The organism is Caproicibacter sp. BJN0012 (assembly GCF_035986805.1).
Classification (GTDB): domain Bacteria; phylum Bacillota; class Clostridia; order Oscillospirales; family Acutalibacteraceae; genus Caproicibacter.
In genome coordinates, this window is record NZ_CP142518.1 from 337,981 (window position 1) to 568,666 (window position 230,686).

The 230,686-nt window shown below is 53.2% G+C and carries 201 protein-coding genes, 10 tRNA genes, 3 rRNA genes, 2 pseudogenes, 1 riboswitch and 1 other annotated feature (1 of these 218 cut by a window edge); of the genes and pseudogenes, 128 read left to right on the forward strand and 88 right to left on the reverse strand.

What is annotated here, in order from left to right:
* Window positions 1–60: 60 nt before the first annotated feature.
* Window positions 61–675: a hypothetical protein gene (locus tag VA597_RS01735; protein ID WP_326975000.1), complete on the reverse strand. Its 615-nt coding sequence runs from the start codon at window positions 673–675 to the stop codon at window positions 61–63.
* Window positions 676–1,157: 482 nt separating this feature from the next.
* Here VA597_RS01735 and VA597_RS01740 point away from each other — a divergent pair, with 482 nt between their 5' ends.
* The 6 genes from VA597_RS01740 to VA597_RS01765 are packed head-to-tail and all read left to right on the forward strand — an operon-like array spanning window position 1,158 to window position 6,421.
* Complete coding sequence (locus VA597_RS01740; RefSeq protein WP_326975001.1) at window positions 1,158–2,087, forward strand: ABC-three component system protein; 930 nt, start codon at window positions 1,158–1,160, stop codon at window positions 2,085–2,087.
* Window positions 2,063–2,548 (forward strand): ABC-three component system middle component 2, encoded by a 486-nt coding sequence (locus VA597_RS01745; RefSeq protein ID WP_326975002.1) that lies wholly within the window; start codon window positions 2,063–2,065, stop codon window positions 2,546–2,548. The genes VA597_RS01740 and VA597_RS01745 overlap by 25 nt, the downstream gene beginning before the upstream one ends.
* Window positions 2,541–4,382: an AAA family ATPase gene (locus VA597_RS01750; protein ID WP_326975003.1), complete on the forward strand. Its 1,842-nt coding sequence runs from the start codon at window positions 2,541–2,543 to the stop codon at window positions 4,380–4,382. Before VA597_RS01745 ends, VA597_RS01750 begins: the two co-directional genes overlap by 8 nt.
* A 44-nt stretch (window positions 4,383–4,426) precedes the next feature.
* On the forward strand, window positions 4,427–4,630 hold the full coding sequence (locus tag VA597_RS01755) for a helix-turn-helix domain-containing protein (protein WP_326975004.1): 204 nt from the start codon (window positions 4,427–4,429) through the stop codon (window positions 4,628–4,630).
* A gap of 15 nt (window positions 4,631–4,645) precedes the next feature.
* Window positions 4,646–5,296 (forward strand): DNA-3-methyladenine glycosylase family protein, encoded by a 651-nt coding sequence (locus VA597_RS01760; protein WP_326975005.1) that lies wholly within the window; start codon window positions 4,646–4,648, stop codon window positions 5,294–5,296.
* 15 nt (window positions 5,297–5,311) lie between these two features.
* Complete coding sequence (locus VA597_RS01765; protein WP_326975006.1) at window positions 5,312–6,421, forward strand: hypothetical protein; 1,110 nt, start codon at window positions 5,312–5,314, stop codon at window positions 6,419–6,421.
* Window positions 6,422–6,492: 71 nt separating this feature from the next.
* On the opposite strand, the gene VA597_RS01770 is transcribed toward VA597_RS01765, so the two are convergent.
* Together VA597_RS01770 and VA597_RS01775 are read right to left on the reverse strand one after the other, a co-directional pair.
* A complete protein-coding gene (locus VA597_RS01770) occupies window positions 6,493–7,569 on the reverse strand; it encodes a DNA cytosine methyltransferase (protein ID WP_326975007.1) in 1,077 nt (358 codons plus the stop codon).
* Window positions 7,559–7,759, reverse strand: a complete 201-nt coding sequence (locus VA597_RS01775; protein WP_326975008.1) for an AbrB/MazE/SpoVT family DNA-binding domain-containing protein — start codon at window positions 7,757–7,759, stop codon at window positions 7,559–7,561. The genes VA597_RS01770 and VA597_RS01775 overlap by 11 nt, the downstream gene beginning before the upstream one ends.
* A gap of 363 nt (window positions 7,760–8,122) precedes the next feature.
* Between VA597_RS01775 and VA597_RS01780 the strand changes: the two genes are divergently transcribed.
* On the forward strand, window positions 8,123–8,404 hold the full coding sequence (locus VA597_RS01780; RefSeq protein ID WP_326975009.1) for a hypothetical protein: 282 nt from the start codon (window positions 8,123–8,125) through the stop codon (window positions 8,402–8,404).
* Between the two features lie 145 nt (window positions 8,405–8,549).
* On the opposite strand, the gene VA597_RS01785 is transcribed toward VA597_RS01780, so the two are convergent.
* The 5 genes from VA597_RS01785 to VA597_RS01805 form a co-directional block, all read right to left on the reverse strand.
* On the reverse strand, window positions 8,550–8,930 hold the full coding sequence (locus tag VA597_RS01785; protein WP_326975010.1) for a hypothetical protein: 381 nt from the start codon (window positions 8,928–8,930) through the stop codon (window positions 8,550–8,552).
* A 41-nt stretch (window positions 8,931–8,971) separates the two neighbouring features.
* Window positions 8,972–9,163, reverse strand: coding sequence for a hypothetical protein (locus VA597_RS01790; RefSeq protein ID WP_128741362.1), 192 nt, complete (start codon window positions 9,161–9,163; stop codon window positions 8,972–8,974).
* A gap of 207 nt (window positions 9,164–9,370) precedes the next feature.
* Window positions 9,371–9,649 (reverse strand): transposase, encoded by a 279-nt coding sequence (locus VA597_RS01795; protein WP_243112582.1) that lies wholly within the window; start codon window positions 9,647–9,649, stop codon window positions 9,371–9,373.
* On the reverse strand, window positions 9,643–10,347 hold the full coding sequence (locus VA597_RS01800; protein ID WP_326975011.1) for a hypothetical protein: 705 nt from the start codon (window positions 10,345–10,347) through the stop codon (window positions 9,643–9,645). The genes VA597_RS01795 and VA597_RS01800 overlap by 7 nt, the downstream gene beginning before the upstream one ends.
* Complete coding sequence (locus VA597_RS01805) at window positions 10,311–10,742, reverse strand: transposase (RefSeq protein WP_243112504.1); 432 nt, start codon at window positions 10,740–10,742, stop codon at window positions 10,311–10,313. Before VA597_RS01805 ends, VA597_RS01800 begins: the two co-directional genes overlap by 37 nt.
* A 59-nt stretch (window positions 10,743–10,801) precedes the next feature.
* Here VA597_RS01805 and VA597_RS01810 point away from each other — a divergent pair, with 59 nt between their 5' ends.
* From VA597_RS01810 to VA597_RS01835, 6 genes are all read left to right on the forward strand, one after another.
* The gene (locus VA597_RS01810) at window positions 10,802–12,040 is read left to right on the forward strand and encodes a carbohydrate binding domain-containing protein (RefSeq protein ID WP_326975646.1); all 1,239 of its coding nucleotides are present in this window, start codon (window positions 10,802–10,804) and stop codon (window positions 12,038–12,040) included.
* A gap of 14 nt (window positions 12,041–12,054) precedes the next feature.
* Complete coding sequence (locus VA597_RS01815) at window positions 12,055–14,244, forward strand: RHS repeat-associated core domain-containing protein (RefSeq protein ID WP_326975012.1); 2,190 nt, start codon at window positions 12,055–12,057, stop codon at window positions 14,242–14,244.
* Window positions 14,245–14,259: 15 nt separating this feature from the next.
* On the forward strand, window positions 14,260–14,919 hold the full coding sequence (locus tag VA597_RS01820) for a hypothetical protein (protein ID WP_128741365.1): 660 nt from the start codon (window positions 14,260–14,262) through the stop codon (window positions 14,917–14,919).
* Between the two features lie 149 nt (window positions 14,920–15,068).
* Window positions 15,069–15,764, forward strand: a complete 696-nt coding sequence (locus VA597_RS01825) for an RHS repeat-associated core domain-containing protein (protein ID WP_243112730.1) — start codon at window positions 15,069–15,071, stop codon at window positions 15,762–15,764.
* 16 nt (window positions 15,765–15,780) lie between these two features.
* Complete coding sequence (locus tag VA597_RS01830) at window positions 15,781–16,443, forward strand: hypothetical protein (RefSeq protein WP_128741367.1); 663 nt, start codon at window positions 15,781–15,783, stop codon at window positions 16,441–16,443.
* A 766-nt stretch (window positions 16,444–17,209) separates the two neighbouring features.
* Window positions 17,210–19,270, forward strand: coding sequence for a HelD family protein (locus VA597_RS01835; RefSeq protein WP_128741368.1), 2,061 nt, complete (start codon window positions 17,210–17,212; stop codon window positions 19,268–19,270).
* A gap of 318 nt (window positions 19,271–19,588) precedes the next feature.
* Here VA597_RS01835 and VA597_RS01840 read toward each other — a convergent pair whose 3' ends face one another.
* The 3 genes from VA597_RS01840 to VA597_RS01850 all read right to left on the reverse strand — a co-directional run bounded on the left by VA597_RS01840 (window position 19,589) and on the right by VA597_RS01850 (window position 22,914).
* On the reverse strand, window positions 19,589–19,861 hold the full coding sequence (locus VA597_RS01840; protein ID WP_128741369.1) for a zinc-ribbon domain containing protein: 273 nt from the start codon (window positions 19,859–19,861) through the stop codon (window positions 19,589–19,591).
* Window positions 19,862–20,035: 174 nt separating this feature from the next.
* Entirely contained in the window at window positions 20,036–21,226 is a 1,191-nt protein-coding gene (locus tag VA597_RS01845) for a YibE/F family protein (protein ID WP_164918917.1), read from the reverse strand.
* Window positions 21,227–21,333: 107 nt separating this feature from the next.
* The gene (locus VA597_RS01850; RefSeq protein WP_326975013.1) at window positions 21,334–22,914 is read right to left on the reverse strand and encodes a purple acid phosphatase family protein; all 1,581 of its coding nucleotides are present in this window, start codon (window positions 22,912–22,914) and stop codon (window positions 21,334–21,336) included.
* Between the two features lie 264 nt (window positions 22,915–23,178).
* On the opposite strand from VA597_RS01850, the gene VA597_RS01855 reads away from it, so the two are divergent.
* The 6 genes from VA597_RS01855 to VA597_RS01880 all read left to right on the forward strand — a co-directional run bounded on the left by VA597_RS01855 (window position 23,179) and on the right by VA597_RS01880 (window position 29,035).
* Window positions 23,179–24,207, forward strand: a complete 1,029-nt coding sequence (locus tag VA597_RS01855) for a class B sortase (RefSeq protein WP_128741372.1) — start codon at window positions 23,179–23,181, stop codon at window positions 24,205–24,207.
* A 146-nt stretch (window positions 24,208–24,353) separates the two neighbouring features.
* A riboswitch (purine riboswitch) is annotated at window positions 24,354–24,456 on the forward strand.
* Between the two features lie 111 nt (window positions 24,457–24,567).
* Window positions 24,568–25,122 carry a phosphoribosyltransferase family protein gene (locus tag VA597_RS01860; RefSeq protein WP_128741373.1) on the forward strand — a complete coding sequence of 185 codons (555 nt, stop codon included), beginning with the start codon at window positions 24,568–24,570 and terminating at the stop codon, window positions 25,120–25,122.
* 35 nt (window positions 25,123–25,157) lie between these two features.
* Window positions 25,158–26,846: an ABC transporter ATP-binding protein gene (locus VA597_RS01865; RefSeq protein WP_128741374.1), complete on the forward strand. Its 1,689-nt coding sequence runs from the start codon at window positions 25,158–25,160 to the stop codon at window positions 26,844–26,846.
* Window positions 26,843–27,658, forward strand: a complete 816-nt coding sequence (locus VA597_RS01870; protein ID WP_128741375.1) for an energy-coupling factor transporter transmembrane component T family protein — start codon at window positions 26,843–26,845, stop codon at window positions 27,656–27,658. The genes VA597_RS01865 and VA597_RS01870 overlap by 4 nt, the downstream gene beginning before the upstream one ends.
* A gap of 19 nt (window positions 27,659–27,677) precedes the next feature.
* Window positions 27,678–28,457 (forward strand): creatininase family protein, encoded by a 780-nt coding sequence (locus tag VA597_RS01875; RefSeq protein ID WP_128741376.1) that lies wholly within the window; start codon window positions 27,678–27,680, stop codon window positions 28,455–28,457.
* An 11-nt stretch (window positions 28,458–28,468) separates the two neighbouring features.
* Window positions 28,469–29,035 carry an aminotriazole resistance protein gene (locus VA597_RS01880; protein ID WP_128741377.1) on the forward strand — a complete coding sequence of 189 codons (567 nt, stop codon included), beginning with the start codon at window positions 28,469–28,471 and terminating at the stop codon, window positions 29,033–29,035.
* A gap of 203 nt (window positions 29,036–29,238) precedes the next feature.
* Here VA597_RS01880 and VA597_RS01885 read toward each other — a convergent pair whose 3' ends face one another.
* Both VA597_RS01885 and VA597_RS01890 read right to left on the reverse strand, forming a co-directional pair.
* Window positions 29,239–29,688 (reverse strand): hypothetical protein, encoded by a 450-nt coding sequence (locus VA597_RS01885; protein WP_128741378.1) that lies wholly within the window; start codon window positions 29,686–29,688, stop codon window positions 29,239–29,241.
* Window positions 29,689–29,712: 24 nt separating this feature from the next.
* The gene (locus tag VA597_RS01890) at window positions 29,713–30,978 is read right to left on the reverse strand and encodes an ArsB/NhaD family transporter (protein WP_128741379.1); all 1,266 of its coding nucleotides are present in this window, start codon (window positions 30,976–30,978) and stop codon (window positions 29,713–29,715) included.
* A gap of 831 nt (window positions 30,979–31,809) precedes the next feature.
* Here VA597_RS01890 and VA597_RS01895 point away from each other — a divergent pair.
* A complete protein-coding gene (locus tag VA597_RS01895; protein WP_128741380.1) occupies window positions 31,810–32,916 on the forward strand; it encodes a DUF362 domain-containing protein in 1,107 nt (368 codons plus the stop codon).
* Between the two features lie 101 nt (window positions 32,917–33,017).
* On the opposite strand, the gene VA597_RS01900 is transcribed toward VA597_RS01895, so the two are convergent.
* The gene (locus VA597_RS01900) at window positions 33,018–33,143 is read right to left on the reverse strand and encodes a hypothetical protein (protein WP_256372435.1); all 126 of its coding nucleotides are present in this window, start codon (window positions 33,141–33,143) and stop codon (window positions 33,018–33,020) included.
* A 209-nt stretch (window positions 33,144–33,352) separates the two neighbouring features.
* Between VA597_RS01900 and VA597_RS01905 the strand changes: the two genes are divergently transcribed.
* Both VA597_RS01905 and VA597_RS01910 read left to right on the forward strand, forming a co-directional pair.
* Window positions 33,353–33,428 (forward strand) — tRNA-Thr (locus VA597_RS01905).
* Between the two features lie 40 nt (window positions 33,429–33,468).
* A tRNA-Tyr gene (locus VA597_RS01910) sits at window positions 33,469–33,554 on the forward strand.
* Between the two features lie 4 nt (window positions 33,555–33,558).
* On the opposite strand, the gene VA597_RS01915 is transcribed toward VA597_RS01910, so the two are convergent.
* The 3 genes from VA597_RS01915 to VA597_RS01925 all read right to left on the reverse strand — a co-directional run bounded on the left by VA597_RS01915 (window position 33,559) and on the right by VA597_RS01925 (window position 34,919).
* The gene (locus tag VA597_RS01915) at window positions 33,559–33,723 is read right to left on the reverse strand and encodes a hypothetical protein (RefSeq protein WP_164918918.1); all 165 of its coding nucleotides are present in this window, start codon (window positions 33,721–33,723) and stop codon (window positions 33,559–33,561) included.
* Window positions 33,724–33,931: 208 nt separating this feature from the next.
* Window positions 33,932–34,096: a hypothetical protein gene (locus tag VA597_RS01920; protein ID WP_164918919.1), complete on the reverse strand. Its 165-nt coding sequence runs from the start codon at window positions 34,094–34,096 to the stop codon at window positions 33,932–33,934.
* Between the two features lie 124 nt (window positions 34,097–34,220).
* Window positions 34,221–34,919, reverse strand: a complete 699-nt coding sequence (locus VA597_RS01925) for a GntR family transcriptional regulator (RefSeq protein ID WP_128741381.1) — start codon at window positions 34,917–34,919, stop codon at window positions 34,221–34,223.
* 482 nt (window positions 34,920–35,401) lie between these two features.
* On the opposite strand from VA597_RS01925, the gene VA597_RS01930 reads away from it, so the two are divergent.
* The 20 genes from VA597_RS01930 (at window position 35,402) to VA597_RS02025 (ending at window position 57,854) form a co-directional block, all read left to right on the forward strand.
* Window positions 35,402–36,187: an acyl-CoA dehydratase activase gene (locus tag VA597_RS01930; protein ID WP_128741382.1), complete on the forward strand. Its 786-nt coding sequence runs from the start codon at window positions 35,402–35,404 to the stop codon at window positions 36,185–36,187.
* 15 nt (window positions 36,188–36,202) lie between these two features.
* The gene (locus VA597_RS01935) at window positions 36,203–37,453 is read left to right on the forward strand and encodes a 2-hydroxyacyl-CoA dehydratase subunit D (RefSeq protein WP_128741383.1); all 1,251 of its coding nucleotides are present in this window, start codon (window positions 36,203–36,205) and stop codon (window positions 37,451–37,453) included.
* Window positions 37,440–38,552, forward strand: coding sequence for a 2-hydroxyacyl-CoA dehydratase subunit D (locus VA597_RS01940; RefSeq protein ID WP_128741384.1), 1,113 nt, complete (start codon window positions 37,440–37,442; stop codon window positions 38,550–38,552). The genes VA597_RS01935 and VA597_RS01940 overlap by 14 nt, the downstream gene beginning before the upstream one ends.
* A gap of 75 nt (window positions 38,553–38,627) precedes the next feature.
* Window positions 38,628–39,794: a YkvI family membrane protein gene (locus VA597_RS01945; protein ID WP_128741385.1), complete on the forward strand. Its 1,167-nt coding sequence runs from the start codon at window positions 38,628–38,630 to the stop codon at window positions 39,792–39,794.
* Window positions 39,795–39,832: 38 nt separating this feature from the next.
* Window positions 39,833–41,074, forward strand: a complete 1,242-nt coding sequence (locus VA597_RS01950) for a CaiB/BaiF CoA transferase family protein (RefSeq protein WP_128741386.1) — start codon at window positions 39,833–39,835, stop codon at window positions 41,072–41,074.
* Between the two features lie 97 nt (window positions 41,075–41,171).
* Entirely contained in the window at window positions 41,172–42,791 is a 1,620-nt protein-coding gene (locus tag VA597_RS01955; RefSeq protein ID WP_128741387.1) for a class I adenylate-forming enzyme family protein, read from the forward strand.
* Between the two features lie 42 nt (window positions 42,792–42,833).
* Window positions 42,834–43,982: an acyl-CoA dehydrogenase family protein gene (locus VA597_RS01960; protein ID WP_128741388.1), complete on the forward strand. Its 1,149-nt coding sequence runs from the start codon at window positions 42,834–42,836 to the stop codon at window positions 43,980–43,982.
* Window positions 43,983–43,999: 17 nt separating this feature from the next.
* The gene (gene etfB, locus VA597_RS01965; RefSeq protein ID WP_128741389.1) at window positions 44,000–44,785 is read left to right on the forward strand and encodes an electron transfer flavoprotein subunit beta; all 786 of its coding nucleotides are present in this window, start codon (window positions 44,000–44,002) and stop codon (window positions 44,783–44,785) included.
* 20 nt (window positions 44,786–44,805) lie between these two features.
* Entirely contained in the window at window positions 44,806–45,996 is a 1,191-nt protein-coding gene (locus VA597_RS01970) for an electron transfer flavoprotein subunit alpha (protein WP_128741390.1), read from the forward strand.
* A gap of 95 nt (window positions 45,997–46,091) precedes the next feature.
* Window positions 46,092–47,234 carry an acyl-CoA dehydrogenase family protein gene (locus VA597_RS01975; protein ID WP_128741391.1) on the forward strand — a complete coding sequence of 381 codons (1,143 nt, stop codon included), beginning with the start codon at window positions 46,092–46,094 and terminating at the stop codon, window positions 47,232–47,234.
* A gap of 52 nt (window positions 47,235–47,286) precedes the next feature.
* Window positions 47,287–48,525 carry an MFS transporter gene (locus VA597_RS01980; protein WP_128741392.1) on the forward strand — a complete coding sequence of 413 codons (1,239 nt, stop codon included), beginning with the start codon at window positions 47,287–47,289 and terminating at the stop codon, window positions 48,523–48,525.
* Window positions 48,526–48,825: 300 nt separating this feature from the next.
* On the forward strand, window positions 48,826–50,181 hold the full coding sequence (locus VA597_RS01985; RefSeq protein ID WP_128741393.1) for an MATE family efflux transporter: 1,356 nt from the start codon (window positions 48,826–48,828) through the stop codon (window positions 50,179–50,181).
* Between the two features lie 89 nt (window positions 50,182–50,270).
* Window positions 50,271–50,762 carry a GNAT family N-acetyltransferase gene (locus VA597_RS01990; protein WP_128741394.1) on the forward strand — a complete coding sequence of 164 codons (492 nt, stop codon included), beginning with the start codon at window positions 50,271–50,273 and terminating at the stop codon, window positions 50,760–50,762.
* Between the two features lie 231 nt (window positions 50,763–50,993).
* Entirely contained in the window at window positions 50,994–51,443 is a 450-nt protein-coding gene (locus tag VA597_RS01995) for a MarR family winged helix-turn-helix transcriptional regulator (protein WP_128741395.1), read from the forward strand.
* Window positions 51,444–51,455: 12 nt separating this feature from the next.
* Window positions 51,456–53,207: an ABC transporter ATP-binding protein gene (locus VA597_RS02000; protein ID WP_128741396.1), complete on the forward strand. Its 1,752-nt coding sequence runs from the start codon at window positions 51,456–51,458 to the stop codon at window positions 53,205–53,207.
* A 1-nt stretch (window position 53,208) separates the two neighbouring features.
* Window positions 53,209–55,134, forward strand: a complete 1,926-nt coding sequence (locus tag VA597_RS02005; RefSeq protein ID WP_442861485.1) for an ABC transporter ATP-binding protein — start codon at window positions 53,209–53,211, stop codon at window positions 55,132–55,134.
* A gap of 145 nt (window positions 55,135–55,279) precedes the next feature.
* Window positions 55,280–55,783, forward strand: coding sequence for a GNAT family N-acetyltransferase (locus VA597_RS02010; RefSeq protein WP_164918920.1), 504 nt, complete (start codon window positions 55,280–55,282; stop codon window positions 55,781–55,783).
* Window positions 55,784–55,807: 24 nt separating this feature from the next.
* Complete coding sequence (locus VA597_RS02015) at window positions 55,808–56,737, forward strand: DMT family transporter (RefSeq protein ID WP_128741399.1); 930 nt, start codon at window positions 55,808–55,810, stop codon at window positions 56,735–56,737.
* Window positions 56,738–56,764: 27 nt separating this feature from the next.
* Window positions 56,765–57,313, forward strand: coding sequence for a prolyl-tRNA synthetase associated domain-containing protein (locus VA597_RS02020; protein ID WP_128741400.1), 549 nt, complete (start codon window positions 56,765–56,767; stop codon window positions 57,311–57,313).
* A gap of 82 nt (window positions 57,314–57,395) precedes the next feature.
* Complete coding sequence (locus tag VA597_RS02025) at window positions 57,396–57,854, forward strand: GNAT family N-acetyltransferase (protein WP_205703188.1); 459 nt, start codon at window positions 57,396–57,398, stop codon at window positions 57,852–57,854.
* A 131-nt stretch (window positions 57,855–57,985) separates the two neighbouring features.
* On the opposite strand, the gene VA597_RS02030 is transcribed toward VA597_RS02025, so the two are convergent.
* Window positions 57,986–59,101 (reverse strand): iron-containing alcohol dehydrogenase family protein, encoded by a 1,116-nt coding sequence (locus tag VA597_RS02030; protein WP_128741401.1) that lies wholly within the window; start codon window positions 59,099–59,101, stop codon window positions 57,986–57,988.
* A 60-nt stretch (window positions 59,102–59,161) separates the two neighbouring features.
* Window positions 59,162–59,424 (reverse strand) — a binding site (T-box leader).
* 355 nt (window positions 59,425–59,779) lie between these two features.
* On the opposite strand from VA597_RS02030, the gene VA597_RS02035 reads away from it, so the two are divergent.
* The 7 genes and pseudogenes from VA597_RS02035 to tnpA all read left to right on the forward strand — a co-directional run bounded on the left by VA597_RS02035 (window position 59,780) and on the right by tnpA (window position 66,988).
* Window positions 59,780–61,021 carry an ammonium transporter gene (locus tag VA597_RS02035; protein ID WP_128741402.1) on the forward strand — a complete coding sequence of 414 codons (1,242 nt, stop codon included), beginning with the start codon at window positions 59,780–59,782 and terminating at the stop codon, window positions 61,019–61,021.
* An 18-nt stretch (window positions 61,022–61,039) separates the two neighbouring features.
* Window positions 61,040–61,381: a P-II family nitrogen regulator gene (locus VA597_RS02040; RefSeq protein ID WP_128741403.1), complete on the forward strand. Its 342-nt coding sequence runs from the start codon at window positions 61,040–61,042 to the stop codon at window positions 61,379–61,381.
* A 236-nt stretch (window positions 61,382–61,617) separates the two neighbouring features.
* Window positions 61,618–62,088, forward strand: a complete 471-nt coding sequence (locus tag VA597_RS02045) for a hypothetical protein (RefSeq protein WP_128741404.1) — start codon at window positions 61,618–61,620, stop codon at window positions 62,086–62,088.
* 88 nt (window positions 62,089–62,176) lie between these two features.
* Window positions 62,177–63,247 carry a DUF362 domain-containing protein gene (locus VA597_RS02050; RefSeq protein ID WP_326975014.1) on the forward strand — a complete coding sequence of 357 codons (1,071 nt, stop codon included), beginning with the start codon at window positions 62,177–62,179 and terminating at the stop codon, window positions 63,245–63,247.
* 102 nt (window positions 63,248–63,349) lie between these two features.
* Window positions 63,350–64,369: a LacI family DNA-binding transcriptional regulator gene (locus VA597_RS02055; protein WP_326975015.1), complete on the forward strand. Its 1,020-nt coding sequence runs from the start codon at window positions 63,350–63,352 to the stop codon at window positions 64,367–64,369.
* A 230-nt stretch (window positions 64,370–64,599) separates the two neighbouring features.
* On the forward strand, window positions 64,600–66,033 hold the full coding sequence (locus VA597_RS02060; RefSeq protein WP_326975016.1) for a sulfatase-like hydrolase/transferase: 1,434 nt from the start codon (window positions 64,600–64,602) through the stop codon (window positions 66,031–66,033).
* 489 nt (window positions 66,034–66,522) lie between these two features.
* Window positions 66,523–66,988, forward strand: a pseudogene (gene tnpA, locus VA597_RS02065) (IS200/IS605 family transposase).
* Window positions 66,989–67,112: 124 nt separating this feature from the next.
* Here the strand turns inward: tnpA and VA597_RS02070 are convergent.
* From VA597_RS02070 to VA597_RS02080, 3 genes are all read right to left on the reverse strand, one after another.
* Window positions 67,113–67,286 (reverse strand): hypothetical protein, encoded by a 174-nt coding sequence (locus VA597_RS02070; RefSeq protein WP_326975017.1) that lies wholly within the window; start codon window positions 67,284–67,286, stop codon window positions 67,113–67,115.
* Window positions 67,283–67,510: a hypothetical protein gene (locus VA597_RS02075; protein WP_326975018.1), complete on the reverse strand. Its 228-nt coding sequence runs from the start codon at window positions 67,508–67,510 to the stop codon at window positions 67,283–67,285. The genes VA597_RS02070 and VA597_RS02075 overlap by 4 nt, the downstream gene beginning before the upstream one ends.
* A gap of 394 nt (window positions 67,511–67,904) precedes the next feature.
* Window positions 67,905–67,980: transfer RNA gene (locus tag VA597_RS02080), tRNA-Pro, on the reverse strand.
* A gap of 177 nt (window positions 67,981–68,157) precedes the next feature.
* Between VA597_RS02080 and VA597_RS02085 the strand changes: the two genes are divergently transcribed.
* The 9 genes from VA597_RS02085 to VA597_RS02125 all read left to right on the forward strand — a co-directional run bounded on the left by VA597_RS02085 (window position 68,158) and on the right by VA597_RS02125 (window position 76,064).
* A complete protein-coding gene (locus tag VA597_RS02085) occupies window positions 68,158–69,624 on the forward strand; it encodes a transglutaminase domain-containing protein (protein WP_326975019.1) in 1,467 nt (488 codons plus the stop codon).
* Window positions 69,625–69,952: 328 nt separating this feature from the next.
* Window positions 69,953–71,471: ribosomal RNA gene (locus VA597_RS02090) — 16S ribosomal RNA — on the forward strand.
* A gap of 246 nt (window positions 71,472–71,717) precedes the next feature.
* A tRNA-Ala gene (locus VA597_RS02095) sits at window positions 71,718–71,793 on the forward strand.
* 177 nt (window positions 71,794–71,970) lie between these two features.
* Window positions 71,971–72,047, forward strand: a tRNA-Ile gene (locus VA597_RS02100).
* Between the two features lie 320 nt (window positions 72,048–72,367).
* Window positions 72,368–75,307 (forward strand): 23S ribosomal RNA (locus tag VA597_RS02105).
* Between the two features lie 149 nt (window positions 75,308–75,456).
* Window positions 75,457–75,532, forward strand: a tRNA-Lys gene (locus VA597_RS02110).
* Between the two features lie 68 nt (window positions 75,533–75,600).
* Window positions 75,601–75,675: transfer RNA gene (locus tag VA597_RS02115), tRNA-Glu, on the forward strand.
* 188 nt (window positions 75,676–75,863) lie between these two features.
* A 5S ribosomal RNA gene (rrf, locus tag VA597_RS02120) occupies window positions 75,864–75,979 on the forward strand.
* Together the 16S, 23S and 5S rRNA genes with 5 tRNA genes alongside form the textbook arrangement of a ribosomal RNA operon.
* A 9-nt stretch (window positions 75,980–75,988) precedes the next feature.
* Window positions 75,989–76,064, forward strand: a tRNA-Asn gene (locus VA597_RS02125).
* Window positions 76,065–76,346: 282 nt separating this feature from the next.
* Here the strand turns inward: VA597_RS02125 and VA597_RS02130 are convergent.
* The 6 genes from VA597_RS02130 to VA597_RS02155 form a co-directional block, all read right to left on the reverse strand.
* Window positions 76,347–76,796 (reverse strand): Lrp/AsnC family transcriptional regulator, encoded by a 450-nt coding sequence (locus tag VA597_RS02130; protein ID WP_128741417.1) that lies wholly within the window; start codon window positions 76,794–76,796, stop codon window positions 76,347–76,349.
* Between the two features lie 322 nt (window positions 76,797–77,118).
* Window positions 77,119–78,231 (reverse strand): alanine dehydrogenase, encoded by a 1,113-nt coding sequence (gene ald / locus VA597_RS02135; protein WP_128741418.1) that lies wholly within the window; start codon window positions 78,229–78,231, stop codon window positions 77,119–77,121.
* Window positions 78,232–78,349: 118 nt separating this feature from the next.
* Complete coding sequence (locus VA597_RS02140; protein WP_326975020.1) at window positions 78,350–79,747, reverse strand: alanine/glycine:cation symporter family protein; 1,398 nt, start codon at window positions 79,745–79,747, stop codon at window positions 78,350–78,352.
* Window positions 79,748–80,272: 525 nt separating this feature from the next.
* Window positions 80,273–81,622 carry a sodium-dependent transporter gene (locus VA597_RS02145; RefSeq protein WP_326975021.1) on the reverse strand — a complete coding sequence of 450 codons (1,350 nt, stop codon included), beginning with the start codon at window positions 81,620–81,622 and terminating at the stop codon, window positions 80,273–80,275.
* Window positions 81,623–81,799: 177 nt separating this feature from the next.
* Complete coding sequence (locus tag VA597_RS02150) at window positions 81,800–83,431, reverse strand: tryptophanase (RefSeq protein WP_326975022.1); 1,632 nt, start codon at window positions 83,429–83,431, stop codon at window positions 81,800–81,802.
* A 159-nt stretch (window positions 83,432–83,590) separates the two neighbouring features.
* Window positions 83,591–83,965, reverse strand: coding sequence for a RidA family protein (locus tag VA597_RS02155; protein WP_326975023.1), 375 nt, complete (start codon window positions 83,963–83,965; stop codon window positions 83,591–83,593).
* 262 nt (window positions 83,966–84,227) lie between these two features.
* Between VA597_RS02155 and VA597_RS02160 the strand changes: the two genes are divergently transcribed.
* Window positions 84,228–84,923, forward strand: a complete 696-nt coding sequence (locus tag VA597_RS02160; RefSeq protein ID WP_128741423.1) for a helix-turn-helix transcriptional regulator — start codon at window positions 84,228–84,230, stop codon at window positions 84,921–84,923.
* A 240-nt stretch (window positions 84,924–85,163) separates the two neighbouring features.
* Here VA597_RS02160 and sdaAA read toward each other — a convergent pair whose 3' ends face one another.
* Genes sdaAA through VA597_RS02175 form a run of 3 tightly spaced genes read right to left on the reverse strand, consistent with a single transcriptional unit; the run spans window position 85,164 to window position 87,990 of the window.
* Window positions 85,164–86,054, reverse strand: a complete 891-nt coding sequence (gene sdaAA, locus VA597_RS02165) for an L-serine ammonia-lyase, iron-sulfur-dependent, subunit alpha (RefSeq protein WP_128741424.1) — start codon at window positions 86,052–86,054, stop codon at window positions 85,164–85,166.
* Between the two features lie 33 nt (window positions 86,055–86,087).
* Window positions 86,088–86,756 (reverse strand): L-serine ammonia-lyase, iron-sulfur-dependent subunit beta, encoded by a 669-nt coding sequence (sdaAB, locus tag VA597_RS02170; RefSeq protein ID WP_128741425.1) that lies wholly within the window; start codon window positions 86,754–86,756, stop codon window positions 86,088–86,090.
* 37 nt (window positions 86,757–86,793) lie between these two features.
* Window positions 86,794–87,990: a dicarboxylate/amino acid:cation symporter gene (locus VA597_RS02175; protein ID WP_205703190.1), complete on the reverse strand. Its 1,197-nt coding sequence runs from the start codon at window positions 87,988–87,990 to the stop codon at window positions 86,794–86,796.
* Window positions 87,991–88,171: 181 nt separating this feature from the next.
* Between VA597_RS02175 and VA597_RS02180 the strand changes: the two genes are divergently transcribed.
* On the forward strand, window positions 88,172–89,056 hold the full coding sequence (locus tag VA597_RS02180) for a LysR family transcriptional regulator (RefSeq protein WP_128741427.1): 885 nt from the start codon (window positions 88,172–88,174) through the stop codon (window positions 89,054–89,056).
* Window positions 89,057–89,187: 131 nt separating this feature from the next.
* Here the strand turns inward: VA597_RS02180 and VA597_RS02185 are convergent, their stop codons facing one another.
* From VA597_RS02185 to VA597_RS02215, 7 genes are read right to left on the reverse strand one after another with little or no spacing between them, the layout of a single operon-like run.
* A complete protein-coding gene (locus VA597_RS02185) occupies window positions 89,188–90,162 on the reverse strand; it encodes an NAD(P)H-dependent flavin oxidoreductase (RefSeq protein WP_326975024.1) in 975 nt (324 codons plus the stop codon).
* A gap of 36 nt (window positions 90,163–90,198) precedes the next feature.
* Entirely contained in the window at window positions 90,199–91,662 is a 1,464-nt protein-coding gene (locus VA597_RS02190; RefSeq protein WP_128741428.1) for an SLC13 family permease, read from the reverse strand.
* Between the two features lie 54 nt (window positions 91,663–91,716).
* Window positions 91,717–93,192, reverse strand: coding sequence for an SLC13 family permease (locus tag VA597_RS02195; RefSeq protein ID WP_128741429.1), 1,476 nt, complete (start codon window positions 93,190–93,192; stop codon window positions 91,717–91,719).
* A gap of 33 nt (window positions 93,193–93,225) precedes the next feature.
* Window positions 93,226–94,449: a CaiB/BaiF CoA transferase family protein gene (locus VA597_RS02200; protein ID WP_326975025.1), complete on the reverse strand. Its 1,224-nt coding sequence runs from the start codon at window positions 94,447–94,449 to the stop codon at window positions 93,226–93,228.
* 18 nt (window positions 94,450–94,467) lie between these two features.
* On the reverse strand, window positions 94,468–95,613 hold the full coding sequence (locus tag VA597_RS02205; RefSeq protein ID WP_243112588.1) for an acyl-CoA dehydrogenase family protein: 1,146 nt from the start codon (window positions 95,611–95,613) through the stop codon (window positions 94,468–94,470).
* Window positions 95,614–95,637: 24 nt separating this feature from the next.
* A complete protein-coding gene (locus VA597_RS02210) occupies window positions 95,638–96,849 on the reverse strand; it encodes a CaiB/BaiF CoA transferase family protein (protein WP_326975026.1) in 1,212 nt (403 codons plus the stop codon).
* Window positions 96,850–96,892: 43 nt separating this feature from the next.
* Window positions 96,893–97,663, reverse strand: a complete 771-nt coding sequence (locus tag VA597_RS02215; RefSeq protein WP_326975027.1) for an enoyl-CoA hydratase/isomerase family protein — start codon at window positions 97,661–97,663, stop codon at window positions 96,893–96,895.
* Between the two features lie 532 nt (window positions 97,664–98,195).
* On the opposite strand from VA597_RS02215, the gene VA597_RS02220 reads away from it, so the two are divergent.
* Together VA597_RS02220 and VA597_RS02225 are read left to right on the forward strand one after the other, a co-directional pair.
* Entirely contained in the window at window positions 98,196–99,656 is a 1,461-nt protein-coding gene (locus tag VA597_RS02220; protein ID WP_326975028.1) for a two-component system sensor histidine kinase NtrB, read from the forward strand.
* A gap of 60 nt (window positions 99,657–99,716) precedes the next feature.
* The gene (locus VA597_RS02225; RefSeq protein ID WP_128741434.1) at window positions 99,717–101,054 is read left to right on the forward strand and encodes a sigma-54-dependent transcriptional regulator; all 1,338 of its coding nucleotides are present in this window, start codon (window positions 99,717–99,719) and stop codon (window positions 101,052–101,054) included.
* Window positions 101,055–101,177: 123 nt separating this feature from the next.
* Here the strand turns inward: VA597_RS02225 and VA597_RS02230 are convergent, their stop codons facing one another.
* Complete coding sequence (locus VA597_RS02230; protein WP_326975029.1) at window positions 101,178–102,197, reverse strand: LacI family DNA-binding transcriptional regulator; 1,020 nt, start codon at window positions 102,195–102,197, stop codon at window positions 101,178–101,180.
* A 172-nt stretch (window positions 102,198–102,369) separates the two neighbouring features.
* Between VA597_RS02230 and VA597_RS02235 the strand changes: the two genes are divergently transcribed.
* The 8 genes from VA597_RS02235 to VA597_RS02270 all read left to right on the forward strand — a co-directional run bounded on the left by VA597_RS02235 (window position 102,370) and on the right by VA597_RS02270 (window position 110,696).
* Entirely contained in the window at window positions 102,370–103,737 is a 1,368-nt protein-coding gene (locus VA597_RS02235; protein ID WP_243112589.1) for an acyclic terpene utilization AtuA family protein, read from the forward strand.
* Window positions 103,738–103,739: 2 nt separating this feature from the next.
* Window positions 103,740–104,069 carry an AtuA-related protein gene (locus VA597_RS02240; protein ID WP_128741437.1) on the forward strand — a complete coding sequence of 110 codons (330 nt, stop codon included), beginning with the start codon at window positions 103,740–103,742 and terminating at the stop codon, window positions 104,067–104,069.
* 2 nt (window positions 104,070–104,071) lie between these two features.
* Window positions 104,072–105,274 carry a CaiB/BaiF CoA transferase family protein gene (locus VA597_RS02245; protein WP_128741438.1) on the forward strand — a complete coding sequence of 401 codons (1,203 nt, stop codon included), beginning with the start codon at window positions 104,072–104,074 and terminating at the stop codon, window positions 105,272–105,274.
* Between the two features lie 37 nt (window positions 105,275–105,311).
* Window positions 105,312–106,628 carry a CitMHS family transporter gene (locus VA597_RS02250; RefSeq protein ID WP_128741439.1) on the forward strand — a complete coding sequence of 439 codons (1,317 nt, stop codon included), beginning with the start codon at window positions 105,312–105,314 and terminating at the stop codon, window positions 106,626–106,628.
* Window positions 106,629–106,952: 324 nt separating this feature from the next.
* On the forward strand, window positions 106,953–107,732 hold the full coding sequence (gene larE, locus VA597_RS02255) for an ATP-dependent sacrificial sulfur transferase LarE (protein ID WP_326975030.1): 780 nt from the start codon (window positions 106,953–106,955) through the stop codon (window positions 107,730–107,732).
* Window positions 107,711–108,472 (forward strand): nickel pincer cofactor biosynthesis protein LarB, encoded by a 762-nt coding sequence (larB, locus tag VA597_RS02260; RefSeq protein ID WP_326975031.1) that lies wholly within the window; start codon window positions 107,711–107,713, stop codon window positions 108,470–108,472. The genes larE and larB overlap by 22 nt, the downstream gene beginning before the upstream one ends.
* Entirely contained in the window at window positions 108,469–109,746 is a 1,278-nt protein-coding gene (gene larC, locus VA597_RS02265; RefSeq protein WP_326975032.1) for a nickel pincer cofactor biosynthesis protein LarC, read from the forward strand. The genes larB and larC overlap by 4 nt, the downstream gene beginning before the upstream one ends.
* Window positions 109,743–110,696, forward strand: coding sequence for a GNAT family N-acetyltransferase (locus tag VA597_RS02270; RefSeq protein WP_326975033.1), 954 nt, complete (start codon window positions 109,743–109,745; stop codon window positions 110,694–110,696). The genes larC and VA597_RS02270 overlap by 4 nt, the downstream gene beginning before the upstream one ends.
* Before the next feature lie 98 nt (window positions 110,697–110,794).
* Here VA597_RS02270 and VA597_RS02275 read toward each other — a convergent pair whose 3' ends face one another.
* A complete protein-coding gene (locus tag VA597_RS02275; RefSeq protein WP_326975034.1) occupies window positions 110,795–112,300 on the reverse strand; it encodes an IMP dehydrogenase in 1,506 nt (501 codons plus the stop codon).
* Between the two features lie 419 nt (window positions 112,301–112,719).
* On the opposite strand from VA597_RS02275, the gene VA597_RS02280 reads away from it, so the two are divergent.
* The 10 genes from VA597_RS02280 to VA597_RS02325 all read left to right on the forward strand — a co-directional run bounded on the left by VA597_RS02280 (window position 112,720) and on the right by VA597_RS02325 (window position 121,671).
* Complete coding sequence (locus VA597_RS02280; protein ID WP_128741445.1) at window positions 112,720–113,196, forward strand: pyridoxamine 5'-phosphate oxidase family protein; 477 nt, start codon at window positions 112,720–112,722, stop codon at window positions 113,194–113,196.
* 100 nt (window positions 113,197–113,296) lie between these two features.
* Window positions 113,297–114,331 carry a threonine aldolase family protein gene (locus VA597_RS02285; protein ID WP_128741446.1) on the forward strand — a complete coding sequence of 345 codons (1,035 nt, stop codon included), beginning with the start codon at window positions 113,297–113,299 and terminating at the stop codon, window positions 114,329–114,331.
* 75 nt (window positions 114,332–114,406) lie between these two features.
* Complete coding sequence (dapF, locus tag VA597_RS02290; RefSeq protein ID WP_128741447.1) at window positions 114,407–115,270, forward strand: diaminopimelate epimerase; 864 nt, start codon at window positions 114,407–114,409, stop codon at window positions 115,268–115,270.
* Window positions 115,271–115,318: 48 nt separating this feature from the next.
* Complete coding sequence (locus VA597_RS02295) at window positions 115,319–116,299, forward strand: D-isomer specific 2-hydroxyacid dehydrogenase family protein (RefSeq protein WP_128741448.1); 981 nt, start codon at window positions 115,319–115,321, stop codon at window positions 116,297–116,299.
* Between the two features lie 150 nt (window positions 116,300–116,449).
* Window positions 116,450–117,952: a sodium-dependent transporter gene (locus VA597_RS02300; RefSeq protein ID WP_128741449.1), complete on the forward strand. Its 1,503-nt coding sequence runs from the start codon at window positions 116,450–116,452 to the stop codon at window positions 117,950–117,952.
* Window positions 117,949–118,044 (forward strand): methionine/alanine import family NSS transporter small subunit, encoded by a 96-nt coding sequence (locus VA597_RS02305; protein ID WP_326975035.1) that lies wholly within the window; start codon window positions 117,949–117,951, stop codon window positions 118,042–118,044. The genes VA597_RS02300 and VA597_RS02305 overlap by 4 nt, the downstream gene beginning before the upstream one ends.
* 39 nt (window positions 118,045–118,083) lie before the next feature.
* Entirely contained in the window at window positions 118,084–119,157 is a 1,074-nt protein-coding gene (locus VA597_RS02310) for a mechanosensitive ion channel family protein (RefSeq protein WP_128741451.1), read from the forward strand.
* A gap of 216 nt (window positions 119,158–119,373) precedes the next feature.
* A complete protein-coding gene (locus VA597_RS02315) occupies window positions 119,374–120,327 on the forward strand; it encodes an AEC family transporter (protein WP_326975036.1) in 954 nt (317 codons plus the stop codon).
* Between the two features lie 135 nt (window positions 120,328–120,462).
* Entirely contained in the window at window positions 120,463–121,227 is a 765-nt protein-coding gene (locus VA597_RS02320; protein WP_128741453.1) for a threonine/serine exporter family protein, read from the forward strand.
* Between the two features lie 3 nt (window positions 121,228–121,230).
* Window positions 121,231–121,671, forward strand: coding sequence for a threonine/serine exporter family protein (locus VA597_RS02325; RefSeq protein WP_128741454.1), 441 nt, complete (start codon window positions 121,231–121,233; stop codon window positions 121,669–121,671).
* 63 nt (window positions 121,672–121,734) lie between these two features.
* On the opposite strand, the gene VA597_RS02330 is transcribed toward VA597_RS02325, so the two are convergent.
* The 8 genes from VA597_RS02330 to VA597_RS02365 form a co-directional block, all read right to left on the reverse strand.
* Window positions 121,735–123,078: an ammonium transporter gene (locus tag VA597_RS02330; protein ID WP_326975037.1), complete on the reverse strand. Its 1,344-nt coding sequence runs from the start codon at window positions 123,076–123,078 to the stop codon at window positions 121,735–121,737.
* A 428-nt stretch (window positions 123,079–123,506) separates the two neighbouring features.
* The gene (locus tag VA597_RS02335) at window positions 123,507–124,580 is read right to left on the reverse strand and encodes an HD-GYP domain-containing protein (protein ID WP_326975038.1); all 1,074 of its coding nucleotides are present in this window, start codon (window positions 124,578–124,580) and stop codon (window positions 123,507–123,509) included.
* Between the two features lie 206 nt (window positions 124,581–124,786).
* Window positions 124,787–125,293, reverse strand: a complete 507-nt coding sequence (locus VA597_RS02340) for a GNAT family N-acetyltransferase (protein ID WP_326975039.1) — start codon at window positions 125,291–125,293, stop codon at window positions 124,787–124,789.
* Window positions 125,294–125,384: 91 nt separating this feature from the next.
* Entirely contained in the window at window positions 125,385–125,666 is a 282-nt protein-coding gene (locus tag VA597_RS02345; RefSeq protein WP_326975040.1) for a DUF503 domain-containing protein, read from the reverse strand.
* Window positions 125,667–125,705: 39 nt separating this feature from the next.
* Window positions 125,706–125,939, reverse strand: coding sequence for an HPr family phosphocarrier protein (locus tag VA597_RS02350; protein ID WP_128741458.1), 234 nt, complete (start codon window positions 125,937–125,939; stop codon window positions 125,706–125,708).
* 19 nt (window positions 125,940–125,958) lie between these two features.
* On the reverse strand, window positions 125,959–126,441 hold the full coding sequence (locus tag VA597_RS02355; protein WP_128741459.1) for a methylglyoxal synthase: 483 nt from the start codon (window positions 126,439–126,441) through the stop codon (window positions 125,959–125,961).
* A gap of 387 nt (window positions 126,442–126,828) precedes the next feature.
* On the reverse strand, window positions 126,829–127,854 hold the full coding sequence (gene add, locus VA597_RS02360) for an adenosine deaminase (protein ID WP_326975041.1): 1,026 nt from the start codon (window positions 127,852–127,854) through the stop codon (window positions 126,829–126,831).
* A 47-nt stretch (window positions 127,855–127,901) separates the two neighbouring features.
* Window positions 127,902–128,105, reverse strand: coding sequence for a hypothetical protein (locus VA597_RS02365; protein ID WP_326975042.1), 204 nt, complete (start codon window positions 128,103–128,105; stop codon window positions 127,902–127,904).
* Between the two features lie 286 nt (window positions 128,106–128,391).
* Here VA597_RS02365 and VA597_RS02370 point away from each other — a divergent pair, with 286 nt between their 5' ends.
* From VA597_RS02370 to VA597_RS17705, 10 genes are all read left to right on the forward strand, one after another.
* Complete coding sequence (locus tag VA597_RS02370) at window positions 128,392–128,823, forward strand: phage tail tube protein (RefSeq protein WP_128741462.1); 432 nt, start codon at window positions 128,392–128,394, stop codon at window positions 128,821–128,823.
* A gap of 74 nt (window positions 128,824–128,897) precedes the next feature.
* A complete protein-coding gene (locus VA597_RS02375; RefSeq protein WP_128741463.1) occupies window positions 128,898–129,266 on the forward strand; it encodes a hypothetical protein in 369 nt (122 codons plus the stop codon).
* Window positions 129,238–129,588: a Gp15 family bacteriophage protein gene (locus VA597_RS02380; protein WP_128741464.1), complete on the forward strand. Its 351-nt coding sequence runs from the start codon at window positions 129,238–129,240 to the stop codon at window positions 129,586–129,588. The genes VA597_RS02375 and VA597_RS02380 overlap by 29 nt, the downstream gene beginning before the upstream one ends.
* A 2-nt stretch (window positions 129,589–129,590) precedes the next feature.
* Window positions 129,591–131,381, forward strand: coding sequence for a phage tail protein (locus VA597_RS02385; protein WP_128741465.1), 1,791 nt, complete (start codon window positions 129,591–129,593; stop codon window positions 131,379–131,381).
* Window positions 131,382–132,920, forward strand: a complete 1,539-nt coding sequence (locus VA597_RS02390; RefSeq protein WP_326975043.1) for a phage tail domain-containing protein — start codon at window positions 131,382–131,384, stop codon at window positions 132,918–132,920.
* 2 nt (window positions 132,921–132,922) lie between these two features.
* Window positions 132,923–134,170, forward strand: coding sequence for a siphovirus ReqiPepy6 Gp37-like family protein (locus tag VA597_RS02395; RefSeq protein WP_326975044.1), 1,248 nt, complete (start codon window positions 132,923–132,925; stop codon window positions 134,168–134,170).
* The gene (locus VA597_RS02400; RefSeq protein WP_326975045.1) at window positions 134,171–136,336 is read left to right on the forward strand and encodes a hypothetical protein; all 2,166 of its coding nucleotides are present in this window, start codon (window positions 134,171–134,173) and stop codon (window positions 136,334–136,336) included.
* A gap of 11 nt (window positions 136,337–136,347) precedes the next feature.
* Window positions 136,348–136,659: a hypothetical protein gene (locus VA597_RS02405; protein WP_326975046.1), complete on the forward strand. Its 312-nt coding sequence runs from the start codon at window positions 136,348–136,350 to the stop codon at window positions 136,657–136,659.
* Between the two features lie 3 nt (window positions 136,660–136,662).
* Complete coding sequence (locus tag VA597_RS02410) at window positions 136,663–136,854, forward strand: XkdX family protein (RefSeq protein WP_128741469.1); 192 nt, start codon at window positions 136,663–136,665, stop codon at window positions 136,852–136,854.
* A gap of 261 nt (window positions 136,855–137,115) precedes the next feature.
* On the forward strand, window positions 137,116–137,643 hold the full coding sequence (locus tag VA597_RS17705) for a dTDP-4-dehydrorhamnose 3,5-epimerase family protein (protein ID WP_442872796.1): 528 nt from the start codon (window positions 137,116–137,118) through the stop codon (window positions 137,641–137,643).
* 50 nt (window positions 137,644–137,693) lie between these two features.
* On the opposite strand, the gene VA597_RS02425 is transcribed toward VA597_RS17705, so the two are convergent.
* The 6 genes from VA597_RS02425 to VA597_RS02450 all read right to left on the reverse strand — a co-directional run bounded on the left by VA597_RS02425 (window position 137,694) and on the right by VA597_RS02450 (window position 145,498).
* Window positions 137,694–138,641, reverse strand: a complete 948-nt coding sequence (locus VA597_RS02425) for a ketopantoate reductase family protein (protein WP_164918927.1) — start codon at window positions 138,639–138,641, stop codon at window positions 137,694–137,696.
* A gap of 90 nt (window positions 138,642–138,731) precedes the next feature.
* Window positions 138,732–139,976: a glycosyltransferase gene (locus tag VA597_RS02430; RefSeq protein ID WP_326975047.1), complete on the reverse strand. Its 1,245-nt coding sequence runs from the start codon at window positions 139,974–139,976 to the stop codon at window positions 138,732–138,734.
* Between the two features lie 188 nt (window positions 139,977–140,164).
* Window positions 140,165–142,561, reverse strand: coding sequence for a heavy metal translocating P-type ATPase (locus VA597_RS02435; RefSeq protein ID WP_128741473.1), 2,397 nt, complete (start codon window positions 142,559–142,561; stop codon window positions 140,165–140,167).
* Window positions 142,562–142,583: 22 nt separating this feature from the next.
* Window positions 142,584–142,814, reverse strand: a complete 231-nt coding sequence (locus VA597_RS02440) for a heavy-metal-associated domain-containing protein (protein WP_164918929.1) — start codon at window positions 142,812–142,814, stop codon at window positions 142,584–142,586.
* Window positions 142,815–142,842: 28 nt separating this feature from the next.
* Complete coding sequence (locus tag VA597_RS02445; RefSeq protein ID WP_128741475.1) at window positions 142,843–143,211, reverse strand: ArsR/SmtB family transcription factor; 369 nt, start codon at window positions 143,209–143,211, stop codon at window positions 142,843–142,845.
* 385 nt (window positions 143,212–143,596) lie between these two features.
* Window positions 143,597–145,498 (reverse strand): sigma 54-interacting transcriptional regulator, encoded by a 1,902-nt coding sequence (locus VA597_RS02450; protein WP_128741476.1) that lies wholly within the window; start codon window positions 145,496–145,498, stop codon window positions 143,597–143,599.
* Window positions 145,499–145,776: 278 nt separating this feature from the next.
* Between VA597_RS02450 and VA597_RS02455 the strand changes: the two genes are divergently transcribed.
* The 8 genes from VA597_RS02455 to rhaM all read left to right on the forward strand — a co-directional run bounded on the left by VA597_RS02455 (window position 145,777) and on the right by rhaM (window position 153,769).
* Window positions 145,777–146,787: a mannonate dehydratase gene (locus tag VA597_RS02455; RefSeq protein ID WP_128741477.1), complete on the forward strand. Its 1,011-nt coding sequence runs from the start codon at window positions 145,777–145,779 to the stop codon at window positions 146,785–146,787.
* Between the two features lie 46 nt (window positions 146,788–146,833).
* Window positions 146,834–147,844: a tripartite tricarboxylate transporter substrate binding protein gene (locus VA597_RS02460; RefSeq protein ID WP_128741478.1), complete on the forward strand. Its 1,011-nt coding sequence runs from the start codon at window positions 146,834–146,836 to the stop codon at window positions 147,842–147,844.
* A gap of 15 nt (window positions 147,845–147,859) precedes the next feature.
* Window positions 147,860–148,312, forward strand: a complete 453-nt coding sequence (locus VA597_RS02465) for a tripartite tricarboxylate transporter TctB family protein (RefSeq protein ID WP_128741479.1) — start codon at window positions 147,860–147,862, stop codon at window positions 148,310–148,312.
* A 12-nt stretch (window positions 148,313–148,324) separates the two neighbouring features.
* A complete protein-coding gene (locus VA597_RS02470) occupies window positions 148,325–149,830 on the forward strand; it encodes a tripartite tricarboxylate transporter permease (RefSeq protein ID WP_128741480.1) in 1,506 nt (501 codons plus the stop codon).
* Window positions 149,831–149,924: 94 nt separating this feature from the next.
* On the forward strand, window positions 149,925–151,355 hold the full coding sequence (gene rhaB / locus VA597_RS02475; RefSeq protein ID WP_128741481.1) for a rhamnulokinase: 1,431 nt from the start codon (window positions 149,925–149,927) through the stop codon (window positions 151,353–151,355).
* A 3-nt stretch (window positions 151,356–151,358) separates the two neighbouring features.
* Window positions 151,359–152,633 (forward strand): L-rhamnose isomerase, encoded by a 1,275-nt coding sequence (locus VA597_RS02480; protein ID WP_326975048.1) that lies wholly within the window; start codon window positions 151,359–151,361, stop codon window positions 152,631–152,633.
* Window positions 152,614–153,441, forward strand: coding sequence for a rhamnulose-1-phosphate aldolase (rhaD, locus tag VA597_RS02485; RefSeq protein WP_326975049.1), 828 nt, complete (start codon window positions 152,614–152,616; stop codon window positions 153,439–153,441). Before VA597_RS02480 ends, rhaD begins: the two co-directional genes overlap by 20 nt.
* A 10-nt stretch (window positions 153,442–153,451) precedes the next feature.
* Window positions 153,452–153,769 (forward strand): L-rhamnose mutarotase, encoded by a 318-nt coding sequence (gene rhaM / locus VA597_RS02490; protein ID WP_326975050.1) that lies wholly within the window; start codon window positions 153,452–153,454, stop codon window positions 153,767–153,769.
* 360 nt (window positions 153,770–154,129) lie between these two features.
* Here rhaM and VA597_RS02495 read toward each other — a convergent pair whose 3' ends face one another.
* Together VA597_RS02495 and VA597_RS02500 are read right to left on the reverse strand one after the other, a co-directional pair.
* Complete coding sequence (locus VA597_RS02495) at window positions 154,130–154,984, reverse strand: LysR family transcriptional regulator (protein WP_164918930.1); 855 nt, start codon at window positions 154,982–154,984, stop codon at window positions 154,130–154,132.
* A complete protein-coding gene (locus VA597_RS02500) occupies window positions 154,977–155,981 on the reverse strand; it encodes a LysR family transcriptional regulator (protein ID WP_442861466.1) in 1,005 nt (334 codons plus the stop codon). The genes VA597_RS02495 and VA597_RS02500 overlap by 8 nt, the downstream gene beginning before the upstream one ends.
* Window positions 155,982–156,268: 287 nt before the next feature.
* On the opposite strand from VA597_RS02500, the gene VA597_RS02505 reads away from it, so the two are divergent.
* The 5 genes from VA597_RS02505 to VA597_RS02525 all read left to right on the forward strand — a co-directional run bounded on the left by VA597_RS02505 (window position 156,269) and on the right by VA597_RS02525 (window position 161,762).
* The gene (locus VA597_RS02505; protein ID WP_164918931.1) at window positions 156,269–157,297 is read left to right on the forward strand and encodes a Bug family tripartite tricarboxylate transporter substrate binding protein; all 1,029 of its coding nucleotides are present in this window, start codon (window positions 156,269–156,271) and stop codon (window positions 157,295–157,297) included.
* 24 nt (window positions 157,298–157,321) lie between these two features.
* On the forward strand, window positions 157,322–157,801 hold the full coding sequence (locus tag VA597_RS02510; RefSeq protein WP_326975051.1) for a tripartite tricarboxylate transporter TctB family protein: 480 nt from the start codon (window positions 157,322–157,324) through the stop codon (window positions 157,799–157,801).
* 73 nt (window positions 157,802–157,874) lie between these two features.
* Window positions 157,875–159,359 (forward strand): tripartite tricarboxylate transporter permease, encoded by a 1,485-nt coding sequence (locus VA597_RS02515; RefSeq protein WP_243112592.1) that lies wholly within the window; start codon window positions 157,875–157,877, stop codon window positions 159,357–159,359.
* A gap of 180 nt (window positions 159,360–159,539) precedes the next feature.
* Entirely contained in the window at window positions 159,540–160,346 is an 807-nt protein-coding gene (locus tag VA597_RS02520; RefSeq protein ID WP_326975052.1) for an MBL fold metallo-hydrolase, read from the forward strand.
* Window positions 160,347–160,409: 63 nt separating this feature from the next.
* The gene (locus VA597_RS02525) at window positions 160,410–161,762 is read left to right on the forward strand and encodes an enolase C-terminal domain-like protein (protein ID WP_128741490.1); all 1,353 of its coding nucleotides are present in this window, start codon (window positions 160,410–160,412) and stop codon (window positions 161,760–161,762) included.
* 404 nt (window positions 161,763–162,166) lie between these two features.
* On the opposite strand, the gene VA597_RS02530 is transcribed toward VA597_RS02525, so the two are convergent.
* The gene (locus VA597_RS02530; protein WP_326975053.1) at window positions 162,167–162,853 is read right to left on the reverse strand and encodes a response regulator transcription factor; all 687 of its coding nucleotides are present in this window, start codon (window positions 162,851–162,853) and stop codon (window positions 162,167–162,169) included.
* A 205-nt stretch (window positions 162,854–163,058) separates the two neighbouring features.
* Between VA597_RS02530 and VA597_RS02535 the strand changes: the two genes are divergently transcribed.
* The 9 genes from VA597_RS02535 to citX all read left to right on the forward strand — a co-directional run bounded on the left by VA597_RS02535 (window position 163,059) and on the right by citX (window position 173,742).
* Entirely contained in the window at window positions 163,059–165,293 is a 2,235-nt protein-coding gene (locus tag VA597_RS02535; RefSeq protein WP_326975054.1) for an ATP-binding protein, read from the forward strand.
* 60 nt (window positions 165,294–165,353) lie between these two features.
* Window positions 165,354–166,430 (forward strand): tripartite tricarboxylate transporter substrate binding protein, encoded by a 1,077-nt coding sequence (locus tag VA597_RS02540; protein WP_128741492.1) that lies wholly within the window; start codon window positions 165,354–165,356, stop codon window positions 166,428–166,430.
* 38 nt (window positions 166,431–166,468) lie between these two features.
* Window positions 166,469–167,029: a tripartite tricarboxylate transporter TctB family protein gene (locus tag VA597_RS02545; RefSeq protein ID WP_326975055.1), complete on the forward strand. Its 561-nt coding sequence runs from the start codon at window positions 166,469–166,471 to the stop codon at window positions 167,027–167,029.
* Between the two features lie 12 nt (window positions 167,030–167,041).
* Complete coding sequence (locus VA597_RS02550; RefSeq protein WP_243112594.1) at window positions 167,042–168,553, forward strand: tripartite tricarboxylate transporter permease; 1,512 nt, start codon at window positions 167,042–167,044, stop codon at window positions 168,551–168,553.
* Between the two features lie 21 nt (window positions 168,554–168,574).
* Window positions 168,575–168,874, forward strand: coding sequence for a citrate lyase acyl carrier protein (gene citD / locus VA597_RS02555; protein ID WP_128741494.1), 300 nt, complete (start codon window positions 168,575–168,577; stop codon window positions 168,872–168,874).
* Window positions 168,871–169,773, forward strand: a complete 903-nt coding sequence (citE, locus tag VA597_RS02560) for a citrate (pro-3S)-lyase subunit beta (protein WP_326975056.1) — start codon at window positions 168,871–168,873, stop codon at window positions 169,771–169,773. The genes citD and citE overlap by 4 nt, the downstream gene beginning before the upstream one ends.
* Entirely contained in the window at window positions 169,757–171,298 is a 1,542-nt protein-coding gene (gene citF / locus VA597_RS02565; protein ID WP_326975057.1) for a citrate lyase subunit alpha, read from the forward strand. Before citE ends, citF begins: the two co-directional genes overlap by 17 nt.
* A 64-nt stretch (window positions 171,299–171,362) precedes the next feature.
* On the forward strand, window positions 171,363–172,370 hold the full coding sequence (gene citC, locus VA597_RS02570) for a [citrate (pro-3S)-lyase] ligase (protein WP_326975058.1): 1,008 nt from the start codon (window positions 171,363–171,365) through the stop codon (window positions 172,368–172,370).
* Entirely contained in the window at window positions 172,354–173,742 is a 1,389-nt protein-coding gene (citX, locus tag VA597_RS02575) for a citrate lyase holo-[acyl-carrier protein] synthase (RefSeq protein WP_326975059.1), read from the forward strand. Before citC ends, citX begins: the two co-directional genes overlap by 17 nt.
* A gap of 165 nt (window positions 173,743–173,907) precedes the next feature.
* Here citX and VA597_RS02580 read toward each other — a convergent pair whose 3' ends face one another.
* Together VA597_RS02580 and VA597_RS02585 are read right to left on the reverse strand one after the other, a co-directional pair.
* Window positions 173,908–175,374, reverse strand: coding sequence for a UxaA family hydrolase (locus VA597_RS02580; protein WP_326975060.1), 1,467 nt, complete (start codon window positions 175,372–175,374; stop codon window positions 173,908–173,910).
* A 9-nt stretch (window positions 175,375–175,383) separates the two neighbouring features.
* Window positions 175,384–176,815, reverse strand: a pseudogene (locus tag VA597_RS02585) (tagaturonate reductase).
* Between the two features lie 443 nt (window positions 176,816–177,258).
* On the opposite strand from VA597_RS02585, the gene VA597_RS02590 reads away from it, so the two are divergent.
* Window positions 177,259–177,933 carry a GntR family transcriptional regulator gene (locus VA597_RS02590; RefSeq protein WP_164918933.1) on the forward strand — a complete coding sequence of 225 codons (675 nt, stop codon included), beginning with the start codon at window positions 177,259–177,261 and terminating at the stop codon, window positions 177,931–177,933.
* A 355-nt stretch (window positions 177,934–178,288) separates the two neighbouring features.
* On the opposite strand, the gene VA597_RS02600 is transcribed toward VA597_RS02590, so the two are convergent.
* From VA597_RS02600 to VA597_RS02655, 12 genes are all read right to left on the reverse strand, one after another.
* Complete coding sequence (locus tag VA597_RS02600) at window positions 178,289–178,711, reverse strand: arsenate reductase ArsC (protein WP_326975061.1); 423 nt, start codon at window positions 178,709–178,711, stop codon at window positions 178,289–178,291.
* 12 nt (window positions 178,712–178,723) lie between these two features.
* Window positions 178,724–180,460: an arsenical pump-driving ATPase gene (gene arsA, locus VA597_RS02605; RefSeq protein ID WP_326975062.1), complete on the reverse strand. Its 1,737-nt coding sequence runs from the start codon at window positions 180,458–180,460 to the stop codon at window positions 178,724–178,726.
* On the reverse strand, window positions 180,460–180,855 hold the full coding sequence (gene arsD / locus VA597_RS02610) for an arsenite efflux transporter metallochaperone ArsD (RefSeq protein ID WP_326975063.1): 396 nt from the start codon (window positions 180,853–180,855) through the stop codon (window positions 180,460–180,462). The genes arsA and arsD overlap by 1 nt, the downstream gene beginning before the upstream one ends.
* Before the next feature lie 24 nt (window positions 180,856–180,879).
* The gene (arsB, locus tag VA597_RS02615) at window positions 180,880–181,944 is read right to left on the reverse strand and encodes an ACR3 family arsenite efflux transporter (RefSeq protein ID WP_326975064.1); all 1,065 of its coding nucleotides are present in this window, start codon (window positions 181,942–181,944) and stop codon (window positions 180,880–180,882) included.
* Window positions 181,945–182,153: 209 nt separating this feature from the next.
* A complete protein-coding gene (locus VA597_RS17710) occupies window positions 182,154–182,453 on the reverse strand; it encodes a DUF2703 domain-containing protein (RefSeq protein WP_442872785.1) in 300 nt (99 codons plus the stop codon).
* A 26-nt stretch (window positions 182,454–182,479) separates the two neighbouring features.
* A complete protein-coding gene (locus VA597_RS02620) occupies window positions 182,480–182,815 on the reverse strand; it encodes an ArsR/SmtB family transcription factor (RefSeq protein ID WP_128741512.1) in 336 nt (111 codons plus the stop codon).
* A gap of 189 nt (window positions 182,816–183,004) precedes the next feature.
* Entirely contained in the window at window positions 183,005–184,378 is a 1,374-nt protein-coding gene (locus tag VA597_RS02625) for an IS1182 family transposase (protein WP_326975065.1), read from the reverse strand.
* Window positions 184,379–185,035: 657 nt separating this feature from the next.
* A complete protein-coding gene (locus VA597_RS02635) occupies window positions 185,036–185,821 on the reverse strand; it encodes a histidinol-phosphatase HisJ family protein (protein ID WP_326975066.1) in 786 nt (261 codons plus the stop codon).
* Between the two features lie 193 nt (window positions 185,822–186,014).
* Window positions 186,015–187,457 carry a glycoside hydrolase family 1 protein gene (locus VA597_RS02640; protein WP_326975067.1) on the reverse strand — a complete coding sequence of 481 codons (1,443 nt, stop codon included), beginning with the start codon at window positions 187,455–187,457 and terminating at the stop codon, window positions 186,015–186,017.
* A 42-nt stretch (window positions 187,458–187,499) separates the two neighbouring features.
* Window positions 187,500–188,795, reverse strand: a complete 1,296-nt coding sequence (locus VA597_RS02645) for a PTS sugar transporter subunit IIC (protein ID WP_326975068.1) — start codon at window positions 188,793–188,795, stop codon at window positions 187,500–187,502.
* A 55-nt stretch (window positions 188,796–188,850) separates the two neighbouring features.
* On the reverse strand, window positions 188,851–189,150 hold the full coding sequence (locus tag VA597_RS02650) for a PTS sugar transporter subunit IIB (RefSeq protein ID WP_326975069.1): 300 nt from the start codon (window positions 189,148–189,150) through the stop codon (window positions 188,851–188,853).
* A complete protein-coding gene (locus VA597_RS02655) occupies window positions 189,147–189,473 on the reverse strand; it encodes a PTS lactose/cellobiose transporter subunit IIA (protein WP_326975070.1) in 327 nt (108 codons plus the stop codon). Before VA597_RS02655 ends, VA597_RS02650 begins: the two co-directional genes overlap by 4 nt.
* Before the next feature lie 278 nt (window positions 189,474–189,751).
* On the opposite strand from VA597_RS02655, the gene VA597_RS02660 reads away from it, so the two are divergent.
* The 5 genes from VA597_RS02660 to VA597_RS02680 all read left to right on the forward strand — a co-directional run bounded on the left by VA597_RS02660 (window position 189,752) and on the right by VA597_RS02680 (window position 196,908).
* Entirely contained in the window at window positions 189,752–192,436 is a 2,685-nt protein-coding gene (locus VA597_RS02660; RefSeq protein WP_326975071.1) for a sigma 54-interacting transcriptional regulator, read from the forward strand.
* Between the two features lie 38 nt (window positions 192,437–192,474).
* Window positions 192,475–192,741, forward strand: coding sequence for an HPr family phosphocarrier protein (locus tag VA597_RS02665; protein ID WP_326975072.1), 267 nt, complete (start codon window positions 192,475–192,477; stop codon window positions 192,739–192,741).
* Between the two features lie 22 nt (window positions 192,742–192,763).
* On the forward strand, window positions 192,764–194,395 hold the full coding sequence (ptsP, locus tag VA597_RS02670; RefSeq protein WP_326975073.1) for a phosphoenolpyruvate--protein phosphotransferase: 1,632 nt from the start codon (window positions 192,764–192,766) through the stop codon (window positions 194,393–194,395).
* A gap of 33 nt (window positions 194,396–194,428) precedes the next feature.
* Window positions 194,429–195,826 (forward strand): RNA polymerase factor sigma-54, encoded by a 1,398-nt coding sequence (gene rpoN, locus VA597_RS02675; RefSeq protein WP_326975074.1) that lies wholly within the window; start codon window positions 194,429–194,431, stop codon window positions 195,824–195,826.
* A 266-nt stretch (window positions 195,827–196,092) separates the two neighbouring features.
* Entirely contained in the window at window positions 196,093–196,908 is an 816-nt protein-coding gene (locus VA597_RS02680; RefSeq protein WP_326975075.1) for a Cof-type HAD-IIB family hydrolase, read from the forward strand.
* Window positions 196,909–198,009: 1,101 nt separating this feature from the next.
* On the opposite strand, the gene VA597_RS02685 is transcribed toward VA597_RS02680, so the two are convergent.
* From VA597_RS02685 to VA597_RS02695, 3 genes are all read right to left on the reverse strand, one after another.
* A tRNA-Pro gene (locus VA597_RS02685) sits at window positions 198,010–198,086 on the reverse strand.
* Between the two features lie 29 nt (window positions 198,087–198,115).
* Window positions 198,116–198,189: transfer RNA gene (locus VA597_RS02690), tRNA-Gln, on the reverse strand.
* A 145-nt stretch (window positions 198,190–198,334) separates the two neighbouring features.
* Window positions 198,335–199,330, reverse strand: a complete 996-nt coding sequence (locus VA597_RS02695) for an SPL family radical SAM protein (RefSeq protein WP_326975076.1) — start codon at window positions 199,328–199,330, stop codon at window positions 198,335–198,337.
* A gap of 128 nt (window positions 199,331–199,458) precedes the next feature.
* Here VA597_RS02695 and VA597_RS02700 point away from each other — a divergent pair, with 128 nt between their 5' ends.
* Entirely contained in the window at window positions 199,459–200,106 is a 648-nt protein-coding gene (locus VA597_RS02700) for a pentapeptide repeat-containing protein (protein ID WP_128741534.1), read from the forward strand.
* 35 nt (window positions 200,107–200,141) lie between these two features.
* Here VA597_RS02700 and VA597_RS02705 read toward each other — a convergent pair whose 3' ends face one another.
* The 3 genes from VA597_RS02705 to VA597_RS02715 all read right to left on the reverse strand — a co-directional run bounded on the left by VA597_RS02705 (window position 200,142) and on the right by VA597_RS02715 (window position 204,600).
* Window positions 200,142–200,918 (reverse strand): TatD family hydrolase, encoded by a 777-nt coding sequence (locus VA597_RS02705; protein ID WP_128741535.1) that lies wholly within the window; start codon window positions 200,916–200,918, stop codon window positions 200,142–200,144.
* Window positions 200,919–201,091: 173 nt separating this feature from the next.
* Entirely contained in the window at window positions 201,092–203,041 is a 1,950-nt protein-coding gene (metG, locus tag VA597_RS02710; protein WP_326975077.1) for a methionine--tRNA ligase, read from the reverse strand.
* Between the two features lie 365 nt (window positions 203,042–203,406).
* Complete coding sequence (locus VA597_RS02715; protein WP_326975078.1) at window positions 203,407–204,600, reverse strand: LCP family protein; 1,194 nt, start codon at window positions 204,598–204,600, stop codon at window positions 203,407–203,409.
* Between the two features lie 467 nt (window positions 204,601–205,067).
* On the opposite strand from VA597_RS02715, the gene VA597_RS02720 reads away from it, so the two are divergent.
* Genes VA597_RS02720 through VA597_RS02740 form a run of 5 tightly spaced genes read left to right on the forward strand, consistent with a single transcriptional unit; the run spans window position 205,068 to window position 209,582 of the window.
* Entirely contained in the window at window positions 205,068–205,559 is a 492-nt protein-coding gene (locus tag VA597_RS02720; RefSeq protein WP_128741538.1) for a COG2426 family protein, read from the forward strand.
* A gap of 17 nt (window positions 205,560–205,576) precedes the next feature.
* Window positions 205,577–206,809: an NAD(P)/FAD-dependent oxidoreductase gene (locus VA597_RS02725; RefSeq protein ID WP_326975079.1), complete on the forward strand. Its 1,233-nt coding sequence runs from the start codon at window positions 205,577–205,579 to the stop codon at window positions 206,807–206,809.
* A 6-nt stretch (window positions 206,810–206,815) separates the two neighbouring features.
* Entirely contained in the window at window positions 206,816–207,217 is a 402-nt protein-coding gene (locus tag VA597_RS02730) for an SdpI family protein (protein WP_128741540.1), read from the forward strand.
* Window positions 207,214–207,996 carry a PhzF family phenazine biosynthesis protein gene (locus tag VA597_RS02735; protein ID WP_326975080.1) on the forward strand — a complete coding sequence of 261 codons (783 nt, stop codon included), beginning with the start codon at window positions 207,214–207,216 and terminating at the stop codon, window positions 207,994–207,996. The genes VA597_RS02730 and VA597_RS02735 overlap by 4 nt, the downstream gene beginning before the upstream one ends.
* A complete protein-coding gene (locus tag VA597_RS02740; RefSeq protein ID WP_442872797.1) occupies window positions 207,996–209,582 on the forward strand; it encodes an NAD(P)/FAD-dependent oxidoreductase in 1,587 nt (528 codons plus the stop codon). Before VA597_RS02735 ends, VA597_RS02740 begins: the two co-directional genes overlap by 1 nt.
* A gap of 174 nt (window positions 209,583–209,756) precedes the next feature.
* Here VA597_RS02740 and VA597_RS02745 read toward each other — a convergent pair whose 3' ends face one another.
* On the reverse strand, window positions 209,757–211,064 hold the full coding sequence (locus tag VA597_RS02745) for an amidohydrolase (protein WP_128741542.1): 1,308 nt from the start codon (window positions 211,062–211,064) through the stop codon (window positions 209,757–209,759).
* A 76-nt stretch (window positions 211,065–211,140) separates the two neighbouring features.
* The gene (locus VA597_RS02750; RefSeq protein WP_164918938.1) at window positions 211,141–212,436 is read right to left on the reverse strand and encodes an SLC13 family permease; all 1,296 of its coding nucleotides are present in this window, start codon (window positions 212,434–212,436) and stop codon (window positions 211,141–211,143) included.
* A 157-nt stretch (window positions 212,437–212,593) separates the two neighbouring features.
* Between VA597_RS02750 and VA597_RS02755 the strand changes: the two genes are divergently transcribed.
* Window positions 212,594–213,499 (forward strand): LysR family transcriptional regulator, encoded by a 906-nt coding sequence (locus VA597_RS02755; RefSeq protein WP_164918939.1) that lies wholly within the window; start codon window positions 212,594–212,596, stop codon window positions 213,497–213,499.
* Window positions 213,500–213,606: 107 nt separating this feature from the next.
* On the opposite strand, the gene VA597_RS02760 is transcribed toward VA597_RS02755, so the two are convergent.
* Together VA597_RS02760 and VA597_RS02765 are read right to left on the reverse strand one after the other, a co-directional pair.
* Window positions 213,607–214,128, reverse strand: coding sequence for a GNAT family N-acetyltransferase (locus VA597_RS02760; RefSeq protein ID WP_128741545.1), 522 nt, complete (start codon window positions 214,126–214,128; stop codon window positions 213,607–213,609).
* A 29-nt stretch (window positions 214,129–214,157) separates the two neighbouring features.
* Window positions 214,158–214,769 carry a TetR/AcrR family transcriptional regulator gene (locus VA597_RS02765; protein ID WP_128741546.1) on the reverse strand — a complete coding sequence of 204 codons (612 nt, stop codon included), beginning with the start codon at window positions 214,767–214,769 and terminating at the stop codon, window positions 214,158–214,160.
* Window positions 214,770–214,946: 177 nt separating this feature from the next.
* Between VA597_RS02765 and VA597_RS02770 the strand changes: the two genes are divergently transcribed.
* Window positions 214,947–216,116 carry an aminotransferase class I/II-fold pyridoxal phosphate-dependent enzyme gene (locus VA597_RS02770; protein WP_326975082.1) on the forward strand — a complete coding sequence of 390 codons (1,170 nt, stop codon included), beginning with the start codon at window positions 214,947–214,949 and terminating at the stop codon, window positions 216,114–216,116.
* A 103-nt stretch (window positions 216,117–216,219) separates the two neighbouring features.
* Here VA597_RS02770 and VA597_RS02775 read toward each other — a convergent pair whose 3' ends face one another.
* The 5 genes from VA597_RS02775 to VA597_RS02795 all read right to left on the reverse strand — a co-directional run bounded on the left by VA597_RS02775 (window position 216,220) and on the right by VA597_RS02795 (window position 223,633).
* Window positions 216,220–217,494, reverse strand: a complete 1,275-nt coding sequence (locus tag VA597_RS02775; RefSeq protein ID WP_326975083.1) for an ABC transporter permease — start codon at window positions 217,492–217,494, stop codon at window positions 216,220–216,222.
* A gap of 1 nt (window position 217,495) precedes the next feature.
* Window positions 217,496–218,206, reverse strand: coding sequence for an ABC transporter ATP-binding protein (locus tag VA597_RS02780; protein WP_128741549.1), 711 nt, complete (start codon window positions 218,204–218,206; stop codon window positions 217,496–217,498).
* Entirely contained in the window at window positions 218,203–219,510 is a 1,308-nt protein-coding gene (locus VA597_RS02785) for an efflux RND transporter periplasmic adaptor subunit (RefSeq protein WP_326975084.1), read from the reverse strand. Before VA597_RS02785 ends, VA597_RS02780 begins: the two co-directional genes overlap by 4 nt.
* A 4-nt stretch (window positions 219,511–219,514) precedes the next feature.
* Window positions 219,515–220,573 carry a hypothetical protein gene (locus VA597_RS02790; protein ID WP_128741551.1) on the reverse strand — a complete coding sequence of 353 codons (1,059 nt, stop codon included), beginning with the start codon at window positions 220,571–220,573 and terminating at the stop codon, window positions 219,515–219,517.
* A 735-nt stretch (window positions 220,574–221,308) separates the two neighbouring features.
* Complete coding sequence (locus tag VA597_RS02795) at window positions 221,309–223,633, reverse strand: SpoIIE family protein phosphatase (RefSeq protein WP_128741552.1); 2,325 nt, start codon at window positions 223,631–223,633, stop codon at window positions 221,309–221,311.
* Window positions 223,634–223,853: 220 nt separating this feature from the next.
* On the opposite strand from VA597_RS02795, the gene VA597_RS02800 reads away from it, so the two are divergent.
* Window positions 223,854–225,044 (forward strand): aminotransferase-like domain-containing protein, encoded by a 1,191-nt coding sequence (locus VA597_RS02800; protein WP_128741553.1) that lies wholly within the window; start codon window positions 223,854–223,856, stop codon window positions 225,042–225,044.
* A 30-nt stretch (window positions 225,045–225,074) separates the two neighbouring features.
* Window positions 225,075–226,085, forward strand: a complete 1,011-nt coding sequence (trpS, locus tag VA597_RS02805; RefSeq protein ID WP_128741554.1) for a tryptophan--tRNA ligase — start codon at window positions 225,075–225,077, stop codon at window positions 226,083–226,085.
* Between the two features lie 58 nt (window positions 226,086–226,143).
* On the opposite strand, the gene VA597_RS02810 is transcribed toward trpS, so the two are convergent.
* The 3 genes in view from VA597_RS02810 to VA597_RS02820 are tightly spaced (at most 30 nt apart) and all read right to left on the reverse strand, a layout consistent with a single transcriptional unit that may run on beyond the window.
* A complete protein-coding gene (locus VA597_RS02810; protein WP_326975085.1) occupies window positions 226,144–226,320 on the reverse strand; it encodes a hypothetical protein in 177 nt (58 codons plus the stop codon).
* A gap of 30 nt (window positions 226,321–226,350) precedes the next feature.
* Window positions 226,351–227,541: an alanine racemase gene (gene alr / locus VA597_RS02815; RefSeq protein WP_326975086.1), complete on the reverse strand. Its 1,191-nt coding sequence runs from the start codon at window positions 227,539–227,541 to the stop codon at window positions 226,351–226,353.
* 27 nt (window positions 227,542–227,568) lie between these two features.
* On the reverse strand, window positions 227,569–230,686 hold the 3' portion of the coding sequence (locus VA597_RS02820; protein ID WP_326975649.1) for a phosphoribosylformylglycinamidine synthase. It continues 650 nt past the right edge of the window; the window shows 3,118 of its 3,768 coding nt (coding positions 651–3,768); the start codon falls outside the window, past its right edge; it ends in the stop codon at window positions 227,569–227,571.

Here is a 230,686-nt window from a genome sequence, read left to right on the forward strand (position 1 = left end):
CCCTTAAGAGGGGGGCGGCCGGGGAGGACTCCGACCGCCGTATCTGCCGCCGTTCACGGCTCAGTCCTTTTTCGGGTAAGCATGGCGTTTCACACGCTCCACACCGAAGGATTTGGCGACCTTATCAATAATTTTGTTTTTGCGGTTGGTCATTGCCGCCGAGGACGGCAGCTTGCCTGTCTGCTCGGCTTCAGCCTGGCGCATCTCCTCAAGCTGCGTACCCTTGCCGAAATGCTCGAAGAAGAAATCCTGCTGGGATTCGGTGCATTCCTCGTCAATGATGTGGCGCACTTGTTCTGTCTGAGGATTCTCCGGCTCCGGCTCGGCGAACAGAACATCTTCCGGGCTGCCGCTCGTATCGGCAAGCGTGTCCCAGGGATCGACCGCATCCTCGTTATTTGGATCCGTTATGTAGCTGCTGACCTTGGCATCAAACAGGGGATCGCACAGCTCGTCCTGGTAACGGTCATTCAAATCCATGTCATGGTCTGCCGAATCGAGGATAAGCGTCAATTCCAGCGACAGGTTTTTGCCAACCTCCAGCTTTTGCGTAACCATGCGTTTAGCGTCTGGATCCCAAGCCTCGTAACAGTAATATTTTCCGTCCGAGGACAGGTAACAGGTACGGTTGCGGTTGTAGTTGCTTTTGCGTTTTTTTGAATCGTTGCTCTTCATTGCAGTGTCCTTTCCGTCCGAGCGGTACGGAGGGACACAAAAAGAGCCTGCGGCCGAAGATGACCACAGGCTCCGTTAGCCGAAAAAAAGGCGCACGAAACTACGGTGGGAGCATCTTCGTTCCAAACACAGCCGTTATCGCTGCGTTCCGAACTCTTATGCATCCCTCCGTCCTTATAGCGCTATTCGGACTAAGAGAATTTATAGATGTAAGAGAAAGCTGTTTTTTACTTTCGCAGAATTTCATATGCGTTCGCATCATAAAATTTTTTGAAAATGTAGAAATCCGTTTTCTAATGTGATATAATATTTTGTATACTATATCCACATCGAAATTCATGTGCCGAAGTTTTCCGTGATTCCTACCGCTCTGCCTTACATACATCAGTTTAGCAAAACCGCCTTTTTGAAAAGCGGACTGGATGGACGCTCTCGGACACTCTCGGACAGAGGCAACTTTTCAGACAGGAGGTAAATAGGGCATGACGTTTTCGGAATATGCTTTAGGCCTTTCGCCATTCATTTCATTTGGCAAATCCGAGTATGATTACTTCACAGAACTTGTAGGAAATTTTGTGACGGATGCCGCTATGGACTCCTGTAAAATACTGAAGCGAAAATCCGACACGAAATACCGCTACATAAAAGGTGACCGCACGATTCAACCAAAGGACGCACAGTACCTTTACGACCACCGTGACAAAAGCAAGTTCTCAAATTGGATATGGGAGCGGATGGATGAGTCTGACTCTTATGATAATGTTGTGTCCTGGTTGAACAACCTCGGCTTTGCAAGTGATGATCCGTCCACTGCTTGTACCGATTTGTTAGAGAGCACAATACTGGATATCATTAGAAATTCCCCCACATCCCAAGCCAAACAAGAGTCAGAGATTGATTTGAAATTGATTGATGATATCGAGGAAAAAATAAAATCGCTACCCCGTCCGGCGAATGTGCCGGTTCCAAGGATAGCGACTCAAGATGAGCAAACATATATTAGTGAGTTATGTCAGGCATACGGTGATGCTGAAGGTATAAGTGATTTTTCTTTGGACAACCTTTCTTCTTATCCTGATTACTCAGATGATTTAGATGACCGTCGTATTGATTTTTATGCTGCCGAAAGTATCCGTCGTGGTGTGTTAGAACTGGGAAACGGCAAACTAACAGGTCAATTTGATGTACTAAAGGATGAAACTTTTGCTGGGGTAAAAGATACTGCAAGGCGCATACACCCGAATGGTTATGAGTGTATGCTTGCCGTAATGGAACAGGCGATTATTGTCCCTGTTACTAACTACATACTCAGTACTTCGCCATACTGGATAAGTGGAAAAATCAAAAAAGGCGTCTGCCACCATCTTGTAAATGACGGAAAACTGAAATGGATAAGGAGAAGAAAGAAATAATGAATGAATCGGCTCTTGGATCTACCTTTGAAATATCTCTCCGTATCCTTCTGATGTTGAACGAGCTACCTTCTTTGAAGTTAGATGAGCAACAGATCGGAGCGATTGATTTTATTTCTGTCTATGCAGCAGATTTCGGACTGCTTGACGAAAATCTGCATGGATACAGTAATTACAGATTCAGCGAATATCCTGCAAGAAGGTACATAGTTTCTTCTGCCCTAAAAAATCTTGTGCTGGATGGATATATCCATTTGCAACTTGCTTCAACTGGATACAGGTATTCTATTACTGAATCCGGAAGAAATCTCTGTGATACGCTGACCAACGATTATGCGGAAGAATACATTATTGCTGTTCAGGCCGTAGTTAACAGGTTTGATAATGCAAACGCCGAATCAATGTTGCAAGAAATCAACAGGCTCACTATCCAGTCTCTAAAGGAGGTCGGACATGAATAGATTCCATATTGAAAAACTCATTGTGTCCGGCGGAGGACACCATGCAACGGTCATTGATTTTAAACCCGGTTTAAATTTTATTTTGGGGCCATCCAATACTGGGAAAAGTCTGGTTATGGATTGTCTGGATTATATGTTTGGTTTTACTCCGAGGAAAAATCGCCCGTCCAAAATTGTTGATAACAACTATGGTTATGAACGAATCGCTCTCCATTTAAAAACAAACGAGGGCATAGTTGTTTTTGAACGTAAGATTGGTGATACAAAAATTGCCGTTAGCGGTACGGATCCGACTGTTGATCATGGCCAATACAGCGTAGGACATACTGCAAAAAAGAATATCAATTCCGTTTACCTTCAATTGCTTGGCATTACTGAGCCACATTCTGTACGGTCTGCAGAAGATGGTTCTAAAACCCAGGAATTGACTTGGCGGAGTATGCTTCACCTGTTCTTTATCCGGCAGAACGATGTTGCCAGAGAAAGTTCTGCGTTATTGGCTCCGGGTAGTATGGGGCATACGGCATCCGCTGCAGTTTTGCTGTATCTCTTAACCGGGAAGGATGCAAACGGACTATCAGCCGTAGAGGATCCTAAAATCAGCGAGGCCAAGAAAAAGGCCCTCATTGGGTATATTCGGGAGAAGATATACGAGCTATCAGCACAACGAGAAAAGCTGGAAGAAACGCTCTCTTTCTCAAATAAAATAAGCCCTTACACAAGTGTCGAACACGCCAAAAAAGAAATTGCTGAACTTCAGGCACAGATCGACGCCGCCACGCAGGAAAGCCAGCAACTCATGTCGCAGATATATGAGTGGAACAGTAAACTCTCTGAGTCAAAAACCGTAGAACATAATTTTGCTATTTTGCGTCAACAGTACCAATCTGATATAAGACGGATTGGCTTTATCGTTGATGGCGCGGCAAGTATTACACCTATACGCCAAAAGGTTAAATGCCCTATCTGTGGCGAAGAAACTGAGCGAATACAGGACATCAGTTTTATCGATGCTTCTGCTGCCGAACTCGAAAAAATCAAACAGCATCTGTCAGAACTGAGTGATGCACAACAAAGCGTGCAACACCAGCAGAAAGCCATTATGGAAACAATTCGTACATTAGAAAAAAAGAAGGATGCTATCGACATTTTGATTACCGAAGAATTGCAGCCAAAATTATCTGCATTCAAAGAAAACCTTGAGCAGCATCTAAAGACTATACGTCTTTCAGGCGAGTTAGATGTTATTCGACAGAGTGAATCCCAATATAGAAGTGAATTATTCAACAGGGAAACCGAGGAAACACCAGAGCCTTCGAAATACAATGTATTTGAGGACTACGATTATGATATTGTCCACGGTTTTGAAGAAAAACTAAGGGAGATTTTACAAGCTTCTAAAATTGGCGGAGCGGATACAGCAAGGCTCAGCATGGAGAACTTTGATATTGAATTGGGCGGATATAAAAAATCAGTTTCAATGGGTGGCGGCTTTTGTGGAATATTGAACACGATTACTACACTTGCGATGAGTTCCTATCTCATTGAGCGAGGCCGTCCTGCTCCCGGATTCTATGCTGTTGATTCTTCCTTAACGCAGTTATCTGAAGCAGAACATAAAGAGCAAAGCGATACCATTAAGCATAATTTTATTAAATACCTTATCGCTCATGCTCATGAACGTCAGGTAATTATTATTGAACAGACAAAACGGATGCCTTTTGTTCCTTCCGAAAAAGAGGTGGAAAATGTCCACGTTATTCGGTTTACCAGAAACAAAGAAGAAGGGAGATATGGCTTTTTAAACGAAGTCTATAACCCCGAGGATCAATAACCTCTCTCAAAGTTGTTTTTACACTTAATAGCAGGAGGCAAACAATGCGTATAAGTTACAATAAGTTATGGAAAATGTTAATTGACCAAAATATGAATAAACGTGATCTTGCAGAGAAGACCGGTGTGAGTTCAGCATCCATCGCCAAGCTGAGTAAAGGTGCAAACATCACCACGGATGTTTTGCTGAAAATCTGCGAGGCTATGGACTGTACTCTGGAGGATATTATGGAGACGGTGAGGGATTGACGAGGAGGTGAAATCGTGTCAAATGTGGTTACGCTCGATATGAACACCCCTTCCGTTCAATATCTGTGCAGGAAGGATAAGCGTCTGGCAAAGGTTATAAGCATGGTTGGCCCCATCAGCTATGTCCCTCATGAAGAAGATACATACCCTTTTCTTATTCATGAGATTATTGAACAGATGTTATCTGTAAAAGCAGGGCAAAAAATATATGGTCGTTTAGAAAACTTGTGCAATGGAGACATCACACCAGAGCGAATTAGGACACTTAGCGATGATGAGATTCGTGTGATTGGAACCTCTAACGCCAAGGTTGAATACATAAGGAATATTACAGATGCTATTACTGACAAGACACTTGATTTTGCGAAACTGCGAAATCTGCCAGATGAGGAAGTCATAAAAGCCCTAACAAAAATTAGAGGTATTGGTAGTTGGACTGCCAAAATGTATCTGATGTTCGTCCTTAATCGACAAGATATTCTGCCTTTTGAAGACGGTGCGTTTCTTCAAGTGTACCGTTGGATGTATAAGACACATGACTGCGATGCAAAAGCAATTGAAATAAAATGCAAAAAATGGAAACCGTATTCTTCAATCGCATCTCGATTTTGTTACAGAGCGTTAGATGCGGAGATAACAAACGAAGAATTTCACCTCTTCAAATAAAAGGAGCAAGACAAAATGAGTGCAAAAGATGCAAGAAATGAACGTGTACGAAAAATCCTTGATTCGCTTTATGAAAGAGCAACAGATGCCAGTGTTGAAATTGATGAGTCAAAATATAAGAAATCTTTGGAAAAACTGTTTTCTACCACAGCTTGGGGTTTTAGAGAAATCCTTCTTGTGGTAATTATCGGAATGCGCCTTGACCCCACTTATAAAGCCTCTACCAGTCTATACAACTGCAATCCACGAGCAATTTATGAGGGACCTATTAAAGAATTTTTTATTGATAAGGAAATCCCTCACCGAAAATCTGGACCATTAAATGTCGCAAAAGCTACCGTGGGTTTGGACATGACATGGGCAGCTCAACGCAGACCCTCAGATGTTGCAACGGAAGTTGTCAAACTTGTAAATTACATGGAGACCGATGGCCCAGACAAAGAAATTCGTATCAATGACGTGGGAACATCACTTCTCCGTAGACTTGTTGCTTATTCCAATAGTATTGAGACCTTGGCGGTAACTATTAATCCCACATCTGACCCTGAGTTTCTTTATCGTTTATGCTATGAATTAATCACAAAAACCCCGGACGCGGGAAACACTCCTCAAAAGATAGCGGCGTACTTACTCAAAAATTACCACACATTTCTGCATACTGGCGTTATAGTTACTGGTGAGGACGATCGTGCGTCTGTAACAAGCACAACAAGCAAAAAACCTGGTGACATTAACGAGGAAATACCTGAAGGAGTAATCCGGAAAGTATATGAAATCACAGTTAAGCGCTTTGATTTAGCAAGAATCAGGGATTCTTACGATTGCGTTTCTATTTATAATAAGACAAATGAGACAGATATTCATGAGGTAATTGTTATTTGCCGCAAAGAAGATTGTCCGATTGGGATGAAGCCAAGTGGACTTTATGGCTACCTTGGAAGCTATGCATATCAAGATATGATATATTATTATTGGGACATTTATGAGTGGATCGCCAACGAACTTCAAAGAATGACAAAAGAAGGCAGAATTGGATTCTATTCAAATCTAAACTCTTATATTAACGACGTTAACACTTCAGAAAAAGTTAAAAAACTTTGGAAGAAACTTCATGCAGTAAAATAAACGATACCATCAGCCCACTTATAACTAATGGTATCGTTCGTTATAGAATTTCTATAAAAATCCTGCGCAAATTAGTCTGTGGGTATTTCTTGTTCCAGATAAGCCATAACAGCTTTCGCTACTGCTTCTGCCAATTTGCAGGGAACAGCATTGCCGATTTGCGTATAAACAGTACTATTATTTCCGCAAAATATGTAATCATCTGGGAAAGATTGTATCCTTGCAGCTTCTTTAATTGTGATTCTTCTTAACCGTTTTGGCGCTTCCTTAAATTCTGGCATAATGGTACCCTTGATTAGTCCCATATGGTAATCAACGACCCAATCGCTTGGTGCATTACCATAGAGATATTCTTCATCCAAAAATGGAGTTTTGTTCCCACCCATTGAAGCAGGCAGGGTGTTAGCATAATCATCAACATTTATGGGCCTACCTTGTCCATTAAAATACATACCAGCATATGGTGATTTTCGCATCACTGGATTTGTGGCAAAGGTGATTTTAGCTGTGCAGGTATTGGGATTTTGCTGCGTCCCTGCACGGCCTAACGATTGTAATAATGTACGCACTGTCTGAGCATGACTTCTTTGTTGTAAAAGAAGATTATCCATACTGTATTCGAAGGCTGGATCGTTATTGTCTCTTATCCCAATAAAAAATACTCTTTCTCGCTTTTGTGAAACCCCATATTCAATGGCATTAAGTATAAATGGTGCACAGTTATATCCTAACGCATGGACTCGCTTCATGTATTTTATACGCATCGGTTCCCACTTTTTTAATGCACCAAGTGCTTTAACATTTTCCATAACAAAGGCTTTAGGGCGAACTTTTTCAACAACGTCAAGGAATGTAAAAATTAACTTGCTGCGATCATCATCAGGATTCATTTTACCCGCCACTGAGAAACCTTGGCAAGGAGGACCACCAAAGACAATATCAGCGCCCTGAAACTGCCCCATTGAATCAAGCATATTATTTATGTCATCATTAACCATGATGCCAGCTAAATGGTTTGCGTTATATGTCGCGGCTGCTTCACGCATTAATTCATTTGCAAATACCACTTTAATGCCTGATCTTTCAAATCCTATGTCCATTCCCCCTGCTCCAGTGAATAAGGATACTGCCGTCAACTTATCTACCATTTTGGGTTGCTCCCTTATTGTTATCGCTATGTATACGGAAAACCAAGGTATTTTCTCTTGAATCAAAATAAATATCAAACTTGGTTTTCCCTTTTTCTACGCCCATATTTGACAAAATCGCTTTCGGCATTCGTACCCGCATATCTTGTTGCAGCAAATACGTATCAAGGTAAATATATGAATCTGTCATAATGACTTGGCACTCCAATCTATTTAAGTTTAGACTAATTATAAACTATTATTAGTCTAAAGTCAAGACTTTAAAGTCAGTTGATAATTTTGTGCTTGGCCATATTGGGAAATTTGGAGGATGGTATGTATCGTTATGACAACGGACAACTCAGCCTGTCGGACTTTCAGTAGCCGGTGGGCATGCATCTGAAGGAAGACAACCGCTGGGCGCCTGCATGATCCGTCCGACGGCAAGAAGCACCTACCGCAAACGCGCCACAAGCCATGTACGACCGCTGCTGTCACTCGGTCCTGGGATCGCATCGTCAGCGTCAGCCAACCGTTTGTGCGGCCGATTGTTCGGGGCAAGGCGGGAAAACCGGTGGAATTCTGGACAAAGCTGGACATCAGCGTCGTGGATGGATGGACCCGGCTGGACTACTTTCCCTTTGATGCCTACAACGAGGTCGGTAATCTGCCGGCGATAGCGGAGCGGTTCCGGGAACGGGATGGGCATTACCCCAGCCGGATTCTGTCGGATAAAATCTACCGGAACCAGGAGAATTTGCGGTTTTGCAGGGAGTGCGGCCTGGGGCTGGTGACCGCCAAGCTACGGGAGATTGCCGCCCACGTACTTGCCATGTCCGTTCTGGTGCTGAACTAAGGAAGATTTAGCGTACCCCGCTGCGGCTGCTTGCTCTTCTGGTGCGATGGTTGGGTGCCCCGGAAAAATCAGCCTTTATTCAGTGGACATTATTTAATACAATTCACAACATGCACACCCTCATAACGAACCGTATTATAAATCGTTACGGGACGGTTTTATCGTTATAAGGGTGTGCAAAATTCAATAGTTGTACACCCCTTTGACTGCCCTCGAAACTGTAGACCGTAAATTCGTAGGCAAAAAATAAGACCTTTGCACACCCCTCGGTGTGAGAAAGTCTGTAAATCAAAAGGTTTTTACATTCTTTAACGAAATCCCGGAAACGAAGCCGTATCATATAGGGAACTATTATTTCAACGAAAAACTGAATATCCTCGTACCCTTTTTCCTTCGCCACTTTTTTCAGAATGGCTTTCTGGTTCGTGATGCTGTTGGATTCGCAATCAAGATTATCGTCGCGGCTCAAACGGCAGTACAGAGCGGCGGTATCCATGTTGTGCTTCTTATTGTTTGACTGTTTCAAGACAGCCTCCTTTCCGGCAGTCAAACAAGCAGTATTTACACTTATAGTATACCGCTTCCGTCCGCCCGTGTTAAGGATGTCGCCGCCGCACAAACCCGTTCTGTATCAGCTTCCATGAGCTTTAACAGAATCGCCGCGATTGTTTCGCCTCGGTCTTTATATACCGGAGTCACAACAAAGTTGATTTTGTCGACCTGATAGGTATATTGCTCTGCTTCTGATCCTTCCGGCATACTGTCTCCTTCCCATAGCTATGTAAATATTTTTAAGCCTCCCCGTGTCCCGTGGGGAAACACCAAAGGGCAGCACCATAGCCGGTGCTGCCCTCTAATCTTGCTCCACACTTCGGGCCAAGTTCGAGGTGTTGACAAACCCCATCATTCGGGACGAAGCCATGAGAAATCCAGGGGGAACAGGCAAAAAAAGAAGCGCCTTGGGACTTATCCCAGGCACTTAACCATGCGCTTTAGGTTTAAGGCGGTTGCCGACAAGAGGCAGTGATCTTCCGCCGCCTCGATTCCCCGTCTGAACAGACGTCTTAAGTTGTGCATCCATTTCTGGGCCGCAAAGCTGCCCTCACACCAAATCTGGCGCAGACTCAGGATATGTTTGTGGGTGAATGTACCATCCGTGTCCCGCTGCTTTTTTACGGATTCCTCAAAAATATTCTTTCGGATCGCGCGGCTTTGATGGCTGCCACTTACACACTTGCTTAGCATCGGGAGGCCCGGCAGTTTTTCTTTTCGGCTCTGTATACCCGGCAGACGTTGTAGTGCTCCCTCTCAAGATTCCGCAGGGTCAGTTGTTTTCCAGCAGGGCAAATAAAGCAGTCCTTTTCCGCATCATACTGAAAATTCTCGCGCCTGAACTCCACCTTGTAGGTTGCCCCGCCCGTTGCTGCGGGCGTGTACAGCCAGATGCCCATATCGTCCATCGCCCGGTAAATCATGCTGGTGCCATAGGCGCTATCCGCGCCGGCTGCTTGAATATCCAGTCCCAAATGCTTCCGCATGTATTCAATGCGTCCCAGGTATGGCTCCGAATCGTTCACATTTCCCGGTGTCACTGCCACATCCACCACAATTCCGTGAGCGGCATCCACGCTTTGATGATCCAGGTAATGCATTCCTTCCGGTTTTCCGGGCCGCTGCAGCATTTCAGCGTCCGGATCGGTGGTGCTGACCGTCTTTTGCACCTTTTCGCTTTCCTTTTTCTCACGCCCCGCGCGCTGCGGCTTGATGGCGCCGGATGACTCCAGCCGCGCACGTTCCTCCACTTCATACTGATCCAGCCGTTCCATATAGTCCGTTGTCTCGCGCTGGGCCAGTACTTTTGTATTCGCCTTAAATGAGGCATTCGCTTTTACATGCGTGGAATCCGTCAGAATGATCTTTCCATCCACCAATCCCTTTTCCATGCATAGATGCAAAATATGTTCAAACAGGTGACGGTCACCTCTTTTCCATGAAACCGTCTGCGCCGATTCTGGGAAATTGTAGAATGATCGGGCACCCGATCATCCAAATCCAACCCCAGGAACCACCGGTAGGCCATATTCACCTGAATCTCCTGCTCAATGCGACGCTCCGATTCGATACCGTACAGATATCCCACCAGTAGATATTTTACCAGCACTACCGGATCGATTCCGGGCCTGCCGTTATCCGGGCAGTACAAATCCCGAACCTCGTCGTAGATGAAGCTGAAATCCACGGCGTTTTCCAGCTTGCGCAAAAAGTGCTCCTGCGGCACCAGGTCCTCAAGGGTGACACAATGCATTTTTATCTGTATCCCGTCTCGCTCCGTCAGCATTCCCAAACACATCCCACTGCTTTTTCTTTGCCTACATTATACCATTTTTGCCTCTCCTTTTGGAACTTTGTCAACACCTCGAACTTGGCACGAAGTCGCTGAAAATATCTCAGAATGTGACAAACCCAACGCGCAGCGGCGCCATGCAGAAGCTGACCAACTTGACGCCGGGTACGGTTTATACGCTGTCCTCATACGTAAAGGCTACAGACACAAGCGGAGGCAACGGAGCCTGCCTATATGTTGCTTTTTTCGATAGCAATGGTAACGGTGCCGGACCTGTAGCCGAGAGTAAGGGAATTTCCAAATCGACAGGAAACGAATGGCAAAGGCTTTCTGTGACCTTTACGGTTCCGACAAACGCAACCCGGGTAGAGGTATACGGCGGTTTGAGCTATGCGAACGGGACCGCCTGGTTTGACTGTCTCCAACTGGAAATTGGAAGTGCTGCCAACACCTACAACATGCTGGAAAACGGGGATTTCAATTATTACAATGAAAGCTACCAGCCCACAAGCTGGGGAACAACAAATTTTGCTTCGGGTGACGGCGTGTCCAACGGTTGGCTTCAGATTAACGGAGGAACAGCGATTGCCAAAAATATTTATCAGGATGTTTCCATCAATAAGCCCGCCAGCCAGGTAACATTTTCCGTATCCGGCGAATCTGAGGCTGATTCTGTCCCCTTAGGTGACAGCTCAACTTCCGGACGCTATTATGCGATTGATCTCGGACTCTTTTATTCGGACGGGACCCACGAATGGCAGTATATCAACTTTAATCCGGATACCAGCGGGATACAATATAACAGTGGGCCAATTTCTGCGTCCAGCCAACATCAGGGAAAGACCATTACCAAAGTAACCTATGACATCATTTATTACAATAACTCAAATACCGCATTATTTAAAAGATTGACCCTGAATTTTGATCTGTCGAAAACGACCAACGAATACAACAGCAATGGGAACCTGACAAAGACCACTCAAGTCAATCAGGGTTCCGCTACCTATACATATCAGAATAACGAGGTAACGACTGCCATCCAGCCGGACGATACCGGAGGCGTTTACACTTATGGCGGGAACGGGCATCCGGACGCTCCTCCCAAACCTCGCTGGGCAGCGTCTACTCGCATGATGACTATGGGAATGTCACAGATACGAAAACCGGAACCGTCAGCGGCGGAGCATTGGCCGGCGGGTCTTTCCTTGAAACCTCTCAAGCCTATGATTCGACCGGAAACTATGTGGCTTCCAGCACGGACGAGCGCGGAAAAGCAACCGCATATAACGTAAATTCGACAACCGGATTGCTCACATCGGTTGAAGGTCCCCAAAAAGAAGACGGCACCGATGGGACCCAAATCACTTATTCTTATGATTCCCTTAAACAGCTGACCGGCGTCTCCGCTGCGAATGGGAGCCAGACGGTCCAAAATCGATACGGATACGATGCTGCGGGCCGTCTGACGCAGATCACGCATAACGGATTCAATTATACCATCGATCATGACGGTTACGGAAACGCGACAATATTTAATGCAGGCTCAAGAAACCTTCTCACCAAAATCTTTGCTTCCGGAAACGGGAATCTTCTTTCGTTAAAGTATAAGAATAACTCCGGCGATTTTGTATGGGGATACAATTACGACTCGCAGGACCGCGTGACCTCCGTTACGAAAAACGGCGCGACCGCTTATCTTTATCTCTACGACGCCCGTGGAAATCTCGCCAAGGTAACGGATCAAACGGTCTACGGAGGATTGACCACCACCTATTCCTATGACCCCAGCAATTACCTGATCAAAAGGGAATCTTCCAGCGGCGACACAATCGAATACAGCTATGACGATAAGAACCGCCCGAACGGCGAATCGTATGTGTTTGACGATCAGAATGTTTCGACCGGCTACACCTACGGCAACGATAACCTGAAAGGCGTTACGAATCTGTCGACGGGCGACGTCGTTTCGCACGCTTACGATTCGCTGAACCGTGAAATAGAAACCTCCATTCATTCCCCCGCGCCGCTTATGCCTTATCTTACAGCTCAGCGCACTTATGTCAGCGTCCCGGACAGCTCCAATAACAGGACGTCTTCCCTCATCGCCGATTATACAAATGCCACAGCCCCTTCGGATGGCGGCACGGCAACCGAACTTTCCCAATATAATTATACCTATGACAACAATGAAAATATTAGGACGGTAACGGATCAGGACGGGAACGAAACCCGGTATACCTACGACCAGTTGAACCAGCTCGTCCGCGTGGACGACCAGAAGAACAGCGTCAGCACGACTTACAGCTATGACGGAGGTGGAAACATCACCGGGACAAGCTCCCACGCTTACACCACGGGGACCCTTGGGGCTTCCACCGGGAGCACCTCCTATGCCTATGGGGACTCCGACTGGAAGGACCTGCTGACCGGCTACAACGGTCAGGGAATCACCTATGACGGCATCGGAAACCCACTGACCTATCGGAACGGGATGTCCTTTACCTGGGAAGGTCGGGAGTTGGTTTCAGCCGTTGCAAATAATCATCATGCGAGCTATACTTATGACGACAGCGGAATCCGCACTCAAAAGGTCGTCGACGGAACGATCACCGATTACTTTACGGAGAACGGCAGGATTCTGGCCCAGCGCAGCGGCGACGACGTCATGTGGTTCCAGTACGACAGCGACGGGACGCCGGTCGGCTTCACCTCCGGGGACGACGCCTACTACTATACCAAAAACGCGCAGGGCGACATCACCGGAATCGCCGGAGTCGACAACGGCGAATACAGGCTGCTGGTGGAGTATGACTATGATGTTTGGGGCAAGCTGCTCAGCACCACCGGAGAAAAGGCGGACACGCTTGGGGTGCAAAACCCGTTCCGTTATCGCAGTTACTACTACGACAACGAGACGGGACTCTACTACCTCAACAGCCGCTACTATGACCCACAGACCGGGAGATTCATCAGCGCGGATGATGCCGAAACTTTGCAGTCATCCCAGGGTGATGTACTTGGAACAAACTTATTTGCATATTGCGAGAATAATCCTGTGATGAATAGTGATCCGGATGGATATCTTTCTATTCCAGCTTGGATTGTTGGTACGTCATTGGACGTATTGTTTCTTGCTCTAAACTCCGCGATGATGGCGGGATATCTTTCTTTTAGTGGAACGATCTATGCCCTTGCAAGAAACCCATTTACAAAGAAACTTGCAATAAATCTAATTACGGATAAAGTAATTCCCGTGTTTGTCAGGGGCTTTTATAATCCAGCATTAACACTGATGCGAAAGGTAATGTGGAGGATTGCCGGGGTGACATTTCAACTGGGTAAAGGTAAGGGAATTGATTTCCTAGTAAATTCATTGAAAAACGGCGCGATGAATCATTTAGCTTCATTTGTTACAAGTATGTTATCTTGGGGTGGGATAATATCAATGGCTTTTGATATGGCAGATGGAAATTGGGATGGATACGTTACGGTTTAAACGAGGTAAGGTATTATGGGTAATATGAAAATTGAATGTTATCATAAAATAGGAATTACTATTTTGCTAAAAATTGATGATGATATGGTCGAATTTAAGGATGATAAAAAGAGCAAATCATTTATTAACTTAATTTTAGAAAATGGAAATCATGAAATAACATTTACCAAAGATTCATTTCTGAATCATTGGTATTGGTGGTTAAACATCTTTAATCCAATTTATGTGCTTTTGTTTCTGAAAAATGTAACAAAAGGAAATTTGGGGTATGACGATGATTTCGCCTCTTGTACAGTTCATTTCACTGTCACCAATAACAAGGATATGAGTTTAAAAGCTGAACTAATTTCTCAAGAACACAACAAAAATGGAAAACAGGGGGACTATTTTAAATTTAGTAATATAAAAGGCAAAAATGTTAATATTAAGTCTATAAAGACTAATAGGATGGAAAAAATCTTAATAAAAAGATGGCGCATTTCAAAAGGATTTCCTATTCCTTTTTACTGTATCTTAACTTATATAGCTTTAGCCATCAAGATGGTTAACAGTGAATTAGCATCCAACATTCCAATTTTTATTTATATTCTGTTTTCTGCTATTTATTCTGTATACGCTTTAATTTCGGTATTCAAGAAAAGGAGTGTTGAAGAAAATTTGAAAGGTGCTAAATAGAACACAAAAATACTACAGTACTATCATCCTGATGGTGCAGTACCCTTTTTATTAAAAGCAAGGACTGGTTTCACTTATACAAAACATCTAATACTGTTATCTCTATCACCGGAATCGCCGGAGTCGAAAACGGCGAATACAAATTGCTGGTGGAGTACGAGTATGACGCCTGGGGCAAGCTGCTCAGTGTTACAGGGGATGAAGCGGACACCATCGGCGTGCAAAACCCCTTCCGGTATCGCGGTTACTACTATGATTCCGAAACCGGGCTTTATTACCTCAACAGCCGCTACTATGACCCGGAAACAGGAAGGTTCATCAACGCGGATGATGTCAGCGTCTTAGGGGCAACACAGGGAGATGTGCTTGGGGCAAACCTGTTCGCGTATTGCGGAAATAACCCCGTTGTGAATAGTGACCCAAATGGAAATTTAAGAATCCCTGCATGGTTTGTGGGTACAGCATTAGATGTCGCGTTCGCTGCTTTGAATGCCGCAATGATGGCTGGGTATCTTTCGTTTAGTGGTACTATTTATGCACTTGCACGAAATCCTTTCATTAAAAAACTTGCAATAAATTTAATCACAAGCAAGGTGATTCCTGTGTTCGTTAGGGGATTTTATAATCCAGCATTAACGTTGATGCGAAAGGTAATGTGGAATTTTGCTAAAGTCTCCGTCCAATTTGGGAAAAGCATGGGTGAAGATGCTCTGATCAATAAATTAGCGAGAGATGCAGTCAACAATTTGATTTCATTTACTTCAAGTATGACTTCTTGGGGTGGAATAATATCAATGGCATTCGACATGGCTGATGGCAACTGGGATGGGTATATCACAGTGTGAACGAGGTAAAGCCTTTATGTGCAATCTTGATATTGAATGTTTCCACAACGCAAAGACTCCAATTTTACTAAAGGTTGATGGCGTTCCCATCAACCTTCAAACCAATAACACGAAGTCCGCTACCTGTTTGATGCTGGAGAATGGCGATCATAAAATAACGATCACAAAGGATTCTTTTATCCTTCATTGGTATTGGTGGCTTAATATATTAAATTTAGTTTACATTTTTATACATCTAAAGAATATGACAAAGGGAAATTTGGGATATGATGATGATTTTGCTTCTTGCACAATCAACTTCGTCGTAAACAATGATAAGGGCGCGAGTTTGAAAGCCGAGCTATTCCTGTGCGAATATGATAAAGGTGGAAAAAAAGGAAATTATTACGAATGGGGAAACATTAAAGGTCATAACATCAAAATCAAAAATGTTTGTGTCAACGAGATGAAAAAAGCACTGATCAGTCGATGGCGCATAGCGAAAGGGTTTCCATTTATCTTTTACTGCATCTTAGTTTATGTCATCTTTGCAATCAAGATTGCAAACAAAGAACTGACCTTTGACGTGCAAACTCTTATCTTTCTTCTGGCTTCTGCTGCCTATTCAATTTTCACTGTTATTTCGGTCTTTAGGAAAAAGAGTGTAGGAACTAATTTGAAAAATTCCCATCATCGTTAATGCCTATATGGATAATAGGCAATATGGAAAGGGCGGTTGAAATTAAAGTCTCAGTCGCCTGTGATCGTACTGTTATTTAAACAGTCCTGTCTGGACCTTGGGGTTTATTTGGGGTTTATGCCTGCAAAAACCGGCCTTTGACTACCAAAGCTGGCGAAATAAAAATTGCAAAAAACTGCATAACACCGCCATTTGTTAACGTTCACCACATTGTACTGAAATAGAATTTTCGGTTTCAAGTGTCCTGTCACCCACACCATGCGTAATGATCCTCGAGTGGTCATAACGACAAAAGCAGGCTGATGATATGTCAGTCTGCTTTTGCGTTGTAGCTTTAGCGAATAACAACTGCCAGCTATGCTGTGAGCATAAAAAATCTTTAGATGCAAGAAAATCTCCTTTTGTTAGAATAGATGCAGGTCTGCCAACCGCATGAAAGAACAAAAGGAGGTTTTGTGGGACGCTTGCCTGTAATATGCCTTTTCAGGGGCTTGTGCATACCGCGCGTTCAACGCGTGGTTTTGATTAAGCACAATAATCCACCAGTAAAAGAAATTTAGATTACATTATCATGATCTGAGTTTTTATATGATTTGAATCACGGTCCCTCGTTGTGCATTCGCGACATAAATCAAAGGAGGAATTAGGCGAATGTCACAACCAACCTCTGGGGTATACCATTAAAATAATATACCTTGTCACGAAGAAAAAGTCTATACTTTCTTGAAAAAATCTCTATAATTTAAGTTGCGAAGGGGGCTATTGAATGTTCAATCAAAGTGAAGCCGAAGAGCAGCGTTATCTTGAAATGATACTAATTAAGCTTAGAAAAGCGTTTCAAGATATAGATGATAAGATTACAAACCAGGCTCACGAAATCCGTGAAAAGAAAAAATATATCTGGGAAAATCTTTCCCAGCTTGACTCAGTGGAAAAAGCGGACAACCGGATTGCTGTGAATAACGCGATCACTTTCGGTGAAAACGCGATTCTACAAAGGCAAAAACTCTCCAAGCTGATCGACTCGCCCTACTTCGGAAGGGTCGATTTTATCAGGGATGGAAAAAACAATGAAAACACTTTTTATATCGGGATTCATAACTTTGCGGAAGAAAGCGGAAATAAAATATTGATTTATGATTGGCGGGCCCCAGTTTCCAGCTTGTTCTACGACTTTGAGGCCGGACCCGCCTATTATATAGCGCCGGCAGGGAAAATGGAGGGGAGAATCACTCTAAAACGGCAGTATAAAGTCAAAGGCGGCCAGATGGAATACATGATCGAAAGTTCCCTCAATATCGACGACGAGGTTCTGCAAAAAGAATTGAGCCAGACCTCCAGCGAACATATGAAAAATATCGTTGCAACCATTCAAAGGGAGCAAAACGCCATTATCCGGAATGAACAGTCGAGGGTATTGATCATACAGGGTGTGGCGGGCTCCGGCAAAACCTCCATCGCCCTGCATCGGGTGGCCTTCCTGCTTTATCGCTTTAAAGACACGCTGACTTCAAAAGACATACTGATTATTTCTCCGAACAAAGTTTTCGGTGATTATATCTCCAATGTCCTGCCGGAACTTGGAGAGGAAGAAATCGCCGATATCGGATTCGAAGAAATCGCGGGTAAGGAGATCACAGGCAGGATAAAATTTCAGACTTTTGAAGAGCAAGTATCCGACTTAGTTGATAACCCTGACAAAGAACTGATTGGTCGCATCCAGTATAAAGCGTCGGCAGATTTCGTGAATTCGCTCAAATCCTTTTTGGGACATGCGGATACAGAATACTTCCGTCCAACCGACCTCAATATCGGCTCGATTGCCGTCGGTAAAGAAGAGCTGCAAAAAGGCTATGAAGCGATGAAGAGGCTGCCGGTCAGGCAGCGCCTCGAAAAAATGGCTGCTAATATTATCACCAGAAGCAAAAATGAGATGGGAAAGAAAATCAAAGCGGCAACCACGATACAGGTGAAAGCGGCTATCATGAAAATGTTTGAATTTCAGGATACTCTGTCTCTCTATTGTCATTTCTTCCATACGATCGAAAAGCCGGGGCTTTTTCAGTTTAAGCGAAAAAACACTTTGGAATTTGCCGACGTCTTTCCTTATGTTTATGTAAAAATATTCTTTGAGGGGGCCGAAGGGGATTACCGGCGAATCAAGCATGTATTGATTGATGAAATGCAGGATTATACGCCAATACAATACGAAGTCCTGGCGAAACTGTACCACTGCAAAATGACGATTTTGGGTGATGCCAGCCAGTCGGTCAATCCTTATAGTTCGTCGACGATGGAAGCAATCAGGAGCATTTACCAAGATGCCGATTGTGTGGAGCTCTGTAAGAGCTACCGCTCCACGACCGAGATCATGAATTTTGCTCAAAAGCTGAAGCGGAACGATCAATTGATCTCTATCGAGCGGCACGGGGAAGAACCGACTGTCGGGAAATGTTCCTCCGCGGATACCCAATTTCGCCAGCTTAAAAAGAAAATTTCACAATTTGCCGGGTCCAATTACCAGTCCCTGGGGATCATCTGCAAGACGCAAAAACAGGCGGCTGAGCTATACGGACAGATTAAGGATCAATTTCCCAAAGTCAGTTTATTGAGTTTCAGCAGCACGGAGTTTCAGGACGGTGTGACAGTGACAACGGCCCACATGGCGAAAGGATTGGAATTCGATCAGGTAATCGTCCCATTCGCAGATGCTTTCACCTATCGGACGGAAATGGATCGGAGCATGCTGTATATTGCCTGCACCCGGGCAATGCATAAGCTGGACCTGACATATTTTGGCGACCTTTCGCCGTATTTAAAAGGGTAAGGCTTTTGCTTTTAATAGGGCTTCAAGCTCAGAGTCCGCTCTGAACTTCGTATTGGGCCGCAAACTGTATCCGGAAGGGGAGAATGAATTTCGCGTGCAGTCTAAGCGCAAACTGCACGGTGTGTATTCGAGGGGACCGCCAGCCGCCGCGTAACATTGATGTGATACCAAACCGCGATTTGCTCTGCCGCAGTCAAGAGGTGGCAGGCCGTCATCGGCAATTAGATGCCGGAAAATAGCAAGGAGGTCCGGCCAAAATGCTGGCCGAACCTCCGAACTGCGTGAAAAAATACGGCTCCGAAGAGCGTATTTGGGGCTTTACCGCCGCTTTGAGAAGCAGTCGCTGCAATAAACCGGACGGCCTGAAGACGGCTGAAACGGTACTTTGCAGGGCTTTCCGCAAGAAGCGCAGACCGCGTCATACATTTCGCGCCGGGAATGCCCGGAATTTTTACGGGCATCGCGGCAGGATTTACACCTTTGCGGTTCGTTCGTGAATCCCTTTTCTTCGAAGAAGTCCTGCTCGCTTGCAGTGAATACAAATTCTTGGCCGCAGTCTTTACAGATTAGCGTTTTGTCCTGATGATTCAATTGGCATTCCTCGTTTTAAAAAAATATGCCCGACTACACTGGTCAGGCACTTACACTCAGTATAGATGAAGCAAAGATAATTGTCAAATGTTTTTTATGAGGTCTTTGAATTTCCGCGCAGCGCGACCGCAGGGAATGATTGCTGCCGGATCACATGGAAGAATCGTAATATCTTCATAACCCGTCCGGCTCCCCGCGGTCCCGGCCTTTTCCGAGAAGAGGGAGCAGCTTTGCAGAGAGCAGGGAGACGAGCGGCGCCGTCAGGACCACGGCGGTGCTTCCGGTCAGCGCCTGCAAAATCTCCGCTGTGATCGAATTGGAATTCATCACCTGAAAATACGGCATGTTGTAGGTGTAGATCTGGACCAGCATAACCAGGGAGGAGCCCGTGAACGCGAGGATCAGCGTGTTGGCCATGGTGCCCAGCATGTCCCGGCCCACATTCATGCCGGAGGCGAAAAGGGCCTTTCCGTCGGCCTGAGGGTCCCTCGCATGGATTTCGTTGACGGCGGCGGCCACCGAGATCGCGATGTCCATCACCGCCCCGAGCGATGAGATCAGCACGGCGGCGAAGAACAGGCTGCCCACCTTCAGCCCGCTGTGGGAGGAGATTGCCAGAAGCGAGTCCGTGTCCGCGAACGTGTATCCGGAAGTCCGCGTCAGCATGCCGAACAGGGCTTCGATCCCGGAAGCGGCGGCCACGCCGCCCACCGTGCCGAGGATGGCGACCAGGCTTTTCCACTCGAAGCCTCCCACCAGAAAGAGTGTGACGCAGGCCGTGACGGCGGCGAAGATCAGCGCCGCGGCCGCGGGCGCCACGCCGATATAAAGCAGCGGAATAAAAACAAAGACCGTGCTTGTTACCGTAAACCCGATGGCGAGGACGGACTTGAACCCGCTTCTGCCGCCCGCCCAGCACAGAAGCAGGACGAAAATGCCCGCCAGGAGATAGAGGAAAGGCGTCCTGTCCGGAGAATTGACATTGACGTTGATGGTTTTTCCGTCGCCGGTTTCACTGACGGATACAATGACGGTCTGGCCGGGTTTCACGTAATAGTTCGTGTCGTAATTCAGATTGTTGATGACTGGAAAAGTGCTGCCTTTGCGGCCGCCGGTCAGAAGCCGCACTGTGATGTTCTGCGAACCGATCAGCAGACCGGGATGCTTCTCATCCTTTTTGGCTTCTTCGGACTCCACGGAGACCACTTTCGCTTTCTCGAACGAGATCTTGTCGTTGCCGGACAGGCTGTAAGGGTCGTAATAGGCCTGGTGCCGGCTCGCGGCGTATGCGACGAAAAGATAGGCGCACAGCAGAAGCAGTGAGGCCCCCGCTTTCCAAAAATTTTTGATCGGAATGTTCGGCACGCCGGTTTTCCCCCCTTGCTTTAATAAAGAGGACAACCCCATTGCACGGATTGGTGTAATGAGGCTGTCCGAAAAGATGCCCGCCTCGTTTTACGGGCCTTGAAGCGTCAGCCGCGGGCCGCTTTTTTCCGGAGAATCATGACGGCGCTGAGGAGCGCGGCCAGCAGGGCGACGGCGGCAATTGCGAAGACGGCGCTGTCGCTGCCTTTCCTGTCGCCGGTTTTCGGATTGGAAGCTGTTCCGGCCGGCTTGACGGAGGCCGCCGCCGGAGCCGCCGCTGATTTCGTGATCGTGTAGGTGTCGATCGGCGTATCGGAGCTTGTGGCGTAGGTCGAAAGTGAGATCGCGCCGTCCGTCACGCTGACGTAAGTGTAGGTCGGCACGTTGTTCTGCCAGCCGAACGCGCTGAAGGAGTGGTCGGCGGTCGTGTTGTATTTATAGTATTTGCTGCCGCTGCCGGAGTCGAGGGTGAAGTAGACGGTGCCTTTGGGATTGGTCACCTTGTTGGTCTTGACCGTATTCACGGGGGAACCGCCGTACATCTGGAACGAGCGGGTATAGTAGTGGTCGTGGCCGTTCAGCACGACGTCGACCGCGTATTTGTCCATCAGCTTTGTCCAGTTGTTGCGCATGAACATGACGTCGTCGTCGGAGCTGGTCGCCCCGTCGTGGTTTGCCTCGCTGTAGGGGGCCTGATGGAACGAGACGATCTTCCATTTCGCGTTCTGGTTGGCGCTGATCGCCTGCTTCATAAACGCATCGTGCGCGGAGACATCATAGAAATTGTTGCCTTCCAGAACCATGAACAGGGTGCTGCCGTACCGGAACCAGTAGTCGCCGTTGTTGTCCGGGACATTGTTGGTCTGGGTCTGCCCGAGCGTCGAAAGGTTGGGCTGGTTGTAATGGAAGCTGTAATACCTGCCCATCTGGAAATCATGGTTTCCGGAATACGCCGCGAGAAGGTGCGTCTGAAGGTAATTGGCAGACGATTCCGGGTTGAAAAACGCTTTATACTCCTGCTGCTGGGTATAAAGATGGTCGTAGTCGTTCACCTGGTCGCCCATGGAGAACAGGAAGTTGACGTTCGGGAATTTCGAATAGACTTTATTCAGCGTGTTTGCCCATCCGGCCTGGTCGTTGGCGAGATTTCCGCTCGCGCCGACCTGTGGGTCGCCGAACGCCGCGAAGGAAAATCCCTTTGCCGTGCTCTTTGTTTGGAATGTATAAACGGGGCTCCATGTCGTCCCGTCCCCCACGCGGTACGAATAGGAGGTGTCCGGCGCAAGGCTCCCGACCGTCACTTGGCTGGAATATTCATCAGTCAGGGCGGCGCCGCCGGCGTCTGTAAAGGAACTGACCGGATGGTCGGTGTTGCCGGGATTGTCCAGAACGCCTTCGGTGGCTGTCACCAGTTTCGTCGACGCCTGTTTGGCGGCATTGGCTGGAAAGCTGCCGCCCTTTACATCTCCGGTTTTGGCGATCTGAAGCTCGCCGGCGGCGGAACTGCCGCTGATCCAGCAGAAACGGGCTTCCGAATCGCTGCTGCCGACCCCGACGGTGATGTTGTAGGGCGAACCGCCCGCCTCTGCGGCGTGCGCCGCGGTGCCCTGCGCGGCGGTGCCGCACAGGACCGCCAAAGAGCACAGGGCCGCCGCCATGGCCCGAATCGTTTTTTTGTTCGTAGGCATGGAAATTTACCTCCTCATATTTCAGACATTTTTATTGTCGATAAAATTGTACCGTATCTTCATTCTTGGAAAGTTATGCCGGTGTTAAAGCCGGTTTAATATTTGAGGAAGGAGCGTTTTTCCGCTTTTTCAGTAAAAAGAAGTCTGCCCCCGGATGTTTTTCGGAATCCGCCGGTCCGGTCATTTAACCGGATTTTAAACAAACAGCGTTTGATCGCCGCGCCATGCCGTGCTACGATAAAGATTACGGAAGGGTGGGAGTCGATGAAAATAAGATCACCAAAGTTTTCCCGGCGCTTCCGGCGCATCGGAAGCGCCGTCCGGCGGGGAGCGGACCGGCTGAAAAGAGAGGCGTTCCGGAGAACTGCCCTGTTAAAGGAAGCGGCTTTTCGGAAAACCGTCCTTCTGAAAGAGGCGTCTTTCCGGCAAAATGCTTGGCATGCCGTCTTTTTCCTCAGCCTGTGCGCGTTTGCCGTTTGCTGCGGCATTCTGTTCCACCGCCTGTACACCCTGCCGAAACAGTCGGACGAGGGGCTGGCAAAGGCCCGGTCGCTCTATCGCGGCGCTTCCTCGTCGGTGCCGCAGAGTTCCTCCTCTGCTTCCTTTTCTTCCGCGCCGGAGGAGAAAAAGCTTTCTTTTTCCGAGCTTCAGGCGGCGAACCGGGATGTGAAAGGTTGGATCACGATCCCCGGCACGGCTATTGACGACCCGGTGCTTTGCCCTCCGAAGGACCGGCCGGATTATTACCTGACGCACGACTGGGAGGGCAATGAGACGAAATACGGAAGCATTTTTCTGTATTCAGGTTCTACAAGTCAAAAGAACATCATCCTTTACGGGCACAGCATGAAAGACGGAAGAATGTTCGCGCCTCTGCTGGATTACCAGGAACCTCGCTTTTATGACCTGCATCCCGTGATTCAGTTCCGCCTTGGGAACGATACGGCCGCATGGAAGATCTTCGCGGTCATCAAGGTCAATACGGACCCTTCGCAGGGAGAGCCGTTCGATTACCAAAAAACCAAATTTGCTTCCCCGAAAGATTTTTCGGACTTTCTCGGCCGGGTGCGGATCCGCTCCGTGCTCAACATCCCCGTTGATCTGAAAACATCGGACACCCTTTTGACCCTTTCCACCTGCTCGTATGAGTTCGACGGATTTCGCACCGTGATTTTTGCAAGGCGGCTCCGGCGGGGGGAGAATGCGTCCGTGGACACGCCGAAGGTTTCCGAAAACGCCGGCGCGCTCTATCCGGATTGCTGGTACGCAAAATTCGGCGGAAAAAGGCCGTAAACATTTTGCCGCTGATACCGGCGTTTATTCCCGAAAAGGGAAGGTTTCTCTTTTCAGATAAAATCAGGAAAAATAAATATTGCAATTAATGATTGATAACGCGGGAGCGGCATGCTATAATCGTTACGTTGCAAAGTTCAGGCTCATAATTGAATATTGAAATACTCCATATAAGTCCACAGATACGGTGTGGACGTTTCTATGTGGCAACCGTAAATTGCCTACGCTATGGTGTTCTTATTTGTCGTCGGACAGGGCAGCCGAAGAAAGGTCGCTCTGTCGGCTTTTGTCATTTTGTCTGCAGGCAGGCTGGGAACACCGTTCCCGGTCTGCTTTTTTATTTTTACAGGGGGCTGGAAGATGAACGAAACATATGAACTTCACGTCGCGGGCCTGACGAGGAAGCTGCCGGTGATCAGAATCACCGATTCCCTGTCGATCGCGAGCTTCGTCATTCTCGGGGACGCGGAGCTGGTGATCCGGGCGGCGCAGGAACTCAGCGGGAAAATTCCGGAAGTGGATTACCTGATCACCGCGGAGGCAAAGGGAATCCCTTTGGTGCAGGAGCTTGCGCGTCTTCTCGGCATGAGCCGGTATTTCGTGGCGAGAAAGAGCATCAAGCCTTACATGACGGATCCCGTCGTCACGGAAGTCTACTCGATCACGACGCAGGCAAAGCAGATCCTGTGCCTTGAAAAGGAGGAAAGCGAGCTGATCCGGGGAAAGCGGATCCTGATCGTCGACGACGTGATCAGCACGGGGGATTCCGTCAAGGCCATGGAGGCGCTGGTGAAAAAAGCCGGAGGCAAAATCGCAGGAAAAGCCGCAATCCTCGCGGAAGGGGATTCGGCGAACCGCAGCGATATCATTTTTTTGGAAAAGCTGCCCGTGTTCCCGGTCAGGCCGTCCCGGTGAGCCTTAGGCACGAATTACGATAGGAGATAAAAAATTTGGGTTTCTCGATTAAAAATATCAGCTATCAATACAAACCGAATGCGGAGGCGGTCCTGAAGGACGTCAGCTTTGAAATCCGCGAAGCGCAGGTGACCGCGATCGTGGGGCCGAGCGGATGCGGCAAGACAACTCTGGTGAATATCCTGAGCGGCGTCATCCCCGAACTGATGCCGATGGGCGTTTATGAGGGCAGCTTCGACGTGGGAAAGGACATCAGCATTTCCGTTGTCAGCCAGTCCCCTGAAAACCAGCTGTTCGGCTACGGCGTGGAGGATGCGATCTCGTTCGGAATCGAAAATATGGGGCTGGAGAGCGGGAAAATCGCGGAGCGCGTGGAATACGTTCTGGACCTTCTCAACATTCAGCACCTGAGGCGGCGCTCGGTCGCCACATTGTCCGGCGGTCAGCGCCAGGCTGTCTGCATTGCCTCCGTGCTGGCGATGCGCCCCGACATTCTCATTATGGACGAGCCCGTCAGCTCCCTGGACCCGGAGGGGAAGAGAATGATCCAGTCGATCCTGAACCAGCTGAGGGAAACCGGGCAGACCACCGTGATCGTGGACAACAATCTCGACTGGTTTTCCGGAATTGTCGACCATGTCATCGGGCTTTCCGAGGGGCGCGTTGTGTTTAACGGGACGAAAGACGAATTTTTCAGGGATTTCGCGATTCAGGAAACGCTTGGGGTGACGGTTCCCCAGGAAGTCGAAATCTACCGAAGGCTCTCGGAAAAGATAGAGGGACTGGAGCTGTTCGACACCGTGGACGGAGCGAAGCGGGTTCTGGGCCGCTATCTTCCGTCGGGGAAACCGCGGCCGATTCCGGCCGCATCGTCGGATGACGGGGATGAAATTCTCAGGGCGGAGGGAATCAGCAAGACCTTTCAGGACGGTTTCCACGCGCTGATTGACGTGAGCGCCGGATTCGGGCCCGGAAAGGTGATTTCGATCATCGGCCAGAACGGTTCCGGAAAAACCACTTTTGTCAAACATCTGAACGGCCTGTACCGGCCCACCGAGGGGACGGTCCGGTACAAGGGGGTCGGGACCGCCGGCAAATCGGTCGCGCAGATCAGCCGCGACATCATCCTGGTGTTTCAGAACCCGGAGCACATGCTGTTTGAGGAATCGGTGATGAAGGAGCTGACGTTCTGCGCGCGTGCCCAGGGCGTCGAGTTTTCCGAGGCCGAAGCTCTGGACGTGCTGGAGCGGTACGGGCTGCTCGAGGTGAAGGACGAGCTTCCGCTCAATCTTTCCATGGGCAAAAAGCATCTGCTGACCATTCTGTCCGTCCTTTTTTCCAGTGCGGAGGTCGTGATCCTCGATGAGCCGACGCTCGGAATGGACCTGCACATCAAAAGTCAGCTGGAGAACATCATCCGGAACTTGGCACAAAGAGGCAAAACGGTCATCATCATCAGCCACGAGATCCCGCTGGTCTTCCAGGTGTCCGACCGGATCCTCGTGCTCAACAACGGCGTGAAGCTGGCGTATGCTTCCAGGGCCTCCATGGCGGAACGGGATGAACTTTTTGAAAAAATCAACATCTCGCTACCGCCCGTTGTGCTGCTGTCGAAATACTTCGGTTTTTCCGAGGTTTGCTGCGATGTCGGCTCCTTTGTCGGAGAGGCCGCCGGCAGGATTTCCGCCTGCCGTTCTGATGCGGCATGGAGGGATCAAGAATGAATGATTTTTTACAATATGTGGAGATGGATTCCTTTCTGCACCGGCTGGACCCCAGAACTAAATTCTTCTTTTTTATCGTTATTTCCGTATTGACTTCTTTTGTGAAAAGCGGCGTATCGCTTCTTTTTCTGTTCCTCGTTTTTTTGGTCATCTGGGGGACCAGCCATATCGGAAAATACATTGCCGTTCTGGCCGCGAAGGTAAAAGTCCTTCTTTTGTTTATCTTCCTTCTCTGGCTTGTTCTGGGCGCCTTTACGGTGAACATCGGTCCCGTATTGTCCCGCCGGGCATTCTCCCTGTTCGGCAGGGACTGCATATTCAGCCTGGAATGGTTCGACCTTTACAAAGGCGCCGTCTTTGACATGCGGGTCTTTCTGATGATCTCCGTATTTTATACGGTGATCCTGTCGACGAATTTCAGCCAGATCATCTCAGGCCTCCGTTTGTGGAAGGTGCCTTATTCGGTTGCTTTCGGGGTCGGGCTTGTCTTTCAGATCATCCCCATGATCATCAAGGAATTCGACACGATCATGGAAGCGCAGAGTTCCCGGGGACTGGAAGTGGAAAAGTGCGGCGCGTTTGCGAAAATGAAAAATTATGTGATCGTTTCTCTCCCGCTTCTGTTCCGCGTGTTGGGAAAGGGACACAGTATTTCGCTTGCCATGCATTATTACAAGCTCGACTTTAAGGTCAGGCGCTCCTCCTATAAGGTGATCCGGCCCACCTGGAGGGATACGGCCTTTGTTGCCGTCACGGTTGTCTCCACCGCCGCGGCGGTTGTTCTGCAAATCATGTTCTACATCAAACTGTAAGAAAAAGAGGAGAGCAATTATGATTGCCAAATGGGAAAATCTGACCCGGGACGAAATCGCGCAGCTTGACAAATCCAGGACGATTGTACTGCTGCCGACAGGCGCGACGGAGCAGCACGGCCCCCACCTTCCCGTGGGAACGGATTCGATCATCCTTTCCGCGCTGATCGACCTTATCGTAGAGAAGCAGGACTTCGACGAGGGAAATCTCATTTTTGCCCCGCAGCTCTGCGTGGGAAAAAGCAATGAGCATATGGGCTTTCCGGGCACCATCACCTTTGGAACGCAGACCTATTACTCGCTGCTGCACGATATCGCGGCAGCCGTTTCAAAGAGCGGGTTTCAAAAGCTCGTGCTGTTCAACAGCCACGGCGGGAACACGGACATGCTGAATCTGATCAGCCGGGACATGAGGATCGACTTCGGGCTGGACGTCTTTGTTTTTGACTGGTGGTTTACGCCGTTCTGGAACAAGGGGCTGAAGGGCCTGAAACAGTCGGGGACCTACGGCGTTTTTCACGCGTGCGAGCTTGAAACGTCTCTGATGCTTGCCATCAGGCCGGAAACGGTGCATATGGAGCTTGCGGTGGACGAGGACCCTGTGGAGAGCCTGAGGGACAACGATTATGTTACCATTCTGGGTCCGTACACGGCTGGCTGGAAGACAAGCGATGTGACGAAAAGCGGCGTGATCGGGGCGCCGACCTATGCGACGGCGGAAAAGGGCAAAAAGCTGCTCGACTATGCGGTCGGGGAGCTTCACAATATTTTTGCGGCATTTTTAAAAACAATTTATTAAGGAGAGTAGTTATGGCTACAAAAAGGAAATTCTCGTTCGTCAACATCATCTTTTTCGCAATTTTCGGAGTTTTTACAGGGGTTCTGTGGGCATACGGCAGCCCGATCCCCCTGATTCCGGGCGCGGTCCATTTCAGAACGTTCGCATTTGTCATCGTGACCATCGGGTTTCTTTTCGGGCCCGTCACCGGCTTCTTCTCCGGCTATATCGGCACGCTGGTCTGGTCGCTTCTGGGCGGGTACTTCATCGCGCCCCACACGCTGCTGGCGGACGGAATCACGGTTGGGCTGAGCGCGGCGCTTCCCGCGCTGATTATGCTGAAGAATAAGACCCTTGACGAGTACATGGAAAACAAGAAGGGGTTTATCGGGAAATCGATGTTCTGGTCTCTTCTGTTCGGCTGCCTGATGATTCTCACAACGAGCTTTTCTCTCTCTTTCTTTTCCGGGCTGGGTTACTGGTACTGCGTTGTCTGGATCGGCATTGCGGATGTTGTGCCGATTGCGCTCACCCCGTTCGTCGTCGTTCTCCTGGCGCCAAGACTGCAAAAAATACAGACGATTATTCCAAGGATCTGAGTTCCTTCGCTCTTTCATGGCAAAGTGCAAAAAAGTTTCCCGCCTTTTTAAAGCGGAAATTTACAACAGAGGTCCCCTGCAGCCATTCCTGCTGCAGGGGACCTCTGTTGTAAGCAATGTGCCGAAAAGAACCGGTCGCCGGAGGGCAATCCGATGCGGCAAATTCTCCTGACGTATGGACCGGAGATTTTCCTTAAGGACAGTCAAAGGGGAGAACTGGTGCTTTGGATCTCGTTAAGCAGGTCTGAAATCTCCTTGATTTTCTCTTTGACTTCCAGCATCCTGTCCTTCGGAATATTGTGGGTCATAAAGACGTCCTTGATCTTTTGGGCGGAATCGTAAAGACTCTGGTTGACGGCGACAAATTCACCGAACACATTGCTGTTGCTTGCGTTTTTGAATTGTTTGATGTCGTTTTTAATGTACTGTACAATCTCCTGCGGTTTTGAAAAGACGCCGGAAGCCGCAGGGTAAGGCTTTACCATCTGAAGAAAATACTTGTTTTTCGCGTTGATGTTATATACATAGAGCAGTTCCGTTTGATCAAAGCTGAAACGGATAAAACTGATGATTCCGTGCAGGCTGGTCACGTTGGCCCCCATCTGTGTCAGCTTTATATCGATTTCTTCCTGATCGGCAGACAAATTATTCATAGACTGCATCCCCCTCACCTCCTATTATAGCAAATAAAACAAAATAAGATAGAGGGTTGACAAAATAATTGACACGATCATCAAAGGCATGCCGTATTTCGTGAAGCGTGCAAAGGTCAGCTTGTAGCCGTGCTTTTCCGCGAGCCCGGCCACGACCACGTTGGCCGAGGCGCCGATGAGCGTGCCGTTTCCGCCGAGGCAGGCGCCGAGGGAAATCGCCCACCAGAGAGGCGAGATGTTCATGCCCTGGGCTCCCATCGCCTTGATAAGCGGGATCAGCGTTGCCACGAGAGGAATATTGTCCAGAACGGAGGATGCCAGCGCGGAAAACCAAATGATGATGATTCCGGTCAGCAGCAGATTATTCTTTGTCAATTGCACGATGACGGTCGCCAGGCTGTTGATCAGGCCGACCTTTTCCAGGGAACCCACGAGGATGAAAAGGCCTCCGAAAAAGAACAGCGTCGGCCATTCGATGTTTAAGAAGACTTCATCGACGCTTTCGCGGCTCAGCAGCAGGAGAAGAGCCGCGCCGCTCAAAGCGACCAAAGCGGAAGGGTAATTGAGCTGCTCGTGGAAAAAGAAGCCGAGGATCACAAGTACCAGCACGGCCAGGGACTTTTTCAGCAGGGAAACATCCTTGATCGATTTTTTTTCGTCGAAGCTGAGAATTTCCAGCTTCTTTTCCTCGCTGACCTGAAGCTGTTTCCGGAACAGAAAATAAAACAGGAAGAAGGTGACGGCGAAAATGATGACGACAATGGGCCCCAGGTTCGCAAGAAAGTCCATAAAGCCCAGGCCGGAAGCGCTTCCGATCATGATGTTCGGCGGGTCCCCGATCAAAGTCGCTGTGCCGCCCAGATTCGAAGCAATGACCTCCGGAATCAGAAAGGGAATGGGGTCGAGCTCCAGCGTGTCCGTGATGACAAATGTCATCGGCACGATCAGAAGAACGGTTGTGACATTGTCCAAAAAGCTGGAGATCACGGCGGTGATCACGCTCAGGCTGAGGATAATTTTCCAAGGGTCCCCTTTCACCCTTTTGGCCGCGAAAATGGCGAGGTATTCGAAAACGCCCGTATCCTTTACGATGCCAACGATGATCATCATGCCGACCAGAACGCCCAGCGTGTTAAAGTCAATGTAGCTCAGAGCCTCGTCAAAGGTCAAAATCCTCAATAATAGAAGGAGAGATGCGCCGGCCAGAGCGGCGATGGTCCGATTTACCTTTTCGCTCATGACCAGCGCCATGACAATGACGAAAATAGTTAAAGAGGCGATCAATTCCATAGATGAAGATTCCTTTACTTAATTTATGTTCGTGTGTTCCAGAAACCGTTCATATGATTGAGCAGAGCGCGTATTCACGGTAAATCGCTAGCAGGGACAGGGTTTCATGGAATCGTTTATTAGAAATCTGCACCCGGATTCATTCAAAAGATTCAAGTTGCCAATCCTGCAGGTCTGTCCGCGCTTTTTGAATGATATCATAATACATACGTCCCTTCAAACTGCTTCCAATAGCGGATAAAAAAACAAAAAACACCGGGCACTCCGCTAAAATGAATTGCAGATTCATCAAAGGGAGGTAAGACCGATGGCTTTTCTAAAGATACGAATTATAGCTTGAACATCCCAAAAATCCGTTGCGGATATTCCGAGATCTCATGCCCGTTTTAACCGGTTCGTTCAAACTCCGCCAAGTGTTTTGCTGTTTTAGGCAAGGAGTGAGATCGATTCGGGAGACACACCTTCATATGCCATCCTGTATTTGCCGTTCTCAAAAAAGATGAATAGAAAGCTTCATGAATGTGTCTAATCATAGCAACACAAATTCCATTTGTAAAGGCTTTTTATAACATTTGTAACTGTAGCTTGTTTGTGCGTTGGAGATGTTTCTGTTTTTAGTCAATTTTATAATCAGCCTGGCCGCTGCTGATTCTGCGGGTTCCGCTCATGGCGTCGGAATGCGGTTTCCGTTTGGAACTGGCCGCAGCGCCCTGCCTCCCGGACACACCGGGCCCGAATTTTAGAAAATACTTTTCATCCTATGGCCTCAATGATATAATATTGATAAAAATCAGGATCACATCAATTTCAGAACTGTGTGGGGGATACAGGATGGGAACTTCAAAAGTATATTTTGCCGATATGCACGCTACCCTGAACGAGAACCTGCTTCAAAAGCTGAAGAGGCTGATGATAACTGCGGGCGTTGGGCAAATTGATTTTAATAGAAAATATGCCGCGATCAAAATCCATTTCGGCGAACCGGGAAATCTTTCTTTTCTTCGCCCGAATTACGCAAAAGTGGTGGCCGATGTTGTCCGGGATCTTGGCGGCAGCCCCTTTTTGACCGACTGCAATACCCTTTACGTCGGAGGCCGGAAAAATGCGCTGGATCACTTGGATTCCGCGTATGGAAACGGCTTTTCCCACGATTCCACCGGGTGCCATATCCTGATCGCGGACGGGCTGAAAGGGACTGACGAGGTGCTGGTACCAGTCGAAGGCGGGGAATATGTAAAGGAAGCCAAGATAGGGCACGCCATTATGGATGCGGATATCATTATTTCACTGACTCACTTTAAGGGACACGAGTCGACCGGGATCGGGGGCACATTGAAAAACATCGGTATGGGCTGCGGGTCGCGCGCAGGAAAAATGGAAATGCACAGCAGCGGAAAGCCCCATGTGGATCAGGAGGCGTGTGTCGGCTGCGGATCGTGCAGGAAAAACTGCGCCCACGGCGCCATTTCCATCGAAAACCGAAAGGCTTCCGTTAACCATGACTTATGCGTCGGCTGCGGAAGATGCATCGGCGTTTGCCCCATGGATGCTGTCTTGCCTGCCTCCGACGAATCCAATGATATTCTGGACAAAAAAATAGCCGAGTATTCCTACGCGGTGCTGCATGACCGCCCTCAGTTCCACGTCAGTCTGGTGGTCGATGTCTCTCCGTACTGCGACTGCCATGCGGAAAACGATATCCCGATCGTGCCGGACGTAGGGATGTTTGCGTCTTTTGATCCGGTCGCGCTTGATCTCGCGTGCGCCAGGGCCGTCAACCGGCAGCCGGCCCTGCCCGGCAGTCTGCTGGAGAAAAGCGAAAAGGTCCATCAAGACCATTTTGCCGATGTTCACCCAACAACGGACTGGAATGTTCTGATCGACCACGCGGTCAAGCTGGGACTCGGAAACCGGGATTATGAACTGGTAAAGATATAAGCGATAAAAATAAGAAAATCTGCGGCGCAACCGGCTTTTGCCGGCGGCGCCGCAGACTTTCTATAAATCGATAAAAATTATTTCTCTATCGCCGTGTTCGTTTATTCCAAGTCGGTGTCAAGCAGACAACCTGAAGGGAACTCCGGAGAGCACCAGCCCTGCGGCTCGTTGGATGGATCGAACGGATCGCTCTCAACGTTCAGATTCCTAATATCTTTTTCTTTCATACCTTGTGCCTCCTTTTTATTTTCTATTAATACTATAGAATAGAGTTTGAGAGAAATCAATAGTAACAATAACGATTATTGTTACTGATTTTTGAGCTGTTTTATCTATATTTAAGATACGCGGTTTTCTGACGAAATATCTTGACAAAGACACGGTAAAATGTTATAGTATTCAAGCGCTGTAAAAAATCATATCCAAGAATACATGTGCTGGCGTAGCTCAGTTGGTAGAGCAGCTGATTTGTAATCAGCAGGTCGGGGGTTCAAATCCGTCTGCCAGCTCCAGTTCAAAAGGAGCTTTGCTTTCCAACAAGGCTCCATATACGGAGGAGTTCCAGAGCGGTCAAATGGGGCAGACTGTAAATCTGTTGCTTTACGGCTTCGATGGTCCGAATCCATCCTCCTCCACCAAAAATCAGACAGGCCCTTTTGGCTTGCCTGATTTTTTATGCAGAAAGGATGGATTCGGAAGGCCGTAAAGAAAACGTGCCGGCGGCACGTTTTTAGGCCGTGGACTTTTACCGTGGTATAGAATTCCGATAACAGCAGCAAACGTGACGATGGTTTTGCTTTTTCCCATTCCATCCTCCTCCACCAAAAATCAGACAGGCCCTTTTGGGCTTGCCTGATTTTTTATGCAGAAAGGATGGATTCGGAAGGCCGTAAAGAAAACGTGCCGGCGGCACGTTTTTAGGCCGTGGACTTTTACCGTGGTATAGAATTCCGATAACAACAGCAAGCGTGACGGTGGTTTTGCTTTTTCCCATTCCATCCTCCTCCACCAAAAATCAGACAGGCCCTTTTGGCTTGCCTGATTTTTTATGCAGAAAGGATAGATTCGGAAGGCCGTAAAGAAAACGTGCCGGCGGCACGTTTTTAGGCCGTGGACTTTTACCGTGGTATAGAATTCCGATAACAGCAGCAAACGTGACGGTGGTTTTGCTTTTTCCCATTCCATCCTCCTCCACCAAAAATCAGACAGGCCCTTTTGGGCTTGCCTGATTTTTTATGCAGAAAGGATGGATTCGGAAGGCCGCAGAGGCGGCGTTATCCGGGTTCTTCCAGGCGCTCTAAAGGCTATTTAAAATAGCTTGGAAACTTCGCTTTGGCCCTGTCGGCTATATTTGATATCGTTTCGAGATGATCCGCCATCTTTTTCTGTGCCAGCAGCATATTTTCCGCCTTGATCGCTTCGACGATCGCGCGGTGCTGATCGATCAGCGCCGGAATTCTGTGATCGAACGCAACATCGAAGTTCCTCCATCTCGCGATATGAAGCATGTCGTCGGCCAGCATCTCGACGAGGGAATACCGGCCGACGCTGTCGATCATCGTTTTATGGAAATCCGAGTCGATCCACGGAAATTTCCCGTTGTAATCCGGTTCATTGCGGCATTTTTCCTGCTCGGCCAGATTCGATTCCAAAGCATTCACAAGGGCGGCCCGATCCTTCTTTTTCAGAGAGGTGAACATCTCGTAAATAACTTCTTTTTCCACCGCGGTGCGCAGCATGAGAAGATCGGAGATATGATTCAGATCAATCAGGCTGACATATGTCCCGCGCTGAGGATAGATTTCAATAAACCGTATTTGCTGAAGGCGGACAAAAGCGCTCCGGATCACGGAACGGGAGACATTGTATTTCTGAGACATCTGGTTCTCACTGATCATCTGCCCCGGTTCCAACTGCAGCTTGATGATGCTCCTTCGTATTTTTTTGTACACTTCATCCGCAGTATAGGGCTGAACGTTTCTTGGCTTTATATTTTCATTCATCTAATTATCCCGCTCTCTTAAAATAAGATCCTATTCCCTTTCCTTAGTTTACTATATGAAAAGAAAAAATGGAATAGGGAAAATATGTTTCGGCTTACTCATGGACCGGCTGTGTGCGGACCACAGGGGAAATTCCGTGCAGAACGGCCTTCAATTCCGGATTTATCGGTCAAAATGCCTTTTTATAATCCAAATATAGGATGCGATTTATGGAAAATGAACAGTTATAATCGGCATATTCTATCCAAAATGGCTATTTACATCGGGAGCATCTATTGGTACAATAGATTTGCAAAACAAACTTGTAGACATGTATACTTATCGACATGTATGGCTAACGAAGGTAACACCTTCAAATCGAAATGGGATAATTAGCAGATAATATGTATACAAGTATACTTATCGACATGTATGCCATTCTGCGCCCTGATATGTCAAAAAAATAACAATATCGGGCGAACGATAGCAGGTGAGGAATTTTTATGTTTACATTGGGCGTTGATATTGGATCGACCACTGCAAAGGCGGTCATTTTAAAGGACGGGAAAGATATCGTTTCTTCCTCCATTGTGGTTGCCACAGTGGGCACGGACGGTGTTTCCCGCGCCATGGAGAATGCGCTTCGGGAGAGCGGAGTCAGACGGGAAGAGATTCGGTTCACGGTCGCCACGGGGTACGGAAGAAAAACCTTCGCGGGCGCCGACCTGCAGCTGAGCGAGCTGACCTGCCACGCCGTAGGCGTTCATCGCGAATTCGGCGATGTCAGAACGGTGATCGACATCGGCGGACAGGATGCGAAGGTGTTGTCGCTGAACGAGGAGGGGCGCATGGCCAACTTTGTCATGAACGATAAATGCGCGGCGGGAACCGGAAGGTTCCTGGACGTCATGGCCAATATCCTCCATCTTGATATTTCACAGCTTGAGGTGGAAGCGGCCAGGGCGGTTCATCCGGCGAATATATCCAGCACCTGCACGGTGTTTGCGGAGTCGGAAGTCATCTCTCAGCTTGCGTCGGGCGTCCGGATTCCGGACCTGGTGGCCGGGATCTGTCAGTCGGTTGCCGCGCGCGTTGCCTCTCTGGTCAAAAGGGTGGGAGTGCGCGAGCAGGTTTGCATGAGCGGCGGAGTGGCGAGAAATGCAGGCGTTCGGAATGCCATGGAAAAGGAACTGGGGGTCAGAATAGTGTACAGCGAACATGCCCAGCTCATGGGCGCTCTTGGCGCGGCGCTGTATGCTTATGATAAAGTTCAAAACGACAATTTATGAAGGAGGTTTTCATTGATGGGTGAAGAAGTTAAGAAGAAAAGACCTGCGCCGGACCCGAATTCGGCAAAGTACAAATTGGGTCAGATTGCGGCCAAGGCTTACAGCGACTGCATGGAGGCGAAGGCGCGGGGCGAGATGGTCGGGTGGTGTGCAAGCAACTTCCCCGTGGAGATACCGGAAACCCTGGGCCTCTCCGTCTGCTATCCGGAAAATCAGGCCGCAGCCATCGCCGCGAGAGGCGGCGGCGAGCGGATGTGCAGCGAGAGCGAGGGGGACGGTTATTCCAACGACCTCTGCGCTTACGCAAGGGTTTCCCTTGCGTACATGAAACTGAAGGACGCGCCGGAGCAGAACATGCCGATGCCGGACTTCGTCCTTTGCTGCAACAACATCTGCAACTGCATGATCAAATGGTATGAGAATATTGCCAGGGAACTGGATATCCCCATGATCATGATCGATATCCCGTTCAACCCCGATTATGAGGTGTCCGACGCGGAGACCGAGTACATAAGAGCCCAGTTCTGGGGTGCGATCCATCAGCTGGAGAAGATTACGGGCAAAAAGTGGAGCGACGAACGGTATAAGGAGGTCATGGAGATTTCCGGGCGCTCCAGCCGCGCCTGGCTGGCGGCGACCTCCTGCGCCAAGTATCTTCCTTCGCCGTTCAACGGCTTCGATCTTTTGAACCACATGGCGGTCATGGTGACCGCGCGCGGCAAAAAGGAAGCAGCGGAAGCGATGGAAACTCTTTTGAAAGAATACGAAGACAACCATGAAAAAGGCGACTCGACCTATCACGGCGAAGAAAAGTACCGCATCATGTTCGAAGGGATTGCCTGCTGGCCGTGGCTGAGGGTTACCTCGACAGGCCTAAAGAGCAGAGGCATCAACATGGTAACCACCATCTACGCGGATGCGTTCGGGTTCATCTATGACGATTTCGACGGCATGTGCCGCGCCTATGCGAGAGTCCCGAATGCAATGAATCTTGAACTTTCCAGGGATAAAAGGATCAAACTCTGCAAAGACAATCACGTGGAAGGCCTTCTGGTGCATACAAACCGCTCCTGCAAGCTTTGGTCCGGGTTCATGGCGGAAATGAGCCGGCAGATCGGCAGGGCCTGTGACATCCCGGTGGTCAGCTTTGACGGCGATCAGGCCGATCCGCGGAATTTCTCCGAGGCGCAGTACGACACGCGCGTTCAGGGCCTGATGGAAATTATGGAAGCAAACAAAGGAGGCCGTTCAGATGGCAATCGATGAATTATTGGCTCAGTTTCATGAAATTGCTGCGTCTCCGAGAAAGCAGCTCGGCAAGTACCTTGCGCAGGGCAGGAAAGTCGTCGCTTGCGCGCCGGTCTACACCCCGGAGGAGATCATCCATTCCATGGGCCTTGTCCCGATGGGCGTGTGGGGCGCGGAGATGGAGGTCCATGAGGCCAAGAAATATTATCCCGCGTTCATCTGCTCCATTATGCAGACGGTGCTTGAGCTTGGGATCACGGGAAAATTTGAGGGGATTTCCGCGATCGTCATTCCCTCGCTGTGCGACTCTCTCAAAAGCCTGGGCCAGAATTGGAAATATGCCGTCCCCGGCATTCCGTTCATCCCCATGACCTATCCGCAGAACAGAAAACCGGATTACGGCGTCAAATTCACGAAGGCGAGCTATGAGAAGGTCATCAGTGATCTCGAGATTGCGACCGGCGCCAAGTTTTCCGAAATTTTGCTCGCGGAGTCCAACCGGATCTACAACGAACACAATGCGGCGATGCGCGAGTTTGCGGAAACGGCTGCGGACCATGCGATCACCGCGGTCCAGAGGAGCGATGTCTTTAAGAGCGCCTGGTTCATGCTGAAGGAAGAACACACGGCGTTGGTCAGGCAGCTGACGGCGGAGCTGAAGAAAGCCCCTGCGGACGAAGGCAAAGTCCGCGTGGTGACGAGCGGCATCCTCGCCGATTCCCCCGGCCTTCTGGAGATTTTCGACAAGAACGGGATCAAGATCGTTGCGGACGATGTTGCCCAGGAGTCGAGACAGTACCGCACGGACGTGCCGGAGAAGCCGAATCCGCTGGATGCGCTCGCGCAGAAGTTTGCCGATATGGACAACTGTAGCGTGCTGTATGACAGGGACAAAAAGCGAGTTGGTTTCATTGTCGATCTGGCCCAAAAACACAACGCGGCAGGTGTGATTGTCCTGATGACGAAGTTCTGCGATCCGGAAGAGTTCGATTATGTTCCGATCAAGCGGGCCTGCGACGCCGCCGGCCTCAGAAATGTGAACATCGAAGTCGACTGCCAGATGGTGAACTATGAACAGGCCGGCACCATGCTTCAGGCATTCAAGGAAATGGGCTGAAAACGCGTCCTCAATGATTACGTCGGCTTTCAAAATGATGAATGGGGTAGAATTAACAAAAGGAGTAGAATTGCCATGATCAATAAAAATAAGATGCCGGTCGCGATTGGCGTAGCGTTTGTCTGGTTTACCACGCAGTTCGGCGGAGGCTTTGCCTCGGGCGCCCAGCTGTATTCTTACTTTGTCAAATTTGGAATTTGGGCACTGATTACACCGGTTCTCGCACAGGCTTTCGGCGCGTTCTTCCAGTGGTACGGCCTTCGCTATGCCAAGAGGCACGAGACCTATGATTATCGTACTTTTACCGATAAGTTTTACGGCGATTTCGGAGAAAAAGCCAGACCGATTTTTTCGAACCTGTACGAGCTCGTTTACCTGTTCACCATCTGCCTGGCCCCGTCGGTGGCCTTTGCGACGGGCGGCGCGACGCTGCACGCGCTGACCGGCATTCCGTACATTGTCTGCACCGTGATCATCGGCCTGATTATTTTCGTACTGACTATTTATGGGACCGACCTTGTCCGGGCGGCGGCTTCCACCGTTTCGGTCGTGATCATCGCGGGCCTGCTGCTGGTCTATGTTCCCAACATCTTTGCGCAGTGGGGAACGATCTCGGCCAACATCGGCCAGATGGCCGCCGCTCCCGCACCGGCGGGCCCGGCGTTTTGGAGGTGCTTCGTGTACGCAGCTTTCCAGCTGGCGTCGATCGGCCTTCTGATGCAGCATGCCGAGCCGTTTAAAGACGAGAAGGAAGCCAAGAAATCAATGGTTTACGGCTTTATCGTCAATGCCTTCATCATTTTCATGTGCACGGTCGGCCTGATTGCCATTGTCAACAACCCGGATCTGAAAACCGCTCAGGTTCCGACCCTGCTGATGGTCCAGACGGGCGTCGGCGCCTCGTTCCTCACCCCGGTCATCTCGATCCTGATCATTCTCGGCGCGGTGTCGACTGCCGTCAATATGATCGCGGGCGTGATTGCGCGCTATGTCAACGCCTGGAACAGGAAAGACGCCTCGCCGGAAGTGTCCAAGCAAAATCTGATGAAGCGCACCATTATCATCGCGGTGATTTTCACGCTGCTGACCTTTGCGATCGCGCAGTTCGGTCTGATTCCTCTCGTCAACACGGGATACGGATATCTTGGCTATCTGACGATTATCGTTGTCGTTGTCCCGTTTGTTGTCCACATGATTATGACGAAGAATGGGAAAATCGACGCGGAATACAAGAAAAACTGATTGAAAGCTACATTTATGATACAAGGAGATAGATCAATATGAGCAAACCGTTGGAAGGAGTCCGGGTCGTCGAACTGGCGAATTTTATCGCGGCGGCGGCCGCCGGACGGTTTATGGCAGATCTCGGCGCCGACGTCGTCAAGATTGAAGCGGCGAAAGGGGACCCGCTCAGATATACGGCGCCGTCCGAGGGCAGGCCGCTCGACATGGTTGAGAACACCACGTGGGACCTTGAGAACGGCAACAAACGCTGCATCTCTCTCAATATGAAGGACCCCGCCGGCAAAGAGGCTTTTTTCAAGCTCCTTGACACGGCCGATGTCCTGATCACCAACTGGAGAGTCCAGGCCCTCCAGAAGCTGGGACTGGACTATGACAGCCTGAAGGGCAGGTATCCGAAGCTGGTTTACGCCATCTGCACCGGATACGGCGAATACGGCCCGGACAGGAACCTTCCGGGGTTCGATTTCACGGCGTTTTTCGCCAGGGGCGGATATCTCGATTCGCTTCGCCAGAAAGGCACCGTCCCGATGAACGTTGTCCCCGGGCTCGGCGACCACAATGTCGGTATGAACCTGGCGGCCGGGATCCTGGCGGCTCTGTATCAGGCAAAAATCAAAGGAGTCGGAGAAAAGGTTGAAACATCCCTTTTTGAAAGCTCGATCTATAACATGGGCATGATGGTTGAGGCCTCCAATTACGAAGGCATCGCGCAGCAGTACCCGATCGACGTCAGGAAATCCGCCAACCCCTTCAATGCGGCGTGGAGGACCAAGGACGACCGTTTCATTCAGACCTGCATGCCGGATTACAATACATACTACAAGGCGTTTATCACGGCTGTCGGCAGGGAGGATCTTGTGGGCAGCGAGAACTATTTCCCGATTCTGACCTGCCAGGAGAAGGGCCTCACTTCCGAGGTTTACGATATTGTCATGGATGCGTTCAGCAAGAAAACCGTCGAGGAGTGGAAAGAAATTCTGGTGGCGGCCGACGTTCCGTTCTCCGTTGCCCAGAACTGGGTGGAAATCAGGAACGACAAGCAGGCCGAGGCAAACAACTGCTTCTACGACATGAAATACCCGAACGGCCATATCAGAAGACTGGTCAGGCTGCCGGTCAAGTTCCAGGAAATGGGCGTCCCGGATTACAGGCCGGGGCCGATGATCGGCGAGCAGGGGCCGGAGATCCTGAAAGAACTGGGATACGATGACGGGCAGGTCAGGGATATGTTGGAAAAGGGTTCTCTGTATGTCTGGAAAGATGAACATAAGAAGTAGAGATTAGTGAAGCGGCAAAACGGACTGTTGTCGATGGAGACGGACCCTTCGAAGACGGTCCGTTTTGCTTGAATTCACGATTCCGCAGGTGAGAACGATGGAACTTATCAGTAAAACAATCGGCGAATGCTTAAAAGAGCGCGTCCATCTCAGCGGAAGGTGCACAGCGATTGAAATGGGCGGCTTTCACTGCACGTTTGAGCAGCTGGATCGGTTTTCGGACTTTGCCGCGGCCCGGATGGAAGAAGACGGGGTCGGAAAAGGGACCCATGCGGGGATCTGGTGCGCCAACGGTCCGGATTGGGTGCTCGCTTTTCTGGCGCTTGCGAAGATCGGCGCCGTGCCCGTGCTGATCAACACCTGCTTTCGGGACGCGGAGGTCACACGCGTCCTCAATTACGCAGATGTGGAGGTCCTGTACTACGGTGCAGGCAATGAAAGCCTGATCGAGAGGATCAGGAGAAAAACAGCGAGAGTAAAAAAATTTATTCCCATTGGGGAAAAGGGAGCCGGAACCTGGGCGGGCAGCCTTGTCGGAACCGCCCCTCCGCCGCCGGCCGATTTGAAAAGGGTGGAAGGGAAAAAGAAAGCGGTGAGACCGGAGGATCCGGCCTGCATGATTTTTACTTCGGGAACCACGTCCTTCTCCAAGGGAGTGCTTCTCAGCCATTACAGCCTGGTGAACAATTCCCGTGCCATGGTCGAAGCCATGCATTGGAAGGAAGACGATAAAATGTGCCTTACGGTCCCTCTGTTCCACTGCTTCGGGATCACGGCCGGAATCCTTGCCTGCCTGCTCAGCGGCGCGGAAATGGACCTGCTGCCCTGCTTTAAAACGGCCTACGTATGGGATGCGCTGGAACGCGGGCGCTGCACCATCCTGAACGGCGTCCCGAGCATGTTCCTGGCGCTGATCCGGAAGTCGGAGCATTGCGGACGGCGCGCCGACACCCTCAGGTCCGGCATCATCGCGGGTTCCCCCGTCACGCCGGAAGAATACGCGGAAATCTGCCGCAGGTTCCCCCAGATGCATCTGCAGCCTTCGTACGGCCAGACGGAAACTTCGCCGTGCGTGACGATCGCCGGCTGGGATGATCCCGGGGAAAAAAAGGGCGCGTCCGCCGGAAGATTGATCGACCATGTCAGCGCGCGCATCGCCGACCTCAAAACCGGCGGCGTTCTGGGGCGGGATCTCGACGGCGAAATTCAGGTGAAGGGGTACAATGTGATGCTTGGGTATTACAGGCTTCCGGAAGTGACGGCCGGAGCCTTTACCGAAGACGGCTGGCTCAGGACGGGAGATATCGGGAACTTTGACGGCTCCGGGGAGCTTCACGTCACCGGAAGGCTGAAAGAAATGATCATCAGGGGCGGAGAGAACATCTCTCCGCGTGAAATAGAGAGAGTCATCAAAAGGCTGAAATGGGTGGATCAGGTCAAGGTCGTGGGCGTCCCGGCCGACGTGCTTCAGGAGGAGATCGCGGCGTGCATCATACCGAGGCAGGGGTGCGGCATCAACAAGGATGAACTTGTGGATTTTTTAAAGCCGCGGCTGGCGCGGTATAAAATGCCCGCTTATATTTTAGAATTTGACGGTTTCCCAGTGAATGCGAGCGGCAAAATCGATTTAAAGGGCCTGAAATCAAAAGCGGCGGCCATGGCCGGCGAAGAAAAACGCGTCCGGAAAGACGGCGGCTGCGCGAAAATGAAATTTTAGCTAAACGGCGGATGGCCTTATTTACAGCAGGAGGAAAGAAATATGGCAGATGCGTATTTTACAGAGCAACATGAATTGATCAGGAAGTTGGCGAGCGAATTCTCCGAGAAAGAATTTACTAAAGATGTATTGGATCAGGTGGAGGCGACCGGAGTTTTTCCGGAAGAGCTGCTCGATAAAATGGCCGCGGCCGGATTTTTCGGGATCAAGATCCCGAAGGAGCTGGGAGGGCAGGGCGCGGACGCGCGGGCCTATGTCCTGGTGATGGAAGAAGTCGCGAGGGTGTCGGGCATCGCCAGCATCTATGTGTCGACTCCGAACTCCCTTTCGGGCGGCCCGCTGCTCCTCGCGGGCAACGACGAACAGAAGGCGAAATACCTGACCCCGGTCGTGACCGGGAAAAAGAAGCTGGCGTTCGCCCTCACGGAGCCGGGAGCGGGGTCCGACGCGAGCGGGATGGTGACCTCCGCGGTGAAGGAAGGGGACCATTACATCCTCAACGGGCGCAAATGCTTTATCACAATGGCTCCTCTTTCGGACTACGCCGTCGTCTTTGCAAAAACCGATATGAAAAAAGGAAACAAGGGGATTTCGGCGTTCGTGATCGATATGAAGGCGCCGGGCGTGAGCTGCGGCAAGCCGGAGGACAAAATGGGCATCGTCGGATGCGCGACTTCGGATATTATCTTGGAAAATGTCGCCGTGCCGGAAGCCGACCGCCTCGGGGAAGAGGGGGAAGGCTTCAAAATCGCCATGAAGACGCTGAACACCGGCCGCCTGGGCGTCGCGGCCCAGTCGATCGGCGTCGCGCAGGGGTGTCTTGACGCGGCGGTCGAGTACGCCAAGGAAAGAAAGCAGTTCGGCAGGCGGATCGGGGACTTCCAGGCGATCGGGTTTATGATCGCGGAGATGGCCACCAAGCTTGAGGCGGCGAAGCAGCTTACCTACAAGGCGGCGTATCTGATGGACACCAAACAGGACGCCACACTCAATGCGTCCATGGCCAAATATTACGCTTCCGAGGTCTGCAACGAGATCGCGGCCAAAGCGGTGCAGATACACGGCGGATACGGCTTCATCAAAGATTATAAGGTGGAGAGGATGTATCGCGACTGCCGCGTATTCACGATCTACGAGGGCAGCAGCCAGGTCCAGGAGATCGTCATCAGCAGGCAGCTGCTGAAGAAGTAAAAGGGGGATAAGCGAACATGAAGATATTGGTATGTGTCAAGCAGGTCCCGGACACGAATGAGGTGAAAATCGATCCCGTGAAGGGAACCCTGATCCGTGAGGGCGTTCCCAGCATCCTGAATCCGGACGACGCCAACGCGCTGGAAGCGGCGCTCCGGATCAAGGACCGGGACCCGGGCACGCGGGTCGCGGCACTGACCATGGGGCCGCCGCAGGCCGCCTATATGCTGAGGGAATGTCTTGCGATGGGCGCGGATGAGGCTTATCTGCTGAGCGACCGCGCGTTCGGAGGGGCGGACACCTGCGCGACTTCCACCACCATCGCGGCCGGAATCCGAAAGGTGCCGGGCGTGGACATCATCTTCGCCGGCCGTCAGGCCATCGACGGCGACACCGCTCAGGTGGGGCCGCAGGTCGCGCAGCGCCTGGGGATCCCGGTCGTCACCTATGTTCAGGACATCCGGCTGGGCGACGGCAAAGCGACGGTCCAGAGACAGATGGAAGACGGATACGAAAGGATCGAAGTCAGAACGCCATGCCTCCTCACCTGCGTCAAGGAATTGAACGAGCCGAGATATATGTCGGTCGGCCGGATCGTGGATGCCTATCAAAAGGAGATCGCGGTGTGGGATCATGCCGCGGTGGGACTTGACGGGAAGGACTGCGGGCTGAACGCCTCCCCGACGCAGGTGTTCCGCTCCTTCACGCCGCCGCAGAAGGGGAAGGGTGAGATGCTTGCGGGGTCGGTCGGCGAGATGGCGAAGTCCCTGATCGGCAAACTGGATGAAAAGCATCTGATCTAACATAGGAGGATGAAATCGACATGGCAGTGGAAGTATTAAAGGATCAATGCAGAGGATGCACAAAATGCGTGAAGTCCTGTCCTTTTGAGGCGATCACGATGGAAAACAGGATCGCCGTGATCGGCCCCGCCTGCACGGGCTGCGGCCAGTGCGTCGAAGCGTGCCCGTTTCACGCGATCGAAAAGACGGAGGACGGCAGGGCGGCCGCGGATTTAGGCGCCTATCGCAACGTGTGGGTCTTTGCGGAGCAGCGGGAAGGAAAGCTGATGCAGGTGGCTGTGGAGCTGCTGGGCGAGGGGAGAAAACTTGCCGGCGCCCTGGGCTGCGAGCTTTGCGCCGTGCTCTGCGGCTCCGGGGTGGAGCCGCTCGCGGGCGAACTTTTCGAGTACGGCGCCGACAAGGTCTATTATGCCGACGCGCCGGAGCTGAAACAATATACCACCGACGCATACACCAAAGTCATTCAGGAAGCCATAGAAAGATACAAGCCGGAGATCGTGCTTCTCGGCGCGACGCACATCGGGCGGGATCTTGGCCCGTGCCTTGCGGTCCGCTGCCAGACGGGCCTCACGGCGGACTGCACAAAGCTTGAGATCAATCCGGACACCAAGAAAATCATGCAGACCCGCCCGGCGTTCGGCGGGAACCTCATGGCCACCATCCTCTGCCCCAGCCACATGCCGCAGATGTCGACGGTGCGCCCCGGCGTGATGGAAAAGGCGGTCAGGGTACCGGGCAGAAAGGGCGGGCTGATTCGGCTTGACGTGCATTTTGCCGAAGGGGATATCCGGACTAAAGTGCTGGAGGCCGTTAAGACTGTGCGGGAAGCCGTGTCGCTCACCGACGCGGACATCATCGTATCCGGAGGAATGGGTCTCGGCAATGCCGAAGGGTTCCAACTCCTGAAACAGCTTACGCAGCGGCTCGGCGGCACGGTCGCATCCTCCAGAGCCGCGGTCGACGCGGGATGGATCGACCACGCGTACCAGGTCGGGCAGACCGGGACGACCGTGAAGCCGAAAATCTATTTTGCGTGCGGCATATCGGGCGCGATTCAGCATGTTGCCGGCATGCAGAATTCGGGGATGATCGTCGCCGTCAACACCAATGAAAACGCTCCGATCTTCGACATTGCCGATATCGGAATTGTCGGGGACCTTTATCAGGTGATCCCTGCCATCATGGAAGAGCTCGACAAGCGGCCGGTTTAAGTTCGGTTAAACAGGCAAGGCGGTCCGGCGGCTCCAGGGTGGAGCGGTTCAGGCAGAATAAACCATTTTGAATTACGTAAGGAGGAAAAATGAAAATGAAAACCCCATTTTTTACCGAAGACCATGAAGACATCCGCGAAATGGCCCGCGACTTTGCGGAAAAGGCCCTGGCGCCCATCGCCGCCGACGTTGACAAAAACGACGCGTTTCCGCGGGAGGTTGTGGAGACCATGGCCGGGATGGGCTTTCTCGGCCTGAAAATCCCGGAGGAATACGGCGGGTCGGGCATGGATATGCGCAGCTATGTTTCCGTGATGGAGGAAGTGGCCAGAAAGTGCGCCACCGCCACTATTTACATCTCCTCCGCGAATTCCCTTTCCACCGCGCCCATCATCCTTTCCGGCACCGAAGAGCAGAAGCGGAAATATCTGCCGGGAGTGGCTTCCGGAGAAAGCATCATCGCGTTCGGCCTCACCGAGCCGGGCGCCGGCTCCGACGCCGCGTCCCTGGCAACCAAGGCCGTGAAGGACGGGGACGACTATATCCTGAACGGGCGCAAGTGCTTTATCACCTTCGCTCCGGTGGCAGACTATACCACGGTTTATGCCAAGACCAGTCCGGAGAAGGGCGCGAAGGGCATCACCGCTTTCCTCGTGGACATGAAGCTGCCGGGCGTTTCTACGGGAAAACCGGAGGAGAAGATGGGCCAGCGCGGCGTGCCGGTCAGCGACGTGGTGCTGGACGACGTCCGCGTTCCGGCGGACTGCATCCTCGGCGAAGTCGATATGGGTTTCATCAACGCCATGAAGACGCTGTCCGTCGGCCGCGTCGGTGTCGCTTCCATGTCGCTGGGCATTGCGCAGGAGGCGCTGGACCTCGCCGTGGAGTACACCAAGGCACGTGTCCAGTTCGGCAAACCGCTGGCGAAAAACCAGGCCCTGCGGTTCATGATGGCGGATATGGAGACCAAGCTCAACGCCGCCCGCATGCTCACCTACAACGCCGCCTGGATGATGGACAGCAAGCAGGACGCCACCAAGGCCGCCTCGATGGCCAAGTATTACGCCGCAGAGTCCGCCTTTGACATTGTGAACAAATCCCTGCAGCTCCACGGCGGCTACGGCTATTCCAAGGAATACGAGATCGAGCGCCTCTACCGCGATATCCGTATCACCAGCATTTACGAGGGCAGCTCCCAGGTGCAGCAGATGGTCATCGCGGGGCAGCTCCTGAAATAAAGCTCTGACCGCGCCGCAGTGTTGCGGAGGACGGGGAAAACGGGGAGAGAATATGGATAAAAAGGAAAATCCGTCCGCCGCCTGCGCGGCGAGGTGGGTCTATTTGCTGGCCGGCACGGTCAGCATGCTGTTCGCCGGAATCATCTATGCCTGGTCGATTTTAAAAGCGCCGCTGGCCGAGGCCTTCGGATGGACGCCGTCCGGCCTGGGATTGAATTTTACGCTGACCATGTGCTTTTTCTGCATCGGAGGCGTGGTTTCCGGCTACCTGACCAGACGGACGTCCCCGAAAGTTCCGGTGATTGCGGGAGCGCTTCTGTTCTTCTTCGGATTTATGATCGTGTCCCGCATGTCGGGCGGCGGGATCGCCTTACTGTACCTTTCTTACGGCGGCATGGGCGGGTTCGGAATCGGGATGGCCTACAACGCGGTCATTTCAACGACCAGCGCCTGGTTCCCGGACAAGAGGGGGATGTGCTCCGGCTTCCTGATGATGGGCTTCGGGCTCAGTGCCCTGCTGCTGGGCAACCTGGCCGGCAGAATGATCGGCGCGGGGTCCGTCGGCTGGAGAAACACCTATTTCATTCTGGGCGCCGCCATCGGGGCCGTGCTCCTGCTGACCGGCCTGATGATCCGTCTCCCGCCTTCCGGCATGCGGTTTCCGCAGCCGAAAGCGGCCCGAAAGGCGGAGCCGGAGGAAAATTTTGAGCGGAAGGATTACACCACGGCCGAGATGGTCCGGCGCGCGACCTTTTGGAAGTTTTTTCTCTTCTGCATCACGACGAGCGCGGTTGGCAGCACCGTCATCAGCTTTGCAAGGGACCTGACCATGTCCGTCGGGGCCGCGGCGACTCTGGCGACCGCGCTCGTCGGCGTTCTGTCGGTCTGCAACGGACTGGGTCGGATTTTTGCGGGCTTTTTGTTCGATGCGCTGGGCCGCCGCCGCACCATGCTCGCCACGAGCGCCATTACCATTCTGGCCGCCGCCGTTCTGCTGGTTTCGGTCCTGAACCGTTCGCTTGCCCTTGGGATCGCGGGGATCTGCCTCACCGGCGTTTCTTACGGCTGTTCCCCCACCATCACCCCCGCTTTCGTCGGAACATTCTATGGGATGAAGCATTTGGCGGTGAATTTCAGCGTCGCCAACCTCATGCTCATTCCGGCCTCCTTTACCGCGACGCTGGCCGGCTCGCTGGTTGCTTCAACCGGCTCCTATGTGCTGCCGTGCGCCGTTCTTCTCGTCTTTTCAGTGGTTTCTCTGCTCCTGTGCCTCGGAATCAAGCGGCCGTGACTTTTTCCCTTTCGGGCTGTTAAGCTCCCGGAAACATACCAAAAGTGTAAAAAGCGCCTTGGAGACGGAAGCCGTCCCCAAGGCTGTTTTTTTCCGGCATGGATTTCTCCGCTGAAAGCAAGCTGATTTTTTCCTGTAAAAAAAGACGGTTTGGATTGCCATCGCTTTTTTACAGGAATATAATAAAACGTAAAAAGGATTGTTTCCTGAGTGTGCCGCGATTTTTCCCCCTGTCGGCGCATTGCAGTAAAAAATTCAATTGGCTGAAATACGAGGACGATAGGAAGAGGATACATAGCGTTGAATAACCAATATGAGGAACGACTTGGCACGGGCCGCATGCTGCCGCTGATTTTTCAAATGGCACTGCCGTCCGTTGTGGCTCAGCTGATCAATCTGCTGTACGGCATTGTTGACCGTATCTATATTGGCCATATCCCCGCGGCCGGGACGGATGCTCTGGCGGGCGTCGGCGTTACCAATTCCGTTATCATTCTGATTTCCGCGTTTTCTCAGATCGTTGCCGGCGGCGGGGCGCCGCTTGCTTCGATTGCGCTCGGGAAAGGGGACCGTGAGCGCGCCGAAAAGATTCTTGGGAACGGCTTTGTCATGCTGCTGGCTTTCACGGCGATAACGGTGTCGCTGTCCTATCTTTTCATGGAACCGGTCCTGCGCCTGACCGGCGCGTCGGACCGTACGATCGGATACGCGACGGAATACCTTTCCGTTTATCTGACCGGCACCCTGTTCGTGCAGATCACGATCGGCCTGAACAATTTTATCAGCTGCCAGGGAAGGCCGGGCGTTGCGATGTGGTCCGTGCTGATCGGCGCGATTCTGAACATCACGCTGGACCCGGTGTTTATTTTCGTATTGAATATGGGGGTGGCGGGCGCTGCGGTTGCAACGGTGATCTCTCAGTTCTGCAGCGCGGTGTGGGTGACCTCATTCCTGTTTTCCAAACGTGCTTCCCTGCGGATCCGGCCGAAATATTTAAAGCCGGACCGAAAGGTGATCCGCTCGGTGTTTTCGCTCGGCGTCTCCCCGTTCATCATGGCAAGCACGGAAAGCCTGATCGGATTTGTACTGAACGGCAGCCTTGCGAATTTTGGCGACATTTATGTCAGCGCGCTGACCGTCATGCAGAGCGCCATGCAGATTGTCAGCGTGCCGCTGACAGGGTTTGCGCAGGGCGTCATTCCGGTTATCAGTTTTAATTACGGCCACGGGAATCCGAAGCGGGTGAAGGCGGGTTTCAAGATTTTGCTGGCCACCATGTTCTCCTGCAACTTTGCACTGATCCTTTTGATGATTCTATTTCCGTCCGCGATCGCGAGGCTGTTTACCGACGACGCGGCGCTGATCGGCGTTGTTGCGAAAGTCATGCCGGTATTCCTCGCCGGAATGAGCATTCTCGGCCTGCAGCGCGCCTGCCAGAATATGTTCGTCGCGCTGGACCAGGCGAAAATTTCCGTCTTTATCGCGCTGCTGCGAAAAGTCATTCTGCTGATTCCGCTTGCGCTGATCCTGCCGCATTACATGGGCGTTATGGGCGTCTATTCCGCGGAAGCGATCGCGGACGCTACGGCGGCGATCCTCTGCACCGTGATCTTTTCAGTGGAATTTCCAAAAATTCTGGCGTCAATGACAGCCTGAGAATCATCGCGGACTGAAAAACGTGCGGCCGGAAAGTTTCCAAAGCTGCGTGCCGGACTCAAGTTTTAACGGTTGGGAGAGTGTACAATATGGAAATATTGATTCGAAAATACGAAAAGAGCGATGTATCGAAGATGGTGAAAATCTGGAATCAGGTTGTCAATGACGGCGTCGCCTTTCCTCAGATCGAACCTCTGGATGCGGAAGACGGCGAAAAGTTTTTTAAAGCGCAGTCTTACTGCGGCGTTGCGGAAGATCCGGACGCCCGGGAGGTGATCGGATTGTACATCCTGCATCCCAACAACATAGGAAGATGCGGACATATCGCAAACGCAAGCTATGCTGTCGGTCGTGACGCCAGGGGCCGCCATGTGGGTGAAAAGCTTGTGATTGACAGCATGAAGCAGGGGAGCGGACTTGGATTCAGAATATTGCAGTTCAATGCCGTGGTTCAGTCGAACGTCAATGCCAGGCATCTTTACGAAAAATTGGGGTTTCATCAACTGGGCTTGCTGCCCAAGGGGTTTCTGATGAAGGACCGCACCTATGAGGACATTGTCCTTTATTACCATGAGCTGTAGCGGATAACAATGGCGAAAATATGAAATGCCTGTTGCAAGAGAGGGCGAACCGCAGAAGCCTGTGGTTCGCCCTTGCCTGCTTTTCAGCCCGGCTCCGCCCGAAGAACAAAAAGTCTTCGTCATCTCTGAATAATGAGCTTGACAGCACGGCGGATTCTGATTATACTGTTGTATATGAAACTGTCATAGATACAACATTACTGGACAAAAAGGACAGGAAAGAAATGAGAAATGAGAAAAATAAGAATCGGAATGGAACTTCGGTCGCTGAACAATCTGATCCGGCGCTATTTTGAGTTTTCCTCCCATAAAAAAGAAATTGAAACCGTTACCGGCAACAACGGATGGATCATCGGCTTCCTGTCAGAGAATGAGGGCAGGGAGATCTACCAGAAGGATTTGGAGGACCGTTTCACCATAACCCGGTCGACGGCTTCGAAGGTACTCAGCCTGATGGAGCGGAAAAACCTGATCCAGCGGCAGGCAGTCACCCAGGACGCGCGCCTGAAAAAGATTGTTCTCACGGAGAAAGCAAGGAAGATCGCAGGGCTTATGTGCAAAGATGCGGAAAGGATGGAACGGACGCTGCTGCGGGGATTCACCCAGGAAGAAACGAAAATGCTGTACTCTTATCTTGAAAGAATGAAAAAAAACATATCGAATACCAGGAAGGACCGCTAAGGAGAATTTTCCATGATAAAAAAGCTTTTATCCAGCGTGGGGGAATACAAAAAGGACACGATCCTCGCGCCGGTTTATGTTACGTTTGAATCCATTTTAGAAATCGTGATTCCCACCTTGATGGCGTATCTGATCGACAACGGAATCAGCAAAAACAATATGTCCTATGTCCTCTGGATGGGGTTGGTGCTGGCGGCCGCCGCGATGCTCTCGCTGCTGACCGGATTTCTTGCGGGCCGCAGCGCGGCGATCGCCTCCGCGGGCTTCGCGAAGAATCTGCGCGGGGATATGTTCCACAACGTTCAGGAATTTTCATTTTCCAACATCGACAAATTTTCGACCGCCAGCATTATCACACGCCTGACCACCGACGTCACCAACGTGCAGATGGCTTATCAGATGCTGATCCGCCTCGCGGTCCGCGCGCCGATGGTGATCGCGTTTTCCCTGATTTTCTCCTTCCGGATCGATGTCCATCTGTCCCTGATTTTTCTCGCGACCATTCCGGTGCTCGGCTTTGGCCTGTGGCTGATCATGTCGCATGTGCACCCGATTTTCGTGCGGGTGTTCAACACCTACGACAGGCTGAACAGCGTCGTGCAGGAAAATCTGCTCGGCATCCGGGTCGTCAAATCCTATATCCGCGAAGAACATGAGGAAGAGAAATTCGCCGGCATTTCACAGTCCATTTTTCAGGATTTTACAAAAGCGGAAAAGCGGCTGGCGTTCAATATGCCGCTGATGCAGTTCTGCCTTTACGTCAGCATGCTTCTTCTCTCCTGGTTCGGCGCCAGGGAGATCGTCGCCTGCGGCAACAATCCCGTTCAGGGGCTTTCGACGGGCGAGCTGACCAGCCTTGTCACCTATGCGATGCAGATTCTCATGAGCCTGATGATGCTCTCCATGGTGTTTGTCATGATTATCATTTCGCGCGCTTCGGCCGAGCGCATCGTCGGGATTTTAAGCGAGGAAAGCGACCTGAAAAACGGGGAAAACCCCGTGCGCGAGGTCAAAGACGGGTCGGTCGCCTTTCAAAACGTCACGTTTTCCTATGCGAGAAAGGCCGACAAGCCGGTCCTGGACGGGATCAGCCTTTCCATTGCGTCCGGGGAAACCGTAGGAATCCTCGGCGGCACCGGCTCTTCCAAGTCGAGCCTGGTGCAGCTCATCCCCCGGCTTTACGATGCCACGGGCGGAAAAGTGACCGTCGGCGGCGTGGACGTGCGGGACTACGACCTGAAAGCGCTCCGCAACCAGGTGGCGATGGTGCTGCAGAAGAATGTCCTTTTTTCTGGCACCGTCAAGGACAATCTGCGCTGGGGCAACGAAAGCGCGACGGATGAAGAGATGGTTCACGCCTGCAGGCTCGCTCAGGCCGACGGGTTTATCCGGGAGTTCCCGGACGGGTACGACACCTATATCGAAGAGGGCGGCACCAACGTCTCAGGCGGGCAGAAGCAGCGGCTGTGCATCGCGAGGGCGCTGCTGAAAAAGCCGAAGATCCTGATCCTCGACGACTCCACCAGCGCGGTCGACACCAAGACCGACGGGCTCATCCGCCAGGCCTTCCGGGAGGAGATCGCAAACACGACGAAGATCATCATCGCGCAGCGCGTCTCGTCCGTTCAGGACGCGGACAAGATCATCGTCCTGGACGACGGCAGAATCGACGCGGCCGGCACGCATGAAGAGCTGCTGAAAACCTGCGAAATTTACAGGGAAGTTTATGAATCCCAGAATCAGGGAGGTGTTCTCGATGAGTGAAATGCCGGCGGAAAACGCTTTAAAAGACCAAAACAGGCCGCCGGTCCGGCGGTTCAAGCCGGGCACGATCAAACGGCTGTTTTCCTATATGGCCGTTTACAGGCTTCATCTGATTTTTGTCGTTGTCTGCATTCTGGTCAGCGCGGCCGCGAACGCGGGTTCCTCGCTGTTCCTGCAGACCCTGATCGACCGCTACATCGTTCCGCTGCTCGGGCGGCCGAATCCCGTCTTCACGGGACTTTTGCACGCGCTTGCCATGATGGCCTGCATCTACGCGGCGGGCACGCTCGCGACGCTGCTTTACAACAGGATGATGGTCGTCGTCGAGCAGGGCACGCTGAAAAAGATCCGCGACGAAATGTTCACCCACATGCAGACCCTGCCGATCCGGTACTTTGACACGCACACCCACGGCGACGTGATGAGCCGTTACACCAACGACACCGACACGCTGCGCCAGGCGATTTCCCAGAGCCTCCCGCAGATGTTTTCCTCCGTCGTTTCCGTGTCGGCCGCATTCCTCTCCATGCTTTATCTCAGCGTCGGGCTCACCGCTTTCGTCGCCGTTTTCGCCGTTGTCCTGCTGAAGGTCATCCGAGCCATCGTGGGCAGAAGCGGAACCTATTTCATGAAGCAGCAGCAGTCGCTGGGCGGCGTGAACGGCTATATTGAAGAAATGATCAACGGGCAGAAGGTCATCAAGGTCTTCTGCCACGAGGAAAAGGCCAAAGAGGAGTTCGACAGAAAGAACGAAGAGCTTTGCTATTGCGCGACCCAGGCGAACATCTACGGCAACGTCACCATGCCGGTCGTCGGCAATATGGGCTATATGCTCTACGTACTTCTCGCCATTGTCGGGGGCGCGGCGGGGATTGCGGGGATTCCGAACCTGGGCCTGACCGGAGTTCACGCGCTGACGATCGGAACGATCATCTCTTTTCTCACCCTGTCCCGCAGCTTCATCAACCCGATCGGCCAGATTTCCATGCAGTTCAACATGGTGGTCATGGCACTGGCCGGCGCTTCCAGGATTTTTGAACTGATGGATGAGGAGAGCGAGCAGGACAGCGGTTACGTCACCCTTGTCAACGCCAGAGTGGAAGACGACGGGACCGTCGCGGAGTGCGAGGAGCGCACGGGGAACTGGGCGTGGAAGCATCCTCACGGAGACGGCACGGTGACTTACACGCCGCTCCGGGGCGACATCCGCTTTTTCGACGTGGATTTCGGCTATGAAGAAGGAAAGACCGTTCTGCACGGCATCACGCTCTATGCGGAGCCCGGCCAGAAAGTGGCTTTCGTCGGAGCGACCGGCGCGGGAAAAACGACGATCACGAACCTCATCAACCGCTTTTACGACATTGCCGACGGGAAGATCCGTTACGACGGCATCAACATCAACAAGATCAAAAAATCGGACCTCCGCCGTTCGCTCGGCGTCGTCCTCCAGGACGTGAACCTGTTTACAGGGACGGTGATGGACAATATCCGTTACGGCAAGCTGGACGCGACGGACGAGGAGTGCATCGCCGCCGCGAAGCTGGCGAACGCCGACGGATTTATCCGCATGCTCCCGGAGGGGTACCAAACCGTGCTGGAGGGCGACGGAAGCAGTCTTTCCCAGGGGCAGCGGCAGCTCATTTCCATCGCCCGCGCCGCAGTGGCCGACCCGCCCGTCATGATCCTCGACGAGGCGACGTCCTCCATCGATACCAGAACCGAAGCCATCGTTCAGAAGGGAATGGACGCGCTGATGAAGGGAAGAACGGTGTTCGTCATCGCCCACCGGCTTTCCACCGTGCAGAACTCCGACGTCATCATGGTGCTGGAAAATGGACGCATCATCGAGCGCGGGAGCCATGAACAGCTCATTCAGGAAAAAGGGAAATACTATCAGCTTTACACGGGCGCCTTCGAACTGGAATAAACGCCGCGCCTCTGTGATTTTTCCCTGAGATATTCTGAAAAAAACCGCTGCGTTTCAATTTCGACAGCGGCTTTTTTATGGTCAGAATCGGTTGTGATTTTCTGTCCCGGATGTTATGATAAAAAAAGCGGGAGGGGGGCCTTGGATGTTTGAGATTCGCAAAGCAGTTCCGGAGGACGCGCTGGGAATTACGATTGTTAACGTGTATACGTGGAAAACAACCTATACGGGGCTGATGCCGGACGATGTGATCGACGCGCGGATTGCGGAGCTGATGGAAAGGACCGAAAAATGCCGGACCGAGATAGAGGAAAATGACAATTTCATGGTTGCGTCCGTTGAAAACAACATCATCGGCTTTTGCCGCTGCGGAATCTCCAGAAACCCGGCGTATCGGGATTCGGGGGAAATCTATGCCATTTATGTCCTGCGCGGTTTCCAGGGGACGGGCGCGGGAAAGGCCCTGTTTTCGGCGGGCGTGCGGGAGCTTACCGCCGCGGGGTGTTCTTCCATGATCGTCAACTGCCTTCAGGGCAATCCTTCGCTGGGCTTTTACCGGCATATGGGTGGAAAAGTCGTTGCGCAAAGACGGGATGAAATCAAGAACAGAACCATCACGGAAGATATGATCTATTTCAATCTAAAATAAACGGAAAGAATATGGAGCGCGACGATGACGCATTCAAAGGCTTTTTACGGGAATCTGACGGCGATTCTTACGATTCTGATTTGGGGAACGACATTCATTTCCACCAAAATACTGCTGCGGAGCTTCACTCCGATTGAGATTCTGCTGATGCGGTTTCTTCTTGGGTACGCCGCTCTCTGGCTCATGCGTCCCCGCTGGTTCTCAATCAAGCCGCTTCGGCAGGAAATTTTGTTTCTGCTGGCGGGGCTGTGCGGGGTCACGCTCTATTACCTGTTTGAGAACATTGCATTGACGTATACGCTGGCGGCGAACGTCGGTGTGATCGTTTCGATCTCTCCCTTTTTTACCGCCCTGCTCGCTCATTTTTTATTAAAAGGCGAAAAGCTGAGAGTCCCCTTTCTGATCGGTTTTCTGACGGCGATCCTTGGAATTTCGCTGATCGATTTCAATGGGGGTTTCGTTTTAAAAATAAATCCGTTCGGGGATTTCTTGGCGTTATGTGCGGCGGCCGTCTGGGCGGCCTATTCGATTTTGATGAAAAAAATCAGCAATTTTCAGTATCCGACCATCGAATGCACGCGCAGGGTGTTTTTTTACGGGATCCTTTTGATGATTCCTGCAGCCTGCGCTTTTGGAGTCCATGTTGAGATCAAAGAAATGTTCACCCGGGTCAATCTGTTCAATCTTCTGTTCCTGGGCCTGGGGGCTTCGGCCCTCTGCTTTGTGACATGGAATCTGGCCGTCAACGCCCTGGGCGTCGTGAGGACCAGCATCTATATTTATCTGGTGCCGGTGATTACGATTACCGCGTCGGCCCTGATCCTTCGGGAACGGATCACCTGGATCGAAATCGTGGGAGCGGCGTTTACCATGGCCGGCCTCTTCGTTTCCATGGCGGGATCGAGGGAGAAGGTTCCGGAGCTTCCGCTGAATTCCAGAGGGACCTCCCTGTAGAAATGAAAAGAAATTCGAGGTGATTGTATGAGCGACATTCATATCGATCCAAGAGTATATCACGAGAAGCCGGCAAACGTCCGCCTTCCGAAGGAAATGGCTGTCTATGAGCTGCTGGACAGGCTTGAAATCCCCTATGCGCGCCTGGATCATGACGCGGTGGGGCATGTGGAATCCTGCGGGGAGATCGGCAGGATTCTGGGAGTCGAAATCTGCAAAAACCTGTTTCTGTGCAACCGTCAGAAAACGGAGTTCTATCTTCTGATGATGCCGGGCAGAAAGGAGTTTCATACGAAGGTTCTTTCCCAGCAGACCGGCAGTTCCCGCCTTTCCTTCGCGGGGGAGGAGTTTATGCAAGAATACTTGAACGTCACTCCCGGTTCCGTCAGCGTCATGGGTCTGATGAACGACCGGGAGAACCGGGTCAGGCTGCTGATGGACCGCGACGTTGCGGAATCGGAATTCATCGGGTGCCACCCCTGCATTAATACGTCCAGCCTGAAGATCAAAACAAAGGACCTATTTATAAAATTTTTCCCCTTTTCAGGCCATGAGCCGACGATTGTGACACTTTAGAAAAGGAATCGCCGATTTTGTTATCTTTGCGGCGGGCCTGAAAGGCTCGGCGCCGGGACGCAATGCGGCGGGGAGGTACCCTATGTTGAACTTAGAGAAAGCGGAAGAAAAAATCTCAGAAGAACTGTCCGGACTGGCCTGTGATTCCGAAGCGTACTGGGGCTATGACAAGAATTATATGGATCAGTTCAGAAGATATTATAACGTCACGGCGGATTTTATCCGGTCCAATCCGGTCCGTGTTTTAAAAGAGGGAGACCGAACCGTCGGATTTTTCGGGCTCCAGAGCAACGAATCGAACTGGCAGCTTGAATTTTTCTACGTTTGTGCCGCTTCCATTGGAAAGGGATACGGGCGGAACTTGTGGAATGAACTGCTTGCTTTTTGCAGGGAAGAAAGGATCGGCCGGTTCGAGTTCGTAACCAGCCCGCAGGCGGTGCCGTTCTATGAGAAGATGGGCGCGAGGGTCGTCGGGGAAGAGGCGTCGCTGCTAAAAAAGGGGCGAACGATCCCCAAACTGCTGTATTCGCTGGAAGAATAAGGCCCGGATACGAAGGGGAAATCTCCGTAAAGTAGTTTAACTTTAAAAAGGCTGACACCCCTTGGGGTGTCAGCCTTTTGGCCTGGAAAGATGACGCAGTGCCGGTCCTTCTGTGAAAAAGAAAGTCCTTACTATTTTCCCAGGGCTTGTCTGCCGGCCGTGTCGGCGTCCCTGACGGCCTGCATGAATCTTTCTTCGGTCGGGTTTCCGGGGGCATAGGTCCACTCGACAACCGAGGACGCTTTTTTTGCGACGACCGGAAGGTCGGCCTGGGTCAGGCCGATTTCAGCCATTGTAACCGGCAGCCCGACGCTTTTGTTAAACGCGAGAATCCGGTCCCGCTCCTCGAACTGGCGGTCGTAAGTGAGAAGGCACAGCACGCCGAACGAAACGATCTCGCCGTGCAGGTGTTTTTCGCACGCCGGAACCAGCGAACTGCCGTAATAGACGCAATGGGCGAGCGAACTGTTGTAATAATAATCGTCTTTGGGATCGGGCTGATTCTGGTGTACGGTACAGTTCGATACGATGCCGGTGAGCATGATGATATCCAGCGCAACCTGCTCAAGCGCAAACGAGACCTTGTTGTTTTTGCAGTCTTCAAGAGCCTGCGTTCCGAGGCTGAGAAGCGGCGAGGTGCACGTTTTTGCAATTCCGAGCCCCAGAAGCGGAAGATGATGAAGCTTCTTGTCGCGGCAGGCAAACACGACTTCGTATTCCTTGGAAAGCGCGTCACCGATCCCGGCCCAGAACATGTCATACGGTGATTCGGCGATGATCCTCGTGTTGATGAACGTGTGGCAGGCGGGCTGTTTCTGATAATAATACTCTTTGAAGGAGCCGTCCTTGTTATAAATCACGCTCAGGTTTGTGCAGCTCGCGCAGTTGGAAGCAAGCGTCGGAAAGGTGAAAACCGGTTTGTCCAGCATGTCACCCAGGGTTTTGACCGTGTCGCAGGCCCTGCCGCCGCCGACCCCGAACAGCATCTCCGCCTGCTGAACGAGCGGGTCTTTCTTCAGGTTTTCAACGTTTTCAAAACTGGAGTCTCCGCCGTACCACAAAAAACCGAGGAGGCTGACGTCCGAACCGGCCACGCCCGCCCGGATTGCTTCCTTTGCCTTTGCCATTGCCGTCTTTCCGCCGATGACAACCGCTTTTTTGCCGAAGTTTCTTGTGATGAAAGGAATTTCACGATAACAGTCTTCTCCAACGCTGTAATGGGGTAAATAGATGTTCTGGTTTGCCATTGTCAAGACTCCTTTTTATCGTTTTAAGTGAAAAATAAAAACAAAACGAGCGATTCATCCCATTAGGACGAATCGCTCGTGATACCACCTAATTTCGTATGAAAGCGTTACTTTCATACCTCGCACAGCACGGATCATTTAAGATCGATGCCGCTTCCCATTTCTACGGCGGGCTTCCGTCAGAGCCTAATCAGAAGCACGGCCTCCTTTTGGTCTGCAGCTCCAAGATGATTTCGATTTCTCCGCCGGCGAAGCGATCCCACCATCCGCTTCTCTCTTTGCCCGGTAGGGGAGAACCTACTCTTTCTTTTCTCAGCTTTTTTATTTAATTTGTTCCTTATCATAGAACAGTTTTCCGCGTTTGTCAAGAACGGTTTGGGATGCTTTTTGCTTACCCGGCGCCGCCGCCGGGCCGAAATGGAGTGCGAAGCGGTAGCACGGAAAAGAAACTTTGTAAGATTCAGAAAATTCCCGGAAAAAGTTTATATAATTTGAAGGGCACAAACTTTTGTGAATCATTCGTATTGATTTTCTTTAAAAAGTATGCTACAATTCCTTTATCATATTGTTTGGCGATGGAGCCGGCGATTCCTTTTCAGGGAATTGTCGGTTCTGTTTTTTTATTGCGGGAAGGGTCCTGAGGCGCCTGATCCGACCCGCGGGAATTGAAAATAGGGGATGTTTTTGATGAACCACGGTGACGCAGCCTGGATGCTGACAAGTTCCGCCCTGGTCCTGCTGATGACGCCTGCTCTCGCGCTGTTTTACTCCGGCATGACAAAAAGAAAAAATACGGTCAATACCATTATGAGCTGCATTCTGACCATGGGCCTTTCCGCGGTGCTCTGGGTCCTTTTCGGGTTCTCTCTTTCCTTCAGCGGAGACGTGGGGGGATGGATCGGGAACCTGAACTGGGCGGGCATGAATTTCAGCGCGATGAACGATTCGACCTATCCGCCGGATACGCTGATCTTCGCAATCTTTCAGATGATGTTCGCGGTGATTACCCCGTCGCTGATCGTCGGGGCCGTGGTGGAGCGCATGCGGTTTTCCTCCCTGTCCGTCTTTGTGGCGGTCTGGTCCGTTCTGGTCTATTACCCGATGGCGCACATGGTTTGGGGCGGCGGGTTCCTGATGAAGATCGGTTCGGTCGACTTTGCGGGGGGAAATGTGGTCCACATCACTTCCGGCGTCAGCGCGCTCGTCCTTTCCATTCTTCTGGGCAAGCGAAAGAACTATGGGAAGATTTCCTATCATCCGCACAACGTGCCGTTTGTTTTCCTCGGCGCTGCGCTGCTCTGGTTCGGATGGTTCGGGTTTAACGCCGGCAGCGCCGGGGCCGCGAATGAGCTGGCGGCGCATGCCTTTCTGACGACGAACACCTCCGCCGCGGCCGCGATGCTGACCTGGATCCTTGTGGAAAAAGTGAAAAGCGGGATGCCGACTCTGGTTGGGGCGTCCACAGGGCTGGTAGTCGGCCTGGTTGCGATCACGCCGGGCTCCGGTTTCGTGCCGGTCTGGGCTTCTCTTGTGATCGGCGGCCTTGCGAGCCCGATTTCCTATTTCTTTATTTCGGTCGTCAAAAGGAAATTCGGCTATGACGACGCGCTTGACGTGTTCGGCTGCCATGGTATCGGCGGCATCTGGGGCGGAATCGCGACCGGTCTGTTTACGCAGACCTCCGTCAACTCTTCCGCGAAGTGGAACGGCCTGTTCTTCGGCAGCGCGGATTTATTCCTGCGGCAGCTGGCCGCCATCGGCGTGGCGATCCTGTTTGCGGTTGCCGGCACGCTGATTTCAATTGCCGCGGCGAAGCTGGTGACGAAACGGATCCGTGTTTCCGCGAAGGAAGAGGAGATCGGTCTGGACATCGTGGAGCATGGAGAACCCGCTTATCCGGCGTTCAACGGCATGGATTAGCTGATTTGGAGGAGAAAAATGAAGAAGATCGAAGCATATATCCGGCCGGAGCAGCTGGAAGACATCAAGGAAGCGCTGAAATCGCTGAACGTCAACGGCATCAGCGTGACGCAGATCATGGGTTCCGGGTGTCAGCGCGGGTACCGCGAATTCGTTCGCGGCACGGAGGTGGACTACAATTTTTTAAAAAAGATCAAAATCGAACTTGTCGTTTCGGACTCTCGCCTGGAGGAGATCCTTGACAAGATCGTGGAAACCGCCAAGACCGGTCAGGTCGGCGACGGTAAAATCTTTATATCGGAAATTCAGGACGCGCTGCGCATCCGTACCGGCGAGCGCGGGGAAGCGGCCCTTCGGTAAAGCCGCCCAAAACGGAAAGAGGTCAGCCTGACTATTCGGCTGGCCTTTTTTGTTTGATTAAGATCGTGAAACGTCCCGGCTTGCAAAGGGCGACCGCCCTTTTTTCATCATTGAAGTCGGCCCTGGGATAGAATATAATAAGACTGGACCGGCTGAAATTTTAAAAATTGGAATGTTTCTCACTGATTTTAAAAAGAAGCATGAACCTTTCTATTGCCTTTGCGGAGGGACATGATATGGGGCATCTGGGCTTTTCTTACGTTGGATTCATTTTTTTGCTGATGCTGACCATTCCCAACCTGATCTGGACAAAGCACCGGCCCAAAGGATACAGCAGCAGACAGGAAAGTCCGGTTTTGCTGGTTTTTGAAAAAGCGGGACAGGTCTGCGTGACCTGCACAGCGCTGATTTTTACCGATTTGAATTTAAACGGATGGTCTTTGTGGGATTTTTGGCTGGCCGCGGCGGCTGCTTTGATGATTCTTTACGAATTCTGGTGGGTCCGCTACTTTAGAAGTCATCAAACACTGAAAGATTTTTACAGCGGCTTTTGGGGGGTACCCGTCGCGGGCGCCACATTGCCGGTCACCGCGTTTCTGTTCCTCGGAATCTACGGAAAAGTGGTCTGGCTGATCCTCTCCGCCGTGGTTCTGGGGATCGGCCACATCGGCATCCATTTGCAGCACCGGAAAGAAATACAGCCGTAATCAGGAAGATTGAGTCATCGGGGTGCGCGGGCGGAGCGGCCGCCGATTCCGGCGTGAAAGCAAACGAAAAGAAAGGAATCCTGTCGTTATGAGTAAAATGTATGAAATATTCGGAGACGACGCCTATTCCATGACCAGAAAGCTCATGGAGGCGGCGGAAGTGATTAAAAAAATTCCATCGGGCGCCAACGTTGCGCTCAAGCCGAATCTTGTGGTATCGAAGTCGCCCGATTCCGGGGCCACCACCCACGCCGGAGTGCTGGCCGGGGTGATTTCGTATCTACAGGACCATGGGATCCGGGACATCAGCGTCATTGAGGGTTCTTGGGTCGGGGACAGCACGGGCCGCGCGTTCCGCGCCGCCGGATACGAAGAGGTGGGCCGGAAATACGGCGTGCCGCTTTACGACCTGAAACAGGATCAGACCCGGACGGTCCAGACTCCCCTGAGGCCGATGGAGATTTGCGGCCGGGCATTGGACGCCGGATATCTGATTAATCTGCCCGTTCTCAAAGGCCACTGCCAGACGGCAATGACCTGCGCGCTGAAAAACTGCAAGGGCTGTCTCCCCGACCGGGAGAAGAGGCGTTTTCATGCGGAGGGGCTGATGAAACCGATCGCCGCTTTGGCCAGTGCCCTGCGGCCGCCCCTCACGATTGTGGACAGCATCTGCGGCGATCTGGATTTTGAAGAGGGAGGAAATCCCGTTTACACCGGGCGCATGATTCTTGGGGAGGACCCGGTTCAGCTGGACGCCTACGGGTGCCGTCTGATGGGGCTTCCTCTTTCCGAAGTTCCGTATATCGGGCTGGCGGAACAATGGGGAGCCGGTTCTGCGCAGGTGTGCGGGGAGGATGTCTTGCGCCTGAACGAACCGTCCCAGGGCGGCCGTTATCCCAAGCCCTCCGCGAAGGTCGCGCGGCTGACTGCCGGCGTGTGTCAGGACAGCGCTTGTTCGGCCTGTTACGCCAGTCTGGTCCGCGCGCTGTATTCCTGCGGCGGAAGCCATGGGACTCCCATTGCCATCGGGCAGGGCTGGAAGGGCAGAGAATTTCAGGGCCTGGGCATCGGCCGCTGCTGCGACGGCGCCTCCAGGCAGGTGAAAGGGTGCCCTCCTACCGCGGATGCGATTGCCGCCGCGCTCACGGGGAAAGAATAAAACCGCCCGGTCTGCCTGCGACGGAAATCAGCCCGACTCGATTTTTGAGACGGCGTGTTTTGATACGGAGCGGACATAAGGAAAACCTATGAGGGATGATATATGATTAATTCAAGAGAATTTGCCGCGCTGCTTGGAATCTCGCAGTCCACCGTTTCCAGAGCAATGAACAACAGCCCGCTTGTGCCCTTGGAAAAGCGCCAATATATTCAAAAGATGGCCGGGCAGTACGGCTTTGCTCTGAACAGTCAGGCTCGGGGGCTGAAAACCAGAAAGACAGGAATCATCGGAATCTTATTTCCCACCTTTTTTGAGAGCCTCAGCAAGAATATGATGTTCGCCTATGTCTACGATGTGGTGCAGCGGGAACTGATCAAAAGCGACTATGATATCATGATGGTGTACGATTACGATGAACAGGCCGGCATGAACGCATTCGAGCGGATTGTGAAAAGCCAGAAAGTGGACGGATTTATCACGCTTCGTTCTATTTTATCCGAGCGCGACAGGGAACTGATCGAGCAATATCATATCCCCTGCGTCGCCGTTTATAACGCTCAGGAGGAAGGGGCCAATTTCCTGCTGGACGGATATGATGCCGGACGTCAGGCCGGGGAATTTTTTGGAGAACTGCGGGATTATCATTATGGATATGTTACAGTCCCGGTGTCGGAAAAAGAAGCGCAAAAGCGCTTAAATGGATTGAAAGACGGTCTTTCGCGGCGGAATAAAACAGTGGATCCGGATCGGATTCTGGAGTGCAGCCTTTCCATGGAGGCTGCTTACCGGGCGGTGATGGGGCATCGGGACCGGTTCATGGAAGGGAAAAGCGCCATGTTGGTTTATAACGACATGATGGCGATCGGAGTCGTCAATGCGCTGAAGGATCTTGGGATTCCCGTTCCGGGACAAGTCCAGGTCATCGGAATGGATGATCTCCCAATCGCTTCCTGGATTCACCCTTCGCTGTCGACTCTCCACGCGCCGATTTATGAAATGGTGCACAGCGGTTGCTCCATTTTATACCAGATGATTCATGGGCAGGAAGTGGGACCTGTGAACCAGAGTTTCCGCTATTCTTTCATTCACAGGGAGACGACGGAAGCTTTTTTGGCGGAGTAAACTGGAAACGAATCTGTGGAGTATCAACAAAACGGAATGATATATGTTGTAAAAAAGATAAAAAGAATGAACTTACATTGACAGGAAATGTGAAAAGTGATATATTTCAATTAATGAATACGTAGTCATTAGCACGGTACTGACAAATATTACCCTTGTCGTGCCACGCGGAAAAGGGCCGGGAAAAAACAACGGAGGCGCAGTAGCGCGGAAAGAGGAATCAGTAATCCATGAAGAAACCGAACGTACTTTTCATCACGACAGACCAACAGCGCTATGACACGATTGCGGCTCTGGGGAACCGGGAGATTTATACCCCGCACCTGAACTGGCTGGCAGACGAAGGAATCAGCTTTACGAACTGCTATTCCGCCTGTCCGCTGTGCATGCCGGCCCGCGCCACCATCATGACCGGGCTGCAGGCGCAGCATCACGGCCTGACCGGCAACGACAGCAACGTGCTTCCAATGAAAGGCCGCGCAACCCTGCCCGGAATACTGACGGCGAACGGCTACCAGACCAGAGCGGAGGGAAAAATGCACTTTGCGCCCATGCGGGCCTGCTATGGATTTGAACACATCGACCTGCCGATGGACTACTTCAACGAGAAGCGTCGGGAGGGAAAAGCCAGCACCCGGCTGCACGGCGTCGGGGAGAACGAGGTGGAACCCGTCATCAACTGCATGGAGGAGCGGGAGACGCTGACTCACTGGATCGTGGACCGGTCGGTCGACTTCGTCGAGAACCGCGATCCCACAAGGCCATTCTTCCTGTGGACCAGTTTTCCGAAACCGCACCCGCCCCTCGATCCTCTGCTGCAATATTGGAAGCTGTATGAAGACGCTCAGATTGCCCCGCCCGAAGTGGGCGACTGGGCGACAGACCTGAGCAGGGCCCCTCTGGGGTTTTACCGGGCCACATTTGCCCTGAACAACAGCTGGCGGATGACGGAGGAACAGCTGGTCCGGTCCAAAAAGGCTTATTATGCCTGCATCACGCAGATCGATTACAATCTGGGGATTCTTTTCGCGCGGATGAGAGAGCTGAATCTGCTGGAAAACACCTGGATCATTTTCACCTCGGACCACGGCGACATGATGGGAGACCACCGCATGGGTGCAAAATACAATCATCTGGAAGGGTCCTGTCATGTGCCGCTCATCATCAAGCCGCCTGCGGAATTCGGCAGCTCCGTAAAGGAATTTGCCGGGCAAAGGTGTGAAAAAACGGTCACTCTGGCCGATCTCATGCCAACGATTCTAAGCATCTGCGGCGCGGAATATAACGGGGAGACGGACGGAACCGACCTGCTGCGGTACCGTAAAACTCCGGAGGACAGAATCTTTTTCGGGAGCTGTGAAAACCGGTATTTTGCGGTGATCGACAAGGGTTGGAAATATCTTCAGACGAACTGCAACGGCGACGAACTGATGTTCCACCTGGAGGAGGACCCCAAGGAACTGCACGATCTTTCAAAAGACGAAGCGTTTGCCGAAAAGAAAGAGGAACTGAAAGCTCTCCTGATCCGGGAGGTGGAGAGGAGCAACCCGGGGCTGGTGGAAAACGGACGGCTCAAAGTAAAAGATCATTTGAATACCATAGGGGACGTCCCCCGCTTTCCGGGTCTGAACACAACGGTTTTCCCGAGAGATTCCTTCCATTAAAGCGCAAAAAATGCCGCCCCAAAGGGGCGGCATGAAAGAGGGAGGAGTATTGAAAAAGTATATAAAGTCCTCGTAAGAGGAACTTATTGTTCGTCTGCGGGCCTGTGGTCCGGTATTCCGTCCTTGCCGCAGGCCCCGCGCAGTATATTTTTTCGATTTTCGTTTTCCTTTTGGAATGATACTAGTATAGGCGGACTTTGTTACCCGCTTATGAAACCTCTTTGAAGTTTTATGGGATTTTTTATGAATAAATCATAAACATTGCCCTCCGGGCTGCGCTGGACGGCTTTCCCGCCGCGCATAACAAAAGCAGTCCTGCCCAAACGGGCGGGGCTGCTTTGTGGATTATTGTAATACGAAAACTCCCGGCTGTGCCGGGAGTTCCCAAAAAGCTTTAGCGGTGATAATAGTAAAAAACCTCCTTTTGATATAATAAAAGCTGCGGTCTGCCAACTGCAACAAAACATATCAAAAGGAGGCACATTCGACATGAAGACGAATGACATAGATAGTTTAAGCCATACGAGCTGGAATTGCAAATACCACATAGTGTTTGCACCCAAGTATCGTAGAAAAGTAGCGTACGGAAATATACGGGCTGAGATAGGAAAAATACTGCGGGAGTTATGTAACTGGAAACAGGTGGAAATCATGGAAGCAGAGGTGTGTCCGGATCATATACACATGTTGGTAAAAATACCACCGAAGATGAGCGTTTCCGGATTCGTAGGATTTATCAAAGGAAAGAGCACTTTGCTGATATTTGAGCGGCACGCGAATTTGAAGTACAAATATGGGAACCGGACATTTTGGTGTAGAGGCTATTTTGTAGATACGGCAGGGAAAAATGACAAAGCAATAGCTGAGTACATTAAAAAATCAATTGGAAGAAGATCAGGTTGAAGACCAGATGACGCTTAAGGAGTATGCAGACCCGTTTACGGGTAGCAAGTAACAAACTTTTGCAATTGGCAGACCGTACCAGCGCCTTGAGGCGCAGCCAGTAATACAGGGCTTTGCCCGCATATGAAGAACCCCCGGCTTTGCCGGGGGGTAACTATTTGGTCTGTCGATTGATCTCATTTTAATCGGAGCAACGGCATAAAGATATCGTCGACGATCTCCGTTATGGCCGCGTCGGAAATTTCCTGCTTTGCGATCAGCTCGAACCGCAGCAGATCCCACGGCAATGAGATGATCCGGGGCGTCAGCTTTTCAAGGCGGACTTCTCCGCGAAGTTCGGCGTTTTTCAAATCCCCATCAAAGCCTCCGCCACCTTGTCCTTGCTTTCCACCCTCGATCGGATGGCCTGGGACATAGCCGCCCTTATCGTGTTCCACATCAGTGGTTCCATCATAAGCCCCCGGATCGTCTGCGCGCCGATGGATTTCATCGGTTCTGAAAGCCCGCGCAGATAGGCGTATATGTCGTCGCGCAGGCTGCCGGTATTCGGAATCTCCGTTTTGATTTTGGGCATATATTTTCGCAGGGCGGCCATCACGAGCTCCGTCTTATTGGCCCAGCGTCGGTAAAGTACGGCCTTTTTTATTGATCCTTTCTGATAAAAACAAAATAGACAACGATATACGCTTAAAAATGAGAAAAGGAGTAGCTTTGAGCTACTCCCAAATAAAAGCCGGATAATAAAACTGAGTGTCCTTAAAGGATACTCAGATTCTAATAAAGACACTCTGCATGGTCGAGGTGACAGGACTTGAAGGCAGTGCAATTCCGGGCCGCGTTCCGCGTGCCCCTGCTCCGGGAGTCAGAAGAGGTTTCCTGTTTTCGGTCCTCCGGGCTGCACCGGCAGGTTCTCGCCTGCCGCGCACAACGAAAAAGGCCGCCCGGCCACAAGGGCCGGACCGCCTTTTTGGTCGAGGTGACAGGACTTGAACCTGCGACATCCTGCTCCCAAAGCAGGCGCGCTACCAACTGCGCTACACCTCGAAAATTCATTTGGCTTTCCCAATTATAGGGGAAACAGTCAGGGATGTCAAGATGGCGCCGGCTGTAAATAGAAAATGAAATTTTTCTAAAATTTTGATTCAAAGGTCATGGTTTGTCTATATCTATGCTATAATGAAACCATAAGCATTAAGGAATGAAAGTACAGGAGGGCTGAACTTGAAACTCAGAACTTATCGCCGCCGCGGTATTGCGGCTTTATTGGTTTGCGCTCTGGCGCTTCAATTGACCGGGTGTACAGCATCCGGACGTCTGACGTCCGCCGTTTCATCGTCTGCTGTGACGCAGGCTTCTTCCCGGGTGCCCTCCTCTTCTTCCGCTGCGGAGTCTTCGCCCTCCTCTTCTTCCGCTTTGCTGAATTCGTCGTCGGCTTCTTCGGCCTCGTCTTCCGTCCGTAAACAGACTGCATCCGTGAAAAGTGAAGTGAAAATTCCCCTGCAAGTATCGGAGACGAAAAAATCGCAGACGGTGGAACGGAAAAGCGTGCAAAAACGCGCCTTTTCGTCGGGCGGCTACTCTACGGTGGCCCAGACCGGCGGCTACCAGTCCTTGAAAACCGATGCGGAAAGAACCCTGTATCAAATGATCGGGGACAGTGTGTATCAGGTGGCGGTTTCAAAAACGGAACAAGGTTATGCTCCGACCGGGCAGATCGCCGTTCCGGGAAAGCTGACGGAGGCTCAGATCCGTTTGGTGACGACGGCTTATCTGGACGATCATCCCGAGGTATTCTGGATCGCCAATGCTTATTCATACGGATACCGGAACAACCAGACGATTTTGCAGCTTTACTCAGAGTTGACGCAGAGCGAATGCAATACCGCCCTTCTGGCATTCAATGGAAAGATACAATCCATCGTTCAGTCGATTCCATCCGGCCTGAGTGAATTCGACCGCGAAGAATACCTGTTTGATTACATAACGAATGCCTGTACCTATGACAGCGCGGCGGTAAATGACAGCAGCGACTGGAAAGCCTTTACGGCCTATGGCACCTTGATGGACGGAAAGTCGGTGTGCGAAGGTTATTCCAGAGCCATGCTGCTGCTCTGCGGTTATGCCGGCCTCTCCACCGTTCTGATCCGAGGGACCGGCAGCGGTGTTGGCCACATGTGGAATGGGATTAAAATCGACGGGAACTGGTATCACATCGACCTGACCTGGTGCGACAGCACGAAACTGATCTATAACTATTTCAATATTGATGATCAGACGATCAAACTGACGCATGTCATTGCACCTGCCGCTTCCTCTTTGACGGATGCCCAGATCTGCGGTGACAGTTCGATCTATAATCTGACCCTTCCCGTTTGTTCTTCCATGAAAGAAAATTATTTTATTGAAAAAGGAATTGTGATTTCAACGCTGAATGATTCCGGAGACAGCGCGGTTGTTTCCGCTATCGCGGCGGAAATGAAATCCAAAAAAGCGACGCTGGCATTCCGAATTGCTTCCGGCGATTACGATGGGACGGTAAAAGGGCTGACTTCCGCGTCGCCGTTCAAAATGGCGGCTTATCTTCAGAAAGGCGCCGCGGCTGCAGGGGTATCCCTGAACCCGAAGGATATCTCTTACGTGACGGATCAATCCGATTCGGGCTTGAATGTCTTTGTCTCTTACCAGTAAGGACGGCCTTAAAAAGAAAGCTGCAAAAAAAATGAAAAAAAGGGTTGACAAGAGGAGGTTGTTTTGGTATTATAGTGAAGCGCCTTGCGAAAGGGGCGCTGCGGAAAGAGGGTCTGAAAGGGCCGGGAAGCCGCATGGGACCTTGAAAATTAAACAACGAGAGACAGAAGAAGGAACCCGTAAAGGACGAGAGTGAAAAGTACTTTCGGACAAAAAGAGACGGAAAACTCTTTCAAAAAAATCACAAGCGATACGTTAGTGTATCGGACTTTAAGAGCCGAAGACGCTCTAAAAGAGATATAAACGCCGGAAGGCGAATATATACCAAATTTTAGAGAGTTTGATCCTGGCTCAGGACGAACGCTGGCGGCGTGCCTAACACATGCAAGTCGAACGGAACCATTTTTGAGCTTGCTTAGAGATGGTTTAGTGGCGGACGGGTGAGTAACGCGTGAGGAACCTGCCTTTCAGAGGGGGATAACGTCTGGAAACGGACGCTAATACCGCATGATATTCCGGAGTCACATGGCACTGGAATCAAAGGAGCAATCCGCTGAGAGATGGACTCGCGTCCGATTAGCCAGTTGGCGGGGTAACGGCCCACCAAAGCGACGATCGGTAGCCGGGCTGAGAGGCTGAACGGCCACATTGGGACTGAGACACGGCCCAGACTCCTACGGGAGGCAGCAGTGGGGGATATTGCACAATGGAGGAAACTCTGATGCAGCAACGCCGCGTGAGGGAAGAAGGTTTTCGGATTGTAAACCTCTGTCCTCAGGGACGATAATGACGGTACCTGAGGAGGAAGCTCCGGCTAACTACGTGCCAGCAGCCGCGGTAATACGTAGGGAGCAAGCGTTGTCCGGATTTACTGGGTGTAAAGGGTGCGTAGGCGGCACTGCAAGTCAGGTGTGAAAACCATGGGCTTAACTCATGGATTGCACTTGAAACTGTGGTGCTTGAGTGAAGTAGAGGCAGGCGGAATTCCCGGTGTAGCGGTGAAATGCGTAGAGATCGGGAGGAACACCAGTGGCGAAGGCGGCCTGCTGGGCTTTAACTGACGCTGAGGCACGAAAGCATGGGTAGCAAACAGGATTAGATACCCTGGTAGTCCATGCCGTAAACGATGATTACTAGGTGTGGGGGGTCTGACCCCTTCCGTGCCGGAGTTAACACAATAAGTAATCCACCTGGGGAGTACGACCGCAAGGTTGAAACTCAAAGGAATTGACGGGGGCCCGCACAAGCAGTGGAGTATGTGGTTTAATTCGAAGCAACGCGAAGAACCTTACCAGGTCTTGACATCCAACTAACGAAGCAGAGATGCATTAGGTGCCCTTCGGGGAAAGTTGAGACAGGTGGTGCATGGTTGTCGTCAGCTCGTGTCGTGAGATGTTGGGTTAAGTCCCGCAACGAGCGCAACCCTTGTGATTAGTTGCTACGCAAGAGCACTCTAATCAGACTGCCGTTGACAAAACGGAGGAAGGTGGGGACGACGTCAAATCATCATGCCCCTTATGACCTGGGCTACACACGTACTACAATGGCCGTTAACAACGGGAAGCGAAGCCGCGAGGTGGAGCAAAACCCCAAAAACGGTCTCAGTTCGGATCGCAGGCTGCAACCCGCCTGCGTGAAGCTGGAATTGCTAGTAATCGCGGATCATCATGCCGCGGTGAATACGTTCCCGGGCCTTGTACACACCGCCCGTCACACCATGGGAGCCGGTAATACCCGAAGTCGGTAGCCTAACCGCAAGGAAGGCGCCGCCGAAGGTAGGATTGGCGACTGGGGTGAAGTCGTAACAAGGTAGCCGTATCGGAAGGTGCGGCTGGATCACCTCCTTTCTATGGAGACATGAGTCATGAACAATGGCTCAGACATCCTAGGTCGGTTACGGAAGACATCTTCTGAACAATCGTTGTTTAATTTTGAAGGCCCCAAGCTGAGCTTGGAGGCACGGCCCGCCGGTGAGAACCGGCAGGAAAGTGCCTTTAAGTGGCGGGACAGTCTGAAAAGGCTCCCGGAATCAGTGTAGGGAACTTCAGTGAGAGAGAACTGAGAAGAACCAGACAGTTGAATCACTTCCATATGGGGGTATAGCTCAGCTGGGAGAGCGCCTGCTTTGCAAGCAGGAGGTCAACGGTTCGATCCCGTTTATCTCCACCACGGACAGACGTCCGTTTCGTCGTGCACAGAACGGCTGGAAACAGCCGGCAGAGTGCCCGCGCAACAGAAGGAAGTCCGAAAAGTGAACAGGGTGAAGGGTAAGAACCTGAAACCGGCGTTGGAAATGCGAAGGATTGGGGATCAAACCTCTAGCCAGAGCGTCCGACAACAAAACATGGGCTTATAGCTCAGCCGGTTAGAGCGCACGCCTGATAAGCGTGAGGTCGGTGGTTCGAGTCCACTTAAGCCCACCACGGACGAAGTCCGTTTCGCCGCGCACAGGGCGGGCTGGAAACAGTCGGCGAAGTGCTCGCGTAACAGAAAGAGTCCACAAATACATAGAATGCTCCGGTTCATGAAAGTGAAAAGGAATGTTGTGTGTAATCTGCAGGCTGGTAAAGGCCGCGGCAGGTAAGGTTCTTTGAACTGAAAGCTGACCCGCGACGTGCGTCAACCTCAGGTTGTACCTTGAAAACTGAATAAAGCGAGAAGCAGATAAAGCGAGAAAAGTTGTTATTCTAAAAGATTAATCTGATAGAAAAACTACAATTTTGAAGAACCAAAAAGATCACATGGTCAAGCTACAAAGAGCGCAAGGGGAATGCCTTGGCACTGGGAGCCGAAGAAGGACGCGGCAAACTGCGAAAAGCTATGGGGAGTCGTAAGCAGGCTTTGATCCATAGGTGTCCGAATGGAGCAATCCGGCCGGAGTTATGTCCGGTCACCGTAAAGTGAATTCATAGCTTTACGGGGGGAACCGCCTGAACTGAAACATCTAAGTAGGGCGAGGAAGAGAAATCAATTGAGATTCCGCAAGTAGTGGCGAGCGAACGCGGAAGAGGCCAAACCGGAGGCAGCAATGCCTTCGGGGTGTGGACAGCCAAAGAGTCTGCGATCCCGAGCAGAACGGCATGGAAAGGCCGACGAGACAGTGTGAAAGTCACGTATGCGAAGGGAAAGCGGAGCGGGCTGTATCCCGAGTACTGCCGGACACGAGAAATCCGGTGGGAACGTGGGGGGACCACCCTCCAAGCCTAAATACTACCCAGTGACCGATAGTGAAGAGTACTGTGAAGGAAAGGTGAAAAGGACCCCGGAAGGGGAGTGAAAAAGAACCTGAAACCTTGTGCTTACAAGCACCGAGAGCCCGTCAACGGGTGATCGGGTACCTTTTGTAGAATGGTCCGGCGAGTGAATGTAACTGGCAAGGTTAAGTCCTTAAGGGACGGAGCCGCAGGGAAACCAAGTCTGAACAGGGCGCATGAAGTCAGTTGTATTCGACCCGAAACCGGGTGACCTACCCATGTCCAGGTTGAAGTGGGGGTAAAACCCCATGGAGGACCGAACCGACTCCCGTTGAAATGGTAGCGGATGAGGTGTGGGTAGCGGAGAAATTCCAATCGAACCCGGAGATAGCTGGTTCTCTCCGAAATAGCTTTAGGGCTAGCCTCGTATCAGATTACCGGAGGTAAAGCACTGAATGGTCTAGGGGCCGAAAGGCTACCGAAGCCTATCAAACTCAGAATGCCGGATAATCGATATACGGGAGTCAGACGGTGTGAGATAAGTTTCATCGTCAAAAGGGAAACAGCCCAGACCCACAGCTAAGGTCCCCAAACACGGTTAAGTGGCAAAGGATGTGGGGTTGCACAGACAACCAGGATGTTGGCTCAGAAGCAGCCATTCATTAAAAGAGTGCGTAATAGCTCACTGGTCGAGTGACCCTGCGCCGAAAATTCAACGGGGCTAAAATCGTGTACCGAAGCTTGGGATGCTCAGTCATTCTCCATAACCTCAATTAGCGAAAGTGAAGAAGGAATCTGGCGGCGCGCAGCGACGCGAAATTGCTTAAAAGCTGAAAAGGATTGAGAGCGTGGAGAATGGCTGAGTATGGTAGGAGAGCGTTGAATGAGAGTTGAAGTCGGAGCGGAAGCGCCGGTGGATTTCATTCAAGAGAGAATGCCGGAATGAGTAGCGAGAAATATGTGAGAATCATATTGGCCGAAAGTCTAAGGTTTCTGGAGGAAGGTTCGTCCGCTCCAGGTGAGCCGGGAGCTAAGGTGAGGCCGAAAGGCGTAGCCGATGCACATACGGTTGACATTCCGTAGCCGCAGAAGGATTTAAGTAAGATGACACCTGCAAAGGGCATGACCCGGGCGTTGGTTGACCCGGGCGCAAGGGACCGAAATTTAGTAGGGAAGCATGCTTAGAGCAGGGCGAGAAAAGTCTTACGGGATATCCGATGCGCCCGTACCGCAAACCGACACAGGTAGACAGGAAGAAGATTCCAAGGCCAACGGGAGAAGGGTAGTTAAGGAACTCGGCAAATTGACCCCGTAACTTAGGGATAAGGGGTGCCTCAGAGATGAGGCCGCAGAGAATAGGCCCAGGCGACTGTTTAGCAAAAACACAGGTCTCTGCCAAATCGAAAGATGACGTATAGGGGCTGACACCTGCCCGGTGCTGGAAGGTTAAGAGGAGATGTGCAAGCATTGAATTGAAGCCCCAGTAAACGGCGGCCGTAACTATAACGGTCCTAAGGTAGCGAAATTCCTTGTCGGGTAAGTTCCGACCCGCACGAAAGGTGTAACGATCTGGGCACTGTCTCAATTACCCGCCCGGCGAAATTGTAGTACCGGTGAAGATGCCGGTTACCCGCGACAAGACGGAAAGACCCCATGGAGCTTTACTGCAGTTTAATATTGGGTTTCGGTAATTTATGTACAGGATAGGTGGGAGACTTTGAAACTCTGGCGCTAGCTGGAGCGGAGTCGTCCTTGGGATACCACCCTTAAGTTGCTGAAATTCTAACCTGCGGCCGTGAATCCGGTCGGGGGACATTGTTAGACGGGCAGTTTGACTGGGGCGGTCGCCTCCAAAAGCGTAACGGAGGCGCTCAAAGGTTGGCTCGGCACGGACGGAAACCGTGCGGGAGAGTGTAAACGCATAAGCCAGCCTGACTGCGAGGATGACGGTCCGAGCAGAAACGAAAGTTGGAGTTAGTGATCCGGCGGTATGAGAGTGGAATTGCCGTCGCTCAACGGATAAAAGCTACCCTGGGGATAACAGGCTGATCTCCCCCAAGAGTCCACATCGACGGGGAGGTTTGGCACCTCGATGTCGGCTCATCACATCCTGGGGCTGTATTCGGTCCCAAGGGTTCGGCTGTTCGCCGATTAAAGTGGTACGCGAGCTGGGTTCAGAACGTCGTGAGACAGTTCGGTCCCTATCTGTCGTGGGCGCAGGATATTTGAGGAGAGCTGTCCTTAGTACGAGAGGACCGGGATGGACGCACCTCTGGCGCACCAGTTGTCACGCCAGTGGCACAGCTGGGCAACTATGTGCGGATCGGATAAACGCTGAAAGCATCTAAGCGTGAAGCCGACTCCAAGATGAGATATCCCACAGCATAAGCTGGTAAGGCCCCTTGTAGACTACAAGGTTGATAGGCTGCGTGTGTAAGCACGGTAACGTGTTCAGCTTGGCAGTACTAATAGGTCGAGGGCTTGACCATATTTTTGGTTTGCCCGTTCAAGTTCGCTTTTCCCTTCTCAGTCTTTATTCAGTTTTGAAGGTACGATATGTATCTGAAAAAACAGTGCGGGAAAACCCCGTAAGCCGATGGCATGATCGCCGGAGGCGCGTGCCGACCGCATGGTCTATGCACCATTAGCTCAGTTGGTAGAGCACCTGACTCTTAATCAGGGTGTCCCGGGTTCGAATCCCTGATGGTGCACCAAAAGGTAAGCCGGAAAAGGGGTCAGGGACCCTGACCTCCGGGCCGGCCGAAAGTGTCGGATTTGATATGGCCCGTTGGTCAAGTGGTTAAGACAGCGGCCTCTCACGCCGTTAACGTGGGTTCGAATCCCGCACGGGTCACCAAGATTTCTAGAATTCTAAAGCGGATTCGAACTCGAGAGGGTCTGAGCGTTAAGGAGTTTTGCCGGTGGCAGAATTTTAGCGAAGAGTGGTGAAGCGCGAAAGCGCAAGCCGGAAGGATGCAGAGCATCCGGTCGAATCCCGCACGGGTCACAGGATTGGTGTTTGATAATTCAATAGGTTGGAATTTAGTTGGTGCCGATTGCGATGAGGGTACACCCGTTCCCATTCCGAACACGGAAGTTAAGCTCATTTGCGCCGAAGATACTTGGCTGGTAACGGCCCGGGACAATAGGTGGTGCCAACATTTTCATATTCCTCGTTAGCTCAGCTGGTAGAGCATGCGGCTGTTAACCGCAGGGTCGTTGGTTCGAGTCCAACACGGGGAGCCAAAATCAGCAGTTCATGCAGAGCATGGGCTGCTGTTTTTTTCTTTATTTTGAAGTCGGGGCGATGTATCCAGGTTGGGCGCACCCGGTGCGGCGGAGTCGCTTTTGCAACAATATGGTTTCAGCCGCAGCCGCCGTAGGCGAGTCCGGACCGGACGGCTCTGACCGAATTTGGGCCGTTGGTTCGAGTCCAACACGGGAAACAAGAAGAGAGCCTATACTTTAACATAGGCTCTCTTCTTGTTTCCATCCGCTCTGTTGCCAGCCGGTTTGGACTTTATGATATTAGGGCTGACTCAGATACATATTGGGCGGAGCATTATATTCGTCCAGAACATAAAATGTCTGAATGCTGGAAACACCCTCCATTATACTGAGCTGCCCATGATATTTTTGAAGATTTTCCGAAGAAGTTGCAAATATTTCGATTAAAAAGTCAAACTCTCCTGTTAGATACAAACAATGGCTCACATACGGCAGGGCGGAGACCTTTTGAAAAAACACTTTATGGTACCTTGAATGCTCCATGGCGATGCCGACCAGCATATGAATATTTAATCCGAATGCTTTTGGATTCATTTGCACCGTATAACGCAAGATAACATTATTTAATAATTTATGTATTCTCTCGTTTACGGCTGAGGTTGACAAACAAACCTGCTGTCCGATCATTGCAGCCGAGGTTCTTGAATTTTCTGATAGAAGATCCAAGATTTTATAATCGATTGCATCCAAGCGATCCCACTCACTCTCTTCTTATCAAATTGGTTATGATGCCCTAGTTATATTTTTGTCGGATTGCCCATGCGGTTGATATACAAGGCAACAAGAGGGATGGGAAATTAAATACCCCTACCGCTGCAATTGTTAACTTAATTAGCTTAAGGCCGCATCTCCTTTTGAACATTACAAGCATACACTTTTTAATTTTAAAAAAGTATATAACTTAAGGGATCATTAGTCAAGATGAAATTTTGTCAAAAAATTGCAATATAACATAAAAGTGATCCACATCAAAATAATTTTTTGTGGATCACTTTTATGTTAGCTTTTTATTTTACAGCAGCGTGCTGGGATTTGTGTAGTCGAGCTTCAATGCGTCCGAGACGCCGGCAAAGGTACATTTGCCGTCATAGCAGTTTAAACCGCTCATCAATCCTGCGTCCTCTTTCAACGCGGCCTTCAGTCCTTTATTCGCGATCTTCAGTCCGTATGGAAGCGTTGCATTTGCCAGGGCCAGCGTAGAGGTGCGGGATACGGCGCCCGGCATATTGGCAACACAATAATGGACAATTTGATCGACAAGGAAAACGGGATCGTCATGCGTGGTGGCATGGGAGGTTTCGAAGCATCCTCCCTGATCAATAGCGACGTCGACTAAAACCGCGCCGGGTTTCATCAGTTTCAGGTCGTCCCTGCGTACCAGTTTGGGCGTCGCTCTTCCCGGAAGCAAAACCGCGCCGATCACGACATCCGCTTTTGAAATTGCCGACAGAACGTTGGCACGGGTACTGTACAATGTGGTGATCTTTCCGAAGAAAATATCGTCCAGATACGCAAGCCGTTTGGCGCTGATGTCAAGCACCGTTACATTTGCCCCCATGCCGACGGCCATTTTGCAGGCGTTTGTACCTACGCCGCCGCCGCCCAGGATCACGATGTTGCCGCGCTCCACTCCAGGAACGCCGGCCAGCAGCGTGCCCCTGCCGCCGAATGTTTTTTCCAGATATTTTGCGCCCTGCTGAACGGAAAGCCGCCCCGCGATTTCACTCATGGGGAGCAGACAGGGAAGACCGCCGTTGGCGTCAAAAATCGTTTCAAATGCAACAGCCCGGACTTTTGACTTTAATAAAGCCTCTGTGAGAGGACGATCTGCGGCTAAATGAAAATAGGTGTAAATAGTCTGGCCTTCTCGAAAATACGGATACTCTTTTTGGATGGGTTCCTTTACTTTGTAAATCATGTCGGCTTTTTCCCACACATCCGCTGCTTTGCCCAGGATCTGCGCGCCGGCGTCCCGGTATTCTTTGTCGGTAAAACCGGAGCCCAGGCCCGCGTTTGTCTCTACCAGCACGGTGTGGCCCGCATCGCAAAACGCTTTTGCGCCGTCCGGTGTCATACCCACGCGGAATTCGTTGTTTTTAATTTCTTTTGGCAAACCGATAATCATGGAAAGTCCCCCTTTAAAATATATTGTTGCAATGCTTTCTTGAAGCATATCGGAAGCGTAAACATCAAGAGCCAAATCCGCTGCAAAGGAAACGCCGGTCCCATTGCCCTTGCACGGCTTAACTTTCTTTGACTGAAAAATGAGCCTTTGTCATTTTGATGACGACACCGGACAGACCCAGCAATGCGATCAGGTTTGGTATCATCATAAGGCCGTTAAGCGTATCTGAAATGTCCCATACAACGCTGAGGTCCATGGTGGAGCCGAAGAAGACCATAAGGACGTAAATCACCCGATAGATGGGAATGGACTTGCTCCCGAAAAGATATTCGCAGCAGCGGGCTCCATAGAGCGCCCAGCCGACGATGGTGGTGGTCGCGAAAAGGATGAGGCCGATCGCAATGATCACGCTCGCCGCCTGATTGCCGAACACGGTCGCAAACGCGGTTGCCGTCAGGTCGCTTCCGACTTTGCTGCCCCATGGGATCGACCAGGTTACCGCTCCGGAGGCATCCTTGGAAACGCTTGACGAAAGCACAGCAAAAGCGGTGAGGGAGCATATGACGATGGTATCGACGAAGACCTCAAAGACGCCGTACATCCCCTGCTTCACCGGGTTGGTTTCACTTGTGGCCGCGTGGGCGATCGGCGCGGTGCCAAGCCCCGCCTCATTTGAGAAAATTCCGCGCCCGGCGCCGCCCATCACGCCCGACGGAGAAAATGCGCCTTTGCAAATCGCAGCCAGAACCAGGCCCAAATAGTTGATATGGCCAAATACGACCACAAGCGCGGCAAGAATATAAATAATTGCCATAAATGGCACGAGCTTTTCCGCAAACGCGCCAATGCGCGAAATGCCGCCGATGACGACCAGTCCGACAATCACTGCGAGAATGATTCCGATGACAATGCTGATGGTGGACGAAGACCCCTTTGCATCTGGATGGAAGCTTTGAATGGCGGTGTTGATCGAAATGGCAATTGTATTGCTCTGCGTGATATTCCCGGTGCCGATGGCTGTAAGAGAACCAAGGATTGAGAACACTACCGCGAGCCATTTCCAGTTCTTCCCGAGGCCGTTCGTTATGTAGTACATCGGCCCTCCGACCCAGTCGCCCTCTTTGTTCCTCTCCCGATACTTTACGGCGAGTGTTACCTCAGAGTATTTGGTGACCATGCCTACGCAGGCGGCAACCCACATCCAGAATACCGCTCCGGGCCCTCCGAGGGCGATGGCCCCGGTCACCCCGGCGATATTCCCCGTGCCGACCGTAGAGGCCAGCGCGGTGGAAACTGCCTGAAACGGGGTGACCGAGCCTTTGTTCCTTTCCTGCTTTTGGAAGATCCTGCCGAAGGTGTTGCGCATGATATAGCCGAATTTCCGAAACTGGATAAATCCCGTGCGGATACTGAGATATAATCCTGTTCCGATGAGCAGGATAAGCGTCGGTATGCCCCACACGATGCCATTTAACCAGCTATTTGCGGACAAAATTGCTTTTACAAATGAGTCCAATGGCTTTTCCTCCTCGTTTTACCGATTTTCGTTCAAAACAGCGTCCCCGCTCCGCAAATGAGAGATCCATGGGATTCCGAGCGAACACACCATAGAACTGCTTGTTAAAATGCTGTCAATTTGTATAATATTTTTATTAATATGATCGATTTTTTATCTGGTTAAGTTATACAACACGCGATCCGGATTGTATAGTAAGGATTTTTTTTTAAACAAAATAAAATAAAATAAACGGAAATTTTTATTGCTAACAGGAAAATTTACAAAATGGTTACGCGATTGGCCACCGAAGGTCCCTCCACACAGAAAGACATTTAGGTAACATGCTCTTTGCAAATGGCGGCCGTACCAGCGCCTTAGGCGCGGCAGGGAAATAGAACTTTTACCTGCATATAAAAGAACCCCCCGGCTGTGCCGGGGGGTGACGATGTAATAACTCCCGTATGAAAGCGTTCCTTATCATACGGGAGTTATTTGTAATATATTTTATATTTCCCAGGACTCGGCTAAAACACAATATTTGCCTCAGCCGATGCCGCCGAGAATGGCGCCGGCGATCAAAGCAATCAGCGCGCAGACGCAGTACACATATTTTGCCAATGGATAGAACCAGCCGCCGATCGGCTTTTTGATCCCCTCGCTGACGCTTTCGAGAGCGAACTTCTTTCCGGCGACCCACAAAAACATGACGCCGGCCAGCAGAGCCCCCAAGGGGCAGATGTAGATGGACACGACGTCCATCCATCCGGATACAATCGCCTGGATGCACAGCGCGACGACACAGCCAATCACGCCGATGATAACGACGGCGGGAAGGCGCTTCATGCCGAACTTCTCCTGTAGAGTCGCAACCGGTGCTTCATACAGATTGACCAGGGAACTGACACCGGCGAAGAGCACGCAGACGAAAAAGACGATGCCGACGATCCGGCCTCCGGGCATCCCATTGAACACGTTGACCAGATAAATAAACATCAGGCCGGGGCCCCCGGAGGACAGTTCGGCAGAGCCGGCAGCCATGGCGGGGATGATGACGAAAGCGGCCAGCAGGGCGGCAAGAGTATCAAAAATTGCCACGTTGCGGGCAGAACTGGGAATGTCCTCGGATTTGCTCAGATAGGAGCCGTAAATCACGGTGCCGTTGCCCGCCACGGACAGCGAGAAGAAGGCCTGGCCGAAGGCGTAGATCCACAATCTTGGATCCGCAAGACCGGCCGGATGGATGGTAAATATGTATTTATATCCTCCGGAAGCGCCGGGCAGGGTGGCGATATAGATGCCTAAACCCAAAAACAGCACAAACAGAGCGGGCATCATGATTTTATTCGCTTTTTCAATGCCGTTGGCGATTCCCAGCGCCATGATGGCGAAATTGACGACAAGGCCTATGATCAGCCATGCGTTGTTGCCCCAGGCGGAGGCTGCGGCTCCGAACGTGCCGCTGATAACGTCCATATTCTGACCCATTCCGGCGAGGGAGCCGCTGAACGCCATGAAGGTGTACTTGATAATCCAGCCTACGATGCAGGAGTAACCGATCGCAAGCGCCATGGAACCCAAGACGGGGATCAGCCCGATGGCTTCGCCGATTTTCCTGTTGCCGGTCCGCAGCTCGGTACATGTGCCGAAGGCACCGATGGGACCGGCGCCTGTGGCACGTCCGAGAGACATCTCCTCAATGATGCCGGTAGAGCCGATGAGGATGACAAAGATGAAGTAAGGAATTAGAAAAGTCATACCGCCCCATGCGGAAACCAGAATGGGGAAGCGCCAGATGTTGCCCATGCCGACAGCGGAGCCGATACACGCTAAAATGAACCCCCATTTTGACTGGAAGCCATCACGGGTCGCGGGAGCGGGAGTTTCAGAAGCCATATTGTTTCCTCCATTCAATTACGGTTTGAACCTGAAATTGTACTTGATTTCTTGAAGATACAGGTTGCGGCGGCCTCTTTGAAATCAGCAGGCGGCCTTTTCGGCAGAGCCGGAAAGGCCGCCTGCACAATTCTGATCACAATATTGTCTTCAGGCCGGGTCTGGTTGGGAGGAAGCTTATTTTCTTATGGGAGCGTATGGTTCCAGGAAGGCGTGGAAGTGGCGCATGGGCAGATTGTGGCCCATGGTGATCCGCATATTGGGAATGCTTTCGCGATCCTTGTACAGATCGGCCACCGCGGCGATGACATAGTCCAGGTGTTCCTGGCTCAGCTGGCTGCGGTTGATCGCGAAGCGAACCACGTTGCAGACCTCCGCCTGCTGCTCGGGTGTCTTCAGGTCGTACTCCATGCTGTAATCGCCCAGTTCGGAGACGCGGATGCCGTAACGACGGATCAGTTCCAGGCTGAAGCCCTCGCCCGCGAAGGTTTCGTGACCTCGTTTTCCGTCGAAGAACCGATCCATGTTGATGTATACACCGTGGCCTCCGGCGGGCAGCACCACGGGAATGCCGGCCTTGTAGAAGCCCTGGGCCAGATACTCGCACTGGGAGACGCGCTCGTGCAGGTAGTCGAAGCGTCCGCACTCGTACAGTCCGCAGGCGAGAGCCATGATATCGCGGCCGGACATGCCGCCGTAAGAGTCGTTGCCGTAAGAGGAAATCTGTTTGACCTTCAGCAGGATCCCCACATCGGTGGTCACATTGCCCTTGGCGTCGAAATCGGAGAAGTTTCTCCAGAAGTAGCCCTTGTCGCGGAAGGCGAGGACTCCGCCCATGTTGGCGTGGCCGTCTTTCTTCAGGCTGGCGGTGAAGCCATCGCAGTAGGAGAACAGTTCCTTGGCAATCTCAAAGATGGACTTGTCGGCGTAGCCTTCCTCGTTGGTCTTGATGAAGTAGCAGTTCTCGGCCCAGCGCGCGGCGTCAAACATGTAGGGAATGTTGTACTTATGTGCGATCTTGCTGCACTCGCGGACATTAGCCATAGAAACGGGATGCCCACAGACAGTATTATTGGTGATGGTGGTGTAAACCAGAGGCACATTCTCGGGACCTACCTGCCGGATCAGGTTTTCCAGCTTTTCCGTGTCCATATTGCCCTTAAAGGGGTTCTTCTTGTATTTGCCGCCCGCAGGGACTTCCCACAGCAGCTCCTTGTTGTAGAGGTTGCGGGGAGTGGAGCCCATCTGCTTGATGTTGCCCTCGGTGGTGTCAAAATGGCCGTTGGAGGGAATCGTAAAGTTCTTTCCGGGATACCGGTTATTCAGGATCTTGCCGATTACGCTGAACAGCAGGGATTCCGCGCAGCGTCCCTGGGGCACCAGGAAGGTGTTGGGGCGCTCCATCTGAGCGGCGCCGCCGTTGAACAGGCCGCCTTCATACTCGCAGAGGTACATTTTGTCCATCATCTTCTCAACATCTTCACAGCCGGTACGGACCAGGTCGATCACGCGCTTTTGCTGGTCGCCGCGTTCGAACACATCCCTCAGGGCGTCCAGCAGGACGTAATAGCCTTTGTTTCGGCCGTAGGACTCGTCGCCAAGGAACATGGCGCTCCACTGCAGGTCGGTCATGGCCGTGGTGCCCGAATCGGACAGCATGTCGACGGTCAACATGCCTGCGGGAAACGCAAATTCATTGTAATGCGTGGACCGCAGGGCGCGCTCGCGCTGTTCGACCGTAACGGTGGGGATGTTGCGCTTGACATAAGAGAAGGATTTAGGGGTTTCAACGTTTAGTGGGTATTCCATATGATTTACCTCCATTTTTGGCGCATGGCGCCGTTATTATAGAGGATACCCCGGTCATCGGCGACCGGCCTTGTGCTCCGGCCTGGGCGACTAGCGGACAGTACCTTTCTGAAAATGAACGCGGGACCCGTTTGCCCAGAAAGATCAGTGGAAATTTTCTTATTCGGCGGCAACGCACTCAATTTCCACCAGTGCGTCCTTGGGCAGTCTTGCGACCTCCACCGCGCTGCGCGCCGGATAGATGCCGTCAAAAAACAAGGCGTATACGCCGTTCATTGCGGCAAAATCATTCATGTCGCTGAGGAACACGGTGGTTTTGACGACCTGGTCCATCGTTGCCCCCGCAGCGGCCAGAACGCTCTTGCAGTTTTCAAGGGACTGGCGGGTCTGGGCCTCGATCCCCTCCGGAAATGCGCCGGTCGCGGGATCGATCGGCAATTGGCCGGACGTTATGACCAGACCTCCGGCCCTGATGCCCTGAGAATAGGGACCGATGGCGGCAGGCGCTTTTTCGGTATTGATTTTTTGCTTCAAATGGTTCACCTCCTTTGGTACAATAAAATATTATCACCATAATAAAATATTGTCAACAGATTTGTAAAAATATTTATAAACGACATTCTTCAATTAGAATTATTATGGAATACCACGATTTTGATGGACTCTTTTCCGAGGGTGATAGGCTGTTTAAGAAAATTTTATTGATTTGCTTTATTATTGGTGTTATATTTTTATTAGAACGATCTTAAAAGGGGTGATATTTGCCCATTGACACTATTGAAAAGGAAGAGATTTTGTGACTTCAGATGTGATCCGCCGATATACGTTACTGGTTGAATTTCTGGGCCATATGCTGGGGCCGGACTACGAAATCGCACTGCATGACCTTTCCTGCAAGCAGCCTTCCATTGTGGCCATTGCCAACGGGTCCATCAGCGGGCGCGGCATCGGCGCGCCGCTGACCAATGTGGCAATGCAGCTCATTGCGGAGAAAGCGTATCTGACCCAGGACTGGAAGCTGAATTACCGCGGGCTTTCCGCCAACGGCAAAGTCCTGCGCTGCTCGACCTTGTTTATCAAGGATGAGAGAGGTGCGCTGGTTGGGTTGCTTTGTATCAATTTTGACGACAGCCGTTATCGGGATCTTTCCGAAAAAGTTTTTTCACTCTGTCATCCCGATGATTACGCTTCCAAGAACATTGCGATCAGCGCCACGGAGAGTGTGGAGCACGAGACGTTTTACGATAATATTTCTTCCGCCATGGAGGACGCTTTTCTGGCAGTCACGAGCAATGCCAATATCCCGACCGACCGGCTGAATCAAGAGGAAAAGCTTGAAATTATCAAGCTTTTGGACAAGAAAGGCGTTTTTATGCTCAAAGGGGCCATTCCGGTTGTGGCCAAACATCTCTCCTGTTCCCAGGCCAGCATTTACCGTTACCTCAGCAAAATCAACCAGGAAAAACATTCGGACGAGGGTCCCGCCGAGTAATTTCAAGGCATTTGTAACGGCAGGGATACGCCTGAAGCGAGGGAAGTCATGCCCCCCGGCTGTGCCGGGGGGCATGACTCAATGTTCTAAAGCCTTTTGCGAAAGCAAAGCTTACCCTTTCTCGTTACGGACGAAGATCGAAACACTCTCGCCTTTCGTTTGCCGCAACTTTTCTTTAAAATAAAACAGCCCGCAAAGCTACGCGCTGCTGCGTGCCTTGCGGGCCGTCTTTTGTTCTGCTCAGTGCTGGGCGGGTCCAAAGACCTGCTCTTTCAGCTTCATGCCGGTGGGGGTAGCCGCTAAGCCGCCCAGTGCTGTTTCGCGCAGCGATGCCGGCAGCGCACTGCCCACCTCGTCCATCGAATCAATGCACTCGTCCACCGGTATCTCAGAGCGTATACCGGCAAGCGCCATATCCGCCGAAGAAAAAGCGATCATCACACCAGACACATTGCGTTTGATGCAAGGGATTTCGACCAGCCCTGCCACCGGATCACACACCAGACCCAGCTGGTTTGCAATGGCAATGGCACAGGCATCTGCCGCCTGCTGCGGGGTACCGCCCTGCAGCTCTACCAGCGCGGCCGCAGCCATGCCCGCCGCACTGCCGCACTCTGCCTGGCAGCCGCCCTGTGCGCCGGCAAGGCAGGCGCGCTGGGCGATCACGATGCCAAACGCAGCAGCAGTAAAGATCGACATCACGATGTCTTTTTTGGGCATTTTTTTATCTTCGTACAGCGACACTAGGCACCCCGGCAAAATACCGCAGCTGCCCGCCGTCGGGGTCGCTACGATCTTGCCCATCGCCGCATTGCAGCCGGACACCGCGAGTGCGCGGCTCATGGCTCGCGTCATAAACACGCCGCTCAAGCCGCCCGCTGTGCGCTCAGAGTAGAACATCATCTTAAAGCCCTCGCCGCCGGTCAGCCCGGAGGTGGAACGTTGGTTCGGTCCCTGCCCCTGCAATACAGAATCACACATTACATCGAAGCTCTGCTCCATTTGGGCATAAACCTCTTGCTCTGTTTTTTCCATCTGCTGGGCTTGGTCCGCCAGCACAAGTTCGCTGATTTTTTTATTTTGTGCCGCCGCTGCGGCAAGCAGTTCTTCTATGGCTTGATACAGCAACATGAAAATTTCTCCTTAACTCTGCCGCCGTGGGCGTTACACGGAGCGAATCAGCAGCACATTGATCACGTTTTCGATGCCCCTCATATCGTCGATCATGCCCTGAGGAGGCATGCCGTCAATTTCGATGGTCATCATTGCTTCCCCGCCTTTGACGGGACGTGACAGTCTGAAGTTGCCGATGTTCACTTCTTTGTATTTTTCCTTCATCAGGTTGGTCACAGCGGCGATCAGGCCGGGTTTGTCGCGGTGCAGCACCAAAATGGTGTTGTGTTCTCCGGTAAAATCGACCCGCATACCGTTGATGTAATCCACCCGGATATTGCCGCCGCCGATGCTTGCACCCTGCACGGTGCATTCCTCGCCGTTTTTGCCTTTGATGTAGATACGTGCAGTATTGGGGTGTGCGCCCGGGATATCAGTGGGTACAAACTCGTATTCAATGCCGCGCTGCTGTGCAATGTCAAGCGCATCGCGGATTTCCGCCGAGTAGCTTTTGTAGCCCATGATACCTGCCATCAGCGCACGATCGGTGCCATGCCCTTTATAGGTATGTGCAAACGAGCCGGAAAGCTCGATGCGCACCTTTGCAGGCGAGGCCTGGTTCATCACCTTGTTTGCCACCCTGCCCAGTGCCACCGCGCCCGCGGTGTGCGAACTGGACGGGCCGATCATGGTGGGGCCGATAATGTCAAATACATTCATTTTGGTACCTCCAAAGCAAATTACCGCAAGCGCCGTTTTATGCTTTGATCCATTTTTCGTAGATGCTGTTGACAATAACGCCGATCGCGTTATCGCCGGAGACGTTGCAGGCGGTACCGAAGGAGTCCTGCGTGATGTACAGTGCAACCATGATGGCGCAGATGGGACCGTTCGGGTCACCCGCTTCCACGCCGAAAATCATGTACAGAAACGGAAGCGCGGTCATGATGGAGCCGCCGGGAGCGCCCGGGGAAGCAACCATTGCAACACCGAGGGTCATGAGAAACGGAATGACGGTCGCAAGGCTGATGGGGATCTGGTTCATCAGGCAAACTGCGGTTGCGCAGGCAGTGATGGTAATCATGGAACCGCACATATGGATGTTGGCACACAGGGGTACCACAAAGTTGCGGATCTGTTCGCAGATGCCGTCCGCCTCTGCACACTGCAGGTTAACCGGAATGGTTGCCGCGGAAGACTGGGTGCCAAGCGCAGTGGTGTACGCCGGGATCTGGTTTTTCATAAGAGTGAACGGGCTTTTTTTGCTGATAGCGCCCGCGAGGGAGAACTGCAGCACAAGATAGATGAGGTGCATGCAGATGACCACAAGGAAGACCTTCCACAGAACGCTCAAAATAGCAAACGTTTTGCCGGATTTGGTCATATCCACGAAGGTGCCGCAGATGTAGAGCGGTAGCAGCGGAATGATAGCGGTGTGCAGCACTTTGTCGATGATGCCGGAAAAATCCTTCATGGTGTTATACAGCGTATCGCCGATTTCCTTGCCGCGCATGGTGGAAAGGCAAAGGCCAAGCACAAACGCCAGTACCACCGCCGAAAGCGTATCCAGCAGAGGCGGGATTGCGATGTTGAAGTAAGACGAGAGCGAATTGTCTGCCGTTGCCGCGATCTGCTTCAGCACGTTCGCACTGATAAAGTGCGGGAACAGGTTACTGGAAACAATGTAGGATGCGGTGCCGCTGATGAGCGTAGACGAATACGCGATGCAGACAGTGATAATCAGCAGCTTGCCGGCGCCCTGGGACAGATCCGCAATGCCCATGGTGACGTAAGCAACGATCATCAGCGGAATGATAAATTTCAGGAACGTGCTGAATATCCCCGATGCCGTCACCACAATACGGCAGATCGATTCAGGCAAAAACTGCCCGATTAAGATACCTAGGATAATCGCAATGATCAATTTTGGTACAAGGCCCATTCCCTTTTTCATTATGTATCCCTCCGTTTTTCAAAACTCACCTTGTCAACCGCAGAAGGCATGTCTTTTTAAACAGTTTCTGCAATTGACTTCTTCGAATATATAGTGTAACATGACTATACGTATAAATCCAATTCATACTTCTTATAGATGAGTTTAATAAAATTCATAATGACTGGAGGCAATTGCGCAGATGGAAATAAGGCAGCTGAATACCTTTCTAAAAGTGGTGCAATTACAAAGCTTTTCCAAAGCTGCGCAGGAGCTTGGCTACTCTCAATCCGCCGTCACCATTCAAATCCAGATCTTGGAGCGGGAGCTGGATACCCGCCTTTTTGACCGCATGGGCAAAAAAGTGACCCTTACCTTGCCGGGCAAGCAGTTTTTGACCTATGCCACCAACATTCTAAACCAGGTTTGCGAAGCACAGGCGGCTTTGGGCAAATCAGAATCGCTGGAACATACACTGCATATCGGTACTATCGAATCGCTGTGTTTTTTTAAATTTCCTACTATTTTGCAGTATTTTTATAAAAATCATCCGCACATCTCGATCAAAATTACCACGGCTTCCCCCACGGAGCTGATCGAAATGATGGAACATAATCTCGTGGACATTATTTACATTTTGGATCGCCCGCTTTACAACAACAACTGGGTAAAGGTGATAGAACAGCAGGAGTACATCGTTTTTGTTTCGTCGCCGCGCTCCCCACTGGCAAAACAGTCCGCCCTGACCCTGGAAGATTTGCTGGGCGAGCGTTTTTTCCTCACCGAAAAAGGGGACAACTACCGTTACGGGCTGGAGCAGCACCTTGCCTCCCGCAATCTTTCCCTCACCCCGTTTTTAGAGGTGGGTCACACCGAGTTTATTATGAATATGGTGAAGCACAATCTTGGTCTGTCCTTTCTGCCGCACTTTGCCGTTAGCGAAAGCGTGCTGCGGCAGGAGCTTTCTATTTTAAATGTTACGGATTTTCAGATGTCGATGTCGCGTCAAATCTTTTATCACAAAGAAAAGTGGCTGACCGAAGAAATGAAGGAATTTATCCGGCTTGCAAATCTCGGCATGGTGTAAGCCCTAAAAAATCCTATTTCTGCAGCGTTTGCTCCTTTTGCCGCACAGCACAAAGCCGCCGGATTTTTCTATCCGGCGGCTTCTGTCTGGAACTTCTGTTTTGAGATGATATCGATTCCGGTTTCAGCGCATTATCTGTTCACCCAGGAGGCTATTATTTTTTCAGAGTTCACAGCAATCTCTTCAATCACCTCTTTCACAGAGCGGATATCGTGAATTCTCCCGATGCACTCGCCTGCGGGGATCGCGCCGTCGTTGACGTCGCCGCTCAGGTAAGCCTGCCTTTGCCGTTTGCCGTTCACAAACGGCAGGATTTCCTTCAGGGTAAGCGGATGATCGGAGGAATTTTCCAATTCCATGAGCTGCTTTATCGTCTCGTTTTTAATATCCCGGGAGGCGTTCTTGATGGAGCGCTGGACGATCGCGGTGCTGCGTTCGTCCAGGTCCACAAAGAGCTGTTTAAAATTCTGATGAATCAGGCATTCGTTGGTTGCCACAAAGCGGGTGCCCATTACGACGCCTTCCGCCCCAAGCGCCCGCGCCGCCAGATAGCTTCTGCTGTCGCAGATGCCGCCGCCCGCAATGACGGGCACGCTGACAGCGTCGACCACGCTGGGAATCAGCACCATGGTGGAGACATCATCCATGCCCGGATGGCCGCCGCACTCAAAGCCGACAATGGATACCGCGTCGACGCCGGCGGCTTCCGCCTTTTTGGCGAAGCGGATCGCCGTGGACTTGTGGATGACTTTGACGCCGGCTTCCTTCAGCATGGGGACATACGGCTTGGGATCGCGGCCCGCCAATTCGACCACCGGAACCTTTTCTTCGGCCGCGACGGCGAGAAAATCGTTCGTCATTTCGCCCGCGACCTGTACGGGCAGCATGGAAATGTTCAGGGCAAAGGGCTTATCCGTAAGGGAACGCAGCCTGCGGATGCCTTCTCTCAACTCCTCTTTGGACGTGTACAGGGAGGAATTCAAAGTGCCAAGCCCGCCCGCATTTGAAACTTCGGCCGCAAATTCCGGGACGGCGAGCCATTGCATGCCGCCTTGAACGATGGGGTACTCGATGCCGAACAGATCACAGATTTTAGATTTCATCATCTTTGTCTTCCTTTCACAATGACACACGTATTCTATTCAATACGGAAAAATCAGACAGCCGACCGGGTAGGCCACGCAGGAGAGCAGCAGAATGCTGACGGCGGCGAGAGACCAGCCATATTTCATCTGGTAGCCCACGGAAACCCATCCTCCTCCCGACGCAAGCCCGCCTGCCGGGCAGCAGCTTGGAGTGGACAGCGAAATATTGCCGCCCCCGGCGATCAAAAGCGCAAGCACGATGGGGTTGACTCCCGCAACGCTCATCGCGATCGGTATGATGACGGCATACATGGAAACGGTAAGCGTGTTCGAGAGAAAATTGGTCATAACAATGATAAAGACGGCGACGCAGAGCACGAACAGGAATGCGGGCATGCCGCCGAGAAGCGGTTTCAGGGAATTCATCATCCACGTTGTGACACCGCAGTTTTTCAGCCCGAACAAATATGCCGTACCCATGACTGCGGCCATCATGAACACCGAATTCCACGTTACGCTCCGGACGGCTTTGCCCATGTCGATCAAAGGCTTTCCGTCCACATGAATCGCGCAGAGCAGCCCGGCGGCGGCCAGCGCCGGGACTCCGGTTCCAAGGCTCTTCATATAACCGCCCAGATCTTTCATTCCTGCCGCGGTAAACAAATCCGGGCAGAGCCACACCACAATGACAAGTCCGTAAACAAGGGCTACAATGATTTCCTGCTTGCTGATTTTCGGAACGGATCTTCGCAGAGAGTCGATATCCAGATTTTTCAGCTTGCTTACATCCGGCTTCATCCAGTAGCGGAAAATGATCCAGAAGACCGCGAAGAACGCGATTCCGGCGGGCAGCATCATTTTTGTATACGCGGCGTAGGACACGGAGAGGTTGAAGTCGTTTTTAATGTACTCGAAAACCATCGGAATAAGGATATGGGAAACCGGAGTGATGAACATGGTCCCCTGCGCCACAAACAGAATTCCGATCATGGTGGCCTTTACCAGACTTTCACCTTTCCGGTAGTCGGTCATCCGGAAAATTTCCTCTGCCAGCGCCATATACAGAATGATAATGGGCGAGCTGGTGGAAAACAGGCATACGATCAGAATCGAGAGGAAGAACATAAACATGATGCGCCAGGGGTTCCCGCTGCAGGAAGGACGCGTGATAAACCACAGGGCGACCCTGCGGGTCAGGCCGGTTTCCGCCATAATGGCATTCAGCAGAAAACAGGCCACAACGAACGGGACCATTTCGCTTCCCCAGGTCTTTGAAAACAATTCGCTGGATTTGCAGATGCCGGTGGTCCCCATCATGCCTACGCAGAGCAGACTCGGCCACCCGGAACCCTCGGTACACCAGAGCCAAAGGGTGGCGAAAAAGACACCGACCACGCCCATGCCCGCTTTGGTAATCGGTTCGGGCGCCGGAAGGATGAACTGAAACAGCGCCCATACGAGAGCCGCAATCGAAAGGTTGCGGTGCGTGGAACAGCTGAATATTGATCGATAGCCGGCCATTCTTCCTCCTCCTCCAAATTCAGGATAACATCTCCGGGGGCGCAGCCGCCCCGATTATGCATGGTAAGGAAACATAAGATTGCACAGAGGGTAACCGATCGCGGCCATAATGACCAGTGTCACAGCCGCAAGGACCCAGCCGTATTTTCCCTGATAGCCGGCCGGCGTCCAACCGGCTCCGGATGCGAGGCTTGCGGCCGGGCAGGCGGACGGAGTCGCGAAACCCGCGTTGCATGCGGAGGCGATCATCAGGGCGATCGCGATCGGGTTTACGCCGGATACGGTCATGGCAATGGGGACCAGCACCGTGTACATGGAAGACACCAGCGTATTGGACATCAGATTTGTCATAATGACGATCCAGGCCGTCGCAAACAGAACGAAGATCGGGGGGGACATCCTAGACATCAGAGGGCCGAAGGTCTGGCCCAGCCAGGTGGTGACGCCGCAGGATTTAAGGCCGAACAGGTAGGCCGTGCCCATGACGGCCGCCATCATGAAAACCGAACCCCAGGCGACGCTTTTGCAGGCCTTCTGGACGTCGAGGACCGGTTTGTCGTCGATCCGGATCATCGCCAGCACGCCGACGGCCACCATCGCGGGGATCGCCGTACCAAGGCTCTTCATATATTTACCCAAAACAGTCAGGCCTATCGCCGTAAACAGATCCGGGCAGAGCCAGACAATGATTACAATGCCGTAGACGACGGCTGAGATGATCTCCTGGGCCGATACTTTCGGCATTGTAGCACGAAGCGCCTCAATATCGAGATTCGCCATTTTTTCAACATCCGGTTTCATGATAAAACGGAAGATGAGCCAGAAGGCGATGAACCAGATCAGGCCGCAAAGCATAAAGATCGAAGAAAACTGCGCATAAGTGACGTCTACGCCAAAGTCTTTGTTCATGTAACCGAAAATGGCCGGGATCAGCACGTGGGAGATCGGAGTCATGAACATGGCGCCCTGAGCCATCCAGAAGATGCTGATCATGGTAGCCTTCGGCAGCTCGTCACCTTTTTGGTAACCCGTCATAACGAACATTTCTTCCGCAATGGCCATGTACAAGATGACAATCGGTGAACTGGTAGAAACCAGGCCGATCAACAGGCAGGACAAAAAAAGCATGAACATGATCCGCCAGGGTTTGCCCTTGCAGATTCGGCGGGTGATAAACCACATTGCGAATCTGCGGGTAAAGCCCGTTTCCGCCATTGCGATATTGAGCAGGAAACAAGCCACGACAAAGGGAACCATGGAATTGCCCCAGGTCTTTTCGAACAAATCGGTCGCGCTGCAGACTCCGGTGGTGCCCATCATGCCGACGCAGAGAATGCTGGTCCAGCCGATTCCCACCTTGATCCACAGGAAAAGCGTCGCGAGGAAGATCCCGGCGACTCCCATGCCGGCTTTTGTGATCGGCGCCGGCGCCGGAAGGATAAACTGGAAGACAGCATAGATGGCGATTGCGAGCAGCATATTCCTGGTCCAGGTCTTATCGGTCTTGATTTTTTGGATTGCTTCTTGCATGAATACATTCCTCCTCAATTGGTGTAAAAAAGCTCATTTGGGGTTCTTTTTGCATTCAGCGGCGATTTTCCACTTCTCTTTCAGCACATGAACCTTCTCTTCGTTCCAACCGTAGCGGGCAAAGACCTCCGCGCTGTGTTCGCCGAGGTCGGGGGCCCGCTTCATCTCCATCGGCGTTTTGGAAAACTGCATCCATGGCCCGCGCGCCCGTATTGACTTCACGTTCCTGAAGCTGGGCTGGGTCGGAATTTCGACCAGACTGCCTCTTTCCCACAGCACCGGATCGTTCGCGACCTCGTGAGTGGATTTGATCTTGCAGCAGGCGACTCCGTTGCCTTCCATCCGGCTGATTGCGTCGTCGATCCTGTCAAACCGGCTCAGCCACCCCTCGATTTCGGGCACCAGCTCCCTGATGTTTTGAGCCCGGAGCAGAACGGAGCAGAAACGGGGGTCGTCGATCAGGTCGGGCCTCTCCATTGCGGTGCACAGCCTTTTCCACATGGAAGGGGTGTACGCGGCAATCACGACGCTTTGACCGTTCTTGCCGAGGTAAATGCCATAGGGAGCCATCGTTTGGTGGTGCCGCCCCGAGCGCGTGGGATAAGCGTCCAGCGTCGCCGCGTTTTCAAGGGTGCTGTTGCAGCTCACCAGGCCGTCCAGAAGCGAAATATCTATGTATTGGCCCTCTCCCGTCAGGTTCCGGTAATACAGAGCGGTTACAATTGCGCCGTACGCGTTGAAGCTGCCGACATAGTCGCCGATCGTGACTCCCTGCTTTACGGGCGCTCCGTCCGGCTCGCCGGCCAGATCCATCAGCCCGGACATCCCCTGGGCGATGATGTCGAAGCCGGGCTTTTTTGCATATGCCCCGGTTTGCCCGCACGCGGAAATGGAGCAGTAAATGAGCTTGGGATTGATCTGAACCACATTCTCGTAGTCCAGGCCAAATTTTTTCATATTGCCCGGTTTGAAGCTCTCCACCAGGATATCCGCATCCCTGATCAGACTTCTGGCCATCTCCTGAGCTTCCGGGTCGTCGAGAGCCAGCTCCACGGATTTTTTTCCGCGGTTGAACCAGATATACTGCAGAGACTGGCCCTCGATTCGGGGCGCGATCGCGCGGCTGTCGTCCCCCACGAAGGGGCGCTCGATCTTGATCACCTCGGCGCCCAGGTCCGCAAAAATTGCGGCGCAGCAGGGGCCGGCCAGATTGTTGCTGAAGTCCAGAACCCTGATTCCTTCAAAAACCCTGCGCATCTCTTCTCCCTCCTTCATTCAGGAATGCAGGATGTCGCTCGCGATGACCATCCTCTGAATCTGGTTGGTCCCTTCAAAGATCTGGTAGATCTTCGCATCCCTCATCCTTTTCTCGACCGGATATTCCCGGCTGTATCCGTAGCCTCCCAGCACCTGGACCGCGTCGGTGCAGACCTCCATTCCCGCGTCCGCGGCGAAAGCCTTGGAGGAGGAGGAGAGCCTTGCGTCGAAAATCCCGGCGTCCGCGCAGCGGCAGGAATACCAGACCATCTGGCGGGCCGCTTCCAGCTTCATATACATGTTTGCAAGCATAAAGGAAATCCCCTGATTTTTGCAGATGGGCCGGCCGAATGTCGTCCGTACTTTTGAATACTCCACAGCGCACTCATAGGCATACTGTGCGTTTCCCACCGCGCCGGCGCCGGCCGTGGGACGGGTGTAGCCGAGGGAACGCTTGCAGATCGACATTCCCTCTCCCTCGGCGCCGATCATGTTTTTGAGGGGAATCCGCACATCCTCGAAGACAACGTCGTTGGTGCAGGAAGTTCTGTAACCCATTTTATCCTCGTGCTTGCCGATGGAAATGCCCGGAGTGTCGCGGGGAACTAAAAAGCAGGCGATTCCCTTGGCACCCAGAGAGGAGTCCGAGGTCGCGAAGACGGTATACAAATTGGAGACTTCCCCGTTTGAAATAAAGCCTTTTCGGCCGTTGATGACGACCGAGTCCCCGTCTTTCACATATTTTGTTTTTACCGCCGCGGCGTCGGAACCCGCGTTCGGCTCGGTCAGGGCAAAGGACATCAGGCCCCCGTTAGTCAGAATGTCGGCCGCGATTTTCCAGTGATATTCGTTTCCGGCTACCTTGATGGGGACAATGCCCATGTAAGCGCCCGCAACGGTGCCTGAAAAACCGGCGTCGCCTCTTGCCAGCTCTTCCTTGATGAGCGAATATGTAAAAATGTCCCCGCCGCATCCGCCGTATTTTTCCGGCAGGGTATAGGTTGTCAGTCCCATTTCAAAGGCTTTCCGGTATAGTTCCTTTGGAAACGTGCCGTCTATTTCGCATTCTTTGGCGGTCGGAATGATTTCCTTATCGGCGAATTCCCTGACCATGAGCTGCAGATCGCGCTGTTCTTCGGTCAGAAGATAGAAATGATTGGTCACGATGATTTCACTCCTTTATTCAGATTACTGCTTTTTAAATTTCCCGGACCACTTTGCTTCCATGGCGTCGATCTTATTTTTATCCCAGCCGTACTCTTCCAAAATCTCATAGTTGTGTTCCCCAAGATCGGGTGCCCGCTTCATTTCCGCCGGTGTTTTGGAAAAACGGATCCAGGGGCCGCGGGTCTTGACGCTTTTGATTTTCTGGAAGCTGGGCTGCGTCGGAATTTCGACAAAAGTGCCGCGTTCCCAAAGGACCGGGTCGTGCACCACCTCGTAAGTCGAACGGATCTTACAGCAGGCGACTCCGCCGTCTTTCATGATTCTTACGGCGTCGTCGATATTGTCGAACTGACGCAGCCATTCCTCCAAAACGGCAACCAGCCTCTTCAGGTTCCTGACGCGCATTCCGCTCGTTGCAAAGTCGGGGTCCTCCAGCATCTCGGGCTTGCCGATGGAGATACAGAGTTTGTTCCACATGCCGGCGGTAAACGCGGCGATGATAACGCACTGATTGTTTTTGCCCATATAGATGCCGTAAGGCGCCATTGTGCCGTGGTGCGGACCGGAGCGGGTGGGATGAGCTTCCAGATTCGCGGCATTTTCAGCGGTCGTGTTGCAGCTGATCAGGCCGTCCAGAAGGGAAAGGTCGATATACTGTCCTTCCCCGGTGCGAAGGCGATGATACAGCGCCGCCGAAATAGAGCCGAACGCGTTAAAGGCGCCCACATAATCCCCGATTGTCACGCCGTTTTTCACGGGCATCCCGTCCGGATCGCCGCACAGGTCCATCAGACCAGACATCCCCTGCGCGATAATGTCAAAGCCCGGCATGGTGCGGTACCCTCCGGTCTGGCCGCAGGCGGAGATGGAGCAATAGATGATTTTCGGGTTCACCTTGGCAACCTTTTCATAATCCAGATTGAATTTTTTCATCAGTCCGGGTTTGAAGCTTTCAATCACCACGTCGGCGTCCTGAATGATCCTGTAAAGGAGCTCTTGGGATTCAGGGTCGTCCAGAGCCAGCTCTACCGATTTTTTGCCCCTGTTGCACCAGATGAAGGTAAGCGACTGCCCTTCGATTCTCGGATTGATACCCCGGCTGTCGTCACCGGCAACCGGCCGTTCCACCTTCAGAACATTCGCGCCCAGGTCGGCAAACATCGCCGTCCCGCAGGGTCCCGCCACGTTATTGGTGAAATCCAGTATTTTAACACCCTCAAAAATTCCCGCCATGATGACATTCCTCCTTCTGTTTATCACGGATTTTGAATTTCTTTTATTTTCCGTTGAACTGTGGTTTCCTCTTTTCAAGGAAAGCCGTGACGGCTTCCCGGTAATCTTCGGTCAGCTCGCACTCGCCCTGGCATTCGACTTCGGCCTCAAGCCCATCCGCGAACGAACCGAACTGCGCGCGGTTGATCATCGCCTTGATGTTGCCGTAAGCCACGGTAGGGCCGTTTGAGTACTTCTCAACATACTGCCGCACGCGGCTTTCAAGGTGATCTGACGGAACCGCTTCTGTAAAAAGTCCCCAGTCGGCCCCTTCTTTTCCCGTGAATTTTCTTCCCGACATCAGCAGGTCCGTAGCTCTTACGGTACCCGCCGCGCGGGTGAGAAAATAAGTTGTACCCGAATCGGGAACAAAGCCGATATTGACGAAAGCAAACAAGCATTTTGACTGTTCGTCGATGATTTGAAAATCACAAGCCATTGCCAAAGCAAGGCCGGCCCCCGCGACGGCGCCTTCGATCCAGGCGATGACGGGCTTGCGCGGATTGCGCAGGCGGAGGTTGGTTTCCGCTCCGGCGCGGCACACCTGCCTTGTTCCCCTGACTCCGGAGTCGATCCGGGTTTTCATGGCGTTCAAATCCCCGCCGGCGCTGAAATTGCCGCCGGCCCCCCGGATCACGACCGCTCGGACCTTTTCGTCATAATCGCATAGGTCGAAGCATTCCTTTAACTCGCGGTGGGTGTCGATATTGATCGGATTGCGTTTTTCGGGATGGTTCAGCGTAATGTAGCCTACCTGATCTTTAACTTCGAACAAAACGTGTTGAAACATCTGTTTTCAACTCCTTTCGCAATGGTTTTGCCTGATTCCCTTTTCTCGGGCAGCAGGTTTTTCCGTTTTGATGCCGTCAAAGTTTTTCATCAGTCTCTTAATATGGAGCAAATACGGTGCCAACAATCGGTTTCCATTCATATTCGCTTTTCTCCCTAAATTGTTTGTTAATTATCTGTCAATATTACACAAGGATATTTGGCCGGTTGAAAGAGGGAACTTTGTCGGAAAGCCAAAGGATTTTCTGCGTTGATAAAAAATGCGCAATTTCTGCACACGGTGCGCGCAGAAATTGCGCATTTGCCTGATTTTTCAGCAGAACCGGAAGGGCTCCGCCCCGGAGAAACTGCGCGGACGGGAAACACAGCCGCTGCCTGCTGCCGCTCGCGGATGAATCACAAACATAAGTGTAATATATAGGAATTGCGCAATTTATAAGCGCGATATATAATGAAAGCAGAAAAAATAATGAAAAGCCGGATGAAATATGTTGTTTCCCCAGAAAGAGGTGCATCAAATGCTTTTCCCGGACGTGACTTGCACCGTTTCGGAATCGCTGAAAAAGAACAGAGAGTACGGACTTTACGACGTTCTGGAGCTGGACGGAATGATCGTGATTACCCTGTTCCGCCAGAATCACAAAATTCAAGTGAACGGCATCATCGAAAACAGAAAGATCGACCAGAATAAAATTTTCCGTTTTATCGAATGCTGCTGGGACCGGATTTTTGCCGGGGAGAAATTCAGCAACTTTTTCTGGGAGGGCTGCTATTACCACATGACCAGCAAAAAACAGGCGAAACCGTTTCTTGCCTTTACTCTGGTGATACGAGAGGGATCGCCTTTTCCGGAAAAAGACCTGCTCTGGCTCGATGTTTATGAAAAGCTGAATTATCAGCGAACACTGATTGAAAATGAGGCTTTTCAGAATAAAAATCTGTATGATAACCTGTTCGAAGGGGTCCCCTTCGCCATCGCGGCCCTGAATTTGAGCGGAAAGGTCTTGCGGATGAATCCTTCGGCAAGCCGGTTGTTCGGCGTTTGCCAGGATCATGCTTTTGTGCTGGCCAGGCCGGAGCAGAATAAAATCCTTCAGGCTATGATTCATCAGGCGATTCTGACAAACGACCGGCAAACCAATCAGGAATTTGTGTTTGGACAGGATGACGACATCCGCGTGCTTTCCCTTTCCGTCAGCCCGCTGCAGAACAGCAAGAATCAAACTGCCGGGGTGATTGTTCTGGCCAGTGACAAAACCGAAAAACGGCTTTTAACCGCAGAGGTTGAGCAGCTCAAGCAATATGGCTTTTTAGGAGAATTTTCGATGGGGCTGGCCCATGACATCAAGAATCCCCTGATGATTATCAACGGGTGTGCCAAGAAAATTCCGCAAAATAACCAACAGGGCGAACATCTGAGGAACATCATCTCTTTTCAGGTCGAGAGAATTAACGAAGTAATCAGCGAACTGATGACCTTGGGCAGTTCCATGCGGGATCCGGCTGAGGCAATGGTGGATTTGAATGTTGTCCTTCAGAATTGTCACACGATGGCAACCCGTCAGCGAACCGGACCTCAAGCCGCAATCAGGATGGATCTGGCTCCGGATCTTCCGCAGTTTTATGCCAAGGAGGTCCATTTGCGCCAGATATTTTCCAATTTGCTTGTCAATGCGATGGACGCCGTGGGCGACGACGGCAACATACTGATGAAAAGCCGCAGTGACGAGAACCAAATCCAGGTCGTCATCAGCGACGATGGATGCGGAATTCCCCGCGAGCTTCAAAAGAAAATATTTATTCCTTACTTTACGACCAAACGAAACGGGACCGGCATGGGTTTGTTTATTGTCAAACGAATTTTGGAACAATATGGCGGCAGCATCAGCATTGAATCGGAGCCGGGGAAGGGCACTGCCTGCCGCGTAAGCCTCCCAATCACTCATAAGGGCCCGGAATGCGCAAAATCGCAGGAATAATGTTGCCGTTTGCGGCGCAAAAGTGATTTTTATCTGACTCCCTAGAAAGATGTGATCCTGATGAAACAGCTTATTTTAGTGGCGGATGATGAGCCTATCATTTGTCAGATGGTACAAGAAGAATTAAAGTCTGCCGGTTACGATGTTTTGACGGCGCAAAACGGGCAAGAAGCGGTTGACCTTATCAACGGCAACCCGGTGGATCTTGCAATTTTGGATGTCTACATGCCGGTCCACAGCGGATTTCAGTGTCTGCAGGAGCTGCGCCGGAAGAATCCCGTCATGCCGATTATTATGATCACAGCGTATGCGACGGTGGAAAATGCCGTGGAGGCGATGAAATACGGAGCGAACGACTATATCGGGAAACCCTTCGACTGCGCGGAACTTGCTGAGAAAGTGCAGCGCATTCTGCGAACCAACGAACGGAAGAAGTCGGGGAAAGCAATCTCCACTGAGCTGATCGGTACGAGCTGCCAGATGGCGGAGCTGCGGCATAAAATCAAAAAGGTTTCCTGCAGCAACGCCACTGTCCTGATTACCGGTGAAAGCGGAACCGGGAAAAGCGCCATTGCCAAGGAGATCCACCGGACAGGCACGCGAAGCGCAAGCCCTTTCGTTCACGTCGACTGCGCCTCTTTGCCCGAAAGTCTGATGGAGGATGAATTGTTCGGACATGAGCGCGGCGCCTACACAGGAGCAATCGGGCAGAAAAAGGGAAAATTCGAACAGGCTGAAGACGGAGATCTGTTTCTTGACGAAATTGGAACGCTTCCGCTTCCCCTGCAGGCGAAACTTTTGAATGTTCTGCAGGAACGCTATTTTTTCAGGATCGGCGGGTCGGAGAGGATTGAGGTCCACTCCCGCATTTTGGCGGCAACAAATGAAAATCTGGAAGAGGCTGTTTACTCGGGAAGGTTCCGCAAAGATCTGTATTATCGTCTGAACGTGGTGGAAATCAAATGTCCTCCGCTCAGACAGCATCGTGAGGATATCCGCATCTTAGCGGAATACTATTTTGACGTGTTTTGGAAGCGGAACCGTGGGGAAGAAAGCCTGCCTTCCATTGACCCGGAGATCTACAAGGCCATGGAGGGATATGACTGGCCCGGCAATGTGAGGGAACTGGAAAATGTGATAGAAAGCATCGCGGTTTTAAGTGAAGGAGATAAAATCGGGTTGGCGGACCTGCCGGTAAATTACCAGCAGGAATGCCATTTGGGCCAAGGCGGAAAACAGGGAAAGGAAAGGCTTTCATTGAAGGAACAGGAAATTATGCTGATTATTGAAGCCCTGGAACGCAACAATGGAAACCGGACCAACACGGCGAAAGAGCTTGGGATATCCCGCAGGGCACTCCAATACCGGATCAAAGAGCTGAATCTTCTGGACCCGTGATCCGCCTCCCACGAAAACTTCATGCATAGTATTTCTTGATCCATATCGATCATGCCGTATGAAATTCCCTCTGCTTTATTATCCCAATAAAAAATCCGTCGGTGCATTGCCGGCGGATTTTGTTTATTTTTCGGGGATGCTGCCGCAGCTTTCCAGGGGATGGTAAACAACCGGAAATTCGACGAAAAACGGTTCCTTGTGTTTGCCCTCCAGCAGCTCCAGCAAAAGATTCAGGCATTTTTCAGCCATATCCTCCATGGGGACCTGCACGTTGGAAATGGATATGACCGAATTTTCTTCGAGATCGCGGTCCCCGTTGCCGATGCTGATGCATTCGAGATCCCGGGGAATTTTGATCCCTCTAAGAAAAAAAGTGCGAAGCGCCCCCGCCGCCATTGCATCCGAGCCGAAAAAGATGCAGTCGGGCATTTCTTTTTGCTCAAATAATTTCATGGCGGCCAGATATCCGCCGCGCATGGAATTTTGCTCGTAAATAATGGGCATCGCCTCCATGCCAAATTCCGCTATGGTCTGGAGAAAGGCGGTCGTCCGCAGCCGCATTTCCGCAAAGACCGGCTCGGAGGTGATGATGGACGCTCTTTTATGCCCCCGCAGCGCAAAGATCCGGGCGGGCAGGCTGCCCAGCGTAAAGTTGTTGATCGTGGCGGCGCAGAATTTCACGGAGCTCCGGTTATAAAGCACGATCGGGATGAGCGGGGTCATTCCCTCCAGGTATTCCATGTCCTGCTGAGAGGCGTTGCAGATGATGGCCCCGTTGAACATGCTGAGATTCTGCTGGGAAGCCGCCCGGCACAAATTCCCGTTTTCATACGGCCGGATAATGATATCGATGCCGCGCCCAATGCCGAGCACAGCGCGCTGCAAGCCGTGAAGAAATCGCACCATCATGGGCGCGCGAAAATCCGTGGCCCAGTAAAGCGCGACCACCGTGTTCTTTTCCCCGGCCGAGCGGAGCCTGCGCGCGGCGAGATTGGTCTGATACCCAATCTTCTTTGCCGCGTCCATTATTTTCCGCTGTGTGGCCTGCGAGATGTTTCTCTGGTCCCCCTCTCCCCTCATCACAACGGAAGCGGTCGTTGGCGAGACGCCGGCCAGAGCCGCCAGTTCTTTTAGTGTCGGCAATGGATTCCCTCATTTCAATCGATGTTTGTCCTGTACAATTTAATTATAAAATCTTTGTAGAAAAAATCAATAAAATTCGGATTGACATTTGTTAAATAGTAAACTAATATAGAGAGTATCGTTATACTATAACGATACTCTATTAATATTATACATTAAAGGAGGTATTTTGTTGAATAAAGTTATCGTTGGGGGTGGCCAGGGATTCTGGGGCGACAGCAATGATGCTGCGATACATATGGTGAAGAAGAGCAACATCAATTATATGGCCTGCGATTACCTGGCGGAGCTGACGCTTTCCATTATGGAACGGCAGAAGCTGAAAAATCCGGAGCGCGGCTATGCAGGAGATTTTATCGGCCTGCTGGACCAATGCGGGAAGGAGGCGTTCGACAGAAAGATCCGCATCATATCAAACGCGGGCGGGATGAACATCGAAGGCGCCGTAAACGCGATCAGGCAGGTGGCCGAACGGCAGGGAATGCACGGCTACAAGATCGGATACGTGCAGGGCGATGACATGAAGTCCCAGATTCCGGAGCTGCTCCGGCAGGGGGTCGATTTCAAGAACATCGACGATGTCGGCGACTTTAAGGACATTCAGGGCGACATTCTCAACGCCAACGTGTATTTCGGCCATGAACCGATCGTGGAATGCCTGGAGGGGGGCGCGGACGTGACGGTGACCGGACGCGCGGCGGACTCCGCCCTGTTTCTCGCCCCGTGCGTGCATGAGCTCGGATGGAGGGCGGACGACTGGGAGAATCTGTCCAGGGGCATCATGGCCGGCCATTTGCTGGAATGCGGCGGCCAGGGCGCGGGAGGAAATTATCAGTACGACTGGCGCGGCGTGCCCGACATGGATCAGCTCGGCTTCCCGATCGCTGAAATCGGCAACGACGATTTTATCGTTACGAAAGCGCCGGGCTGCGGCGGCGTCATCTGCGAACAGTCCGTGAAGGAACAGTTCCTCTACGAGGTTCACGATCCGGCCAACTACATTACCCCGGACGTCAATGTCGACATCAGCCATGCCACTTTGACGCAGGCCGGGGAGAACCGGGTCCGCGTCGGGAATGTTCACGGCAAACCCCGCCCCGATACGCTCAAGCTCAGCATCGGCTATCACGCCGGATACAAAGTCGTCACCTATTTGAGCTTTGCGTGGCCGGACGCCTATGAAAAGGCGCAGTATGCGGCTGAGATCCTGAGAAAAAAGATGGAGCGCAAGGGGATGAAATACGAGGACGTGAACGTGAGTTATGTCGGGCTGAACGCGCTGCATCTCGGCGTGGCCGACATGAGCGGGGACCTGATCAAAAACCAGAATGAAGTCGTGCTGAGGATCGCGATCCGGACGAAGGAAAAATCGGAAGCCGCAAAGATCATTCCGGAGATTTCCCCGCTGCAGCTCAACGGCCCTCCGGGCGCCAGTTTCTTCGGCGGCCGCTCCCATGTCCAGGAGGTCATCGGCCTGTGGCCGACGCTGATCCCGCGCGACGCAGTGAAACTGACGTCCCGCATTGTGGAGGTGAAATGACCATGAAGGAAATTTATCTGAAGGAGATCGCGCACGGGCGCAGCGGCGACAAGGGCGACACAAGCAACGTCTGCGTCTTTGCCCGCAAACCGGAATACTATGCGATCATCAAGCGCGAGGTCACGGTGGAAAAAGTCCGCGAATACTTCGGCGGCATGGTGAAAGGAAGCGTCACCCGTTACGAGGTGCCCTCTCTGAACGGCTTCAACTTTGTCATGAAACACGCTCTCGGCGGCGGGGCGACCCTTTCCCTCCGGCTCGACAGCCTTGGCAAATCCATGGGCTCCGCTTTCATGCGGATGAAAATTCACGTCGGCGACGAAGAGGTGTAACCATGGAATCTTTGACAGGTGCGCTGGAAAATTTGACGGTGCTCGACCTGACGCGCGTCCTGGCGGGGCCGTTCTGCACCATGATGCTGGCCGACATGGGCGCCAATGTGATTAAAATCGAGATACCGAAGCGCGGGGACGACACCCGCTCCTATCCTCCTTTCAAAAACGGGAAAAGCCTTTATTTCGCCAATATCAACCGGAACAAAAGGGGGATTACCCTGAATCTGAAATCGGAGGAAGGAAGGGAGATTTTTAAGGAGCTGACGAAAAAGGCCGACGTCGTGATCGAAAATTACCGTCCCGGCGTCATGGATAAGCTCGGCCTGGGATACGAAGAGCTGAAAAAGATCAATCCCCGCGTCATTTACGCCGCCGTTTCCGGGTTCGGCTGCTACGGCCCGTATTCGCAGCGCCCGGGCTACGACATCATCTCGCAGGGAATGGGCGGCCTGATGAGCATCACGGGCCAGCCGGATGATCCCCCGACCCGCGCGGGAAACGCCATGGGCGATATCCTCGGCGGACTGAACGTGGCCATCGGGATTTTGGCCGCGGTCAACGCGCGCACGCTCACCGGGCGGGGGCAGCGCGTGGACGTGTCCCTGGTGGATTCGGTCGTGGCGGCGCTGGAAAATACGGGAGAGCGATACCTTGCTTCCGGTGAAATTCCGAAACGGCTGGGCAACCGTTATGCCGCGGTTTCCCCCTACGACACGTTCAAGGCGAAGGACGGCTATTTTATCCTCGCCTGCGGCAACCAGAAGCTGTACGAGATTCTGTGCAGGGAGATCTTAAACAGGCCGGACCTGATCGAAGACCCGCGTTTTCTCGACCTGCCGCTCCGCATCCGGAACCAGGATGACCTTCAAACGGTCATAGAGGACTTTTTCAAGGACTTCACCGTTCGGGACGCGGTCGACCTGGTGCTCTCGAAGGGCGTTCCGGCCGGGCCGATCCTGGATATCAAAGCAATTCTGAACGATGAACATATCGCGGGGGCGCGGGAAATGTTTGTTCCGCTGCACGATCCGGCCATCGGGGACATCACGGTCAACGGCGACGCGATCAAACTGATGGATACCAAGCCGGGCGTCCGCACCCCCGCGCCGGCGCTCGGACAGCATAACCGGGAGATCCTGCACGGACTGCTTGATTACAGCGACCGGCAGATTTCATTGCTGACGGAAAAAGGAGTTTTATAGTCCTTCTGTTTTACTAAATTATGGGGAGGAGAAAATCATGCCGCTGGGACTTCTTGGCTTTTTAACCATCTTAGTGATTCTTTTCCTGATTTTAAGCAAAAAAGCATCCACCTTAACCTGCCTGATCGCGGTGCCGATCCTGGCCTGTATCATTGCGGGGCACGCGGATAAAATCGGTACATACAGCGTCGACGGAATGAAGAGCGTCGTCGCGACCGGCGTGATGTTCATTTTCGCGGTCCTGTTTTTCACCACCATGTCGGATGCGGGCGCGTTTGACCCGATCGTAAAAGGAATTTTGAAAATCGCGAAAAACGATCCGGTCAAAATCTGCGTCGGAACGGTTGTGCTGACCTGCGTGACCCATTTGGACGGTTCCGGGGCGACAACTTTTCTTATTACGATTCCGGCGCTGCTGCCGCTTTACAAAAAGCTGGGCATGCGTCCCTGGATTTTAACCACCCTTTGCGCGTTGGCGGCGGGCACCATGAACATGCTGCCCTGGGGCGGGCCCACGATCCGGGCCGTAAGCGCTTTGCATTCTTCGCTGGACCAGGTCTTCACGCCGATGCTGGTTCCCATGCTGTGCGGACTGCTGAGCGTCTTTGCGATTTCCGTCTATCTCGGAAAGAAGGAGAGGAAACGCCTGGCGTCCGGGACTCCGGCCGGGGATGTGTCGCTCGAAGAAGCGCAGGCGGCGAAAGCTCTTTCCGGCAATGCCGGCGATTTGGCCCGTCCCAAACTGTTCGTCTTCAATATTATCCTGATTCTGGTTACCGTTGCGGTTATGGTTTCCTCTTTGCTTCCGCCCGCGCCGACTTTCATGATCGCGCTTGTGATCGCGATGGTCGTCAACTATCCCGATATCAAGCTGCAGGGCAAAATCATCAATTCCCATGCGGAAGCCGCGCTGATGATGGCAAGCGTCCTTTTCGCCGCCGGTTCCTTTATCGGGATCATGGGCGGCTCCGGGATGCTGGATGCAATGGCAACCAGCCTGGTGCACATCATCCCGCAGTCGCTGGGAAGCAAGATCCCTCTCATTATCGGTTTGATCGCCATGCCGGCCAGCCTGCTCTTTGATCCGGATTCCTACTACTTCGGAGTGATGCCGGTGCTGGCTTCCGCCGTGCAGAAGATCGGCTTGAATCCCGCGCTGGTTGCAAGGGCGTCGATCGCCGGTCAAATGACGATCGGATTCCCGCTGTCGCCGCTGACCCCGTCGACCTTTCTCCTGATCGGCTTAGGGGAGATCGACCTTGGGGAACATCAGAAAAAAACGTTCCCATGGGCGTATGCGGTCTCTCTTGTTATCCTTTTGGTCGCAGTCATCACCGGGGCGATTACTCTGTAAATACGCTTGCCACAAAGCGAAAAATCCCTCCGGCAGCCCGGACCTTGGCGGAGCACAGGGAGAATTTTTCTCCTGTCACAGGCTTGTTTGCGTGTGACAGGAGGATTTTTTCCGGATCAGCGGGAAGCGGCCGCCGTTCATTTTGAGAGGGCATTTCCTTGACTCGGAACAAAAACAATGATATGATAATAATAATTTTAAAGGCCATGAAGGCCTTGCCTTGCATCGCATGAATTTAATTCTGGGATGAACCCGGTCAAAGATGCCACTCTTTGCCGGGCTTTTTGTATTTCCGCAACTTCTGAGAGGGAAAGAAAGATTGGAATGAAACTGAATGAATTCCTGAAACAGAATCCCCGCTTTGCCCTGGCGTTTTCCGGCGGGACGGATTCCTCCTATCTGTTGTACGCCGCCAAAGCCGCGGGATGCGACGTCCGCCCCTATCTGGTCAAGTCACCGTTCCAGCCTCAGTTCGAGCTGGACGACGCGCACAGGGTCGCGGAGCCGCTCGGCCTCACACTGACGGTGGTCGGCTTTGATATTTTGCAGGACCCGGATGTCAGAAAAAATCCGTCGGACCGCTGTTATTTTTGCAAACGAGCCCTTTTTACCCGCCTTCGGGAACTGAGCCGCTCCGACGGATACGAACTTCTGTGCGACGGCACAAACGCTTCCGACGATGCGGGCGACCGCCCCGGCATGAAGGCGCTTCGGGAGCTTGGGGTCCGTTCGCCGCTGCGCGAATGCGGGCTGACGAAGCCGGAGATCCGGAGGCTTTCGAGGGAGTCGGGACTTTTTACCGGGGACAAGCCGGCTTACGCCTGTCTTGCCACACGCGTTCCGGCCGGAACGGAAATCACAGCGCCGTTGCTGCAAAAGATCGAACGCGCCGAAGAATCCCTTTTTGCGATGGGTTTTTTCGATTTCCGCGTGCGGTATTTCAACGGCGCGGCGAAATTACAGCTTCCCGGGGAACAATTTCAAATCGCGATGGAGCGGCGGGCGGAAATCGTGTCGGCACTCGAGCCGGATTTCGACGCCGTCCTGCTGGACCTGAGCCCGAGAAAAACGGAGGATAAAATATGGAACAGCAGCGGACTTTAGAAATTCTGGACAGGGTAAGCCGCGGGAAAATCACGCCGCAGGAGGCGCTTTTGGAGCTCAGGATGGAACCGTTTGAAGATTTGGGATACGCAAAAGTTGACCACCACCGGGAGCTCAGGCACGGAGTGCCGGAGGTCGTTTACGGAGCCGGAAAGACGGCGGACCAGATCAGCGGGATTGTCACCGCCTTAAGGGAGCACGGAGACCACAACATCCTCGTCACGCGCCTGACGCCGGAAAAAGCCGGCGAGGTCTGCAAAAAGGTGCCGATAGATTACGATCCGGTGTCGCGCATCGGGATCTGCGGGCGGAAGAGCGAGATCACCGCATCCGGCACGGTCGTCATCGCAACGGGGGGGACAAGCGATATCCCAGTGGCGGAGGAAGCGGCCGTCACCGCCGAGGCGCTGGGAAACCGCGTGCAGCGGCTCTATGACGTCGGCGTGGCGGGACTGCAGCGGCTGCTTTCCAAAATGGACATTCTCATGAGCGCCCGGGTCATCGTTGCCGTCGCCGGAATGGAGGGGGCCCTTGCCACCGTGATCGGCGGGCTGGTCGCGTGCCCTGTTCTCGCCGTCCCAACCAGCGTCGGCTACGGGGCGAATTTCAGCGGCCTTTCCGCCCTGCTTTCCATGCTCAACTCCTGCGCGGGCAACGTGAGCGTCGTCAATATCGACAATGGGTTCGGGGCGGGTTATCTCGCCAGTTTAATCAATCACATCGGAGGGAACCGGGAATGAAACTTTATCTGGAATGCAATATGGGGGCGGCCGGCGATATGCTGATGGCCGCGCTTCTGGAACTGCTGCCCGACCGGCAAAAATTTCTGGACCGGATGAACGGCCTTGGCATTCCCGGCGTCAGGGTCGAATGTGTGCCGGCGGTAAAATGCGGCATCGCGGGTAGCCACATCAAAGTTTCAGTCAACGGCGAAGAGGAAACGGTGCAGGATGTTCCCATAAATGTGGGAACGGAAGGTTCCACTGAAGAGGAACATGAACATCACGGCCATGAACATGAGCACGAACGCGGGGAGGGACACACACACGTCCACCATCATTTCAGCTATGAGGATGTCCGCGGGCTGATCGGCGCGCTTGACCTGCCCGATCAGGTGAAATCCGACGCGCTGGCGGTATATGCCCGGATCGGGGAGGCGGAATCGAAGGTGCACGGCGTTCCCATGGACCAGATCCATTTCCACGAGGTCGGCTCAATGGATGCCGTCGCGGATGTAGTCGGCTGCTGCCTTTTGATTCACATGCTGGGCGTTCGGGACATTTCGGCTTCCCCGGTGCATGTCGGTTCCGGATTTGTTCGGTGCGCGCACGGGATCCTGCCGGTTCCGGCTCCCGCCACGGCCTGTATTCTGGAGGGCGTGCCAATTTACGGCGGCAGGATCCGGGGCGAGCTGTGCACGCCGACCGGAGCCGCGCTTCTGCGCCATTTTGTGGGACGGTTTGGAGAAATGCAGCCGATGCGGGTCGATCGGATCGGCTGCGGCATGGGGTCCAAGGATTTTGAAGCCGCGAACTGCATCCGGGCATTTTTGGGCGAGGCGGACGGCCGGCAGGATGAGATCGCGGAAATCAGCTGCAACCTCGACGACATGACGCCGGAGGCGATCGGGTATACGTCGGAGCTTTTGATGAAAAGCGGGGCGCTGGACGTCTTCGTCACGCCGATCCAGATGAAGAAGAACCGGCCCGCGTCGATGCTGACCTGCCTGTGCAGGCCGGAAGACCGGGAGAAGATTTCAAAGCTGATGCTGCTGCATACGACCACGCTGGGAGTCCGATACACGACTTGCCAAAGGAGCATCCTGAGTACCTCAATCGGCGCGGTGGAGACTCCTTACGGAAGAATCAGGGTAAAATACGCCGATGGGAACGGAATCCGGAAGAGCAAGCCGGAATATGAGGACGTGAGGGCGTCAGCGGAGAAATTCGGCGTTCCGTTCGGCGAAGTCTACCGGCAGGCCGCCGCCGCTCAGGGAAAAGAGGACGCTGAATGAATATTGCCTGTTCGCCCTGGCTGAAGCTCAGGGAAACGTTGACCCCCGAAGACCGTGATCAAATTGAAGACTTGCAGATGCGATGCGGCCGGGCGGAACCGGTCGCCCTCAAGCTGGAACTGGACTACAAGCTTGCGGCCGCTTTGAATCGTCCGGAGGACAGCGCCATTCGCGACGTGAACGAGTTCCTGTACTTCGACGGTCAGAGGCTAGCCGGCTATCTTGGAATCTGCAGCTTCGGCGGGCCGGGAATGCTGCTGGAGGCGACCGGCATGGTGGCCCCGGAGGAGCGGCGGAGGGGGATTTTCACCACATTGTACCGGCTGGCTCTGGCGGAGGGAAGACGCAGGAGTTCCGCGGGCATGCTTGTGCTGTGCGACAGAAAGTCGGATGCCGGACGGAAATTCATTGAGAAAATCGGGGCGGCTTATCACCATTCCGAATACGAAATGGTTTTAGACCGGGATTGGGAGGCCCCCGACCGCAGTAAATTGCGCGGGGTGACACTGCGGAAGGCGACGAATGCGGACGCCCGCGAAATTGCCGGACAGGATTCCGTCTATTTTTCCGACGAAGCGCCGGAATCGGAAGCCGGTCCCGGCGCGGACCGGCCGGATGTCCCGTCCGGGGAAATTCGCCTGCCGGAAGAGGAAGAGAAGAAAGGGTTTGTCATCTGGCTTGCGGAGAGAGACGGACGGTCCGTCGGCAAAGTGAACCTGGAGCTTGGGTCCGGATCCGGCGGAATCTATGGGCTGGGCGTGAAACCCGAATTCCGTGGAAGAGGGTTCGGCCGATCCATTTTGCTTCAGGCGGTCGAAAAGCTGAAAGAAGCGAACGCAAAGAAGATTTTGCTCCAGGTGGCCGCCGATAACGCGAAAGCTTTAAACCTTTACACCTCCTGCGGGTTTTGCGAAACGTCAACCATGGATTATTTTAAAGCGGATTTATAATTTGCCTGTCGGCGTACGGAAGACACAGCGGGTACAAAAATAACACCAAAAGGGCGGGGCCGGAATTCCGGCCCCGCCCTTTGCCGCAGCCAGCGGCTTTATTTCATCAGATGCATATCGTCTTTGAGGAGCACGTCGTGGGCGCCGCCCTCCACGATGCTGACGGAGGAGACCAGCGTCAGGCGGGCTTTTTTCTGGAGCTCGGGAATGGAAAGCGCACCGCAGTTGCACATGGTGGAGCGGACCTTGTTCAGCGTCAGGGCGACGTTGTCGTGCAGATTGCCTGCGTACGGGACGTAGGAGTCGACCCCTTCCTCAAAGCTCAGCTTTTTTTCGCCGCCCAGGTCGTAGCGCTGCCAGTTGCGCGCGCGGGCGGAACCTTCGCCCCAGTATTCCTTCATGTAATTGCCGTTGATCATCACCTTGTTGGTCGGGCTTTCGTCAAAGCGGGCGAAATAGCGGCCCAGCATGCAGAAATCGCAGCCCATCGCAAGGGCGAGAGTCGTGTGGTAATCATAAACGATGCCGCCGTCGGAACAGATCGGCACATAGATGCCGGTTTCCTCAAAATATTCGTCCCGTGCCTTTGCGACCTCAATGACGGCGGTCGCCTGCCCGCGGCCGATTCCCTTGGTCTCGCGCGTGATGCAGATGGAACCGCCGCCGATCCCGATCTTCACAAAATCGGCGCCCGCCTCCGCGAGGAAGCGGAATCCGTCGCGGTCCACCACGTTGCCGGCTCCGATTTTGACCGAATTTCCGTACGTCTTCCGCACGTAGTCGATCGTGCGCTTCTGCCATTCGGTGTATCCTTCGGAGGAATCGATGCAGAGGATATCCGCCCCTGCCTCTACCAGGGCGGGAATCCGTTCCTCGTAGTCGCGCGTATTGACGCCGGCTCCGACCACGTAGCGCTTGTGGGAATCCAAAAGCTCCAGCGGATGCCCTTTGTGGGAATCATAGTCCTTGCGGAACACGAACGCCGCCAGTCTGTGCTCTTTGTCGAGGATCGGAAGGGCGTTGAGCTTGTTGTCCCAGATGATGTTATTGGCTTCCTTCAGACTGACGCCTTCCTCGGCATAAATGATTTTATCGATCGGCGTCATGAAGGTGAAGACCTTTTCCTCGGGAGACATGCGGCTGATGCGGTAATCGCGGCTTGTCACGATGCCGAGAAGATGGCCGTTCGGCGTGCCGTCGTCCGTTACCGCCACGGTGGAGTGCCCCGTTTTTTCCTTCAGGTCCAGAACATCGGCGAGCGTCTGGTCCATCCGGATGTTGGAGTCGCTGACCACAAAGCCCGCTTTGTAGCTTTTGACGCGTCCCACCATTTCCGCCTGCTTTTCAACGGGCTGGGAGCCGTAAAGGAAGGAAATCCCTCCCTCCTTGGCCAGCGCGATCGCCATACGGTCGTTGGAAACCGACTGCATGACGGCGGAAACCAGAGGAATGTTCATGCTCAGCTCCGGCTGCTCGCCCTTTTTAAAACGCACGACGGGCGTTTGCAGCGAGACGTTTGCGGGCACGCATTCCGCGGAGGAATAGCCCGGCACCAGCAAATACTCGCTGAAGGTGTGACAGGGCTCTTCATAAAAATAAGCCATTTGATCTTCTCCTTATCTCTGATTGTTCCTGGACAGCTTTCGCGGCGGCCGGCAGGATCGCGCCGGAATCAAAGCGCCGGATCATCTGCTTTAACGCTTCCCCGCCTAGCATCGGGTTTTCTCATTATTATATCACGGATCGCCGGTTTGTAAAGGGATACGTTCCGCCGGGGGGCGGCATGAAGTCCTCTTTGGTGGAAATTGACAAGGCACCGCGAAGCTTATATAATGATAACAGGATTTTTAGTTGCAGTCCGAAAGGCAGGGGCGCCTTTCTCCGCATCCGGGGCTTTCCCCCGTTCCGCCGCTTTAAAAAAGCCGCCGGAGCCGCGGCGCCTGGACGACGCTCGGAACAATCACCGATTCGGCCAGCTCATCCGGTGGCCGCGGTCGGTGTTTTTAGATGAAAGGGAGTTTTCATGATGAGGCGCAGGGACCGTGAAGTCAAAGACCTGAATGAGATCGTCCGGATCGTCGGCCAATGCGAAGTTTGCCACATGGGACTGGCGGAGGATGGCCGTCCCTATGTCGTCCCTCTGAGCTTCGGTTTCGACGTCAGGGGAGACAGCGTTACTTTCTATTTTCACTGCGCCTCCGAGGGACGCAAGATCGATATCATCAAGCGAAATCCAAAAGTATGCCTTCAGTTCGACTGCGGGCATCGCCTGATTGCAGCGGACAGGCCCTGCGACTGCTCCACGGAGTATGAAAGCGTCATCGCTTCCGGCGCGGCCGAGTTCGTCACGGACCGGGAGGAAAAGGTTCGGGCGCTGACGCAGCTGATGAAACACTATGAAACGGGGGAGGCCTTCGAATTCGACAGCCGGATGGTCGACCTGGTCACCGTGATCAAAGTGCCGGCCGATCAAATCAGCGGCAAGAGGAAAAAGTCTTAGAACGGAGAAAACTTCATTTTTTCGGACAACATCTGCTTTATTGCCGGACGGCGCGGCCGAAAGCGGGACTTTGGGAATTTATTTAAAAGAGGCGGAGTTTATGATCCGATTCAACTGTGATTACAGCGAAGGCGCCCATCCGAAGGTTCTGGAGCTTCTTGCCCGGACCAATCTGGAGCAGACGGCCGGCTATGGGGAAGATCCTTACTGCATGCAGGCGGCCGAATTGATCCGGAAGAAATGCGGATGCCCGGAGGCCGGAATCCAATTCACTGTCGGCGGAACCCAGGTCAACAGCATTGTAATCGCCGCGTCGCTGCGGCCCCATCAGGGGGCGCTCTGCGCCGATACCGGGCATATCAACGTCCATGAGAGCGGCGCAGTGGAAGCCACCGGCCACAAGGTTCTTCCTTTGCGTGGAATGGACGGGAAAATCACCGCCGCTCAGATTCAGGCGGCCTGCGACGATCATTTCGGCGACGAAACCCATGAGCACATGGTTCAGCCGGGCCTGGTCTACCTCTCGTTCTCAACGGAGCTTGGGACGATCTACTCCAAACGGGAACTGACCGAAATCAGCGGAGTCTGCCGCAGGAACGGACTGCTTCTTTATGTGGACGGCGCCCGTCTCGGCTACGGCCTGGCCGCGCAGGGCTGCGATCTCGATCTTCCCTCGCTTGCCGGGCTCTGCGACGCGTTTACCATCGGCGGCACCAAGGTCGGCGCGCTGTTTGGCGAGGCGCTGGTGATCCGCAGCGCGGCACTGAAAAAAGACTTCCGCTACATCCTCAAGCAGAGGGGCGGCATGCTCGCGAAAGGCCGTCTGCTGGGCATTCAGTTTTTAGCGTTGCTGGAGGACGATCTCTATTTTGATATCGCCGCCCATGCCGACCGGCAGGCGATGGACATCCGCCGTGCCTGCGCCGAAAAGGGCTGGAAGTTTCTCTCTTCTTCTCCTACGAACCAGCAGTTCCCGATTCTGCCGGACAGGGCGCTCGATATTTTGCGGCGGGATTATGAAGTGTCCGATTCGGGACGAATCGACGAGACGCACGGCGCCGTCCGTTTCTGCACCAGCTGGGCGACCCGTGACGAGGATGTGGACCGGCTGGTGAAGGATATCCGGGGAATGTAAAGCGCTTCAGCTTTACAAGGAAAGAATCGCGTTTGATTTCTGTGATGCCGCCGACAAATTGATACAAGGAGTATTATGATGTTTCAATATCACAAATATCACGCGCTCGGAAACGATTATATCGTGCTGAATCCGGGCGAAATATCGTTTGAACTTACCCCGGAGCGCATCCGTCTGATCTGCGACCGGCATTTCGGCGTCGGTTCGGACGGCATCCTGCTCGGTCCGCTGCCGCGGGACGGCGCCGGGCCGGACCTCAGAATCTACAATCCGGATGGCGGGGAAGCGGAAAAAAGCGGGAACGGGATCCGTATTTTTTCGCGCTACCTGATCGATAAAAAGCTGGTCGCGGCCGACCGCTTTGAGCTGAAGACGCTCGGCGGGCCGGTGCGGGTGGAGAAGCTGAAACCGGACGGCAGTCTCCTTCGCGTCTCCATGGGAACCGTCACGTTCCGGAGCTCCGAAATCCCGGTCTCCGGGCCGGACCGCGAAGTAGTCGGTGAGGAGATGGAATTCGGGAAAAAGCGGATGAAAGCGACCTGCGTCTCCATCGGCAACCCGCACTGCGTCATCCCGGTCAGGGCCGTTTCCCCGGAGCTGGCCTGCGAGCTCGGCCCGGACGTGGAAGGCGCGCCGCAGTTCCCGAACCGCATCAACCTCCAGATTTTGCAGGTTTTGGACCGCAGAAATATCAAAATCGAAATCTGGGAGCGCGGGGCGGGCTACACGCTGGCATCCGGGACGAGCAGCTGCGCGGCGGCCTGCGCGGCGCACAGGCTCGGCCTGACGGACGAGGAAGTGACCGTCCATATGCCGGGCGGCGAGATCACCGTGAAGATCGGCGGCGACTGGTCCGTCCTGATGACCGGCAGTGTCAGCAGCGTGTGTGAAGGCGCTCTTTCCGGTGAGTTTTTAAACGCGCTCTCAAAGCTGCCGTAAGACGCCCAGGGACTGTTTGCATTTATGTCAAGCGGGAAGGGAATCGGAATGAAAATCACAATTTACAGCTGCAGTTCGGAAGAAGAAGGATATTTGGAGGAGCTCCGGAGAAAATACGGTGTCGAGCTTTTTCCGACCAAAAAGCCCCCGACGGCGGAAACCGCCGCGCTGGCCGGGGGCAGCCAGTGCATCAGCATCGTCACGACGGCAATGGACGAAGAGCTGCTGAAAATCTACCATAACGCCGGGGTACGCTTCATTTCAACCCGCAGCATCGGGTACGACCATATCGACCTGAAAGCGGCCGAGAGGCTCGGGATGCATATCGGCAACGTCAGCTATTCGCCGAACAGCGTGGCGGACTACACCGTGATGCTGATGCTGATGGCGATCCGCAGGGTCAAGGCCATCCTTCTCAGAAGCGCGAATCAGGATTATTCCCTGCGCGGCCTCCAGGGGCTGGAGATGCACAACCTGACCGTCGGCGTGATTGGGACCGGACGCATCGGCAGGACGGTGCTGCAGAACCTGACCGGCTTCGGCTGCCGGCTCCTCGCCTACGACCTGCACCCGAACGATTCTGTGAAAAAAATTGCCGGGTATGTTTCTCTGCCGGAGCTTCTGCGGCAGAGCGACCTGATCACCCTGCACATGCCCGCGACCGAGGAGAATTTCCACATGATCCGCCGGGACACTATCCTGCAGATGAAGGACGGCGTCATTCTTGTCAACACGGCGCGGGGCTCGCTGATCCATACGGGGGATTTTCTGGACGCTGTGGAAAGCGGCAAGATCGGCGGAGCCGCGCTGGACGTGGTGGAAGGGGAGGAAGATCTGTACTACAAAGATCTGAAATCCAAGGTTCTGGACAACCGCGGCCTCGCGCTGCTCAAATCATACCCGAATGTTCTGGTGACGCCGCACATGGCGTTTCATACCAATCAGGCCGTGAAGGATATGGCGGAGAATTCCGTCAAGAGTTGTGTCCTGTTTTCCAAAGGGGAAGAAATTCCCTGGCAGATCATTTGATCCAAAAAATTTATTTAATAAGGTATCTTTTGCATTTTTTAAAGAAATAGATTCATTTTTGTTAAATTAAAGAAGTTTTTGTGCTATAATAATCTTTTGATGCAAGTTTTTTAACTGCACGGAAAATTGATTAGGGTAGGGTGAACAAAAATGGATCGAGAACAATGGGGATCAAGATGGGGTTTTGTGCTTGCGGCGGTCGGCTCGGCGATCGGGCTCGGAAACATCTGGAGGTTTCCTTATGTCGCTTATAAAAACGGCGGCGGGGCTTTCCTGATACCGTACATTTTCGCGCTGCTGACCACAGGCCTTTCCTTTGTCGCGCTGGAGTTTATCATCGGCAAGAAATACCGCGGCTCCGCGCCGCTTTCTTACTTCCGGATCAACCGTCATATGGAATTTGTCGGATGGTGGCAGTTTGCGATCAGTTTTGTCATCATGACCTATTATGCCGTCATTCTTGGCTGGGCTCTGAGCTACATCGGGTTTTCCGCCACACTGGCCTGGGGAACGGATACCAAATCTTTTCTTTTTAACTCCTATCTGAATGTTCTTCCAAGCGCTTCCGTGACAAACCTGGGCGGGATTGAATGGAGAGCGCTGATCCCTCTGCTGGTGATCTGGGTCGTCACGCTGGCTATTTCTTACCGCGGCGTGAAAAAGGGCATTGAGAGCGTCAGCAAAATCGCGATCCCGGCTCTTGTGGTTCTTTTCCTGATCTTTGTGGTCCGCGCGGTCACCCTTCCTGGCTCCGCGCTTGGCCTGAATGCTTTTTTCCAGCCGCAGTGGGACCAGATCCTGAATCCGGAAATCTGGAAGGCGGCCTATTCCCAGATTTTTTACAGCCTCTCGCTTGCGATGGGGATTATGATCACTTACAGCAGCTATCTTCCGGAAAAGACCGATACCACGAACAATGCCTTTATCACGGCGTTCTCCAATTCGGGCTTTGAGCTGCTTGCGGGCTTCGGCATTTTTGCGGCGCTCGGCTTCATGGCGAACAATTCCGGCGTGGCGGTCAAGGACCTCGCCGCCGGCGGCATCGGCCTCGCGTTTGTCGTGCTGCCCCAGATCATTAACCAGCTTCCTTTCCCCCAGTTCTTCGGCGTCGTTTTTTTTGTCTGCCTGCTGATTGCGGGCATCACCTCTCTGATCTCGCTACTGGAGGTCTGCATCTCCGCCGCGTCGGAAAAATTCGGGTGGGACCGGCGCCGCTCCGTTCTGCTCATCGGCGGCCTGGCCACCCTGGTCTCCGTCGCGTATACGACGCGCGGAGGGATGTATCTGCTGGATGTCGTCGACAACTTCGTCAACGGGTTCGGCGTGCTTCCGTCTGCGGTCGTTGAAATCGTTTTGGTCCTGTGGGTCTTCCGGCAGATGAAGCCTCTGATGGAGGAAGCGAACCGCTATTCCCAGATCAGGCTCGGCGGCTATTTCAAAATCGCGCTGGGGCTGATCACGCCCGTCATGCTGGTGGTGATCCTCTTCAGCTCGCTGGTCGCCAACATTGAAACTGTCTACGGCGGATATCCGGCGGACTTTGTCGCCGTCTTCGGCTGGGGCATGGTGATCCTGATGCTGGTATTTGCCGTGCTGATCCCGCGCCTTTCCTGGAAAGAGAAAAGCGTACTGAAAAAGGAGGAGAAAGAATGAGTGCGTCCGCAGTTGTGATGATGATCGTTGCCGTGTGCGTCATCTGGGGAGGTCTCGTAGCCAGCGTAATCCACGCTGTTCGTCATTCCTGACCGGATGACCGTCTGTGCCGGAGGAAAGGAGATGATTCCATGTCTCTTCCGAACATCGTAGCCGAATGGAAAAAGATTGCCTGGGTCGCGGATTTCGCAATCCCCCTGGCCGTATTTTTATTCGTTTATTTTCTCCGCGGCACTGCGGTCAATTGGATGTTCCGGCCCGTGAAGAGGCTGAATGCCGGGAAAAAATGGCCCGTGGAGCTGGAATGCAGCTTTCAAAAGCCGCTCCGTGCGCTGATCGGCCTGTTGGGACTGTACGGCGCGCTGTGGATATCGCCGGCCGTTCCTCACAGCGGAGCCGTCTGGGAAATTGTGGTCAAGTGTTTTCGCAGCCTTCTGATTCTGCTGCTGGCGTGGGGATTCGGCCGCCTGTGCAGCAGCCGTGAGCTGGCCGGCGGGCTGCTGCTGAAAAAGCTCGATGTGAACACCGACGGCGTCCTGTTCCCGTTTCTCTCCAAAATTCTCCGGTTTCTGATTTTTTGCCTGGCGCTGCTGATCGTCGCCCAGGAATGGAATTACAGCATCAGCGGCCTGCTGGCGGGGCTGGGCCTCGGCGGCCTGGCCTTTGCCCTGGCCGCACAGGACATGCTTTCCAACCTGTTCGGGGGGCTGGTCATCTTTCTGGACCGCCCGTTTGCGATCGGCGACTGGATTCAGGCCGGCGACGTGGAGGGAACCGTCGAAAGTATCAATTTCCGCAGTGTAAAGGTCCGCACCTTTTCACAGGCTGTCGTTACGGTCCCCAATTCCAAAATGGTCGACCGGCCGGTTGCCAATTACAGCCGGATGGGAAAGCGGAAGGTCAGCTTTACGGTCGGACTGAGGTTCGGCACGACGGAAGGGCAGATTCGCTCCTGCGTGGACCGGATCCGGGCCATGCTTCTTGCAAATGAGGAGATCGACCCGGAAACCGTGATCGTCACCTTTAGCGAGATCGGCAAAGGCAGCCTGGACCTGATGCTTTATTTTTTCACAAAGACGACCGATTGGCAGAAACATCTGAAGGTCCGGGAGGATATCCATTACGGCATTCTGAGGATCCTCGAGGAAGAAAAGACGGAAATCGCTCTTCCGGCCAGCACCGTTCGCTTGGAGCGGGAGGAGTAAAAGGAAGAAAGGCGGAATGATCCGATCCTTGCGGAATGAGTCCCTTTGGGACCGGCGGGCCGCCTCGAAGGGGACGGCCCGTTTTTCAGTCGGTTAAATCTGCTTGGGATTGATGCTATACCGCACACAGCCCATGCTGCAAATATACTTATGCAGAAGAGAGCGGTTCGCGTTTCGCCGCCGCTTCCACCGCTGCGGAATCGGGGAGACGAACAGATGTCAAGTTTAGTGTTCAGCTTTAATACGGTCGCACCCGTCTTCTTGCTGGTGGCGATCGGCTGGCTGGCCAGAAAAGTCGGGCTGGTCGGCGAGCATTTTGTCGATGAGGCGAGCAAACTCAATTTCAGAACGGGTTTGCCTGCTCTTTTATTCCTGAGCATTTATCAGACCGAGGGCCCTTCTCTTTTTAACTGGAAGTTTATCGGATTTATGACCGGAGGGTGTATGGCATCCGCCCTCGTCCTTTGCCTCTTTGTCCCAAAGTTTATCCGGGACAGGAAAAAAGCCTCCGCATTCATTCACTGCGTTTTTAAGCCGAATATGATCGTGCTCGGGTTTCCTTTGGCGCTGATGGCCTTTGGCAAGGAGCACTCCGCCGCGATATCAATGCTGATGCCCGTATTGGTTCCGGCGAATAACATCGCCGCCGTGCTGATTCTCTGCGCGCTGGACCCGGAAAAGCGGGACCGGACCGATTCGCTCTGGAGATCTGTGGCCGGTATTGTAAGAAATCCGATCATTCTGGCTGCTGCCGCCGCGATCCTTCTTCAGCAGTTTCAGGTTCCGCTGCCTTCTTTCCTTCTGAAGCTGCTGAGTTCCCTGTCCGATATGGCAACGCCGTTTGCCCTGATCACCCTGGGGGCCCAGATGACCATGAAGGCCGCCCTCTCGGACCGCGGATACGTGATATCCGCCACGGTTCTGAAGGTGCTGGTTACGCCGCTGGTGATCGTCCCGATTGCCTATTTTTTCGGATTCCGAGGCTATGAGCTGGCGGCGGCTTTTATCGTGTCCGCCTCGCCCAGTGCCGTCAACAGTTACATGCTGGCCCGTGAGATGCGCTCCGACGAGGTGCTGACGGGAGAGATTATTCTTGGCACCACTTTCTGTTCCATGTTTGTTATCTTTATCGGGATTTATATGTTGAAAGCTTTTGCCGTCATTGCGTAATACGGCGGAGACATCTTTTGAGGCCGGGAATATTCAAGGCATGAAAGGGATAAAAATACAGAAGAAAGATTTAAACAGACGACGCGGCAAACCGCGGAAACATTCCAAATCTGCAATCAAACCGGAGGTTGAACCATGAATTACAGCGATCTGGTCAATACTGCGGTGGAAACCGGTTATCTGCTGGTTGTCAACGGCGGGGAGATCTACCGCGCCGAGGAATCCATGCAGAGGATTTTCCGCGCCTACGGAGTCGAAAGCGGCGAAGTTTTCACCATTCCCACATTGATCGAGGTGACCGTCAGCACCCCTGACGGAAGACCCATTACCCGGATCAAGCGCGTTCCGCAGCGGACGGTGAATCTGGACCGCGTGGAGCAGGTGAACGCGCTGTGCCGCCATATCTGGAACGACAAGCCGCGGTTTTCTGAAATCCGGGCCGAATTGGACCGGATTGGAAAACGTCCGGTCCTCTCGTTCCCGATGCAGACGCTCGCCTATGCGCTGATCGCGTCGGCCTTTACGCTGTTTTACGGGGGTTCCCTGCCGGACGCCGGGGTTGCCCTTTTCTGCGGCAGCGCCATCCGGCTGACCACCCGCTTTCTGGAGAGGTTTCGGGTCAATTCCTTTTTTGTCAACGTGGCGGCGAGCTTTATAGCTGCGGCGATCGCGCTCGTGGCGGCGAGCTTTAACGTATACCTGAGCTATGACAAGATGATCATCGGGTCCCTGATGAACCTGGTACCGGGCATCGCCATCACGGATTTCATGCGCGACATCATCGCGGGCGACCTGATGGCCGGAATCCTGCGCCTGACCGAGAGCGTTCTGGTCGCGACTGCCATCGCCATCGGCGCGGGCATTGCCCTCACGGCCTCACGCATGCTTTTGGGGGTGTAAGGGATGAAACTCCTCTGGGAATGCCTGTGGGCTTACGGTGCGTGCGTTGCCTTCTGCTTCCTGTTCAACATCCGGGGGCGCACGCTGATCTTCTCTTCCCTGGGCGGTTTGCTCGGCTGGCTGACCTTTTCTCTCTCCTTTCCGCTCCATAACGACATCATGCAATATTTTGCCGCGACCGTCCTGACAGCGGCTTATTCCGAAAGCATGGCCCGCATTGTAAAAAAGCCGGCCACCGAATTTCAGATCGTTGCGCTGCTGCCTTTAGTCCCCGGAGGAGGCATTTTTTACACCATGGAATACTGCGTCATCGGCAATAATTCCATGTTCATCAGCACGGGCCTTCACACCCTGGGGATCGCGGGGGCTCTTGCGATGGGCGTTTTGCTGGTTTCCACGGTTGTCCGCCTGATTCACATTGTTCGGACGCACCGCGAATGGTGAGCAAGACAAAAACGACAGTGCCGCCCTTTTGAAGGGGCACTGTCGCTTTTTGCAATCCTGGGGTCAAGCCATATGGATCGTATCAAGCTGCTGGAAATCGGGATAGCCTTCTTCCGCATGTTCGGATACGTCCAGACCGGCCAGCTCTTCTTCCGCACTGACGCGGAGGCCGACGGTCGATTTCAAAACCTTGAAAAGCACGAAAGTGGTTGCCAGGACCCATGCGGCGACACACAGAACGCCGAGAGCCTGCACGCCGAGCAGACGGACGCCGCCGCCGTAAAACAGCCCTTTGCCGGTGTCGAACAGTCCGACCATCAAGGTTCCGAAGACGCCGCAGGTGCAGTGGCAGCTGATGGCGCCCGCCGGGTCGTCGATTTTCAGGACTTTTTCATAGAATTCGATCGAAGCGACCACAAGTACGCCGGCCAGCAGCCCGATCACGAGGGCTCCTTCGATGCTGACATAAACGCAGCCCGCGGTAATTGCGACCAAGCCGCCAATTGCCCCGTTGAGAGACATGCTGACGGACGGCTTTTTATGCCGGATCCAGGTGTAGATCATTGCGGAGCATGCGCCTGCCGCAGCGGCGATATTGGTTGTCATCGCGATTGTTCCGATCGCAGGGATGTTGAGGACGCCCTTGTCGTCGACCGCAAGTGCCGACAGGGTGGAACCGGGGTTGAATCCGAACCAGCCAAACCAAAGGATAAAGACGCCGAGGGCGGAAAGGGCGATGCTGTGGCCGGGGATGCTGTTGGGCTTGCCATCCTTGGAGTACTTCCCGATGCGGGGCCCAAGCATTGCGGCGCCGACCAGAGCGGCCCATCCGCCGATGGAGTGGACGACCGTGGAGCCCGCAAAATCTTCGAAGCCAATCTGAGCCAGCCAGCCGCCGCCCCAGATCCAGTGACCCGCGACCGGGTAGATGACCAGAGAGATTACCGCGCTGTATATGCAGTAAGCGATAAATTTGGTGCGCTCCGCCATGGCGCCGGAGACAATCGTCGCGGCCGTGGCGCAGAAGACGGTTTCCCACAGGATGAAGGCGTCCGTTGGAATGCCGGATGTCATTCCGGCGTGATCGATCGCACCGAAAAAGCCGGAGCTTCCGAACAGTCCGCCGACGCTTTGGCCGAACATCAGGCCATAGCCGATGAAATAAAATACGATGGAACCGATGCAGAAGTCCATCAGGTTTTTCATCATGATATTGGCAATCCCTTTGGAACGGGTCGATCCGCCTTCCAGCATGGCAAAACCGGCCTGCATGAAGAACACCAGAAACGCGGAGATCAGAGTCCATACCGTGTTAATCGAGGACAGAAGCTCTGAAGGAAGCGACGCTGCGCTCACCGCAGTCAAAAGAAAATTCTGAAATCCAGTTTGCATGACAGCCCAACTCATAAATACCCTCCGTTCATAGATGCGGTTTATCGCCCGGATGCAACACTGAAAAGCGGATTTTCGACCATAATCAGAAAGGCGCCGGACCATTTTAAGGTCCGGCGCCTTTGCCGATGCTGCCGAATGAGATCGGCGGATAATATGAATCTGGTCGAATGCAGGACGGCTGCCAACGTCCAGTGCTGTTTTTCACATGGGCTAACCTGATGATTTATTATATCCCATGACTCACGGTTTTGCAAGTTTAAATCTAGATTATGCGTAAATTTTGTAGAGTCAAATAAAAATTACAGAAAGAAGTTCTGACAACTGTACAAATTTTCAGGAATATGATAGTATCTTCCTTTGCTAAATGCAGGATTTTTAAAATAAAATTCATTATCATGGTTTCTTTATTCTCATCGAACCATGAAGGAAAGGTCCCGCCGTCAGATTTTAACCACACCGGCGATGGTCAGATTTGACAATTTCCTGTTGTTTTTAAGATCCAGGTAAAGCGGGGCGGCACTGTCACCGCGTATGACCTTGACCTTTGGGCGCAGACAGCAGTCCTCGTAGTTTTCCACAACAATCGCGGTAAGGCCGTTGCTCAGCAGGACGCAGGTGCCCAGAGGAAACGCGGCGACTTTTCTCGTGAACAGCGATACGAACTCCAGGTCGAAAAGCTTTCCCGCCCCGCCCATCAGGAATTCCATCACTTCCGAAGGCATCATGGCCGCTCTGTAGGGACGGTCCGACGTCATGGCGTCAAACACATCCGCGATTGATATGATGCGGCTGAACTGATGAATTTCCCTGCCGGAGATCCCATCCGGGTAGCCGCTTCCATCCAACCGTTCATGATGCTGCCGAATGCCGACGAGCGAGGAGATGGGCAGGTCGAGGTTCGCGTTTCGGAGGTACTCGTAACCCAGAGCGGGATGCTTTTTAACCGTTGCAAATTCCTCCGGGGTCAGAGGGCCCGGTTTATCGATGATGTTCTTATCGATAAAGACCTTGCCGATATCGTGCAGAAGAGCGCCCAGCCCAAGTTTGTAAAGAGAATTTGGGTCCATGCCGAACGCCACGCCCACGACGATGGAAAGAACGCCGACGTTGACGGAATGATAATAAGTATAATTATCGTATGACTTCAGGTCAATCATATTGACCATGACATTTCTGTTCTTTATGATCTCTTCCACGATGCCGTGAACGATTGCTTTTGCGTTTTCAGCCGTGTTCCGGCTGATCCCCGTCGATGTCAGGCTTTGGACAAAGATATCCCTGACCGCTTTGGCCGCAGAGTTTCTCAGCTCGTCATCAATGACGTTCTTGATTTCGATCTCTTCCGACAGCTTATCGTCAATATAAACACCCTGGAAACCATTCATCGAGATTCGTGCGATGTAGGATTGCTTCAGCGACTGTCCCTCTTGCAGCAAAAGGCTGCCGTCCGTTCCATATAAACCTCTTGCAAGCACCATGCCTTCACGCAGACAAAGTGTGGGGATATATCTCATATATTTGCCCCCGCAAACAATAACTTCGGTTTTCGGTATCATTTCGGCATAAAATACCAAAATACCCTATTATATATATTAGCCTTTTTAAGCCATATTTCAATAGGGACAGAGTAAAACTCTTAAGAAAATTTAAATCAAAGAAGGAACCGCAAAGCGAAGTTCCTGCGAAAGTTTTCCGCCTGACGGCGGTCAGCGGGCTTTGTTCAGTACAGCGTTTTCTCAAAAGCGATCCTTTCGCTGCCGTCGCTCAGATAGATGACCCCGCAGTATTGAAACCGATTTTTCTGAAGCAGCTTCCGCATGGGCAGGTTCCTTTCGTGCGTGTCCACTCTGATGCTGTATATGCCTTTTTCCAGGCAAAGCCGCTCGGCGTATTTTATCATGTCCGATCCGATACCGAACCCTTTTTTTTTGTCGTCGACAGCGATCCGGTGAATCACCGCGTAGGCTTGATCCATGATCCACTGTCCTTCGTAAATTGAGTCGTATGTTTTTTCTCCGTCAAAAGAAATTGCCGCGGTTGCGGCAATTTTCTCATTTTTTAGCAGCACGTAACTGTTCCCGTGCCCGATATCGCTGCGGATACTGCCGGCGTTTGGATAGTTGTTCTGCCACTGGTTTACCCCGAGCGTTCTCAAAGAAGCTTGTGCCTGCCGGATGATACTCATGATCTCTTCTATATCGGACTCTGTGGATTTTCGGAATTCCATTTCACGCTTCATCCTTTTTTAAACGGATGGTCCCCGCGGCGGAACCATTAAAAATTGCAGACCGGTTCTCAGCTCCAGACGCGGAATCAGGTCATCTGATTTCGCGCTGGATATCCAAAATCTCAGCCTCGGTGTTTTCCTCAATAAAATGGATCACATGCTCCATTACGCTGTCCGCCTGTGCGACGGTTCCAACCGCGCAGGCAATTCCCAGGAAAATGGTTTGGCAGGTATCCTGTTCTCCGGTTTCGGAGATGGAAATATTGAATTTGTTCCGCGCTTTTGCAACGATGCTTTTCACGACCATGCGCTTCTGTTTAAGAGAATGGACCCATGGGGCGTAAAGTTTGACGGTCGCCGCTCCGATGATCATCCGCTGTTCTCCTTTGGCCTGTCTTCGGCGGGGACAGAATCAATTCTCTTTCACAATAAACTCCTGAATTTTCTTTAGGATCTCCCTGTCGTCGGAATGAATCCTCAGTTCGACAGGCTTTGTCAAGTTCAGGCTGAAGATGCCCATTACGGATCTCGCATCGAGAATGCGGACTCCATCGACCAGCTCGCAATCCGCGTTTTCTCTGGAAATAATGGAAGAAAACCTTTTCACCTTTTCAATGCTGTCAATCAGTATTTTTACAGTAATCATCAGTGTATACCAAACTTTCTTACTTCATTAAATGGCTGTCATTGACCCGATCGATAATTTTCTGCTTAAAGTTGATCACTTCGTGTTCGTACTCCTGATCCATCAAAGGGGAGTGGATCATAAAGTCGGCGGTTGCTTTGTTGTTTGCGATGGGAATATCATAAACCTGCGCAATTCTCAAAAGAGCTTTCACGTCGGGATCATGCGGCTGTGCCTCCAGCGGATCGGAGAAAAACACCACGAAATTGATGATGCCCTCCACAATTTTAGCGCCGACCTGCTGGTCCCCTCCCAGGGGGCCGCTGTTGTACCCTTTGACCGGAAGCCCCGTCGTCTCTGCGACCAGCCTGGCGGTTGTCCCGGTCCCGCATAAACTGTGATTTTTTAGGGTTTCCCTGTTCTTTGAGCACCAATCGATCAATTCCCGCTTTTTCCCATCATGGGCGATTAAAGCGATGGTCTTCTTTTTACCGATTGTAAAAGTGACGAATTCGTTATCCATTCTTTATCCCTATCCTGTTTTGTTTTTTTATGAATCTGATTTTTTGATTTCTTCAAATAGCTTTTTTATTATACCATATCTTTTGACGCCGTATCATACCTGTTTTGCGCGTTTTCTTCAAGAAATTTTGTCCGTCGTTCCGTTCCGGACAAATCAGCTGCGACGATTCCGATCCTTGGAACAATTTCGCCGGATTTCTCCATCCCAATCCGCGGCTGGCTACCGCAAAACCATATTTGACATAACGAAATTTTTACTGTCACATATTGCTGTTTTGAACCTCCTATAGTATTTCTAATAAGGAGAAAGCTCATATAAACTGATCCGAAGCAAAGCCGGCCGGGACCCCTCGGAGCCGTTCTAAGCAATATATTTGGCCGCTCCGCGTTATTTAATATCAGTTTGATATGCACCTTTGATTTTTGCTGATAATTCTTCTTTTTCGCGCTCCGGGATAAATGCGTGTTCCAGGGCTGTCAGATTCAGCTGCAGAATGGTATTGTAATCAAAAAATCGGTATTTTTGGCCCAGCAGCATGTATTCTTCGGTCAGGTCGGTATTGGATACGGTCCGGTTATCCGTACTGATGGAAATCGGCACGTGTTCTTTCCAAAACAGTTCAAACGGATATGCTCCCCAATCGGTTGAAGCTCCGGTCTGGAAATTGCTTACAGGGCACATTTCCAATATAATATTTGCTTTTGCGCATCGTCTTCTTATAGCCGTATCCTTTTGAAGGGCAATGCCGTGCCCGATTCTGCTGGCCCCCATTTGAACGGATGTTTCCACATTTTCCGCGCTGCCGCATTCTCCGGCGTGTATCGTGGCCTTTAATCCATAATCAAGAGCAAGGCGAACAAGAGAACGGTAATTCTCCGGCGGAAAGCTGCTTTCACTTCCGGCCAAATCGATCCCGGCAACTCCCTCCGATTTCATGTCGTGGGCTGTTTCCACTACCAGACGGTTGTTTTCTTCCGTATCGCCGCGCATAAGGCACAAAAGCGCACGGCTTTTCACCCCGTAAATTTTCTCTCCCTTTTTTAGGCCCTCAAGGACTGACCCGACGGCCTCTTCGCAGCTCAGACCCCTTCGGCAGCAGCTTATGGGAGAAAATCTGACTTCCATGTAAACGACGTTCTCTTCGGCCGCCTGACGAATCAGATCGAACGATGCCAGGGATAAAGCGTATTTTGACTGGAGATACGGCAGAATGCTTTGGAAGCATTTTAAATAGTCGTCCAGACTGCCGCAATCCGGCTGCACCCGGACCATACCGGCAAATTTCCGAATATCCGTGGGAAAGGGATTTCCTTCTTCCGCCGCAATTGACTCCAATGCGGCCAGGCTTACCGAGCCGTCGAGATGACAATGCAGTTCCACTTTGGGAAGATTTTTTACGGTATGATAATCCATTTGCATTTTTTAAACCCGCTCTCTGTAAAACGCCTTGCGCCGGACCCTCATGGCTTGTTCATGATCAGGCTCATAACTTCGTCGATGGATTTTCCGCTTTCCTGAATCTTTTGATAAAGCATTTCAACCTCGGATTTTTTCTTTTGGTCCAGCAGATCTTTCTTTAGGGACTGAAGCGCGCTGATCCTGTCCTGATGGGTTAAAATCTGAGCGTCGATTTTCGCTATCTTTTCATTAAAAGACTCCTGCACGGTTTTCTTTTTACCACGCGGCAATATAAACACCCCTTTCTTTTTCCTTACAGTATATCATATCACATAATAAATTCAATAAGTTAAAAAACCGCCTGAGTCAGGCGGTTTTTTAATATAGCAGAGAAAAAACAGAACGCCGGGAATTCGAAACAACGGATGGCTTTTAAATTCGAATTAGAAAAGTTGGCTGGCAGAGAGCAATTTTTAAGAAGGGGACGGGGTTAGTTGCGGGAGAAAGAATAATTACCCCCTGCAACTAAACTTTGAAAGGACGGCAAAAGAAATGGTCTATTCTGTCAGCGACTACAAAATTGAAATCGGCGAGCCAGTCACAACAGGAGAACCGCAGCTCAGTGCGGTTTCTAATGTGGAAAGCATGGAGATGAAACTCAAGGGCACTACAAAAGCATGGAATCCGATGGAGCTGAAGGGCTGGACCCGAAATATGGTAACCGGCAAGACCCTGTCCTTCACCTTTAAGGGAAAGCGCAGCTACGGCGACGCCGGCAATGATTTTGTAGCGAATAAATTGACCGCAACCGGAAGCGGCTGCGCCGCTGTTTTAAAAATAACATTTCCCAACGGCGATGCGCTTGCCTGCGACGGACTGGTCGACATCACTTCCTCGTTCGGCGGCGCTTCGACCGACATGGATTCGATGGAATGGACGTATACCGTGGACGGCAAGCCGAATTACCAGGCGGCGGAGGTCTGAACCGCAACGGATGCCCGGCCTCTTTGAAAAATCCGATGGATTTCGGATCGGCCTGAACTCCGATTGAAGGAAGGATGAATCAATTGAATATCACGCTTGACGATTACATGAACGAATCCCAGCCCCGCGTCACAATTTTCGGAAAGTCCTACGAGGTGGAAAGCGACTTCAGAAAAGTTCTCGGTATGCAGCGCTTTGCCTCCGGATTGAAAGGCGACATCGATTCGATCCGCAAATTTCTTGCCTTTACATTGGCGGGCGGAGAAACGGCGGCCGACGAGATCCTTTCACATAACATGTCGTTTTCCCTGCTTCAAAAGCTGGAGATTGCCGTTTTGGCTGCGATGACCGGAAAAAAGCCCGAAGAGCTGGAAGGGCAGGTGGGAAAAGCGCAAAAGTCCGCCTTTCGCCCCGGTGAGCACGGCAAAAAGGAACGGGTTTGATCTGGGCCATGATTATGGCCTGATCTATGCGTCCTTCGCCGCGTCTTACGGGATTCGGCTGGGATTGCCTCCAACGCGGATGAGCTGGGAAGAATTCGCCGTCCTTTTGACGAACCTTCCGGCGGAGAGCCAGCTCGCGCGGGCAGTCGCAGTCCGCACCGCCGAAGGTGGCGCGCTCAATGCGCTTTCAGCCGCGCAGAGAAAGCTGCGGGACGATTGGTACGCCTGGATCAACAGCCAAACGCCGGCCGAGGAAAAAGCGGAGGACGGAAAACGGCTGCAGGACTATTTGAAATCAATATTTTGTGAAAGGAGGGATTAGAATTGGACGACAATACGGAAGAAATATCCTTATCGTACCAGCTGGATACGGGCGAGCTCATCAAGGAAGCCTTGGAAGCCGGCAAAGAAGCAGGCGAAGCGCTGAAGGAGGCTGTTTCGGAGTCGCTGTCCGACTTAAAGGACAGGATCCTGGAGAAATTGAATGCCGCTTTGGATGTCGCGCTGCCGGGCCTTTCGGACGGATTCAAACGGGTTTCCGATTCTCTGAAGGATGCCGATTCCAATTTTCAGGACTTTGCCGGCGGACTTTCCGCAAATCTCGGACCTGAGCAGTCTCAGATGGTGCAGGGCTTCGCAGATAAAATACAATCAGCAGTCGATACGGCGACCGGGGCCGCCGGCCTCTTCGGCTCCGCGATGGACCAGATCGGCGGTGCGCGCGATACTCTGTCTAAAGTGAGTCAGGGCATCGGTGAATTCAAATCGGCGGGAAGCGGGCTGGAGGGGGTATCCGCGGCATTGCAGGGCATGTTTTCCCTCGGGCCCCAACAGTTGATTTTCACGGCAATCGCTGCGTTAATTACGCTGGCGGCCGTCATTATTAAAAACTGGGGGCCGATCAGCGCCTTTTTCCAGAGCCTGTGGAATACGCTTCAGGCGGGGGCCAGGGCGCTCGGAACCTGGTTTACAACCGTCTTTCAGAACTATTTTCTGGATGCCTGGAATAAAATCAGGACATCCATCAGCGGGATTCCGGCTTTCCTGGCAAACCTGTGGAACAGACTGATTGTGGGAATCACCAGTCTGTGGACCACGATTTCCGGCATTGTCAAAAAAGCGGTACAGCCGCTGATTCAGGCGATTCTAACGCCATTTAACGGGCTGCAGGCGAATTTTACCGCTCTTTGGAACGGGGTGCGGAAAATTTTCACAGACGCATTCACCGTCCTGAAGAACGTTCTGACGGTTCCGATCCTGGCGATCTGTAATCTGATCAGCGGCAATTTCGGAAAAATCGGTCCGGATCTTCAGAAGATCTGGACCGGCGTCCAGAACGGCATCCGGCAGGTCTGGAGCGGAATTCAGCAGTACTTCACGGGCCTGTTTAAGACGATCGGAAGCATTTTTACAGCCGCATGGAACGGATTGTTTACGACGGTAACCACTGTATTGAATAAAATCAAAACCGGCGTTACGACCGTTTGGAACGGAATCGTCGGGTGGCTCCGCTCGCTTCCGGCGACGCTGATGCAAATCGGCTCCAACATGTTTACCTTCATGAAAAACGGAGTGGAAGGCACGGTCGGGACGGTCGAAACCGCCGTCAGAACGGGGATCGGCAAAGCAATCGACTGGATCAAGAGTCTGCCGGGCGAGGCGCTTCAATGGGGCAGGGACCTCATCAATGGAATCGCCAACGGAATCAAGGACGCCGCAAAAGCAGTGGAGAACGCCGTCAAGGGCGTTGCGCAGAACATCCGTGATTTTCTGCATTTCAGCGTGCCGGAGGAAGGCCCGCTGGTCGACTTCGAGAACTGGATGCCGGACATGATGAAAGGGCTCGCTTCCGGAATCATGGAAAACAAATCGCTGGTCGCCTCAGCTCTGCAGGATCTGACAGGCTCCATGTCTCTGAGCCTGAAAGCGGTCCCGGCAGGGGGGAGTTCAAGCGCGGCGCGCTCGTCCGGTTTTCTTCCGGGCTCCGGCGGCGCCGGACCCGTCATTGACTATCACCCGATATTTCAAAGCCCCAAGGCACTCAGCTGCGGCGAGGTTGCCAGACGGGAGCGCCAGAACGCTCAAAGGCTGTCGCTATTATTTCGGAGGCGCTGAATGGAACTGATCTGTGACAATGAAAAAGGAGAAAAACTCAGACTCGGCAGTACAGGCCCCTTCTGGCTTGTTTCCGTAAGCGGCCTTGGCTCCGATTTCAACGTGTATACGTCTAAAAGCAGCGGCCAGGATGGGGAAAACTACAACGGCTCCGACGCTCAAAAGCGCAACATTGTGCTGACGCTGGAGCTGAGCCTGCAGGGCTACGAAGAGCAGATGGAAAAGCTCTATTGTTTTTTTCAGAAGGACCTGCCCGGCACACTGACTTATGACGGCGGCAAACCCAGGAAGATCCGCTACTATGTCGAAAAGGTGGAGCCGGAGCCGGAGACCTTTATGCCCACGGGCAGTTCCCCGTATGAAACGAGGAATGTCACGGTTTCCCTGATCTGCCCCGACCCTCGCTTTTACGCTCTTGACGACCAGCTCACGCAGCTTGCAGTCTGGCAGGGCAAGATGAAATTCCCGCTCCGTTTGCCGCTGCAGCTCAACGCTTCCGGCCAATCTGTCACGCTTACCCTGGACGACAGCGTGAAGGATTATGACAAGATCGGGATCACCGGTCACACAGTTCAGGACGGAAGCGGTGACCCGTCGCCGGATCATGTGAGGGCGATTCACGGCGCAACCACCCTGACCGTCTCGGACGGCGGAAGCAATTCGCGCATCATTCCCCTGCCCAAGGAGCTTTACAGCCTGCCGGACGGGACGGCGGACAGCTATGACGCGGTGAGCGGAAGCGGAATGCAGAAGGTCGGTGCTGTTGTTCTGAATGGGAGTGAACCTTGGATAAAGGCAGATGTAAGTACCGGTACGATCGGAGTGTTTACGCTAAATGTATCTGATGCGATATTGTCTTCCAGCAAAGACAGCATACTCTGTGATCATTTTACTTCCGTTGATTTAGCTGGAACAAATACAAATCTTGTTATAAATGGAATATCACTGAACAATACGGCTCATCAAATCCGCATCGCCACCGACATAACGTCGAATTTAGCGGCGTTTCAATCCTGGCTCGCCGCAAACCCTGTCACCGCTCTTTATGCCATTGCCGTATCACAGCGGGTCAGCAGGAAGGAATCCGTACCGGTTTACCGCCCGACGGCCGTTTTGTCGCTTGATGCCGGGACGCTTTCCGTGCGTGCCATTGGCAGGTTCACCGTGACGGAGAAGGTCAACACCTTGATCGGCAACGTCCGCAACGACAGCGCCGTCCCGATGGGTCTGACGGTCACGCTTCGAGCTTCCGGAACCGTCGTCAACCCGTCTCTTTACGACATCGGCCGGCAGGAGCTCATGCAGGTCAACATTACGATGCACACGGGCGACGTCGTTATCATCACCACGGCAGACGGCGACAAGCGGGTTAAACTGATTTCCGGCGGCGTGACCACGAACATGAACAATAAAATGCTTTATCCCCCTAAATGGCTGCAGGCGCGCCGGGGAGACAATCTTTTCCGGTACAACGCGGACGAGGGGATCAACAATCTGAGCGTGTCCATCCTGAGCACACAGGCATACTGGGGGGCATGAGCATGGAGCTTTACATTTACAGTCCGGAAATCGAGCTGCAAGGCGTGGTCGACGGCTTTTCCTCCTTCCGCTGGCGACGGAGGTTCTTTGAACCGGGCGAATTCGAACTGCACTGTGCTGCCACGCCGAACAACCGCGCCTTGCTTGCCGGCGAGAATATCATTCATCGGCTGGATCGCTCGGAGGCCGGAATCATCGAGAGCGTCAAGATCGATGCGCCGGACGGCGGCACGGGCGACGAGATCGTCGCGGCGGGCCGGATGGGTTCCTCCATGCTGGACCGGCGGATCATCATGCCGGCGATCAACTATACGGGCGCGGCCGAAAGCGCCATGCGGAAGATCGTGTCCGACAACGCGATCAGCATACGGCCTCTGCCGCACCTGGCACTCGGGGCTGCTGCCGGCTTGACGCCGGCCTGCGCGTTTCAGGTGGAATGGAAAACCGTCCTCACGGTCTGTGAGGCGCTCGGCAAAGCCGCCCCGCTCGGTTTTCGGGTCCGGCTGGATGTCCCGAACAAACTGTGGGTGTTTGAGGCCTACGGCGGAACAGACCACAGCGTCACGCAGGCAGTCAACCCGATCGTGCTGTTTTCCGACGAATTCCAGAACATCAGCGGAGCGGCTTACACGCTGGATCATACCGGCTATTCCAATTATGCGATTGTCGGCGGAGAGGGCGGCGGTGCCGACCGGGTGATCACCGAGGTCGACCGGACCGGCGGAGAGCCGCGCCGGGAGCTTTGGGTGGATGCGAATGACCTGAAAAGCTCCGCGGACACGGAGGATTGTTTCACGGGGGACGGATCTGCGGCGGCCTTTGCGCTCTCGCATACGCCGTCAAACGTCGGTTCCGTGACGGTCGGCAGCACGTCGGCATCTGATTACGCGCTGGATGGAAGCATGATCACCTTTCCAACGGCTCTGGCATCCGGAGCGGCGGTCGCAGTCAGCTACTCATACTGTCTGACGCCGGGCGAGTATGCCGCCCTGCTTACGCAGCGCGGCGTTGAAAAGCTGGCAGGCGCGGTAAAGGCCGAGAGCTTTTCAGCGGACGCGGTGGATACCGGCAACTTTGCGTACCTGACCGACTGGGACCTGGGCGACATCGTGAGCTTTGAAAAGTGGGGCATTCTTTTGAATCAGCGGATCACCGAGGTCGAGGAAGTCTATGAAAACGGCGTCGAGACGATCACGCCGGTATGCGGGACCCCGCTGCCGGAAACTTTGAATTTAGGAGATGACAGATAGATGGCGGAACAAAGCGGATTTTTCCCCGATGTCAACGGAGACCGGGAGTACACATGCGATTTTCTCGCGAAATGGGTCGCGTCGTTTCTCAGCAACGGAACTTATGACGGCGAGCTTGCGGTGAACGCGGACGGAAGCGGAATGTCAGTTACCCTTTCCTGCGGCCGCGCGTGGATCAACGGCTACTATTACCGCGGCGACGGAGATCTGGCTCTTGCAATTGACAACGCGGACGGTGTGCTCAACCGCAAGGATATCGTTGTGCTGAGATGGGACATCAACGCCAGGAATATTACGGCGCAGGTTATTAAAGGTACGCCGGCCGGCACCGCGGCGGCGCCGGCCATTACCCGCAGTGCGGAGCAGTACGATCTGAAGCTCGCGGAGATCAGCATTCCCGCCGGCACGACGGCGATCACGCAAAGCCTGATTACCGACACCCGGCTGGATACGGAGGTCTGCGGCATCGTTCATGCAGTGGTGGACCACATCGATACCTCGACATTTTACAATCAGATCCAGTCTGACCTTGCGGAATTCAAGGCGACGAACGAGGCGGGTTTCACGGCATGGGCTGCGGGGCTGAAAGACATATTGGATGACGAAACCGCCGGAAATCTGCTGAATCTCATTAATGACCATAAGGCGGATCAAACCGTTCACGTAACAACTCTTGCCTGTACGAAAACTGATACGGTCTACGCCCTTACCGGCCTGTCTGCTTCCTCCGGCCTGATTTCCTGCGTATTCAAGGCCGACGCGGATTACGCTGAAAGGGACACGTTTACCGTTAATGGGACGGCGGTCACGGCGCAGCTACAGAACGGAGAAAGTCTGCCCGATGAATTTTTCAAGGCCGGGGCGACAGTGCCGTTTATCTACGACGCGGAGAATGCAAAGCTAAATTTTAAGCAGTCCGGAGGCGCGAAATTAAATCTCTTTGTGCAGCCGGACGAACCAGAGAATAAAAACGGTTTGTGGATTGAAGCGCCTGAAAAGCATACCGTAAACAGGATCACAGATAAAAACAGCTTTACCATTGGTGGTGAAATTCGGACGTATGATAGCTCGCTGAATGTTGGAAGTTTGTTTGCTACAATAAGTGATTCTGATAGGACAGTTATTCTTTCATACAATGGAGATATTTATCAAATACGTGGAAATAAGATGAACGATGTTTTATATTTGAATATTTATCGTTGGAATCATTCTACAAATACGACATCAGATGTTTATTCTCATAGTAGTACAATGTCAGGAAAGGCTAGTACACAGAATATTTCTTCTGTTATCGCCTGTATTTCTGGAACTACTTTGTATGCGGCAGTATCGACATCTTATGGTCCCATAAAAGCAACTATTATTTGCCGTTTTAATTTGATATCACAAACGGGAACAACAACGCTTGAAAGCCTTACACAAGATTTGCTAACTGGATATTCTGGTGAAAGTGAGATTGACCCTTCTGGCCAAATAGGTTATCAAGGAACTAAAGTATATTTTATATTCAAAGAACGCGGATCAACTTATTATACACGTTTATATTCTTTTGATTTTGCAACTAATACATTTACTTCACTAAAAACAATTGTTTCTGGTTCAACAGGAGCCGCAGGATGGAAGCAATTTTCCGAAGGCGCCATAGTCGATGACAAAATCTATTACCAATGCTTTACTGATTCATCCGATACTTCACAAACCACAATCCGAGTTTTTGACACCACAACAAACACTGAAACTACACAATCATTAGGCGGGTCGTTGCATCCGCTTCCTTCAATTTATGGTATAACTGCTTATCAAAACAAACTGTATCTGCAATTTCAAACATATAATACTACACTTCATGAGTACGAAATTGGTGTATGGACGGTGCGCCCAATAGCGAGTTTTGCTATTACGATAGTTGCTATTATTCAGATCGGCACATCATTAGCGGTTCTAGATTCTTCCGGTCACATCCAATATTACGATTTTGTCTCAGAAACTCTTCCTGAAAATTCGCTGGCGGTTTTAGACGGAACGAGCCGTAAAGTACAACTGATATCTACAAGCAAGCAAAACCTTCCGTTGTATTTTCAAGATGCTTGGTGGTATGGAACAAACTTTAACGAGTATCCGACCTACACAGGCGATGGAACCGCATGGACAAAATATAAAAATTAGGAGGTCTTACAATGGCTTATCAATCATGGCGGGTTTGGGACGGCACGTCTGCTCTATCCGGGGTTCCACAGGCCACGCCGGAAGCTCTGACAAAGGCGTACAGCCTCGATAGTACAAAGCAGCTTATCATTTACAAGGACGCGGACGGGAATGAGGGCAATGTCAGGGTATACGCCTCGACGGTGTCCACGGAAACCATTCAGGCGGATTTTGACGCGGAAGTGGCAAGGCAGGAAGCCGCAGAAGAAACGGCAAATCAGCTGAAAATTGAAGATCGTGTGGCTGCTTTGGAAACGGCACAGATCGCGGCATTGGGGGTGTAAATCATGAGTGGATACGCTCTGTTTTTCGATGTGCAATACAAGCTTTATCAGTCCGACAACACGAAAGGTGTTTCGAAAGATCAGCTGAAAACAGCGGTAACGAAAAGCTATATTACTAACGACCAATACAAGACGATTACCGGCGAAGATTACAGCGCGGATCATTCAGACATGAAAACCACGGCAGGCGCATAACAGGGGACCGCTCCAAACGGGGCGGCCCTTTATTATGCGCCTGAGTCCGCGTGAATAAAGACCATAGGCATGGAAAAACGGCGGCTGATGTTTGGAATATTTCTTTTGAAATATCCGGACCTCAGCCGCCGTTCGGTTGCAATTTGTCGAATTAAAATAGTATACTTTACAAACAAGGAAAGAAATGGCACTGGCACGCCGCGGAAGTCCCGGCGCGAGGCGGAATTGCCGTGGATCAAAATCACTTTTGGGGGTTGGCGCATAAAAACGGTAATCCTGACCGGCCGCCTGGGGACGCGCATCAGCGAGGAATCCTATCTGAAGCCGAAGCCGATTCTCTGGCATATCATGAAGCTGTATTCTTTTTACGGCTTCAACGACTTTGTGATCTACCTGGGGTACAGGGGGTACATCATCAAGGAGTATTTCGCGGATTATTACCTGCATATGTCGGATGTGACGTTCGATTTCGCAAACGGCGTGTTCGACGTGGCTGTGGACGTGCGCGAGGGCAGCCCCACGTTCGGACGGTATGCCGCCGCGGAGCTGACACCCGAAAACGGGAGGATGCTGCTGGTGCCTCAGGGCTTCGCGCACGGGTATATGACCCTGTGCGGCGACACGGACGTTCTCTATTTTGTCAGCGAGTTCTATGCGCCGGGCAGCGAAAGGGGCTATCGGTTCGACGATCCGGCGTTTTCCATCGCCTGGCCCGCGCGGGGAGGGCCTGGTGCTCTCCGCGAAGGACGTATCGTGGCCGTACCTGCCGTAGATGCGGGTACGGTCTGAAATAAACCTACGGCAGAGCGCTGTTGGGATTGGCGCAGCCCGGCGACGGCTTATATCATGTACCGCGAGAGTTCGTCCCATGCCGGCGTATCTATTCCCGCTCTCCGCTTCAGGCTGCGGAAATCGTCGTAGAGACGCCGCATCTCCGATTTTGCAGCCATGGCATGGTCGCTTGCTGCCAGCCTTCCAACCGGCGTCGCGGCCATCAGCCTCAGCATCAGGCGGCATTTAAGACGATGATTGGTCACGAAATCCTCGTCCTCCTTCGGTTCAACGGGATATCCGCACGCTTCCACGACGCGGTAGCCCTCCTGCACCGCGTCGATCGTCCGGTCCAGGAAATACCGGTTTCCCGCGATTTTCCGAAGATCGCCGCCGGCAGCGTAGCAGGCGAAGCAGATCGGCAGGACAAAGGCGGCGTGGCATTTGAGCCAGGCGTCCATGTTCTCGCTGATCCGGAGCCGATAGGACGTCTTAGCAAAAGCCTGTTCCAGCGTCGGGCGCCATGAATCATCCCCGCCGAGCGAGCCGGCCGTCATGCTGCTTTCGAGCTTAGGGGCAGCGAAATGGATGCTGACCACCCTTCCGTTTTCGCGTCTGCCGCCTGTGCTCTGAAAAGCAAAGATCACCCGCTTGGGCATCCCGCTGCGTTCCTCGATGGTCCGCCGGGTCTCCTCCGCCGTCGCGTTGTTGCCGACGAGAACGAACAATCCACAGCTTTCATTTTCGCACAGCTGCGGCAGAATGCCGTCCAGTTGCTGACGCTGCATCACCACGAACACGATGTCGTAGTCGTCGCCTTTCCCAAGATGGTCCGTCAGCCCTACCTGATCGACGGTGGTATGAAACTGCAGATAGTGCCGGATCACCAGTCCGTTCTTTCCAAGTTCCTCCAGCCGGCTTCCCCTTGCCAGCAGGGTCACATCGTTGCCGCCGCGGTGCAGGACGTGGGCAAGGTAGCTCCCCAGCACGCCGGCTCCGTACACAAGAATTTTCATTTGCATCCTCTCCGCCTTTCACGTTGGAGTGTCCTTCCGTATGGAGATACGGTCATCCTGATCCTGTTTATCCGACGATTTCCTTTTGCATTATACCGCAAAACGGGTCATATATGCTTCAATGACGTCGCAGGCGTTTTCGCATCCGTCTTCCTGAGCAAGCCGCCGCGCAATCCGCGCCGCGTTTTGCCGCAGCCGCGCGTCTTCGAGAAGCTCCAGCGCCCGCGTGAACCGTTTGGCGGTCAGTCCCTTTCGCGCGAGGGGCCTCGGGCCCGCTCCGGCCCGGTATACGCGGTTGCCCCAGAACTGCTGGTCCCCCCCGAAATAGACAACCAGCGTGGGTCTGCCCGCCCGAAGGCCCGCGGCGGTAGTCCCGGCTCCGCCGTGATGCACCACCGCCTTCACACGCGGAAACAGCCAGCCGTGCGGCACGGCGTCCACGCCGTACACATTCGGCGGAAGCCCCGCCGCGTCAAATTTTCGCCAGCCCGAGGAAAGGACGGCCCGCTGCCCGGTGCTTTTCAGGCTTTCCAGCACGATATCCTGCAACTCCGCGAAGGACCCGCCGACCATGCTCCCGAAGCCGATGTAAATCGGCGGGTCCCCGTTTTCCAGGAAGCGGAGCAGCCCTTTTTCCACTGGCGCGGCCGCCCGTTCCTCTAAAAACCAGAAACCGGTGAGATGCAGATGCTCTCCCCATTCCTTCGGCCTGGGCGCAAGGACTTCGCTGTAGGCGCAAAGCGTCTCGACGGGCCTGCCGGACAGCGTGCGGTAGGAACGGCCCGCCCATTTGGAGAGCCCCAGCCCGGCCCGCCAGCCGTTCAGTTCCTGATTGGTAAAGATGGAAAAACCAACGCCTGATAAGTCATAGGTCAGTCTGTTATACCATCTTCCGAGCGGCAGCGCGGGCATACCGGGCATGGGATTGTCGCCCGTCCGGTCCGCGGGCCAGAAATTCACCCGCATGCAGGGAATTTTCAGGCTTTCGGCGGCGTGATAGGCAAGGCTCCCCAAAAAAGTGTAGAGGATGAGGTCTGCGCCTCTGCACGCGTCGTAGACATCGTCGAGAATTTCCCGCTTATTCCGATTCAGCAGCGCGGTGAGGCCATTCATGTAGGCTATGCCCGATACGCCGTCGCCGATCAGCAGCTTCATCATCCGATCTTCATCCCCGCGGATAGGGAAAAAAGAAAAGCCGAGTTTTTCCACGTCCTCCCGAAACCGCGGAAAAGCCGCGACCCCGAGATGGTGTCCCCGCCTGCAAAGCGCTTGCCCCAACGCAAGGAATGGCTGTATATCTCCCCGCGATCCGATGGTTATCATCGCAATGTCCATCTGTTCCCACCCTCCTGTCAAAAACGTCAGAGCGTGTGGCTGCCGCAATATAATCGCCAGCCCGGCCTCCCGGCACGTGTTCAAGATTTTCAAAAAACCGCCCGCCCGGACGCGGGCGCGGCACCCCTGTCTACGCCCCATGCGAAAACAGCCGCCGGACTGGCAGAACACCAATCCAGCGGTTGTTTTCATATCGTTTTATACCCGTTCTGTTTCGTGACCGGCCCGCTTACGGCTTTACGCGGGATCCGCAGCGCCCGTGTGGCGTTTAAAATCGCGATTACCGCAACTCCCACGTCGCCGAAAACGGCCGCCCACATGGTCGCGATCCCAAGCGCGCCGAGCACCAGGATCACGGCCTTGACCCCGAGCGCGAAAATGATGTTCTCCCAGACGATGCGGTGTGTTTTCCGCGCGATTTGAATCGCCTCAGGCAATTTTGAGGGTTCGTCGGTCATCAGGACGACGTCCGCCGCCTCAATGGCGGCGTCGGAACCCATTCCTCCCATGGCGATGCCGATGTCCGCCATGGCGAGGACGGGAGCGTCGTTGATGCCGTCGCCGACGAAAGCAAGCTTTTTGCCGGACGCTTTTCCCCGTTTGATTTCTTCGAGCTTTTCTACCTTCTGCTGGGGCAGAAGATCCGCATATGCCTCGTCCAGCCCGACCTCTTCAGCGACCTGTTCTCCGACCGATTTGCTGTCGCCCGTCAGCATAACCAGGCGCTTTACGCCGGCAGCCCGGAGCTGCTCCGCCGCGCGGCGGCTGTCTTCCTTGATTTCGTCCGCAATCAGGATATACCCGGCATAAACGCCGTCGATCGCAATGTGGGCCACTGTTCCGGGTTCGCGGGGCTCGCTGCACGAAATCCCCTCGGCATCCATCAGCTTTCTGTTTCCCGCCAGAACCGTTTTGCCGTCAATCGTTACGCGAATGCCCTGGCCGGGAATCTCCGCAGCTTCCGCGATTCTCTTCCGGTCGATTTCCCTGCCGTAAGCCTGCCGGATGGAAAGCGCGATGGGATGGTTGGAATCCGCTTCGGCGTGAGCCGCCACATCAAGCAGGGTCTCCCGGCTGACGGCGCCGGCGCTCTCTATCTTGGAGACCTGAAAAACGCCCTTCGTCAGAGTGCCGGTCTTATCGAATACAAACGTGTCGACGTTGTATAGAGCCTCGAGATAATTGCTGCCCTTGATCAGGATGCCGTTTTTGGAAGCGCCGCCGATCCCGCCGAAAAAGCTCAGAGGGATCGAAATCACCAGCGCGCAGGGGCAGGAGACTACGAGGAAAACCAGAGCGCGGCCGATCCAGCCGGTAAAAGGACCGTGCAGGACAAGGGGAGGAATGATCGCCAGCGCAAGAGCCGCAAAGACTACCGCGGGGGTGTAGACCCTTGCGAACTTCGTAATGAAGTTTTCCGTCACGGCTTTTTTGCTGCTCGCGTTCTGTACCAGGTCGAGGATCTTTGCAATCGTGGAATCGGAATATTCCCTGGACACCTCGATGGTCAGAGCCCCGCTTTGATTAATGGAGCCGGACAGCACCGTGCTGCCGGGTTCCACGTCCCTCGGCAGGGATTCCCCAGTGAGCGCGGAGGTATCCAATGAGGAACATCCGTCGGCAACCGTGCCGTCGATCGGCACCTTTTCTCCCGGCCTGACAAGTATGCGATCACCGACGCCCACTTCCTCCGGAGCTACCCTGCGTACCTGCCCGCCGTCGATCAGATTGGCGTAATCGGGACGGATGTCCATCAGGGAGGCAATGGACTTTCTGGACCGGCTGACCGCGAGACGCTGGAACAATTCCCCGACCTGATAGAACAGCATGACGGCGACGCCCTCGGCGAATTCCCCGATCGCGAAAGCTCCGATCGTCGCCACGCTCATGAGAAAATTCTCGTCGAAAATCTGGCCCTTGGAAATATTCCTTACCGAGCGCAGCAACACCTCTCCGCCCACAAGAAGGTAGCTTGTAAGAAAAAGAGAAAAGTTCAGCCAAAACGGTTCTTTCACCAGAATGGCGATCCCGTAAAAGACTGCCCCCGCAACCAGCAGGGCGCGATAGACCCGTTCTTTTTTTCCGTCGGAAGCAATCTCGTCGGGCTTCGCTTCACTGTAGGCGATCTCCGCGTCGGGTTCCACGCGCCTTGCGATTTCCGCAGCCTGCCGGATGATGCCCGGCAGTTCTCTCCGATCGTCCGCTTCAATGGTGAGCCGCCCCGTTACGAAATCCATGGAAGCGGCATGGACTCCGTCCATCCGCCTTACTCCGTCCTCAATTTTCTGCGCACAGTCCGCGCAGCACAGTCCGCTCAGAAAGATTACCTTTTGCCCGGGGACCCGCGGCGCTTTTTCACGGACGACAGTGTCCGAGTCATGTCTTTTGATGATCGAGCCCGCCTGTTCCAGCACGCCTTCCACGAATTCCTCCTGTGCGATCTCGATGGACAAAGTCTCGTTTACGAAATCGACCGACGCGGCGCTCACGCCCGGAAGTTTACCGATGTCGCGTTCAATTTTGGAGGCGCAATTGGCACAGCACAGCCCTTGCAGGATAAATTCTTTTTTGATTGCCGCATCCATTTCATCACGCTTCCTTTCAGATTCAGGCGACGCCATTTTTTATCACAACATCCGGATCGTTCGTCTCCACGATCTTTTTGATCTCCTCGAACAGGCTGTCGGCTGTGGCATCCGGTTTAAAATCAATTGAAAGAATTGTGGTCTCGGGATCGACGGCCGCCTTTTGCACTCCGCCAAGCTGATTGATGCCTTTTTCGATTTTTGCCGCGCATTTCTCGCAGCAAAGGCCTTCCAGAAGATACTGTTTTGACATAAACACACGCATCCTTTCCCGTTTCGATCTACTTTTCGGTTACGTGGGATAATCCTTCCCGGAAAATGTGCATGACATGGTCGTCGTCGAGCGAATAATAGACGACCTTGCCGTCGCGGCGGTATTTGACAAGCCTCGCCTGCTTCAAAACCCTGAGCTGATGCGAAATGGCGGACTTGGTCATACCCAGAAGCGCCGATATGTCGCATACGCACATTTCAGCCGACGACAGGGCGCACAACACTCTTACGCGGGTGGAATCCCCGAATATCTTAAACAGATCCGCCAGATCATAGAGGTTTTCCTCGTCCGGCATTTCCGCGCGTACCCGGTTTACCACGTCCTCATGGATGATGGTGCAGTCGCAGCGGTCATCTTCCGCCCTATACTCGCTCATGGTTACCCTCCTGATAAAGGATTGATGGAACAGTTGATTTACTGTTCAACTATATTATATGACGCATACCGAAAATGTCAACAAAAACAGGCATAAAAATTATAAAATTAGAATTGCGGAGGATCCTTAGGAGTTCCCGAACCATAAGGTAAGTGCCGGAGCAAATGCTGACCCTTGACCGCTCGGATTTTTAAAAGGGAGAGATCCATTGGATCACGGCATCTTCCGCTTTTTTCAGAAGGGGCCCCTGAGAGATCGAAAGCCATTTTTATCCGGAGGGAATGAAATGGCGCCGCCGATCGCAGCCCAGATTTTAAGCTGGGGACTGCCGGGCGTGATCGGCGGTCTCGGATTTGTAAAATTTGCGACGGGTATCATCACGGGATTATATCAGGCCATATTGCTTCATTTTTCTCCATAAGGTTGAACGGCTGATATGGAGTTCGGACGCGACCTTGTTTCTGTTTCCCCTGTTTTTCTCTAAAAGCTGGGAGATGATGCACGCTTCCGCATTCTGGTAATGGGTCGGCTGAACAGGAGGGCAGTGGTAAACAACAGTCGGGAATGTTTGTTTCAGCTGGCTTTTTACATAGTCTTCGCCGATAATTTTGTAGGTTGAATATAAAACAAGCCTTTCGCAGAAAGCTGAAAGCTGAGGAAGATTCCCCGGCCAGGGAAAATCCTGCAGCACTTTTTCCGCTCCATGAGAAAGCGTGTTGAGCCTGGAATACTGGGAGGCAAACTGATGGATATAGAGAGACGCATAAACAAGAATATCTTCTTTGCGCAGCCTTAAAGCGGGGATATGAAGGGCAAAGCTGCACAGCAGATAGTAAAGGTCAGGGCTGAAGCGGCCGGCCTCCGTTTCGACCTGCAAATCGTTTTGGGAAGTCATAATAATCCTCAGGTCGTATGTGAAACTCTTTTTTAATCCTTCGTGCAAAATATTTTTCGTCCTTATGAAATGATAGAGAAACTCCTGATTTTCCAGGGACATGCGTTCAATGTTCTGGAGAAGCAGGGTCCCTTTGTCGGCCTGGACGAAAGGGCTGGAAGAAATATCGTTATGGTTGGAGCCCTGCAGAAAACCGAGAAGCAATTGCCTTTGGCTTTCATCCTTGTAACAACTGCAATCAATGCTGACGAATGGCCCCTGCTTGCGTTCGCTTTCCAGGTGGATGCATTCCGCGAGGGCCTCTTTTTCTGTGCCGATTTCTCCATACAGAAGCAGTGGGGACTCGGACGCCGCCAAAAGGCGGCATCTGTGAATCAGTTCCTTCATGGCTTTCGAGACGGCGGGAAGGTCGGAAAAGGTGGTTTTAGCCACCAGCCTGCTCTGATGCATGTCTCTTGCAACCAAGGAGCCGGTATTGACGACGGTTTTAACTGCCTGTATGGAAAGGATAGCGCCTTTTACCATATAGTCCACAACAATCGGAATTAAATTGCAGATTTGATCGGAATCGTTTATTTTTAAGAATACAGAGTGGAGAGAACGTCCATCGGATAAGACCTGTTTTAGCAGTTCCGAATTGATATTGGGAATTACGTTGCATACAAATTCCTTTAAAATTTGGTTGCGGGGAAGGTGAATGGTATTTTCCGCGATTCGGTTTAAATTTGTAATATAGCCGTCTGCATCCATTTTGATAATTCCATTAACGGAGTAGTCCAATAAAGTGGACAACTCCGCCTGGTCCCTTTTTTTCATTTCCAAAGCGGAAGAAACCTGTTCAGCGACACGCAGCGCCTCCAAAATGGAATCTTTGGATCCGGAAATATTGATGCTTGGCATATTTACGGACTCAGCGTAATGGCATACCGCCTGTCCGCCGATGACAATATCAAATCGATTGGTTTTGACGTAGTCGACAAATCTTGGTACTTCCTGCGGGTCGGTAATATAGAACGGCTGGATCGTGGCGTGGAACAATTCGGCCAGGGTATCCACATTGGGAAAAAGGCTTCTCGAACCGATAATCGCAATACGGACGCTGAGTTTTTGAATCATATTTTGTGCTTTTTTGATCAGAGATGCCATTTCCTGGCCGGTCATTCGTATGGAAACGACGGGGATATCTGTGGCGCTCTGCACATATTGGGCTTCCATGCCGCGGGCTATAATCAAATCGTATTGTCCCGGAAGCAGGGAACGGACTTTTCGTATGATCTCTTCCTTGCCGCTGTTCGTACAGATTTCCATATGAAACGTATTCGATTCTTTCGCGATCGTTTCGGCAATATCCGTAATATCCTGATTGGGTGAAAATAAGAGATAGCGGTTCAAAACAATAACCTCCCGTCTTGGGAATGGTATGGGAATACCGTCCGCATTCCGGATTTTATCTGACCAAGATCCATTATAAACATTAAAACGTCGGCAGTCAATAAAACAAATAAAACAGTATTTCAAGACAAATGTATTGATAAACAGCGATAACAGGATTATTTATAAAAAAGAAATGGAATGTTGTCGTTTCTGAACATTGTATCTAAGCCGTTGAATTGTTAAAATCATATTAATCAAGGCGCCTGAGATCAGAAAGCAGTACCGAAGGAGGTACTATGAAAAAAGGAACTCACATTAAAGTACAGCACATTGTCTGGTCCGATGCTTCGGATGACGAATTGTTGTTTTTGAAACAGCTGGGCCTGAAATACGTCTATGCATATTTTAAGGACGAACACTGCAATTATAATGATATGATGCGCTTTCAGGAACGGCTGAGCAGCTATGGACTTTCTATCACAGATGCAGGCAATCTGTCAATTTATAAATGTCCTTCTATTCATCTTGGCCTGCCAGACCGTGACGAATGTATCGACCGTTATATCGAGTTCACCCGCAATCTGGGCAAGCTTGGGATTCGAGTCGGCTACATGAGCTGGGATCCTGACAAAATTTTTACAAGCCGGTATGCCGTCGGAAAGTATTCCAGAGGATGTGTAACCAGAATCGTTGATGAAAAGGATATCCCGAAGACTGTAAACCTGTTTGGAAGAGTCTACACAGAAGAAGATATCTGGGACAACTGCGCCTATTTTCTGAAGCGTGTCCTGCCGGAACTGGAGAAAGCGGACGTTCGTCTGGCTTTTCACCCAAATGATCCGCCGATCCCGTCCATAAACGGAGTACATAACCTTTTGTGGAGGTCGCAGGAATACCGCAGATTGTTTGAACTTGCGGAAAACAGCCCTTATATCGGCATGAAACTGTGTACCGGCTGCTGGCTGGAAACCGGAGCTCAATTCGGAAATCTTCTGCAGGATCTGAGGGAATTTGTAAGTCAGGGAAAAGTGTTTGTCGTCCATTTCAGAAACGTCAGCGGAACACTGCCGTACTTTGAAGAGACGATGATCGAAGACGGATATACCGATCTGCGCCCGGTTATGGAAGAACTGGTGAAGCTGGATTATACAGGAACCGTTTCCATCGATCATCCCCTCAGTTTTGTCCCATCCTGCGGAGGAGAAAAATCCGGAGTTGCTTATATGCTGGGGTATTTGAAATCCATGCTCTCCAGCGCCCAGAAAGAAGTCAACGGGCCAATGGAGAAGAATAAAGCAAATCAGTAAATTTGCCCTACAAAAATATTCAAAGATTTTGGAGGAGGAAACAGCAATGAATAAAAAGATCCTTTCTTTTGTAGCAGCGGCGGCTGTTGCAATAGGTGCTATGACAGGCTGCTCGGGAAACGGAGCCGCGTCCACCGGAACTTCGTCCGCGGCCAAAGCGGGCTCGGCGTGGCCGGCCAAACCGGTGTCGATCTATGTACCGGCAAAAGCCGGTGCCGGCACGGACATGCACGCGAGAATCTTGGCACAGTACATTCAGAAAAAGACCGGAAAATCGGTAACGATCGTCAATCAGCCGGACGGCAGCGGCACGGTCGCATTTGAAAGCGTGAGGAACGCAAAACCGGACGGAAACACTTTGCTGTTTTATCACAGCAACCTTGTGGCCGCCTATTGGACGGGAACCTACGACCATACCTATGAAGATTTTACCAACGTCTGCATTACCACGGATAACGGAAGCCAAGCTTTCGTTGCGGCTCCTGACGCGCCGTATAAGGATTTGAAAGAGCTGGTCGAGTATGCCCAAAAGAATCCCGGCGGGGTTAAAACCGGCGTGCAGCTGGGCGGCGGCAGCCATATCACCATGGCGACCTTTGAAAACGAGGCGGGAATTTCCCTCAAGCTGGTGGAGGCCGGATCCAATGCGGACAAGCTGACTGCGATGGCAGGCAAGCAGCTCGATTTCACCGTTCAGGATCTGCTGACCGCAATACAGTACGAAAAAGCCGGGAAAATGAAGATCCTTGCGGTCGGAACCAAAGACGAGAATTATCCTCAATATAAAACCTGCGAGGAAGAAGGATATCCAGAAATCGGCCAGCGGACCTATTATATGCTCCATGGGCCGAAAGGGATGGATCAGTCCGTCGTCGACGCAATCAACGATTATGTGAAATCTTTTGCGGAAGACCCTGAAAGCCAAAAAGCAACGGAGAAAATAGGCGGCACGCTTCATTACGGAAATCAGGAAGAGACCAAGGCATGGCTGAAATCCGAATCGGAACGGTATGACAAAGCCACCGCCGCGATCGGCACAAACACGAGACATAAATAAGGGATTGGTTAAGTTATGACGAAAAATAAGGTCACCGGTCTTTCCTGTGCTGCAGCTGGAATCATTCTGACGATATTGTCCATGCAGTTCAGCAGTAAAATACAGCTGAATGAACCGGGCCCCAGTCTGTTCCCCTTAATCGGCAGCGTCGGCTTGATCGTATGCGGAGCCGGCATCTTTTTGGAGAAACAGAAGGACAGCCAGCCTTTCTTAAACAGGGAAGGCTGGATCCGGGTCGGTTCCCTGTTCGGCGTGATGCTCCTCTATGTGGTTTTAATCAAGCTGTTGGGCTTTATGGTTCCTATGCCCTTGTTCCTGTTTGTAATGATTATGATTCTGGCTAAAAGAGAAAAACGGCCAAAGGCCTATATGGCCGCCGTTGTTTCCGTTCTGGTCAGCGCGGCAATCTACTATGTATTTACCCAATTGCTCAAGGTTGAACTGCCGGCCGGCAGTTTGTTTCAATAGGAGGTTCTGGCGATGGAATATATCTTATCTTCGTTCGTGTTTTTGATGCAGCCGGTAAACCTTTTGACAATCCTGCTGGCCGCGGTCGCGGGAATGATTCTGGGGGCAATCCCCGGTTTATCCGGGGGCCTGGGCATTACCCTGATGCTTCCCGTCACTTTTGCCATGGAACCGAAGCTGGCGATTGCGATGCTGACCAGCATTTGGATCGGAGGAGTTACAGGCAGCTTTATCGCCGCGGTCCTGGTCGGGATTCCCGGTTCTGGCTCTTCCATTCCGACCTGCTTTGACGGGTACCCGATGACGAAAAACGGGCAGGCGGTCAAAGCATTGGGAATCGGCATTATCGCGTCGTTCATGGGAACCTTTTTTTCGACGCTGATCGCGGTCTGGCTGACTCAGATGATTGCAAACCTCGCCCTGAAAATGGGCCCGTGGGAATATTTTTCCCTCTGCTTCTTCGCGATCATGCTCGTGGTATCTCTTTCAAAGGGCAATATGTTCCGCGGTCTGGCTTCCGCTTTTATCGGAATACTTTTGGCGTGCGTGGGCACTTCCCCGCTGGACGGAAGCTTCCGTTTTACCTTTGGTTCCAGCAATCTGATCGGCGGGCTCAGCCTGGTCGGCGTCATGATGGGGCTGTTTGCGGTGGAGCAAGTGGTTGTGGCGCACGGCAAAGGGCAAAAGGACATGCCGGAGGTGGACCTGAAGCACATCAGGGGGCTTGGGGTGTCCTTGCAGGAAATGAAAGAGCATGTCAAAACCATTGTCCGCGGTTTCCTGATCGGGCTTTGGATCGGGTTCCTGCCGGGTATGGGATCCTCGCTTGCGGCTATGGTATCCTACGGAGCGGCCAAGAGCGCCTCCAAAACGCCGGAGAAATTCGGCACCGGCTACTCTGACGGCGTGTGGGCTTCCGAGGTTGCGAATAACGCGGGAATCGGCGGAGCGATCATTCCTCTGATTGCCCTGGGCATTCCGGGGGACGGGACCGCCGCCCTGCTGCTGGCGGCTCTGATGATCCAGGGGCTGTCGCCCGGGCCGCTGCTTTTGACGTCCAATCCGGACATCGCCTATATCATCTTTGCGGCAACTCTGCTGGCCGCCGTCCTGTGTCTGTTTGTCCAGTTCGGCACGATCCGGTTGTTTCCAAGGCTGCTGAAGCTGCCGTACCATTACCTGTTTTCCGTCATTCTGACGATGTGCTTCATCGGAGCGTATACGGATTCAAACAACGTCTTCAATATTTACATTATGGTCGCACTGGCGCTGTTAGGAATTTTGGCCGAATGGGGCGGCCTTCCAAGCGCGCCCATGCTGCTTGGGTTTATTTTGGAGCCCATGGTGGAGCAGAATTTCAGAAAGGCGGTCACTTACTCGGACCACGGCGGTTACGCTGAATTTTTTACCCGCCCGGCAAGCTGTTTGATCCTGGTTCTTACCTTTGTAAGCCTTTTGTGGCCGGTTGTCAAGGCGTATTTTCAGAAAAAGCGGCTTTCCAAGGAAGCCAAAGCCTAAAGGGCTTTAAATATTGAAAAACCCGGAAGGCGGTATGGTTACCATCACCGCCTTCCTCGCCGTATTGCGATGAAGCTCCGAAAGGGGAAATTCTTTGAAAAAGTACTATTTGGCCGTTGACATCGGCGCTTCCAGCGGCAGGCATGTGCTTGCATGCCTGGACCACGGAAAATTCCGGCTGGAGGAAATCTACCGGTTTCCCAACAGCCTTAAAAATCAGGACGGGGCCTTTTGCTGGGATCTGGGACTTTTGTATCGGGAAATTTTAAACGGGTTGAAAAGGTGCCGGGAGACCGGGAAAATTCCTTCCTCCATGGGGATCGACACATGGGCGGTGGACTTTGTGCTGCTGGACCGCGGCGGAAATATTCTCGGACAAAGCGTGAGCTACCGGGACGACAGAACGAAAGGCATGGATCAGATCGTCGACCGAAAAATATCCCCGGAAGAGCTGTATGAGAGGACCGGAATACAAAAGCAGCTTTTCAACACCATTTATCAGTTGATGTCGATCCGGGAAAAGCATCCCGAGCAAATGGAAAGCGCGAAAAATTTCCTGATGATTCCGGATTACTTCAATTTTCTGCTCACCGGCGTGAAGCTGGCGGAATATACCAACGCTACCACGACCCAACTGGTCAATGTTGCGACAAAAACGTGGGACAGCGATCTGATTCGTTTGCTTGGGTACAAGCCGTCTCTGTTCCCGCCGGTTTCTCTGCCGGGAACAACAGTCGGCCTTCTTTCACGGCAAGTGCGGGAAGAAGTAGGCTTCGACCTGAAGGTGGTTCAGGTCGCATCGCATGATACTGCTTCCGCAATTGTGGCGGTGCCGGCAAAGGAGAAAAGCTTTCTTTATCTCAGCTCCGGCACGTGGTCGCTCGTCGGGATTGAAAATCGGGAACCCTTATGTACCGGCGAAAGCAGGGAAGCGAATCTGACGAATGAAGGAGGCTACGCGGATCGCTTTTTGTTGCTGAAAAATGTGATGGGCCTTTGGATGATTCAATCGATCAGACGCGAATGGGACGGCCAAATTTCCTTTTCCCGGATCTGTGAGGAGGCGGAAAAGGAAAAAGATTTTCCCTCAAGGATTGATGTCAACGACGGACGTTTTTTTGCTCCGGAAAGCATGATCTCCCAAATTCGCGAATGCTGCAGGGAAACAGGGCAGCGGGTTCCGCAAACGATAGGGGAAATAGCGTCGGTCATCTATAACAGCCTTGCCGAAAACTATGAGGAAGCGGTCTCCGCGCTTGAAAGGGCTGCCGGAGAAAAATATCATTCCATTTATATTGTGGGCGGCGGTTCTCAGGACCATTACTTGAACCAGCTTACGTCAGACGGATCCGGTCTGGCCGTTTATGCCGGTCCGACGGAAGCCACCGCGATCGGCAATATTATTGTGCAGATGATAAAAGAGAGAGAGCTCTCCGGTCTGGAACAGGCGAGGGAGATCGTATCCCGTTCCTTTCCCGTTCAGCCGTTCAGGCCGCGATCAAAGATCAGAGAAGGGAAACTGTGACAGATGGAAGAGAGATATCAGTCCGCGAAAAGAAGCTATGCGGAAATAGGTGTTGATACCGACGCCGCGATGGAAACGCTGAAAAAAATACAGATCAGTCTGCATTGCTGGCAGGGAGACGATGTTCAGGGGTTCGACCAAAAGCGCCCGCTTTCCGGAGGCATTCAGGCAACCGGAAATTATCCCGGAAAAGCGGAGACCCCTCTAGAGCTGATGCAGGATATGGATAAGGCGCTTAGCCTGATTCCAGGCCGGCATAAAATCAATCTGCACGCAAGCTATGCAATTTTTGAAGAAGGGGAATTTGCCGACCGGGATCAGCTTCAACCAAGACATTTCAGAAAATGGGTGGAATATGCGAAGAAACGGAACCTGGGCCTGGACTTCAATCCGACCTTTTTTTCTCACCCGATGGCGGATTCCGGAATGACCCTTTCGAATCCGGACGAAGCGGTCAGGAATTTCTGGATCCGCCATGGCCAGGCGTGCATCCGAATTTCCCAGTACTTTGCCGAAGAGCTCGGCCAGCCCTGTGTAATGAATATCTGGATTCCGGACGGCCTCAAAAACATACCGGCGGATCGAACGTCGCCGAGAGCGAGATTTAAGGATTCTCTGGACCAGATTCTTTCCATCAAGTATGATCGTTCCAAAGTGCCGGTCTGCCTGGAGTCGAAAGTCTTTGGAATCGGGCTGGAATCTTATACCGTCGGTTCCAGCGAGTTTGCCATCAACTACGCGGCCCGCAACAGCATCGTTTGCCTCATGGACAACGGGCATTATCATCCGACGGAAAGCGTATCGGATAAGATTTCATCCATGCTGCTGTTTCATGACAAAATTGCACTTCATATCACAAGGCCGGTTCGCTGGGACAGTGACCATGTGGTGCTGTTCGACGATGAAACCAGGGAAATTGCAGAAGAGATTGTCCGAAACGATGCGGTCGGGCGCGTGTTTCTGTCACTGGATTTCTTCGATGCCAGCATCAACCGGATCGCGGCGTGGGCTGTGGGAATGAGAAGCCTGCAGAAAGCGCTGCTTTACGCTCTGCTGAGCCCGAATCAATTGTTCGCCGAGCTGCAGAAAGCCGGACAGTTTACCAAACTGATGATGTGTCAGGAAAGGCTGAAAACCCTCCCGATGGGAGATGTCTGGAATTTTTTCTGCAGGAACAGCGGCGTCTGCACAGAGGACGCACTCCCTGCGGAAATAGAACGATATGAAAAAGAAGTGCTGTTGAAAAGGGGGATGCATCATGAAAGTATTGGACGCTGATTTTGCCAAGGGCTTTATCCATTTATGTGAATCCGGATTTAAACGGGGATGGCATGAGAGAAACGGCGGCAACTTATCGTACCGGATAAAGCCGGACGAGGTGGAACGAATTAGTGAAGAGCTGAATGAAAAAGGTCCCTTTTTGCCGATCGGAACGAAAGTGCAGGAACTGGCCGGAGAATATTTTATGGTGACAGGTTCAGGAAAGTATTTCGGTAATGTTCCGCTGGAACCTGAAAACAATATTGCAATCATTCAGATCGATCAAAGCGGGGAAAACTGTCAAATCAAATGGGGCCTTTGCAACGGGGGCGTGCCGACCAGCGAGCTGCCTTCCCACTTGATGAATCATAACGTGAAAAAGCGCGTGACGGATGGTTCCTACCGTGTTATTTACCATTGCCATGCGACGAATATTATCGCTTTGACCTTTGTGCTTCCGCTGAAAGATGAGATATTCACAAGAGAACTTTGGGAGGCTGCAACAGAATGTCCGGTAGTTTTTCCATCCGGGGTCGGCGTCGTAAAATGGATGATTCCGGGCGGAAGGGAAATTGCTTTGGAAACTTCAAAGCGAATGGAAGAATATGATGTTGTCATTTGGGCGCATCATGGACTCTTTTGCTCCGGAGAAGATTTCGACCAGGCCTTCGGGCTTGCCGACACGGTGGAAAAGGCCGCAGAGATCCTGGTGAAAACTCTCTCCATGGTTTCTCAAAAAAGGCAGACGATCCAGCCGGAGGGTTTTAGGCAGCTGGCAAGAGCGTTTCAAGTTGACCTTCCCGAAAAATTTTTATACGAGAAATAGGAGCGGTCAGATGAAGAAAATTCAAGCATTCACGATGAAACTTTATCCCGGCATGACGGAGGAATATAAAAAGCGGCATCAAGAGATCTGGCCCGATATGGTACGGATGATTCATGAATACGGAGGGAGCAACTACAGCATTTTTTTCGATGAAGCCACAGATACGCTCTTTGCCTGCATTGAATTGACTGACGAGGCAAAGTGGAAAGAATCGTCTCAAACGGCGATCTGTAAAAAATGGTGGGAATTTATGGCCGATCTTATGGAAACAAACCCGGATAACAGCCCCGTTTCCTCTCCGCTGAATTTGATGTTTCATTTGGCCTGAATGCATAACCGGCAGGATGTAAATTTTATTACGGAATCGGACGGTCTGGAGTGAGGAAGATTCCAATACCCGAATCTGATCCGCCTGGGGAGCCTGTTACAGGGATCAAAGGCATTTCGTTATCCATGAAAGCAAGGTAGCCAAACAGAATATTGATTTGCGGCACAGGAAAAAGGAAATTTCCTGTGCCGCTTTTTGTGTCCTATGAAAATATCCCGGCTATAACGAGATATTACAGTTTGAAGACAAAGTATCAAGGAAGAGGGCACTGCCTTTTCAGCGGACCTGCTCCCTGAGAATCTTAACGTTTATTGCACTTTATGATAAAAATAGCAACGCGTGGTCCGCCTTTGAAGAAATCTACAAAAAGACGCTGTTTAACAATTCCAGCATCTTTTGTCCCGGAGGGGACAGTTCCTTTTTGCTGATGCACGCTGCTACAATATTATAAGAATATTTCTTTTCCCAGGATGCGATGGCGATTCCGGGCTCCGCTTCAAACAGGCTTTTGGAAATCACTGCCGCACAGGACTCCTGCCGCACAAGGTCCAAAGCAGTTTCCGGCTCATCGATATAAAAAATAACAGGACGTTCCACGGAGTTTATTGTTAACGCGTTTATGCAAAAATCATGCATGATTGTTTCTGGAGTTGGCAAAAGCAGCGGCAGGTCTTTCAACTCTTTATTGGCCGGGAGGATCAGCACCAGCTCTTCGTTTTTTAAAATTTTGTAATCAATCTCCGGGGATGAAGAAACTCGTGCAGGGAAAACCGCGATGTCAAGTTTATGATTCAAGATCAGTTTTTCAGCTGCCTCTGTCGTATGGGTTTGAACGTTCAAAACAACATCGGGAAAGAGCTTGTGAAACTCAGGCACTGCCTCCTCGTAAAATTTATATTTGATGCTGTCACATAAGCCGCATAAGCTGATATGAACGGGCGCATATGGCATATGATTCGAATTTTGCAGAAGATCCATGGCGTCACTTTTTAACTTCATGATAATATGAGCGCCGTTTATATATAGCTTGCCCGCATCTGTAAGCTCCATTTCTCCATGCCGGTATTCAAAAAGCGGAGGAAGGCCATCAATTTTCAATTTTGCCAGCTGCTGGCTGAGCGCCGACTGGGTCAGATACAATTTGTCCGCTGCGCGCGTGAGGCTTTTTTCTTCGGCGATTGCAAGAACATATTCAATTTGTCTGGAATCAAACAAATTCATCCCTCCCCGACTTTTCCCACTTTTCAATATATGACTGGATTTCATCACTTAAACGGAGAGTCGCAGGTGCCAGAGTTTCAATTTCCAGATGTGCCACTAAGTAAATAAAATACTGTATTGATTCTGTTATTTCAAAATCATTTCGAAGATAAATGCCATTTACGAAACTGCAGGGAGGATCGTTGGAAAAGTATGACATCCCTTCGTTGGCAAGACAGACATTCCGAGGCAGAAGAGTGACGCCGTTTATCGTTCGTGCCATATTGCGGGCCAGAATGCTGTTGCTTGTCTGATAGATGGTGATCGGCACAAAGCCGGCTTGAGACGACAGTTTGTGGATCAGATAAGAACTGAAAGTGTTGGGATTAAATCCTATAAAAGGGACATCCCTGAAGCGTGAAAGGGAAACGCGCATGCATGCATCCTGCCCGTCACGGACTCCGCCCTCAGCCAACGGGTGATTGGAAGAAATCGCGATCAGGCGTTCTTCTTCAATAATCGGCAGGAATCTCAGATTCTGGTCAATGGACTCCGTGCTGTCGCTTACTCCCAGGCAGATATCGATTTCACCATTCCGCAGCATTTTCAGCAGATCCATAAAATACCCTTCCTGATAGTCGATTGATACATTGGGATACCGGTGGTAAAATCCTGGATATGCCCGGCTGAATAAAATAGAGCCGGCGTGAGGCGTTGAGCCAAAAGTAAAATGTTCGGACCGCGCAGAATTTTGCGTCAGAATCATTTGATAGGTACGGTGTTTGACCTGGACGATCTGCCTCGCGTAACTCACATAGATTTGCCCTGCCGGTGTCAGAACCAAATTTCTGCCGCGATAAAACAGGGCTTTCCCAATCTGCCGCTCTATATTTGCGAGGCATTTGCTTAGGGCGGGCTGGGAAATATTTAGAATCTGCGAAGCTCTCTTCATGGACTGACAGTCTGCAATCGCCGTAATACATTCCAGTTGCCGGATGTTCACATGAATCACTTCCCCATAACCTATAACTTATGCTAATATAGTATATAACAATTTGTACATTGCGAAATATACTTTATTACATTATACTAAATAATAGTCCATAATTAATGAAAATAAATTTTACTAATTGGTTTAAATATACCAATTATTCAAGCGGCTGGTACGACAGGGTCAAACTTGAAGCATGATTATTTCTAATAATACAGGCAAAATTGCTGTAAGAAACAGGGAACAGTTATGTCAAAAAGCGGAGTTTTTCCGCTGGTAAATAAATCTCTAAAAGGGGAATGAGTTTTATGAAAAAAACAATCGCACTGGTTTTGACGGCAGCGATCCTTACCGCTTCCGTATTTTCCGGCTGCAGCGGAAGCGGCTCTTCCGCAAATTCCGGGACCAAAAGCGTCGGTTCTACCGGTACTGCGGCAGTCGACTGGCCGAAAAAATCTGTTTCTCTGACGGTCCCTGCATCCGCGGGCGGCGGCACAGACGTCCAGGTGCGGCTCCTCGCCACCGCCTGGAACAAAAGCATTTCAAATCCGAGCGTCGTTACCAACTACGACAGCATCGCCGTTGGAATACAGACTGTTTCCGATGCGAAAAATGACGGCTATACACTTCTGACGACACATTCCGGCTTTTTCTGCAATTACATCACCGGCACGCTGGACGTGAACCCGCTCACGGATCTGACTACGATTGCCTGCATGAATGATATGGGTACCCAATGCCTGATTGCGAGCACAAAAGCGCCGTATAATACCTTTACTGAAATGGTCGAGTATTCGAAGAGCCATCAGGTGACTGCGGCTGTTTCCACCAATGGTGCTTCGCAGTTCATGATGGATCTGGTTCAGCAGGAAACAGGTGCAAAATTCAACTATAAGGAATCCGGCACGGAAACCGAAAAGCTCACAAACCTTGCGGGCGGTTTTATCGATGTCGGCGTCTGCACGCTGGATCACGCGATTTCCTATGAAAAGGCAGGGAAAGTCAAGGTCCTGGGCAGCTTCTGTGCGGATGGAAAACACGTGGACGAATCCTTGGGAAACAGTTTTAAGTCTTTTCAGGATATGGGCTATAAGAATATTTTCTGGGGAACTTACATGCTGGTGATGGGACCTAAGGATATGGATCCGAATCTCGTCGAGGCGATCAACGCTTCTCTCAAGGGCGTTGTCAATGACAGCGATTATAAAACCGGTATTGAAAAACAGGGTGGCACCGTTCAGTGGATGAGTGTCAAAGACAGTCAGGCAGAAGTTAAAAAAGAATTTGAAACCATTGTAAAGCTGGCAAAAGCGAGCAATTGTTACGTACAGGGTTAATTTAAAAAATCAGAGGTAAATAGAATGACACTGAAGAAAGATCAAATTGCCGGGACCATTTTTATTTTATTTGCCGTTGTCCTTTTTCTGAACACCGGCAGCATCCGGGTGGTCGCAAACATGGATGAGCCGGGCGCTCGCGCCTTCCCGTACTTTGTGGAAGGGCTGCTGGTTGTGTGCTCTCTGGGTATCATGTTCGGCAAGACCAGGAAGGAGAAAGAATCGGAAAAAAACAGGGAGCCGTTTTTGGACAGGGTCGGCTGGATCCGCCTTGGAATGGCCATAGGGGTGATGCTCCTTTACGCTGTGGCGCTTCAGATCATCGGATTTATCGTTGCGACTCCTCTTCTGACCATCGGCTTCATTTATACCCTGCGCAGCGGCCGGAAGGTCTCCCTTGCCACATCGATTCTGATTGCCGTGCTTACCACAGTGGTAGTTTACTTTGGATTCACCAAGGGGTTCAATATCCCGCTGCCAGAAGGAATACTGTTCAGCCTTTAGATTTCGCCGTTAACAGTATCCTGAGGAATTACTTTAACAAAGAAACTTTTATGATACGAGGAGGTATCATGGATTGTCAATCATTATTTCTTCTTTGTTGATCTGCCTGCAGCCCGCCAACTTTGCGATGATTGTAGTTTGTGCCGTTGCGGGCATTATCTTCGGGGCCATTCCGGGCCTGTCCGGCGGGCTTGGCATCACATTGCTGCTGCCGCTGACATTTGCGCTCAACACCAATATTTCATTCTGTATGCTGCTGGGCATGTACGTCGGAGGTGTTTCAGGCTCTTTTGTGGCTGCCGTGATGCTGGGCATCCCGGGTTCTAACTCTTCCATCGCGACCTGCTTCGACGGTTATCCCATGAGTCAGAAGGGTGAAACCGCCAAGGCGCTTGCGATCGGCATTATAGGATCGTTCATAGGAACTTTCTTTTCGGTCCTGATTGCCATCGGATTAAGTCCCGTGATTGCAGATCTCGCGCTGAAATTGGGAGCGTGGGAATATTTCAGCCTTTGCTTTTGCGCGATCACTCTTGTGGCGGCTTTGTCCAAGGGAAACCTGTTCAAGGGATTGATCGGCGCTACCGTCGGCCTGATTCTCGGGATTGTCGGCACCGATCCGGTAACAGGGCAAATCCGCTGGACCTTCGGCATGACCGGTTTGTCCGGCGGCGTGGATATCATCGCAGTCATGCTGGGCGTATACGCCCTGCAGCAGATTGCGGTCGACTTTGCAAAGGGAAGCCAGAGCCTGCCCGACGTGGGCAAAATGAATTTAAAAGGCCTTGGTCTAACGAAGGACGACCTGAGGCCCGGTGTCATGATCAAGTCCTTCCTCATCGGCCTTTGGATCGGTTTCCTTCCCGGAATGGGTTCCGGCCTTTCCAATATGGTCGCCTACAGCCAGGCAAAAACCAGCAGCAAATATCCTGAAAAATTCGGGACGGGGATTCCGGATGGCATCTGGGCTTCGGAAGTTGCAAACAATGCCTCGATCGGCGGCGCGCTGATTCCGATGATAGCGCTCGGAATTCCGGGCGACGGTGCCACGGCGCTTCTGCTGAGCGCGCTGATCCTTCACGGCCTGCAGCCAGGCCCGCTGATGATGCAGTCTTCGCCGGGAGTCACTTATATGATTTTTATGGCGTGTCTGGTCGCGGCAATTATTGTACTGCTGTTGGAGCTTGTGTTTAAACGGTGGTTCCCGCTGCTGCTGAAGGTTCCCTATCATTACCTGTACAGCGTCATTATCGTCATGTGCTATGTAGGCGCGTTCACCCAGACCAATACCATGTTCAATGTTTATATGATGGTGGCCTGCGCCATTCTCGGAATCGGCCTCATGATTGCCGAGATTCCGATGAGCCCGCTGATTCTCGCCTTTATTCTCGGTCCAAACGTGGAAAACTACTTCCGCAAGGGAATGAGCTACGGCGGAAACAGCATTGCGCCGTTTTTCACCAGGCCGGTTTCCTTAATCTTCTTATTGATCGCGTTCCTTGTAATGCTGAGTCCCTACATCAAGGATTTCAGATCCAGAAGAAAACAGGCGGCATGACAAGCGCTTTTCCTGAAAACCCTACATAATTATATTTCAATTTCATTATCTGGGTCCCATAAGACGGCTCTGCCGGACCACCGGAGTCCGACAGAGCTTTTATCGTTAAAACATTTTTCTGATGGAGGGCTATCGATTATGTTATCACCATTATCAGTTACATTATCACCGGAAGAATATATGCGAGGCTGCTGTGACCGGCCATGGGAATGGGCGATTCGCCCTTTCCGGGTGACGCCGCACGTTTACTACGTGAGCGGGAACACCTGGGTCGGCTGTTACCTGTTTGACACCGGAGACGGCTTGATCCTGCTGGATACCGCCATGCAGCCCAGCCTATACATGCTGTTGAGTTCCATTGATGCCTTAGGCTATCATCCCAAGGACATTAAGACCATCCTGCTCAGCCATGCGCATTATGACCATTGCGGCGGGGCCAAAGGAATGCAGGAACTGACCGGTGCTAAAACATATCTCGGGGAGCGCGACCTTGAATTTATGGAGCATCCGGAACTGATCTACCCTGACAGATATCCGTATAACCGCTTCAACGTTGACGAACTGTACCGCGACGATAAGCCCATTCAGCAGGGAAGGTTCACCATTCATACATTGTCCACGCCCGGACACACCCCGGGATGCACCAGCTTCTTTTTTGAAGATACAGACGAAAGGACCAACAGGACCTATCGCTGTGCCATGCACGGCGGCGTTGGGCTGAATACGCTGGCCGACGACTATTTTATCACCACAGGCCAACCGGTCACGCTGCGCAGGGAATATCGGGAAAGCATGATCAAATGCAGCAGATATCAGGTGGATATTGCGATCGGTTCCCACCCCAATCAAACGAATATGCTGGAGCATTTAAAGAAGAACAGCGGCTGCGAATATCCGCAGTACGACCAGGACGCATGGATGAAAATGATCCGTTTCCGCCTTTCCCAGCTCACTGGCATTGAGTCTGAGTCAAAGCTTGAATTCTAAGAAGGCTGCCGGTAGTCCCAACATAAAAATGCGTATATGCCATTTTATTTTCAGGAGGAAATCATGAATAAATTCAATACTCCAATTGTAACAAAGATGCAGGTGATTCCAGTCGCAGGATATGACAGCATGCTGATGACGCTGAGCGGCGCTCACGCATCCTGCTTTACACGGAATCTCGTGCTTTTACAGGACAATACCGGTCATACCGGAATTGGTGAGATTCATGGCGGAGACTATACCTGCAGCGCGCTTCGCGGTGTCGCGGAGCTGGTGGAAGGGCAGCCGGTTGTAAAATACCGGTCCGTTCTGGACAAAATTCATAAAGCAGCTTCCCGGTCCGGGGAGGATGACGGAGAAGGAATCCAAAGCCTTGATATCAGCAAACTGAAATTTGTCGTTAAAGCGGAATGGGCCATCGAGTGTGCCCTGCTCGATCTGCTGGGACAGTATCTGGGAGTTCCCATGTGTGAGCTTCTTGGAAACGGCAGGCAAAGAGATCAGGTTGAAACCCTGGGTTATTTATTTTATGTCGAAGATAAGGATAAAGCACCCCGGATGAACTATCTGGATGAAAGCCAGAGTAAAGACCCTTGGTTTCGTCTGCGCCGAAAGAAGATGATGACTCCGGAGAGGATCGCTCTGCAGGCGGACACGCTGCACGGCAAATACGGTTTTCAGAATTTTAAGCTGAAAGGCGGCGTGCTTCCCGGCGATCAGGAAATGGAAGCGGTGCGCGCGGTAAAAAAAGAGTTTCCGCAGGGCCGCGTAAACATCGATCCGAATGGGGCCTGGAGTCTGAAGGAGGCTGTGGAATACTGCCGGGATATGCATGGGATACTGACTTACGTGGAAGATCCCTGCGGCCCCGAGCAGGGATTCAGCGGGCGTGAAATTCTGAGCGAGTTCAAAAATGCAACCCATTTCCCGGTTGCGACTAATATGATCGCTACGGATTGGAGGCAATTTTATCATGCGGCGACACTGAAAAGTGTCGACATCGTATTGGCGGATCCTCATTTTTGGGGATTCGGCGGAAGCGTGCGCATGGCGCAGATTCTTCAGGAATGGGGCCTCACCTGGGGAATCCACTCCAACAATCATTTTGACATCACTTTGGCTGCCTACGCGCACGTGGCGGCGGCCGTACCCGGTAAGCCCGCTCCGATCGACACGCACTGGATCTGGCAGGACGGTCAAAACTTACTTAAAGATACGCCCAAGATTCGGAACGGGTTCCTTGAAGTCCCTGAAGGGCCGGGCCTTGGGGTAACGTTGGATACTGAGCGGGTTGAACAGGCGAACAAGCTTTACAATACTCTTTCAAGCCACGACCGGGATGATTCCGTAGCAATGCAGTATTTGATCCCGGGCTGGAAATTCGATTCCAAAAAGCCTGCGCTGGTCCGTCCGTAAGCGACACGGACAAAACCGAAAAGAACCAGGGGTTCTCTTCGGCCAATCAGATAACGGTATGAAGATTTTGGGCAAAGCCGATTAGTGCAGCCGCCAGCGTATAATTGATCGCGACCTCCGGCAGGGATAACGGCCATCGCCGGTTACATGAACGCCGGTCGGGCTGCCACTGGAATATCCGCCAGCGGGATGTTTGAACTCCAGCCTTGAATCGGGCCGCAATGCCTGTCCGGCTTTTAAGAGAGTCTTATGTCATGCATAACCTGTAAGTAAATCGCGTTTTTTCTGTCTGCTTACAGGTCGTTCCTTCTTTCAGCGCGTGGTTTTGATTCCTAACCGCCCGTATCGCCTGTGGCGATACGGGCGGTTTCATCTGCTGTTCGAAACGGGGCAGAAATCCTTGCTTAGACTGAAAACTGATACCCCAGTCCGCGTACGGTTTTCAAAAATACGGGCTTGTCGGGATTATCCTCGATCTTCATGCGCAGATGCCGGATATGTACCATGATGGTGTTGTCGTCCACGACCCGGTTCCCCCAGACATGATTATAGATCTGCTCTTTTGTAAGGATGCGGTTGAGGTTGCTCAGAAAATATTTCATCATCATGTTTTCCCGGCCCGAGAGCACGATTTCCGTCCCGTTTTTCATCAGGCGCATCTCGTCGCACAGGTATTGGAACGGACCGGCTTCGAGAACACCCTGCAGCCGTCTGCCGTCGATGCGGGACCGCCGGAGGCAGGCCTTGACCTTTGCGGTCAGGACGGGGGGGCTGAACGGTTTGGTGATATAGTCGTCCGCGCCGATTTCCAGCCCGAAGACCTTGTCGCAGTCTTCCTTTTTGCCGCTCAGTATGATCACCGGCGTCGTAATGCCGTGCGAACGTATTTCGCGCAGGGCCGAAAATCCGTCCATGCCGTCCATCATCACGTCGAGGAGAATCAGGTCGAATGTCTGCTTCCGCAGCATCGTCAGGGTATCCGAACCATTTGCGGCCTGAAAGGAGATCATTCCTTCGCTTTCCAATATTCTGGAGATTAATCTGCGGACGGCCTCTTCATCGTCGGCGATTAAAATTTTGAAATATTCCAATGCATACCACTCCTAATTTACATGATAGCATAAAAACCCCAACCTTAATATCTTTTAAGATAAATATTGGAAAAGTTTAAGATTCACAATTTATAATGACACTGTTGAAATGAGTTATTGAAAATAGATAAATCATGCTGCCGCTTTACCCGCTGAATTCGCTTTTAGGAGTATAGTTAGAAAAAATAAAGGCGGTGTGAAGGGAATGATCAAAAAAATCGGCGACACGGTGATCGCCGGCGTCGCTGCGGTTCTGATCCTTGTTTTGGCCTATGCGCTGTATACCGTTTACAACACCTACGTTACGACGGTGATCGAACAGCAGCAGCAACAGCTGCTGAACATTTCACGGTCCGTCTCCACGAGCATGGATCTGTCTATTTCGGAGCAGCTGACGGATATCACGATCCTGACGGGGACGCCCGGGTTTTCGGATTCCATGCGCAAATATTACCAGACCGGAGATATGAACGGACTGCAGGAGTATTTGTTGTCGTACATGTCGGGGCAGCGGCACGAACTTTCCGACGTTTACCTGATCGACAGGAACTGCAAAGTCATTTTCAAACACGGCCAGTATCCGTTTCATACGAAGATCGATGAAGCGAAACTCAATTTTCGGCGGCTTGCAGACCGCGGACTCACCGGAATCGGCTCGGTTTTTGAAATCGAGCCCCACCACTTCGGAATGACTCTGATCAACAGCATTTACATCGGCGATAGCTATATGGGAGCCGTCATCGGCATTGTCGATCTTCGGAATATCTATGAACAGTACGTCGCGCCGGTCGACAGGCAGGGGAAGGGCTACCTGATGGTTGAGGACCAGGCCGGCAACATCATCATGCATCCGCAGTCACAGATGATCGGGGTAAATTACTGGCAGGAAAGAAAGGCGCTTTCCGGTTCCCCGGCGTACCGCGCTTTTCTCGGGCTGCTGGACCAGGAACAGGCATGTGAGGAGGGGACTGCATTATACCGGACCGGCCCCCGGGAGCGGAGCACCTCGGGAGATCAGGACGAAATCGCGGCTTTTTCCCACATGAACGTCGGGGATACCTCCTGGTGCGTCCTCGCCGTCATGCCGCGGCGGGACGCCATGGAGCCGGTCGAGCAGAACCTGAGCCGGTTCGGTTTTCTCGCGATGGCGGTCTTTCTGCTATTTGCGCTGTGCACCACTGCCATTTACCGTCTGCAGAAAAAGCATCAGAAGCTGGAAATGAAAGCCCAGTACCTCAAAGACCTCAACACCACGCTGGAGGAGCTGAGCGAAAGCAGGGAGCAGATCCGGCATTACCAAAAACTGCAGTCGGTCGGCGCCCTCGCGGGGGGAGTCGCCCATGAGTTCAACAATCTTCTGACTCCGATCCTCGGGTATTCCGAACTGCTGCTGAGAAGGCTCAGAGAAAAAGACGAGTCTTACGGGGATGTCGAACAGATCCACGAAGCGGGCCTGCGCGCGAAAGAAATCGTGGAACAGCTGCTGCCGTTCTACCGAAGAGAGAACGATACGACCGCTTATGCGCCGGTCAGCCTGGACGCGGTGCTTACGGACGCGGTCAAAATGGTGCGCGTCATTCTGCCCGGCACCGTCGTTCTTCAGGAACGGCTGCAGAAAACGGGAGCCATGGTTTTCGGGAACGCGACGCAACTGAATCAGGTCCTGCTGAACCTTTGCTCCAACGCCAGCCAGGCGATGGAACCGGACGGCGGAACGCTGACCGTTGCGAATGAAATCATTCCGGCAGACTGCGTTTCCTCCGCCGACGGGAACCTTCGCGGAAGCGACTGCTACGCCCGAGTCACCATTGCGGATACCGGCTGCGGTATGAGCGAAGAAGTTTTAAAACGGATTTTCGAACCGTTCTTTACCACAAAGGAAATCGGAAAAGGGACGGGGCTGGGCCTTTCGGTGGTTCACAACATCATTTCGGGTCACGGCGGTTCGATTCGGGTGAAAACCGCCGTAGGAGCCGGCAGTATGTTCATCCTTCTCCTGCCGGTTATGGACCGGCCGGCGGGCGGCTTTGATGAGGAACCCCCGTCTTTGCCGCCGGTCGGGGACAAAGGACACGGGACCCGCTCGATTCTGGCGCTGTGCGGCGAAAGGAAGGCCACCGGTCTGCTTAAAAAGGGATTTGAAAGGAACGGATGGAAGGTCGATGCCCGGACGGATCCGCAGGAGGCGATGCGCCTGCTGAAGGAGACCACGGACAGTTATGATGCGCTGATCGTGGACGACAGCCTGTCCGGGTACAGGGGGACGGCTTTCGCGGAACAGGCCAGACTGCTGCAGTTCGCCGGTCCGATCGTCCTGACGGCCGGGATGCCGGACAGGGAGGTGTTTCTGATGAAAAAAAGAAAAATCCTGGATGACGTCGTCTTGAAGCCGTTCGATTTTTCCGATCTGTATGAGCGGATCCTTCGGCTTCTGGAATAGAAAACATCCGGCGGAAAGGGGATTTTCCCCTTCAGATAAAACAACATAGGAGGAATATTGATGAAAAGTGCAAAAAAGCAATGGCCCGTTTATCTCTGCACGGCTTTGCTGCTCCTGTCGGCGACGGCCTGCAGCTCGGCGGCAGCGCCCGCCGGCTCCGGCTCGACGGCGCCGGCTGCCTCCGGAAGCGGCTCTTCCGAAGCGTCCGTTCAAACCACGGATTACCCCAAAAAAGCGATGGAATTTGTCGCTCCGTCCGGAGCCGGCAGCGGATGGGACCTGACCATTCGGACGGTGGCGAAGTGCCTTCAGGACACGAAGCTGGTATCGGTTCCGATGCCTGTCACCAACGTGACCGGCGGTGGCGGCGGGGTCGCGCTCTCCTTCCTGGAGCAAAACAAAGAATCCGATAAAATCCTGGCGGTCTATTCGCCTCCGCTTTGTCTGATCCATCTGAACGGTTCCACCCCGCTGAACTACAAGGACAACACGACTCCGATCGCAAGGCTGATCACCGACTACGGCTGCTTCGCGGTCGCCAAGAATTCCAAATATAACTCCATCACCGAAGTCATGGACGCCCTGAAGAAGGACCCGAAATCGGTCAAGATCGGCGGTACTTCCTCGGCCGGTTCCATGGACCACGTCCAGTTCCTGAAGGTCGCCAAGGCGGCCGGCATTCAGGATCTCGACAAAATCGACTATATCAGCTTCCAGGACGGCCAGGCGACGGCGGAACTGATGGGCGGCCATGTCGATCTTGTGACAAGCGGAATCAGCGACACGGTCGGCCTTGTTGAAAGCGGCTCCGTCAAAGTGCTCGCCATCACGGCCGACAAGCGCGTCGGGACAGGGGTCATCGCGCAGATGCCCACCTGCGTTGAGCAGGGGATCAATGTTACATTTTATAACTGGCGCGGACTTTTCGGACCCAAAAATATGCCGGACTCGGCGTGCCGGTACTGGGAGGACACACTGAAGAAGATGAGCGAAACCCAGGAATGGAAAGAAAGCTGCGCGAAATACGGCTGGGATCTGGCGTATGCGAATTCCGAGGACTTCATGAAGTTCCTTGATCAGGAAAACGAAGGATATGCGTCCCTGCTCGATTCGATCGGCATGCTGAAAAACAAGTAAACGGGACCGCGGTCCTGAAAACCGCGTCCCCGGAGCCGGTGCGCCGGCTCAGTATCGAATGGGCCTGCACCGGCGGCGCCGGGGACACAGAGGAGGATCCTATGTTTATCAATATCAATATTCTGGCGGGGCTGGCAAGCATGCTGTTCGGCCTTGTTTACATGGTCCTGACGCTTCAGATACCGCACGCGACAATCGGGAACGCGTTTGCGCCGGCCATTTTCCCGATGATGGTCGGAGCCGCATTGTTCGTAAGCGGGATCGTCCTGATGACATCCGAGCTGAAAAAGGAACGGAGCGGGGGACAAACCGCGGAAAAAATCGAACTGAAATTCCACGGTTTTCGCACAATGAGGTTTGAGAACCGCATGATCCTGATCACCGTGCTTGCCGCTTTGCTCTATGCGCTGGTTTTCAATACTTTGGGATACGTCCTTTCGACGATCATTTTTCTGGGTATCCTGCTGTTCACCCTTAACGGCCGGAAAAAGTGGAAAACGAATCTGTTGGTCACACTGGTATTCAGCGTGGCGGTTTATGTCATCTTCACGCAGTTCCTTTATATTCCGCTGCCTGCCATGCCATTCGTCGATCTGTAAGGAGGAGTCTCTTTGAGTCAGATTTTTGCAAACCTTTGGTATGGGTTCGGCGTTTCCATGCAGCCGGCGAACCTTCTGCTTGTCACACTCGGCGGCGTTCTCGGCACCGTCATCGGCATGCTGCCCGGCCTGGGCCCGGCGACGGGCGTTGCGGTGCTGCTGCCCATGACCTATGCGATGAACCCCACCGGGGCGATGATCACCATGTGCGGGGTCTATTACGGAGCCATGTACGGCGGGTCGCGCGCGTCCATCCTGATCAACACGCCGGGGGACGGCGCGGCGATCGCCTCCACCTTTGACGGGTATCCGATGGCCATGCAGGGCCGCGCCGAGGCCGCGCTGGCCATCTCCGCCATCGCATCTTTCATCGGCGGCATGATCTCGAATCTTTTTATCACGTTTGCGGCGACGCCGATCGCGATGCTCGCGCTGAAATTCGGCCCGTCGGAATATTTTCTGCTGATGCTCGCCGCCCTGGCGATGACGGCCTCGATGAACAAGGGGAATGTCCTCAAGGGCTTTATCGGGATGTTCTTCGGCCTGGCGATTTCGACGGTGGGCCTGGACGCGCAGTCGGGAGTGGAACGCTTTACCTTCGGCAATCTGTCCCTTCAGTCCGGAATCGATTTCCTGGTCGTTATCATCGCGATGTACGCGCTGGGCGAGGTTTATAAAAGCTATAAGGATATCAGCGAAGGCAAAAAGAAGATGCAGACCAAATTCAAGCGGATCTGGATCACCCGAGAGGACTGGCAACATTCCTGGAAGGCGATTTTCAGGAGCTGCCCGCTCGGCTTCGTCATCGGGGCTCTTCCGGGGGCCGGCGGAACCATGGCTTCGCTGGTTTCCTACAATCTGGAAAAATCTCTTTCCAAACATCCGGAGGAGTTCGGGAAGGGAGCGATCGAAGGGCTTGCCGCGCCGGAGTCGGCCAATAACTCCGCCTCCGTGGGCGCCCTGATCCCCATGCTCACCCTGGGGGTCCCGGGTTCCGGCACCACTGCGGTCATGATGGGGGCGCTGCTGATGCTCGGGCTGCAGCCCGGCCCCTTGCTGTTCGAGCAGCATCCCGACGTGGCGTGGGGGCTGATCGCCAGCATGTTTATCGGCAACCTGATCCTTGCGCTTGTCAACATCCCGCTCGCCGGAGGGCTGGTCCGCGTGCTGTCCATTCCCCCGAAGGTCCTTTATCCCATCGTCATGGGCCTGGCCTTTATCGGGTGCTATGCGATTTCCAACCGGCTTTCCGATTTTTATCTGCTGATTATCTTCAGCCTTGTCGGCTACTTCTTCATGAAAGTGAATATCCCGACGGCTCCGATGATTCTTGCCGTGATCGTCGGCAACACCATGGAAGTTTCGTTCCGTCAGGCGCTTGTCGTATCCAACGGCTCGTACGGGATCTTCCTGTCATCGGCGGTGGATAAGATCCTTGCCGTCATCGTTGTGGTCAGCATTGTTTATCCGCTTGCAAAGACAATGGTGAACGGCATGCGGCGGAAAGAGACAGCTCATGCTTAAGCGGCATTTGGAGGTTTCACTATGAGATTAAAGCAAACGGCGGTATCCGGAACGATGGAGTCGAGCGACGTGATGGTGACGCTTGCGCCGAACGGAGGCGGAGGAATCGAGATCGAACTGAACAGCCCGGTGGAAAAGCAGTTCGGCCGGGAGATGCGGGATGTGATCCGCGAAACTTTGAAGGGGCTCGGAGTGAAGGACGCGAAAGTGAAAGCGGTGGACAAAGGCGCGCTGGACTGTGTGATCCGGGCGAGAGTGAAGACGGCCGCCTACCGGGCGAGCGGAGAGAGCGAATACATATGGGAAGGTGCGCGGAAATGAAACAGCTGAGGCGGACGATGCTTTATGTGCCGGGGAACAATCCCGGCATGATCCGGGACGCGGGCATTTACGACGCGGACTGCATCATGTTTGATCTGGAGGATTCCGTGTCCGTCGCGGAAAAGGACTCGGCGCGCTTTCTGGTCTACGAGATGCTTCGGACCATCAAGTATCCGGGCAGGGAGCTGATCGTGCGGGTCAACGCGCTGGACACCCAAACGGGGATCGACGATCTGGAGGCCATGGTGCGCACCCGGAAGGCGGCGATCCGGCTGCCGAAGACCGAGTGCGCCCGGGATGTGGTGTTCTGCGACCAGCAGATCGGACGCATCGAGAAGGAAAACGGCCTTCCCGCCGGCTCCACCCGGATGATGGCGGCGGTCGAAAGCGCGAAGGGGGTCCTGAACGCGAGGGAGATCGCCCTGGCCAGCCCCCGGCTGATCGGGATCGCCATCGGGGCGGAGGATTACGTGACCGACCTGAAGACGAACCGCTCGCCGGAGGGGATCGAGCTGCTGTTCGGCCGCAGCATGGTGCTGCTCGCGGCGCGGGCGGCGGGGATCGACGCCATCGACACGGTCTATTCCGACGTGAACAACGAAGAGGGATTCCGGAAAGAAGTCGCCCTGGTCAGGCAGCTCGGCTTCGACGGCAAGAGCATCATCAACCCGCGCCAGATCAAGCCGGTCCATGAAATCTACACCCCGTCCGGGAAAGAGATCGAAAAATCCCTCGCGATTATGGACGCGATCGAGGAGGCCAACAGAAAGGGCTCCGGCGTCATCGCGCTGAACGGGAAGATGATCGACAAGCCGATTGTGGCCCGCGCGCGGCGTGTGCTGGATCTGGCGCAGGCCTCGGGTCTGCTCAAGGGGGAGGGAAATGACATTGAAGACTGATTTGGAACAGATCCCGCACGCGGATGAGCTGAACCTGACGGACGGCCTCTTTGCGCCGGACAGAGTCAAAAGGGACACCGATACGCATCTTGAAAGGGAAAAAAACCACAGCAAGGTGGTCGGCAGCCTGGAAGAGGCCGTCCGGCTGTCCGGGCTGAAAAACGGGATGACGATCTCCTTTCACCACCATTTCCGCAACGGCGACTATATTGTCAACATGGTCCTGGACAAACTGGCCGAGATGGGCTTCCGCGACATGGTGCTGGCGGCGTCTTCCCTGACCGACTGCCACGCGCCGCTGATCCGGCACGTCAAAAGCGGGGTGATCCGCCGCATCGAGACCTCCGGCCTGCGGGGAGAGCTGGGCGAGGCGGTGTCGAAAGGCTTGATGGACGTCCCGGTGGTGTTCCGGTCGCACGGCGGCCGGGCCTATGCGGTCGAGACCGGGAAGCTGCCGATCGACGTCGCGTTCCTGGGGGCTCCTTCCTGCGATCCGTACGGCAACGCGAACGGGTACTCGCGCGAAAACGACAACGGGATCATGTGCGGGTCCATGGGGTACGCCAAGTGCGACGCCCAGTATGCGGAGAAGACGGTCGTCATCACCAACAACATCGTTCCCTACCCGAACACGCCGTTCGGGATACCGGAGTCGGATGTGGACTACATCGTCGAGGTCCCGGAAATCGGCGACCCGGATGGGATCATGTCCGGCGCGACCCGTTTCACCAAAAATCCGAAGGAGCTTCTGATCGCGGAGACGGCCGCGGGCGTGATCGAAGCGAGCGGGCGGTTTCAGGACGGCTTTTCCATCCAGATGGGAAGCGGCGGGGCTTCCCTGGCGGTCGCCAGGTTCCTGCGGGAGAAAATGCTGGCTCAAAAAATCAAAGCGAGTTTTGCCTTGGGAGGGATCACGGGCTCGGTGGTCGATCTCTATGACGAGGGCCTGGTCAAGAAGATCCTGGACGTGCAGAGCTTCGACCTGAAGGCGGCGCAGTCGCTGAAGAACAACCGCTTTCACCAGCAGATTTCCGCGTCGTATTACGCGAGCCCCGGCAACATGGGGACGGCGGTCAACCAGCTCGACGTCGTCGTCCTGTCGGCTCTCGAAGTCGACTGCGGTTTCAACGTCAATGTCCTGACCGGTTCCAACGGCGTGATCCGCGGCGCGATCGGAGGCCATCCGGACACGGCGTTCGGCGCCTCCGTCTCCATCGTGGTCGTGCCCCTGACCAGGGGGCGCATCCCCTGCGTAGTCTCCAAAGTCAACACGGTCGTGACCCCGGGAAGCACGGTCGACGTGGTGGTCACGGACCAGGGGACCGCCGTGAATCCGCGGAGGAAGGAACTCGCCGGGAGGCTGGCTGCCGCCGGCCTGCCGGTCTGCACGATCGGGGAGCTCCGGGAGCGGGCGGAGCGGATCGTCGGAAAGCCGGAGCCGGTCGAGTACACCGATCGGGTGGTCGGCGTCGTCACGTATCGGGACGGCTCCGTCATCGACCTCATCCGGCAGGTGAAGGACTGACGCCGTTTTTCAAAGAAGTGAGAAAAGACCGGCTGGAAAGCGATTTCTCGCCGGCCTTTTTAAAATGGGAGGGTTTACGCTGGAAATTTTATTTGGAAATCCGTTTACCGGAAGGCTGCTGTGCCGGACAAAGGAATTTCTGAACCGGTCCGGCCTGGACTATGAAGACGGGATCGAATGCACGGTCGACGCCGTGGAAAACGGCGAAATCCTGGCGACCGGCTCCCGGCAGGGAAATGTTTTGAAATGCATCGCCGTGTCCGGAGAGCGCAGGGGAACGGGCCTGTCGTCGGTGATTGTGACGAACCTGGTGAAAAACGCGGCGCTGGAATCTATCTTTCATCTGTTTCTGTATACGAAACCGGAGAACCGGAGCGTCTTCGGCGGCCTCGGGTTTTATCCGATCGCCGCCACCCGTGACGTCCTTCTGATGGAAAACGCCAAAGACGGCGTCCGGAAATTCGTCGAGGGGCTGGAATGTCCCGTGAAGGAAGGAAAAATCGGGAGTATCGTCGCAAACGCCGACCCGTTTACCAACGGGCATCTTTATCTGACCGAGGCGGCGGCCAGATCCTGTGATCTGGTGCATCTGTTCATCCTGTCGGAGGACCGGTCCGAGTTTTCCGCGGACGTCCGTCTCCGCCTCGCGAAACAGGCGGTGGCGTCCCTTCCGAATGTCGTCGTGCATCCGACGGGGAGTTACCTGATCTCCGGCGCGACCTTTCCCGACTATTTTATCCGTGACAAAACACGGGTGAAAGAAATCTGCGGAGAGCTCGACCTCGCCGTTTTCCTGCAGCAGTTCGCGGGACCGCTTCATATTTCCTGCCGCTTTGCCGGCTCGGAGCCTTTTTCCCCCGTGACGGAAAGCTACAACCGGGCGATGATCCGCGCCCTGCCCCGGGGAGGAGTCAGCGTGGTCATCGTTCCGCGGCTGGAACGGGAGGGGGAGGCGGTCAGCGCGGGGCGCGTCCGCGAACTGCTGCGCCAGGGAAACCTGCGGGCTGTCCGGGCTCTTGTGCCCGCTTCAACCTATCAATATCTGGAGGGACGGCATGGCGGTTCGACGTGAGGAAGAAATGCCGGAGGAAAGTCCGGCAACCCTGAAAGAAATTTTGTACGCGCGCGAACTGCGCGCGAACTGCCAGCGCCGACTCCTCGCTGAATTCGGCAGGCCGCTGATCAGCTTTACCCTGAACATCACGGGCGGCCGCAAAGCGTTTCCGCTGGCGGAGCGCACGTTCCGGGAGGGAAAGCGGCTGATTGCACGGGAACTGGAGCGGGCCGGAATCCCGGTTGCCGTTTACAGGGAGGACTGCGGCAGGACAGGTTATGCCGGCTTTTACGCAGTGGACGCCGGCGCGGAGCGGGTCAAGCGGCTGACGGCCGCGATCGAGGAAAGCGGCCCGCTCGGACGGCTGTTCGACATCGATGTGCTGCGCCGGGACGGGACGAAAGTCTCTCGGGAGGACATCGGGCTTCCGGAGCGCACATGCCTGATCTGCGGAAAGCCGGCGCTGCTCTGTTCCCGCAGCGCCGCCCATCCGGTTGAAGAAGTGGTACGTAAAACGCAAGAGATCATGCGAAGCTGCTTTCAGGAGCAGTATGCGGGCCGCGTCGCGCAGTCGGCCGTCCGGGCGATGCTTTACGAGGTCGCGGTGACGCCGAAACCGGGGCTTGTGGACCGGGAGGGGAACGGCGCGCATCGGGACATGGATATCTTCACCTTTTTCGACAGTATTTCGGCCCTTGCGCCGTGTTTTCGGAGATTTGTCCAAGAGGGGCTCGACTTCCGCGGGGAGCCGCGGAAACTGCTCGCGTCCTGCCGGTATTCTGGGCTGCTGGCGGAGGACGCCATGTTCCGGGCGACGGGCGGGGTCAACACCCACAAGGGGCTGATTTTTTCGTTGGGCGTCCTGTGCGCCGCGATGGGATATCTGCATGGGAACGGCCTGCCGGAGGACATGGACGCCGTTTTGGAGGCCTGTTCGGAAATCGCTGCCCCGGCGCGCGGCGAGCTCGAAAAAGCTCCGAAAGGACCGCCGACTCATGGGGAAAAAGCGTATTCGGAGTGCGGGTTTTCAGGCGCGCGGGGAGAGGCGGCGAAAGGATTTCCGCACGTGAAAAGCATTGCGCTTCCTCTGCTGCGGTCCCTGCGGAAAGCGGGCCTCTCCCCGAATGACGCCGGCGTCGCCGTACTCCTGCATCTGATTTCCCGGGTCGACGATACCAATGCGGTATCCCGTTCCGGCCTCGCGACCTACCGGGCGGTTCAGTCGGAGGTCCAGAAATGCCTGAGCGAAACATCGGAGCCGAAGGAATTGCTGAATTTGGCCCGCGGGCTGAATGAAAAATTCATCTCGCTGAATATCAGCCCGGGAGGCTGCGCTGATCTGCTTGCCGTTACATTTTTTCTTTCCTTTCTCTTCCCCGGACCCCAATGAGACCAGAGGCGGACCAAATGAGTTTCAAAGAATACGAAGACCCGTTCAAACACTTAAAAGAAGAGTAAAAAAGTAACGCCAATGTGCGTTTGGCGTTACTCATTTTACACCTTTAGGTGCCGCTGGTATGATGCCCTTATACGGCCGTTATTCAAGCCGCCCGTTTTACGGGCGGTCATGATTGCGGACGAAGCGCCGGTTGAAATTTAGGCCCAGAGAGGAATGATTTTCTCTTTCGTGAGAAGGTCTCCCTGCTGTTTTGGTGTGGTTGGCCAAACCTTCATCTATATTTGGCGGGGCCCCTTTTGTTCGGCTAAAGCCATCTTCGCTTCCGCCGGTCGAAAGTTTCAGAGTGGGAACCGCCGTTCCGAACGGCGTTCCCCTGCCTGTTGAAAACAGGACCATCTGGCAGCCGGCCGCCGCAAGCGCGGAAGCGGAAACCAGGTCGTTTCCGGGAGCGCAGAGCAGGCTCAGGCCGCTTTTCCGGATTCTTTCACCGTAGGGAAGCACATCTTCCACTGTTGCGGAGCCGCCCTTCTGCACGCAGCCGAGCGATTTTTCCTCCAAAGTCGTGATTCCTCCGGCCTTATTCCCCGGAGAGGGATTTTCATAAACCGGCTGTCCGTTTCCGGTGAAATACGCTTTAAAATTCCGGATCAGCCCGACGGTTTTTTCAAAGACTTGCCGGTCGCGCGCACGGTTCATCAGGATTCTTTCCGCGCCGAACATCTCCGGCACCTCCGTCAGCACCACGGACCCCTTCTGGGAAACCAGAAAATCGCAGAACGCGCCGATCAGCGGATTCGCCGTGATGCCGGAAAGTCCGTCAGACCCCCCGCACTTCATGCCGACGCGGAGCTCGCGGATCGGCACGGATTCCCGACGGTCCCCCGCCATGCGTTCGTCCAGGCTGCGCAGCAGCCGGACGCCTTCCCCGATTTCGTCCCCGACGTCCTGTGCGGCCAGAAATTTTATGCGGTTTTTATCAAAGCCGCCCAGTTCTTCCAGAAATCCGGCGAGCGTGTTGTTTTCACAGCCGAGGCTCAGGACCAGGACGCCGCCCGCGTTCGGATGGCGCGCCAGATCGGCAAGGATGCGCCGCGTCGCGGAAAGGTCGCCGCCCAGCTGGGAGCAGCCGAAGCTGTGCTTGAAAACGCGGACGTCGCCTGCGTGGACCGTCGCCTGCGTTTCGCGGAACAGGCGGACGATCTGTTCTCCCGTTCCGTTGACACACCCGACCGTCGGGATCACCCAAAGCTCGTTGCGGATGCCGACGCCTCCGCCCGCCCTCCGGTAACCTTCGAACCGAAGTCCCAGGTCCGGGACCGGGCCGGGCTCAGGAGCCTTTTCGTAGCAGTACGCGTCGGAGGCGGTGTCGAGCGCCGTTGCCATGTTATGGGAATGGACCCACGATCCGCGCGGGACATCCCGCAGCGTTTTCCCGATCGGATACCCGTATTTGACGACGTTCGCGCCGCGCGGCAGATCCGTCAGTGCGAATTTGTGCCCTCTGGCAATTTCGGCGGGCAACCTGATTTCGGCGCCGCCGACCGTTATCGTTTCACCTTTTTTAAGGTCTTCCAGCGCGACCGCCACATTGTCTCTTTCGTGTATTTTCAGAGCTCTATTCATACGGCGCCTTCAAAGAATCGCTTCCACGGCTTTTTTCATGCCGTCCTTTTCAATGGCGGAAAGATAGCCGGCCACCGCCTCCGTCAGGCCGGGGACCTGGTTCAGATCCCGCTTCCAGACCGGCTCAAAGGAGAGAGCGCCGCGCACCAGCGTGCGAAGGGAGGCGTCAGTCCCGTCGAAGGAAGACCAGAGTCCGCCCATCAGGGCCAGCACGTTTTCCTCGTCCTGGAGCGCGATTTTTTCTTCACCGCGCCTGCCGCGGTAAAACTCCAGAAGCGCCGCGAGCGAAAAGACCAGATGCTTCGGCAGGGATTTGGTTCTGGTGAGATACTCCAGCACCGAAGGAAGGACCCGCGTCTCATATTTGGAGAAGGAATTCAAAGCGATGCTTATCAGATAATGCTTGACGAACGGGTTGCGAAAACGTTCCAGCACCGCTGCGGCGAACTCCTCCAGCTCCTGCCGGGGGAGGTCAAGAGTTGGGATGATCTCACGCTCGAGGGCCTGGGAGAGGAACTTTCCCGCCACGGCGTCGTCCACCGCTTCCCCAACCGTGTTCAGCCCAAGCAGATAGGCGACCGGAACCAGCGTGGTATGCGCGCCGTTCAGGATGCGCACCTTCCGTGTGCGGTACGGCGTCATGTCTTCCACGATTTTTACATTCAGCCCGGCTTTTTCAAATGGAATTTCCTGCGCGATCCATTTTGGGCCTTCGATCACCCAGAGGTGGAACAGCTCGCCGATATCGACAGCGTTATCTATGTATCCGAGCTCTTTTGTGATCTCCTTGATCGTGTCTCGCGGGTAGCCGGGGACAATCCGGTCCACAAGGCTGCAGCAGAAAGTGTTCGAACGGTTGATCCATGAAACGAAACCCGCTTCCAGGTTCCAGAGCTCCGCGTACTGCAGAACGTATTTTTTCAGCCTTTCGCCGTTTCGGTCGATCAGCTCGCACGGGATGATCAAAAGGCCCTTTTTTTCTTCCCCGTGGAAAATCCGGTAGCGCCGGTACAAAAACTGAGTCAGTTTTGCCGGGTAACTTGCCGGCGGAGCGTCGTTTAAAGCGCACGCGGGGTCGAAAGCGATGCCGGCCTCCGTCGTGTTGGAAACCACCAGCCGCAGTGTTTCGCATCCGGCCAGCGAAAGGTAGGAATCGAAGCTTTCAAAAGGATTGATCGCTTCGGTGACGCACTCGATCACGCTGTGCTCCCGGGTCGCCTCACCGCCCCGCATGGCCCTGAAGAAAAAGGGTGTACAGGCAGTCCTGCTCGTTCAGAACGCCGACGTTTCCCTGCTGCAGCGGCTGTACGATCGCAACGCCCGCGTCAAAGCCCGCTTCCCGGTTCATCCGTTCAATCTGCCAGTCGACGAACGCCCGCAGAAAATTGCCTTCACCGTACTGCAAAACCCGGATTGGGTGTTTTGCCCTGTCCGGGAACATCTTTTGTGAGATTCTTTCCAAATGCTGTTCCTCCCGTCTGGATTCAGTTCGTTTTTCTTTCACTGCGGCAGGAATTTCCATTTGCGGAAAGTCCCGCCGCCCGCGCCCGCAACATGGCGGGAGAATCCCGGTCCGCAGTCCTGTTCCAGGCGGGTGCCGGTGGCCCTCTCCTTCCGCTTGCGTAAGGGACTCTCTAACATGTATACGTGATGTATACATCATATCTTAACGGAATCTTTACCCATTGTCAATAATATTTTCACACAAATTTTGATATTTTGTTTATTAAATCCAACCAAACCGTGGACCAACGGGCGCGCGAAATCCCTTCCGGCCTGTCTTAGGGCATTTATCTTCTTTTTTGTTTGCAAATTCACAGGTTTTATGGTATGATATTGAAAATCAATCATGTTGTATACAATATGTATCCGAAGGTGCGGACTGTGGAAACGACGAGTTTAAGTTTAAAAGAAAAGGCTTATGCCATCATAAAGTCGAAAATCGCGTCCTGCGAATATCTGCCGAACACTTTTCTGAACGAAGGGTTCCTTCAAAATGAGATCGGCGTCAGCAGAACGCCGATTCGGGATGCCATCAGCCGGCTGGAGCAGGAAAATCTGGTCAGAATTATCCCCAAAAAGGGGATTGTCGTTTCCGACCTTTCCATAAATGAGATCAGCTCCGTCTATGAAATCAGAGCGCTGATCGAACCGTTCGCCATCACAAAGTACGGGGATAAGGTCGACAAGGAGATCCTGCTGCGCTACAAGAATGATTTTTCCGGTATGCAGGACGCGCCGGATTCGCTGTACCGGATGGACGACCGGATGCACCGCATTTTCATTTCCGCCACGCAGAACCGGTATCTGATCCAGATGTACGACAATATTCTTGTCCAGAACGGACGGATCAGGATCCTTTCCGGCAACAGAAATGAATCCAGAATTGCCCAGTCGTCCGCCGAACACGTTAAGATTCTGGAAGCGGCGCTGTCGGACCGTTTTGACCTTGCGGCCCAATTCATGATGGAACATCTGCAGGCCGCGAAAAACGCCGCGTTCGCTTTGGTTGTTTCCAACGGAGGATGGGAGATCCCGCAGCCAAGGGGAGAAGAGTGAAAGTGACAAAGACATGCAGGGAGGGCGTTCCCCGGTGGGAACGCCCTCCCTCAGATTGTAGTTTAAGTGAATGACAACCACCAGCTATGCTGATGAGCACAAGAAAACCTCCTTTTGTTAGAACAAATGCAGGTCTGTCAACCGCATGAAAGAACAAAAGGAGGTTTTGTCATGTTGACCTTGCACCCGTCCGTGGGCTTGTTTCCCTGCAACGCAGGTGCGCGGCTAACTTGGACCAAGTTGCGATTCACGCGAACACCTGCGGCGTGTACCCGTCCAAAATCACGGCTCTGCGAAAGGATCATGGCTTTCTCATTAGCTCATTTTGCAAAGCCTTATAATTTACACTTCTTCATTAGAAGTGGTTAAGGTTTTTGGAAACCGCATCAGCATTCAGTCTTTCTTTTAGAGTTAGAATATTGTTTTCAATCTGCCTTATAACCTTGATAAATTCCTCGTCGCTTTTTCCCGTCGGATCGTCCAGCCCCCAATCCTCCCTGTGTTTACAGGGCAGATAAGGACACTCGACGCCGCAGCCCATCGTAACGACAACATCAACCGGGGAAAGTTCTGACAGCAGCTTTGAACGCTGTGCTTTTTCCATGTCTATCCCATAAAGCTGCTTCATCAGGCGAACAGCATCCCGGCTGATTTGCGGCTTTGTTTCCGTTCCCGCCGAATAGCTTTCAAAAACATCACTCGCAAGACGTTTGCCCAATGTCTCCGCAATCTGGCTGCGACAAGAATTGTGGGTGCAGATAAACGCAACTTTTGTCATATCCTACCCCCTTTAAAGCGCCAACAGACGGTTGCCCTTGATTTCCCCGGCGCTCCGCGCAATCAGTGCAAAGTTACCGTCCGCGTGTTCATCAATCCGGTTGAGCCATCCCACCTCGCTTGCCGCTTTTGCTGCCAGCATTGGATCGACGGTGTTCGTACCATAAAGGCACTGATTCACGATCCACCATTTTGCGGCGATGCCCGCCCGCTTCAAATCGTCCTCTAAGCGCAGCGCCTCATAAAAAGGGGTCGCTTCGGGCAGGGTCACAATAAGCACCTCGGTTTCGTCGGATTTCAGCCGGGGCAGCAGCCGCTTTGCCGATTCGGGAATTTCGCCCTTGGTACGCCGGATCTCGTGGTTGTAGCTCTGCGTGGATTCCAGTAAAAGCAGGGTGTGGCCCGTGGGCGCAGTGTCAATGACCACGACCTGATCGTCGGCCTTTTCCACTTCCTCCGCAAAGGCGCGGAACACGGCGATCTCCTGTGTGCAGGGGGAACGCAGATCTTCCTCCACATAGGCGATATCCGCGTCGCTCATGCCTGACGCGCGGGCTTTGGCAAGTACTTCGGACTGATACTTTTTCAGTTCTTTGGCTTCGTCGATATGGCTCATGGAAACGCCGCTGGTTTCGTCCAGCACAAATTTCAGGTGCGCGGCGGGGTCTGTGGTGGTGAGGTGGACTCTCTTTCCGCGTTTCGCAAGGCCCAGCGCAACGGCGGCGGCAACGGTGGTTTTGCCTACGCCGCCCTTGCCCATCGTGAAAATGACGCGCTTGCCGTCCGCCGCGAGTTTGTCTATCACGTCGTTCAGCGAGGGGATGTGGACGGAATTCAGCGTTTCCGTATATGCGGTTACATGATCGGTATGCAGCAGGGCGCGCACATTTTCCAGCCCCGTGACGTTATAGGTCCGAAGGGGCACCATGAAACGAGGAAATGTCCGCAAGCCTTCCGGCATCGCGGCAAAGGCGGCACGCTGCTTTTCATACAGGCTGGAAGACAAGGCGTCGCTGTGTTCCATCAGCACGCCGTTGACAACCAGAATCTGATTGCGAACGCCCAGCGCGGAAAGCTCGCCGGAGGCCCGCTCTGCCTCCTTGAACGGTGCGGTTTCGGGGCGGGTGACGAGGATCAGTGTGGTCAGCTCTCCGTCTGCCAGCGTTTCCACGGCCTGTTTGTAGATTGCTTTCTTGCTCTCCAAGCCGGAAAGCTGGCCCAAACAGGATGCGCCGTGTGTGCTTTGGCTGATGAAATCACTCCATGCGGATGGAAGCTGGAGCATCCGAAGGGTGTGGCCCGTGGGGGCCGTGTCGAAAATAATATGGTCGTATTCCTGCTGCACCTTACCGTCTGTAAGCAAGCCGGAAAATTCGTTAAACGCCGCGATTTCTACCGTACAGGAGCCGGAAAGCTGTTCTTCCATGTTGGCGATTGCCGACTTAGGCAGTTTGCCGCGATAAGGCGCGATCACGCTTTCCCGATATTCGGCGGCGGCCTGTATGGGGTCGAGGTTCGCCGCAATTAGATTCGGGATGTCGGAGATGGGCGTTCCTTTGTTTGTCAGTTCCATCGAAAATACATCCTGTAAGTTAGAGGCCGGATCGGTACTGATCAGCAATACCCGCTTTCCGCTGTCTGCCAGCGATACTGCGGTGGCACAGGCGATGCTGGTTTTTCCAACGCCGCCCTTTCCGGTGAAAAAGAGGTACTTCGTCAGGGGAACCGCCAAGGGACGAAAAAGCTCCATCAGCAGCAGCCTCCCTTGCAACCGCAGCCGCCCGGCTTCTTCCGGGTGATTTTTACCTTTACAGGTTTGCTTTGTTTCGCCAGCATACCTTCAGGAAAGTCGAGCAGCTTCGTAAATTCCTCGTTGGTGGGGTATCGGCCTGTAATCACAATTTCGCCGTCTACCGTAACGACGGGCAAGCCTCCCGGGCCGTGGGCATTGACGTAGGCGTTGACGGCCCGGTCGGTGACAAACTCTTTCGGCGCGCTGCTGAGGTTGAAGCGTTCGACGGCCACGCCGTGCCTTTTCAGCGTGTCCAGCACGGTGGAAATACGCAGCAGTTCGGGATCAACGCCGACGCCGCAAAGTCCGGTCGGGCAGCACATGGCAGGTTCAAATATCTTCATTTTTTTCATAGCGGACAACTCCTTTTGATATGATTAGTTGTTATCAGCCGCCGGTTGGGGGAACCAACGGCGGGTTTTGTTGATAAAACGCACCAGCAGAAGCATGACCGGAACTTCGGTCAGTACACCGACCGTGCAGGCAAGCACCACCGGAGAATCGGGACCGAAAAGAGCAATCGCTACCGCTACCGACAATTCAAAAAAATCCGAGGCCGCAATCAGGGAAGCCGGTGCCGCGATGTTGTGCGGCTGCTTCGTCCATCTGCACAACAGATAAGTGAAACTGGCAGAGATCAGGTTTTGTAGAATCAGCGGAACCGCGATCAGCAGAACGTACAGGGGCTGTTCCAGAATAATGTCACCCTGGAAAGAAAAGATGATGACCAGAGTCAGAAGCAACCCTAAAGTCGTTATGCCGTCAAACTTGGGAACAAAATTTTTATTAAAATACGGTTCGCCTTTTTTCCTAATCATAAGGACGCGCGTGAGAGCGCCGCCGGCCAACGGAACAACGACGAATAAGAGGATGGAAAAGACAAGTGTACCCCAGGGAATATGGATGTCATTCACGCCGAGCAATAGTTGCACCAGCGGCACAAACAGCACGAGGATCAACAGGTCGTTGACCGAAACCTGCACAAGCGTATGGGCCGGGTCGCCTTTTGCGAGATTGCTCCACACGAACACCATTGCCGTGCAGGGCGCGGTTCCCAACAATACGGTCCCTGTCACGAAATCTTGCGCCAACGCTGCGGGGATGAAAGATTGAAAGACGACCTTCAAAAACAATGTCGCCAGCCCGAACATGAGGAAAGGCTTGATAACCCAGCTGCTGCCGCTGGATATAAGGATACCTAAGGGATGCTTCCCAACGTCCTTTATGGATTGAAAATCAATCTTCATCATCATAGGGTAGATCATAATCCAGATAAGGACAGCGATGGGGAGATTTTGGCCCGCATATTGAAACTTTTCCAAAACTGCGGGGATAGCCGGCAGGAATTTCCCGATCAGGATGCCCGCCGCCATGCACAGCAGCACCCAAATGGTCAGATATTTTTCAAAGAAGCCGATGCCCTGTGTTTTTTGTTCGCTCATATTGCATTACCCGATTCCTTCTGTAGCTCCATTTCGTCCTTGCGGGACTTGGCGATAAAGTGCGTTTCCAGATTCGCGGGAAGCCGATGGACTTCGTGCTCCGGCTCTCCCTGTTCTGGGCTATAGACTTCACGAAGAATGGTGTCATACGATAAGCTTTTTGGGCGGCGCTTTATATTTCGGTGCTTTTATATACCCATACGCGGCAGTCAACAGTATCTCCGCAAAATCCTGCAGTCCTCGCAGAGCGATTCCTTTAATTCAACGGCAATGCCATTTCCGTTTATGCGAATAGTGGGAGAGCTAATAAATCGATATGGGACTGCCAACTCCCTCGTTGCAATGTTCACCTGATTGACCTTGACCTCGTATCCGGCCGCATCCAATACGACGGCAGCATTGGAGTACTTCGTCCAAAGCCTTTTCTGTATCCTGACACCGGCCGCAAACGGTCGTGCCCAGATACAAAAAATCAATGGAAATCGGCTTTTTCGGCTGGGTCTACCCACAACAATTTCCGGAGGAACAACGATACTTACTCATTTTTATTACATCCTTTCCGGCAGTCTGTGTTTTCCCTGCAAATGCAGTTTTCCTTATCCGATGTGATGTCGTGGAAGAACTGCTGTGTTTCACTGACGGTATCTGCGTCCAGCGAGTAGTAAGTCCATTTACCTTCCTCTCTGCCTTTGACAAGCCCGCACTCGCACAGGATCTTCATGTGATGGGACAGAGTGGATTGGGACATCTCGAACTTTTCTAAAATCTTGCAGGCGCAAAGCTCGCCGCAGGAGAGCATATCCACGATCATGGCTCTCTTGGGATCGCCCAGCGCCTTGAATACCTTTATATGTTCCAGATACTTTTCCATATTGGCGCCTCACATCTATAAACTTCGATATGACTATTATATGCGCCAAATCGAAAAGTGTCAATATAAAATTGTGTTTCCTACAAAAAAAGCACTTCGGGCCAAGTTCGAGGTGTTGACAAACCCCACCATTGGGGACAAAAAAACAAATGGACCAATGCAATGGTCAAAAAAATAGCGCCTTGGGGGTTATCCCAGGCACTTAATCATTCGTTTGAGATTCAAGGCGGTCGCCGACAAGAGGCAGTGATCTTCCGCCGCCTCCATGCCTCGCCTGAACAGGCGCCTTAAGTTGTGCATCCATTTTTGGGCCGCAAAACTGCCCTCACACCAAATTTGCCGCAGGCCGAGAATACGCTTGTGGGTGGAAGCGCCGTCCGTTTCCCGCTGCCTTTTCACGGCTTCCTCAAAAATGTTCTTGCGGATACTCCGGCTTCGGTGGCTGTCGCTCACACATCTGCCGAGCATCGGACAGATACGGCAGTCCTTCCTGTCGGCCCGGTATATCCGAGAGATATTGTAGTTCTCCCGCTCAAGACTGCGCAGTGTTAATGCCTTTCCTGCCGGACAAAGGAAGCAATCCTTTTCCGCGTCATACCGAAAATCCTCGCGCCTGAACTCCACCTTGTAGGTCACCCCGCCCGTTGCTGCGGGTGTGTACAGTCGGATGCCCATATCGTCCATCGCCCGGTAAATCATGCTGGTGCCGTAGGCGCTGTCTGCACCGGCTGTTTGAATATCCAAACCCAGATGTTCCCGCATGTATTCAATGCGTCCGAGGTATGGTTCTGAATCGTTCGCATTTCCCGGTGTTACCGCCACATCCACCACGATTCCGTGAGCGGCGTCCACGCTTTGATGATCCAGATAGTGCATCCCCTCCGGTTTCCCAGGACGCTGCAGCATCCCGGCGTCCGGATCGGTGGTGCTGACCGTCTTTTGCACCTTTGAGCTTTCCTTTTTTTCACGCCCTGCGCGCTGCGGCTTGATGACGCCGGACGACTCCAGCCGCGCACGCTCCTCCGCTTCATACCGGTCCAGCCGTTCCATGTAGTCCGTTGTCTCGCGCTGGGCCAATACTTTCGTATTCGCCTTAAAGGAGGCATTCGCTTTTACATGCGTGGAATCCGTCAGAATGATCCTTCCATCCACCAGTCCCTTTTCCATGCATAGATGCAAAATATGTTCAAACAGGTGACGGAACACATTCTTTCCATGAAAACGTCTGCGCCGATTCTGGGAGATCGTGGAATGATCGGGCACCCGATCATCCAAATCCAATCCGAGAAACCACCGGTAGGCCATATTCACCTGAATTTCCTGTTCGATGCGCCGTTCCGATTCGATGCCGTACAGATATCCCACCAGCAGATATTTTACCAGTATTACCGGATCAATTCCGGGCCTGCCGTTGTCCGGGCAGTACAAATCCCGAACCTCGTCGTAGATGAAGCTGAAATCCACGGCGTTTTCCAGCTTGCGCAAAAAGTGCTCCTGCGGCACCAGATCCTCAAGGGTGACACAGTGCATTTTTATCTGTATCCCGTCTCGCTCCGTCAGCATTCCCAAACACATCCCTCTGCTTTTCCTTGCCTACATTATACCATTTTCGCCTGTCCTATTGGAGCTTTGTCAACACCTCGAACTTGGCCCGAAGTGAACAATAGCAGGATGGAAGGGGGTAGCACATGGTTAAAAACCATCGAGGGGGCGCTGGAAAAAAATATGGCGACAACTTTCGTCACTGGAATAGAGATCCGTCCAGGTCGGACTGCCGTCCAGACCGCATATGATTCCATTACTTTTATCACTAACCCCGTAAAGACGCGGGATGGAGAGCTGATCTCGACTTATATGTGCGACCCGAAAACCACCGGTGCGGAATTTCTGTTGCAAGCGGGCAAATGCTTCGCATCCAAAAAGTTGGTTATTTAAAACAAGGCCTAGTTTTTGTAGTGTGTCGGAGCGGTTAACCGTTGCCTAAATCAGCGACCGGATGTGCCGGAGCCCGAGCCGCCGTCATGGTGGGCAGTGATCTCAATCAGTTTAAGGACCGTGGGGTTACGCTGGTCGTACAGCTTCGAGATTCTCGATATCTGTAATCATGTCGATTCTTTTCTGATGGCGCCTCCTTCAAATTTCGCTCCCAGCCAGGCATCGACAATCATTTTGGCAAGTTCGGTACCGACTACGCGCGGGCACAAAAGTTTTCTCAAATAATTATAAATAGTGAAAAATCGGTTTCATTTTTTCAAAAGTGCAAAACTTTTCGAAGCCCATGTTTTTTAATTCTTCTTTCACCAGCGGGATCTTATCGCCTATATGTTCTTCTTCATGAGCGTCTGAACCTATGGAAATGAGAGTTCCGCCCAATTCTTTGTAAAGTTTAAGTATTTCTTTTGAAGGCATTAAATCCTCCAGGCCATACCGGAAGCTGGATGTATTAATTTCTATCCCTTTTCCATGTGAAATTACATGCTTTAATATTTCGGTCACAATATATTTTGTCTTTTCAAAAGGATAAACTCCTGCTTTATCATATCTTTTAATCATGTCCAAATGGCCTAATACGCTATAATCATCATATTTCTTTATCACTCTCAATATTTCATTATAATATGCTTCATTATATTCCTGTTGCGTTTTCCCATTTTGGAAGTCCTGCCTCCAAAACTCCTTATTATCTACTTGATGACAGGACAATATTACGAAATCGAATTTATATTTGCAAAAATCTTTTTGAAACTGCTCGATCGTATGTACCTGTATACCAAATTCAATCCCGAGTTTTATGACGATTTGGCTTTTGTATTTTTCTTTGCATCTTTGAAATTCTCTGATATAAGTATCGTAATTACAATTCAAATCTGTTTTTACTCCATAGTCCACATGTTCAGTAAAACATATTTCATCAATTCCTGTAGATATAGCTTTTTTGATCTCATTTTCCATCGGGCATGTCGAATCGTCACTGAAACTGCTATGTATATGATAATCAGCAAACATATATGGTCCTCCTTATCCCCTTACGCCATAAGAAAATTTTCCGAACTTAGTTCTTTAGAAGATTTCCATGGCAGACCGTTTTCTTTCAGGTTATATCGTACTGATTTTCTCAAAAGGAAGGGCAGAAACCTTGTCCTGACGGATAAAACCTCTGCCCTCTTCCAACAGACGGTGGGAGTAGTACCCCTTTTACTCAATTGTTGCTTAAATCAGCGCCGTTGGAAGCAATCACTTTTTTGTACCAGTAAAATGATTCCTTACGGCTTCTCTTAAGAGATCCCGTCCCGTCATCGTTCTTGTCGACATAGATGAAGCCATACCTTTTGGCCATTTCGCCCGTGCCGGCGCTGACCAGGTCAATCGGGGCCCAAGTGGTGTATCCCATCAGATCGACACCGTCTCCGACCGCTTCGCGCATCTGTTCGATGTGTTGCTTGAGGTAGTCGATCCGGTAATCATCCTGAACGGAACCGTCAGAATCCACTTTGTCACGCGCGCCCAGACCGTTTTCCACTACCATAAGCGGAATCTGGTAACGGTCGTATAAATGGTTTAGTAACCACCGCAGCCCTTGTGGGTCGGTTTGCCATCCCCATTCTGAAGTTTTAAGGTAAGGATTGGGAATTCCTATCATCAGATCATCGGAGTTTTTGAAGCTATCCTTTTCCTGTTGTCCCATGCAGCTTGACATATAGTAGCTAAAGGAATAAAAATCGACACAACCGTCTTTCAAGGCTTGTTCGTCAGCTTCGCTTATGGTCAATTTAATATTATGATCTGCGAAATATCGTTTTGCATACCCTGGATATCTTCCGCGTACTTGGACATCTCCTGCTAACAAATTACGGATTTGGTCAAATCTTTGGGTAATTAATTCATCTGTCGGATTGCAAGTTTTGGCATAAGCCACCATATAGTTCAACATGCAGCCAATTTTGAAATGGGGGCTAATTGTATGCCCCAACTGTACTGCTTTTGCACTGGCTACAAATTGGTTGTGCAACGCCTGAAAACGCATTTGCTCCGGATTATCTTCCGGAGTTAAAATCATCCCGCCCCCCAGATATGCTCCAAATGGCATGGTCAGGCAGTTGATTTCATTGAATGTAAGCCAATACTTTACTTTTTCCTTATAGCGATTAAAAATCGTCCCAGCATATCGGATATAAAAATCGATTAATTTCCGATTTTTCCAGCCTCCATACTTTTCGGTCAAAGCGTATGGGTTTTCATAATGTGAAATAGTGACAAGCGGTTCGATACCGTATTTCTTCAGTTCGTCGAAAACATCGTCATAGAACTGCAGCCCGGCCTCGTTCGGTTCCGCGTCGTCACCGTTCGGGAAAATGCGGGGCCAGGCGATCGACATCCGAAACACACTGAAGCCCATCTCTGCAAAGAGCGCGATATCTTCTTTGTAATGGTGGTAAAAATCGATTGCTTCGTGATTGGGGTAAAAAGCATCTTTTTCCAAAATGGGCGTAATTCGACGAGGCGTATCGACGTTTCCCCCGGTATAGTGGTCATCGACGCTTTCCCCTTTTCCGTCAAGGTTCCAAGCACCTTCCAACTGGTTGGCAGCGGTAGCGCCGCCCCAGAGGAAATTCGATGGAAAAAATGCCGTATTTTGAGCCATAATTTTTCTCCTTTCAATAAAATAACGTTTTATCTTGAGCTGTCATGCCGCAGTGTCTTCTCCCCGGTTTTCCGTCTCATAGGCCTTTTTCTCCAGCTTTTTAAACGGAATGGAATAAATTGCGACGGAAACGATGACAAGCACTACCTGCAGGACAGCAATCCGCCAGCTTCCCTCCAAAATGCCGGAGAAGATGATTGGCGTTGGCCACGGAATCTGAACGCCGGAAAGCCTTGGGACCAGCCCGATTGCCGTTGCGACATAGGCGATAGTGGCGGTGATAAGCGGCGTCAAAATGTAAAACGGACCGATGACCGGGTTAAGGACCACTGGCGTTCCGAATGTAATCGGTTCGTTAATGTTGAAAATAGCGGTTGGCAGTGCAAGGCGGCCCAGCATTTTATACTGCTGGCTCTTTGCGCGGAATGCCATCAGCAGGGTCAGACCGATGGTGACCCCCGCGCCGGAGAAGATGACGTAGCAAACAAAGAACTGCCAGCCTATGATGTTTGGCAGCGGCTTTCCCGCCTGGTATGCCGCCATGTTCTGCATATCAAGCGATAGGTAGAGCGGCATCATAATCCCTTGGAGGACAATATTGCTTCCGTGCAGGCCGAAGAACCAAAGAAAACCGACTGCAAAAGTCACGACCATCATGGCGCCGTATGAGTTGCTTAATCCTTGGAGGGGCGTTTGCACGAGTGTGTAAATGAACTGATCCAGACTGCCAAACGGGGTTAATTTGAAAATGGAAGCAACGACCAAGGCTAGAATGGACGTAACAAAGCCTGGGATCAAGGCGTTGAAGGATTTTGAAACTGCGGGAGGGACGCTGTCCGGCATCTTGATTGAAAACCCTTTTTTCTGGCAGAAGACGTAAACCCTCGCGGTGAGCAACCCGATTAGAATGGCGACGAACAAGCCCTTGGCTCCAAGCCAGTCGAACGAAATGAAGTCGGTCGCTACGTTGTTAATTTTAATTTTCGATAGCGGCGTGACGATAAAAAAACAGATCAGAGCAAGAATTCCAGCCATAACGCCGTCCTCCTTGAATTGATAAGCCAAGTTATAGGCTATGGCGAACACGGCCAGCACCGCCATGATATTGGTCGTGAAATCTATGGGAATATTCAGAATCTCGGTGATACCGTGGGCGTTGATAAAGTCCGTGTATGCGGATACCGGAAAGTTGGCGAGCAACGTGAACAGGGACCCGACGATGATTGGGGTCATGATGAAAATCATGCCGTTTGAAACTGACTTTATGTACTTGTTTTCCGAGAACGCCCCCATTTTAGCCTGGATGCTATTTTGAGTCTTATCTGACAATAACTTCATTACAGTTCCCCCCTAAAACTTTAACAGAGTAAAATTCTGTATAAAATAATCCTTCTTAAAGATCCAGCGCCTGTTTCAGGACTTTTTCACCGTTCATCATGCCATAGTCGACGCTGTTGATGACGGCTACCTTGATTCCCATTGGCTCATACTGTGCTTTCATTTTGCTGAGCGTGTAGCTAACCTGCGGACCAAGAAGCAGAATATCTGTCTCACCTGCGTACTTTTCAAAATCGTTCTCCGGGACAGCTTGGACTTTTACGCTCAGATTCTCCTTGATTGCCGCCATGTTCATCTTTGAAACCAAAAGGCTAGTTGACATTCCGGCGGCACAGGCCAATGTGATTCTTGTCATAATACTTTACTCTTCCCTTCATGTTTTGAAATTTTCTCATACAGATCCACGAATTCTCTCGCAAGATCGATTACCGTAATAGCATTCATCAGATGGTCCTGCGCGTGAGCCATAAGCATGGTTATTTTTTCCACATTTCCATCCGCCTCCTCCTGAATCATATCTGTCTGAAATTGATGTGCTTTTGCTAGATATTCTTTCGCCTCCTCCAAGTATTTTCTCGCTTTAGAAATCTCGCCATTTTTCGCAATGCCGATTGCCTCCATCGCTTTGCTTCTGGCATCACCGCTGTTTACGATCAATTGCATTGTAATTTGTTCCATGGTCATAATTATCATCACCTGTCTTATTGTTTTGCCTTTCTCATAGCATGAATCGTGCCAAAACACAATTATTGCGAATTTTCCAATCATCGCGATAACGGTTTGAATACGGAAAGTCAATGTGTTTTATCGATTTCCTAATATAAAACACTTTTTCGGCAAAGCTAAAACACATTCGACATACAATCGTAAATTCATGTTTGACTTTTTATAAAAAGTAGATATAATTTGTTTAACTATTCATTTTGGGGGCGCCGGAATTGAGACGGATCGATCTTGTGGAAAAATCGCTGGTAAAATTGTCTGCGGAATCAGGAGTTACAGCAGGCGATCTGGCTATCAGTCTAGGACTGTCACGCGCAAACGTAAGCGGTGATCTCAACCGTCTCTGCAAAGAGGGGAAAGCGGAAAAATACGGATCAAAACCGGTCTATTATCGGATTCCTGAAGGAGGCGCAAGTTTGAATGCGGATAGCCTTTTGAACGTGTTTGTACATAAAAATCACAGCCTGTTCCATTGTGTGGAACAGGCAAAGGCCGCTGTACTTTATCCTCCGCACGGGATGCATATGCTGCTGTTTGGTGAAACCGGCGTGGGAAAATCCATGTTTGCGGAACTGATTTATCGATATGCCCATGAAAACGGTTCTCTGGATGGACCGTTTATCGTCTTCAATTGTGCGGATTACGCGGATAATCCACAGCTTTTGGTCAGCCAACTGATGGGCACAAAAAAAGGCGCCTATACGGGCGCGGATGCAGATAGACCCGGGCTATTGGAAAAAGCTGACGGCGGCGTTCTGTTCCTAGATGAAGTGCATCGCTTGCCGCCGCAAGGGCAGGAGATGCTGTTCACTTTCATTGATAAAGGGGTGTATCGCCGTCTCGGAGAAACGGACGCGGAACGGAAGGCATCCGTCTTGATGATCTGTGCGACCACAGAAAATCCTGAATCCAATTTGCTGAAGACTTTTGTCCGTAGAATACCCATGATCATTAAAATTCCAAATTTAAGCGAACGCAGCATAGACGAAAGGCTGAATCTGATCAGTGACTTTTTTCGGAAAGAATCTGCCCGCTTGGGCAAGCCCATCTCTGTTTCCGTCAATACAGTCCGTTCCCTGCTCAGCTATCGATGCCCAAACAACATCGGACAGATGAAAAATGACATTCAGATCATCTGTGCGAAGGCATATTCTGACTATATATCTGGCAAAAAAGACGATTTGAATATCATAAGCCATGACATTCCGGAGTATATCCGGGAAGGCCTTTATCTTGAAACGACGCATCGGCAGATATGGAATCGCTTTGTCGGGATTAATAAAAGATTTTGCGTATTTGACAGTAAGGTGGAAAGCCCTCTGCTGGAAGACGAGGAGAAAGACGAGAATATTTACGAGCGGATTGACAGCCATATGCAGGAATTGAAAAAAATCGGCGTAGATGACGATGGAATTGCAAGGGAAATTAATAAAGATATTTACGCCTATTTTGAAAAATATACGCAGACTTCCGATCAGGATCTTTCCAATATTAAAAACCTTGTCGGAATGGATGTCGTTCTGGTCGTAGATCAAATATTGTCGGAAGCAGAGGAAAAACTGGTCCGTGATTTTGGCAGCAATATTCGATACGGCTTGGCCGTACATATCTATACCGCCATTGGTCGTATCCGGCAGGGACATAAGATTGTGAATCCACAGATGAATGAAATCCGTAAAAATCTTCCCCGTGAGTTTTCCGTTGCCTTGGATTCTTTAAAAATCATCAATAAAAAACTTGATGTTGATATGCCGATAGACGAGGCAGGATTCCTCGCTGCATTTTTTGATCTTAGCCATTTTCAGCACGGCGCAAAAGTGCTGGTAGTCGTGATTGCACACGGAGCTTCCACCGCTACTTCCATGGCGGAGGCGGCAAACCGGCTGCTTGGCATGAACTATGTAATCGGAATGAATGCGTCCTTGGATGAAAACCCTCAGAAGGTATATCTGCGCCTCAAGGATCTGGTAAAAAGCCGTCCGGAGAGCTCAGGGGTCCTTCTCCTCGTGGACATGGGGTCGCTGATGAATTTTTCCCAGGACCTTCAAAAGGAATTGGGGATTCAGACGAAGGCAATTGCTTTGGTCAGCACACTGCATGTCATCGAGGCCGGCCGAAAGGCTTCCATGGGATATTCGCTGGATTATGTGTATCAGGAGGCCCGGAACATAAACGACCAAATTTATTCGGGTACATCTGTAGCGGTCAAGGAACAACTGACAAAAGCATTCATCGTTACCCTCTGTACCACAGGCGAGGGCAGCGCTGCCCTGCTGAAAAATGTTCTTGACAGCCAGTTGGATTACCATCGTTCGCTGTGCGAAACTATTGCGTTGAAACTTACGGACAAGGAGGATATCGAGGCCCGACTGGCTGCGATTAATAGGATAGGAAAAGTTCTCTGTGTTGTGGGCACTTTTCCGGTAAATTTTCCCGTCCCTTATTTCAACCTGGCAGATGTTTTGGAAGGCAGCGCGATACCGAAGATTCAAAAACGAATTGATCAAGAGGCATTTTGGGGGAAAGTCCAGGATACTCTTTCAACCATGTTGAAGAATGGGGGAAATGAAAATATCTTTTTGCAGGTGCGTGCCGTAATCGAAGCGGTAGAAAAGCAATCCGGGTACCAACTGGCTTCTGATGTGATGGTTGGTGTTTTATGCCATATGAGCTGCATGGTCGATCGTTTAATTGAGAATGAGCCAGTCGGAAAATTTCCCAATAAGAGAGCCTTTATCAAGCAGAATTTGAAATTTTATAACTTGGTGAAGAATTGTTGTGTCGCTATGCAGAACTATTTTTCCATAACAATTCCGGATGATGAAATATGTTATATTATTACATTTTTCGTATCAGGAAACTGTGCTATAGAGGATTTAACGGAAATGCGTGAAACTGGCACGGAAAATGCTACATAAAACAACGAAACACATTTCAAAACAGGGGGAATTTCATCATGATAACACAAACCGTACAGATTTTGAATAAAATCGGTCTGCATGCCCGTCCTGCTTCTCTGCTGGTCAAAACGGCGGAAAGCTTCCGTTCCAACATCACCATCAAAAACGGGGACCGGAGCGCCACTGCAAAATCCATGATCAATTTACTAACGCTTCGAGCAAAACAGAACGACAGAGTTACCATTGAAGCGGATGGCGACGATGAAAAAGAAGCTCTCAGCGCCTTGGTAAGGTTGATAAATTCAAAATTCGGTGAAGAATGATTTTTACCAGGAAGGTAGAAAAATGATAAGAAATGGAATCGGCGTATCGAAAGGATATGCAATCGGTACGGCCTATAGGATTAGTGGATCGGATGAAATCAATTTTTGCGCCACTTCAGAAAATACTGCGATGGAAGAGAAGCGCCTCCGCGAAGCGGTGGAACGGTCAAAACTGCAGGTTAAGAGGATCGCGGAGGGCGCACAGCAGAATCTGGATGCAAAAAATGCAGAAATCATTGAAAGCCACCTGAATTTTTTGGAAGATCCGGCTTTTACGGGGGAAGCGTTCAAAAAGATCAGGGAAGATTCCCTTACTGCAGAAAAGGCAATTTCCGATGTAACACAGTCGCTCTATGAAATGTTTTCTGAGTTTGAAGATGAGTATACAAGAGATCGCGCCGCAGATATTAAAGATATCGGCGAGAGGATTCTTCGAAATCTGCTTGGAAAAGAGGAAGACATAAATTTCAAGGATCTACCCCAAAACACGGTTTTGTTTGCTCATGACTTAAAACCATCGGATACGGCTCAGATTGACAGAGAGAAAGTGGTCGCTTTTGTGACGGAGAAGGGCGGAAAAACTTCCCATACTGCGATTTTGGCCAAAGCTCTGGGGATTGCCGCGGTCGTTGGATGCGATGGCATCCTTCACGAAGTTGAAGATGGAATGCCTGTTCTTGTTGATGGGGTATCCGGCCAGGTAATCGTTTCTCCTGATGAAGCTACCATTCAAAAGTACAAGTCTCTTCAGGCTGAGGAAAAGAGCCGAAAAGAAAAATATGCCAATTTTTTGAATCAACGGATTACTACAGAAGAGGGCAGAAAGGTTCTTGTCGCCGCTAATATTGGCGGCTTGGAGGATCTGAAAACCGCGCTGGAAAATGGTGCCGAGGGAGTTGGCCTTTTCCGGACGGAATTTTTGTACATGAACCGGCAGACGATGCCGACCGAAGAGGAACAGTTTCAGGTTTATCGTGATGCGGCTCAACTGCTGCAAGGAAAGCCATTAACCATTCGGACTTTGGACATCGGCGGCGACAAAAGTCTTCCTTATTTGAAAATGCAAAAGGAATCAAATCCGTTTTTAGGACTTCGCGCGATTCGATTGTGCCTGAAGAATCAGGATATCTTCCGAACGCAGCTTCGTGCGATTCTCAGAGCGTCGGTATATGGGAATATTCAGATTATGTTTCCTATGATTGGCAGCGATGAAGAGCTGAAACAGGCAAAAGAAGTTTTGGACAGGTGCAAGCGGGAATTAGGGGAAGAGGGTGTCAATTATGACCCTCACATACTAACAGGCATGATGATTGAAGTTCCCTCGGCTGCGATTATGGCTGCCGATTTTGCAAAAAACGTCAACTTTTTTAGCATCGGAACGAATGACTTAACGCAATATACACTTGCAGTGGACAGAATGAATGAAACCATCTCCGGACTTTATAACTCCATGCATCCGGCCGTTCTGCGTCTGATTAAAATGACAATCGAAGCCGCACACCAGGCGTTCATTCCCTGCTGTATGTGCGGAGAACTGGCCTCTGACGAAAAAGCGATTCCCCTACTGTTACAATACGGCTTAGACGAATTCTCCGTTAGCCCTGGCGCACTGGCAGACACAAAGGTACGCTTACTAAAAGCGATAGGAAACTAAACTCCGTTCTGTAGTTTATATGAGGTAATCATTATGGGGCTACGGCCTGGCGTCAGCCAAGAACAAAAACAAAATCTAAGTCAAAAACTGATTTTGTCGGCCAAATTGAGAGAATCCCTCGATATTCTGCAGATGCCCCTGCCCGATCTTCTTCGGAAAGTAGAAGATGAGATCATGGAAAACCCTGTTCTTGATTGTGACGGAACTGAAAGAAACGGAGAAATGGACGAAACAGAAAACCTTGAATTCAAAAGCTGGCAAGGAAAGAATCCAGGCAGCCGGAATGGGCAAGGGCACGATTTGGCTGCGTTTGATAAGAGTCAAAATAACGACCCGTTCCAGTTCGTTTCAAAAGAACCGACATTTTCCGACTTCCTTCGGGAACAACTCGGGGAAATAAAAATGGACCTGTTGACAACCCAAATCTGCCAATACCTTATTGAAGATTTGGATGAAAGAGGATATCTTCCTGAAACCGCGGAGGCCATCGCGGATGATTTACGCATTACCGATGTCCGGCTGGTTGAAAAAGCGATCAGAGTGATCCAACTAATGGAACCGGCGGGTGTTGGCGCTTACGACCTAAGAGAATGCCTTGCGCTTCAGCTCCAAAGAATGCCGGGCTGCAATCCCGCCGAGTTCAAAATCGTTGATCGGTATTTGAAACTTCTTGCCGATAATAAAGTTAAATTGATTGCAGAAAAATTGGACGTATCAGTTTCAGATGCGCTGAGATTTTGTAATCAGATCCGGAAGCTGAACCCAATCCCTTCAAGCGGTTTTAATACCGGTGCATTAAAAAATTTTATCATTCCCGAAGCAACAATTCGGAAAGATGATCTCGGGAATTTTAAGGTCGAGATGAACCGTCCAGCCACCTATCACCTTTCAATCAACCCGTATTACAAAAAAATGGCTCAGATTACAGAAGATGAAAAAACCAAAAAATATATCAGAGAAAAAATCATCAAGGCCTCATTGCTAATCGATGCCATATCCGATCGTGCCAGCACGATTTCAAAAATCCTCGAAAAAATAATAGAGTTTCAACCTTTCTATTTCAGCAAAGGGACTTCTTGCCTGAGCCCTATGACGATGACGTCAGTGGCGGAACAGCTTGGCCTAAACGAATCCACCGTAAGCCGGGCGGTACAGGATAAATTCATTCTTTGCCCTTGGGGAATCGTCCGTTTAAAATCTTTATTTACCCAAAAGCTCACTGGTTCTGATAGCAATCAGGTTTTTTCCTCAGTCTATGTAAAAGATAAAATCAAGGAGATGATCTCCACTGAAAGAAAAGAACGGCCTCTCTCTGATCAGAAAATTGCTTTGGCATTAAACCGTATCGGGATATTGATTTCCAGAAGAACAGTCTCGAAATATAGGGAAAGCCTCGAGGTTTTCCCCGCGGCGAAACGTAAATCTCTGTAAATGAATGTAACCGTCAAGCCGGCCCTCGCATTGTAACTGAAATTTCCTAACATTATTTATTCCTCCTGTGATTTAATTTCATTATCTCCATCAAATCTATTTACTCTCAACACTTCTTTTGCCATACGGAAGACAGCCCATGCCTTGGCTATATTATGCTTGGGTAAAAAGTCTTTTTACTGATTAAAAAAGTGATGGAATTTAATCTGGAGAAATCTTGAACTTTCAAAACCACGATATTTCACAGATAAGGATCTTAAAACAGTATGGGAGTCAAATTAATTGCCTTGGATTTGGACGGAACAACCCTGAAAAACGATCACTTTTCCGTGTCGGTCAAAAACCGCCGTGCAATCGTTGGTGCTCTCGCACAGGGAGTCGTTGTAGTGCCCGCTACCGGCCGATTTTTGAACGGCATTCCGCGCTCTGTCAAAAAGATTGCGGGGATACGCTACGCAATCACTTCAAACGGTGCCTTCGTTTGGGATTTTCGCAGCAACAAGGTACTGTATTCCAATCTGTTGCTTTGCGAGACGGCGGCTAAGGTGTTGGCTCTGGCCAAAGATATCAACGTCTATGCCGAGGCGTATTGTGAGGGCAAAGCGTACATGGAATATGAGGCAAAGCCGGAGACCTTCAACCGCGACCTTTCCATGGAATTACATTCACTGTTCTGGAAACGCAAAAAGGTTCAAAATCTTGTGGGATATATCTGTGCGGAAAGGAAGTCTGTCGAAAAAATCGAAATAATCCCCAAAGATCATCGGACAAGGGAAGAGATGGAGGAGAAACTGAAAGGTTTGCCATTGTCAATTACCACCTCCGGCATGGACAGCATTGAGGTTACCAATTTTGGGGCAACGAAAGGTGAGGCACTGGCACATCTCTGTAGATATCTTCAGATAAAACCAGAAGAAGTTATGGCGATCGGTGACAACTGCAATGACATCGAGATGCTCCGTTTTGCGGGTCTCGCCGTTGCGGTCGACAACGCGGATGGCGCCCTGAAAAAAATTGCCGATTTCATTGTGCGCGGAAGTGACCTCGACGGCGTCGCGGAAGCAATTGAGCGCTTTGTGTAATGGCAGTAGGATATAGATGAAGAGATAAGGCGAGGAAGTGCCAACAATTCAGGTCTCATCAATGTTGCTATTCATATAAGAAATTATAGCGTTGCCGAAAGGTAGAAGGATTCTTTCATTATAAGAAGTCATGATATAATAACACATGATATTTGTTTGCGCTTTTTGCGCGATAGATTGCTGCCTTCGCAACCATGCCACCACTTGATTAAGTTTGGACTTTTGGAACTGATGAAATGACATTTATCTGGAATCTTTTCAAATTCCACGCAATTAGGGAAAATAATAGGAACTAAGCGGCCAAATGTCTGGACAGTCAACACTAATTCTTCCTCGATTCAGGGGCGGTTCGGTAGAGCTTCGCTTTCCTCATTGGCCGTCAGCTTTTTCAGCCGGTCTTGATTTCAGCAGTGTAGGCATCATCTCCCTACGATACGGGCTCAAAAACAAAAAAGGGCCGCCTTGATTTCTCCTATATAACGCAAAAAAAGCCCAGTATTACTGGACTTTTTTGTGCGTCAACATTGTAGCAATATTGACGTCTTAATATGGTCGAGGTGACTGGATTCGGGCAGTGCGGTTCCGTGCCGCGTTCCGCGGACCTCTGCGCGGGGCGAGAGGTGAATGCAAAAGCGTCCGTGGTCTACGGGGCTGCACCGGCTGGTTCTCACCCAGTCGCCTCGCAGATGAGTATAAAAAAAGAACCCGGCGAAGAACCGGGTTCTTACAGAAATGGTCGAGGTGACTGGATTCGGGCAGTGCGGTTCCGTGCCGCGTTCCGCGGACCTCTGCGCGAGGCGAGAGGTGAATGCAAAAGCGTCCGTGGTCTACGGGGCTGCACCGGCTGGTTCTCACCCAGTCGCCTCGCAGATGAGTATAAAAAAAGAACCCGGCGAAGAACCGGGTTCTTACAGAAATGGTCGAGGTGACTGGATTCGGGCAGTGCGGTTCCGTGCCGCGTTCCGCGGACCTCTGCGCGAGGCGAGAGGTGAATGCAAAAGCGTCCGTGGTCTACGGGGCTGCACCGGCTGGTTCTCACCCAGTCGCCTCGCAGATGAGTATAAAAAAAGAACCCGGCGAAGAACCGGGTTCTTACAGAAATGGTCGAGGTGACTGGATTCGAACCAGCGGCCTCTACGTCCCGAACGTAGCGCTCTACCAAGCTGAGCCACACCTCGAAAGAAACGGCCCCGAAAATAACGGAGCCTGGCTGCGGAAGAAGGATTCGAACCCTCACAAACAGAGTCAGAGTCTGTCGTGCTACCTTTACACAATTCCGCATCAACCTGCATTGAAACAGCAAGATTTATTATATTCAAATCCCGCGCGTTTGTCAATCCCTTTTCGGGATTATTTGAGAAATCCCGACCAATCTTTTCGTAAAAGAATTTTTATGAATCAAAGTGGAACTCGTTGTGCCGTAAGATTAGACGATGTAGAGGATGGATGACGGACCGAACCTCTTTTCAATTTCCAGGCGCAGAAATTCCTCCGCTTCCGCCCTCACTTCCGGCCGGTAACAGTATTTTCCCTTTCCCCGCCCCGTCATCCGGCCGGAGTCGAACAAATCGGGCCCCTTTGGAAATCCTTCCGTGTTGATGGCCCGGTGGACATAGCTGTAGGTCATGAAGATGACCTCGATCCCGATGCCGCGCTTTGCCCGTTCGGAAAGCTCTGACGAAAGAGTTTCCAACAGCTCCAGATATTGTTTTTTCCAGTCGTCCAGCAAAATCACCGGAGCGATCAGAAGACCGGTGCGGTATCCCGCATCCGCCATTTGATTGAGCGCGTGAATTCTCTGTTTCAGCGGCGAAGTCCCGAGCTCGATCGTTCGGATGACTTCCTGCGGGTTCACGCTCATCCGGAATATCGCTCTGCCGTGGTGTTTCAGCGGCAGGAGCGGTTCCACCATGCTGAATTTCGTTGGAAATGTAATGAACCCCTTCTCTTGTTCGGCAAATCTCTCGATGGTCCATTCCAGATTGTGTGTGATGGTGTTTTCCAGCACCAGATCGCTGTTGCTGCCGATTTCGAACGTCAGGTCTCTTTCAGCCCGCAACGCGGTTCTTTTCAGCTTTTCGAGCATTTCCTCCCGATTGACGAAGAGCCGCAGATAGGAGCATTTGTTGTAGTTGCAGACAAGGTAGCAGTACAGGCACATGGCACTGCAGCCGGAAGACGTGTAGGGAACGAGAAAATCGGAGGTCTTTGCATTCGGAACGTAGCGGTGCGTTTTCCGCACCCCGACGATCAGGAGACGTTTCAGGTCCCGGAACGCGGAATTCGGCTGTGTGCGCAGCTCGTCGATCCGGTTGTGGCTTTCGACCGGGACCCACGGAACTTCGGAGTATTTCTTTTTCAGCGCTTGTCCCAGCTTATAGGAAAGCGCGTCAGGCTCGTAATAAACTTTCTCGGGGAACATAAGCGCCGCCCCTTTCTTTCCGTTTAGTATGAGTGAAAATCGGCGGTTTATGATTCATGACGCCTTTACATCGGTTTCAGGCTTTGATAAACTGAGGAAGGCCAAACAGGGAAAGGAAGTCTTCCAGGATGAAATTAAATACGCCGGGCTTTTCAGCCCCGCTGGAAAGTGCCGCCGATATGGAAGAGACGATTCTAAAGGCTTCGCGGGAGGAAACGGAATGCTCCGGCCTGATTTTTTCCGGCCAGTCCGCCGCGGAAGCGTCTTTTTCCGGCGTCGATTTTCGCCGGTGCCGCTTTTCCGGCTGCCGGTTTTCGGACTGCCGGGCGGAAAGGCTGTCTTTTATCGACGCCGTGTTCGTATCGTGCGATTTTTCCAACGCGGTTCTGGCGGACAGCCTGTTCCGCCGCGTTGAATTCAAAGGCTGCAGGCTGGTCGGCACCGATTTTTCCCGTTCCGTCTGGGAGCAGGCGACTCTGAAGGACTGCACGGCGGACTGGATCGGTCTGTCGGGTTCCAAGCTGAAGCATGTGAAATTTCAAGGCTGCAAGATGGAAAACGGAGTTCTGCAGGAGTGCGCCCTGAGCAGCGTCGAATTTTCGAGCTGCCGTCTGCGGAAGGCCGAATTCCTGCATACCTCTCTTGCGGGGATCGACCTGACCGGCGATGAGATCGAGGGGCTTGCCGTATCGGGTCCGGAGCTGCGGGGGGCCGTCGTCACTCCGCTTCAGGCGTGCGATCTGGCCCGGTATCTGGGTCTCGTTATCCGCGCGTAACAAAAAGGCCGGGGCAAACGCTCCGGCCGGAAGACTCACGCTTTTACGCGGAACAGATCCTCCGCGTTTTTTTTCGCAAGATTCAGGATGTCCTGGGGATTTCCGCCTCGTATCTCAGCGACTTTCTCCGCGACACAGGCGATCAGGGAGGAGTCGTTCCTTCTGCCCCGGAACGGGACGGGGGCGAGGTAGGGACAGTCGGTTTCGAGCAGAAGCCGGTCCGGCGGCAGACTTTTTACCACCTCGACCGGAACGCGGGCGTTTTTAAAGGTTACGGAGCCGCCGACGCCGATGTACATCCCGAGCCGGACGGCCTCGGCCGCCATTTCCGCGCTGCCGGAAAAGCAGTGGATCACTCCTTGGGGGCGGTGACGGCGCAGAAGCTCCATCGTGTCGCCGTGCGCGTCGCGGTCGTGGACGATGACCGGCAGCCCGTGCCGTTTCGCCAGAAGGATCTGGCGCTCGAAAAGTTCCTTTTGGACCTCGCGCGGCGCGTTTTCCTCAAAGTGATAGTCGAGGCCGATTTCTCCGACCGCGACGATATGCGGATCGGAAAGAAGTGCTTCCAGCGCCTTCTCCCATCCGTCCGGGGCGTTTTTCGCCTCTTCCGGGTGAATTCCCGCGGCGGCGGAGAAATAGCCGTACTTTGCCGCCAGGGCGATCGCCGCACGGGAGGACGGAAGGTCGGCACCGCAGTCCACCACATGGCAGACGCCCTTTTCCGGGAGAGAGGCGAGCAGCTCGTCCCGGTCCGTGTCGAACGCCTCGTCGTCGTAATGCGCGTGGCTGTCGAAAATATTGGAGTATTTCATATGTCCTCCACAAGAACGATTTCAGGACTGAGCGCACGGAGCGGCATGTGCCGCCTTTCCCGTACCTTGCGTCGTAAGTTGCCAAAAGCCGGGAGAATCGAAAGACTCTCCCGGCGGGAAACGCTGAAGATCAGTATCGTGCGAAACGCGGGGGCGTGCGCAGCCGCGGGCCGCTAACGGATCTTGCTGCCGGCGGGGACGCCGTCGACAAAGACCACGCGGACTTCGTCCTCGCCCGCGTCGGCGGCAAGGATCATCCCTTGGCTCTCCACGCCGCAGAGCTTGGCGGGTTTCAGGTTGGAAACGACGATCACCGTATGCCCGACCAGATCCTCCGGCTTGTACCACTGTGAGATGCCGGAAGCGACCGTGCGTCCGCCCATGCCGTCGTCCAGGGTCAGCTTCAAAAGCTTTTTGGAGCGCTTGACCGGTTCGCAGGCCGTCACTTTCGCGGCGCGCAGGTCGACCTTCGCGAACTCGTCGATGTTGATCTGCGCGATTCCCTCCGGCTTTTCGTCCGGCTCCGCCTTCGCGCTTGCGCGGTCCGCCGGATTCGGAATCAGCTTGTTGAGCTCCTCGATTTCCTTGTCCACATCGATGCGGGGGAACAGGGTCTCGCCCTTCCTTACAACGGCGTCGGACGGGAACACGCCCCATTTCCCGGCGGACTCGTAGGTGACGGCGCCGCCTGAAATGCCGAGCTGTTCCTGTATCTTCGGCGCGGTGTCCGGCAGGAAGGGAGCGAGCAGGACCGACACGATGCGGAGCGATTCGCACAGGTTGTAAAGCACCGCCGCGAGGCGGGTCTTTTTGCTTTCCTCTTTGCCGAGCGCCCAGGGTGCCGTTTCGTCGATATATTTGTTCGTGCGGGAAATCAGCTTCCAGATCTCCGTGAGCGCGTTCGAGAACTGGTATTTGTCGATGGCCTCGTCGCATTTACCGCGCAGGGCGAGCGCCGTTGCTTTCAGGTCCTCGTCCACGGGAGCCTCTTCGCGCTCCGACGGAATCTTTCCGCCGAAATACTTTTCCGCCATCGCGGCCGTGCGGGAAAGAAGATTTCCGAGATCGTTCGCGAGGTCGGAGTTGATGCGATTGATCAGCGCCTCGTTGGTGAACAGACCGTCGGCGCCGAACGGGATCTCGCGCAGCAGAAAGTAGCGGACCGCGTCCACGCCGTAGCGGGAGCAGAGGATCGTCGGGTCGACCACGTTGCCCTTGCTCTTGCTCATCTTGCTTCCGTCGCCGAACAGGAGCCAGCCGTGGCCGTAGACCTGCTTCGGCAGAGGAAGGCCGAGCGCCATCAGCATCGCCGGCCAGATGATCGTGTGGAAGCGGACGATCTCCTTGCCGACGAACTGAACGTCCGCGGGCCAGTATTTTCGGTACGCGGAGTCGTCGTCGGAATCGTATCCGAGCGCGGTGATATAGTTGGTCAGCGCGTCAAGCCAGACGTACACCACGTGCTTCGGGTCGAAGGTGACCGGGATGCCCCAGGAAAAGCTGGTGCGGGAGACGCAAAGGTCTTCCAGCCCCCGCTTGATGAAGCTGACCATTTCATTCTTGCGGCTTTCCGGCTGGATGAAATCCGGATGCTCCTCGTAGTACTTTAAAAGCGGTCCGGCAAAATTGGACAGGCGGAAGAAATAGGCCTCCTCGCTGACGATTTTCACCTCGCGGCCGCAGTCGGGGCATTTTCCTTCCTTCAGCTGCGTCTCGGTCCAGAAGGATTCGCAGTCCGTGCAGTACCAGCCCTTGTATTCTCCCTTGTAGATCTGTCCGCGGTCGTAGAGGTCCTTGAAGATTTTCTGGACGGCCTTCACGTGGTATCCGTCCGTCGTGCGGATAAAGCGGTCGTTGGAGATGTTCAGCAGTTTCCAAAGGTCTTTGAAAACCTGCGCCGTGCGGTCCACATATTCCTTCGGCGTAATTCCCTCTTTTTCCGCTTTCTGTTCGATCTTCAAACCGTGTTCGTCCGTCCCGGTCAGGAACATCACGTCGTACCCCTGCATTCGCTTGTAGCGCGCGATGGCGTCGCTGGCCAGCGTGCAGTAGCTGTGTCCGATATGGGGCTTGCCGGACGGGTAATAGATGGGCGTCGTGATGTAAAAGGTCTTTTTCTCCATTTTTTCAGCCTCCGGGAACTTTGTTTTTATTATTATACCATTCTGTTCCATAAAATAAAAGAAAATTCACCCGCCATATAAAAAACGGCGGGTTTCCCCACCGTCCCAGGCCGCCGGGAAAGCCGCGCAACCGCAAAATTGCGCCGCAATTTTGCTTACGGCGTTGGCTGCGCCTACACACCCATTCTTACAAAGCCAATGAATGGGGTTCCCAAAGCGATGAAAGAAGGCCCGCACTGCGAATTTCACAGTCGTGGCGCCGTAGGCGCGTAAGGCGCTTTGCGCCCTCCCTCATTTGCGGCGCTTGCCGCCTTGTCTTGCACGATTTTCAACGGCCTGCATGTTTTTCGACAAACTGACTCGGTTCAGTCCGAATCGCTTCCGGAAGAATCTTCGTCCCCGTAAAGAAATTGCCTCAGAATCGTGCAGTTCTTTTCCAGGTCGAGCGAAACGACCTTCCCGATCCCCTTGACCGAGACGGTGTCGTCAAACGTATCCGTCGCCGGGATCTGCTGGGTTTCCGTTTCGTAGCCGGAAAGAGACGCTCCGATGGAAGCAAGGTACAAAAGCTGGCTGTCGCTCAGATTCGTCTTCACATACGGCAGATAATCGTAGACGATTTTGTTGGCGCTCACCAGATTCATGGATTTCATTTTCTGGATCATGAGCTCGACCACCTGCCGCTGGCGGGCCGTGCGCCCGTAGTCGTTGCTCCCGAAGCTGTCGGTGGCGTAGCGGATTCGGGCGTAGTAAAGACAGAGCTTTCCGTTCAGATGATGGGTGATCGACTTCTCGCCGGCGGCGGGATAGGACAGATGGCTGCCCATGTTCTCGTTTTCCGCCTGACAGGCGGCTTTGGACATCGGAACGTCCAGTCCGCCCATCTTGTCGATCACGGCGGCAAAGTTATCGAAATCGACGGAAACATACTGGTCGATGTTGATCCGGTAGTTGTTTTCCAGCGTCTGCATGGTCAGGGCGACACCGCCGTTTGAATAGGCGGCGTTGAGCTTGTTTTTGCCGACGGTCGGAATTTCAAGGTAGGAGTCGCGCAGAAAGGAGACCAGACGGATGGTTTTTGACTTGCTGTCGATGGACATCAGCATATTGGTGTCGGACCTGCCGTCCGAGCCGTCGTCGTTCTCATCCACGCCGAGCAGCAGAATATTCATCACGCTGTCGTCCGATTTGACGTTCCAGGCCGGCGCGTCGCTGGGCAGCTGCGTATAGTTTGCCAGCTGCGAGCTTGTCACGTCGGAACGGTCCAGGCGGGACGCCAGGAGATGAAAATATAAGAATCCGCCGCCCATGGCGGCCAGCGCGACGGAAAAAAGCAGGATCAGTATTTTTTTCAGGCAGCCTCCCTTTTTGCGGCGACGGCGGCGGGAGCGGAAACGCATGGAGGAATCGCTGTAGATGTCCCGGTCCACCACGTTGTAGCGGTCGATTTCCTGCGTGTCCCAGGAAACGGCGCGGCGCGCCGGCTGCCGGTTTGAAGCGCGGCTTGTTCCAAGAGGGTCGGTGCGCCGCGCCGGGCGGCCCGTAGGTTGTCTGCTCATACTGTACCTCGCTGTACCTAAAATTATTTTCATCAAGCCACTTTCACCTATTGTATTGCAAAGCGGACAGGTTGTCAACGCGGGGAAAAAGCGGAGCACCGGATGAAAATCCAATGAAGACGGAGAAAATACTGTATTTTCGTCCCGCTGTTTGCTATAATATAGAGAACTGGGAGGGCTTGCCATGAAGAAAAAACCGGAAGCCGTAAAGCCTCATGCGATGATCGTCCGCATCCTCGCCGGCGTCTGCGCGGTCCTGATTATCCTTTCCGCCTTTTTTTTCGCTTTCTTTTCATAAGGCGTTTGAAAAGACGGCCCCTTTCCGGCCGAATGTCTTTCCGCGTCAAAACGCTCGGAACCGGGGAAACCCCTCCCGTGCCCGCTTTTGACTGAAAGGGCTGAAAAAGCCGCCGGGGAAAGAAAATCGCCGAAGAAAACCAATGAATCCTATTGAGGTATTTATAGAAATGGATCAGCTTGTTACATCGCTCATTGATACCTTTCGGGGAATTCCTGCGGAACTCCTTGTTTTTTTAATTTCCCTGCTGCCTCTTCTTGAACTGAGAGGAGGCATCCTCGCGGCCGGCCTGCTGCACGTGGGCATGGTAAAGGCCTTTCTCCTGTGCCTCGCGGGCACACTGCTGCCGGTGCCTTTTATCCTGCTCTTTTTCCGGAAGATTCTGGAATGGCTGCGCAACACGGGATTTGTCCGCCTGGTGCGGCGGCTTGAGGATAAAATGAATCGCAAGAGCAAACAGATCGAAAAATACAAGACCTTCGGCCTGCTGCTGTTTGTCGCCGTCCCGCTGCCCGGGACCGGCGCGTGGACGGGTTCCGCCGCCGCCGCCCTGATGGGCATGCGCTTTCGGGACGCTCTGCTTTCCGTCGCGCTGGGGTGTGTCGTCGCGGACGCCATCATGTGCCTGCTCGCCTACGGCGTTCTCGGCTCGATCTGGTGAGGAAAGGATCTGATTCCATGCGACAGGCGGATCTTGCCGTCGTGGGCGGGGGCGCCTCCGGTCTGGCGGCGGCCCTCGCCGCGGCGGCGTCCGGAAAACGGGGCTCCGCCGTCGTCCTGGAGAAAAATCCGCGCGTGGGGAAAAAGCTGCTCCTGACCGGCAACGGCCGCTGCAATCTGACCAACCGCGGCGCGGGGGACGGCTCGCATTACCACGGGGACGCGGGGGCGCGCGAGGTGCTGGACCGCTTCCCGCCGGAGCGGATTCTGGAGCTGTTCCAAAAAGCGGGCCTGCTTTGCCGGGAACTGGACGGCGGGCGGATTTATCCATACAGCTTGCAGGCTTCGTCGGTCCTGAATGTTCTGCGGAGGAACCTGGATCGTTTCGGCGTGGAAGTCCTGTGCGGCTTTGACGTGAAAGACATCCGAAAATCGGACGGCGGGTTTCTCCTCTCTTCGCCGGAAGGGGACCTGCCTGCCCGGCGGGTGATCCTCGCGGCGGGCGGCTCAGCCTGCCCGCAGTCCGGCTCGGACGGCGGTGGATACTCACTGGCAAAAGCCCTGGGCCATACAGTTGTCCCGGTGTATCCGTCGCTGGCGCCGGTCAAAACGGACCCCGCGCGGGTCCGTCCCTTAAAGGGCGTGCGCTGTCCGGTGTCGGCGGCGTTTCGGACACGCGGCCAGGTGGTCCGCGCTTCCGCCGGAGAGGTGCAGTTCACGGAAAACGCGCTGTCCGGCATCTGTATCTTTGAGCTTTCCCGCTGCTTTGGGGATCTGCGCGCACCGAAGGACGCGGAAATCGCGCTCGATCTTTTTTCCGGGTATTCATTGGAACGCGTGACGGGATTGCTGCGTGCCGCGGCGGAGGGGGCGGGGGAGCTTTCCGCGCCTCAGCTTTTGGAGGGCTTTCTGCCCAAGGCGCTGTGTGTTGAGCTTTCCAGATACGCGTTTGGCGGCGCGTCCGGGGTGCTGCGGCGGGAGGATCTCGGCCGGCTGGCCTCGGCGGCGAAGGACTTCCGTTTCCCGGTCCGGGGGACGTTTTCCTGGGACCGGGCGCAGGTAACGGCGGGAGGCGTCCCGCTTTCGGAGCTGACGGAGAGTCTGGAGTCGAAAAAATGTCGGGGGCTGTACCTGTGCGGCGAGCTGCTGGACGTCGACGGCGACTGCGGCGGCTTTAACTTACACTGGGCGTGGGCCAGCGGTTTGGCCGCCGGGAAAGCGGCGGCGGATTCTCTGCGTGAAAAGAGATGATGGATTTTGGAAGGCGAAGTTCTGATCGATGTCCTGATGTTTGTGTTCACGGGGTTTATTCTTCTGGTCGGCTGGCTGGTCCGGAACCATCATTCTGAATACCCGGATACGTTTTGCGGATACCATGTGGGAAAAATCGCCATGAAAAGCAACAAGGCCTGGACCGACGCGAACCGCTGGTGCGGCGATTTGCTGTTAAAATCCGGCTTCGTCTTTCTTTTGCCGGACCTTGCGGCTTCCTATCTGTTCCATATCCTGCGGGCGGAAGAGACTCTTTGGGGTCTGCCCTTTTCCTATCTGATCGCGGCGGTCTTGGTCCCTGCGATTCTCGGCATTGCGGTCACGGAGGGCCGGCTTAGGAAAAGATATCGTCCGGATGGAACGCTGAAAGAGGAGAATAACCAATGAATTGTACTTATTATGTCGTCGATGCGTTTACCGACAGGGTTTTCAAAGGGAACCCTGCCGGGGTCTGCATCCTGAATGAGTTCCCGGGCCGGGAGGCCATGAGGAACATCGCGGCGGAAAACAATCTGTCCGAAACCGCGTTTGTGGTAAAGCGGAACGGTTGTTATGACATCAGATGGTTTACCCCCGCGGAGGAGGTCGACCTGTGCGGCCATGCGACGCTGGGCTCGGCTTATGCGATTTCGCGGTTTGTCGAGCCCGGCGCTGAAAAGATGGAGTTCCATTCCATGAGCGGGACCCTGTTTGCGGAACGCCGAGGGGATGTTTTTACGCTGGATTTTCCTTCGCGGCCGCCGAAACCGGTCGAAACGCCGGACGGCCTTCCGGAGGTTCTGGGAGCCGGGGTGCGGGAAACCTTTCTGTCGCGCGACCTGGTTGTTCTGCTGGATTCCGAGCGGCAGGTGAGGAACCTGAAGCCGGATTTTGCGAAGATGGGGAACCTCAAGGGCGGGATGGGAGTTCTCGTCACCGCGAAGGGGGAAAGCACGGATTTTGTCTCCCGGTGCTTCTTTCCGGCGGTCGGCGTGCAGGAAGATCCCGTCACCGGCTCGGCGCACTGCAGCCTGATTCCGTTTTGGGCGGAACGCCTTGGAAAGAGCCGGATGACGGCGGCGCAGCTTTCCGCGCGGGGAGGCCTGCTTTCCTGCGAATTGTGCGGGGACCGCGTGAAGATCGGCGGCAGGGCCGCGCTGTATCTGACGGGGGAGATTACGTTTTGATCTATCGGATTTCCGAGCTTCGGCTGGAGCTGGACGGCTCGCCGGAGGACCTGAAAAAAGAGGCCGCGAAACGCCTGCGTGTCGCGCCGGAGGCGATCCGTTCCCTGAGCTTGTTCCGCAAATCGGTCGACGCGCGGAAGAGGGACGACGTCCATTTTGTCTGCACGGCGGAGGCGGACTGCCCCTCGGCGCGGGCGCCGCGCGACCGCCGGGTGACGAAAGCGGTGCCCTACCGGTATGAGCTGCCGGTTTGCCGCGCCCTGGAACAGCGGCCCGTGGTTGTGGGATCCGGCCCGGCCGGCATGTTCGCGGCGCTGATCCTGGCACAGGCGGGCCAGCGCCCGGTCGTGCTGGAGCGCGGCTCCCGCGTGGAAGAGCGGGAGAAACTGGTTTCCCGCTTCTGGCGGGACGGGACGCTGGACCCGGAGTGCAACGTGCAGTTCGGGGAAGGGGGCGCGGGAACCTTTTCGGACGGGAAGCTGAACACCGGCACCAAGGACCCGCGCATCCGCAAGGTGCTGGAGGAATTCGCCGCCGCCGGCGCGCCGTGTGAAATCCTCTGGGAGGCGAAGCCGCATATCGGGACGGACCGCCTGCCTCGGGCGGTCCGGGGAATCCGGGAGCGGATCCTGTCGCTCGGCGGGGAGATCCTTTTCGACACGCGGATGACCTCCCTGCTGCGGAAGGACGGGCGTGTTTCCGGCGTGGAATTCCGGACGCGGCGCGGCGCGCCGGAACGGCTCGAAACCGGAGCGGTGATCCTGGCGGTCGGGCACAGCGCGCGGGACACCTTTGAAGAGCTGTTCGCCGCGGGTGTCCCGATGGAGCCGAAGGCGTTTGCCGTCGGCGCGCGGATCGAGCATCCGCAGAGCCTGATCGACGCCGCGCAGTACGGGAAATTCGCGGGCCGCCCCGCGCTTGGGGCGGCGGATTACAAACTCGCCGTCCATCTGGAAAACGGACGGGGAGTGTACACGTTCTGCATGTGCCCGGGCGGGCAGGTCGTCGCGTCGGCCAGCGAGCCGGGGCGGCTGGCGACCAACGGAATGAGCCGTTTCGCCCGCGACGGGGAAAACGCGAACGCCGCCCTGCTGGTCGGCGTGGGGCCGGAGGATTTCGGGGCGGACGGTCCGCTCGCGGGCGTGGAACTCCAGCGGAAGCTGGAGGAAGCCGCGTTCCGCCTGGGGGGAGGGGAGTACCGCGCCCCCGTGCAGCGCGTGGAGGATTTTCTGGAGCGCCGCGCCTCCGTCCGGCCGGGCGATGTCGTGCCGACCTACCATCCCGGCGTGACGCCCTGTTCGCTGGACGGCTGCTTTCCTGATTTCATCGCCGATTCCATGCGCGAAGGCATCCGGCGGATGGACGCCCGCCTGCGCGGCTTTGCATTCCCGGATGCGGTTCTGACGGCGGTGGAAAGCCGTTCCTCATCGCCGGTGCGCATCCTGCGCGGGGAGGAGGACGGGCAGTCCCCCGCGCTTCCGGGTCTGTATCCGTGCGGCGAGGGGGCCGGCTACGCGGGGGGCATTGTCTCCGCGGCCGTGGACGGCATCCGGTGCGCGGAGCGGATCCTGAAGCAATTGTCCTGATTCGGTATTTCCATCACGGCTTTCGAAAGGATGGCGTATTCTTTGGCTGGACCTTTATGCCTGGATTTTTAATCGTCGCGGGTTGACGGAAAGAGAAGACGGGGGCCGCCGGAATTTTCCGGCGGCCCCCGTCTTCAGCCGCGTCTTTTCTCTGTCTGTCGGGCCGGGTGCATGTTATGGATTCATCAGATCGGCCGCTATAATGCTGAATGCCTTGACGCCGTTGACCAGCCCCATCTCGTCAAAATCAAACTCGGGGCTGTGAAAAGAACCGGCGCAGCGAACAATATTCGTAAAGTAACAGGATTGCCCTCCCTGCCGCTGAACGCGCTCCGAGAGATAAGAGTAGTCTTCGCTGCCCATAAGTCCATCGGGAGCTGAAAGGGTGGGAATTCCCGCTTCCTCCCGTACGATTTTTCTCACCCTTGCCGCCAACTCGGGAGAGTTGACGGAGCATTTTGCAACCCCAACAAATTCGGTTGCTGCCTTGCAGCCATGCATTTCGGCGGAAGCACTTATGATGCGCCGGGTGTAGTCCTCCATGTATTGATTGGCTTCCGGAGAGCCGCCGCGCACCTCCAGTTCCAGCTTCGCATGGTCGCAAATCATGTTTCGGCCGCTGCCGGCTACCAGCTTTCCGACATTAATCCGGGTTGAAACGCCGCCGAAGCGGGGGATGGCATGCAGATTCAGAACCGCGGTTGCCGCCGCCAACATGGCGTTTTTGCCCTTTTCAGGGGACAGTCCCGCATGCGTGGCTTTGCCCGAAAAGGTGACATCCATTTTCGTGGTCGCCAGCGTGGTGCCGCGCCCCGCGCCGATAGAGCCTGCGGTTGCATCCGTTCCGCCGCTGAGATGAGCGCCCAGGACGTAGTCCACCCCGTCGAGATGGCCGTTTTCCACAATGGATTTTGCCCCCCGGACTCCCTCCTCCGCGGGCTGGAAGATCAGCTTCAACGTACCGTGCAGCTGCCCCCGGATTGCGGCTAGGATTTTCGCGGTTCCCAAGCCGATCGTGGTGTGGCCGTCGTGGCCGCAGGCGTGCATGACGCCCGGATTGCGGGAGGCAAAGCCCTCCGTGTTGGGCAGGTGGGAAGCGTTGCGCGTTTCCGTCAGCGGAAGAGCGTCGATGTCGAACCGCAGCGCGACCGTGGGCCCTTCCCCGCAGCGGAGGATTCCAATCACGCCGGTAAAGCCGCCATGCGTGGCCGGCAGGAATTCCGGGTCGGCGCCCTGTTCCACGGCCCGCCGGTACTGGCGCTCCAGCTCTTCCTCCGGTGGGAGTCCCATGCGGCTTGCCGCATCGCAGACGTCACGGCCCGCCAGAACCTCGTCGAACCCCAGGTCCTTCAGCCCGCGCGCGACGAGGGAGGAGGTGCGCATTTCACACCACCCAAGCTCCGGGTACCGGTGCAGGTCGCGCCGCCGCTCCGAAAGGACGGGCTTCATTTCTTCAGCCATCTGAATAATTTCATTATACATTACCGTTTCTCCTTTTGCCTGTCAATTTGTACAGACGGATTAGCCTCCGGTTTTGCGTCCAATTCTTGTGGCGGGCTTAAAATGCGGGAAACACCGTCATGACCCAGAAAACGTTGACGACGCACATCAGAATGGCGGGCAGCCAGCTCATTTTCAACATGGTTTTCTGGTCGTATCCGCCGAGGCCCATCACCATGGAGACGGTCGGCGTCGCCATCGGGGTCATAAAGGCGGTCAGGGAGGCGATCCACACCAGCATGATCAGGCCGAGCGGGTTGCATGCCAGGGATTTGCTGGTGATGATCGCGATCGGAATAAAGATATTCACGACGGCCACGTTCATCATAAACTGCGTCAAGATGAAAGGCGTGATGAAGAAGAGCAGGCCGATCACATAGTTGTTGCGGGAATTCCCTACCATGCCGGCCAGGAAATTGCCGACGAGGGAGCCGGCTCCGGTGGTTGTCAGCGCGCTGCCGAGGGCGAGCATGCCGGCATACAGAAGCACCATGCCGCCCAGGCCCATCGCCTGGTAGGCGTCCCTTGGCCGCAGGATGCCGGAGGCGACCATGATAACGGCCCCGATGGTCGTAATCTCCCAGGAAGGAATGTTATGCAGGGGCTGTGTCAGCAGCATGATGACAATCCCGAAAAACGACACATACCCGAGAATCTCCTGTAAGGGGGAAAGCCTGCCGTCCCCGGCGGAAAATTTGCTTTCCACCGTGCTGATTTCCAGCACCGGCTTTTCCGGGGCCAGCCTGGGGGCGAAAAAGATGGCATAGAGGATAATCAGGATCATGCCAGGCAAACGGGCGATCATGGGATCCAGCATTTTGAACAGGTAAGCGGTGTAATGATAAGATTCCAGATAGCCGTTGTTCGTCAGGTACATCACCGCGCTGTTGCCAAACGGCAGGATGGAAACGGTGGAGATGGAGACGATGCCGATCGGGAAAATCATTTTGGACCGACTGTACCCCATTTCATCGCAAATGGCGCACGCCAGTGGAAACACAATGCTGAAGCATGCCATGGAGCTTTGGATGAACTGGGTCAGAACAGCGATGATGAGCACATACCCTGCCAGGATTTTCGTAAAGGAGCCCTTGCTGATCCTTGCCACCAGATGAGACATTCTGGAGACCATCTGCGTGCGGCTGAAGCCCGCCGAAACCACGAACATGGTTGCCATGATGATCGTGTTGGAGTTTGAAAACCCCGACAGGGCGGTTTCAGGATCAGTGCACCCGGTCAGCACCAGCAGGAGCATGCTTATGACCGCCGTGGTCGCCATGCTGAATTTACCTGCGATGAAGCTGACAAGCGTGGCGGCAAAGATCAGCAGACATATGATGAGCTGTGTAGTCACGATATCCTTCCTTCCTATCCCTTTTTGTTTGCGCAGCGCTGCACTACAAAAATTAATAAAAATATGATATCATGCTGGAAAGATATTGTATAATATAAATCATTTATGCGGATATCGGCTTTTATTATGGTCCTCACCAGGGAAGGAAATGGTATTTATGAATCTTCAGCAGCTGAAGCTTATCATTGCCGTGAGTGAAACCGGTTCTATTTCAAAGGCGGCAGGCAAGATGTTTCTTTCGCAGCCGAATGCCAGTGAAACCATCAAGGCACTGGAAAAAGAGCTTGGTTTTTCCATTTTCTGGCGGGCTCACACGGGGATTTCACTGACGCGCAAGGGAGAACAGTTTTTGGAGCACGCGCGGATTATGGTTCATCACGCGGATCAGATGTATGAGATCGGCCGCGGCAGTCCGCCGCATCGCTTTTTTCTCGGCGTCTCCAGCTACACCCCCTTGATTGAGGCGTTTCTCGCTCTGTGCCGGAAGTGCGGGCATGAGCCGAAAGCGGAGCTGTCCTGCCGGGAGGTGGATGTTTCGGGCGGGCTTCATTCCCTTTACCAGCTGAGTTTGGATTTGCTGGCGATCGTTCTCTCAACGCAGAACTTAGACACCGTCCGCGAGACGGCCTCCGGCCATAATCTGTCCATGATGGAAATCTGTGACCTTCCGGTGAATGTCAATCTGCGCCGGGAGCATCCGCTGGCTGAGGCTGGGCCGCTGGATCTCGAGAGGCTCCGGAATTATCCGTATGTCGATTATTTTTCACAGAGCGTGCTGGATATGGTAAACCAGCTTATTGTAGTGGGAAAAAAGATCCGGTTTAAATCCTGTATCAAAGTGGACGAAAGAAATCTCCGCTGCCAAATTGTCGGCACCACCGACGCTTTCAGCATCGGATGCCGGCTCCCGAAGGAAATCCTGAATCAGTTCGGACTGGTCAGCTTCCAGCTGCCGGTTGAACCGATGAAGCTTGTCGTCATTTTCCGCCGAGGGGAGCAAATGAACGCGGATATCCAGCAGTATATCCGGTTACTGAAAATGGAGATGGATGACCTGATCTGAGAACGGCCGTCCGAAAGAGGATGGCGCGCCGGACAGAACAAACGGAGACATTTCCCGTGTGCCGCGGGAAATGTCTCCGTTTGTTGCCTGATCCGCTCAATTGTACCCTATCCGGCCTGAACGTTCCGGATCCGGCCCATGACCAGCTCGTCCACATAGGTTCCGTCCCGGATGACCGACTTCCGTTTTGTGCCTTCCACTTCGAACCCCATCTTTTTGTAAAGATGGATGGCGCGCTCATTGTCCGCGTAAACGCCGAGTTCGACCCGCACCAGCATCAGCCAGTTGTCGGCCAGATCCAGCGCGGTTTTCATCAGCGCGGCGCCGACGCCCTGATTTTGATAGTCCCTGTGGACCATGATGTTCAGGGTGGCCGAGTGGCGCATCCGGGGGCTCGAGATGACATTCAGTCCGACTGTGCCGATCACTTTTTCCCTGCCGCTTTCCTCGGGAACGACGGCGGCAAACTGGTGGCTGTCCGGCCCAAGCCCGGCGATGAATCTCTCCGTCTCTTGGATCCGCCCGGAAGGCACCGCCAGCGTGTTGTAAAATACTTCCGGCATTCTGCGCATTTCGTTGAGGCTCTCGGCGTCTTCCTTCCGAATGGGCCTGATGATAAAATCCGGCATGAAAAATTCCTCCTGTCCCGCCTGCCGAATCAGGCTTTGATCAGATCGACCAGCCAATCCGCCTCCGGCATCGGCACCGAAGGGAAACAAACGGCGTTTTCCGCCGCGCTTTCCATTGCGGAGAAAAAGCAGAGCGCGAGGCTCCGGGGGTCGCCCGCCCGAATCTCGCCCGCCTTCTGCCCGGCTCTGACCGTCGGCACGAACCGGTCGGCAATATTCATCTCCCGGACCGTTTCCTTCATTTCCTCCGTCAGGTAATCGGCGGTAAGGGCCTGCCTTGCAAGAAGGAAAACTTTCGCCGTCGCGGGCGAGATCGCGAAATAGGAAAGCGCGGCCTCCGCGATCTCATGAAAAATCTGAATCGGGCTCAAAGGAAGAAGAAGGTATTCCTCCATCATCCGGATCCCGTCCAGAGCGGTTTTCAAGTGTTCCAAATAAAGCCGTTCCTTCGTGTCGTAGTAGTGGAACAGCAGCCCGGAACTGATGCCGAGCGCACGGGAGATCTCACGCGTGCTGGTTCCCTCGTAGCCGCGCCGGATAAACAGGTTCAGGCTGCAGTCGAGAATTTCCTTGCGGCGGTTTTCCTTCTGTCTTTGCCGAAGGCCCATGGGAAGGCCCTTCTTTCCTGATAATTTAAGCATATGCTTAGCAATTTTACCTCAGCATAACAGGCTCATCAAATTTTGTCAATCTTTGATATTTATGGTATCCATAATATTTTGAATAATTTATCAGATAAATTGCAGTATTCTCTTCCTATTTCATACTGCTTGTGCTACAATACCCGTTAAACAAGCTGAAAGACGGGAGTGTTCTTCTTGGAATTTTCCAAACGGATGCGTCACTTTGAAACGGGCGTTTTTTCCGCGCTGTCTGAGATGAAGCGGGAAAGGACCGCGAGGGGAGAATCGGTGATCGATTTCAGCATCGGTTCGCCGAACATTCCTCCGGCCCGGCATGTGGTCGACGCGCTGTCGCGGGGCGTTCAGGACCCGGGCAGCTATGAATACGCCATCACGGACGGCGAAGAGCTGCTGGATGCCGTCTGCACATGGTACCGGCGCCGATACGGAGTCGAACTGGAGCATTCGGAGATCACTTCGCTGTTGGGCTCGCAGGACGGGTTGGCGCACCTTTCGCTCGCCATTGCCGACCCGGGCGACCTCGTTCTGGTGCCGGACCCCGGCTACCCGATCTTCGGGGACGGGCCGCTGCTGGCCGGGGCGGAGCTGTACCGGATGCCGCAGAAGGAGGAAAACGGCTGGATCGTCGACCTGAACGCCGTGCCGGAGGAGGCCGCCAAACGCGCAAAGCTGATGGTGGTTTCCTATCCCAACAATCCCGTAACCAGCATCGCGCCGCCGTCCTTTTATCGGGAACTGGTGGATTTCGCGAAAACCTACGATATCATCGTGCTTCACGACAACGCTTACAGCGAACTGGTTTTCGACGGCGCCCGATGCGGCAGTTTCCTTGAGACCCCCGGCGCGAAAGAAGTCGGAATCGAGTTTAATTCGCTTTCCAAAACCTACGGCCTGGCGGGCGCGCGAATCGGTTTTGCCGTCGGGAACCGGAGTGTGATTTCCAAGCTGAAGGCGCTCAAATCCAATCTGGATTACGGCATGTTCCTGCCGGTTCAGAAAGCCGCCGTTGCGGCGCTGACCGGCCCTCAGGACTGCGTGGAACGGACAAGGGCCGCCTATGAGCGCCGCAGGGACGTGCTGGTGGAGGGCCTGAACGCCGCCGGATGGGAAATCCCGAAGCCGAGGGCGACGATGTTTGTCTGGGCGAAGATTCCGGCGCCGTATTCGGACAGCGCCGCGTTCGTCGGCGACCTTTTTCAGAAGACCGGCGTGCTGGTGACGCCCGGCTCGGCGTTCGGGCCTTCCGGGGAAGGGCACGTCCGCATGGCTCTGGTCCGAAGCGAAGAGGAAATGGGGCGGGCGGTCAGAGCGATCGAACGGAGCGGAATTCTGAAGCAGGGATGATCCTGCTCAGAGAGAACGGCCGAAAGAAACGCAGGACGCCTCCCGAAAACGGGAGGCGTCCTGCGTTAAGGTTGTGAAGCCGGATGTGGGGAAAGGTGATGCCCTATTCGTAGCGCAGAGCCTCGATCGGGTCGAGCTGACTGGCTTTCTTTGCCGGATAATACCCGAAGAAAACGCCGATCAGCATGGAGAACCCGACGCTGATGAAAATGATCGGGATGGAAATCACCAGCTTCATTTTCAGCAGCGCGACCCCGACCGCTGCCAGTCCGATTCCCGTAATGATACCGATGATTCCCCCGATGACGCAGATGATGACCGATTCGGTGATGAACTGCATCCGGATGTAGCTGCTGCGCGCGCCGAGCGCCTTGCGCGTCCCGATTTCCCTTGTGCGTTCGGTTACGGAGACAAGCATGATGTTCATGACGCCGATGCCGCCGACGACCAGCGCGATCGCCGCGATCGCCGCAATGGCGATGGAGATGGTGTTCATCATGGAGGTGACGGAGGAAAGCATGTTCTCCATATTGTAGGCCGTGCAGGTGTACTTGGAATTGTTGGCGTACAGATGCTGCATGTAAGTCTTGATCCGGTCCGTAAACGCGTGGGTGTCGTTGACGTTTTTCAGCTTGATCTCAAAATCGGAGTAGTTCTGGTTTTCCGACGTCTCCTTGGCCACGGTCACGGGGATATACATCGTTGTGCGGATGTCCTTATCGGCGACGCCCATGCCGCCCATGCCCTGCTGGACGTATTTGTAAACGCCCACGATCGTGTAGGAGTCCACGCCGTTGTCCGTATCGACGTTGATTTTCTTTCCAAGCGGGTCGGTGCCGCTTCCGAACATGTTGGAGGCCAGCTTGTCGGAAACCACCGCGACCCTGCGGCTTCCGTCGATGTCGCGGTCCTGCAGGAATCTCCCCTTCTGGACGTCGACGTTCTCGACCGTGCCGAATCCGGGATTGACGCCATAGACGGTGACGTTTGCGTACTGATGGCCGTCCTGCACCTTTCCGGCGCCGACGCCGGTGTCGTACACCGCGATCTCGCTGATTTCATTGGAGAATTTCTTCTGAACCTGGTTGATCTGGTCCATGGTCAGAAGATCGCTGTCGTCGATTTTGTCCGACGAGCCGGAGCCGCTCATCTGGCCGTAGATGCTGTCGTTGTCGTTCGGCGCGACATAGACGTAGATATTGTTCGCGCCCAGGCCCGCCATGGTGTCGGAAACATTGTTGGTCACGGCGTCGCCGATGGAGACGATCGCAATGACGGAGCCGATGCCGATGATGATGCCGAGCATCGTCAGGAAAGCGCGCATTTTATTCGATTTCAGTCCCGCGATCGCGAGGACGATGTTTTCTTTCAGAAACATGTTATCCCGCCGCCTTTCCGGAACCGGGCCTGTCGTCCACGATCATGCCGTCGTGCAGCGTCACGACCCGGTTGGTCTCTTCCGCCAGCTCCGGGTTATGCGTAATCAGGACGATCGTTTTTCCGTCCTTGTCATGCACTTTGTGGAACAGGTCCATCACCAGACGCCCGGTCGTGGAGTCCAGCGCGCCCGTCGGTTCGTCCGCGAGCAGGATGGCCGGGTCGTTCGCCAGCGCGCGGGCAATGGCGACTCTCTGCTTCTGCCCGCCGGAAAGCTCGTTCGGCTGATGGTCCATGCGGTCCCCCATGCCGACCAGCGCCAGAAGCTCCTTGGCCCGATCGATGCGCTTTCTGCGCTCCAGGCCCGCGTAAAGCATCGGCAGCTCCACGTTTTTCAGCGCGTTGTTGCGCGGGATCAGGTTAAAGGTCTGAAAGACAAACCCGATCTTTTTGTTGCGCACGTCGGAAAGCTGGTTGTCGCTCATCTGCCGGATGGGGATGCCGTCCAGAACATATTCGCCGGAGGTCGGGCGGTCCAGCACACCGATCATGTTCATCAGAGTGCTTTTGCCGGAACCGGAGGCGCCGACGATGGAGACGAAATCCCCTTCTTCCACTTCCAGCGAAATATTCTTGAGGATGTGCAGCTCGTTCGGCGTTCCGATATAGTAGTTTTTCACAATGGAATCCATCCGGATGATTGTACGGCTCATTCCTTGGCCTCCCCGGCCAGCTGAACCGTGTCCCCGGAACTGATGCCGTCCGGGTTGCCGATGACCAGCAGCCCGTCTTTCAGCCCGGAGCCGGAAATCTCGATGGAAACATCGGTCTCAAGGCCCGTTGTGACGGGAACCTCTTTCGCCTTGTAAAGCGTTCCGGCCTTCTCCGCCACCATAATGACGCTGCCGCCGCCCTTTTGCAGCAGTGTATCATAGGGAACGACGAAAATATCTCTCCTCTCCTGAACAACGATGTCCATGCGGGCCTTCATGCCGATGCGCAGGGAAGAATTCTTGTCGTTGATCTTTACCTTCGCGGCGTAGGTGACGTTCCCGGTCCCTTCCGTCGAAGAGGTGGCCGCCGGTGCGATGGAGGCGACGGTCCCCTTGATCTTCGCGTCGCCCGTGGCGTCGGTCTGGACCGTCACGGGATTTCCCGCTTTCACCGAGGGCGCGTCCATCTCTTTGATCTCCATGTCGACAATCAGATTATCCGTATTCGCGATGGTGAACATCACTCCAGTCGGAACGGCGCCCACCGCCGCGCTTTTTGCGGTGACGGTGCCGTCCGCCGGGGCGGTGATGACGGAATCCTCAAGGTTCTTTTTCAGTTTTTCGAGGCCTATGTCGGCGCTTTTGTCGTCCGCTTTGCTGACCGCGCTGTCGTAGGAGTCCTTCGCGTTTTTCAGATTCTGATCCGCCTGGTTCTGCGCGAGCGTCAGGGATTTCTGCGCCTTTTCGTAATCGCTCTGCGCCTGGTTCAGCTCCGACTTGGACGCCTGCCCGTTTTCATACAGCAGCTTCTTGTAATTGTATGTGTCCCCGGCGGTTTTCAGCGCGGCCTCGGCCGCGACCACATCGCTGTTCAGCCCGTTGTTGTTCAGGTAGAGGGCGTTGTCGTACGCCCTCTTGGCCTGGGCCAGGGCCACCGCCGCGCTTTTGTCGGAATCCGCCGCGGTGTACTGCTGCTGCTCGATATCCTGCTCCAGCGTGGCTGTGTCCAGCACCGCCAGCACATCGCCCTTTTTCACCTTGTCGCCGACATCCGCGCTGATGGTCTTGACCGGATATGTCAGGGTCGTGTAAACATTGCTGGAATCGTCGCTGTGGACCGTGCCGGACACGGCGACCGTGTCCTGGAGGGTTGTTTTTTCGAGCTTTGTGGTTGTGATATTGGTATGTATGTCCTTCGTCTTGGCGCGCAGGGAAAAGGAATATGCCCCGAAAGCCAGGACCAGCACCGCGACCGCCAGGATCACAGCTACTTTTTTAGTAAATTTAAACTTTTTCCGCTTCATTGGTTCAGCTCCCTGTCGAGAATCCTTTTTTCATGTTGGTATAGCTCAGGTAAGAGGTATACAGGGTATTCCGGTCGGTGGCCAGCGTGCTCTGCAAGGTGTTCAGATCGCTGGTCTTTGCGTTGACCGACTGCTGGCTGGAGTAGCCGGCCGCAAACGCTTTCTTTTCCGTATCCAGCGCCTGCTGCGCCCGCTGCACCTTGTCAAGGTCCTGCTGATAAACCGTGTAGGCGCTGTTGAGCGAATCGTACAGCTTTTTAAACGCCGCCTTCTCGGATTCCTTGGTCTGCTCCGCCGCGATTTTGGCGTTTTCCACGTCGTGTTCGCTCATTCCGGTACTGGAGTATCCATATTTCCGATCTAAAGCATCATAATTTAGATTCGCCTGTCTGATTTTGGAGTTGAGCCCCATCATGACAATCAGATCCGCGTCGTAATTGATATTCGGGATGCCGCTGAGATCGAGGCTGTCATTTGCGACCGGCTTGACGGTCATATTGACGTCGTCCGGCAGGTTCAGAAGCGTGCGCAGGGCCGTCCGGTCCCGGTCGATCTGGCGGTCTAGCTGAACGAGGGTGTTCTGGGTCTGAAGATACGTGTCCTTCAGGCCGTCGCATTCGTTCTGGGCCACAAATCCGGCCGAAAGGGAGGAGAGCGCCACATTGTACGCCTTTTCCGCGTTGACCGCGGCCGTCTGCGCCGAAGAGTACTGGTCGTAATCCGCGCAGTAGGCGAGATAGCTGTTCTGCGCGCTCAGCACCGCGTTGCTGACGTTCTCGCTGTACTGGGACAGGGCGATGTCGTACTGATCGTCTAAATACTCCTCGTCTCCGCCGTCATCCTCCTGCTCTTCCTTGTTGTCTTTTGCAGCCTTCAGGCTATTTTTGTAAGTTTGCAGATCCAGATTGTAGGTCGTCATGATGTCCTCGATGCTGTCGAGCGAGACCACCACCGCCTGCTTCTGGCCGGAATCCTGCGCCGTGTCTTCCGCGGCGTAGGCGGGAACCGAAATGCCCGCCGACAAGAGGAGCGTCAGCAGAAGGGCTATTTCTTTTTTCATCATTTTACTCCTTTCCGATCGTGCCGAATTTCTATCTTACAATAAGGTTAATCATATAAACTAAATATACCTCTTATTTTTTGTGTGTCAATCAGAAACAGCCCATTGAAAAAATGAATTTACAATTTATTAACAGGTTGGTCAAAAATAAAAAGCAACCATTCTTGTATTAATACCTTAATACAAGAATACGCTGATTTGAACCTTTGTCAACGGGTTTCGGAAATTTTCCTGATTTTGATGAGAATCGCATGAATTTCATTTTGCATAGCAAGAACAAGTTGGTGATCTTTCATAGCCCGGTTTTTCCATTCCCGGAGAACTGTTTCCCCGGTCGGATCAAAAAACCGCCCGGGGCGAAACGGGGAGAGGATGGTGGCGACTCCCGCTCCGCCCCGGCGGCCGCAAGGCACAAAAAAACGCCGTACACGGATTCTTCATCCATATACAACGCTGTCGAACGCACGCGGACCGCACTTTTCCCCCTGTACAAAACGACAAAGCAGAGGTATAATGGGATACGCAGCGTGCTGATGATTCAGTTGCGTATGGAGGGTGTTTCTCCGTGCGCAGGAGGCGGGTGGTGGTGCACCTTCCCCTGCGCTGCACTTATTGTGCCTTACAGCCAAATTATACCTCTTTTCGCCGTGAAGTCAAGGAAAAATCCCGATTTATATTTTGCGCGGAAAAGGGGGGCCGGGCGCGTTCGCGCCCGGCCCCCTTTTTCCCTGCGTGCGGTCATGCCGATTTTGCCAGCATCTGGACCAGCACCGTGATGTCGTCGTCGTGCCCGTCGGAACGGTTTGAAATCGCCTTTGAAACGATCGTTTCCGCCAGCTCCTGCGGCAGGCGGCCGTTCCACTGTTCCGTTTCCCGGCAGATCCACTCCGTCCCGGAGGAAAGGGCGCCGTCGGTCATCAGAATGAGAAGGTCGCCTTCAGACAGGGTCTCGGCGGATTTTGCAAACCGGGTTTCGTTCAGGATCCCGACCGGCAGGCTTGGGGTGTCGATCACCACCGCGTGCCCGTTCTGCCGCAGGATCGCGGACGGCGCCCCGGCCTTGAACAGGTCGACGCTCCCGCTGAACAGGTCGACCGCGGCGATGTCCATGGTGGCGAGGGATTCGTCGCCGGACTTAACCAGAAGCGCCGAGTTCACGATCTTCAGCGCCGCGTCGAACCCGATTCCCGCCTTGATCAGGCGCGTCATGATGCCGCAGGCCATCGCGCCGTCCACGGCCGCCCGGCCGCCCGTCCCCATCCCGTCGCTCAGGATGGCGATCTGGCGGCCGTTGCCGTCGGAAAATGTTTCAAAGCTGTCGCCGCAGAGTTTTCCGTTTCCGCAGACGTGCTGGGCGCAGCCGGACTTGACGCGGTAGGAGGGGAGCTCCGACATCTGGATCCGGCACTTTCCGCCCGCGGAGGTCACGCACGGCGGCTGGAACGTGCGGGTGCAGGTGCGGGAAATTTCCGCGGTCAGCTCGGCCTTGTTCAGGCGCGCGCCGTCCACCGGCCCCGAGACGATCTCGACGGACATGCGCCCGAACCGGTCCGTCCGGCAGCTCACGTCGAACGGCTGGATCCCGGCGAGGCGGAGCGTCTCCTCCACCTTTTGCGCCGCCGTGTAGTCAAATTTGTCGTAAAGCTCAAGCTCCGAAGCCATTTCCTCCAGCATGCTGCTGGTCGTCTCGAACTGGACCGCGACCACGTCGCGGACCTGCTGGGCCCGCGCCTCCGCCGCCGCCCGGACCACGAATTCGCCGTAATTGCGGTTTACGGCATCCGTCATCAGATTCAGGCGGCTGCAGTGGGAGGCGAACGGCGCGGCGAAATCTTCCCGCTGGATCTGTCTCTTCTCCCTGAGCTTGTCCGTCAGATCGTTAAAAGCGTTCATGCTGTCGGTGAAATTCCGGTCCCAGCAGTAGGCGTTCAGGCCGCAGGTCCGACATACCTCGTCCACGGCCCTGTGGTAAACGCTGCTGACATCGGGAGAACAGGCGACCTGCAGCTTTTTGGAGACTTCCTCGACGGATTCCGAAACGCTTCCGAGGGCTTTCGCCGCGAAATCCAGCTTCATGATCACCGACCGGCGAAGGCCCTCCGTCCGGGGCGTGTCGTCGCTGCGCGAAAAGATTCCCACCAGGCCGCTGCCGGTTTTCGCGGGCAGCAGCATGTAGATCACCGTCGCAGCCATCACCTCGTAAAGCCCGTTCACGACGGCGGACTGGTTCCCGACCTGAAGCGAGGCGACCGTGTTCGCCGCCACAAACGCGCAGGCGGAGGCGAGGCGCCCCACGGGGGAGAACAGCCCCGCCATCAGGCCCCCCAGCGCGTAGGCGCCGGAAAGGTAGTTCAGGCCCGTGGTGGAGAGGCTGAACGCGATTCCAGCCGCCACTCCGGCGACGCTGCCGCCGCTGATCCCGCCGTACCTTGCCGCGAACAGAATCGCCAGTACGGCAAGGACCCGGCCCGCGGAAATCCCGCCGACGGTCAGCCCGGACAGGGAAAGGATGAGAAGCCCTGCCGAGAACGCGGCGCACGTGATTTCCTGAGAGCTCCACTCACCGGGGCTGCGGCCGGATTCCCAGGCGGCAACCGACCGGCTGAGGAAATAGGCCGCGGCCCCGGCCAGCATGGCCTCCGCCACATACATGGCGGCCGTCGCCGCGCCGGAACCGTTGACCAGCGCGACGGACATGCCGGTCGCCAGCACCGGCAAGGACGAGACCACGGGCGCGAACGCGGGATGCGAACGGAGCCGCACAAGGTCGTTCAGCGTCCACCGGATTGCCGCGGCGGCCAGCAGCGCGGCCAGATAGTGCACGGGAACCGTGACCGCGGAAGGGAGCAGATACCCTGCGGCGCTGCCGAGGATCACGCTCCACAGGACCGAATAGGGCATCGCCGCCGCCGCCGCGACGCCGAAGGGCGCGTACTGCCCGAAAACGGTCCCCCGTGCGAGAAGCAGTCCCGCCGTGAAGGCCGCGAGGTGCCGCGCGGCCGTCCTGGCCGGAGCCGCCGCCGCCGTGGAGAGACGGACCCGGCGAATGTTTTCTTTTGCCATGGTATGATCACCGCCATCGTTTATTGGAACAACTTGTCCCTAAATTGACCTGAGTCTATTATACGATTTGTATTTAGATCATCTTGTCATAACATGATGTAGAATAATGGCGAAATGGATCATAACAGAACAAATTTTCATTTATTGGGATTTTTATGGCAACCAAATGGAAACTGTGATAAAATAGGGAATAAAATAACTCAGGGAAAGGTCGATCATCATGGAATACCAATTTTCCAGGCGCGTGCTGGAACTCAGGCCGTCGGCAATCCGGGAAATTTTCAAATATGCGTCGGACCCGCGGGTCATTTCGCTCTCCGCGGGGAATCCCGCGCCGGAGGCGTTTCCGACCCGGGAAATTTCGGAGATTTCCGCGGAGCTTCTGGCCCAACGCCCGATCGACGCCCTCCAGTACGGGACGACGGAAGGCTACACGCCGCTGCGGGATCATCTGAGGAAGTATCTGAAGGAAAAGCTGGGAATCGGCGCGGAGGGCGACGACCTGATCATCACGAGCGGCGCGCAGCAGATCATGGACCTGTTCACGAAGTCCATTGTGGACGAAGGGGACACCGTCCTGTGCGAGGCTCCGAGCTTTATCGGCGCGCTGAACACCTACCGCTCCTACCGCGCGGTGCTGCGCGGCGTGCCGATGGAGCCGGACGGCATGAGCCTCAATGGGCTGGAACAGGCATTAAAGGAAGAAAAGCGGGTAAAATTCATTTACACCATTCCGAATTTTCAGAACCCGACCGGCGCGACCATGAGCCTTGAAAAGCGCCATGGGATTTATGAGCTGGCCAAAAAATACGGCGTGATGATCCTGGAAGACAACCCTTACGGCGACCTGCGCTTTTCGGGAGAGGACGTTCCCGCCATCAAATCCTTCGACACGGAGGGCATCGTCCTTTACGCGGGGACCTTCTCCAAGGTCGTGGCTCCGGGCATCCGCGTCGGGTACGCCGTCGGGCCGAAGCCGATCCTTCAAAAGATGATCGTCTGCAAGCAGGGGGAGGACGTCCACACCAACAACTGGGCGCAGATCCTCTGCCATGAGCTGATGACGAAATACGATTTCGACGCGCACCTGCTGCGTCTGAAAGAGGTTTACCGCAAGAAATCGAAGGTTGCCGTCGACGCGATGAACCGCTGGCTCCTTCCGAAAATCACCTATCTGCCGATCGAGGGCGGCCTGTTTTTCTGGTGCACCCTTCCGGAAGGGACCGATATGCTGGAGTTTGTCAAACGCGCGATCGAGCACAAGGTGTGCGTCGTCCCCGGCAATTCCTTCCTGACGGACGAATCGCAGCCGTGCCGGTCGTTCCGCATCAATTACACCACGCCGACCGACGAGAACCTCGTGCGCGGCATTCAGCTTTTGGGGGAAGTCGCAGACGACATGATCCGCTGAAAGCATCAATCTATGGAGGCGTCAGTTTACATGGAACCGGAAAAGACCGAAACCGCAAAAAAAATAATCTTCAGCGCGATCCAGCCGAGCGGCACCATCACGCTCGGCAATTACCTCGGCGCGCTGAAAAACTGGATTGAGCTGCAGGACGAATACGACTGCATTTACGCGCTGGCCGACCTGCACACCATCACGGTGCGGCAGGAGCCGGCCAAATTCCGCCGCAACACGCTGGAGGCCTACGCGCTGCTGCTCGCCTGCGGCATCGACCCGCAGAAAAGCCCGTTTTTTATTCAGAGCCAAGTGCCGGAGCATGCGCAGCTTGCGTGGGTCCTGAACTGCTACACCCAGTTCGGCGAGCTGCAGCGCATGACGCAGTTCAAGGATAAATCGCAGAAACACCCGGACAACGTCAATGCCGGCCTGTTCACTTATCCGAGCCTGATGGCCGCCGATATCCTCCTCTACCAGGCGGACCTGGTCCCGGTCGGAGTCGACCAGAAACAGCACATCGAGCTGACCCGCAATATTGCGGAACGCTTCAACGGCCTGTACGGCCAGACGTTCAAGCTGCCGGACGGGTATATTCCGGAAACGGGCGCGAAGATCATGTCCCTTCAGGACCCGACCCGCAAAATGAGCAAATCCGATGAAAACGTCAACGCCTCCATCGCGGTTCTCGACAGGCCTGAGGATATCGTGCGCAAGTTCAAGCGCGCCGTGACCGACAGCGAGGCCTGCGTGCGCCGCGCGCCCGGAAAAGACGGAGTCAACAACCTGATGGGCATTTACTCCTGCGTGACGGGGAAGAACGACGGGCAGATCGAGGCGGAATTTGCCGGCAGGGGCTACGGCGACTTTAAAACGGCGGTCGGCGAAGCGGTCGTGGAGCATTTGAGGCCCATTCGCGAGAAATTCGACGAATACATCAAGAACAGGGATTACCTGGAACAATGTTATTCCGAAGGAGCGCGGAAAGCGGAGGCGATCGCCCGCAGAACCCTGCGCAAGGCGATGAAAAAAGTCGGCTTCCTTCAGTAGAAGCCGGATCATCCGAAATCAGGAATCCCCCCGTCCGGCGTCCGGACGGGGGGATTCCTCAATATTTGTTTTGTTTTAGGCTCCTGACGTAGAAGAACTGAAGGATCAGGGAGGCGGTGAGCAGCTCGGCACACTCCCTGGCGCCTGTTCCCGTGACGGCGTTGTGAATCGCCGCGGCGACCGCGGCCGCCGAAAATGCCCACGCCAAAACCATCAATGCTCTGTTTCGCTGCATGAAATCCCTCCCATTCCGGCGGAGCGGCCGTTATCGCCTGAGGTAATCGAGGTTTCCCACCGTTTCGCCGTTCTGCCGGTAAACGCGAGGCACCCGTTTGGACACGCCGCACACCAGCTCATAGTTGATCGTTCCAACCTGCGCGGCCAGCTCGTCCACGGGGAGAGCGACTTCGCCGTCGCGGCCGAAGACGGTGACTTCATCCCCGGCCCGCACGCCCGGAATGTTCGTCACATCCAGCATCAGCTGGTCCATGCAGACCCGGCCGATGATCTTCGCCCGCCGCCCGCTCACCAGCATCTCCGCCGACTGAGACAGGACCCTGGGGTATCCGTCCGCGTATCCGACCGGCACCGTTGCAACTTTCGTTTCTTCACTTGAGGTAAACTTCCTCCCGTAGCTGACCGAGGTTTGCGCGGGGATCGTCTTGACCAGGGAGACAACGCTCTTCAGCTGCATTGCGGGAATCAGCGGCACGGGATTCCGGATGCGGTCCGACGGCATCAGCCCGTACAGGATCACGCCGGGGCGAACCATGTCGAGCTGCATTTCCGGGTAGTCGAGGATCGCGGCGGAATTCGCGCAGTGGCGGATGCGGAACCGAATCCCGCGCTGCTCCAGCCGGCCGATCCCGTCGAGAAAATTGCGGTACTGCATCTGCGTGTAGACGCGTCCGTCTTCCCCTTCGTCGGCGACCGCAAAGTGGGTGAAAATCCCTTCGGGATCAATTCCGGGAAATTTGCACGCGCGCTCGACTTCGTTCAGAGCTCCGGCATCGCGCTCCGGCTGCTGGTACAGAAAGCCGATCCGGCTCATGCCGGTGTCGAGCGAAACGTGCACTTTCACGGTCACGCCGGCTTTTACGGCCTGTCCGCTCAGCGCGGCCGCGTACTCGCCGCCGACCAGCGCCTGGGAAATATTCAGCCGCGCAAGCTCCGCCGCCGCTTCGGGCGGCGTATAGCCGAGGATCAGCACCGGCAGTTTCGCGCCCGCCCTGCGGAGCTGCCGCGCTTCCTCCAGATTGGAGACCGCGAACCAGTCCGCACCCAGCCTCCCGTACACTTCTGCGAGCCGCTCGGCCCCATGGCCATAAGCGTCCGCCTTGACCACGCAGCAGATTTTTGTTTTACTGCACAGCCTTTTCCGGATTTCGCTGTAATTATGTTCGACGGCATCCAGGCTGATTTCCGCCCAGGTCCGTTTCAGAATATCATCCGTCATAGCGATTGCCAGCTTTCAGACTTCGTATTATTTAAAATATTTTACGCCGGATTCGAACAGCTTCTGATCTTTTTCGCCCGGCACATTTTTGTAGAGATTTTTGCCCATCCGCTCGGAGTGGCTCATCTTGCCGAGAATGCGCCCGTCCGGGCTGGTGATTCCCTCCACGGCGCTGACCGAGCCGTTCGGGCTCCATTCGGCCGAGCCGCTGGGAACACCGTCCGGCGCGCAGTACTGGGTCGCAACCTGTCCGTTCGCGATCAGGGCATCCATCCCATCGTCCTCCGCGACGAAACGCCCTTCCCCGTGGGAGATCGGAACCGCGAACACGTCGCCCGCGTTTACCCCCGCGAACCACGGGGACTTGACGGAGGTCACGCGCGTGTAGACCATGCGCGAAATATGCCGCCCGATGCTGTTGAACGTCAGGGTCGGCGCGTGTTCCGACGGAGCCGTGATTCTGCCGTACGGGACCAGACCCAGTTTAATCAGCGCCTGGAACCCGTTGCAGATGCCGAGCATCAGGCCGTCCCTTTCGGTAAGCAGCTGCTCAACAGCCTCCGCGACGCGCGGATTGCGGAAGGCCGTCGCAATGAACTTGCCGGAGCCGTCCGGCTCGTCGCCCCCGGAGAAGCCGCCGGGAATCATGATGATCTGGGAGCGGGAAATCACTTCCGACATGCGCCGGATGGTCTCCTCGATATCATTCGGCGTCAGATTGCGTACCACCAGAACTTCCGGCAGGGCGCCGGCCCTTTCAAACGCGCGCGCGCTGTCGTATTCGCAGTTTGTACCGGGGAACACCGGAATGAACACGCGCGGTTTCGCCGCCTTGATTGCGGGAACGGAGGAATTCCGGCTTTTAAACAGAGGAATATCGCGAATTTCAACCTCCGGAGCCGCTGTTGGGAAGACGTTATCCAGCGTTCCGTTCCACGCGGCGATCAGCCGGTCGAGGTCCAGCGAACACTCGCCGAGTTTCACCCGCGGTTCTTCGATCGTGTCACCCAGCGTGAGAAAAGCCTGATCCAGCAAGGGAGTCTCTCCGCTCACTTCCACGAGAATCGCGCCGGACGCCGGTGCGAATAGGCAGCGGTGATTCAGAACCGCCGGATGAAACCGGAAGCCGATCTTGTTCCCGAAGCACATGCGCGCAATCGCCGCCGCCGCTCCGCCCTCGCGGACGACCGACGCGGAAAGCACGCCGTTTTCCCCGATCAGGCGGGTCACGGAGGCGTAATAGGATTTCAGCTTCCGCCAGTTGGGCAGCAGGGTGTCCGGGTCCTCCGGCAGCGGCAGCAGCAGAACGCGGGAACCGGCCTTTTGGAATGCCGCCGAGACGGTTCTGCTCTTTTTCGTCATGCAGACCGCGAAGCTGACCAGCGTGGGCGGCACGTGAATCTCCTCAAAGGTTCCGCTCATGCTGTCCTTGCCGCCGATGGCAGGAATGCCGAGCCCGATCTGCGCGGAAAACGCGCCGAGCAGGGCGGCGGCGGGTTTGCCCCAGGTCCTGGGGTCGTCCGTCATCCGCTCAAAATACTCCTGAAAAGTCAGGCGCGCTTTGAGCGGGTCTGCGCCGACCGCCGCCAGCTTCGACAGGCTTTCCACCACCGCGTAGGCCGCCCCGTGGAACGGGGAGAAGCGGGAGACGCCGGGGATGAAGCCGTAGCTCATCGCGGTCGCGTCGTCGCTTTCGCCGGAAACCGGCAGCCCGGCCACCATGGCTTCCTCCGGCGTGAGCTGATAGGTTCCGGCGAAGGGCATCAGCACGGTTTCTGCGCCGATGCTGGAGTCAAAACGCTCGGAAAGCCCTTTCTGGCCGCAGACCTCCAGCCGGGAAAGGTTGATTTCAAACGCCTGCTCCAACGGGAGATCCGCGAGGCATTCCGGAACCTTAGCGCGGTAGTTGCCCTTCGGGTCCACGGCGGAAATCAGGGCGTCGGCGTTCTGGGTCACGCCGTTCGTGTCGAGAAACGAGCGGGCGAGATCGACGATCCGGTCGCCGCGCCATGTCATGCGAAGCCGGGAGGTTCCCGTCACTTCCGCGACGGCGGTCGCGCTCAGATTTTCACGGGCCGCGGCTTCGATAAAGGCACCCAGGTCGCCGGGGTCCAGCACGACCGCCATGCGTTCCTGCGATTCGGAAATGGCAAGCTCCGTTCCGTCAAGTCCCTCGTATTTTTTCGGAACCCTGTCCAGGTCGATGTCGAGCCCTTCTGCCAGCTCGCCGATTGCGACGCTGACGCCGCCCGCGCCGAAATCGTTGCAGCGTTTGATCCTCCGTGCGACAGCCGGGTCGCGGAACAGGCGCTGGATTTTGCGCTCGGTGGGCGGATTGCCCTTCTGCACCTCCGCGCCGCAGACCTCGATGGACTGCTCCGTGTGCGCCTTGGAGGAACCGGTGGCTCCCCCGCAGCCGTCGCGCCCGGTCGCGCCGCCCAGCAGGACGATCACGTCGCCCGGAACCGGAACGCCGCGCACCACGTTTTCTTTTGGGGAAGCGCCGATTACCGCGCCGATCTCCATGCGCTTCGCGGTGTAACCGGGGTCGTAGAGTTCCGTCACCTGACCGGTCGCCAGGCCGATCTGGTTGCCGTAGGAGCTGTAACCCTGTGCCGCGCCGGTCGTGATCTTGCGCGTCGGCAGCTTGCCTTTCCGCGTCTTTTCGAACGGAACGCGCGGATCGCCGGAGCCCGTGACACGCATGGCCTGATAGACGTAAGCCCTGCCGGAGAGCGGGTCGCGGATCGCGCCGCCGAGGCAGGTCGCCGCGCCGCCGAACGGTTCGATTTCCGTCGGGTGGTTGTGGGTCTCGTTCTTAAACTGCACCAGCCATTTCTGCACCTGCCCGTCCACCGTGACAGGCACCTCGACCGAACAGGCGTTGATTTCCTCGCTCTCGTCCAGATCGGGGAGCAGGCCGCGTTTCCGCAGCAGCTTCATTCCGATGACGGCCATGTCCATCAGGGAAACCGGTCGGTCGGTCCTTCCGTAGACCTCGTCCCTTGCGTGATAGTATTCCGCGAGTGCATCCTCGATCGCCGTGCTGAGCGCGGAACGCTCGACCGTAATCCTATTCAGGCGGGTCAGAAACGTCGTGTGGCGGCAGTGGTCGCTCCAGTAGGTGTCGATCACGCGCAGCTCC

What these genes read in the sequence shown, in the direction of transcription:
- VA597_RS01735 (WP_326975000.1), bottom strand. Translation starts at nt 675, where the DNA reads ATGAAGAGCAACGATTCAAAAAAACGCAAAAGCAACTACAACCGCAAC.
- VA597_RS01740 (WP_326975001.1), top strand. Translation starts at nt 1,158, where the DNA reads ATGACGTTTTCGGAATATGCTTTAGGCCTTTCGCCATTCATTTCATTT.
- VA597_RS01745 (WP_326975002.1), top strand. Translation starts at nt 2,063, where the DNA reads ATGGATAAGGAGAAGAAAGAAATAATGAATGAATCGGCTCTTGGATCT.
- VA597_RS01750 (WP_326975003.1), top strand. Translation starts at nt 2,541, where the DNA reads ATGAATAGATTCCATATTGAAAAACTCATTGTGTCCGGCGGAGGACAC.
- VA597_RS01755 (WP_326975004.1), top strand. Translation starts at nt 4,427, where the DNA reads ATGCGTATAAGTTACAATAAGTTATGGAAAATGTTAATTGACCAAAAT.
- VA597_RS01765 (WP_326975006.1), top strand. Translation starts at nt 5,312, where the DNA reads ATGAGTGCAAAAGATGCAAGAAATGAACGTGTACGAAAAATCCTTGAT.
- VA597_RS01770 (WP_326975007.1), bottom strand. Translation starts at nt 7,569, where the DNA reads ATGGTAGATAAGTTGACGGCAGTATCCTTATTCACTGGAGCAGGGGGA.
- VA597_RS01775 (WP_326975008.1), bottom strand. Translation starts at nt 7,759, where the DNA reads ATGACAGATTCATATATTTACCTTGATACGTATTTGCTGCAACAAGAT.
- VA597_RS01790 (WP_128741362.1), bottom strand. Translation starts at nt 9,163, where the DNA reads ATGCCGGAAGGATCAGAAGCAGAGCAATATACCTATCAGGTCGACAAA.
- VA597_RS01795 (WP_243112582.1), bottom strand. Translation starts at nt 9,649, where the DNA reads ATGCTAAGCAAGTGTGTAAGTGGCAGCCATCAAAGCCGCGCGATCCGA.
- VA597_RS01800 (WP_326975011.1), bottom strand. Translation starts at nt 10,347, where the DNA reads ATGGAAAAGGGATTGGTGGATGGAAAGATCATTCTGACGGATTCCACG.
- VA597_RS01805 (WP_243112504.1), bottom strand. Translation starts at nt 10,742, where the DNA reads ATGCTGACGGAGCGAGACGGGATACAGATAAAAATGCATTGTGTCACC.
- VA597_RS01820 (WP_128741365.1), top strand. Translation starts at nt 14,260, where the DNA reads ATGGGTAATATGAAAATTGAATGTTATCATAAAATAGGAATTACTATT.
- VA597_RS01830 (WP_128741367.1), top strand. Translation starts at nt 15,781, where the DNA reads ATGTGCAATCTTGATATTGAATGTTTCCACAACGCAAAGACTCCAATT.
- VA597_RS01835 (WP_128741368.1), top strand. Translation starts at nt 17,210, where the DNA reads ATGTTCAATCAAAGTGAAGCCGAAGAGCAGCGTTATCTTGAAATGATA.
- VA597_RS01850 (WP_326975013.1), bottom strand. Translation starts at nt 22,914, where the DNA reads ATGCCTACGAACAAAAAAACGATTCGGGCCATGGCGGCGGCCCTGTGC.
- VA597_RS01855 (WP_128741372.1), top strand. Translation starts at nt 23,179, where the DNA reads ATGAAAATAAGATCACCAAAGTTTTCCCGGCGCTTCCGGCGCATCGGA.
- VA597_RS01860 (WP_128741373.1), top strand. Translation starts at nt 24,568, where the DNA reads ATGAACGAAACATATGAACTTCACGTCGCGGGCCTGACGAGGAAGCTG.
- VA597_RS01870 (WP_128741375.1), top strand. Translation starts at nt 26,843, where the DNA reads ATGAATGATTTTTTACAATATGTGGAGATGGATTCCTTTCTGCACCGG.
- VA597_RS01875 (WP_128741376.1), top strand. Translation starts at nt 27,678, where the DNA reads ATGATTGCCAAATGGGAAAATCTGACCCGGGACGAAATCGCGCAGCTT.
- VA597_RS01880 (WP_128741377.1), top strand. Translation starts at nt 28,469, where the DNA reads ATGGCTACAAAAAGGAAATTCTCGTTCGTCAACATCATCTTTTTCGCA.
- VA597_RS01885 (WP_128741378.1), bottom strand. Translation starts at nt 29,688, where the DNA reads ATGAATAATTTGTCTGCCGATCAGGAAGAAATCGATATAAAGCTGACA.
- VA597_RS01890 (WP_128741379.1), bottom strand. Translation starts at nt 30,978, where the DNA reads ATGGAATTGATCGCCTCTTTAACTATTTTCGTCATTGTCATGGCGCTG.
- VA597_RS01895 (WP_128741380.1), top strand. Translation starts at nt 31,810, where the DNA reads ATGGGAACTTCAAAAGTATATTTTGCCGATATGCACGCTACCCTGAAC.
- VA597_RS01900 (WP_256372435.1), bottom strand. Translation starts at nt 33,143, where the DNA reads ATGAAAGAAAAAGATATTAGGAATCTGAACGTTGAGAGCGATCCGTTC.
- VA597_RS01915 (WP_164918918.1), bottom strand. Translation starts at nt 33,723, where the DNA reads ATGGGAAAAAGCAAAACCATCGTCACGTTTGCTGCTGTTATCGGAATT.
- VA597_RS01920 (WP_164918919.1), bottom strand. Translation starts at nt 34,096, where the DNA reads ATGGGAAAAAGCAAAACCACCGTCACGTTTGCTGCTGTTATCGGAATT.
- VA597_RS01925 (WP_128741381.1), bottom strand. Translation starts at nt 34,919, where the DNA reads ATGAATGAAAATATAAAGCCAAGAAACGTTCAGCCCTATACTGCGGAT.
- VA597_RS01930 (WP_128741382.1), top strand. Translation starts at nt 35,402, where the DNA reads ATGTTTACATTGGGCGTTGATATTGGATCGACCACTGCAAAGGCGGTC.
- VA597_RS01935 (WP_128741383.1), top strand. Translation starts at nt 36,203, where the DNA reads ATGGGTGAAGAAGTTAAGAAGAAAAGACCTGCGCCGGACCCGAATTCG.
- VA597_RS01940 (WP_128741384.1), top strand. Translation starts at nt 37,440, where the DNA reads ATGGCAATCGATGAATTATTGGCTCAGTTTCATGAAATTGCTGCGTCT.
- VA597_RS01945 (WP_128741385.1), top strand. Translation starts at nt 38,628, where the DNA reads ATGATCAATAAAAATAAGATGCCGGTCGCGATTGGCGTAGCGTTTGTC.
- VA597_RS01950 (WP_128741386.1), top strand. Translation starts at nt 39,833, where the DNA reads ATGAGCAAACCGTTGGAAGGAGTCCGGGTCGTCGAACTGGCGAATTTT.
- VA597_RS01955 (WP_128741387.1), top strand. Translation starts at nt 41,172, where the DNA reads ATGGAACTTATCAGTAAAACAATCGGCGAATGCTTAAAAGAGCGCGTC.
- VA597_RS01960 (WP_128741388.1), top strand. Translation starts at nt 42,834, where the DNA reads ATGGCAGATGCGTATTTTACAGAGCAACATGAATTGATCAGGAAGTTG.
- etfB (WP_128741389.1), top strand. Translation starts at nt 44,000, where the DNA reads ATGAAGATATTGGTATGTGTCAAGCAGGTCCCGGACACGAATGAGGTG.
- VA597_RS01970 (WP_128741390.1), top strand. Translation starts at nt 44,806, where the DNA reads ATGGCAGTGGAAGTATTAAAGGATCAATGCAGAGGATGCACAAAATGC.
- VA597_RS01975 (WP_128741391.1), top strand. Translation starts at nt 46,092, where the DNA reads ATGAAAACCCCATTTTTTACCGAAGACCATGAAGACATCCGCGAAATG.
- VA597_RS01980 (WP_128741392.1), top strand. Translation starts at nt 47,287, where the DNA reads ATGGATAAAAAGGAAAATCCGTCCGCCGCCTGCGCGGCGAGGTGGGTC.
- VA597_RS01990 (WP_128741394.1), top strand. Translation starts at nt 50,271, where the DNA reads ATGGAAATATTGATTCGAAAATACGAAAAGAGCGATGTATCGAAGATG.
- VA597_RS01995 (WP_128741395.1), top strand. Translation starts at nt 50,994, where the DNA reads ATGAGAAAAATAAGAATCGGAATGGAACTTCGGTCGCTGAACAATCTG.
- VA597_RS02000 (WP_128741396.1), top strand. Translation starts at nt 51,456, where the DNA reads ATGATAAAAAAGCTTTTATCCAGCGTGGGGGAATACAAAAAGGACACG.
- VA597_RS02005 (WP_442861485.1), top strand. Translation starts at nt 53,209, where the DNA reads ATGCCGGCGGAAAACGCTTTAAAAGACCAAAACAGGCCGCCGGTCCGG.
- VA597_RS02010 (WP_164918920.1), top strand. Translation starts at nt 55,280, where the DNA reads ATGTTTGAGATTCGCAAAGCAGTTCCGGAGGACGCGCTGGGAATTACG.
- VA597_RS02015 (WP_128741399.1), top strand. Translation starts at nt 55,808, where the DNA reads ATGACGCATTCAAAGGCTTTTTACGGGAATCTGACGGCGATTCTTACG.
- VA597_RS02020 (WP_128741400.1), top strand. Translation starts at nt 56,765, where the DNA reads ATGAGCGACATTCATATCGATCCAAGAGTATATCACGAGAAGCCGGCA.
- VA597_RS02025 (WP_205703188.1), top strand. Translation starts at nt 57,396, where the DNA reads ATGTTGAACTTAGAGAAAGCGGAAGAAAAAATCTCAGAAGAACTGTCC.
- VA597_RS02030 (WP_128741401.1), bottom strand. Translation starts at nt 59,101, where the DNA reads ATGGCAAACCAGAACATCTATTTACCCCATTACAGCGTTGGAGAAGAC.
- VA597_RS02035 (WP_128741402.1), top strand. Translation starts at nt 59,780, where the DNA reads ATGTTTTTGATGAACCACGGTGACGCAGCCTGGATGCTGACAAGTTCC.
- VA597_RS02040 (WP_128741403.1), top strand. Translation starts at nt 61,040, where the DNA reads ATGAAGAAGATCGAAGCATATATCCGGCCGGAGCAGCTGGAAGACATC.
- VA597_RS02045 (WP_128741404.1), top strand. Translation starts at nt 61,618, where the DNA reads ATGGGGCATCTGGGCTTTTCTTACGTTGGATTCATTTTTTTGCTGATG.
- VA597_RS02050 (WP_326975014.1), top strand. Translation starts at nt 62,177, where the DNA reads ATGAGTAAAATGTATGAAATATTCGGAGACGACGCCTATTCCATGACC.
- VA597_RS02055 (WP_326975015.1), top strand. Translation starts at nt 63,350, where the DNA reads ATGATTAATTCAAGAGAATTTGCCGCGCTGCTTGGAATCTCGCAGTCC.
- VA597_RS02060 (WP_326975016.1), top strand. Translation starts at nt 64,600, where the DNA reads ATGAAGAAACCGAACGTACTTTTCATCACGACAGACCAACAGCGCTAT.
- VA597_RS02075 (WP_326975018.1), bottom strand. Translation starts at nt 67,510, where the DNA reads ATGCCCAAAATCAAAACGGAGATTCCGAATACCGGCAGCCTGCGCGAC.
- ald (WP_128741418.1), bottom strand. Translation starts at nt 78,231, where the DNA reads ATGATTATCGGTTTGCCAAAAGAAATTAAAAACAACGAATTCCGCGTG.
- VA597_RS02145 (WP_326975021.1), bottom strand. Translation starts at nt 81,622, where the DNA reads ATGGCTTCTGAAACTCCCGCTCCCGCGACCCGTGATGGCTTCCAGTCA.
- VA597_RS02150 (WP_326975022.1), bottom strand. Translation starts at nt 83,431, where the DNA reads ATGGAATACCCACTAAACGTTGAAACCCCTAAATCCTTCTCTTATGTC.
- sdaAA (WP_128741424.1), bottom strand. Translation starts at nt 86,054, where the DNA reads ATGTTGCTGTATCAAGCCATAGAAGAACTGCTTGCCGCAGCGGCGGCA.
- sdaAB (WP_128741425.1), bottom strand. Translation starts at nt 86,756, where the DNA reads ATGAATGTATTTGACATTATCGGCCCCACCATGATCGGCCCGTCCAGT.
- VA597_RS02175 (WP_205703190.1), bottom strand. Translation starts at nt 87,990, where the DNA reads ATGAAAAAGGGAATGGGCCTTGTACCAAAATTGATCATTGCGATTATC.
- VA597_RS02180 (WP_128741427.1), top strand. Translation starts at nt 88,172, where the DNA reads ATGGAAATAAGGCAGCTGAATACCTTTCTAAAAGTGGTGCAATTACAA.
- VA597_RS02185 (WP_326975024.1), bottom strand. Translation starts at nt 90,162, where the DNA reads ATGATGAAATCTAAAATCTGTGATCTGTTCGGCATCGAGTACCCCATC.
- VA597_RS02190 (WP_128741428.1), bottom strand. Translation starts at nt 91,662, where the DNA reads ATGGCCGGCTATCGATCAATATTCAGCTGTTCCACGCACCGCAACCTT.
- VA597_RS02195 (WP_128741429.1), bottom strand. Translation starts at nt 93,192, where the DNA reads ATGCAAGAAGCAATCCAAAAAATCAAGACCGATAAGACCTGGACCAGG.
- VA597_RS02200 (WP_326975025.1), bottom strand. Translation starts at nt 94,449, where the DNA reads ATGCGCAGGGTTTTTGAAGGAATCAGGGTTCTGGACTTCAGCAACAAT.
- VA597_RS02210 (WP_326975026.1), bottom strand. Translation starts at nt 96,849, where the DNA reads ATGGCGGGAATTTTTGAGGGTGTTAAAATACTGGATTTCACCAATAAC.
- VA597_RS02220 (WP_326975028.1), top strand. Translation starts at nt 98,196, where the DNA reads ATGCTTTTCCCGGACGTGACTTGCACCGTTTCGGAATCGCTGAAAAAG.
- VA597_RS02225 (WP_128741434.1), top strand. Translation starts at nt 99,717, where the DNA reads ATGAAACAGCTTATTTTAGTGGCGGATGATGAGCCTATCATTTGTCAG.
- VA597_RS02240 (WP_128741437.1), top strand. Translation starts at nt 103,740, where the DNA reads ATGAAGGAAATTTATCTGAAGGAGATCGCGCACGGGCGCAGCGGCGAC.
- VA597_RS02245 (WP_128741438.1), top strand. Translation starts at nt 104,072, where the DNA reads ATGGAATCTTTGACAGGTGCGCTGGAAAATTTGACGGTGCTCGACCTG.
- VA597_RS02250 (WP_128741439.1), top strand. Translation starts at nt 105,312, where the DNA reads ATGCCGCTGGGACTTCTTGGCTTTTTAACCATCTTAGTGATTCTTTTC.
- larE (WP_326975030.1), top strand. Translation starts at nt 106,953, where the DNA reads ATGAAACTGAATGAATTCCTGAAACAGAATCCCCGCTTTGCCCTGGCG.
- larB (WP_326975031.1), top strand. Translation starts at nt 107,711, where the DNA reads ATGGAACAGCAGCGGACTTTAGAAATTCTGGACAGGGTAAGCCGCGGG.
- larC (WP_326975032.1), top strand. Translation starts at nt 108,469, where the DNA reads ATGAAACTTTATCTGGAATGCAATATGGGGGCGGCCGGCGATATGCTG.
- VA597_RS02270 (WP_326975033.1), top strand. Translation starts at nt 109,743, where the DNA reads ATGAATATTGCCTGTTCGCCCTGGCTGAAGCTCAGGGAAACGTTGACC.
- VA597_RS02275 (WP_326975034.1), bottom strand. Translation starts at nt 112,300, where the DNA reads ATGGCTTATTTTTATGAAGAGCCCTGTCACACCTTCAGCGAGTATTTG.
- VA597_RS02280 (WP_128741445.1), top strand. Translation starts at nt 112,720, where the DNA reads ATGATGAGGCGCAGGGACCGTGAAGTCAAAGACCTGAATGAGATCGTC.
- VA597_RS02285 (WP_128741446.1), top strand. Translation starts at nt 113,297, where the DNA reads ATGATCCGATTCAACTGTGATTACAGCGAAGGCGCCCATCCGAAGGTT.
- dapF (WP_128741447.1), top strand. Translation starts at nt 114,407, where the DNA reads ATGATGTTTCAATATCACAAATATCACGCGCTCGGAAACGATTATATC.
- VA597_RS02295 (WP_128741448.1), top strand. Translation starts at nt 115,319, where the DNA reads ATGAAAATCACAATTTACAGCTGCAGTTCGGAAGAAGAAGGATATTTG.
- VA597_RS02300 (WP_128741449.1), top strand. Translation starts at nt 116,450, where the DNA reads ATGGATCGAGAACAATGGGGATCAAGATGGGGTTTTGTGCTTGCGGCG.
- VA597_RS02305 (WP_326975035.1), top strand. Translation starts at nt 117,949, where the DNA reads ATGAGTGCGTCCGCAGTTGTGATGATGATCGTTGCCGTGTGCGTCATC.
- VA597_RS02310 (WP_128741451.1), top strand. Translation starts at nt 118,084, where the DNA reads ATGTCTCTTCCGAACATCGTAGCCGAATGGAAAAAGATTGCCTGGGTC.
- VA597_RS02315 (WP_326975036.1), top strand. Translation starts at nt 119,374, where the DNA reads ATGTCAAGTTTAGTGTTCAGCTTTAATACGGTCGCACCCGTCTTCTTG.
- VA597_RS02320 (WP_128741453.1), top strand. Translation starts at nt 120,463, where the DNA reads ATGAATTACAGCGATCTGGTCAATACTGCGGTGGAAACCGGTTATCTG.
- VA597_RS02325 (WP_128741454.1), top strand. Translation starts at nt 121,231, where the DNA reads ATGAAACTCCTCTGGGAATGCCTGTGGGCTTACGGTGCGTGCGTTGCC.
- VA597_RS02330 (WP_326975037.1), bottom strand. Translation starts at nt 123,078, where the DNA reads ATGAGTTGGGCTGTCATGCAAACTGGATTTCAGAATTTTCTTTTGACT.
- VA597_RS02335 (WP_326975038.1), bottom strand. Translation starts at nt 124,580, where the DNA reads ATGAGATATATCCCCACACTTTGTCTGCGTGAAGGCATGGTGCTTGCA.
- VA597_RS02340 (WP_326975039.1), bottom strand. Translation starts at nt 125,293, where the DNA reads ATGGAATTCCGAAAATCCACAGAGTCCGATATAGAAGAGATCATGAGT.
- VA597_RS02345 (WP_326975040.1), bottom strand. Translation starts at nt 125,666, where the DNA reads ATGATCATCGGAGCGGCGACCGTCAAACTTTACGCCCCATGGGTCCAT.
- VA597_RS02350 (WP_128741458.1), bottom strand. Translation starts at nt 125,939, where the DNA reads ATGATTACTGTAAAAATACTGATTGACAGCATTGAAAAGGTGAAAAGG.
- VA597_RS02355 (WP_128741459.1), bottom strand. Translation starts at nt 126,441, where the DNA reads ATGGATAACGAATTCGTCACTTTTACAATCGGTAAAAAGAAGACCATC.
- add (WP_326975041.1), bottom strand. Translation starts at nt 127,854, where the DNA reads ATGGATTATCATACCGTAAAAAATCTTCCCAAAGTGGAACTGCATTGT.
- VA597_RS02370 (WP_128741462.1), top strand. Translation starts at nt 128,392, where the DNA reads ATGGTCTATTCTGTCAGCGACTACAAAATTGAAATCGGCGAGCCAGTC.
- VA597_RS02375 (WP_128741463.1), top strand. Translation starts at nt 128,898, where the DNA reads ATGAATCAATTGAATATCACGCTTGACGATTACATGAACGAATCCCAG.
- VA597_RS02390 (WP_326975043.1), top strand. Translation starts at nt 131,382, where the DNA reads ATGGAACTGATCTGTGACAATGAAAAAGGAGAAAAACTCAGACTCGGC.
- VA597_RS02395 (WP_326975044.1), top strand. Translation starts at nt 132,923, where the DNA reads ATGGAGCTTTACATTTACAGTCCGGAAATCGAGCTGCAAGGCGTGGTC.
- VA597_RS02400 (WP_326975045.1), top strand. Translation starts at nt 134,171, where the DNA reads ATGGCGGAACAAAGCGGATTTTTCCCCGATGTCAACGGAGACCGGGAG.
- VA597_RS02405 (WP_326975046.1), top strand. Translation starts at nt 136,348, where the DNA reads ATGGCTTATCAATCATGGCGGGTTTGGGACGGCACGTCTGCTCTATCC.
- VA597_RS02410 (WP_128741469.1), top strand. Translation starts at nt 136,663, where the DNA reads ATGAGTGGATACGCTCTGTTTTTCGATGTGCAATACAAGCTTTATCAG.
- VA597_RS02425 (WP_164918927.1), bottom strand. Translation starts at nt 138,641, where the DNA reads ATGAAAATTCTTGTGTACGGAGCCGGCGTGCTGGGGAGCTACCTTGCC.
- VA597_RS02430 (WP_326975047.1), bottom strand. Translation starts at nt 139,976, where the DNA reads ATGGACATTGCGATGATAACCATCGGATCGCGGGGAGATATACAGCCA.
- VA597_RS02435 (WP_128741473.1), bottom strand. Translation starts at nt 142,561, where the DNA reads ATGGATGCGGCAATCAAAAAAGAATTTATCCTGCAAGGGCTGTGCTGT.
- VA597_RS02440 (WP_164918929.1), bottom strand. Translation starts at nt 142,814, where the DNA reads ATGTCAAAACAGTATCTTCTGGAAGGCCTTTGCTGCGAGAAATGCGCG.
- VA597_RS02445 (WP_128741475.1), bottom strand. Translation starts at nt 143,211, where the DNA reads ATGAGCGAGTATAGGGCGGAAGATGACCGCTGCGACTGCACCATCATC.
- VA597_RS02455 (WP_128741477.1), top strand. Translation starts at nt 145,777, where the DNA reads ATGAAAAAAGGAACTCACATTAAAGTACAGCACATTGTCTGGTCCGAT.
- VA597_RS02460 (WP_128741478.1), top strand. Translation starts at nt 146,834, where the DNA reads ATGAATAAAAAGATCCTTTCTTTTGTAGCAGCGGCGGCTGTTGCAATA.
- VA597_RS02465 (WP_128741479.1), top strand. Translation starts at nt 147,860, where the DNA reads ATGACGAAAAATAAGGTCACCGGTCTTTCCTGTGCTGCAGCTGGAATC.
- VA597_RS02470 (WP_128741480.1), top strand. Translation starts at nt 148,325, where the DNA reads ATGGAATATATCTTATCTTCGTTCGTGTTTTTGATGCAGCCGGTAAAC.
- VA597_RS02480 (WP_326975048.1), top strand. Translation starts at nt 151,359, where the DNA reads ATGGAAGAGAGATATCAGTCCGCGAAAAGAAGCTATGCGGAAATAGGT.
- rhaD (WP_326975049.1), top strand. Translation starts at nt 152,614, where the DNA reads ATGAAAGTATTGGACGCTGATTTTGCCAAGGGCTTTATCCATTTATGT.
- rhaM (WP_326975050.1), top strand. Translation starts at nt 153,452, where the DNA reads ATGAAGAAAATTCAAGCATTCACGATGAAACTTTATCCCGGCATGACG.
- VA597_RS02505 (WP_164918931.1), top strand. Translation starts at nt 156,269, where the DNA reads ATGAAAAAAACAATCGCACTGGTTTTGACGGCAGCGATCCTTACCGCT.
- VA597_RS02510 (WP_326975051.1), top strand. Translation starts at nt 157,322, where the DNA reads ATGACACTGAAGAAAGATCAAATTGCCGGGACCATTTTTATTTTATTT.
- VA597_RS02520 (WP_326975052.1), top strand. Translation starts at nt 159,540, where the DNA reads ATGCGAGGCTGCTGTGACCGGCCATGGGAATGGGCGATTCGCCCTTTC.
- VA597_RS02525 (WP_128741490.1), top strand. Translation starts at nt 160,410, where the DNA reads ATGAATAAATTCAATACTCCAATTGTAACAAAGATGCAGGTGATTCCA.
- VA597_RS02535 (WP_326975054.1), top strand. Translation starts at nt 163,059, where the DNA reads ATGATCAAAAAAATCGGCGACACGGTGATCGCCGGCGTCGCTGCGGTT.
- VA597_RS02540 (WP_128741492.1), top strand. Translation starts at nt 165,354, where the DNA reads ATGAAAAGTGCAAAAAAGCAATGGCCCGTTTATCTCTGCACGGCTTTG.
- citD (WP_128741494.1), top strand. Translation starts at nt 168,575, where the DNA reads ATGAGATTAAAGCAAACGGCGGTATCCGGAACGATGGAGTCGAGCGAC.
- citE (WP_326975056.1), top strand. Translation starts at nt 168,871, where the DNA reads ATGAAACAGCTGAGGCGGACGATGCTTTATGTGCCGGGGAACAATCCC.
- citF (WP_326975057.1), top strand. Translation starts at nt 169,757, where the DNA reads ATGACATTGAAGACTGATTTGGAACAGATCCCGCACGCGGATGAGCTG.
- citC (WP_326975058.1), top strand. Translation starts at nt 171,363, where the DNA reads ATGGGAGGGTTTACGCTGGAAATTTTATTTGGAAATCCGTTTACCGGA.
- citX (WP_326975059.1), top strand. Translation starts at nt 172,354, where the DNA reads ATGGCGGTTCGACGTGAGGAAGAAATGCCGGAGGAAAGTCCGGCAACC.
- VA597_RS02580 (WP_326975060.1), bottom strand. Translation starts at nt 175,374, where the DNA reads ATGAATAGAGCTCTGAAAATACACGAAAGAGACAATGTGGCGGTCGCG.
- VA597_RS02600 (WP_326975061.1), bottom strand. Translation starts at nt 178,711, where the DNA reads ATGACAAAAGTTGCGTTTATCTGCACCCACAATTCTTGTCGCAGCCAG.
- arsA (WP_326975062.1), bottom strand. Translation starts at nt 180,460, where the DNA reads ATGGAGCTTTTTCGTCCCTTGGCGGTTCCCCTGACGAAGTACCTCTTT.
- arsD (WP_326975063.1), bottom strand. Translation starts at nt 180,855, where the DNA reads ATGAAAAAAATGAAGATATTTGAACCTGCCATGTGCTGCCCGACCGGA.
- arsB (WP_326975064.1), bottom strand. Translation starts at nt 181,944, where the DNA reads ATGAGCGAACAAAAAACACAGGGCATCGGCTTCTTTGAAAAATATCTG.
- VA597_RS02620 (WP_128741512.1), bottom strand. Translation starts at nt 182,815, where the DNA reads ATGGAAAAGTATCTGGAACATATAAAGGTATTCAAGGCGCTGGGCGAT.
- VA597_RS02625 (WP_326975065.1), bottom strand. Translation starts at nt 184,378, where the DNA reads ATGCTGACGGAGCGAGACGGGATACAGATAAAAATGCACTGTGTCACC.
- VA597_RS02635 (WP_326975066.1), bottom strand. Translation starts at nt 185,821, where the DNA reads ATGTTTGCTGATTATCATATACATAGCAGTTTCAGTGACGATTCGACA.
- VA597_RS02640 (WP_326975067.1), bottom strand. Translation starts at nt 187,457, where the DNA reads ATGGCTCAAAATACGGCATTTTTTCCATCGAATTTCCTCTGGGGCGGC.
- VA597_RS02645 (WP_326975068.1), bottom strand. Translation starts at nt 188,795, where the DNA reads ATGAAGTTATTGTCAGATAAGACTCAAAATAGCATCCAGGCTAAAATG.
- VA597_RS02650 (WP_326975069.1), bottom strand. Translation starts at nt 189,150, where the DNA reads ATGACAAGAATCACATTGGCCTGTGCCGCCGGAATGTCAACTAGCCTT.
- VA597_RS02655 (WP_326975070.1), bottom strand. Translation starts at nt 189,473, where the DNA reads ATGGAACAAATTACAATGCAATTGATCGTAAACAGCGGTGATGCCAGA.
- VA597_RS02665 (WP_326975072.1), top strand. Translation starts at nt 192,475, where the DNA reads ATGATAACACAAACCGTACAGATTTTGAATAAAATCGGTCTGCATGCC.
- ptsP (WP_326975073.1), top strand. Translation starts at nt 192,764, where the DNA reads ATGATAAGAAATGGAATCGGCGTATCGAAAGGATATGCAATCGGTACG.
- rpoN (WP_326975074.1), top strand. Translation starts at nt 194,429, where the DNA reads ATGGGGCTACGGCCTGGCGTCAGCCAAGAACAAAAACAAAATCTAAGT.
- VA597_RS02680 (WP_326975075.1), top strand. Translation starts at nt 196,093, where the DNA reads ATGGGAGTCAAATTAATTGCCTTGGATTTGGACGGAACAACCCTGAAA.
- VA597_RS02695 (WP_326975076.1), bottom strand. Translation starts at nt 199,330, where the DNA reads ATGTTCCCCGAGAAAGTTTATTACGAGCCTGACGCGCTTTCCTATAAG.
- VA597_RS02700 (WP_128741534.1), top strand. Translation starts at nt 199,459, where the DNA reads ATGAAATTAAATACGCCGGGCTTTTCAGCCCCGCTGGAAAGTGCCGCC.
- VA597_RS02705 (WP_128741535.1), bottom strand. Translation starts at nt 200,918, where the DNA reads ATGAAATACTCCAATATTTTCGACAGCCACGCGCATTACGACGACGAG.
- metG (WP_326975077.1), bottom strand. Translation starts at nt 203,041, where the DNA reads ATGGAGAAAAAGACCTTTTACATCACGACGCCCATCTATTACCCGTCC.
- VA597_RS02715 (WP_326975078.1), bottom strand. Translation starts at nt 204,600, where the DNA reads ATGAGCAGACAACCTACGGGCCGCCCGGCGCGGCGCACCGACCCTCTT.
- VA597_RS02720 (WP_128741538.1), top strand. Translation starts at nt 205,068, where the DNA reads ATGGATCAGCTTGTTACATCGCTCATTGATACCTTTCGGGGAATTCCT.
- VA597_RS02725 (WP_326975079.1), top strand. Translation starts at nt 205,577, where the DNA reads ATGCGACAGGCGGATCTTGCCGTCGTGGGCGGGGGCGCCTCCGGTCTG.
- VA597_RS02735 (WP_326975080.1), top strand. Translation starts at nt 207,214, where the DNA reads ATGAATTGTACTTATTATGTCGTCGATGCGTTTACCGACAGGGTTTTC.
- VA597_RS02745 (WP_128741542.1), bottom strand. Translation starts at nt 211,064, where the DNA reads ATGTATAATGAAATTATTCAGATGGCTGAAGAAATGAAGCCCGTCCTT.
- VA597_RS02755 (WP_164918939.1), top strand. Translation starts at nt 212,594, where the DNA reads ATGAATCTTCAGCAGCTGAAGCTTATCATTGCCGTGAGTGAAACCGGT.
- VA597_RS02760 (WP_128741545.1), bottom strand. Translation starts at nt 214,128, where the DNA reads ATGCCGGATTTTATCATCAGGCCCATTCGGAAGGAAGACGCCGAGAGC.
- VA597_RS02765 (WP_128741546.1), bottom strand. Translation starts at nt 214,769, where the DNA reads ATGCTTAAATTATCAGGAAAGAAGGGCCTTCCCATGGGCCTTCGGCAA.
- VA597_RS02775 (WP_326975083.1), bottom strand. Translation starts at nt 217,494, where the DNA reads ATGTTTCTGAAAGAAAACATCGTCCTCGCGATCGCGGGACTGAAATCG.
- VA597_RS02780 (WP_128741549.1), bottom strand. Translation starts at nt 218,206, where the DNA reads ATGAGCCGTACAATCATCCGGATGGATTCCATTGTGAAAAACTACTAT.
- VA597_RS02785 (WP_326975084.1), bottom strand. Translation starts at nt 219,510, where the DNA reads ATGAAGCGGAAAAAGTTTAAATTTACTAAAAAAGTAGCTGTGATCCTG.
- VA597_RS02790 (WP_128741551.1), bottom strand. Translation starts at nt 220,573, where the DNA reads ATGATGAAAAAAGAAATAGCCCTTCTGCTGACGCTCCTCTTGTCGGCG.
- VA597_RS02795 (WP_128741552.1), bottom strand. Translation starts at nt 223,633, where the DNA reads ATGGCAAAAGAAAACATTCGCCGGGTCCGTCTCTCCACGGCGGCGGCG.
- VA597_RS02800 (WP_128741553.1), top strand. Translation starts at nt 223,854, where the DNA reads ATGGAATACCAATTTTCCAGGCGCGTGCTGGAACTCAGGCCGTCGGCA.
- trpS (WP_128741554.1), top strand. Translation starts at nt 225,075, where the DNA reads ATGGAACCGGAAAAGACCGAAACCGCAAAAAAAATAATCTTCAGCGCG.
- VA597_RS02810 (WP_326975085.1), bottom strand. Translation starts at nt 226,320, where the DNA reads ATGCAGCGAAACAGAGCATTGATGGTTTTGGCGTGGGCATTTTCGGCG.
- alr (WP_326975086.1), bottom strand. Translation starts at nt 227,541, where the DNA reads ATGACGGATGATATTCTGAAACGGACCTGGGCGGAAATCAGCCTGGAT.